The 228,043-nt window shown below is 59.7% G+C and carries 204 protein-coding genes, 4 pseudogenes and 1 riboswitch (1 of these 209 cut by a window edge); of the genes and pseudogenes, 107 read left to right on the top strand and 101 right to left on the bottom strand.

Annotated elements, in window-relative coordinates; all coding sequences use genetic code 11:
- Positions 1-83: 83 nt before the first annotated feature.
- Positions 84-725 (bottom strand): HD domain-containing protein, encoded by a 642-nt coding sequence (locus tag JFT81_RS22230; RefSeq protein WP_201229091.1) that lies wholly within the window; start codon positions 723-725, stop codon positions 84-86.
- Positions 726-1,796: 1,071 nt separating this feature from the next.
- On the opposite strand from JFT81_RS22230, the gene JFT81_RS22225 reads away from it, so the two are divergent.
- On the top strand, positions 1,797-2,762 hold the full coding sequence (locus JFT81_RS22225; RefSeq protein ID WP_201229089.1) for a DJ-1/PfpI family protein: 966 nt from the start codon (positions 1,797-1,799) through the stop codon (positions 2,760-2,762).
- 114 nt (positions 2,763-2,876) lie between these two features.
- Here the strand turns inward: JFT81_RS22225 and JFT81_RS22220 are convergent, their stop codons facing one another.
- The gene (locus JFT81_RS22220) at positions 2,877-5,288 is read right to left on the bottom strand and encodes a penicillin acylase family protein (RefSeq protein WP_201229087.1); all 2,412 of its coding nucleotides are present in this window, start codon (positions 5,286-5,288) and stop codon (positions 2,877-2,879) included.
- 102 nt (positions 5,289-5,390) lie between these two features.
- Positions 5,391-5,969, bottom strand: coding sequence for a DUF6436 domain-containing protein (locus JFT81_RS22215; protein WP_201229085.1), 579 nt, complete (start codon positions 5,967-5,969; stop codon positions 5,391-5,393).
- Positions 5,970-6,067: 98 nt separating this feature from the next.
- Here JFT81_RS22215 and JFT81_RS22210 point away from each other — a divergent pair, with 98 nt between their 5' ends.
- A complete protein-coding gene (locus JFT81_RS22210) occupies positions 6,068-7,015 on the top strand; it encodes an alpha/beta hydrolase (RefSeq protein ID WP_201229083.1) in 948 nt (315 codons plus the stop codon).
- A 131-nt stretch (positions 7,016-7,146) separates the two neighbouring features.
- On the opposite strand, the gene JFT81_RS22205 is transcribed toward JFT81_RS22210, so the two are convergent.
- Positions 7,147-7,878, bottom strand: a complete 732-nt coding sequence (locus JFT81_RS22205) for a DUF2059 domain-containing protein (protein ID WP_201229081.1) — start codon at positions 7,876-7,878, stop codon at positions 7,147-7,149.
- A 108-nt stretch (positions 7,879-7,986) separates the two neighbouring features.
- Here JFT81_RS22205 and JFT81_RS22200 point away from each other — a divergent pair, with 108 nt between their 5' ends.
- Together JFT81_RS22200 and JFT81_RS22195 are read left to right on the top strand one after the other, a co-directional pair.
- On the top strand, positions 7,987-8,619 hold the full coding sequence (locus tag JFT81_RS22200) for a 2OG-Fe(II) oxygenase (RefSeq protein ID WP_201229079.1): 633 nt from the start codon (positions 7,987-7,989) through the stop codon (positions 8,617-8,619).
- A 2-nt stretch (positions 8,620-8,621) separates the two neighbouring features.
- Complete coding sequence (locus tag JFT81_RS22195) at positions 8,622-9,107, top strand: DUF523 domain-containing protein (RefSeq protein WP_201229077.1); 486 nt, start codon at positions 8,622-8,624, stop codon at positions 9,105-9,107.
- Positions 9,108-9,225: 118 nt separating this feature from the next.
- Here JFT81_RS22195 and JFT81_RS22190 read toward each other — a convergent pair whose 3' ends face one another.
- The gene (locus JFT81_RS22190) at positions 9,226-9,813 is read right to left on the bottom strand and encodes a transporter substrate-binding domain-containing protein (RefSeq protein WP_201229075.1); all 588 of its coding nucleotides are present in this window, start codon (positions 9,811-9,813) and stop codon (positions 9,226-9,228) included.
- A 135-nt stretch (positions 9,814-9,948) separates the two neighbouring features.
- Here JFT81_RS22190 and JFT81_RS22185 point away from each other — a divergent pair, with 135 nt between their 5' ends.
- Positions 9,949-10,374: a DUF4399 domain-containing protein gene (locus JFT81_RS22185; protein WP_201229073.1), complete on the top strand. Its 426-nt coding sequence runs from the start codon at positions 9,949-9,951 to the stop codon at positions 10,372-10,374.
- A gap of 61 nt (positions 10,375-10,435) precedes the next feature.
- On the opposite strand, the gene serA is transcribed toward JFT81_RS22185, so the two are convergent.
- Positions 10,436-11,665, bottom strand: coding sequence for a phosphoglycerate dehydrogenase (serA, locus tag JFT81_RS22180; protein ID WP_201146813.1), 1,230 nt, complete (start codon positions 11,663-11,665; stop codon positions 10,436-10,438).
- Positions 11,666-11,871: 206 nt separating this feature from the next.
- Between serA and JFT81_RS22175 the strand changes: the two genes are divergently transcribed.
- From JFT81_RS22175 to JFT81_RS22160, 4 genes are all read left to right on the top strand, one after another.
- Positions 11,872-13,266 carry an FAD-binding oxidoreductase gene (locus JFT81_RS22175; RefSeq protein WP_064116316.1) on the top strand — a complete coding sequence of 465 codons (1,395 nt, stop codon included), beginning with the start codon at positions 11,872-11,874 and terminating at the stop codon, positions 13,264-13,266.
- Positions 13,267-13,307: 41 nt separating this feature from the next.
- A complete protein-coding gene (locus JFT81_RS22170; protein ID WP_053124802.1) occupies positions 13,308-13,973 on the top strand; it encodes a fumarylacetoacetate hydrolase family protein in 666 nt (221 codons plus the stop codon).
- A 290-nt stretch (positions 13,974-14,263) separates the two neighbouring features.
- Positions 14,264-15,187 carry an SdiA-regulated domain-containing protein gene (locus JFT81_RS22165; RefSeq protein ID WP_201229071.1) on the top strand — a complete coding sequence of 308 codons (924 nt, stop codon included), beginning with the start codon at positions 14,264-14,266 and terminating at the stop codon, positions 15,185-15,187.
- Positions 15,188-15,347: 160 nt separating this feature from the next.
- Positions 15,348-16,265, top strand: a complete 918-nt coding sequence (locus JFT81_RS22160) for an SdiA-regulated domain-containing protein (RefSeq protein ID WP_201229069.1) — start codon at positions 15,348-15,350, stop codon at positions 16,263-16,265.
- A gap of 145 nt (positions 16,266-16,410) precedes the next feature.
- Here the strand turns inward: JFT81_RS22160 and rpiA are convergent, their stop codons facing one another.
- Entirely contained in the window at positions 16,411-17,085 is a 675-nt protein-coding gene (gene rpiA / locus JFT81_RS22155; protein WP_100846912.1) for a ribose-5-phosphate isomerase RpiA, read from the bottom strand.
- Between the two features lie 312 nt (positions 17,086-17,397).
- On the opposite strand from rpiA, the gene ilvA reads away from it, so the two are divergent.
- Complete coding sequence (ilvA, locus tag JFT81_RS22150; RefSeq protein WP_201229068.1) at positions 17,398-18,912, top strand: threonine ammonia-lyase, biosynthetic; 1,515 nt, start codon at positions 17,398-17,400, stop codon at positions 18,910-18,912.
- Between the two features lie 39 nt (positions 18,913-18,951).
- Entirely contained in the window at positions 18,952-19,377 is a 426-nt protein-coding gene (locus JFT81_RS22145; RefSeq protein ID WP_201229067.1) for a DUF2269 domain-containing protein, read from the top strand.
- 96 nt (positions 19,378-19,473) lie between these two features.
- Here JFT81_RS22145 and JFT81_RS22140 read toward each other — a convergent pair whose 3' ends face one another.
- The gene (locus JFT81_RS22140) at positions 19,474-20,130 is read right to left on the bottom strand and encodes an HAD family hydrolase (protein WP_201229066.1); all 657 of its coding nucleotides are present in this window, start codon (positions 20,128-20,130) and stop codon (positions 19,474-19,476) included.
- A gap of 143 nt (positions 20,131-20,273) precedes the next feature.
- Here JFT81_RS22140 and JFT81_RS22135 point away from each other — a divergent pair, with 143 nt between their 5' ends.
- Together JFT81_RS22135 and ptsP are read left to right on the top strand one after the other, a co-directional pair.
- Entirely contained in the window at positions 20,274-20,753 is a 480-nt protein-coding gene (locus JFT81_RS22135) for an RNA pyrophosphohydrolase (protein ID WP_003229203.1), read from the top strand.
- Positions 20,754-20,775: 22 nt separating this feature from the next.
- Positions 20,776-23,055 carry a phosphoenolpyruvate--protein phosphotransferase gene (gene ptsP, locus JFT81_RS22130; RefSeq protein WP_201229065.1) on the top strand — a complete coding sequence of 760 codons (2,280 nt, stop codon included), beginning with the start codon at positions 20,776-20,778 and terminating at the stop codon, positions 23,053-23,055.
- 314 nt (positions 23,056-23,369) lie between these two features.
- On the opposite strand, the gene JFT81_RS22125 is transcribed toward ptsP, so the two are convergent.
- Positions 23,370-24,116, bottom strand: a complete 747-nt coding sequence (locus tag JFT81_RS22125; RefSeq protein WP_201229064.1) for an NRDE family protein — start codon at positions 24,114-24,116, stop codon at positions 23,370-23,372.
- A 129-nt stretch (positions 24,117-24,245) separates the two neighbouring features.
- Between JFT81_RS22125 and JFT81_RS22120 the strand changes: the two genes are divergently transcribed.
- From JFT81_RS22120 to JFT81_RS22105, 4 genes are all read left to right on the top strand, one after another.
- Positions 24,246-25,028 carry a sulfite exporter TauE/SafE family protein gene (locus tag JFT81_RS22120; protein WP_201229062.1) on the top strand — a complete coding sequence of 261 codons (783 nt, stop codon included), beginning with the start codon at positions 24,246-24,248 and terminating at the stop codon, positions 25,026-25,028.
- A gap of 79 nt (positions 25,029-25,107) precedes the next feature.
- Positions 25,108-25,923, top strand: a complete 816-nt coding sequence (lgt, locus tag JFT81_RS22115) for a prolipoprotein diacylglyceryl transferase (RefSeq protein ID WP_201229059.1) — start codon at positions 25,108-25,110, stop codon at positions 25,921-25,923.
- 50 nt (positions 25,924-25,973) lie between these two features.
- Positions 25,974-26,945 (top strand): thymidylate synthase, encoded by a 972-nt coding sequence (locus JFT81_RS22110; RefSeq protein ID WP_201229056.1) that lies wholly within the window; start codon positions 25,974-25,976, stop codon positions 26,943-26,945.
- Positions 26,946-27,162: 217 nt separating this feature from the next.
- Positions 27,163-27,993: a hypothetical protein gene (locus JFT81_RS22105; protein ID WP_201229053.1), complete on the top strand. Its 831-nt coding sequence runs from the start codon at positions 27,163-27,165 to the stop codon at positions 27,991-27,993.
- 118 nt (positions 27,994-28,111) lie between these two features.
- Here the strand turns inward: JFT81_RS22105 and cadR are convergent, their stop codons facing one another.
- The gene (gene cadR / locus JFT81_RS22100; RefSeq protein WP_007964189.1) at positions 28,112-28,561 is read right to left on the bottom strand and encodes a Cd(II)/Pb(II)-responsive transcriptional regulator; all 450 of its coding nucleotides are present in this window, start codon (positions 28,559-28,561) and stop codon (positions 28,112-28,114) included.
- 84 nt (positions 28,562-28,645) lie between these two features.
- Between cadR and JFT81_RS22095 the strand changes: the two genes are divergently transcribed.
- From JFT81_RS22095 to JFT81_RS22065, 7 genes are all read left to right on the top strand, one after another.
- Positions 28,646-30,955, top strand: a complete 2,310-nt coding sequence (locus tag JFT81_RS22095) for a heavy metal translocating P-type ATPase (RefSeq protein ID WP_201229051.1) — start codon at positions 28,646-28,648, stop codon at positions 30,953-30,955.
- Positions 30,956-30,971: 16 nt separating this feature from the next.
- The gene (locus tag JFT81_RS22090; RefSeq protein WP_201229049.1) at positions 30,972-31,835 is read left to right on the top strand and encodes a LysR family transcriptional regulator; all 864 of its coding nucleotides are present in this window, start codon (positions 30,972-30,974) and stop codon (positions 31,833-31,835) included.
- Positions 31,836-32,069: 234 nt separating this feature from the next.
- Entirely contained in the window at positions 32,070-33,146 is a 1,077-nt protein-coding gene (locus JFT81_RS22085) for a putative 2-aminoethylphosphonate ABC transporter ATP-binding protein (protein ID WP_201229046.1), read from the top strand.
- Entirely contained in the window at positions 33,146-34,870 is a 1,725-nt protein-coding gene (locus tag JFT81_RS22080) for a putative 2-aminoethylphosphonate ABC transporter permease subunit (protein WP_201229044.1), read from the top strand. The genes JFT81_RS22085 and JFT81_RS22080 overlap by 1 nt, the downstream gene beginning before the upstream one ends.
- A 36-nt stretch (positions 34,871-34,906) precedes the next feature.
- Complete coding sequence (locus JFT81_RS22075) at positions 34,907-35,932, top strand: putative 2-aminoethylphosphonate ABC transporter substrate-binding protein (RefSeq protein ID WP_201229042.1); 1,026 nt, start codon at positions 34,907-34,909, stop codon at positions 35,930-35,932.
- A 143-nt stretch (positions 35,933-36,075) separates the two neighbouring features.
- On the top strand, positions 36,076-37,209 hold the full coding sequence (locus tag JFT81_RS22070) for a TIGR03364 family FAD-dependent oxidoreductase (protein ID WP_201229040.1): 1,134 nt from the start codon (positions 36,076-36,078) through the stop codon (positions 37,207-37,209).
- Positions 37,209-37,769, top strand: coding sequence for a phosphonate degradation HD-domain oxygenase (locus JFT81_RS22065; RefSeq protein WP_201229037.1), 561 nt, complete (start codon positions 37,209-37,211; stop codon positions 37,767-37,769). The genes JFT81_RS22070 and JFT81_RS22065 overlap by 1 nt, the downstream gene beginning before the upstream one ends.
- A 172-nt stretch (positions 37,770-37,941) precedes the next feature.
- On the opposite strand, the gene JFT81_RS22060 is transcribed toward JFT81_RS22065, so the two are convergent.
- Complete coding sequence (locus tag JFT81_RS22060; protein WP_201229035.1) at positions 37,942-39,327, bottom strand: GTPase/DUF3482 domain-containing protein; 1,386 nt, start codon at positions 39,325-39,327, stop codon at positions 37,942-37,944.
- The gene (locus tag JFT81_RS22055) at positions 39,320-40,693 is read right to left on the bottom strand and encodes a DUF2868 domain-containing protein (protein WP_201229033.1); all 1,374 of its coding nucleotides are present in this window, start codon (positions 40,691-40,693) and stop codon (positions 39,320-39,322) included. Before JFT81_RS22055 ends, JFT81_RS22060 begins: the two co-directional genes overlap by 8 nt.
- A gap of 85 nt (positions 40,694-40,778) precedes the next feature.
- Here JFT81_RS22055 and JFT81_RS22050 point away from each other — a divergent pair, with 85 nt between their 5' ends.
- Positions 40,779-41,291 (top strand): dihydrofolate reductase, encoded by a 513-nt coding sequence (locus JFT81_RS22050; protein WP_201229031.1) that lies wholly within the window; start codon positions 40,779-40,781, stop codon positions 41,289-41,291.
- Positions 41,292-41,401: 110 nt separating this feature from the next.
- Here JFT81_RS22050 and JFT81_RS22045 read toward each other — a convergent pair whose 3' ends face one another.
- Positions 41,402-42,793, bottom strand: a complete 1,392-nt coding sequence (locus JFT81_RS22045) for an L-cystine transporter (RefSeq protein WP_201229030.1) — start codon at positions 42,791-42,793, stop codon at positions 41,402-41,404.
- A 240-nt stretch (positions 42,794-43,033) separates the two neighbouring features.
- Here JFT81_RS22045 and JFT81_RS22040 point away from each other — a divergent pair, with 240 nt between their 5' ends.
- A complete protein-coding gene (locus JFT81_RS22040) occupies positions 43,034-44,095 on the top strand; it encodes a haloacid dehalogenase-like hydrolase (RefSeq protein ID WP_201229029.1) in 1,062 nt (353 codons plus the stop codon).
- 187 nt (positions 44,096-44,282) lie between these two features.
- Here JFT81_RS22040 and ilvD read toward each other — a convergent pair whose 3' ends face one another.
- The 6 genes from ilvD to JFT81_RS22010 all read right to left on the bottom strand — a co-directional run bounded on the left by ilvD (position 44,283) and on the right by JFT81_RS22010 (position 52,129).
- Positions 44,283-46,124, bottom strand: coding sequence for a dihydroxy-acid dehydratase (gene ilvD, locus JFT81_RS22035; RefSeq protein WP_201229028.1), 1,842 nt, complete (start codon positions 46,122-46,124; stop codon positions 44,283-44,285).
- Between the two features lie 255 nt (positions 46,125-46,379).
- A complete protein-coding gene (locus JFT81_RS22030; RefSeq protein ID WP_201198608.1) occupies positions 46,380-47,603 on the bottom strand; it encodes an MFS transporter in 1,224 nt (407 codons plus the stop codon).
- Positions 47,596-48,573, bottom strand: a complete 978-nt coding sequence (locus JFT81_RS22025) for a diiron oxygenase (protein WP_201229026.1) — start codon at positions 48,571-48,573, stop codon at positions 47,596-47,598. The genes JFT81_RS22030 and JFT81_RS22025 overlap by 8 nt, the downstream gene beginning before the upstream one ends.
- Positions 48,570-49,643, bottom strand: coding sequence for a SagB family peptide dehydrogenase (locus tag JFT81_RS22020; protein ID WP_201229025.1), 1,074 nt, complete (start codon positions 49,641-49,643; stop codon positions 48,570-48,572). Before JFT81_RS22020 ends, JFT81_RS22025 begins: the two co-directional genes overlap by 4 nt.
- Positions 49,644-50,088: 445 nt before the next feature.
- The gene (locus tag JFT81_RS22015) at positions 50,089-51,285 is read right to left on the bottom strand and encodes a class I SAM-dependent rRNA methyltransferase (RefSeq protein WP_201229024.1); all 1,197 of its coding nucleotides are present in this window, start codon (positions 51,283-51,285) and stop codon (positions 50,089-50,091) included.
- Between the two features lie 304 nt (positions 51,286-51,589).
- Positions 51,590-52,129, bottom strand: coding sequence for a type 1 glutamine amidotransferase domain-containing protein (locus JFT81_RS22010; protein ID WP_201229022.1), 540 nt, complete (start codon positions 52,127-52,129; stop codon positions 51,590-51,592).
- A gap of 227 nt (positions 52,130-52,356) precedes the next feature.
- On the opposite strand from JFT81_RS22010, the gene JFT81_RS22005 reads away from it, so the two are divergent.
- The 3 genes from JFT81_RS22005 to JFT81_RS21995 all read left to right on the top strand — a co-directional run bounded on the left by JFT81_RS22005 (position 52,357) and on the right by JFT81_RS21995 (position 54,387).
- Positions 52,357-53,169: an HDOD domain-containing protein gene (locus tag JFT81_RS22005; RefSeq protein ID WP_201230616.1), complete on the top strand. Its 813-nt coding sequence runs from the start codon at positions 52,357-52,359 to the stop codon at positions 53,167-53,169.
- A gap of 12 nt (positions 53,170-53,181) precedes the next feature.
- Positions 53,182-53,994, top strand: a complete 813-nt coding sequence (mutM, locus tag JFT81_RS22000; RefSeq protein ID WP_201229019.1) for a bifunctional DNA-formamidopyrimidine glycosylase/DNA-(apurinic or apyrimidinic site) lyase — start codon at positions 53,182-53,184, stop codon at positions 53,992-53,994.
- A 69-nt stretch (positions 53,995-54,063) separates the two neighbouring features.
- Entirely contained in the window at positions 54,064-54,387 is a 324-nt protein-coding gene (locus JFT81_RS21995; RefSeq protein ID WP_201229017.1) for a multidrug transporter, read from the top strand.
- Positions 54,388-54,508: 121 nt separating this feature from the next.
- On the opposite strand, the gene JFT81_RS21990 is transcribed toward JFT81_RS21995, so the two are convergent.
- The 5 genes from JFT81_RS21990 to JFT81_RS21970 form a co-directional block, all read right to left on the bottom strand.
- A complete protein-coding gene (locus JFT81_RS21990) occupies positions 54,509-54,760 on the bottom strand; it encodes a YfhL family 4Fe-4S dicluster ferredoxin (protein ID WP_003195146.1) in 252 nt (83 codons plus the stop codon).
- Positions 54,761-54,905: 145 nt separating this feature from the next.
- Complete coding sequence (coaD, locus tag JFT81_RS21985; protein ID WP_007953414.1) at positions 54,906-55,385, bottom strand: pantetheine-phosphate adenylyltransferase; 480 nt, start codon at positions 55,383-55,385, stop codon at positions 54,906-54,908.
- A gap of 115 nt (positions 55,386-55,500) precedes the next feature.
- Entirely contained in the window at positions 55,501-57,096 is a 1,596-nt protein-coding gene (locus JFT81_RS21980) for a GMC family oxidoreductase (protein WP_201229015.1), read from the bottom strand.
- Positions 57,097-57,225: 129 nt separating this feature from the next.
- A complete protein-coding gene (locus tag JFT81_RS21975; protein ID WP_201229013.1) occupies positions 57,226-57,771 on the bottom strand; it encodes a twin-arginine translocation pathway signal protein in 546 nt (181 codons plus the stop codon).
- A 28-nt stretch (positions 57,772-57,799) separates the two neighbouring features.
- Positions 57,800-59,230 carry a coniferyl aldehyde dehydrogenase gene (locus JFT81_RS21970; protein WP_201229011.1) on the bottom strand — a complete coding sequence of 477 codons (1,431 nt, stop codon included), beginning with the start codon at positions 59,228-59,230 and terminating at the stop codon, positions 57,800-57,802.
- Between the two features lie 146 nt (positions 59,231-59,376).
- Between JFT81_RS21970 and JFT81_RS21965 the strand changes: the two genes are divergently transcribed.
- Both JFT81_RS21965 and JFT81_RS21960 read left to right on the top strand, forming a co-directional pair.
- Positions 59,377-60,048, top strand: coding sequence for a TetR/AcrR family transcriptional regulator (locus tag JFT81_RS21965; RefSeq protein WP_201229009.1), 672 nt, complete (start codon positions 59,377-59,379; stop codon positions 60,046-60,048).
- Positions 60,049-60,080: 32 nt separating this feature from the next.
- Complete coding sequence (locus JFT81_RS21960) at positions 60,081-60,935, top strand: sulfurtransferase (protein ID WP_201229008.1); 855 nt, start codon at positions 60,081-60,083, stop codon at positions 60,933-60,935.
- Between the two features lie 77 nt (positions 60,936-61,012).
- On the opposite strand, the gene JFT81_RS21955 is transcribed toward JFT81_RS21960, so the two are convergent.
- The 6 genes from JFT81_RS21955 to JFT81_RS21930 all read right to left on the bottom strand — a co-directional run bounded on the left by JFT81_RS21955 (position 61,013) and on the right by JFT81_RS21930 (position 66,728).
- On the bottom strand, positions 61,013-61,843 hold the full coding sequence (locus tag JFT81_RS21955; RefSeq protein ID WP_201229007.1) for an AraC family transcriptional regulator: 831 nt from the start codon (positions 61,841-61,843) through the stop codon (positions 61,013-61,015).
- Positions 61,840-62,835, bottom strand: coding sequence for a hydrolase (locus JFT81_RS21950; RefSeq protein ID WP_201229006.1), 996 nt, complete (start codon positions 62,833-62,835; stop codon positions 61,840-61,842). The genes JFT81_RS21955 and JFT81_RS21950 overlap by 4 nt, the downstream gene beginning before the upstream one ends.
- Positions 62,836-62,934: 99 nt before the next feature.
- Positions 62,935-63,546: a 16S rRNA (guanine(966)-N(2))-methyltransferase RsmD gene (rsmD, locus tag JFT81_RS21945; protein ID WP_201229005.1), complete on the bottom strand. Its 612-nt coding sequence runs from the start codon at positions 63,544-63,546 to the stop codon at positions 62,935-62,937.
- Positions 63,546-65,033: a pitrilysin family protein gene (locus tag JFT81_RS21940; protein ID WP_201229004.1), complete on the bottom strand. Its 1,488-nt coding sequence runs from the start codon at positions 65,031-65,033 to the stop codon at positions 63,546-63,548. Before JFT81_RS21940 ends, rsmD begins: the two co-directional genes overlap by 1 nt.
- Complete coding sequence (locus JFT81_RS21935; protein ID WP_201229003.1) at positions 65,026-66,381, bottom strand: pitrilysin family protein; 1,356 nt, start codon at positions 66,379-66,381, stop codon at positions 65,026-65,028. Before JFT81_RS21935 ends, JFT81_RS21940 begins: the two co-directional genes overlap by 8 nt.
- A gap of 152 nt (positions 66,382-66,533) precedes the next feature.
- Positions 66,534-66,728 carry a hypothetical protein gene (locus JFT81_RS21930; protein WP_025112092.1) on the bottom strand — a complete coding sequence of 65 codons (195 nt, stop codon included), beginning with the start codon at positions 66,726-66,728 and terminating at the stop codon, positions 66,534-66,536.
- Here JFT81_RS21930 and ftsY point away from each other — a divergent pair.
- The 4 genes from ftsY to rpoH all read left to right on the top strand — a co-directional run bounded on the left by ftsY (position 66,727) and on the right by rpoH (position 70,943).
- A complete protein-coding gene (ftsY, locus tag JFT81_RS21925) occupies positions 66,727-68,283 on the top strand; it encodes a signal recognition particle-docking protein FtsY (protein WP_201229001.1) in 1,557 nt (518 codons plus the stop codon). The genes JFT81_RS21930 and ftsY overlap by 2 nt on opposite strands.
- Positions 68,280-68,951: a cell division ATP-binding protein FtsE gene (ftsE, locus tag JFT81_RS21920; protein WP_008065082.1), complete on the top strand. Its 672-nt coding sequence runs from the start codon at positions 68,280-68,282 to the stop codon at positions 68,949-68,951. Before ftsY ends, ftsE begins: the two co-directional genes overlap by 4 nt.
- The gene (gene ftsX / locus JFT81_RS21915; protein WP_201229000.1) at positions 68,948-69,973 is read left to right on the top strand and encodes a permease-like cell division protein FtsX; all 1,026 of its coding nucleotides are present in this window, start codon (positions 68,948-68,950) and stop codon (positions 69,971-69,973) included. Before ftsE ends, ftsX begins: the two co-directional genes overlap by 4 nt.
- Positions 69,974-70,088: 115 nt before the next feature.
- On the top strand, positions 70,089-70,943 hold the full coding sequence (gene rpoH, locus JFT81_RS21910) for an RNA polymerase sigma factor RpoH (RefSeq protein ID WP_007897890.1): 855 nt from the start codon (positions 70,089-70,091) through the stop codon (positions 70,941-70,943).
- 78 nt (positions 70,944-71,021) lie between these two features.
- Here rpoH and JFT81_RS21905 read toward each other — a convergent pair whose 3' ends face one another.
- A complete protein-coding gene (locus JFT81_RS21905) occupies positions 71,022-71,645 on the bottom strand; it encodes a C40 family peptidase (RefSeq protein WP_201147624.1) in 624 nt (207 codons plus the stop codon).
- Positions 71,646-71,895: 250 nt separating this feature from the next.
- Between JFT81_RS21905 and JFT81_RS21900 the strand changes: the two genes are divergently transcribed.
- A complete protein-coding gene (locus tag JFT81_RS21900; RefSeq protein WP_201228999.1) occupies positions 71,896-72,315 on the top strand; it encodes a TM2 domain-containing protein in 420 nt (139 codons plus the stop codon).
- Positions 72,316-72,462: 147 nt separating this feature from the next.
- Here the strand turns inward: JFT81_RS21900 and JFT81_RS21895 are convergent, their stop codons facing one another.
- The 7 genes from JFT81_RS21895 to gshB all read right to left on the bottom strand — a co-directional run bounded on the left by JFT81_RS21895 (position 72,463) and on the right by gshB (position 78,638).
- Positions 72,463-73,734, bottom strand: a complete 1,272-nt coding sequence (locus tag JFT81_RS21895; RefSeq protein WP_201228998.1) for a dihydroorotase — start codon at positions 73,732-73,734, stop codon at positions 72,463-72,465.
- Positions 73,731-74,735: an aspartate carbamoyltransferase catalytic subunit gene (locus JFT81_RS21890; protein ID WP_095164512.1), complete on the bottom strand. Its 1,005-nt coding sequence runs from the start codon at positions 74,733-74,735 to the stop codon at positions 73,731-73,733. The genes JFT81_RS21895 and JFT81_RS21890 overlap by 4 nt, the downstream gene beginning before the upstream one ends.
- A gap of 27 nt (positions 74,736-74,762) precedes the next feature.
- Positions 74,763-75,269 (bottom strand): bifunctional pyr operon transcriptional regulator/uracil phosphoribosyltransferase PyrR, encoded by a 507-nt coding sequence (gene pyrR, locus JFT81_RS21885; protein WP_034153653.1) that lies wholly within the window; start codon positions 75,267-75,269, stop codon positions 74,763-74,765.
- Positions 75,270-75,350: 81 nt separating this feature from the next.
- Positions 75,351-75,788, bottom strand: a complete 438-nt coding sequence (ruvX, locus tag JFT81_RS21880) for a Holliday junction resolvase RuvX (RefSeq protein WP_007913667.1) — start codon at positions 75,786-75,788, stop codon at positions 75,351-75,353.
- Complete coding sequence (locus JFT81_RS21875) at positions 75,788-76,360, bottom strand: YqgE/AlgH family protein (protein ID WP_008077846.1); 573 nt, start codon at positions 76,358-76,360, stop codon at positions 75,788-75,790. Before JFT81_RS21875 ends, ruvX begins: the two co-directional genes overlap by 1 nt.
- Positions 76,361-76,600: 240 nt before the next feature.
- Complete coding sequence (locus tag JFT81_RS21870; protein WP_201228997.1) at positions 76,601-77,500, bottom strand: energy transducer TonB; 900 nt, start codon at positions 77,498-77,500, stop codon at positions 76,601-76,603.
- Positions 77,501-77,666: 166 nt separating this feature from the next.
- Positions 77,667-78,638: a glutathione synthase gene (gene gshB / locus JFT81_RS21865; protein ID WP_201228996.1), complete on the bottom strand. Its 972-nt coding sequence runs from the start codon at positions 78,636-78,638 to the stop codon at positions 77,667-77,669.
- Between the two features lie 225 nt (positions 78,639-78,863).
- Between gshB and pilG the strand changes: the two genes are divergently transcribed.
- The 7 genes from pilG (at position 78,864) to JFT81_RS21830 (ending at position 89,956) form a co-directional block, all read left to right on the top strand.
- Entirely contained in the window at positions 78,864-79,268 is a 405-nt protein-coding gene (pilG, locus tag JFT81_RS21860; RefSeq protein WP_007913673.1) for a twitching motility response regulator PilG, read from the top strand.
- Positions 79,269-79,328: 60 nt separating this feature from the next.
- The gene (gene pilH, locus JFT81_RS21855; protein WP_007913674.1) at positions 79,329-79,694 is read left to right on the top strand and encodes a twitching motility response regulator PilH; all 366 of its coding nucleotides are present in this window, start codon (positions 79,329-79,331) and stop codon (positions 79,692-79,694) included.
- Positions 79,695-79,704: 10 nt separating this feature from the next.
- On the top strand, positions 79,705-80,244 hold the full coding sequence (locus JFT81_RS21850; protein ID WP_201228995.1) for a chemotaxis protein CheW: 540 nt from the start codon (positions 79,705-79,707) through the stop codon (positions 80,242-80,244).
- A gap of 359 nt (positions 80,245-80,603) precedes the next feature.
- On the top strand, positions 80,604-82,664 hold the full coding sequence (locus JFT81_RS21845; protein WP_201228993.1) for a methyl-accepting chemotaxis protein: 2,061 nt from the start codon (positions 80,604-80,606) through the stop codon (positions 82,662-82,664).
- Positions 82,665-82,675: 11 nt separating this feature from the next.
- Complete coding sequence (locus JFT81_RS21840) at positions 82,676-88,594, top strand: Hpt domain-containing protein (RefSeq protein WP_201228991.1); 5,919 nt, start codon at positions 82,676-82,678, stop codon at positions 88,592-88,594.
- Complete coding sequence (locus JFT81_RS21835; RefSeq protein ID WP_137217437.1) at positions 88,587-89,057, top strand: chemotaxis protein CheW; 471 nt, start codon at positions 88,587-88,589, stop codon at positions 89,055-89,057. Before JFT81_RS21840 ends, JFT81_RS21835 begins: the two co-directional genes overlap by 8 nt.
- 533 nt (positions 89,058-89,590) lie before the next feature.
- Positions 89,591-89,956, top strand: a complete 366-nt coding sequence (locus tag JFT81_RS21830) for a DUF6124 family protein (RefSeq protein WP_201228989.1) — start codon at positions 89,591-89,593, stop codon at positions 89,954-89,956.
- A 64-nt stretch (positions 89,957-90,020) separates the two neighbouring features.
- Here the strand turns inward: JFT81_RS21830 and JFT81_RS21825 are convergent, their stop codons facing one another.
- Positions 90,021-91,181 (bottom strand): integrase core domain-containing protein, encoded by a 1,161-nt coding sequence (locus tag JFT81_RS21825; RefSeq protein ID WP_201228987.1) that lies wholly within the window; start codon positions 91,179-91,181, stop codon positions 90,021-90,023.
- A gap of 386 nt (positions 91,182-91,567) precedes the next feature.
- Here JFT81_RS21825 and mdcA point away from each other — a divergent pair, with 386 nt between their 5' ends.
- The 9 genes from mdcA to madM all read left to right on the top strand — a co-directional run bounded on the left by mdcA (position 91,568) and on the right by madM (position 98,816).
- Positions 91,568-93,238, top strand: a complete 1,671-nt coding sequence (gene mdcA / locus JFT81_RS21820; protein WP_201228985.1) for a malonate decarboxylase subunit alpha — start codon at positions 91,568-91,570, stop codon at positions 93,236-93,238.
- On the top strand, positions 93,238-94,110 hold the full coding sequence (locus JFT81_RS21815; RefSeq protein ID WP_201228983.1) for a triphosphoribosyl-dephospho-CoA synthase: 873 nt from the start codon (positions 93,238-93,240) through the stop codon (positions 94,108-94,110). Before mdcA ends, JFT81_RS21815 begins: the two co-directional genes overlap by 1 nt.
- On the top strand, positions 94,110-94,409 hold the full coding sequence (locus tag JFT81_RS21810; RefSeq protein WP_007913697.1) for a malonate decarboxylase subunit delta: 300 nt from the start codon (positions 94,110-94,112) through the stop codon (positions 94,407-94,409). The genes JFT81_RS21815 and JFT81_RS21810 overlap by 1 nt, the downstream gene beginning before the upstream one ends.
- Positions 94,402-95,253, top strand: a complete 852-nt coding sequence (locus JFT81_RS21805; protein WP_201228981.1) for a biotin-independent malonate decarboxylase subunit beta — start codon at positions 94,402-94,404, stop codon at positions 95,251-95,253. The genes JFT81_RS21810 and JFT81_RS21805 overlap by 8 nt, the downstream gene beginning before the upstream one ends.
- A complete protein-coding gene (gene mdcE, locus JFT81_RS21800; RefSeq protein ID WP_201228980.1) occupies positions 95,250-96,035 on the top strand; it encodes a biotin-independent malonate decarboxylase subunit gamma in 786 nt (261 codons plus the stop codon). Before JFT81_RS21805 ends, mdcE begins: the two co-directional genes overlap by 4 nt.
- Positions 96,029-96,649 carry a malonate decarboxylase holo-ACP synthase gene (locus JFT81_RS21795; RefSeq protein ID WP_201228979.1) on the top strand — a complete coding sequence of 207 codons (621 nt, stop codon included), beginning with the start codon at positions 96,029-96,031 and terminating at the stop codon, positions 96,647-96,649. Before mdcE ends, JFT81_RS21795 begins: the two co-directional genes overlap by 7 nt.
- On the top strand, positions 96,646-97,566 hold the full coding sequence (gene mdcH / locus JFT81_RS21790; protein ID WP_201228978.1) for a malonate decarboxylase subunit epsilon: 921 nt from the start codon (positions 96,646-96,648) through the stop codon (positions 97,564-97,566). Before JFT81_RS21795 ends, mdcH begins: the two co-directional genes overlap by 4 nt.
- Positions 97,567-97,633: 67 nt before the next feature.
- Positions 97,634-98,050 (top strand): malonate transporter subunit MadL, encoded by a 417-nt coding sequence (madL, locus tag JFT81_RS21785; RefSeq protein WP_201228977.1) that lies wholly within the window; start codon positions 97,634-97,636, stop codon positions 98,048-98,050.
- 1 nt (position 98,051) lies between these two features.
- Entirely contained in the window at positions 98,052-98,816 is a 765-nt protein-coding gene (madM, locus tag JFT81_RS21780; RefSeq protein WP_201228976.1) for a malonate transporter subunit MadM, read from the top strand.
- Between the two features lie 204 nt (positions 98,817-99,020).
- Here the strand turns inward: madM and JFT81_RS21775 are convergent, their stop codons facing one another.
- Complete coding sequence (locus tag JFT81_RS21775) at positions 99,021-99,941, bottom strand: LysR substrate-binding domain-containing protein (RefSeq protein ID WP_129395882.1); 921 nt, start codon at positions 99,939-99,941, stop codon at positions 99,021-99,023.
- A 180-nt stretch (positions 99,942-100,121) separates the two neighbouring features.
- Between JFT81_RS21775 and JFT81_RS21770 the strand changes: the two genes are divergently transcribed.
- Positions 100,122-100,739, top strand: a complete 618-nt coding sequence (locus tag JFT81_RS21770) for a hemolysin III family protein (protein ID WP_201148163.1) — start codon at positions 100,122-100,124, stop codon at positions 100,737-100,739.
- Between the two features lie 130 nt (positions 100,740-100,869).
- Here JFT81_RS21770 and JFT81_RS21765 read toward each other — a convergent pair whose 3' ends face one another.
- Both JFT81_RS21765 and JFT81_RS21760 read right to left on the bottom strand, forming a co-directional pair.
- Positions 100,870-101,589, bottom strand: coding sequence for a 16S rRNA (uracil(1498)-N(3))-methyltransferase (locus JFT81_RS21765; RefSeq protein WP_201228975.1), 720 nt, complete (start codon positions 101,587-101,589; stop codon positions 100,870-100,872).
- Between the two features lie 197 nt (positions 101,590-101,786).
- Positions 101,787-103,193 carry an adenosylmethionine--8-amino-7-oxononanoate transaminase gene (locus tag JFT81_RS21760; RefSeq protein WP_201228974.1) on the bottom strand — a complete coding sequence of 469 codons (1,407 nt, stop codon included), beginning with the start codon at positions 103,191-103,193 and terminating at the stop codon, positions 101,787-101,789.
- 222 nt (positions 103,194-103,415) lie between these two features.
- Between JFT81_RS21760 and JFT81_RS21755 the strand changes: the two genes are divergently transcribed.
- Positions 103,416-105,185: a flavin monoamine oxidase family protein gene (locus tag JFT81_RS21755; protein ID WP_201228972.1), complete on the top strand. Its 1,770-nt coding sequence runs from the start codon at positions 103,416-103,418 to the stop codon at positions 105,183-105,185.
- Between the two features lie 377 nt (positions 105,186-105,562).
- Here the strand turns inward: JFT81_RS21755 and JFT81_RS21750 are convergent, their stop codons facing one another.
- A complete protein-coding gene (locus JFT81_RS21750) occupies positions 105,563-106,060 on the bottom strand; it encodes a hypothetical protein (protein WP_201228971.1) in 498 nt (165 codons plus the stop codon).
- A gap of 337 nt (positions 106,061-106,397) precedes the next feature.
- On the opposite strand from JFT81_RS21750, the gene JFT81_RS21745 reads away from it, so the two are divergent.
- Both JFT81_RS21745 and JFT81_RS21740 read left to right on the top strand, forming a co-directional pair.
- Positions 106,398-106,949 carry a cytochrome b gene (locus JFT81_RS21745; RefSeq protein WP_166221461.1) on the top strand — a complete coding sequence of 184 codons (552 nt, stop codon included), beginning with the start codon at positions 106,398-106,400 and terminating at the stop codon, positions 106,947-106,949.
- Positions 106,950-106,980: 31 nt separating this feature from the next.
- The gene (locus tag JFT81_RS21740; RefSeq protein ID WP_201228970.1) at positions 106,981-107,574 is read left to right on the top strand and encodes a YceI family protein; all 594 of its coding nucleotides are present in this window, start codon (positions 106,981-106,983) and stop codon (positions 107,572-107,574) included.
- A 55-nt stretch (positions 107,575-107,629) separates the two neighbouring features.
- Here the strand turns inward: JFT81_RS21740 and JFT81_RS21735 are convergent, their stop codons facing one another.
- Complete coding sequence (locus JFT81_RS21735) at positions 107,630-108,517, bottom strand: LysR substrate-binding domain-containing protein (protein WP_201228969.1); 888 nt, start codon at positions 108,515-108,517, stop codon at positions 107,630-107,632.
- Between the two features lie 128 nt (positions 108,518-108,645).
- On the opposite strand from JFT81_RS21735, the gene JFT81_RS21730 reads away from it, so the two are divergent.
- Positions 108,646-109,017 (top strand): nuclear transport factor 2 family protein, encoded by a 372-nt coding sequence (locus tag JFT81_RS21730; protein WP_201198521.1) that lies wholly within the window; start codon positions 108,646-108,648, stop codon positions 109,015-109,017.
- Positions 109,018-109,104: 87 nt separating this feature from the next.
- On the opposite strand, the gene JFT81_RS21725 is transcribed toward JFT81_RS21730, so the two are convergent.
- From JFT81_RS21725 to ahcY, 4 genes are all read right to left on the bottom strand, one after another.
- Entirely contained in the window at positions 109,105-110,997 is a 1,893-nt protein-coding gene (locus JFT81_RS21725; protein WP_201228968.1) for a DEAD/DEAH box helicase, read from the bottom strand.
- Positions 110,998-111,219: 222 nt separating this feature from the next.
- Positions 111,220-112,032 carry a transporter substrate-binding domain-containing protein gene (locus JFT81_RS21720; RefSeq protein WP_201228967.1) on the bottom strand — a complete coding sequence of 271 codons (813 nt, stop codon included), beginning with the start codon at positions 112,030-112,032 and terminating at the stop codon, positions 111,220-111,222.
- 170 nt (positions 112,033-112,202) lie between these two features.
- Complete coding sequence (gene metF / locus JFT81_RS21715) at positions 112,203-113,048, bottom strand: methylenetetrahydrofolate reductase [NAD(P)H] (RefSeq protein WP_201228966.1); 846 nt, start codon at positions 113,046-113,048, stop codon at positions 112,203-112,205.
- 192 nt (positions 113,049-113,240) lie between these two features.
- The gene (ahcY, locus tag JFT81_RS21710; protein ID WP_201148154.1) at positions 113,241-114,650 is read right to left on the bottom strand and encodes an adenosylhomocysteinase; all 1,410 of its coding nucleotides are present in this window, start codon (positions 114,648-114,650) and stop codon (positions 113,241-113,243) included.
- 23 nt (positions 114,651-114,673) lie between these two features.
- Positions 114,674-114,772, bottom strand: a riboswitch (S-adenosyl-L-homocysteine riboswitch).
- A gap of 197 nt (positions 114,773-114,969) precedes the next feature.
- On the opposite strand from ahcY, the gene JFT81_RS21705 reads away from it, so the two are divergent.
- Together JFT81_RS21705 and JFT81_RS21700 are read left to right on the top strand one after the other, a co-directional pair.
- The gene (locus JFT81_RS21705) at positions 114,970-115,377 is read left to right on the top strand and encodes a hotdog domain-containing protein (RefSeq protein WP_016984776.1); all 408 of its coding nucleotides are present in this window, start codon (positions 114,970-114,972) and stop codon (positions 115,375-115,377) included.
- Positions 115,378-115,613: 236 nt separating this feature from the next.
- Positions 115,614-116,495 (top strand): formate/nitrite transporter family protein, encoded by an 882-nt coding sequence (locus JFT81_RS21700; RefSeq protein ID WP_201228965.1) that lies wholly within the window; start codon positions 115,614-115,616, stop codon positions 116,493-116,495.
- Here the strand turns inward: JFT81_RS21700 and JFT81_RS21695 are convergent.
- The gene (locus JFT81_RS21695; RefSeq protein ID WP_201228963.1) at positions 116,471-117,367 is read right to left on the bottom strand and encodes a LysR substrate-binding domain-containing protein; all 897 of its coding nucleotides are present in this window, start codon (positions 117,365-117,367) and stop codon (positions 116,471-116,473) included. The two genes, JFT81_RS21700 and JFT81_RS21695, sit on opposite strands and share 25 nt — an antisense overlap.
- A 101-nt stretch (positions 117,368-117,468) precedes the next feature.
- Between JFT81_RS21695 and JFT81_RS21690 the strand changes: the two genes are divergently transcribed.
- Positions 117,469-117,882, top strand: a complete 414-nt coding sequence (locus tag JFT81_RS21690) for a VOC family protein (protein WP_201228961.1) — start codon at positions 117,469-117,471, stop codon at positions 117,880-117,882.
- 37 nt (positions 117,883-117,919) lie between these two features.
- Positions 117,920-119,203, top strand: coding sequence for an amidase (locus JFT81_RS21685; protein WP_201228960.1), 1,284 nt, complete (start codon positions 117,920-117,922; stop codon positions 119,201-119,203).
- A 58-nt stretch (positions 119,204-119,261) separates the two neighbouring features.
- Here the strand turns inward: JFT81_RS21685 and JFT81_RS21680 are convergent, their stop codons facing one another.
- Positions 119,262-120,524: a sodium:proton antiporter gene (locus JFT81_RS21680; RefSeq protein WP_201198492.1), complete on the bottom strand. Its 1,263-nt coding sequence runs from the start codon at positions 120,522-120,524 to the stop codon at positions 119,262-119,264.
- A gap of 155 nt (positions 120,525-120,679) precedes the next feature.
- Here JFT81_RS21680 and JFT81_RS21675 point away from each other — a divergent pair, with 155 nt between their 5' ends.
- Together JFT81_RS21675 and JFT81_RS21670 are read left to right on the top strand one after the other, a co-directional pair.
- Complete coding sequence (locus JFT81_RS21675; RefSeq protein ID WP_201228959.1) at positions 120,680-121,513, top strand: EamA family transporter; 834 nt, start codon at positions 120,680-120,682, stop codon at positions 121,511-121,513.
- 39 nt (positions 121,514-121,552) lie between these two features.
- On the top strand, positions 121,553-121,936 hold the full coding sequence (locus JFT81_RS21670) for an MAPEG family protein (RefSeq protein ID WP_201228958.1): 384 nt from the start codon (positions 121,553-121,555) through the stop codon (positions 121,934-121,936).
- Between the two features lie 122 nt (positions 121,937-122,058).
- Here the strand turns inward: JFT81_RS21670 and JFT81_RS21665 are convergent, their stop codons facing one another.
- Positions 122,059-123,237, bottom strand: coding sequence for an MltA domain-containing protein (locus tag JFT81_RS21665; RefSeq protein ID WP_201228957.1), 1,179 nt, complete (start codon positions 123,235-123,237; stop codon positions 122,059-122,061).
- A gap of 127 nt (positions 123,238-123,364) precedes the next feature.
- Here JFT81_RS21665 and JFT81_RS21660 point away from each other — a divergent pair, with 127 nt between their 5' ends.
- Entirely contained in the window at positions 123,365-123,814 is a 450-nt protein-coding gene (locus tag JFT81_RS21660; protein WP_201228956.1) for a cytochrome c, read from the top strand.
- Positions 123,815-123,980: 166 nt separating this feature from the next.
- On the opposite strand, the gene JFT81_RS21655 is transcribed toward JFT81_RS21660, so the two are convergent.
- The 4 genes from JFT81_RS21655 to JFT81_RS21640 form a co-directional block, all read right to left on the bottom strand.
- Positions 123,981-124,376: a DUF1090 domain-containing protein gene (locus tag JFT81_RS21655; protein ID WP_201228955.1), complete on the bottom strand. Its 396-nt coding sequence runs from the start codon at positions 124,374-124,376 to the stop codon at positions 123,981-123,983.
- Between the two features lie 97 nt (positions 124,377-124,473).
- Positions 124,474-126,141, bottom strand: coding sequence for an NAD-dependent DNA ligase LigB (ligB, locus tag JFT81_RS21650; protein WP_201228954.1), 1,668 nt, complete (start codon positions 126,139-126,141; stop codon positions 124,474-124,476).
- A 236-nt stretch (positions 126,142-126,377) separates the two neighbouring features.
- Positions 126,378-127,568: a methionine adenosyltransferase gene (gene metK / locus JFT81_RS21645; RefSeq protein WP_016987231.1), complete on the bottom strand. Its 1,191-nt coding sequence runs from the start codon at positions 127,566-127,568 to the stop codon at positions 126,378-126,380.
- 18 nt (positions 127,569-127,586) lie between these two features.
- Positions 127,587-128,582: a metalloregulator ArsR/SmtB family transcription factor gene (locus JFT81_RS21640; RefSeq protein ID WP_201228953.1), complete on the bottom strand. Its 996-nt coding sequence runs from the start codon at positions 128,580-128,582 to the stop codon at positions 127,587-127,589.
- 258 nt (positions 128,583-128,840) lie between these two features.
- On the opposite strand from JFT81_RS21640, the gene tkt reads away from it, so the two are divergent.
- The 6 genes from tkt to fba all read left to right on the top strand — a co-directional run bounded on the left by tkt (position 128,841) and on the right by fba (position 135,174).
- Positions 128,841-130,838: a transketolase gene (gene tkt / locus JFT81_RS21635; RefSeq protein ID WP_201228950.1), complete on the top strand. Its 1,998-nt coding sequence runs from the start codon at positions 128,841-128,843 to the stop codon at positions 130,836-130,838.
- Positions 130,839-130,989: 151 nt separating this feature from the next.
- Complete coding sequence (epd, locus tag JFT81_RS21630) at positions 130,990-132,042, top strand: erythrose-4-phosphate dehydrogenase (protein ID WP_201228948.1); 1,053 nt, start codon at positions 130,990-130,992, stop codon at positions 132,040-132,042.
- 12 nt (positions 132,043-132,054) lie between these two features.
- The gene (locus tag JFT81_RS21625) at positions 132,055-133,218 is read left to right on the top strand and encodes a phosphoglycerate kinase (RefSeq protein ID WP_008081033.1); all 1,164 of its coding nucleotides are present in this window, start codon (positions 132,055-132,057) and stop codon (positions 133,216-133,218) included.
- A gap of 34 nt (positions 133,219-133,252) precedes the next feature.
- Positions 133,253-133,474 (top strand): hypothetical protein, encoded by a 222-nt coding sequence (locus tag JFT81_RS21620; protein WP_007913756.1) that lies wholly within the window; start codon positions 133,253-133,255, stop codon positions 133,472-133,474.
- A gap of 57 nt (positions 133,475-133,531) precedes the next feature.
- Positions 133,532-133,864, top strand: coding sequence for an MliC family protein (locus JFT81_RS21615; RefSeq protein ID WP_201228946.1), 333 nt, complete (start codon positions 133,532-133,534; stop codon positions 133,862-133,864).
- A 245-nt stretch (positions 133,865-134,109) separates the two neighbouring features.
- Positions 134,110-135,174, top strand: a complete 1,065-nt coding sequence (gene fba / locus JFT81_RS21610; RefSeq protein WP_003229012.1) for a class II fructose-bisphosphate aldolase — start codon at positions 134,110-134,112, stop codon at positions 135,172-135,174.
- 81 nt (positions 135,175-135,255) lie between these two features.
- On the opposite strand, the gene JFT81_RS21605 is transcribed toward fba, so the two are convergent.
- Both JFT81_RS21605 and JFT81_RS21600 read right to left on the bottom strand, forming a co-directional pair.
- Positions 135,256-136,455 (bottom strand): type II toxin-antitoxin system HipA family toxin, encoded by a 1,200-nt coding sequence (locus tag JFT81_RS21605; protein ID WP_201228944.1) that lies wholly within the window; start codon positions 136,453-136,455, stop codon positions 135,256-135,258.
- Positions 136,452-136,703, bottom strand: a complete 252-nt coding sequence (locus JFT81_RS21600) for a helix-turn-helix domain-containing protein (protein WP_201228942.1) — start codon at positions 136,701-136,703, stop codon at positions 136,452-136,454. Before JFT81_RS21600 ends, JFT81_RS21605 begins: the two co-directional genes overlap by 4 nt.
- A gap of 116 nt (positions 136,704-136,819) precedes the next feature.
- Between JFT81_RS21600 and JFT81_RS21595 the strand changes: the two are divergent.
- Together JFT81_RS21595 and JFT81_RS21590 are read left to right on the top strand one after the other, a co-directional pair.
- Positions 136,820-137,164, top strand: a pseudogene (locus JFT81_RS21595) (class II fructose-bisphosphate aldolase); the annotation flags it as partial.
- A 604-nt stretch (positions 137,165-137,768) separates the two neighbouring features.
- Positions 137,769-138,122, top strand: coding sequence for a hypothetical protein (locus JFT81_RS21590; RefSeq protein ID WP_201198467.1), 354 nt, complete (start codon positions 137,769-137,771; stop codon positions 138,120-138,122).
- Positions 138,123-138,960: 838 nt separating this feature from the next.
- Here JFT81_RS21590 and JFT81_RS21585 read toward each other — a convergent pair.
- Positions 138,961-139,212, bottom strand: a pseudogene (locus JFT81_RS21585) (polysaccharide lyase family 7 protein); the annotation flags it as partial.
- Positions 139,213-139,241: 29 nt separating this feature from the next.
- On the opposite strand from JFT81_RS21585, the pseudogene JFT81_RS21580 reads away from it, so the two are divergent.
- Positions 139,242-139,463: pseudogene (locus JFT81_RS21580) on the top strand (fructose-1,6-bisphosphate aldolase); the annotation flags it as partial.
- A 258-nt stretch (positions 139,464-139,721) separates the two neighbouring features.
- Here JFT81_RS21580 and JFT81_RS21575 read toward each other — a convergent pair.
- The 3 genes from JFT81_RS21575 to JFT81_RS21565 all read right to left on the bottom strand — a co-directional run bounded on the left by JFT81_RS21575 (position 139,722) and on the right by JFT81_RS21565 (position 141,772).
- Positions 139,722-140,012, bottom strand: a complete 291-nt coding sequence (locus JFT81_RS21575) for a hypothetical protein (RefSeq protein WP_201228940.1) — start codon at positions 140,010-140,012, stop codon at positions 139,722-139,724.
- A gap of 289 nt (positions 140,013-140,301) precedes the next feature.
- Positions 140,302-140,631 (bottom strand): thioredoxin, encoded by a 330-nt coding sequence (gene trxA, locus JFT81_RS21570; RefSeq protein ID WP_201228938.1) that lies wholly within the window; start codon positions 140,629-140,631, stop codon positions 140,302-140,304.
- Between the two features lie 472 nt (positions 140,632-141,103).
- Entirely contained in the window at positions 141,104-141,772 is a 669-nt protein-coding gene (locus JFT81_RS21565) for a polysaccharide lyase family 7 protein (protein WP_201228936.1), read from the bottom strand.
- A gap of 322 nt (positions 141,773-142,094) precedes the next feature.
- Here JFT81_RS21565 and JFT81_RS21560 point away from each other — a divergent pair, with 322 nt between their 5' ends.
- The 3 genes from JFT81_RS21560 (at position 142,095) to JFT81_RS21550 (ending at position 145,128) form a co-directional block, all read left to right on the top strand.
- Positions 142,095-144,218 (top strand): EAL domain-containing protein, encoded by a 2,124-nt coding sequence (locus JFT81_RS21560; RefSeq protein ID WP_201228934.1) that lies wholly within the window; start codon positions 142,095-142,097, stop codon positions 144,216-144,218.
- Positions 144,219-144,262: 44 nt separating this feature from the next.
- Entirely contained in the window at positions 144,263-144,754 is a 492-nt protein-coding gene (locus JFT81_RS21555) for a M48 family metallopeptidase (RefSeq protein WP_201228932.1), read from the top strand.
- 77 nt (positions 144,755-144,831) lie between these two features.
- Entirely contained in the window at positions 144,832-145,128 is a 297-nt protein-coding gene (locus JFT81_RS21550; protein WP_007913779.1) for a winged helix-turn-helix domain-containing protein, read from the top strand.
- Positions 145,129-145,233: 105 nt separating this feature from the next.
- Here the strand turns inward: JFT81_RS21550 and JFT81_RS21545 are convergent, their stop codons facing one another.
- Positions 145,234-145,686: a GNAT family N-acetyltransferase gene (locus tag JFT81_RS21545; RefSeq protein ID WP_201148397.1), complete on the bottom strand. Its 453-nt coding sequence runs from the start codon at positions 145,684-145,686 to the stop codon at positions 145,234-145,236.
- A gap of 255 nt (positions 145,687-145,941) precedes the next feature.
- On the opposite strand from JFT81_RS21545, the gene JFT81_RS21540 reads away from it, so the two are divergent.
- The gene (locus tag JFT81_RS21540) at positions 145,942-146,679 is read left to right on the top strand and encodes a transporter substrate-binding domain-containing protein (RefSeq protein ID WP_201228930.1); all 738 of its coding nucleotides are present in this window, start codon (positions 145,942-145,944) and stop codon (positions 146,677-146,679) included.
- Between the two features lie 122 nt (positions 146,680-146,801).
- Here JFT81_RS21540 and yccS read toward each other — a convergent pair whose 3' ends face one another.
- The 13 genes and pseudogenes from yccS to betI form a co-directional block, all read right to left on the bottom strand.
- Positions 146,802-148,994 carry a YccS family putative transporter gene (gene yccS / locus JFT81_RS21535; protein WP_201228928.1) on the bottom strand — a complete coding sequence of 731 codons (2,193 nt, stop codon included), beginning with the start codon at positions 148,992-148,994 and terminating at the stop codon, positions 146,802-146,804.
- A gap of 220 nt (positions 148,995-149,214) precedes the next feature.
- Entirely contained in the window at positions 149,215-150,393 is a 1,179-nt protein-coding gene (locus JFT81_RS21530) for an NAD(P)/FAD-dependent oxidoreductase (protein ID WP_201228926.1), read from the bottom strand.
- 35 nt (positions 150,394-150,428) lie between these two features.
- Positions 150,429-150,518: pseudogene (locus JFT81_RS29595) on the bottom strand (metal ABC transporter ATP-binding protein); the annotation flags it as partial.
- Between the two features lie 28 nt (positions 150,519-150,546).
- The gene (gene dbpA / locus JFT81_RS21525) at positions 150,547-151,884 is read right to left on the bottom strand and encodes an ATP-dependent RNA helicase DbpA (RefSeq protein ID WP_242482951.1); all 1,338 of its coding nucleotides are present in this window, start codon (positions 151,882-151,884) and stop codon (positions 150,547-150,549) included.
- Between the two features lie 335 nt (positions 151,885-152,219).
- On the bottom strand, positions 152,220-153,647 hold the full coding sequence (mdtD, locus tag JFT81_RS21520; protein ID WP_201228924.1) for a multidrug transporter subunit MdtD: 1,428 nt from the start codon (positions 153,645-153,647) through the stop codon (positions 152,220-152,222).
- A gap of 188 nt (positions 153,648-153,835) precedes the next feature.
- Entirely contained in the window at positions 153,836-155,173 is a 1,338-nt protein-coding gene (locus JFT81_RS21515; RefSeq protein ID WP_201228922.1) for a TldD/PmbA family protein, read from the bottom strand.
- Positions 155,173-156,615: a TldD/PmbA family protein gene (locus tag JFT81_RS21510; RefSeq protein WP_201228919.1), complete on the bottom strand. Its 1,443-nt coding sequence runs from the start codon at positions 156,613-156,615 to the stop codon at positions 155,173-155,175. The genes JFT81_RS21515 and JFT81_RS21510 overlap by 1 nt, the downstream gene beginning before the upstream one ends.
- Positions 156,616-156,833: 218 nt before the next feature.
- Positions 156,834-157,178, bottom strand: coding sequence for an AzlD domain-containing protein (locus tag JFT81_RS21505; protein WP_201228918.1), 345 nt, complete (start codon positions 157,176-157,178; stop codon positions 156,834-156,836).
- Positions 157,175-157,900, bottom strand: a complete 726-nt coding sequence (locus JFT81_RS21500) for an AzlC family ABC transporter permease (RefSeq protein WP_201228917.1) — start codon at positions 157,898-157,900, stop codon at positions 157,175-157,177. The genes JFT81_RS21505 and JFT81_RS21500 overlap by 4 nt, the downstream gene beginning before the upstream one ends.
- On the bottom strand, positions 157,900-158,934 hold the full coding sequence (locus JFT81_RS21495; RefSeq protein ID WP_242485639.1) for a hypothetical protein: 1,035 nt from the start codon (positions 158,932-158,934) through the stop codon (positions 157,900-157,902). The genes JFT81_RS21500 and JFT81_RS21495 overlap by 1 nt, the downstream gene beginning before the upstream one ends.
- Before the next feature lie 148 nt (positions 158,935-159,082).
- Positions 159,083-160,786, bottom strand: a complete 1,704-nt coding sequence (gene betA, locus JFT81_RS21490) for a choline dehydrogenase (RefSeq protein WP_201228916.1) — start codon at positions 160,784-160,786, stop codon at positions 159,083-159,085.
- 236 nt (positions 160,787-161,022) lie between these two features.
- Complete coding sequence (betB, locus tag JFT81_RS21485) at positions 161,023-162,495, bottom strand: betaine-aldehyde dehydrogenase (RefSeq protein WP_093429885.1); 1,473 nt, start codon at positions 162,493-162,495, stop codon at positions 161,023-161,025.
- A gap of 88 nt (positions 162,496-162,583) precedes the next feature.
- On the bottom strand, positions 162,584-163,177 hold the full coding sequence (betI, locus tag JFT81_RS21480) for a transcriptional regulator BetI (protein WP_077574838.1): 594 nt from the start codon (positions 163,175-163,177) through the stop codon (positions 162,584-162,586).
- A gap of 429 nt (positions 163,178-163,606) precedes the next feature.
- On the opposite strand from betI, the gene betT reads away from it, so the two are divergent.
- A complete protein-coding gene (betT, locus tag JFT81_RS21475; protein WP_201228915.1) occupies positions 163,607-165,604 on the top strand; it encodes a choline BCCT transporter BetT in 1,998 nt (665 codons plus the stop codon).
- A 226-nt stretch (positions 165,605-165,830) separates the two neighbouring features.
- Here the strand turns inward: betT and choV are convergent, their stop codons facing one another.
- The 3 genes from choV to JFT81_RS21460 form a co-directional block, all read right to left on the bottom strand.
- Positions 165,831-167,009, bottom strand: a complete 1,179-nt coding sequence (gene choV / locus JFT81_RS21470) for a choline ABC transporter ATP-binding protein (protein ID WP_201228914.1) — start codon at positions 167,007-167,009, stop codon at positions 165,831-165,833.
- Entirely contained in the window at positions 167,006-167,851 is an 846-nt protein-coding gene (gene choW / locus JFT81_RS21465; RefSeq protein WP_129395846.1) for a choline ABC transporter permease subunit, read from the bottom strand. The genes choV and choW overlap by 4 nt, the downstream gene beginning before the upstream one ends.
- A 66-nt stretch (positions 167,852-167,917) precedes the next feature.
- Positions 167,918-168,865, bottom strand: a complete 948-nt coding sequence (locus JFT81_RS21460) for a choline ABC transporter substrate-binding protein (protein WP_201228913.1) — start codon at positions 168,863-168,865, stop codon at positions 167,918-167,920.
- Between the two features lie 436 nt (positions 168,866-169,301).
- Between JFT81_RS21460 and JFT81_RS21455 the strand changes: the two genes are divergently transcribed.
- Positions 169,302-170,678 carry an L-serine ammonia-lyase gene (locus JFT81_RS21455; RefSeq protein ID WP_201228911.1) on the top strand — a complete coding sequence of 459 codons (1,377 nt, stop codon included), beginning with the start codon at positions 169,302-169,304 and terminating at the stop codon, positions 170,676-170,678.
- A 535-nt stretch (positions 170,679-171,213) separates the two neighbouring features.
- Positions 171,214-172,317 carry a GlxA family transcriptional regulator gene (locus JFT81_RS21450; protein ID WP_007949927.1) on the top strand — a complete coding sequence of 368 codons (1,104 nt, stop codon included), beginning with the start codon at positions 171,214-171,216 and terminating at the stop codon, positions 172,315-172,317.
- Here the strand turns inward: JFT81_RS21450 and aac(6') are convergent, their stop codons facing one another.
- The 6 genes from aac(6') to JFT81_RS21420 form a co-directional block, all read right to left on the bottom strand.
- The gene (gene aac(6'), locus JFT81_RS21445; protein WP_201228910.1) at positions 172,318-172,764 is read right to left on the bottom strand and encodes an aminoglycoside 6'-N-acetyltransferase; all 447 of its coding nucleotides are present in this window, start codon (positions 172,762-172,764) and stop codon (positions 172,318-172,320) included.
- A gap of 55 nt (positions 172,765-172,819) precedes the next feature.
- On the bottom strand, positions 172,820-173,080 hold the full coding sequence (locus JFT81_RS21440) for a hypothetical protein (RefSeq protein ID WP_201228909.1): 261 nt from the start codon (positions 173,078-173,080) through the stop codon (positions 172,820-172,822).
- A 257-nt stretch (positions 173,081-173,337) separates the two neighbouring features.
- Positions 173,338-173,814: a thioesterase family protein gene (locus JFT81_RS21435; RefSeq protein WP_201228908.1), complete on the bottom strand. Its 477-nt coding sequence runs from the start codon at positions 173,812-173,814 to the stop codon at positions 173,338-173,340.
- Between the two features lie 224 nt (positions 173,815-174,038).
- Positions 174,039-175,004, bottom strand: coding sequence for an L-carnitine dehydrogenase (locus JFT81_RS21430; protein ID WP_201228907.1), 966 nt, complete (start codon positions 175,002-175,004; stop codon positions 174,039-174,041).
- Positions 175,005-175,176: 172 nt separating this feature from the next.
- Positions 175,177-176,064, bottom strand: coding sequence for a 3-keto-5-aminohexanoate cleavage protein (locus JFT81_RS21425; protein WP_201228906.1), 888 nt, complete (start codon positions 176,062-176,064; stop codon positions 175,177-175,179).
- 118 nt (positions 176,065-176,182) lie between these two features.
- Positions 176,183-177,127, bottom strand: a complete 945-nt coding sequence (locus JFT81_RS21420; RefSeq protein ID WP_201228905.1) for a choline ABC transporter substrate-binding protein — start codon at positions 177,125-177,127, stop codon at positions 176,183-176,185.
- A gap of 191 nt (positions 177,128-177,318) precedes the next feature.
- Here JFT81_RS21420 and JFT81_RS21415 point away from each other — a divergent pair, with 191 nt between their 5' ends.
- A complete protein-coding gene (locus JFT81_RS21415; protein WP_201228903.1) occupies positions 177,319-178,263 on the top strand; it encodes a GlxA family transcriptional regulator in 945 nt (314 codons plus the stop codon).
- A gap of 116 nt (positions 178,264-178,379) precedes the next feature.
- Here JFT81_RS21415 and JFT81_RS21410 read toward each other — a convergent pair whose 3' ends face one another.
- The 3 genes from JFT81_RS21410 to JFT81_RS21400 all read right to left on the bottom strand — a co-directional run bounded on the left by JFT81_RS21410 (position 178,380) and on the right by JFT81_RS21400 (position 179,652).
- Positions 178,380-178,796, bottom strand: coding sequence for a DUF3010 family protein (locus JFT81_RS21410; protein ID WP_103304488.1), 417 nt, complete (start codon positions 178,794-178,796; stop codon positions 178,380-178,382).
- 28 nt (positions 178,797-178,824) lie between these two features.
- Positions 178,825-179,148: a helix-turn-helix transcriptional regulator gene (locus JFT81_RS21405; protein WP_201228901.1), complete on the bottom strand. Its 324-nt coding sequence runs from the start codon at positions 179,146-179,148 to the stop codon at positions 178,825-178,827.
- A gap of 102 nt (positions 179,149-179,250) precedes the next feature.
- On the bottom strand, positions 179,251-179,652 hold the full coding sequence (locus JFT81_RS21400; protein WP_134176127.1) for a lysozyme inhibitor LprI family protein: 402 nt from the start codon (positions 179,650-179,652) through the stop codon (positions 179,251-179,253).
- 234 nt (positions 179,653-179,886) lie between these two features.
- On the opposite strand from JFT81_RS21400, the gene JFT81_RS21395 reads away from it, so the two are divergent.
- From JFT81_RS21395 to JFT81_RS21345, 11 genes are all read left to right on the top strand, one after another.
- Positions 179,887-180,864 (top strand): dipeptidase, encoded by a 978-nt coding sequence (locus JFT81_RS21395; protein ID WP_194935229.1) that lies wholly within the window; start codon positions 179,887-179,889, stop codon positions 180,862-180,864.
- Positions 180,865-180,971: 107 nt separating this feature from the next.
- Positions 180,972-181,502, top strand: a complete 531-nt coding sequence (locus JFT81_RS21390) for a DUF5943 domain-containing protein (protein ID WP_201149178.1) — start codon at positions 180,972-180,974, stop codon at positions 181,500-181,502.
- A 15-nt stretch (positions 181,503-181,517) separates the two neighbouring features.
- Positions 181,518-183,578 carry a dimethylglycine demethylation protein DgcA gene (gene dgcA, locus JFT81_RS21385; RefSeq protein WP_201228899.1) on the top strand — a complete coding sequence of 687 codons (2,061 nt, stop codon included), beginning with the start codon at positions 181,518-181,520 and terminating at the stop codon, positions 183,576-183,578.
- 153 nt (positions 183,579-183,731) lie between these two features.
- Complete coding sequence (gene dgcB / locus JFT81_RS21380; protein ID WP_201228897.1) at positions 183,732-185,681, top strand: dimethylglycine demethylation protein DgcB; 1,950 nt, start codon at positions 183,732-183,734, stop codon at positions 185,679-185,681.
- On the top strand, positions 185,681-186,901 hold the full coding sequence (locus tag JFT81_RS21375) for an electron transfer flavoprotein subunit alpha/FixB family protein (RefSeq protein ID WP_201228896.1): 1,221 nt from the start codon (positions 185,681-185,683) through the stop codon (positions 186,899-186,901). Before dgcB ends, JFT81_RS21375 begins: the two co-directional genes overlap by 1 nt.
- Positions 186,902-186,910: 9 nt before the next feature.
- The gene (locus tag JFT81_RS21370) at positions 186,911-187,681 is read left to right on the top strand and encodes an electron transfer flavoprotein subunit beta (RefSeq protein ID WP_201228895.1); all 771 of its coding nucleotides are present in this window, start codon (positions 186,911-186,913) and stop codon (positions 187,679-187,681) included.
- Positions 187,682-188,937: 1,256 nt separating this feature from the next.
- Positions 188,938-189,564 carry a hypothetical protein gene (locus JFT81_RS21365; protein ID WP_201228894.1) on the top strand — a complete coding sequence of 209 codons (627 nt, stop codon included), beginning with the start codon at positions 188,938-188,940 and terminating at the stop codon, positions 189,562-189,564.
- Complete coding sequence (locus tag JFT81_RS21360; RefSeq protein WP_201228893.1) at positions 189,565-189,843, top strand: hypothetical protein; 279 nt, start codon at positions 189,565-189,567, stop codon at positions 189,841-189,843.
- A gap of 508 nt (positions 189,844-190,351) precedes the next feature.
- Positions 190,352-193,804: a GMC oxidoreductase gene (locus JFT81_RS21355; RefSeq protein ID WP_201228892.1), complete on the top strand. Its 3,453-nt coding sequence runs from the start codon at positions 190,352-190,354 to the stop codon at positions 193,802-193,804.
- A 208-nt stretch (positions 193,805-194,012) separates the two neighbouring features.
- A complete protein-coding gene (locus JFT81_RS21350; RefSeq protein ID WP_201228891.1) occupies positions 194,013-195,881 on the top strand; it encodes a hypothetical protein in 1,869 nt (622 codons plus the stop codon).
- 25 nt (positions 195,882-195,906) lie between these two features.
- Positions 195,907-197,151, top strand: a complete 1,245-nt coding sequence (locus JFT81_RS21345) for a metallophosphoesterase (RefSeq protein WP_201228889.1) — start codon at positions 195,907-195,909, stop codon at positions 197,149-197,151.
- 97 nt (positions 197,152-197,248) lie between these two features.
- On the opposite strand, the gene gbcA is transcribed toward JFT81_RS21345, so the two are convergent.
- Complete coding sequence (gene gbcA, locus JFT81_RS21340; protein WP_053124549.1) at positions 197,249-198,544, bottom strand: glycine-betaine demethylase subunit GbcA; 1,296 nt, start codon at positions 198,542-198,544, stop codon at positions 197,249-197,251.
- Between the two features lie 296 nt (positions 198,545-198,840).
- On the opposite strand from gbcA, the gene gbcB reads away from it, so the two are divergent.
- Positions 198,841-199,941, top strand: coding sequence for a glycine-betaine demethylase subunit GbcB (gbcB, locus tag JFT81_RS21335; protein WP_201228887.1), 1,101 nt, complete (start codon positions 198,841-198,843; stop codon positions 199,939-199,941).
- Between the two features lie 208 nt (positions 199,942-200,149).
- On the opposite strand, the gene JFT81_RS21330 is transcribed toward gbcB, so the two are convergent.
- Entirely contained in the window at positions 200,150-200,974 is an 825-nt protein-coding gene (locus JFT81_RS21330) for an NAD(P)-dependent oxidoreductase (RefSeq protein ID WP_201228885.1), read from the bottom strand.
- Positions 200,975-201,284: 310 nt separating this feature from the next.
- Entirely contained in the window at positions 201,285-202,325 is a 1,041-nt protein-coding gene (locus JFT81_RS21325; protein ID WP_201228883.1) for a low specificity L-threonine aldolase, read from the bottom strand.
- 127 nt (positions 202,326-202,452) lie between these two features.
- Between JFT81_RS21325 and JFT81_RS21320 the strand changes: the two genes are divergently transcribed.
- The 8 genes from JFT81_RS21320 (at position 202,453) to fdhA (ending at position 212,562) form a co-directional block, all read left to right on the top strand.
- Entirely contained in the window at positions 202,453-203,163 is a 711-nt protein-coding gene (locus JFT81_RS21320) for a TraX family protein (RefSeq protein ID WP_201228881.1), read from the top strand.
- 261 nt (positions 203,164-203,424) lie between these two features.
- Positions 203,425-204,678, top strand: coding sequence for a serine hydroxymethyltransferase (gene glyA / locus JFT81_RS21315; RefSeq protein WP_201228879.1), 1,254 nt, complete (start codon positions 203,425-203,427; stop codon positions 204,676-204,678).
- A gap of 20 nt (positions 204,679-204,698) precedes the next feature.
- On the top strand, positions 204,699-205,949 hold the full coding sequence (locus tag JFT81_RS21310; RefSeq protein ID WP_003206307.1) for a sarcosine oxidase subunit beta: 1,251 nt from the start codon (positions 204,699-204,701) through the stop codon (positions 205,947-205,949).
- A 14-nt stretch (positions 205,950-205,963) separates the two neighbouring features.
- On the top strand, positions 205,964-206,293 hold the full coding sequence (locus JFT81_RS21305) for a sarcosine oxidase subunit delta (RefSeq protein ID WP_007913119.1): 330 nt from the start codon (positions 205,964-205,966) through the stop codon (positions 206,291-206,293).
- Positions 206,290-209,307: a sarcosine oxidase subunit alpha gene (locus JFT81_RS21300; RefSeq protein ID WP_201228877.1), complete on the top strand. Its 3,018-nt coding sequence runs from the start codon at positions 206,290-206,292 to the stop codon at positions 209,305-209,307. The genes JFT81_RS21305 and JFT81_RS21300 overlap by 4 nt, the downstream gene beginning before the upstream one ends.
- A 160-nt stretch (positions 209,308-209,467) precedes the next feature.
- Positions 209,468-210,100 carry a sarcosine oxidase subunit gamma family protein gene (soxG, locus tag JFT81_RS21295; RefSeq protein WP_008086919.1) on the top strand — a complete coding sequence of 211 codons (633 nt, stop codon included), beginning with the start codon at positions 209,468-209,470 and terminating at the stop codon, positions 210,098-210,100.
- A gap of 205 nt (positions 210,101-210,305) precedes the next feature.
- Positions 210,306-211,163: a formyltetrahydrofolate deformylase gene (gene purU / locus JFT81_RS21290; protein ID WP_201228875.1), complete on the top strand. Its 858-nt coding sequence runs from the start codon at positions 210,306-210,308 to the stop codon at positions 211,161-211,163.
- A 199-nt stretch (positions 211,164-211,362) separates the two neighbouring features.
- Positions 211,363-212,562: a formaldehyde dehydrogenase, glutathione-independent gene (gene fdhA / locus JFT81_RS21285; protein ID WP_008086916.1), complete on the top strand. Its 1,200-nt coding sequence runs from the start codon at positions 211,363-211,365 to the stop codon at positions 212,560-212,562.
- A 284-nt stretch (positions 212,563-212,846) separates the two neighbouring features.
- Here the strand turns inward: fdhA and JFT81_RS21280 are convergent, their stop codons facing one another.
- A complete protein-coding gene (locus JFT81_RS21280) occupies positions 212,847-213,521 on the bottom strand; it encodes an anti-sigma factor (protein WP_201228873.1) in 675 nt (224 codons plus the stop codon).
- Positions 213,518-214,153 (bottom strand): sigma-70 family RNA polymerase sigma factor, encoded by a 636-nt coding sequence (locus JFT81_RS21275; RefSeq protein ID WP_201228871.1) that lies wholly within the window; start codon positions 214,151-214,153, stop codon positions 213,518-213,520. Before JFT81_RS21275 ends, JFT81_RS21280 begins: the two co-directional genes overlap by 4 nt.
- A gap of 149 nt (positions 214,154-214,302) precedes the next feature.
- Between JFT81_RS21275 and JFT81_RS21270 the strand changes: the two genes are divergently transcribed.
- Entirely contained in the window at positions 214,303-214,860 is a 558-nt protein-coding gene (locus JFT81_RS21270; RefSeq protein ID WP_201228868.1) for a DUF2780 domain-containing protein, read from the top strand.
- Between the two features lies 1 nt (position 214,861).
- On the opposite strand, the gene JFT81_RS21265 is transcribed toward JFT81_RS21270, so the two are convergent.
- The gene (locus JFT81_RS21265) at positions 214,862-215,749 is read right to left on the bottom strand and encodes an acyltransferase (protein ID WP_201228866.1); all 888 of its coding nucleotides are present in this window, start codon (positions 215,747-215,749) and stop codon (positions 214,862-214,864) included.
- A gap of 281 nt (positions 215,750-216,030) precedes the next feature.
- Here JFT81_RS21265 and JFT81_RS21260 point away from each other — a divergent pair, with 281 nt between their 5' ends.
- The 5 genes from JFT81_RS21260 (at position 216,031) to JFT81_RS21240 (ending at position 220,458) form a co-directional block, all read left to right on the top strand.
- Complete coding sequence (locus tag JFT81_RS21260) at positions 216,031-216,534, top strand: ATP-dependent zinc protease (RefSeq protein WP_201148492.1); 504 nt, start codon at positions 216,031-216,033, stop codon at positions 216,532-216,534.
- A 68-nt stretch (positions 216,535-216,602) separates the two neighbouring features.
- Positions 216,603-217,283: a two-component system response regulator CreB gene (gene creB / locus JFT81_RS21255; RefSeq protein ID WP_201228864.1), complete on the top strand. Its 681-nt coding sequence runs from the start codon at positions 216,603-216,605 to the stop codon at positions 217,281-217,283.
- Complete coding sequence (creC, locus tag JFT81_RS21250; RefSeq protein ID WP_201228862.1) at positions 217,283-218,701, top strand: two-component system sensor histidine kinase CreC; 1,419 nt, start codon at positions 217,283-217,285, stop codon at positions 218,699-218,701. The genes creB and creC overlap by 1 nt, the downstream gene beginning before the upstream one ends.
- A gap of 174 nt (positions 218,702-218,875) precedes the next feature.
- Positions 218,876-220,246, top strand: a complete 1,371-nt coding sequence (creD, locus tag JFT81_RS21245) for a cell envelope integrity protein CreD (protein WP_201228860.1) — start codon at positions 218,876-218,878, stop codon at positions 220,244-220,246.
- Complete coding sequence (locus JFT81_RS21240; protein WP_201228859.1) at positions 220,243-220,458, top strand: hypothetical protein; 216 nt, start codon at positions 220,243-220,245, stop codon at positions 220,456-220,458. The genes creD and JFT81_RS21240 overlap by 4 nt, the downstream gene beginning before the upstream one ends.
- Here the strand turns inward: JFT81_RS21240 and JFT81_RS21235 are convergent.
- From JFT81_RS21235 to JFT81_RS21200, 8 genes are all read right to left on the bottom strand, one after another.
- The gene (locus JFT81_RS21235; protein WP_201198345.1) at positions 220,455-221,084 is read right to left on the bottom strand and encodes a glutathione S-transferase; all 630 of its coding nucleotides are present in this window, start codon (positions 221,082-221,084) and stop codon (positions 220,455-220,457) included. The two genes, JFT81_RS21240 and JFT81_RS21235, sit on opposite strands and share 4 nt — an antisense overlap.
- 200 nt (positions 221,085-221,284) lie before the next feature.
- Positions 221,285-221,464, bottom strand: a complete 180-nt coding sequence (locus JFT81_RS21230; protein WP_201228857.1) for a hypothetical protein — start codon at positions 221,462-221,464, stop codon at positions 221,285-221,287.
- Positions 221,461-222,591 carry a PepSY-associated TM helix domain-containing protein gene (locus JFT81_RS21225; RefSeq protein WP_201228855.1) on the bottom strand — a complete coding sequence of 377 codons (1,131 nt, stop codon included), beginning with the start codon at positions 222,589-222,591 and terminating at the stop codon, positions 221,461-221,463. Before JFT81_RS21225 ends, JFT81_RS21230 begins: the two co-directional genes overlap by 4 nt.
- Before the next feature lie 74 nt (positions 222,592-222,665).
- On the bottom strand, positions 222,666-225,104 hold the full coding sequence (locus JFT81_RS21220; RefSeq protein WP_201228853.1) for a TonB-dependent siderophore receptor: 2,439 nt from the start codon (positions 225,102-225,104) through the stop codon (positions 222,666-222,668).
- Between the two features lie 233 nt (positions 225,105-225,337).
- Positions 225,338-226,312, bottom strand: coding sequence for a FecR family protein (locus tag JFT81_RS21215; RefSeq protein WP_201228851.1), 975 nt, complete (start codon positions 226,310-226,312; stop codon positions 225,338-225,340).
- Positions 226,309-226,785 carry an RNA polymerase sigma factor gene (locus JFT81_RS21210; RefSeq protein WP_207199946.1) on the bottom strand — a complete coding sequence of 159 codons (477 nt, stop codon included), beginning with the start codon at positions 226,783-226,785 and terminating at the stop codon, positions 226,309-226,311. The genes JFT81_RS21215 and JFT81_RS21210 overlap by 4 nt, the downstream gene beginning before the upstream one ends.
- Before the next feature lie 250 nt (positions 226,786-227,035).
- On the bottom strand, positions 227,036-227,743 hold the full coding sequence (locus JFT81_RS21205; RefSeq protein WP_201228847.1) for a 3'-5' exonuclease: 708 nt from the start codon (positions 227,741-227,743) through the stop codon (positions 227,036-227,038).
- A protein-coding gene (locus JFT81_RS21200) for a DUF294 nucleotidyltransferase-like domain-containing protein (protein ID WP_347340488.1) crosses the window boundary here: on the bottom strand, positions 227,740-228,043 show its end. It continues 1,631 nt past the right edge of the window; 304 of the gene's 1,935 nt are visible here — the last part of the coding sequence; its start codon lies beyond the right edge, outside the window — the gene reads right to left on this strand; it ends in the stop codon at positions 227,740-227,742. The genes JFT81_RS21205 and JFT81_RS21200 overlap by 4 nt, the downstream gene beginning before the upstream one ends.

Below are 228,043 nucleotides of genomic sequence, written 5' to 3'. Positions count from 1 at the left end.
TTCTGTTTAGATCAAGAGAGGGGTCGCTTCGCAACCCAACGGGGATAAATCCCCTCGCCACAGGACCTATTCCACAGTTGGATTTAGGCAGTCCAGGGGGATTGGCGGATGACCTCGACGAAGTTCATCGGCTTGAATCCCGGCTCCTGATCCTTCAGCACATCGGTCTTCACGTTGCCGAATGTGGTCTGCGGACGGTGGCGCAAGCCGTCGGCGAACGCGCAGATGATGCACTCCTTGAAACCTTCCCCACGCGGGTGCGCATGCACCACCGCTTCACGCTGTACGCTGCTGAACGCCGCGTAATCCATGCCCAACACGTCCATCTCGACACCGGCAGTTACCAGTGCCACGGTCGGACGCAAATGCTTCGGCACACCCGGCGTGGTGTGCAGGGCAATCGACAGCCACACCTGCTCGATGTCGTCATCGCTCAACCCGTAAGGTTTGAGAAACGCTGCTGCCGCATTGGCGCCGTCGACTTCAAAACGCTCGTCAGCGCTGCGATGACCTTCAACCAGACCGAGGTCATGGAACATTGCTCCGACGTAGAGCAGTTCAGGATCGTAGGCCAGTTGCTGGCGCTCACCGCTTAGCGCGCCGAACAAAAATACCCGGCGTGAGTGGTGATAGAGCAGATCGGATTCGATGTCGCGAATGTACTCGGTGGTGGCCCGGGCGAGGGCGCTGTCAGGGATTTTGATGCCGGCAATGGTCGTGCTCATGGGAGGTTTCCTCACTGAAACGCCGTCGTGGCGCTGATGGGCAAAGTCTGTTCCTGACGCAGATACCGAACAATCGACGCATGGCTGCGATCCTTGCCAATCCACCTGCAAATCGTGCCAACTGCCCTTCACAAGTTGGAATGCCATCCATTTGTGGCGAGGGGATTTATCCCCGCTCGGCTGCGCAGCAGTCGTAAATCCAGCCATGAAGACTGCCTGACACAACGAGGTGTATGGTCTTGGGGCTGCTTCGCAACCCAACGGGGATAAATCCCCTCGCCACAGGGTTACAGGGGACCTCAAAACATGAATAAAACCAGCGTGCAGTCGCGCATGGCTGCGATCCTTTGCCAATCCACCTGCAAATCGTGCCAACTGCCCTTCACAACTTGGAATGCTATCCATTTGTGGCGAGGGGATTTATTCCCGTTCGGCTGCGCAGCAGTCGTAAATCCAGCCATGGAGACTACCTGACACAACGAGGTGTATGGTCCTGGGGCTGCTTCGCAACCCAACGGGGATAAATCCCCTCGCCACAGGGTTACAGGGGACCTCAAAAAACATGAATAAAACCAGCGTGCAGTCGCGCATGGCTGCGATCCTTGCCAATCCACCTGCAAATCGTGCCAACTGCCCTTCACAAGTTGGAATGCCATCCATTGTGGCGAGGGGATTTATCCCCGTTCGGCTGCGCAGCAGTCGTAAATCCAGCCATGAAGACTGCCTGACACAACGAGGTGTAGGGTCTTGGGGCTGCTTCGCAACCCAACGGGGATAAATCCCCTCGCCACTGGGTTACAGGGGACTTCAAAAAACATGAATAAAACCAGCGTCCAGTCGCGCATGGCTGCGATCCTTTGCCAATTCACCTGCAAATCGTGCCAATTGCCCTTCACAAGTTGGAATGCCATCCATTGTGGCGAGGGGATTTATCCCCGTTCGGCTGCGCAGCAGTCGTAAATCCAGCCATGAAGACTGCCTGACACAACGAGGTGTATGGTCTTGGGGCTGCTTCGCAACCCAACGGGGATAAATCCCCTCGCCACTGGGTTACAGGGGACTTCAAAAAACATGAATAAAAACGTCGCCATCGTGGTGTTTGCTGGCGTGCAGTCGCTCGATGTCACCGGCCCCATGGATGTGTTCGCCGAAGCCAACCGTTTTCTCGCGCCCGAGGATCACTATCGGCTGGAGGTGATCGGTATTGGGCACGGGGCGATAGCCTGTTCCAATGGGTTGGTGCTGAATGCACACCGGCATTTCAGCGAAGTAACCGAGGCTTATGACTTGCTGCTGGTAGCCGGCGGGCCGCAACTGCCATTCATGGATTTCGGTGCAGTCTTCGACACCTGGCTGCGCGAAGCCTGCGCCCGGGCGCAGCGTTTCGGCTCGATCTGCAACGGCGCGTTCATGCTGGCGCGCGCCGGGTTGCTGGAAAGGCGCACCGTCACCACGCACTGGAACGATGCCGAGGCGTTGGCGCAGTTATGCCCGTCGACACAGGTCGAAGCCGATCGCTTGTACGTCGAGGACGGCACGCTCTACACCTCGGCCGGGGTGACGGCGGGGATCGATCTGTCGTTGTACCTGCTGGCGCGTGATTACGGTGCCGAGGTGGCGTTGAGCGTGGCCAAACGGCTGGTGGTGTTCACCCAGCGCTCAGGCGGGCAATCGCAGTTCAGCCCGTTCCTGACGCCGCATGCGGAGCCGACCTCGGCGGTGGCGATGGTGCAGTTGTATGTGCTGGCGAATCTGACCGGCGATCTGACCATTGCCGATCTGGCCAATGCGGCGAACATGAGTGCACGGAATTTCTCCCGGGTGTTTGCCCGGGAGGCCAAGGTGACGCCGGCGGAGTTCGTTGAACGGGCGCGCGTGGATGCAGCGCGGGTGATGCTGGAAAGCACCACGGCACCGCTGAAGACTGTGGCGTATCAGTGCGGGTTTCGTGACGCGCAGCATATGCGCAGTGTGTTGAACCGTCGCTTGGGCGTGACACCGCAACAGTTCCGGCTGAATTTTGCGGTTCTGCTCTGAGATTTAAGGTGTTGCTGATGGCTCTTTCGCGAGCAGGCTCGCTCCCACAGGGGAATGCATTGCAAATGTGGGAGCGAGCCTGCTCGCGAAGGCGTCAGCCCGGAAAACCAAAAACTACTGCGCAGCCCGCGCCGGCAACAGCTTCAACGTGCTCCGGGTATTCGCCGTCACCTCTTCTTCGCTGAAATGCGCCTGCACATACATCCCGTCGACATACGCTTCGGCCTGGTCGTCATAGTGACTGTCAAACGGCACGCCACTCTGTCCAACCGGATTGATCGTCAGGCCATGCGCCGGATCGGCGAAATCCACCAGCCGCCGCGTCGACGGCCCGTAAGTCACCGGCCACGGCGCCGGGCCGATCCGCGCGGAAAGATTATTCGGCACCTCATGACTGCCCGGTGCTGCGAACGGCCCGACGTTGAAAATCCGCTCCAGCGGCTTCTGCTGCCCCAGCGGATGCCCGTGCGTCAGCGTATGCGCCGCGCCCCATTTCCAGCCAGCCACATCGTCGCCAAGCGTCAGCTTCAAATGCGCCATGCTCGCCGCCCATGCAGTGCGCACGACATCGGCGCGGGTCTCCTTGACCGGTGTGTTGCGGTTGTCCCACCACGGTGAATCAGCGTTCGCCGCCAAGCGTGGCAGCGCCGCATCGATCACCCGCGTCGACAGCAGCGTGTCGAAAAAGTCGTTGCCCAGCTCATCACGCATCGCTGCATCGGCGAGGTCGTAGAGGAACTGGTTGAACACCGTGGCACTCACCGAATCCAGCGGATAATCGCCTTGCCACTGCGCCAGTTGCTCGACCAGTTTCAGTTGCGCCGGATCGCTCACCACTGCACGCAATACCGGCAGCAACGGCGCCAGCAAGCGCGGACCGTAACCGGTGGCGGTACCGAGCTGCAGTTTCTGATTGGCCTCGTTTGTCCACTTGATGTTCTTGTCGCTGAGCTGACGATTGAGTTGTTGGCCACGGTCGGCGAGGTTGTAGTAACCGGGAATCGCCATGCCGGTGGGCGACAACGGCTGGAAGTTGGCCGAGACGATGTAGCCGCGTGCCGGATTCTCCTCTTGCGGGTTGGCGCTGAATGGGTAGAAACCGTCCTTGTCGGCCTGGTTGGTACTGCCGTCGAGAATGAATTCCGGCCTGACCCCGGCCGGGCGCTTGGGCAGCAACGCCGAAGCCCACCAGGCGATATCGCCCTTGGCGTTGGCATAGACCAGGTTCAGCCCCGGCGCCTGCACTTTCGCCGCCGCGGCGCGGGCCTTGGCCAGTGTGTCCGCGCGGTTGAGTTGATAGAAACCTTCGAGGATCGGGTTGGGTGTTTCAAGAAACGCCCACCACATCGCGATCGGTGTTTTCCCGGCAGCACTCCCCAGCGCATCGTTGACGATCGGGCCGTGCGGCGACTGACGCAGGGTGAGGGTCACCGGCGTCTGGCCCTTCACATTGATCTGCTGTTCGGTGCTGACCATGTCCGTCCACTGACCGCGATACCAGACCTGATTCGGGTTGTCCGGGTTGACCTTCTCGGCGATCAGATCGAGATCGTCGTTCTGGAACATGGTCAGGCTCCAGCCGAAATCGAGGTTGTGCCCCAGAAACGCAAACGGCACCAACGCCTGATGATGGCCGTACAACTCAAAACCCGGCGCCGACAGCTGCGCCTCGTACCACACCGACGGCACCGAAAAGCGAATATGCGGATCGCCCGCCAGCAACGGTTTGCCGCTTTGGCTACGGCTGCCGGCAATCACCCAGGCGTTGCTGCCTTCGAACTGCGGCAGGCCGTTGTCGATCAGTGCCTGTTCACTGAGGCGGGCGAGGGCGTTGAGGTCTTGCCAGTCGGCGGCAGCCAGTGCAGGCGTTTGTTTGGCGTGACCGTTGGCCAGAACGCCTTTGGGCTGCCAGTCGAGGTCGAAGACGTTGAGGTAATCGGTGCCGAGCTGATCGCGCACATACGTCAGCAACGGTTCGGTGCGAAACGCGGCAGCAAAACTGTAAGCCATGTAGCCGGCGACGCTGATGCTGTCTTCTGCCGTGAACGGCCGTTTGGGGATGCCCAGCACGTCGAACTCGATGGGCGCGGCGTGCGAGTCCTGATATTGGTTGATGCCGTCCAGATAGGCTTGCAGGGCCTTCCACGCCGGCGACTGCTTATCGAGGCTGGCGACGTAACTGGCGGCGCGCTCGCGTATGCGCAGGCTGCGGAACAGTTTGTCGGTGTCGAGCAGTTTCGGCCCGAGCACTTCGGCCAGCTCGCCACGGGCGAGGCGGCGCATGGCTTCCATCTGGAACAGACGATCCTGGGCATGCACATAGCCAAGGGCGCGGTAGAGGTCGGTCTCGTTCTCGGCACGGATGTGCGGTACGCCGCGCTCGTCGTAGCGCACGGTCACCGACCCTTGCAGGTTGCGCAGTTCGACCTGGCCCTGGCGTGTCGGTTGTTTGCTGTAGACGTACCAGCCCCCGGCGCAGAGCAGAACAACGATGAGCAAGGCAAGAACGGTGAACACGCGCTTCATGGTGACTCCTTGTGCATGCGGGATTGCCGCCCATCGGGCTGCAAACAATTAGCACAGACCTTCCGTGCCGTGCAGCGCTGTCCTTGAAAAGTCCGGAATGCCTTACTTCGCCTCCACGGGCCACGGGCAATAACAACCGACGGCCAGCGTGTGCGTGGCGTCGACCGGGCGATCATCAGTCAGAGCGTTGAGAATCGGTTCGATGAAGCTGTTGCTGGAGTTGCAGGTCAGGCCTTCGCTGTAGGGGCCGAAGTAGGCCAGTTTGCCATTGCGATCCCAGATCGCCACGGCCGGGCTAGCGGGCACCTGTTCGGAGCCAGGCAAAACGGCGATGGTTTTCAGACGGCTGAGGGTGGCGGGCAACTGGCCGTGGCTGCCGGTTCTCTGCACGGCAAAAAACTCGACGCCCTTGGCGCTGAACTGCTCGACCATTTCGGTCAGGTGCTGTTGGTTGCCGACATTGCACGGGCAGGCCGGGTCCCAGAAATGCACCAGACGAATCGGCCCGGGGCCGGCGAGGTCATCGGGCAGGCGCAGCGGATCGCCGGAAAACACCGCGGTGTGTTCGCTGAACGCCCGCAGGTAGCGGCCCTGAAACCAGTCGTACGCCGCCCACAGCACCCCGGCGCAGATGAGCGCAAGCAGGCTGGCAAACAGTGCGGTGCGGTAGGGCGAACGCATGGTTTTCGATCCTCGAAGGCCGGCTAGCTTGCCATGCTTGCCGCGACAGATGAATATCGCAGGCCGATAAAGTCTGTTTACCGCTCTGGAATTGCCTCATGCCTGCTACTTTCGACCCCGATCAATTACGCGCCAGCCTCAAGCCATTGGCCGAGTGGCAGCCGTTGTCGGACGAGGCCAAAGCCTATCAGCGCTTCTACCAGACTGACTTTCCCGAGCGCGATGTGTGGCGCGGCATGGGCCGTTTCGAGGTCGATGGCTATGAACTGGTCAGCCATTGCTGGTGGCCGGAGAAGGTCAAGGCGACGCTGTTTCTGCTGCACGGTTATTACGATCACACCGGGCTCTATCGCCATGTGATCGAGTGGGCGCTGGATCAGGACTTCGCCGTGATTGCCTGCGACTTGCCCGGACATGGTCTGTCGAGCGGGCCGCGCGCGAGCATTCGCGATTTCTCCGAGTATCAGGATGTCCTGCAGGCGTTGTTCGCCGAAGCGCAGTCGATCTCGTTGCCGCAGCCGTGGCACTTGTGCGGACAAAGCACTGGCGGAGCGATTGTGGTCGATCACGTGCTCAACCATGGCGAAGGCAGCCCGGCGCAAGGTCAGTTGATTCTGATGGCACCGCTGGTGCGGCCTCGTGCGTGGGGCTGGTCGCAGTTGAGTTATTACCTGCTCAGGCCTTTCGTCAGAGGGGTTGCGCGGCGCTTCAGCGAGAACTCCAACGACCCGGATTTCCTGCCGTTTCTTCAGGCTGATCCGTTGCAGCCACGCCGCTTGCCGACGAAATGGGTCGGTGCATTGTCGCGCTGGATCATTCGCGTCGAGCACGCGAAAAAAAGTCCGCGACGGCCGCTGATCATTCAGGGGCAGGCGGACATGACGGTCGACTGGCAGCACAATTTGCAGGTGTTGAAGTGGAAGTTCGATCGGCCGCAGATCTTGCTGCTGGCGGAGGCACGGCATCATCTGGCGAATGAAACGGTGGAGATGCGCGAGGAGTATTTCGAGTTCTTGAGCAAGCGGATCAAGGGCCGCAATCTCTAGCGTCTGTGAGGACCTCTTCGCGAGCAGGCTCGCTCCCACATTGGATCTTCAGAGGGCACAAAACTCGTGAACATCCCGGATCCCTGTGGGAGCGAGCCTGCTCGCGAAGGCGGCCGATCAGGCGCTAAAGATCACTGCCCGACCGCCAGGCCTGCGCGAATCGCTGCCAGCGCCGCCTGGTAATACGCCTTGCCCTCAGTCGACTCGGCAAACGTCGAAAACTCCTCCAGCTCTTCATCCGACAGGTCGCGATACACGTAGAGCAGCGTGTTGTTCAGGTCTGCGCCAATCTGATCCATCAAGCGCTGACGCTGGCCGTTCAGCATGCCCTGCGCCTGACCGCCACCGAGCAGGCCGGGAATCATCGAACTCAAACTGTCCGCCGCGACACCGGCAATCGCCAGGCTCACTTCAGCGCCAGCCTCGCGCGCCGGCAAAGCCTGGGCGAGGTGGCCGATGATCAGCAGGCGGCTGTCGCTGACCTGCATCTTCGGCAGGCCCTTGGCATTCTTCGCCAATTGATCACGGCGGGTTGCGAGCAATTCGGCCGCAACGATTTTCTTGCCCAGTGGCGATTGAAAGAAGGACAGGGCCGGTTTCGGATCGGCGAGGTGCTGGCGCAGTTGCGCTTCGGCGCGTTGATCCATGGCCTGTGGAGCAAAGCGCTGGTTGCTGTTGTTCACCAGCGCTTGAAACACGGCGGGCGGCAGGCTGTTCTGATAGCGCTGCTGCGCGGCACTCAGGGCGTCATTGAAATGCGCACGTTGATCTGGCCAGCCGGCGACCTTGTACAACTGATCGTGGCCGTCCGCCCAAGCGGGCAAAACACAAAGCATCAACAGTGAAAAAAGCAAACGGCGCATAGGGACTCCTGTCAGCAGCGGACTATTCTCCGTGCGGTGCCGGTACTTGTCGAGAATTCGTAGCAAGCCGCCGCGTGGCTCTGTCGGATTTCTTGCCGCCGACATACTATGCGCGCCATGCAAATATCCTCTGAACACCCACTGCTGTTACGCATCGTCGACGACCTGGCCGAGCACGGCTGGTCGCAGCAGAACATTTTCCTGCCCGCGGGTTTGACCCGTGAGCTGGCGGCCGAGTGCCGTAAACGTGAGGCCGAGGGTGAGCTGGCGCCGGCGGCGGTTGGCCGTGGGCCGTTTTCAGAGATTCGTGAGGGTATTCGCGGCGACCACATTCAGTGGATCGATCCGGGCCAGGCCGATTCCAGCGACCGCTATCTGAATTTGATGGACAGCCTGCGCGAGGCACTCAACCGTGGTTTGTTCCTCGGCCTTGAAGACTTCGAATGCCATTTCGCCCTGTACCCGCCGGGTGCGTTTTATCGCAGGCATGTCGACCGTTTTCGCGACGATGACAAGCGCATGGTGTCGGTGGTGGTCTACCTCAATGACGCCTGGCTGCCGGAGGATGGTGGTCAGTTGCGCATGTACCTGAACGATGAGCGCGTGCATGACGTGCAGCCTACCGGCGGTTGTCTGGTGGTGTTTCTTTCCGGCGAAGTGCCGCACGAAGTGCTGCCGGCCAATCGTGAGCGCTTGTCGCTGACCGGCTGGTTCCGCCGTCGCGGCAACGAGCCGTTCTGATCATGGAAAAGATTCTGGTCAGCCGCTGCCTGTTGGGTCACCGCGTGCGCTACGACGGTGGCGCCAGTGGGCCATATGATGTGTTGGAACAGTGGATTGCCGAAGGGCGCGTGGTGCCGTTGTGCCCGGAGGTCGCGGGGGGATTGCCAACGCCGCGTGCGGCCGCAGAGATTCCGGGCGGGCAGGGTGGTGAAGTGCTTGATGGCGTTGCTGCGGTGATGACCACCGAGGGCGAGGATGTCAGCGCACAGTTTCTGGATGGCGCGCGGCAGGCGCTGGCGTTGGTGCAGAAACACGGCATCCGCGTGGCGGTGCTGAAAGCCAACAGCCCATCGTGCGGCAATCTGCTCACGTATGACGGCACATTCAGTGGAGTGAAAGTCTCCGGCGAAGGCGTGACGGCTGCGTTGCTCAAGCGCCATGGGGTGCAGGTTTTCAGCGAACTCGAACTCCCGCAAGCCGCATTGGCCCTGACCCGCCTCGACTAGCCATTCACCACAAAACACTGTGGGAGCTGGCTTGCCAGCGATGGCATTGGGTCAGCCACCATCATTGCTGACTGAACCACCGCTATCGCTGGCAAGCCAGCTCCCACAGGTTTTTTGTTCACTTCAGGTTTTCAGTGGTCTGCGCTGTGAACCATTTCTCGGTCAGCGCTGCCAGGCGCCCGTCGGCTTTGATCCGCTGCATGGCGCTCGCAAGGCTGGCCTGAAACGCCGGATTACCTTTCTGAAACGGTATCGCCATCTCCACCGGCGGGCTCGCCTTTGGCTTGGCGTCAGTCAACGCCTGCACCAGCACCATCGGCCGTGGTTGCTCATCCTTTTTCGCCAGCAGTTGTGCATCGACCTTGCCGTAAGGCTCACTGAAGTCGAAACGATCCTTGAGTTCAGGTGTCAGTGCTATGTGGTTGAGCGCGACGTCGTACTTGCCGCTTTCAACGCCCTGGAGCAGATCGCCTTCGTCGGTGACGATGAAATCGGCGCGCACATCCAGCTCAGAGGCTATCAATTGCCCAAGCTCGACCTCGAACCCCGTGAGTTGGTCGCCGTCGTCCTTGTAATTGAAGGGCGGTGTATTAGCCTCAAGGGCTATGCGCAGCTCGCCACGGTCGTTGACGTCATCAATCAGTTCGGCATGAGCCAAAGGGCTCAAAAGGGGTAGCAGGCAGATCAGGCCAGGCAGAAAACGCATGGTCACTCCTTTGAAATCATTATTGCGACGCTCTGAGTCAGGCGCGCTTTGCTATGGTTGTCGAGTGCCTTCGACAACGAATGGTCATGAAGTTGTCATGACCGTGCGGATTTTACGGAAAAACTGGAGAAGAGAATGAAAACGTTTATGTCACGTGCAGCATTGGCTGGCCTGTTGATGGGTGTTTCGGTGCTGGCCAGTGCAGCGACTCCGGCCCCTAAAGGCGCGGAAGTGTTCATCGTTTCTCCCGAGGACGGGGCGACTGTTTCTCAGGAATTCAAAGTCAAGTTCGGCACCAAGGACGTGGCGCTGGCGCCAGCGGGTGATGTCACCAAAAACACCGGTCACCATCACCTGCTGATCGACGTCGACAAGCTGCCGGCCGCCGGCGCGCCGATTCCGAATGACCCAAACCACATGCACTTCGGCAAGGCGCAGACCGAAGCGACGATCAAACTCGCACCGGGCAAGCACACTCTGCAACTGGAGCTGGGTGACAGCGGCCACATGCCGTTCGATCCGCCAATCGTCTCGAAGAAGATCACCGTCAACGTCGAATAACCTTTTCGCCGTGCATGAAAAAGGGAGCCCGAAGGCTCCCTTTTTTATCGCTGACGTTTGATCAGAACAGAACACGGCTACGGATAGTGCCGTTGATGTGCTGCAGCTTCTCTTGCGCCAGGTCCGAGTACTCGGCGTCGACGTCGATCACCACGTAGCCAACCTTCTCGTTGGTCTGCAGGAACTGACCGGAGATGTTGATGCCGTTTTCGGCGAAGACCTTGTTGATCTCGCTCATCACACCCGGGATGTTCTCGTGGATGTGCAGCAGGCGGTGCTTGCCAGGGTGAGCCGGCAGGGCCACTTCCGGGAAGTTCACCGACGAAACGGAGGTACCGTTGTCGCTGTACTTGACCAGTTTCTCTGCGACTTCCAGACCGATGTTGGCTTGCGCTTCAGCGGTCGAGCCACCGATGTGCGGGGTCAGGATCACGTTGTCGAGGCCACGCAGTGGGCTTTCGAACTCTTCGTCGTTGGAGCGTGGTTCCACCGGGAACACGTCGATGGCCGCGCCGATCAGGTGCTTGTCCTTGATCGCGTCCGCCAGGGCGTCCAGCTCGACCACGGTGCCGCGTGCTGCGTTGATCAGGATGCCGCCCTTCTTGATGGCGCGGATTTCCTTCTCGCCGATCATCCACTGGGTCGCAGCGGTTTCCGGAACATGCAGGGTGACGATGTCGGACATGCCCAGCAGGTCGTGCAGGTTGCCGACCTGAGTGGCGTTGCCCAGCGGCAGCTTGGTCACGGTGTCGTAGAAGAACACCTGCATGCCCAGACCTTCGGCCAGAACCGACAGCTGAGTACCGATCGAGCCGTAGCCGACGATGCCCAGCTTCTTGCCACGGATCTCGAAGGAGTTGGCCGCAGACTTGATCCAGCCGCCACGGTGGCAGGAAGCGTTTTTCTCAGGGATGCCGCGCAGCAGCAGGATCGCCTCGGCCAGCACCAGCTCGGCAACGGAGCGGGTATTGGAGTACGGCGCGTTGAACACGGCGATGCCGCGCTCGCGGGCAGCACTCAGGTCAACCTGGTTGGTGCCGATGCAGAAACAGCCGACCGCTACCAGCTTCTTCGCGTGATCGAAGATCTCTTCGGTCAATTGGGTGCGCGAACGAATGCCGATGAAGTGAGCGTCAGCGATCTTTTCCTTCAACTGGGCTTCCGGCAAGGAACCTGTCAGGTATTCGATGCTGGTGTAGCCCGCCGCCTTGAGGACGTCGACAGCCGATTGGTGGACGCCTTCGAGAAGAAGGAACTTGATCTTGCTCTTATCGAGAGAAGTCTTGCTCATCTGCGTAAACCTGTATCCCGGAGAAAAATGGCAGGGAGGGGCGCAGCCTGGAGCTGACCCAAACGGCAGGAAAGCCGTTACCGCAGATCAGGCCTTGGGCACTGTCCTGCGGGGTCGATATGCTAGCATAGCCGCCCCGCTAAACACTCATTCCTGCGACGTGAAGCGTTCTCAGGATGACCATGAATTGTTCGAGAGTTCTGTCGATGACCAATCCTGCCCTGATTGATGAACTGAAGACCCTGGTCGAGCCTGGCAAGGTCCTGACCGACGCCGACTCCCTGAATGCGTACGGCAAGGATTGGACCAAGCACTTCGCCCCGGCGCCCAGCGCCATCGTGTTTCCCAAGACCATCGAGCAGGTGCAGGCGGTTGTCCGTTGGGCCAACACGCACAAGGTCGCGCTGGTGCCATCGGGCGGGCGCACCGGCCTTTCCGCCGCTGCGGTGGCCGCGAATGGCGAAGTGGTCGTGTCGTTCGACTACATGAATCAGATTCTCGACGTGAACCTCACTGACCGCACCGCCGTTTGTCAGCCGGGCGTGGTCACCGAGCATTTGCAGAACGTCGCCGAAGAAAAAGGCTTGTACTACCCGGTAGACTTCGCTTCGGCGGGTTCCAGCCAGATTGGCGGCAATATCGGCACCAATGCCGGCGGGATCAAGGTGATTCGCTACGGCATGACCCGCAATTGGGTCGCCGGCATGAAAGTCGTCACTGGCAAGGGCGACGTGCTTGAACTGAACAAAGACCTGATCAAGAACGCCACCGGTTACGACCTGCGTCAGCTGTTCATTGGTGCTGAAGGCACCCTCGGTTTCGTCGTCGAAGCGACCATGCGCCTCGATCGTGCGCCGAAAAACCTCACCGCGATGGTCCTCGGCACCGCCGATTTCGATTCGATCATGCCGGTGCTGCACGCTTTCCAGGGCAAGCTTGACCTGACGGCGTTCGAATTCTTCTCCGATAAAGCCCTGGCCAAAGTCATGGGTCGCGGCGACGTACCGGCGCCGTTCGAAACCGACTGCCCGTTCTACGCATTGCTGGAATTTGAAGCGACCACCGAAGAAGTGGCCAACAGCGCGCTGGAAACCTTCGAACACTGCGTCGAACAGGGCTGGGTGCTGGACGGCGTCATGAGCCAGAGCGAAACCCAGTTGCAGAACCTGTGGAAACTGCGCGAATACATTTCCGAGACCATCTCGCACTGGACCCCGTACAAGAACGACATCTCGGTCACCGTCTCGAAAGTGCCAGCGTTCCTGAAGGAAATCGACGCGATCGTCGGCGAACACTATCCGGATTTCGAAATAGTCTGGTTCGGCCACATCGGCGACGGCAACCTGCACCTGAACATCCTCAAACCGGATAACCTCAGCAAGGACGAGTTCTTCGCCAAGTGCGCGACCGTCAACAAGTGGGTGTTCGAAACCGTCGAGAAGTACAACGGTTCGATCTCCGCTGAGCACGGCGTGGGCATGACCAAGCGCGATTACTTGACCTACAGCCGCTCGCCGGTTGAGATCGAGTACATGAAAGCGGTCAAAGCGGTGTTCGACCCGAACGGCATCATGAATCCGGGCAAGATCTTCGCGGTTTGATCTGTAATCTTTGATGAATCAATGAAGGCAGGAGTCGGTAAATGAGCTATCAGCACCAGTACGTCGACGGCACGCGCATCCACTTCCCGATCGGGAAAGTCGTGTGCATTGGCCGCAATTACGCCGAACACGCCAAAGAACTGGACAACCCGGTGCCTACCGAACCGTTGCTGTTCATCAAGCCGGGCAGTTGCGTGGTTGAGCTGGAAGGCGGTTTCGCCATTCCGACCGAGCGCGGTTCGGTGCACTACGAAGCAGAAATCGCGGTGTTGATCGGCAAGCCATTGTCGACCAAACCGAGTCGCGAAGAAGTGCTCGACGCGATCTCCGGTTTCGCCCCGGCGCTGGATCTGACCCTGCGCGACAAGCAGGCCGAGCTGAAAGCCAAGGGCCTGCCGTGGGAAATCGCCAAGTCGTTCGATGGCGCGGCGGTGATTGCACCCTTCGTGGTCGGCAGCACCTTTGCTGATCTGACCGACATCGGCATTCGCCTGACCATCAACGGTGAAGTCCGTCAGGACGGCAACAGCAGCGCGATGCTCAACCCGATCGTGCCGATGATCCAGCACATGGCTGGCTGCTTCTCGTTGCAGGCTGGCGACGTGATTCTCACTGGCACGCCGGTCGGTGTCGGCCCGCTGAATGTTGGCGATGACATCGTTCTCGAACTGGTCGGCGCGAGCAGCTTCAACAGCAGCGTTCGCTAACCCGCCATTCCTGTCATGTGAGCTTTGTGGTGAGGGGATTTATCCCTGTTGGACTGCGCAGCAGGCCCAAGATTTTTGGGGCCGCTTCGCGACCCAACGGGGATAAATCCCCTCACCACAGAAGTAAGTCTCGGCATTCATCGATGTGATCGCTTCTGCAAAGGTGCAGGGTAATCCCGCCATTTGCCGTTTTTTTCACATTCTGTCTGGATAATTTCCGCAATTCTGGCGTCTGAGCCGGCCTCTTTGTGCTATTACCCATAGCCTGAATTTTCGGAACGCGTCCCTCGATGTCATCTCAAACTCAGCTCAAAACCACCCGTCGCTCGCGTTTCTTCATGCGCTGGTACCTCTGGTTGTTGTTGGCGGTCGCTGCCGTTTATGGCTTGGCGTTCGCCATGCATTGGGATGATCGGGCATTGCTTTGGGTGCATGAGCGCTTTGAAAGCCAGGCCGAGCAGAAAGAAAGCATCTGGCTGCCGGATTACCGCGCGGTGATTGACGCGAAACTGCTGCCGGGCATGGAAAAAGACGAAGCCTCCGACCTTTCCTACAACCCGCAGACCAAAACCCTGTTCTCGGTGATGGGCAAGAACCCGTTCCTGGTCGAGCTGACCTTGCAGGGTGATGTGCTGCGCAAGATGCCGTTGGTGGGTTGGGTCAATCCGGAAGGGCTGACCGTGATGGAAAACGGTCTGATGGCGATTGTCGATGAGCGCGAGCATATTCTGACCATCGTCAAGGTCGATGCCGATACCCGCCAATTGAACATCGCTGATTTCCCGAAATACGATCTCGGCCCTTCGGCCAATCAGAACAAGGCCTTTGAGGCGATCACTTGGGATCCGCGCAATCAGCAACTACTGCTGGGCGAGGAGCGGCCGCCGGCGCTGTTCACCTGGAAAAGCGATGGCAGCCAGGTCTTGAAGGGTGAAAAGCAGAAACTCGTCAGCGACGAACTGGATATCCGCAATCTCTCGGCGCTGGCAATCGACCCGCGCACCGGCCACACGTTGGTGTTGTCCGCTGATTCGCATTTGTTGCTGGAATTGGACGAGAAGGGCGAACAAGTCAGCTTCATGACCCTGCTGAGCGGTTTCAACGGCCTGAAAAAGACCATCCCCCGCGCCGAAGGCGTGACCATGGACGAGGCGGGCACGCTGTACATGGTCAGCGAGCCGAACCTGTTCTACCGCTTCGAAAAAAACAAATAACGCCCTAAGCGAACCCATGTAGGAGCTGCCGCAGGTTCGGGCCGCGCTCGGACCTGCGGCAGCTCCTACATGGGTTGTGGTTTGAGGCAAGTGGCCATTAAGCTTCAGTTCAGACAGGCGTGATATTTCATCCGCCTGTTTTGATTCCGAGCCCGCCCGAATGCGTCGACTTGCCCGTCCCAAACCTCTGGTTGTCCTCCTCTCAGTGATTGCCCTGATCGCGTTGATTGCGATCGGCCAATACATGCGCCTGTTCGAACGTGCCTGGTTCAACCTGCATGCGCTGTGGCAACCGCAGAGCAGCGAATCCATTGGGCTGGATAAATATCGCGTGGCAATCGAGGCACGGGTCATCGACGGTCTGGACGACGATGTTTCAGCGCTGACCTTCGATCCGGTGCGCAAAAGCCTGTTCACTGTGACCAACAAGAATGCCGAGCTGGTCGAGCTGTCGCTGGAGGGCAAGATCCTGCGGCGTATTGCGCTGATCGGTTTCGGCGACCCTGAGGCGGTGGAGTTCATCAGCGCTGACACCTACGTGATCACCGACGAGCGCCAGCAGCGATTGATCAAGATTCATCTGGAAGCAGACACGACCTTTCTCGATGCGGCCGACGCCGAGCAGATGACCCTCGGTGTGCACATGAGCGGTAACAAGGGTTTCGAGGGCTTGGCTTACGATTCCGTGGGCAAGCGCTTGTTTGTGGCGAAAGAGCGCGATCCGATGCTGATTTACGAGGTGCACGGTTTTCCACACTTCAACCCGGAAAAGTCCTATGCCGTGCATGTGATCAACGATCCCAAGCGCGATGCCGGGATGTTTGTCAGGGATTTATCCAGCCTGCAATACGACGAGCGCAGCGGCCATTTGCTGGCGCTGTCGGATGAGTCGCGGTTGATTCTGGAGCTGGATGTCGACGGGCGCCCGTTGAGCACGATGTCGATCAGCGGCGGCCGTCAGGGTTTGCAGAAAACCGTGCCGCAAGCGGAAGGGATTGCGATGGATGACGACGGCACGTTGTACCTGGTGAGCGAGCCGAACCTGTTCTACGTCTTCAAAAAACCTGCCCCGAATTAACCAACACCACAAAACATTGTGGGAGCTGGCTTGCCAGCGATGGCGGTCTGTCAGTCAACATTGTTGTTGAATCTGACGGCCTCATCGCTGGCAAGCCAGCTCCCACAGTTTTATTCGTCTGCCCATAAAGTGTGGGCTGTCTCGCTTATTCAGCCTTCAGGGTTTTCACGCCTTCGCTGGTACCCAGCAACAACAAGTCCGCCGGACGCGCCGCGAACAAGCCGTTGGTGACCACGCCGACGATTGCATTGATCTGCGCTTCCAGTTCGACCGGGTTGGTGATCTGCATATTGAACACGTCGAGGATGATGTTGCCGTTGTCGGTCAGCACGCCTTCGCGGTAGACCGGGTCGCCGCCCAGTTTCACCAGTTCGCGAGCGACGTGGCTGCGAGCCATCGGGATCACTTCGACCGGCAGCGGGAACTCACCAAGCACCGGCACCAGTTTGCTGGCGTCGGCGATGCAGATGAAAGTCTTGGCCACGGCCGCGACGATCTTCTCGCGGGTCAGCGCAGCGCCGCCGCCCTTGATCAGGTTCAGGTGCGCGTCGCTTTCATCGGCGCCATCGACGTAGAACTCGAGGTCGCTGACGGTGTTCAGCTCGTACACCGGAATCCCGTGGCCCTTGAGGCGCGCGGCGGTGGCTTCCGAGCTGGCGACCGCGCCATCGAACGCGCCCTTGTGCTGGGCCAGGGCGTCGATGAAGCAGTTGGCGGTGGAGCCGGTGCCGACCCCGACGATGCTCTTGTCGTCGAGTTTAGGAAGGATGAAGTCGACGGCGGCCTGAGCCACTGCCTGTTTGAGTTGATCCTGGGTCATGCGGGCTCCGGAAGCGGGCAAGGGGAGAACGGAAAGGCCGGCATTATATCCCCATGCCCGGCGAAAACTCCTGTGGCGAGGGGATTTATCCCCGTTCGGCGGCGCAGCCGTCGTAAAACCAGAGAACGCGGTATTCGCGAAAGAGTGGCGGGGAGCGCTTCGCACTCCAACGGGGATAAATCCCTTCGCCATAATGGTGCTCGCTCAAGAATGGATTTCCAGACCGTAAAACCACCTGTTTAGTGTGGTCGCCCGGGCAAAAGCCGGGTTAGACTCCTTGGCCCTGCCCAACCCGCTCAGTGATGCTTTCCGATGCTCGAACAGTACGTCAAAAAGATCCTCACCTCGCGCGTTTATGACGTTGCCGTAGAAACCCCGCTGCAGAACGCTCGCCAGCTCTCCGAGCGGCTGGGCAATGACATTTGGCTCAAGCGCGAAGACTTGCAGCCGGTGTTCTCGTTCAAGATTCGCGGCGCCTACAACAAACTCACTCAACTGACTGACGAAGAGCGCGCCCGTGGCGTGGTCACTGCGTCGGCGGGCAACCATGCGCAGGGTCTGGCCCTGGCGGCGAAAGTGCTGGGCGTGAAAGCCACCATCGTCATGCCCAAAACCACTCCCGAGATCAAAGTCGAAGGCGTGCGTTCGCGCGGCGGCAAAGTGGTGCTGCACGGCGACTCGTTCCCGGAAGCTTTGGCCTACTCGCTGAAACTGGTTGATGAAAAAGGCTACGTCTACATTCACCCGTACGATGATCCGCACACCATTGCCGGGCAGGGCACCGTGGCAATGGAGATTCTGCGTCAGCACCCGCAGCCACTGGACGCGATTTTCGTCCCGGTTGGTGGCGGCGGCCTGATCGCCGGCATCGCCGCGTACGTGAAATACCTGCGTCCGGACATCAAAGTCATCGGCGTTGAGCCGGACGACTCCAACTGCCTGCAAGTCGCGATGGCGGCGGGCGAGCGCGTGGTGCTGCCGACAGTGGGCATCTTCGCTGACGGCGTGGCGGTGGCGCAGATTGGCCAGCACACCTTCGATATCTGCAAAGATTATGTCGATGAAGTGATCACCGTCAGCACTGACGAGATCTGCGCGGCGATCAAGGATATCTACGACGATACCCGCTCGATCACCGAACCTGCTGGTGCCTTGGGCGTTGCCGGGATCAAGAAGTACGTCGAACTGCGCGGCGTTAGCGGCCAGACGTTCGTCGCCATCGACTCCGGCGCCAACGTCAATTTCGATCGCTTGCGTCACGTTGCCGAGCGCGCCGAGCTGGGTGAAGGCCGCGAAGCGATCATCGCCGTGACCATTCCCGAGAAGGCCGGCAGCTTCAAGGCTTTCTGTGAAGCCATCGGCAAACGCCAGATCACCGAATTCAACTACCGCTACAACACCGGCAGCGAAGCGCACATCTTCGTCGGCGTGCAGACCCACCCGGAGAACGACCCGCGCAGTGCATTGCTGGCGAGCCTCACCGAGCAGGGTTTCCCGGTGCTTGATCTGACCGACAACGAACTGGCCAAGCTGCACATTCGCCACATGGTCGGTGGGCATGCCGCGCATGTCATCGATGAAGTGGTATTTCGCTTCGAGTTCCCGGAACGTCCGGGTGCGCTGTTCAACTTCCTTAACAAGCTCGGTGGGCGCTGGAACATCTCGATGTTCCACTACCGCAACCACGGTGCGGCGGATGGCCGTGTGGTCGCGGGCCTGCAGGTACCGCATGACGAGCGTCATCTGGTGCCGGCGGCGCTGGAAGAAATCGGCTACCCGTATTGGGATGAGAGTGAGAACCCGGCCTATCAGCTGTTTTTGGGCTGAGCGGCTACGCTGATGGGCAGGCCTTAAGGAAATCGAACAATGGAAACGTTAACTGCCCTGAAAACCGCGCACATGGTTGCGACCGTGGTGTTGCTGGCCGGTGCGCTGGGTTTGGGGATCTGGGTTTTGCTGGCAAAACGCAAAGGTGATGCGACGGCGGGCAGCCGCACGTTGCAACGGCCACGGGTGTTTGTCTGGCTGCTGATGGGCCTGGCGCTGCTGAGCATGCCGTTTACCGGCTGGTGGATGGTGCATCTGGTCGGCTGGCCGCTGGGGCAGACGTGGATTCTGGCGTCGAGCGTGCTGTACACCGTGGCGGCGTTGGCGTGGTTCTGGTTGCTGGTACGTTTGAATCGATTGCGCAAGGCGCCGGGCGGCGTCGGCAGGTTCAGTTTTGCCTTGGCGTTGTTCAGCTTCGTCTGTTTTGTCGCGATTGCCGGGTTGATGGGGGCCAAGCCTGTTTAAGGCTTGGGACCGAGTCGACCCAATCGCGGGCAAGCCTTGCTCCTACAAGGGCGGGGTTGATCCCTGTAGGAGCAAGGCTTGCCCGCGAAGGCGTAATCAGCCGCGCAGCGAAATGACTGGCCATCCACGCTTCTCGGCCTCGGCGCGCAGATTCGGATCCGGATCGACAGCGACGGGATTCGTCACTTGCTCAAGCAGCGGCAAGTCATTCATCGAATCGCTATAGAAATAGCTGTCATCCAACGAATACCCGGTCTCTTCCAGCCAACGGTTCAGGCGCGTTACCTTGCCTTCCCGGAAGCACGGAACATCGGTGCTGCGCCCGGTGTAACGGCCATCGGCCATTTCACATTCAGTGGCGATCAAGGTTTCAACGCCCAGACGCACCGCAATCGGTGCGGTAACGAAGCGGTTGGTCGCGGTGATGATCACCAGTTTGTCGCCAGCGTCGCGGTGCTTTTTCAGCAGTTCCAGTGCCTGCGGCAGCATGATCGGTTCGATGCAGTCGCGCATGTAATCGCTGTGCCATTGATCGAGCACGGCCATTTCGGTGCGGCCGAGGATTTCCAGGCAGAAGTTCAGGTACGCGGCGTTATCCAGTTTGCCGGCCAGGTAATCCTGATAGAACTCGTCGTTACGCGCTTTGTACGCGATCGGGTCGAGGAAACCGCGTTCACACAGATAGTCGCCCCAGGCGTGATCGCTGTCGCCGCCCAGAAGGGTGTTGTCCAAATCGAATAGAGCCAGGCGCATTGCAGTTACCCGCTGATAAGTCTGTAAAAAGGCGACAAGAATACGGTCTTTTCACAAGAGTGCACATAAGGTAGGAAGCTTCGTTGCCGCCTTATCAACCTTTGTGGAACAATGCGGCGACATGCGTTTGCGAGGTTGTTGCCGTGATCGACCCCGATGGTTTCCGCCCCAATGTCGGGATCATTCTGACGAATGACGCCGGCCAGGTGCTATGGGCTCGCCGTATCAATCAAGATGCCTGGCAGTTTCCGCAAGGGGGAATCAACCCTGAGGAGACGCCGGAAGACGCCTTGTACCGCGAGCTGAACGAAGAAGTTGGCCTGGAACGTGAAGATGTTGAAATACTGGCCTGTACTCGGGGCTGGTTGCGCTATCGTTTGCCGCAACGTCTGGTGCGTACCCACAGCCAACCGCTGTGCATCGGCCAGAAACAGAAATGGTTTCTCCTGCGCCTGATCTCCAACGAGCAGCGGGTGCGGATGGATTTGACCGGTAAACCGGAGTTCGATGGCTGGCGCTGGGTCAGCTATTGGTATCCGTTGGGCCAGGTGGTGACATTCAAGCGCGAGGTGTATCGCCGCGCCCTCAAAGAGCTTGCCCCGCGCCTTTTAGCGCGCGACTGACGACGGAGTTCGACCCCGAGCCATGCTCAATACGCTGCGCAAGATCGTCCAGGAAGTTAACTCCGCCAAGGATCTCAAGGCGGCGTTGGGGATTATTGTGTTGCGCGTCAAAGAGGCCATGGGCAGCCAGGTCTGCTCGGTCTACCTGCTTGATCCCGAGACCAACCGCTTCGTCCTGATGGCCACCGAGGGCTTGAACAAGCGCTCGATCGGCAAGGTCAGCATGGCACCCAACGAAGGTCTGGTGGGTCTGGTCGGCACGCGTGAAGAACCCCTGAACCTCGAAAACGCTGCGGATCACCCGCGCTACCGCTACTTCGCCGAAACGGGTGAAGAGCGTTATGCCTCGTTCCTCGGTGCCCCGATCATTCACCACCGCCGCGTTGTTGGCGTGTTGGTCATCCAGCAAAAAGAACGCCGCCAGTTCGATGAAGGTGAAGAAGCCTTCCTCGTGACCATGAGCGCGCAGCTCGCCGGCGTAATCGCCCACGCCGAGGCCACCGGTTCGATCCGTGGTCTGGGCCGTCAGGGCAAAGGTATTCAGGAAGCCAAGTTCGTCGGCGTACCGGGTTCGCCGGGGGCGGCGGTTGGTACCGCTGTGGTCATGCTGCCGCCGGCCGATCTCGACGTGGTGCCGGACAAGACCATCACCGACATCGACGCTGAGCTGGCGCTGTTCAAGACCGCCATCGAAGGCGTGCGCGCCGACATGCGCGCCTTGTCGGCCAAGCTCGCGACCCAGCTGCGCCCGGAAGAGCGTGCGTTGTTCGATGTGTACCTGATGATGCTCGACGATGCCTCGCTGGGCAGCGAAATCACCACGGTGATCAAGACCGGCCAGTGGGCTCAGGGCGCCCTGCGTCAGGTGGTCACCGAGCACGTCAACCGTTTCGAACTGATGGACGACGCCTACCTGCGTGAGCGCGCCTCGGACGTCAAAGACCTTGGTCGCCGTCTGCTCGCCTACTTGCAGGAAGAGCGCCAGCAGAACCTGGTCTACCCGGAAAAAACCATTCTGGTCAGCGAAGAACTGACGCCGGCCATGCTCGGCGAGGTGCCGGAAGGCACGCTGGTCGGTCTGGTCTCGGTACTCGGTTCGGGTAACTCGCACGTGGCGATCCTGGCGCGGGCCATGGGCATTCCGACGGTGATGGGTCTGGTCGACCTGCCGTACGCCAAGGTCGACGGTATCGAAATGATCGTCGACGGCACACGCGGCGAGGTCTACACCAACCCGAGCGAAGTGCTGCGCAAGCAGTTCGCCGAAGTCGTCGAAGAAGAGAAACAACTGGCGCTGGGCCTCGACACCCTGCGCGACCTGCCGTGCGTGACCCTCGATGGCCACCGCATGCCGCTGTGGGTCAACACCGGGTTGCTGGCCGACGTGGCGCGGGCGCAGAAGCGTGGCGCCGAAGGTGTCGGCCTGTACCGCACCGAAGTGCCGTTCATGATCAACCAGCGCTTCCCGAGCGAGAAGGAACAACTGGCGATCTACCGCGAGCAGCTCGCCGCGTTCCACCCGCAACCGGTAACCATGCGCAGTCTGGATATCGGCGGTGACAAGTCGCTGTCGTACTTCCCGATCAAGGAAGACAACCCGTTCCTCGGCTGGCGCGGCATTCGCGTGACGCTGGATCACCCGGAAATCTTCCTGGTGCAGACCCGCGCGATGCTCAAGGCCAGCGAAGGCCTGAACAACCTGCGGATTCTGCTGCCGATGATCTCCGGCACTCACGAACTCGAAGAAGCCTTGCACCTGATCCACCGGGCGTGGGGCGAAGTGCGCGACGAAGGCACTGACGTGCCGATGCCGCCGATCGGCGTGATGATCGAGATCCCGGCAGCGGTCTACCAGACCAAGGAACTGGCGCGGATGGTCGACTTCCTCTCGGTCGGCTCCAACGATTTGACCCAATACCTGCTGGCGGTCGACCGCAACAACCCACGGGTGGCCGACCTCTATGATTATCTGCACCCCGCCGTGCTGCAAGCCCTGCAAACCGTGGTTCGCGATGCTCATGCCGAAGGCAAACCGGTGAGTATCTGCGGCGAAATGGCCGGTGATCCGTCGGCAGCGGTGCTGTTGATGGCAATGGGTTTTGACAGCCTGTCGATGAACGCCACCAACTTGCCGAAGGTGAAGTGGATGTTGCGGCAGGTCAATCTGAGTAAGGCCAAGGAGTTGCTGGCGGAGTTGATGACCATCGATAACCCGCAAGTTATCCACAGCTCGCTGCAATTGGCGCTGAAGAACCTCGGGTTGTCGAAGATCAATCCGCCGGCGGTCGTCAAAGCCCTCTGAAGATCAAAAGCTCCTCACCCTAACCCTCTCCCAAAGGGAGAGGGGACTGATTGGGGGATGCTGTAGAGTTACGCCGACCTGAAAGTGCTTTGCTGAATCCATAATGGACCCGCACCGACCTGAAAGTGCTGTGCCGAATCCATAATCGACCTACACCAACTTGAAGGTGCTGTGTTGTAGCCATAATCCACTCACAGCGACTGAAGATGCGGCTGAATCCATAATCAACTCGGTCTTTCAGGTCGATGCATGGCGTCAGACACCTCGGTCGGCCCCCTCTCCCTCCGGGAGAGGGCTGGGGTGAGGGTCAGCTTTTAAGCTTCTAACTCTACCTCGCCCAAATGCCCGCCATACGGCCCAAAACTCCGCTCCACCATCCGCCGCGTGCCGTCCGCCTGGACGATCAACGCGGTACTCGCCCGCGTGCCATAACTCTGGCTGGCAATAAACACACTCGACAGCAGTGATTCCGTCGCCAGTCCGACCCCGGTGTCCGGCAACTCGGCAAACGGCGCTGTCTGCGCATCGCTCAACAACGCCAGCAACCGCGCAGGCTGCGGATCATCGAGCACTGCGCGCAACGCCGCTCTGGCCTTGAGCAGCTTCGGCCACGGCGTGTCCAATCCCGCGTTGGATAACCCATACACTCCCGGCTCAAGCATCACCGGCTCCGACATCCGCGCATTGAAGTGCCACATTTCATGGCTATTGCCGAGCAGCAGGTTGAATCCGGCGTATTCCGGTGCGCGGGCGACCACGTCGCTCAAATAATCATCAATCGACAGATTGCCGGCGAGGAACCGCGCCACCAGTTCACCCCGCGACTTGCGCGCTGGCGGCTGGTGCGGGTCGCGAATATTGGTCAGTGCGGCGAAGCGGCCGTTGGCACCGATCCCCAGCCATGTACCGCCCGCCTCAAGGTCGCGGCCGGCGTGCACATCCGGCGCTTCCGGCCATTGCGCCAGCGGCAGGCTGGGGCGTGCGTAGAACTCGTCACGGTTGGCCGCGACGATCAGCGGCTGGGCATGGCCCGGGCGCCAGGCAAAAACGATCAGGCACATAAGGTTGTCCTTGTGTGTTTTTTGCCCACTCTACGCATCCGGCGCCCGTGCATCCATCGCCAGTGGAGCAGAAGGCCGCGCATCCGTTACCATGCCGCTCCGGTTTTGGGATGCGTCTGGGAGAAGGACATGGAATTTCTGCTCTATCTGGCGCTCGGCGCCTGTGCTGGCGTGTTGGCCGGGCTGTTCGGTGTCGGTGGTGGGATCATCATCGTTCCGGTGCTGGTGTTCAGTTTCACCTTGCAGGGCTTTGATCAGTCGATTCTCACGCATCTGGCGGTCGGTACGTCGCTGGCGACGATCATCTTCACCTCGGTCAACGCCGTGCGTGAACATCATCGTCGCGGCGCGGTGCGCTGGCCGATTTTCATGTGGATGACCGTCGGTATTCTGCTCGGTGCCGGTTTTGGTGCGCTGACCGCTGAAGCGATTTCCGGGCCCAATCTGCAAAAAGTCATCGGTGTGTTCGCCCTGGTGATCGCTGTGCAACTGGCGCTGGAGGTAAAACCCAAGGCCAGCCGAACGGTGCCGGGTAAACTCGGTCTGACCGTGGCCGGCAGTGTGATTGGCTGGGCCTCGGCGATTTTCGGCATTGGTGGCGGCTCGTTGACCGTGCCGTTTCTGACCTGGCGCAGCGTGCCGATGCAGCAAGCCGTGGCGACGTCGTCGGCCTGTGGCCTGCCGATCGCTTTGGCCAGTGCATTAAGTTTCATGATTCTGGGCTGGCACGATCCATTGTTGCCGCCGCATAGTTTCGGTTTTGTCTATTTGCCGGCGTTGTTGGGCATCGCCCTGACCAGCATGGTGTTCGCCCGTCTCGGCGCGCGCCTGGCGCACAAGTTGTCGCCGCGCTTGCTGAAAAGGCTGTTCGCCGCTTTGCTGTTCTGCGTGGGTGTGAGCTTTCTGCTTTAGCCGCGCCGCAATCCTGGCTTAATCCTGAGGTGGCAGCGTCGCCCGGGAATTTTGGTTTCAACTCTAACGAGGAGTCGCAATGCTGCCTTACCCGCAGATCGACCCGGTGGCCTTGTCCATCGGTCCGCTGAAAATCCATTGGTACGGCCTGATGTACCTGATCGGCATCGGCGGTGCGTGGCTGCTGGCGTCGCGCCGGCTCAACCGCTTCGACCCGACCTGGAGCAAGGAGAAACTCTCCGATCTGATCTTCTGGCTGTCGATGGGCGTGATCGTCGGCGGACGTCTGGGCTACGTGCTGTTCTACGATCTGAGCGCCTACCTCGCCAACCCGACGCTGATTTTCGAAGTGTGGAAGGGCGGCATGTCGTTCCACGGCGGCTTTATCGGCGTAATGCTGGCTGCATTGTGGTTCGGCAAGCGCAACGGCAAGTCGTTCTTCCAGTTGATGGACTTCGTCGCACCGATGGTGCCGATCGGCCTGGGTGCCGGGCGCATCGGTAACTTCATCAACGCCGAATTGTGGGGCAAGGCGACCGACGTGCCATGGGCCATGGTCTTCCCGCCATTCAGCGATCCGGCGCAACTGCCGCGTCACCCGTCGCAGCTGTATCAGTTCGCGCTCGAAGGCGTGGCGCTGTTCCTGATCCTGTGGATTTTCTCGCGCAAGCCGCGTCCGACCATGGCCGTTTCCGGCATGTTCGCGCTGTTCTACGGCATCTTCCGTTTCATCGTCGAGTTCGTCCGCGTGCCGGATGCGCAACTCGGCTACTTGGCGTGGAACTGGCTGACCATGGGCCAGGTGCTCTGTGTGCCGATGATCATCGGCGGGCTGTTCCTGATCTGGCTGGCCTATCGTCGCGCGCCGGCAGCACCGCTCGCTCCGACGGCTTAAACTACGAACCCCGCCGCGCGACGGCGGGGCTCAAAGGACACAGGTAACTCATGAAGCAATATCTCGAACTGGTCTCGCACGTCATTCAGAACGGCAGCAAACAGGCCAACCGCACCGGCATCAACACCATCAGCTTTCCGGGCGCGATGCTGCGTTTCGATCTGCAGGAAGGTTTTCCGGCGATCACCACGCGCAAAATGGCCTTCAAATCGGCCATCGGCGAGATGTGCGGGTTTCTCCGTGGCGTCAACAACGCCGCTGAATTCCGCGCGCTGGGCTGCAAGGTCTGGGACCAGAACGCCAACGAAAACGCCCAGTGGCTGGCCAATCCGTTCCGCCAGGGTGACGACGACCTCGGCGAAATCTACGGTGTGCAATGGCGCAAATGGCCGGCGTACAAGCAGATCCCGCTGAGCAACACGGCGGCCATCGAGCAAACCTTGAACAATGGCTACAAGCAGATCGCTCAAGGCGAACAAGACGGCCAGGCTTACGTGGTGCTGTACAAAGCCATCGATCAGGTGCGTCAGTGCGTTGACACGATCATCAACGATCCGGGTAGCCGCCGCATTCTGTTCCACGGCTGGAACGTCGCACAGCTGGACGAAATGGCCCTGCCGCCGTGCCATCTGCTGTATCAATTCCACCCGAATGTCGAGACCAAAGAGATTTCTCTGACCCTCTACATCCGCTCCAACGACCTGGGTCTGGGCACACCGTTCAACCTCACCGAAGGCGCCGCGCTGCTGAGCCTGATCGGTCGCCTGACCGGTTACACGCCGCGCTGGTTCACCTATTTCATCGGTGATGCACACGTCTACGAGAACCATTTGGACATGCTCAACGAACAGCTCAAGCGCGAGCCGTTCGCCATGCCGAAACTGAAAATCTCCGACCGCGTACCGGAATTTGCCAAGACCGGCGTGTACCAGCCGGAATGGCTGGAACTGGTCGAACCGAGCGACTTCTCGCTGGAAGGTTACGAGCACCATGCGCCAATGACCGCGCCAATGGCGGTCTAAAGACTTGCCATTAAACTTGTGGGAGCTGGCTTGCCAGCGATGACGGCGGCACATTCAACATTGATGTGTCTGAAAAACCGCTATCGCTGGCAAGCCAGCTCCCACATTGGTTTTGTGGAAATATTCAGGTTTTGTGTGTGTCCACTGTCATTTCTGACAGTAGCCGACGTGCCTCGTCCCGTGCTTAGCTGATGGCCTCCACAGTGAGGTAATGGTCATGGCAGACGTAGGTGGTTTTTTCGATGGCGGTAATACAGGCTCAGGCATCTCGACAGAGACGGCACTGACAGCGAAAGCAACGGCATTACAGCCGCCACTGATCGCCTATTTCCACTCAAAGCCAAACCACTATTTAGCGTTCGGTACGACCGAGCCGGAAGGCGCTGTCATTCCTCTGGAAATCATTGGGCCGGGCTCGCCGTTTATCAATTCGACATACGCCCTGCTGGATCCGTCCTCGCCGCAAATCCTCATCGGCGACAAGCTTCGCGTCGAGTGGCTGCCATTGGACGGTTCGCCATCGTTCCAATCTGCGGATGTTGTGGTGGACAGCAAAGATTACTGGATCCCGATTGCCATCCCTGACAGCGCGCTCAAGCGCTTGGTAGGCCTTGATGTCGAGGTGACTTTCTTTCACCTTCCACAAGCCGGTGGTGCAAAACCTTCCCCAGCGCAGAAAGTCTTCGTCGCACCAGAACTGGGCCGCAAGTCTGTGCTTGAGGTAGAAGGCGTGGTGAATGGCGTGCTGGAAGCTGCGACGTATCCTGATGGAGTTACCGTAAGCCTGCGGCCGATTGAAAACCTGCGCGCCTGTTACGGCATCGAAGTTCTCTGGACGCAAGCGCCGGATCATTGGGTCGAGCGTCAGCGCAGGTTGGCTGTAAACCCAAAGCAGACGATGGCGTTTCACATTGCCCCTGAGGTTTATCAGGCGCATGTCGGGCGCAGGGTGACGGTGCAATACGTGATTTATCTGGGCGCGCGCCTCAGTGCGAATTTTTACTGGGACCCGGGCGCCGTCACGGAAGTGAGTTTCGACGTGATCTGAACACCGAACCCGTAGGAGCAAAGCTTGCTCGCGAAAGCGCTCTGTCCGACACATTGATGTTGAATGTGTTGACGTCTTCGCGAGCAAGCTCGGCTCCTACAGGGATTTTGTGGTGTTCCTAGTGGCCGTGGCTGCGGCCTACGTGGGAGTGTTCGACTTCGGTGGCGACGACTCCGCCGCTGACTTCCAGCCGCTGCAAAATTCCGCATTGATCGGCCCCGGGCCCTTCGCCACAGCGTTGGCGCAGGTCGAGCAACTGTGTCTGCAACGCCAGTAACCCGTCAATCCGCGCCTTCACGTGCTGGATGTGCTCGTCGATCAGCGTGTTCACGCTTGCACACTGATCCTGTGGGCTGTCACGCATGGCCAGCAGGCTGCGAATTTCTTCGAGGGTCATGTCGAGGGTGCGGCAGTTGCGGATGAAGGTCAGGCGCTCGGCATGGGCCTGGGTGTAGACGCGGTAGTTGCCGTCGCTGCGGGCTGGCTCCGGCAGCAGGTTTTCGCGCTCGTAGTAGCGGATGGTTTCCACGGCGCAATCGGTCAGTTTGGCCAGTTCTCCGATCTTCATGACGGCAATCTCCAAAAGGGTGCTTGACCCTATAGTGGCTACAGGGTCTTTACTTGGCAACAGGCACCTTCATGGACGCGACCAATGAGCGATTCCCAGCACACCCACAAGCCCGGCGACGGGCACGATCACAGTCATAAATTGCAGCCTGTGCATAAGCATTCCCATGGCGGCGATTCCTGCTGCGGGTCGAAAGTTGCAGCACCGGCACCGGTACATGCGCACGAAGATTCCTGCTGCTCGTCGGAAGCCGCCGCGCCTGCGTTGGTGCAACTAAGCGAGAAAACCAGCGCCGATGCGCGGTTGAGCAATTTCCGCATCGAGGCGATGGACTGCCCGACCGAGCAGACGCTGATCCAGAACAAACTCGGCAAACTCGCCGGCGTTGAACAACTGGAATTCAACCTGATCAATCGCGTCCTCGGCGTAACCCACACGCTGCCGGGCACGGAGCCCATCACCGAGGCGATCAAATCCTTGGGCATGCACGCCGAGCCGCTGGAGGCGGGCGTCGACGCGCCAGCACCTGCGCCTGTGAAAAAACACTGGTGGCCGCTGGCACTGTCCGGCATCGGTGCGCTTGCTGCCGAAGTCATCCACTTCACCAACGCCGCGCCAACCTGGGTGGTGGCGATCATCGCGCTGGTGTCGATCCTCAGCGGTGGCCTGACCACTTATAAAAAGGGCTGGATCGCCCTGAAGAACCGCAACCTCAACATCAACGCGCTGATGAGTATTGCCGTGACCGGTGCAATCCTCATCGGTCAGTGGCCAGAAGCGGCGATGGTGATGTTTCTGTTCACCGTCGCCGAATTGATCGAAGCGCGTTCGCTGGACCGTGCGCGTAACGCCATCGGCGGCCTGATGCAGATGACGCCCGAGCAGGCCACCGTGCAGCAGGCTGATGGAAGTTGGCTCGAACAGGACGTGAAAATCGTCCAGTTGGGCGCGCGCGTTCGGGTCAAACCCGGCGAACGTATTGCGCTCGACGGCGAAGTGGTCAGCGGCAGTTCGACCATCGATCAGGCGCCGATCACTGGCGAGAGTCTGCCGGTAGAAAAAACCGTCGGCGACAAAGTCTTCGCGGGCACCATCAACCAGGCCGGTTCGCTGGAATACGCGGTCACCGCTGCGGCGAACAACTCGACCCTGGCGCGCATCATTCACGCCGTCGAGCAGGCTCAAGGTGCGCGGGCACCGACCCAGCGCTTCGTCGATCAGTTCTCGAAAATCTACACGCCCGTGGTGTTTGTGTTTGCCTTGGCCGTGGCGATCATCCCGCCGCTGTTCATGGGCGCTGTATGGTTCGACTGGATCTACCGCGCGCTGGTGTTGCTGGTGGTTGCGTGCCCATGTGCGCTGGTGATTTCCACCCCGGTGACCATCGTCAGCGGCCTCGCCGCAGCGGCGCGCAAAGGCATTCTGGTCAAGGGCGGCGTGTACCTGGAGGGCGGTTTCAAGCTCGATTATCTGGCGCTGGATAAAACCGGGACGATCACCCACGGCAAACCGGTGCAGACCGACTACCTGTCCCTCGACCCGACCGCTGAAGCGACGGCCCCGGCGATTGCCGCAGCGCTGGCCGGGCGTTCCGATCACCCGGTGTCGCTGGCCATCGCCAACGCCGCTGTGGATAAAAACTTCGCAGCGCTGATTGTGGATAACTTCGAAGCGCTGGGCGGGCGCGGTGTGAAAGGTGACATCAACGGCCAGACCTATCATTTGGGCAACCATCGGCTGGTCGAAGAATTGGGTCTGTGCTCGCCACAACTCGAAGAAAAGCTGTTTGCGCTGGAAAAGCAGGGCAAATCCGTGGTGTTGCTGCTCGACAAGTCCGGCCCACTAGCGCTGTTCGCTGTGGCCGACACCGTCAAGGAGACCAGCCGTGAAGCGATCCGTCAGCTGCATGCACTGGGCGTAAAAACCCTGATGCTCACTGGCGACAACGTCCACACCGCGCAAGCGATTGCGGCGCAGGTCGGTATTGATCAGGCCAAGGGCGACTTACTGCCGACTGACAAACTTCAGGCCATTGAAGAACTGTACAAAAAGGGCCATCGGGTCGGCATGGTCGGCGACGGTATCAACGATGCGCCGGCTCTGGCCCGCGCCGAGATCGGTTTTGCCATGGCCGCCGCGGGCACCGACACCGCGATCGAAACCGCCGATGTCGCGCTGATGGACGATGATCTGCGCAAGATCCCGGCTTTCATCAGCCTGTCGCGCAATACCGCCAGTATCCTGAAACAGAACATTGCGTTGGCGCTGGTGATCAAGGCTATCTTTCTTGCGGTAACCTTCGCCGGGCTCGCCACCATGTGGATGGCGGTGTTTGCTGACATGGGCGTGAGCCTGTTGGTGGTGTTCAACGGTTTACGCCTGCTGCGTAAATAGAAGAAGAGGAACGGTTGTGCTGAGTGCCGAGCTAAAGGCGTTTTACATGGTTGCTCGCCTGGGCAGCATCACGCTGGCGGCGAAAAAGCTCGGCCTCAGCCAACCGACCGTGACCACGCAGATCCGCAATCTGGAAAGTCAGTATTCGGTGGAGTTGTTCTACCGGGGCGGCCGGCGCTTGAGCGTCAGCGACGAAGGCGCGCGATTGCTACCGATGGTCAAGGCGCTGTTGCAGCAGGAGGCCGATATCGAGTTTTTCCTGCGCAACAGCGGCCAGGTGCAGGGCACGTTGCGCATCGCCGCCACCGCGCCGTATTACATCCTTGATCTGGTGAAGACCTTTCGTGAGCGCCTGCCGCAGGTCGAGGTCTCGGTGGAAATCGGCAACTCGCAGCAGGTGCTTGAGGCGTTGGAGGACTACCGGGTGGATGTCGCGGCTTCGTCGCAACTGCTCGAGGATGCGCGGTTGATTCGCCGGGTGTTGGGCACTGATCCGCTGGTGCTGGCGGTGCATCGCAATCATCCGTTGGCGGCGCAGGAGCATGTGGCGCTCAGTGCGTTGGCCGGGCATACGCTGTTGATGCGCGAGTCGGGTTCGACCACGCGGCGGCTGACGGAAGAATTGCTGGCGACTGCCGGAGTGAGTTACGGGCCGTTGTTGGAGATCGGTAGTCGTGAATCGATTCGTGAGGCGGTGTTGCGCAATATCGGCATCAGCATCATTGCCCGCCAGGAAGTGCCGCATGATCCGCAGTTACGCGTGTTGACGATCGAGAATGCACCGCAGATTCCCGAGTATCTGTATTGCCTCAAGGAGCGCAAGAACGCGCGGCTGCCGGCGGCGTTTCTCGGCCTGGCCCAGGAAATGTCTCCGGCCTGAGATCTTCAGTGTGCGAGCTGGCCTCTTCGCGAGCAGGCTCGCTCCCACATTGGATCTGCGCTGTGAACACTATCCTCTGTGGGAGCGAGCCTGCTCGCGAAGGCGCCAGATCAGTCACCCCATCACTTGAACCAAAATCCCCGAATACCACTATCGGCCGTTTTTGCCTCGTTGCCACATGACGGACGCATTGCAACTCTAGGATTGGCCCCATCTGCTTGATGAGGTCTGTCCATGAATCCTACCATCGCAACTGCCCTGACCAACCCCGGTGCGCCGATGAAAGTGCGCGGCGTGCAGAAACGCTTCGGCGCGTTCACCGCACTGGATAACGTCTCCCTCGACGTCGCCGCCGGTGAACTGGTGTGCCTGCTCGGCCCGTCGGGCTGCGGCAAGACCACGCTGCTGCGCTGCATCGCCGGCCTGGAAAAGCAGGACAGCGGCGAGTTGTACCTCGGCGATCGCGACGTCTCGTACCTCGCCCCGCAGGCCCGCGACTACGGGATTTTGTTCCAGTCCTACGCGCTGTTCCCCAATCTCACCGTCGAAGCGAACATTGCCTACGGCCTCGCCGGCAGCGGTCGCGACGAGGTGCGCCGCCGCGTCGGGCAGATGCTCGAACTGGTCGGCCTCACCGGCAGCGAGAAAAAATACCCCGGCCAATTGTCCGGCGGCCAACAGCAACGTGTCGCGCTGGCCCGTGCGCTGGCGCCGGCGCCCTCGCTGTTGTTGCTCGATGAACCGATGTCGGCACTCGACGCCCGCGTCCGCGAGCATCTGTGCACCGAGTTGCGCCAACTGCAGCGCAACCTCGGCATCACCACCCTGATGGTCACGCACAATCAGGACGAGGCCATGCTGATGGCCGACCGCATCGCCGTGATGAACAACGGCCGCGTCGAGCAGTACGCCACCCCGCAGGAAATCTATAACCGCCCGGCCACGCCGTTCGTGGCCGAGTTCGTCGGCCAGGGCAACTGGCTGCCGTTCCAGCGCAGCAGCGACAGTCATGCGCAGGTCGGCGGGATGAGCCTGCGCTTGAGCGACGGCAGCGTCCAGCGTGCTTCGGGCCGTCTGTTCTGCCGTCCGGAAGCGATCAACGTCAATCCTCCGGTGCACGAAGAAAACCTGTTCCCGGCCAAGGTTCGTGAGATCACTTTCCTCGGCAACCGTTGCCGCATGAGCTTCGAACTCGATCAACTGCCGGGCCACGCACTGCTCGCCGAGCTCGCGCCGGAAGCCATGCCACGCCTCGGTGCTCAACAAATCATGGTCGCCTTGCCGCCGCGCAGCTTGCAGGTGTTTGCCTGATGAACAGCAATCTCGCGCTGCCGCTACCGCACAAGCAGGTGCGACAGGCTTCGAAAGCCGAGATCGGCGACCGCATTTTCGTCGTTGGCGGCAAACTCCTGCTGCTGGTATTGCTTGGCGTTGCGGTGCTGTTGCCGTTGCTGGCGATCTTCTGGCGCGGCTTCAGCAGTGAAGCCGGGCAGGGCGGTGGCTGGGTTGCGGCGAAGGAACTGGTGACCAGCGAGAATTTCCACTGGCTGCTCGGCAACAGCCTTAAGGTTTCCCTCAGTGTCGCGGCCATCGTCGTGCCGCTGGCCTATCTGTTTGCCTACGCGCTGCAACGCACAATGATTCCGGCCAAGGGCATCTGGCGCGGGATTTCCCTGCTGCCGTTGATGGCGCCGTCGATGCTGCCGGGTATTGCGCTGGTCTATCTGTTCGGCAACCAAGGCATGTTGCGCGGGCTGCTCTCGGACAATATCTACGGCTTCTGGGGGATTGTGCTGGGCGAGGTGATTTACACCTTCCCGCATGCGTTGATGATTTTGCTGTCGGCGTTGTCGCTGGCGGACGCACGCCTTTTCGATGCCGCGTCGAGCATGGGCGCCAGTCCGGCCAAGGCCTTTCGCAGCATCACCTGGCCGGCGACGCGCCAGGCGGTGTTCGCCGCGTTCTGTCTGGTGTTCACCCTGACCATCACCGATTTCGGTGTGCCGGTGGTGGTCGGTGGCGACTATCAAGTGTTGGCGCTGGAAGCCTACAAAGCCGTAGTCGGTCAGCAGCAGTTCGGTCGTGGCGCGTTGATCGGCATGGTGCTGTTGCTGCCGGCGCTGTTCAGCTTTGGCGTCGATGCCTGGCTGCGTCGCCGTCATGGTGATTCCATGAGCGGTCGTGCCCAGGTGTTCAAACCGGCGCCGTCGAAGCTGCGCGATGGCTGCTATCTGGCGATTGTCTTGTTGATCAGCGCCGCGTTGATTCTGGTGTTCGGTATGGCGGTGTTTTCGTCGCTGGTGAAGTTCTGGCCGTACAACCTGTCGCTGTCGCTCAACCATTACCAGTTCAACGAAACCGCCGGCGGTGGCTGGCTGGCCTACAGCAACAGTTTGAAGATGGCCTTGGGCACAGCGCTGATCGGTAGCGTGCTGATCTTCACCGGTGCTTACCTGATGGAGAAAACCCGCGGCCAGCGCGGCCTGAACCTGGCGTTGCGCATGCTCAGTTTTGTGCCGATGGCGGTGCCGGGGCTGGTGCTCGGTCTGGGTTACGTCTTCTTCTTCAACCTCAGCGGCAACCCGTTGCACGTGCTCTACGGGACGATGACGCTGCTGATCGTCTGCACCATTGCGCACTATCTGACCACCGCACAAATGACCGCGACCACTGCGCTGCGCCAACTCGATGCCGAGTTCGAAGCCGCTGCGCTGTCGCTGAAGGCGCCGCTGTATCGGCACTACCTGCGCGTCACCGTGCCGATCTGTCTGCCGGCGCTGCTCGACATCGTGCGCTACCTGTTCGTCTCGGCGATGACCACGGTTTCCGCTGCGATCTTCCTCTACAGCCCCGACACCATCCTCGCGTCGGTCGCGGTGCTGAACATGGATGACGCCGGCAACGTCGGCGGCGCGGCGGCGATGTCGACTCTGATTCTGTTCACCTCGGCGGGCGTGTCCCTGCTGCTGGCGTGGGCTTCGCGCGGCTTGCTGCGCCGTTCTCAAGCCTGGCGGCAAACCGCGCCCGGTCACTGATTTAAACCCCGTTCAACTCATTACAGGAAAACGATCATGTTCAAGCCTATGGCTCTGGCCGCTGCTGTGCTCGCTACTTTCAGCCTGAATGCCTTTGCGGCAAAAACCGAGTTGACGGTGTACACCGCCCTCGAAGCCGAGCAACTGACCGCTTATAAAGCCGCGTTCGAAAAGGCCAACCCGGACGTCGAGATCAAATGGGTACGTGATTCCACCGGGATCATCACCGCCAAACTGCTCGCCGAAAAGGCCCGTCCACAGGCTGACGCGGTGTGGGGCCTGGCGGCTTCCAGCCTGGCGATCCTCGATCAGCAAGGCATGCTGCAAAGCTACGCGCCGAAGGATCTCGGCAAGATCGGCGCGAACTACCGCGACGCCGCAAATCCGCCAGCGTGGGTCGGCATGGACGTCTGGGCCGCGACCATTTGCTTCAACACCGTCGAAGCCGAGAAGCAGGGTTTGAGCAAGCCAGTGAGCTGGCAGGACCTGACCAAGCCTGAGTACAAAGGCAAGATCGTCATGCCCAACCCGGCGTCGTCCGGCACCGGTTTCCTCGACGTCAGCGCCTGGTTGCAAACCTTCGGCGAGAAGCAGGGTTGGGCGTACATGGACGGTCTGCACCAGAACATCGGTCAGTACGTTCACTCCGGTTCCAAGCCTTGCAAGTTAGCGGCGGCGGGCGAGTTTCCGATCGGGATTTCCTTTGAGTACCCAGCGGTGCAGTTGAAGCGTCAGGGCGCGCCGCTGGACATTATCCTGCCGAAGGAAGGTCTGGGCTGGGAGATCGAAGCGACGGCGGTGATCAAGGGCACGCCGCATGAAGACGCGGCGAAGAAACTGGCTGACTTCTCGGCGAGTGCCGAGGCGATGGATCTGTACAAGGAGAACTTCGCCGTGCTCGCGCAGCCGGGTATTGCCAAGCCGCAAACCGAACTGCCGGCGGATTACGAGCAGCGTCTGATCAAGAACGACTTTGCCTGGGCCTCGAAAAATCGCGACGAAATCCTCAACGAGTGGCGCAAGCGCTATGACGGCAAGTCGGAAAAAGTCGTCGCCAAGTAACATTTTTATCGACTGACAGGGCCTCATCGCTGGCAAGCCAGCTCCCACAGGGTTTTGCGGTGAACACAGATTTTGTGAACACCTCGATACCTGTGGGAGCTGGCTTGCCAGCGATAGCGGTCTCTCATTCAGAGCACCTCCAAATGACCCAATACAAAGACCTGCTCATCGTAGGTGCCGGCATCCTCGGCCTGTCCCACGCCTACGCCGCCGCCAAACGCGGCCTCAAGGTCACTGTTTTCGAACGCACCGCCACGCCCCTCGGCGCCTCGGTGCGCAACTTCGGCCAGGCGCTGGTCACCGGCCAGCCTCCGGGCCAAATGCTCGAACTGGCCAAGGCCAGCCGCGACATCTGGGGCGACTGGGCGCAACTCGCCGGGCTGAAAATCAAACGCAACGGCTCGTATCTGTTCGCCCGCACCGAAGCCGAAGAACATCTGCTCGAAGCCTTCTGCGCCGGGCGCGCCGTCGAGCACGGTTACAACGTTGACCTGCTGCGCGGCGCGGCACTGCGCGACGTGTACAACGGCCAGTTCAGCCATCACCGCGCCGCACTTCACGGCGCCGACGATCAACAGTTGTATTCGCGCGAAGCGATGCCGGCGTTGATCGACTACCTGCGTCGCGACCTCGGCGTCGAGTTCCACTTCTCCACGCTGGTACGCGACGTCGAGCCGGGGCACCTGCAAAGCACCGCCGGCAGCTTCACCGCCAAGCAGATCATCGTCTGCTCCGGCCACGACTATCAGACCTTGCTGGCCGAGCCGATTGCCGCGCTCGATCCGCAGATCTGCCGTTTGCAAATGCTCCGCGCCAAACCGCAAGTCGAGCTGAATCTGCAACACGCCTTGCTCACCGGCCTGAGTTGCGTGCACTACGGCGCCTTCGCCGATCTGCCGGAAGCCGCAGCGGTGCAGGCGCAGATTCTCCGAGAACAACCGCACCTGCATGAAAACGGCATTCACCTGCTGATCAGTCCGACGCCTTACGGCGAGTTGATCATCGGCGACTCGCACCATTACGGCAGCGACCCATCGCCATTCAACGCCGAGCAAGTCGACGACTGGATGATCGAGCTGGCCGAACAGACGCTGGGCTGCGAGGTGCAAGTGGTCGAGCGTTGGCAGGGCGTCTATGGTTCCCGGGGGCCGGGGCCGTTTTCGTTCCTGCGCCCGGCACCGGGGTTGAGTGTGGCGCTGATGCACACTGGCGTCGGCATGAGCGTCGGCCCGGCGATGGCCGAGCGCAACGTGGCGCATTTGCTGGAGGAAATCTGATGGCCGATCACCAACACATCGTGGCGCGGGTATTCGGGCTGTATGAACGCTTCGGCACCCGTGATTACATCGGCGAGCCGGTGTCGCAGATCGAGCACATGTCTCAGGCAGCCGAGCTGGCGATGGCCGAAGGTTTTGATGACGAAGTGGTGCTGGCGGCGTTCTTTCATGACATCGGCCACTTGTGTGCCGAAGGCGCGGAAAACATGGGCGGCTATGGCGTGGTCAGCCATGAACGCCTCGGCGCGGATTACTTGCGTGAAGCCGGATTCAGCGAGCGCCTGGCGCGGCTGGTGGAATATCACGTTGAGGCCAAGCGGTATCTGACGTTGCGCGAGCCGGGCTATTTCGAGCGGTTGAGTGAGGCGAGTCGCAGGACGCTGGAATATCAGGGCGGGGTGATGACTGAGGCCGAGGCGGATGCGTTTGAGCGCGATCCGTTGTGTGCCGTCAGTTTGCGGATGCGCCAGTGGGATGAGTTGGCCAAGGAGATGGCGGTGCCGGTGATGGATCTTGGGGTTTTGAAGCGTAAGGCTGTGACATTGTTGTCCGCCTCGTGATTGTCACCCTCACCCCAGCCCTCTCCCGGAGGGAGAGGGGGCCGACGGACTGATCTTCTGTCATACGCCGACCTGAAATATTCAGTCGAACTCAGGTTTGGAAAAGCTTGAAGATCTGCTCCCTTTCCCCCTCTACCCCTTGGGGGCGAGGGCTGGGGTGAGGGGGTTCGATCTAAAGCTCTAGCACCTTCTCAACCAAACCCTCAATCTGCTCCTGCCGCTCCGCCTGATTCAACTTCGCCTGCGGATTCAGCGAAGACCATTGCGGATGCGCCCGCGCCTTGCTCAGCGCCTCGGGCAATTTACCCTCGCGCCAGGTCTTGTCCTGTGGCGTTGCCACCTGAACCGCGTCCATCGCCGCATGCCCACGCTGATCCAGTGCCAGCAACAACTGCCGCTGACGCAACGCCAACAACCGCAGCACCCCATCATCCACCGTCAGCTCGCGCTGCCCTTTGATCTTGCCGAGCAAGCGACTGCCATAGCTGCGCGCCGTTTGCAGTGCGCCGCCGGCAATCGCTCCGGCGAGTGCTGCGGCACCAAGAGTAATCCCGCCGACCAGCAAATCGACACCAGCCCCGGCTGCCGCGCCTGCGGCGATGCCGCCACCAACGCGCACGCCGAGTTGCTTGAGGGTTTCCGGGTTGAATAGGTCATCGCCCCAACGGCCATCGAGCAACGGCAAGTCACTGGCCGCTGCATCCTGCGGGCGAAACGCATAGAGCTTGAGCAGCGCCTCGACGCATTTCTGCTCGCGCTGACGCACGGCTTTGCGCAGTTCGCTGACGGCTTGCTGTTCCTGTTCGGCTTCACTGACCACACTGCGTCGACACGCGGCGCAGTCAATCAGCAGTTCGGCGATCAGTCGCGCCGCACTTTGCTGACGGGCGAGGCGCTGGGCTTGCTGATCAGCGATCAACCGCTCCAGCTGCGGACGTGCATTTTCCAGCAGCAGCGCGAGGCTTTCGTACAGCCGCCGCTCGCCATCTTCCGGCGGCGCCACGCTGTCGAAGCGTACTAGCGCATGCAGGCCAAGCCGCGCCAGCGCCTCGCGCCAATCGGGCTCGCGATGGTTGGCGCTGCTGACAAAATTCAGCACCGGCAGCAGCGGTTTTCCGCAACTGGCCAACACTTCAAGTTCGTCGCGGTACTTGGCCAGCACCGGTTCGCGGGCATCGATCACATACAGCCCGGCGTCGGAGGCGAGCAGTTGTCGCAGCACTTTGGCTTCCTGCTCGAAACGCTGACGCGCCTCGCTGCCGTCGAGAAACCGCGCCAGTCGCGCCGGGCCATCGAGGCGTTCACCGGGGCGTTCCAGGCGCTCGAGAAAATCCAGCAGGGCGATGGCGTCTTCCAGCCCCGGCGTGTCGTAGAGGTCGAGCAACGGCTCGCCGTCCACCGACAACCGCGCACCTTCGACATGCCGCGTGGTGCTTGGGCGATGGGAGACTTCGCCGAAGCCGACATCGCGGGTCAGCGTGCGCAGCAGCGAGGTCTTGCCGACGTTGGTGTGGCCGACCACCGCGAGTTTCAGCGGCGCTTTCCAGGCATCAGTCATGACCCGTCTCCAGCCAGTTCAACGGTGCGCAATCGGCGAACGGTAATTCAAGCTGTTGCAACGCGATGTGCCAGTCGCCGAGGCGCTCGGCGTCCAGCGCTTCGCCGGGTGGCGCTTGCAGCAGCCAGACGCGGGTTTCGCCCGCACTACGCGCCAGTTCGGCGATCAAGGCGAGGCTGCCGCGATCCGGCGAGCGTCGTGGGTCACAGGCGATGGCCAGACGTGCCGGCGGGAAACGGCTCAGTTGTTCGAGAAGTTTATGGCGCGATTCGCGGCTGTCGAGGATGCCGGCGTTGCTGACGTTTTTCGGCAACGCGGGCGGCCATGGACGCTGCTCGTCGAGTTCGATGGCGACCAGCAACGCACCTTCGCTGGCGATTTCGCCAACGCCGCTTTCGACGCGATGCATCTGCGCCGGCTCCGGATCGTTGACGCCGAGGCGCTCGCTGGTCGGCATCAGGCGTTCGCGCAATTGCGCGTAGCCGGGCAGGTTCAAGTCCAGACGTAGTGCGGCTTTGCCGATGTTCCAACGCCAGAAACATAACAGCGCCAACAGCAGGCGCGGCAGGACGCCGTACACCACCAACACGCCGACCAGCCAGGTCGCCCAGGCCTGACGGGCGCTTTCGATATCGAGTGCGCCGTCGCCGCTGGCGCGGATCATCTCCACGGTTGGCACGTTGAAACCCAGCAGCGACGGCAGATAGCCGAGCGCGTGGGTGACGTGGATAAAGGTGTCGGCGCTGAGAATCGTGGTTTCCCAAACGAAGCCGTAGCGCCGGGTCGCCATCAGCATCAGCAGCAGAAACAATGCGCACAGCATTGCCATTAGCCACAAACCGTTGACCAGCGTACCGAGTGCCCAGCGATTGAGTTTCTTGCGTTGCAACATCAGCAGGAGGGCGGGCGCCAGTTGTGCGGCTTTGGCGTCGCGGGCGAGTTTCTCGCTGAGCCACAGCCATAACCGGCCGAGGGTAGCGCCGTGTTCGCCGGCGAAGATCAATCCCAGCACCCAGCTCAACAACAGAATCAGGTTCAGCCCGAGCAAGCTGCCCAAGGCCCAGAACACGTTGACCGGGGTTTGCCCCAGTGCGGCGAAGGCCAGCCCGGCGCCGCTCAACAGCGCGAAAATCATCAGCAACACCAGCGCCAGACGCGCGCCTTGCAGCCAGTGTTTGAGGGCGGCCGCCAGCCCGTCACGCTCGGCCAGCCACAACGCGCGGCGCTGAATACGGCTCGGCAGATCGCCGCCGGCCGCGCGAGCCAGTCGATTGGCTTCCAGGTCATCCAGGGGGCCGGCGTGTTCTTCGCGCAGACGCACGGTTTCGGTCAACCAGAGGTTTTGCAGTGGAGTCAGTTCAGTCACGCGGCATCCCGTCGCTTAATTGAGCCGTGAGCATAACCGCTGTGGCGCTTATCGGGGTAAGCGGCGCTCTGGTATCCTCGCCGGCATGACTAAATCACTCCCCCTCAGCCTGATCGCAGCCCTCGGTGAAAACCGCGTGATCGGCGTCGACAACAGCATGCCCTGGCACTTGCCGGGGGATTTCAAATACTTCAAGGCCACCACGCTCGGCAAGCCGATCATCATGGGCCGCAAGACCTGGGATTCGCTCGGTCGACCGTTGCCGGGGCGCTTGAACATCGTGGTCAGCCGTCAGGCCGATCTGGCGCTCGAAGGTGCCGAGGTTTATCCGTCGCTGGAGGCCGCGGTGGTTCGCGCCGAGGAATGGGCGAAAGAGCAGGGCGTCGATGAGCTGATGCTGATTGGCGGCGCGCAGTTGTATGCGCAAGGGCTGGCGCAGGCGGATCGTCTGTATCTGACCCGAGTGGCGCTGAGCCCGGAAGGCGATGCGTGGTTTCCGGAGTTTGATTTGCAGCAGTGGAAACTGGTGTCGAACGTGCCGAATCCAGCGGAAGGCGATAAACCCGCGTACAACTTCGAAGTCTGGGAAAAAGCCTGAATTGTGGCGAGGGGATTTATCCCCGTTGGGTTGCGCAGCAGCCCCAAAATAATGGGGTCGCTACGCAACCCAACGGGGATAAATCCCCTCGCCACAAGTATGTGTTGCAGTTAAGCCTGAGCTAGCTCCGCATGCTCATCGGCATCCAGCAACTCTTTATCGGTCTGCTGCATCACCTGGCTGGTGATCGCGCCGGCTGTGATCGAGCCGCTCACGTTCAACGCCGTACGACCCATGTCGATCAGCGGCTCCACCGAAATCAGCAACGCCACCAGTGACACCGGCAAGCCCATCGCCGGCAGCACGATCAGCGCCGCGAACGTTGCACCGCCACCCACGCCCGCCACGCCGGCCGAACTCAGGGTCACAATCGCCACCAATGTTGCGATCCACAGCGGATCCAGCGGATTGATACCAACAGTCGGCGCAACCATCACCGCCAACATCGCCGGGTACAGACCTGCGCAACCGTTCTGGCCGATGGTCGCACCGAACGACGCGGCAAAACTGGCCACCGATTGTGGAATGCCCAGACGACGCGTCTGCGCTTCAATGCTCAGCGGAATGCTCGCCGCGCTGGAGCGGCTGGTGAACGCGAACGTCAGCACCGGCCAGATCTTGCGGAAGAAACGCAACGGGTTGATCCCGGCCGCCGACACCAGCAAGCCGTGCACCACGAACATCAGGCCAAGGCCCAAGTACGACACCACGACGAAACTGCCGAGTTTGATGATGTCTTGCAGGTTGGAGCCGGCGACCACTTTGGTCATCAGTGCCAGCACACCGTACGGGGTCAGTTTCATCACCAGACGCACCAGACGCATCACCCAGGCTTGCAGGGTGTCGATGGCGTTGATCACTTTCTGACCTTTCTCGACGTCGTCCTTGAGCAGTTGCAGCGCGGCAACCCCGAGGAACGCAGCGAAAATCACCACGCTGATGATCGAGGTCGGCTTGGCCCGTGCCAGATCAGCGAACGGGTTCTGCGGGATGAACGACAGCAGCAGTTGCGGAATATTCAGATCGGCGACCTTGCCGGCGTAGTCAGTCTGAATGGTTTGCAGACGGGCCATTTCCTGAGTGCCGGCGACCAGGCCTTCAGCGGTGAGGCCGAACAGATTGGTCAGACCGATGCCGATCAGCGCCGCAATCGCGGTGGTGAACAGCAGCGTGCCGATGGTCAGGAAGCTGATCTTGCCCAGCGACGAAGCGTTGTGCAGACGCGCCACGGCGCTGAGGATCGAGGCGAACACCAGCGGGATGACGATCATTTGCAGCAACTGCACGTAACCGTTGCCGACCAGATCGAACCAGCCGATCGAGGCTTTCAGCACCGGGTTGCCGGCGCCGTAGACGGTGTGCAGGGCCACGCCGAACGCCACGCCCAACACCAGCGCGAGCAGGACTTTTTTCGCCAGACTCCACGAGGTGTGGCGGGTTTGCGCGAGGCCGAAGAGCAGGGCGAGGAACACCAGCAGATTGAGGATCAGCGGCAGATTCATGAAAACTCCGATAAGACTTGTGCCAGTCACATGCTTGGGCGACTGCGAACCGGCAAGCCTAACAGTTTGATTTGCATTGATTTAATACCGAAATCGCAGGGCGTCCGTCGTTTTTGGAATAAGCGCGTGTCGCTCTCGGCAATGCATTTGGCGCAATGGGGACGCGGACGGTCGCTGACAGACGAGGACTGTCACACTTATTTGTTAGCGTCGATCTCTTTGAATCAGGGAGAAGGGCTTATGAAGTTCGCACCGAAATTTCTGGCTGTCGCGCTGGCTGTGGGCTTGGGCCTGGCGGGTCAGGCGTTCGCCACTGACCTCAAGCATTGGCCGGCCGATCAGGCCAAAGCGCTGGACGCGATGATCGCCGCCAACGCCAACAAGGGTAACTACGCGGTGTTCGACATGGACAACACCAGTTACCGCTACGACCTCGAAGAGTCCTTGTTGCCGTTCATGGAAAACAAAGGCCTGATCACCCGCGACAAGCTCGACCCTTCCCTGAAACTGATGCCGTTCAAGGACACCGCCGATCACAAGGAAAGCCTGTTCAGCTACTACTACCGTCTCTGCGAAGTCGACGACATGGTCTGCTACCCGTGGGTGGCGCAGGTGTTCTCCGGCTTCACCCTCAAGGAGCTCAAAGGCTACGTCGATGAGCTGATGGCCTCGGGCAAACCGGTGCCGGCGACCTATTACGAAGGCGATGTGGTCAAGACCCTCGACGTGCAGCCGCCAAAAATCTTCACCGGCCAGGTTGAGCTGTACAACAAGCTGATGGAGAACGGCATCGAGGTCTATGTGATGACCGCCGCTTCTGAAGAGCTGGTGCGTATGGTCGCTGCTGATCCGAAGTACGGCTACAACGTCAAACCGCAGAACGTGATCGGTGTGACCACGCTGCTGAAAAACCGTGAAACCAATGAATTGACCACCGCGCGTAAGCAGATCACTGCTGGCAAATACGACGAGAAGGCCAACCTCGGTCTAGAGCTGACGCCTTACCTGTGGACGCCGGCGACGTGGATGGCCGGCAAGCACGCGGCGATCCTGACCTACATCGATGAGTGGAAAAAGCCAGTATTGGTCGGTGGCGATACCCCGACCAGCGACGGTTACATGCTGTTCCACGATGTTGATGTGGCCAAGGGCGGTATCCACTTGTGGATCAACCGCAAGGACAAGTACATGACGCAGTTGAACGGCATGATGGCCAAACATGCAGCGGCGCAGGCCAAGGAAGGGTTGCCGGTGACGGCGGACAAGAACTGGGTGATCGTCAAACCTGAAGAAATCCAGTAACCCACACAGGTCTAGTGTGGGAGCGAGCCTGCTCGCGAAAGCGTTGTGTCAGTCATCCTCTTCGTTTCTGACATACCGCATTCGCGAGCAGGCTCGCTCCCACAGGGGATTTACAGTGTTCAGTAGCTCGTGGCAGACAAAAAAATGCCCCGCACTTGGCGGGGCATTTTTATTCGGCGGCTAAAACTTACAGCCCGTCGAGCATTGCCTTGTTGCGCACAGCACCTTTGTCGGCGCTGGTCGCCAGCAGGGCGTAGGCCTTCAGCGCGGTGGTCACTTTGCGTGGACGAATCTCGACTGGTTTCCAGCCTTTCTTGTCCTGCTCGGCGCGGCGTGCAGCCAGTTCTTCGTCGCTGACCAACAGGTTGATCGAACGGTTCGGAATGTCGATCAGCACTTTGTCGCCGTCCTGCACCAGACCGATCGCGCCGCCGGCCGCAGCTTCTGGCGAAGCGTGACCGATGGACAGACCCGACGTACCGCCGGAGAAACGACCGTCGGTGAGCAAGGCGCAGGCTTTGCCCAGACCTTTGGATTTCAGGTACGACGTCGGGTAGAGCATTTCCTGCATGCCCGGGCCGCCTTTCGGGCCTTCGTAGCGAATGATGACGATGTCGCCAGCCTTCACTTCGTCGGCGAGGATGCCGCGCACGGCGCTGTCCTGGCTTTCGAAAATTTTCGCGTTGCCTTCGAAGACGTGTATCGATTCGTCGACACCGGCGGTTTTCACCACGCAGCCGTCGAGGGCGATGTTGCCGTACAGCACAGCCAAACCACCTTCTTGCGAATAGGCGTGTTCGACGCTGCGGATGCAGCCGTTTTCACGGTCGTCATCAAGGGTTTCCCAGCGGGTCGACTGGCTGAACGCCGTCTGCGTCGGGATACCGGCAGGGCCGGCCTTGAAGAAGTGGTGCACGGCTTCATCGGTAGTCTGGGTGATGTCCCACTTGGCGATGGCTTCTTCCATGCTGCGGCTGTGCACGGTCGGCAGGTCGGTGTGCAGCAGACCGCCACGGGCCAGCGAACCGAGGATGCTGAAGATGCCGCCAGCGCGGTGCACGTCTTCCATGTGGTACTTCTGGATGTTCGGCGCGACTTTGCACAGCTGTGGAACGCTGCGCGAAAGACGGTCGATGTCGCGCAGGTCGAAATCGATCTCGGCTTCCTGGGCGGCAGCGAGCAAGTGCAGGATGGTGTTGGTCGAACCGCCCATGGCGATGTCGAGCGTCATCGCGTTCTCGAACGCTTTGAAGTTGGCGATGTTGCGTGGCAGCACCGATTCGTCGTTCTCGCCGTAGTAACGCTTGCACAGCTCGACGATGGTGCGGCCAGCCTGCAGGAACAACTGCTCGCGATCGCTGTGGGTAGCGAGGGTCGAACCGTTGCCCGGCAATGCCAGACCCAGTGCTTCGGTCAGGCAGTTCATCGAGTTGGCGGTGAACATGCCGGAGCACGAACCGCAGGTCGGGCAGGCGCTGCGCTCGTACTCGGCGACTTTCTCGTCAGAAGCGCTTTCGTCGGCGGCGATCACCATGGCATCGACGAGGTCGAGGCCGTGAGACGCGAGTTTGGTCTTGCCGGCTTCCATCGGGCCGCCGGAAACGAAGATCACCGGAATGTTCAGGCGCAAGGCAGCCATCAGCATGCCCGGGGTGATCTTGTCGCAGTTGGAGATGCAGACAATGGCGTCGGCGCAGTGGGCGTTGACCATGTACTCGACGGAGTCGGCGATGATCTCGCGGCTCGGCAGCGAATAGAGCATGCCGTCGTGGCCCATGGCGATGCCGTCATCCACGGCGATGGTGTTGAATTCTTTCGCTACGCCACCGGCGCGTTCGATTTCGCGAGCAACCAGCTGACCCAGGTCTTTCAAGTGCACGTGCCCGGGCACGAACTGGGTGAACGAGTTGGCAATGGCGATGATCGGCTTTTTGAAGTCGTCATCTTTCATCCCGGTGGCGCGCCACAGTGCGCGGGCGCCGGCCATGTTGCGGCCGTGGGTGGATGTTTTCGAACGGTAATCTGGCATGGAACACTCCGGGCGGCTAATCAGGTACTAAAGGGGAGTGAGCTTCTATGAACGTCTGGAACACTCAGAAATGGCCGTGTGTCCGGAAGTTGCCGATGACGTTGCGGGATCGCCGCTGGTCTCAGCCTGAGCTCATAAACCCGCCGGGGGATGAATGGCGATGAATCAGGCGATTCTACACCGCTGGCGTCTGGAGGGAATGGCGCAAAGTGTTGTTGCAGCACCGACGGTGTGTGTGGAATGACGACCGGCAGGCTAATCACCACCCACGGCGTTGGCTTCGAGGATTCTGGCGCGAAGACTGATGTGCCTGTTGAGCGCCAACGCCACGGTGCTCAGCAGAATAAAGCTGTAGCCCAATGTCAATTGCAGGTTGGCCGGGCTCAAACTGATCAGCGCGCTGATAAGGCCACCGCAAATGAAGATGAGGGTGCTGCCTGCCGAGGCCGAGGTGCCGGCAATCTCGGGGAACACGTTCATGGCCTTTGACGTGGCAGCCGGGCGGGCAATGGTGGTACCGGCGGTGCAGATCAGCATCGGGATCAGCACGGTGGCCGGTGCCAGCGCAAAGTTCGCGGACAGGTACAGCATCGTCAGACCCGACAGCAGAATCAGGCTCAGGCCGACGATGATTTGCTGGCCGGGGCGGACCCGTCGACTCAGCAGTGTGGCGACGATGCCGCCCACCACATAGGCGGCACCGTAGATCAGCAGAATCAGTGAGAAGTCATAGGGCGCCATTTGCAGTTGATCCATGAAGATCAGCGGCGAAATCACGATGAAGGAGAAGTGGCAGGCAAAGGCAAATGCCGACACCAGCCAATAGCTGACGAATTCGAAATCTCCCAGCACCCGCCGGTACGACTGAATGAAACCCAGGCGCACGCCGCTGTGAGCAGGGCGACTGTTGTTCAGGAACAGCCAGGCTTTGATCAGCACGACGGCAGCCAGCACGGCGAACACCCAGAAGCTGCCGCGCCAGCCGAGGGTGGCCTGCAGGAAGGTGCCGGCCAGGGGCGACACCGAAATGAAGATCCCCGTGGCGGTCACCATCAGAATGCGCAGACGGTCACGCTGCTCGCCTTCGAACAGATCCTGCACCAAGGCCTGTGACAACACGAAACAGCCGCAGCCCAGGGCCTGCACCACGCGGAATATCAGGAACAACGTGTAATCACTGGTGGCCACGCAGCCGAGCGCGCCGATCATCGAGACCGCCATGCCTGCCAGCAGCAAACCCTTGCGGCCGATCACGTCTGACAGCGGGCCTATCAATACTTGAGCAAAGGCGATGCCCACCGCAAACAGGCTGATCGACAGCGCGATGTCCGCCGGGGAGGTACGGAAGTGTCCGGCCAGCGCCGGAAAAGAAGGCAGCAGGACATCCAGCGGAAACACGCCCAGCAGCACCATCGCCATGAGCAAGCTGACAGCTGCGCGTCGTTGTCGGGTGGTCACCACAGATTTTCCATCATCCATCGATCAATCCTGCCTTGGCAAAAAGTTTCTGGTTGTTGGGGAGTGCGAAGAATCCGGCTTTTTCCAGTGCGTCGAGCGTAGCCATTGCTCCCGTTTTGGCGCGCTGACGGCCGGCGTGTGCATTGACCAAACCGTCGAGAATTTCCCTGATGGCACTGTCGGCAATACCCGCACCACGCAAACTCTGTTGTAGCCAGCGTTCATCGACTTCGAAAAAAATCCTGATGACTTCCAGCAGGATCTTTGCCGCAAACGAGCGTTGACGGCTGTTCAGGGTCAGCCACAGGTAATGGAACACTTCGGAAAAATACCGGCTGTGGCGAGCCTCATCAGCGAGGTGGTCGCGCAGCATGTCATTCACGCTGGAGACCAGACTGTCGCGACAGACCTCAAGCAGCTCGCGGGCAATAATGGTTTCCGAGACAAAACCAAGCAGAAACCAGGCCAGCGGGCGGTTGCTTTCTGGCGTTCGGGCGATCACTGCGTTCAGTCGAGTGATCCGTAATGGCATTACCGGGCGTTCGGCAATGCCGTGCAGGCTGGCAATCTGTTCGGCGAGCCGATTGGAGAACAGCGCGTGGTAACCCTCGTCGGTGTACAGCTGCAGGGCAGCGTTTTTCATTCGGGACGGGACGAAGGCGGGCAGTTCGCCATGGACAATGATTTCCACAGCCCGGTTGACGATGCGATGTTCGAGCAGCGTGGTGTAGTCGAGAAAGTGCACCAGATGATTGGCCGCCAGCCTGTGCGTAACATCGAGGCCCGCAGCCTGAACGGCAGGGTGCGCCAGGTACGGCAGGAATGCCGGAGGAAACCAGTGGCGGGTTTGCAGCTGTTGCTGCAGGTCATCCGGCAATTGGTAGTCATGTTGGCTGGTGCGCACCGAGGCGCGGTTGTCCCAGTCGTTGAGGGTGAACTTGAGCGGCCAGGATACAGGTGCTTCGAGTTGATCCGGGGTCAGCGCGCTCATGCTTGCGTTTCCTGCAGCAGGGTCTGCATTTCCTGACACATCGCCTGACCGTCGCTGACGCCGCAACCGACAAAGAACAGCGGCTGCTCGGCGCTGCCGGTGATGCCCAGCAGGTTCTCGACCTGATGATCGCCAAACGCGCCGGTCAGCCAGGTATTGAGACCCAGCGCTGTGGCTATCAACTGGAAAGATTGCGAAAGGTGGCCCGCTTCGACGAAGGCCATGCGATAAGCCCGCGAATGTTCATATTTCCACCAGAGCTTGTCGAAGCGCGCAGTGATGAACAGCCCCAGCGGCAGGTTATTGATGAAGTGTTGGCCGCCGAGCAGGTTGCCCAGCGCCGATTCGGGCAAAGGGTTGATCAGGCTCAGGGCATGCTCTGCCGAGTGATAGGCATAAATGCCGGGCTCCAGGCCGCGGACATTCTGTGCCAGAACAAAACCCTCACACGCATTCAGTCCTCCGCCCGAAGGGCTGCTGCGACGGGCGTGGAGACCATTGGCGATGCTGTCGTCGCGGTCGTTTTCGCGCTCGTGAAGAAAGCCGAGGGACAAGTAAAGCAGGGTGGCGACGTCATTCAGCGTGATCGCTTCACCCGTATAGGAACGGCAGGTCTTGCGTTGACGCAGCGCCCTGCCGAGGCTGTCATCGGCCAACTCGCAAGGCGCGGGCAGCACGATGCGCTCGCTCGTATCCGGCGCTGGACGCTCGTTTTCGGGTGCCGGTTTGCTCAGCACTTCATTGCAGTGGCTCAGGTATTGTCGGGACCATTCGTGGATATTCTGTGGTGTCTGTTCGCACGGGATATTCTGAGTGCCGATGTGATAAATCTTCGACAGTTCATCCCAACCCCATTCAGGGTTGTCTATTTTTGAAACGGTTAGTATTCCTGCGTTTAGCAGTTGTGTGTCTATTATGTTGCCGTGATCGAATATGTTCGGGTTGTCGATAAGTTTGGCAAGTCGGCAGGCGTAATTAAGATCGAGTTCATGTTGAACGTGGTCTTTGTAGTTCCAGACTATTTGTCCGGGCGTGCGCGGTAATATGAATAGGTACGGATTGATGTGCATGTTCAATGCTTCACTCTGGAAGGGTCGGGTGGACGCTGGGTTGCCGGCACTCCCCAGCGTCCTGACTTACTTAACGGGCTTTAGGGGCAACCAGAAAAGCCAGGTTTGCGATTTTGTTAGCTTCCAGGGTAATTGCTTTCATAGTATGAACTCCTTGTTCGTTGAGATTGAATGCCACCTCGTGGTGACAACTTAATCATAGTTACTAATTAATTATTGGCAAGTGGATATTAAGTAGGAAGATTCCGTAAATTTGTCGGAGCAAACCTTACGTCGAACGCTTATTTGTAAGTTGTTTTTCGCTAAATCATGAATGCAGAGAAATTTCCTGCAAGAGTTCAGGAAGTTAGTTGTAGGAATGAATTGGATTTAACGGGCGCCGACGGCATTGCACCGTCCTAAAATAAAACGGGGAGCCCTTGGGCTCCCCGTTTTTACTGACCGATCAGCTGTTAGGCAGCAGACGGCAGGTGATGCTCTTGATGTAGCGGGTCTCGGCGATGGCCGGGTGCACCGGATGATCCGGGCCCTGACCCCCACGCTCCAGCAACTGGATGTTGCGATCCAGGTGGCGGGCGCTGGTCAGGAGGATGTTCTGCAGATCGTCTTCCGGCAGGTGCATCGAGCACGACGCGCTGACCAGGATGCCGTCCTTGTTGAGCAGGCGCATGGCTTGCTCGTTCAGGCGACGGTAGGCGCCTTCGCCATTCTTCATGTCTTTCTTGCGTTTGATGAACGCTGGCGGATCGGCAACGATCACGTCGAAGCGTTCTTCGCTGGCTTTCAGCTCTTTCAGGGCTTCGAAAACGTCGCCTTCGATGCAAGTCATCTTGTCGGCGAAGCCGTTCAGCGCAGCGTTGCGCTCAACGCCGTCGAGGGCGAAAGCCGAGGCATCGACGCAGAACACTTCGCTGGCGCCGAATGCGGCAGCCTGCACGCCCCAGCCACCGATGTAGCTATAAAGGTCGAGCACGCGTTTGCCTTTGGCATAAGGCGCCAGGCGCGCGCGGTTCATGCGGTGGTCGTAGAACCAGCCGGTTTTCTGACCCTGGATGACCGGTGCTTCGAACTTCACGCCGTTCTCTTCCAGCGCGACCCACTCAGGCACCAGGCCGAACACGGTTTCGACGTAGCGGTTGAGGCCTTCGGCGTCACGGGCGGCGGAGTCGTTCTTGAACAGAATGCCGCTTGGCTTGAGCACTTGGGTCAGCGCGGCGATCACGTCGTCTTTGTGCGCTTCCATGGTCGCCGAAGCGATTTGCACGACGAGGATGTCGCCGAAACGGTCGACAACCAAGCCTGGAAGCAAGTCGGAATCACCGTAGACCAGGCGATAGAACGGCTTGTCGAACAGGCGCTCGCGCAGCGACAAAGCGACGTTCAGACGGTGCACCAGCAGCGACTTGTCCAGCGACAGCTTGATGTCGCGCGACAGCAGACGGGCGCAGATCAGGTTGTTCGGGCTCATCGCGACGATGCCCAGCGGCTTGCCACCCGCGGCTTCGAGGATGGCTTGATCGCCGGCATTGAAGCCGTGCAGTGGCGTGGCGGCTACATCGATTTCGTTGCTGTAGACCCACAGGTGACCGGCGCGCAGGCGACGGTCGGCGTTGGCTTTGAGGCGCAAGCTAGGCAGGGACATGACGTCGCTCCGGAAAAAAGAGCGGGAGTATAGCGCGTCAGGCCGGCTGATTGGCCGGCAAATGGACATGTGGTGCGTTCCCAATGTGGGGGGATTTATCTGTGGCGAGGGGATTTATCCCCGTTGGACGGCGCAGCCGTCCCAAGGCCATCTGACACGGTATGTCTGATACACCGCGCTGTCAGGTTTTGCGACTGCTGCGCAGCCGAACGGGGATAAATCCCCTCGCCACAATAGATCAGTGTGAAAGGAGAAAAGCATTCCCATGTGGAAGTGGGCTTGCTCGCGAAGACTGCCTTGAAAGCTAGGCGGACAGTGTATCGATCAACTCTTTGCTGAACGCCGGAATATCATCCGGCTGGCGGCTGCTGATCAAATGTCCGTCCTTGACCACCTCCTGATCGACCCAGTTGGCACCGGCATTGACCAGGTCGTCCTTGAGCGTCTTGTAGCTGGTCATGGTTTTGCCATTGACCAGCCCTGCCGAAATCAACAGCCAACCACCATGACAAATCACTGCAATCGGTTTTCCGGCAGAGGTGCCCGTCTTGACCAGATGCTGGGCGTCCTGATCGATACGAATGGTGTCGGAGTTCTGCACGCCGCCCGGCAGCACGATCGCGTCGTACTGCTCGCTACTGGCAGCCTGGAAGGTCTGGTCAACTTTAAAGTCGTCCGCCGGCTTGTCATGGTTCCAGCCTTTGACCGTGCCTTCCTCGGCCGAAAGGATATCGACCTGAGCACCGGCCTGTTCCAATGCCTGCTTGGGACCTGTCAATTCAACCTGTTCGAAACCATCGGTTACCAAAAAAGCGACGCGCTTGCCGTTGAGGGAAGTGGCCATCGATAAGCTCCTGAGTCTGTGGGGATTTGTTGCCGCGCCGGACAGAAATTGTCCGCTGGGCCTTACAAACTCCGAAGCCTGAGCTTGAATGAAAGTTCCTCCAATATGCCCGTCGGTGTGTCGCCCTGCGGTTTCAACGGTTAGAATCGCCGCCTGTCCCAGAGTGTGTACTTATGTCCCAAGAGCTGACCACCGAACAGATTCAACAATCGCTGCAAGGCATCAGTGTGCCCGCGCAGCCGCAGATCATGGTGGATCTGCAAATGGAGCAGTACATGCCTGATCCGGATCTGGAGGTGATCGCCAAACTGATCGCTCAGGATCCCGGCCTGTCCGGTTCGCTGCTGAAAATCGTCAACTCGCCGTATTACGGCCTGAGCAACAAGATCACCTCGATTCAGCGCGCGGTGAACCTGTTGGGCAGCCGTTCGATCATCAACCTGATCAACGCACAGTCGATCAAGGGCGAGATGAACGACGACACTATCGTCACGCTCAACCGTTTCTGGGACACCGCCCAGGACGTGGCGATGACTTGCCTGACCCTGGCCAAGCGTGTCGGCACCCAGGCCGGCGATGAGGCGTATGCCTTGGGCCTGTTCCACGATTGCGGCGTGCCGTTGATGCTGCAACGGTTCCCCAATTACATGTCGGTGCTGGAAAAGGCTTACGCCAACGCCAGCCCGGAATGCCGCGTGGTCGACACCGAAAACCGTGAGTTCAACACCAACCATGCCGTGGTTGGTTATTACACCGCCAAATCCTGGCGTCTGCCGGAGCACGTCAGCGCCGCCATCGCCAATCACCACAATGCCCTGGCGATCTTCAGCGATGAATCGTCGCGCAACAGCCAACTGAAAAATCTGTTGGCGCTGCTGAAAATGGCCGAGCACATCTGTGCCTCGTATCGTGTGCTCGGTAATCAGACCGAAGACTTCGAATGGAACGCGGTCGGGCCGCTGGTACTCGATTACGTAGGTCTGTCGGATTACGATTTCGAAACGCTCAAACAAACGATCCGCGACCTCGGCGCGCATTGATTCGAGAACACCATGCCTGAATTGCCGGAAGTCGAAACCACCCGCCGCGGCATTGCCCCGCATCTGGAAGGCCAGCGCGTCAGCCGGGTGATCGTGCGTGATCGGCGGCTGCGCTGGCCGATCCCGGAGGACCTCGATGTGCGCCTGTCCGGGCAGCGTATCGTGCTGGTCGAGCGCCGCGCCAAGTATCTGTTGATCAATGCTGAAGTGGGTACGTTGATCAGCCATTTGGGCATGTCGGGTAATTTGCGTCTGGTCGAGGTCGGATTGCCGGCACTCAAGCATGAGCATGTCGATATCGAGCTGGAGTCGGGTTTGGCCTTGCGTTACACCGACCCACGGCGTTTCGGCGCGATGCTCTGGAGTAACGATCCGCTCAATCATGAACTGCTGATTCGTCTCGGGCCGGAGCCGTTGACCGATCTGTTCGATGGCGAGCGCCTGTTTCAGCTGTCGCGCGGGCGGTCGATGGCGGTCAAGCCGTTCATCATGGACAACGCGGTAGTGGTCGGCGTCGGCAATATTTACGCGACCGAAGCGTTGTTTGCCGCCGGCATCGATCCGCGTCGCGAAGCCGGTAGCATTTCCCGCGGGCGTTATCTGAAACTGGCGATCGAGATCAAACGCATCCTTGCTGCGGCCATTGAGCGCGGCGGCACCACGTTGCGTGATTTCATTGGGGGTGACGGGCAGCCGGGCTATTTCCAGCAGGAACTGTTTGTTTACGGCCGTGGCGGCGAACACTGCAAGGTCTGTGGTACCGGATTGCGCGAAGTGAAGCTGGGTCAGCGCGCGAGTGTGTTCTGCCCACGCTGCCAGAGCTGAAGCAAAAAGCTTAAAAAGTCCTACGGTCTATAGTGAGTTGTCTCACTGTTCAGCCCGAAGGATCGTGCCATGAAATCCTTGCAAGTCCTCTTTCTCACGCTGCTGCTGTGTTCCAGCCAGGCTGCTCAAGCCACGGAAAATGGCAGCGGTGATCCGCGCTACGCCATCCAGAACCCACCTGCCTACGCCATGATCGGTGATTTGCTGATTGCCCGACCTTTGCTGGCGGTGGCGACAGTGATCGGTGCGGGCGTATTTGTCGTGTCGCTGCCGTTTACCGCGCTGGGTGGCGGGGTTGGCGATGCGGGGCAGGCGCTGGTCGTGGATCCGGCAAAAGCGGCGTTTGTGCGGTGTCTGGGGTGTACGGGGGAGGGGTTTGAGCAGCGCGAGTGAATCGGGATTTGTTGTGAGGCTGATGGCCCCATCGCGAGCAGGCTCGCTCCCACAGTTTGAAATGCATTCCAATGTGGGAGCGAGCCTGCTCGCGAAGAGGGCCGAACAGGCGCTGAAGGACTCAGGCCTTGCCGGTGATCTTGCGGTACTTCTCCATCAACTGCTCTTCAGTCTCGGGATGCGCTTCGTCCAGCGGAATGCAATCCACCGGGCAGACCTGCTGGCACTGTGGTTCGTCGTAGTGGCCGACGCACTGGGTGCACAGATTCGGGTCGATCACGTAGATCTCTTCGCCTTGGGAAATGGCGGCGTTCGGGCACTCGGGTTCGCAGACGTCGCAGTTGATGCAATCGTCGGTGATGATCAGGGACATGCTAACTCCAGCCGGGGCGGAAGGCCCGGGCGCTATAAATCAATGCGCGCAATTGTGCCGCATTGGCGAGCGCAGTGCACGCGGGTGCGATCAAGGGCACTGTTGGCTGCGATCTAAAAACCCGGATCGCAGCCTTCGGCAGCGCTTACTTCTTGAAGCGCAGGGTCAGGGCTTCAGCGACGGCCGGGTGGACGAACTTGCTGATATCGCCGCCCAGCGCGGCAATTTCCCGCACCAGCGTCGAAGAAATGAACGAATAACGCTCGGACGGCGTGAGAAACAGGCTCTCCACATCCGGCGCCAGTTGGCGGTTCATGTTGGCCAGCTGGAATTCGTATTCGAAGTCCGACACCGCACGCAAACCGCGCAGGAACACGTTGGCGTTCTGCTCTTTGGCGAAATGCGCGAGCAGCGTCGAGAAACCGACCACTTCCACGTTCGGCAGGTGTTTGGTGACCTCGCGAGCCAGTTCGACCCGTTGTTCCAGCGGGAACAGCGGGTTTTTCTTCGGGCTGGCAGCGACCGCAATGATCACGTGATCGAACAAGCGCGAGGCGCGTTCGACCAGATCGCCATGGCCCTTGGTAATAGGGTCGAAGGTACCTGGGTACAACACTCGGTTCATCGCGTCGTCCTGGCGGGAGTCCGTTGGGGAGTCGGATGGTATCGCAGCCGTCCCGGTCGGCCAAGTCGCCTGTTGGGTAAGAAAGCACTATAGACGATCGGAATATTCCGCTTTTTCATGGGTTTTTCAGTCGATCGGCGAGGGCTGTCGCCAATTGTGCCGTCAGCCCGTACACCGACAATTGCGGGTTGGCGCCAATGCTGGTGGGGAACAGCGAGCCGTCATGAATCGACAGATTGCTCAGTTGATGATGGCGGCCGAGGCTGTCGGTGACCGCATTTTTCGGCTCTTCGCCCATTGCGCAGCCACCCATGACGTGAGCGCTGCCCAGTCGCGTGCGATACAACTCAAGGCTCAAGCCATCGATCAGCGTACGTGCTTCGGCGAGGGTTTTGACGTAGCGGGCGTCGGCATGCATTGGCATCACTGCTTTGGCGCCGCCGGCGAACTGGATCTCGGCCATGCTGAGGAAGGCCCGGCGCAAACCCTCCCAGGCGTAAGGCGATACCTGATAGTCGAGCACCGGCGAGCCGTCGCCACGCAACTCGACATTGCCGCCGGGGCTGTCCGGGTGAAAACCGTCGCGCAGCAGCGCCAGCATGGCGTGCGTGTGTGGCAAGTCAGCCATGTGTTGCGCGCTTTCCTGCCCGAAACCACCGAGCAGCGTCGCCGCCAGCGCCGGATGCAGCGGTGGCACTTCGAGTTTGTAGCCCATTGGCCCGGTGGCGCCATCCTTCCACTGGAAATAGTCGGAATAAATCGACTGCGGCGCCCCGTAGAACGGGTTGATGACCTCGTCGAAGCGTGCGGCAGACATGTTCACCAAATGCAGGAATGTGCGTTTGCCGAGGGCTTTGTGAGGGTCCGGCGCGTCCGATCGCAGCAGCAGTGCCGGGCTGTTGATGCCACCACCGGCCAGCACGTAGTGGCGCGCTTTGACCGTGATGGTGCGTCCCGTCGGCTCGACGCAGCGCTCGTCCATCGCCACGCAGTGCAGGCCGGTGACCTTGTCGCCGCTGATCAACAGTTTTTCGGCGCGGGCCAGGTAGAGCAACTCGCCGCCCTTTTCCAGGGTCGCCGGAATGGTCGTGACCATCATCGATTGCTTGGCGTTGGTCGGGCAACCCATGCCGCAATATCCGAGGTTCCAGCAGCCGCGCACGTTACGCGGAATCACGTGCCAGCTATAGCCGAGTTGCTCACAGCCTTTGCGGATCACGTCGTTATTGGCGTTAGGCGGCACCATCCACGGTGCGACACCGAGGCGTTGCTCCATTTTTTCGAACCACGGCGCCATCTCGGCGGCGCTGTGACCTTTGACGTTGTGCTCTTTGGCCCAGTGTTCGAGGGTCGGTTCTGGCGTGCGGAAGCTCGAAGTCCAGTTGATCAGCGTGGTGCCGCCGACCGCTCGGCCCTGGAGGATGGTGATCGCGCCGTCCTTGCTCATGCGACCGATGCCTTCCTGGTAGAGGCTGCTGTAGGCCTGGTCTTCGAGCATTTTGAAGTCGGAGCTGGTTTTCAGCGGACCTTCTTCGATCAGCAGGACTTTGTAGCCGGCGGCGCTGAGAATTTCCGCCGTGGTGCCGCCACCCGCGCCGCTGCCGATGATGGCGACATCGGCTTCGAGGGTCAGGTCGTTGCTCAGTTGTGCGCCGTTGTAGGTTTTCCAGCCTCGGGCGAGGCCTTCGCGGAACGGGTCGGGTACGGGCATCGATCAGGTTCTCTTTATTATTTTGGATGCAGGGTGTGGCTGCTGGCCCCTTCGCGAGCAAGCTTTGCTCCTACGCTTAACCCAAATCCTGTAGGAGCAAAGCTTGCTCGCGAAGGCCGCGCCTCAATTTCAGACGGTAGGCGGCCCGGGATAACCGCAATGTGCCCAGGATTCTGCGCGGGTGTACCAGGCCATCATCACCATCTGTTGCAATGAGCTATGCCCCATGCGCAACAAGCTCAACGAGCTGTTTTCCCAGCGGTCGAGGAAATGCCGCATCGCTTCGGCGTTGGCGTTTTCCCAGCTGCCCCAGATCCCGGTCAGCGGCCCGCGCGTCACGGCCATGCCAAGGACGTCGAACAATTGTCGGGTGAGTTTGAGCATTTCCGGCGACAGGTGATTGAGGCTGTAGTCCAGCGACTTGAGCGTGCCGTCGACAGCTCCGGGCATTTTCTCGACGGCCACGGCGCCATCGAGCATCACCGGAATCAGCGCGCGTAAAAACAGCAGGTCGCCATCGCGCAATGCCACGAAGCCGTTGGCTGTGACGTTCGACGAACAGCCGCTGAGGCTGGCGCCCAGGCCGACAGTGGTCAGAAACGCGGTGGCGCCGAGGCTGAATTTCAGCAAGCCACGGCGCGACAGGGCAGGTGTTTCGGTCAGGCTTGGGTGCATTATTGTTATTACCCGGCGGTGACGAACGTTAGCGAATGAACAGTTTCTGGATCAGTTTCTGAATCGATTTGCCGTAAGGCGGATAAATCAGTTTGGCCGCGTTGAAGCGCTGTTTAATCAGCACGCCTTTGGCCTTGCTGAACGTCAGGAAGCCTTCATGCCCGTGGTAATGGCCCATGCCGGACGGGCCGATGCCGCCAAACGGCATATCGTCCTGCGCCACATGCAGCAAGGTGTCGTTCAGGCAGACCCCGCCGGAGTGGGTTTCGTGCAGCACACGGTTCTGTTCGCGCTTGTCGTAGCCAAAGTAGTAAAGAGCCAGAGGTCGTGGGCGCTGATTGATGTAAGCGAATGCCTGCTGCAGATCCTGATACGGCACGATTGGCAGCAAAGGACCGAAAATCTCGTCCTGCATCACGGTCATGTCGTCGCTGACATTCAGCAGCACACTGTGCGGCATGCGTCGGCCCTGGCCTTGCTCGAACAGCGGAATCAGCAGCGCGCCCTTGCTGGTTGCATCGCTGACGTAGCCATTGAGTCGCGCCAACTGGCGTTCGTTGATGATCGCCGTGTAATCCGGATTGTCGGCGAGGTTGGGGTAAAAGCTTTGCACGGCTTGACGATAGGCTTCGACGAAACCACCGACACGGTCTTCCGGCACCAGCACGTAGTCGGGGGCGACGCAGGTTTGTCCGGCATTCAGGGTTTTGCCGAAGGCGATGCGCTCGGCGGCATCCTTCAAGGGCACGTCGCGTGAGACGATTGCCGGGGACTTGCCGCCCAGTTCGAGGGTGACCGGGGTGAGATTCTCGGCGGCAGCGCGCATCACGTGCTTGCCGACGCTGGTGGAACCGGTGAACAGCAGATGATCAAAGGGCAGGCGCGAGAATGCGACGCCGACGTCCGCCTCGCCGAGTACCACGCAGACCAGATCCTCGGGAAACACCTTCGCCAGCAGTTGTTTAAGCAACAGCCCGGTGGCCGGGGTCGATTCGCTGAGCTTGAGCATGACCCGATTACCCGCTGCCAGCGCGCCGACCAATGGGCCGATGGCCAGATACAGCGGGTAGTTCCACGGCACGATGACACCGATCACGCCCAGCGGCTGGTAAACCACCTTCGCTGACGCCGGCTGGAATGCCATGCCGACCTTGCGCCGCGAAGGTTTCATCCAGCCCTTGAGGTGGCGACTGGCGTAATGAATGCCGTGCAGGCTCGGCATCAATTCGGCGAGCAAGGTCTCGTCGGCGCTGCGATGACTGAAGTCGGTGCTGATGGCGTCGATCAAAGCCTGACGTTCGCTGCTCAACAACTCGCGCAAGCTCTTCAGCCACTGCTGGCGTTGGGCGGCGGGCGGCATAGGATTGGCAGCGTAAGCGGTGCGTTGCGCTGCGAATAGCCGATCAAGCTCTTCCAATGGCTGTTGCAGCGTTTGCAGGTAGGCAATATCGGCAGTCATCGTAGGCTCCGGATTTATTGTAGTGAGGAACTTTTTAGAGTCTATGCTCTATAAAGTCAAATGACTTCCTTGTGCAGCTTTGTTTTATCCATTTCCGGATAGGTCGTAAGATGCCCCTCACCGCACTCTGAATTAAAGCTCAAGCCATGGCCCCACGAATAAAAACCAGCGAGCGCATCGTGCAGAACAGCCTCGAGCTGTTCAATCAGCAGGGCGAGCGCAGCATCAGCACCAACCACATCGCTGCCCATATGGAGATTTCTCCGGGCAATCTGTACTACCACTTCCCTAACAAGCAGGCGATCATCTCGGTACTGTTCAGCGAGTACGAGGCCTTGGTAGACAGCTTTCTGCGCCCGCCGCAGGGACGCGCCGCGACGGTCGAAGACAAGCGTTTCTATCTCAAGGAACTGCTCTCGGCGATGTGGCGTTACCGCTTTTTGCATCGCGATCTCGAGCATCTGCTCGACAGCGATGCCGAACTGGCGGCGCGCTATCGGCGCTTCTCCCAGCGCTGCGTGATTCAAGGCGCGGCGATCTACGAAGGTTTTGTCGCCGCCGGGATCCTCAAGATGGATCGCGTGCAGATCGAATCCCTGACCCTCAATGCCTGGATCATCCTGACGTCGTGGGTGCGTTTTCTGTGCACCACCCGCGAGAACTCCAATCACTTGAGCGAGCAAGCTGTTAAACGTGGCGTTTATCAGGTGTTGGTGCTGGAGGCCGGGTTTGTCACTGATGAGGCGCGAGACCAGGTCAATGCGCTGTTCGACGAGTTCTACGTGTCGCTGGCTCAGGCCCTCGAAGACGTAAAGTAAACATTACCGTTGCAACCCCACAGGAGCCCGTTATGCCGATTGCGCAACTGATCAGCCCGCAAGCATTGGATGCCCGTAAGGAACAGCCGGGGCTGGTGATTCTCGATTGTCGTTTTGCCCTCGAAGATCCTGATTACGGGCAGCGCAGCTACGCCGAAGGGCACATTGCCGGCGCGAGCTTCGCCGATCTTGAGCGTGACCTGAGCGGCAAAGTGCTCAAGGGTGTAACCGGGCGCCATCCGTTGCCTGAACCGGCAGCGTTGATCGAGCGTCTGCAAGCCTGGGGCATCAATGCCGACAGTGACGTGGTTCTGTATGACGACGGCCCCGGTGCCTATGCGGCGCGGGCGTGGTGGTTGCTGGCGTGGCTGGGCAAGCGCGATGGCGTGTTCATTCTCGATGGCGGGCTCAAGGCCTGGCATGCGGCGGGGTTGCCGCTGAGTCTGGATGCGCCAACGGTCAGCCGTGGCGATTTCAGTGGGCAGCCGGACATGGGCTTGCTGCTCAGTGCCGAGCAATTGCAGCAGCGCCTCGGCCAGCCGAGCCTGACGTTGCTCGATGCGCGGGCGTTGCCGCGCTTTAAAGGTGAGGTCGAGCCGATTGATCCGGTGGCCGGGCATATTCCGGGCGCACAATGCGCAGCGTTCACCGAGAACTTGGGGAGCGATGGTCGGTTCCTGCCGGCGGATCAGTTGAAGCAGCGGTTTGCGGCGAAACTGGATCAACGTTCGCCAGCGGAATTGGTTGCCTATTGCGGCTCCGGGGTCACGGCGTGTCATAACCTGTTTGCGTTGTGCCTGGCGGGGTATCCCTTGGGATCGTTGTACGCCGGGTCTTGGAGCGAGTGGATCAACGAACCTTCGCGCGGTATTGCCACCGGCGAATAAGATCAAAAGATCGCAGTCTGCGGCAGCGCCTACATTGGAATGCATTCCATGTAGGCGCTGCCGCCGGCTGCGATCTTTTAGCTTTTAAGGCGGGCACTGCGGTATGCGGCGGGGCCGACGCCATAAGCCTGCTTGAACTGTCGGCTCAGGTGGCTCTGGTCGGCAAACCCCAACTGTGTCGCGACTTCCAGCGGCAAGCACCCACTCTGTAACAAGGCCCGCGCCCGGGCAATGCGCTGCTGCATCAGCCAGGTGTGCGGCGGCATGCCGGTTGCGCGGCGGAACACCCGGGCGAAGTGGAACGGCGACAAACTCACCGCCGCCGCGAGTTCTTCCAGCGACGGTGGCGCGGCCAGTTGCGCATGCAGCAGATCCTTGGCGATCAGCACCGCGCGATGCTCCTTGCCGGGGTTGGCGAGATCTCGCACCGCCGCGTGGCGCTGCAACAGCAGCAACATCATCTCGCGCCACACCGTTTGCTGTTGCAGCGCCGTGGCGGGGCTTTCGAGCAAGCGGTGCAACTGCGCGAAGCCACTGACCAGATCCGGGTCGCGGTACAGCGTGTTGCCAAACGCCGGCAGGTTGCTGGTGGACAGTTCCAGCTCCTCCAACAACGAAATGATCTTGCCGGTCTCGGGGTAGAACGCCCGGTACCGCCAGCCATCCTCGGTGCCCTTGTGCCCGGTGTGCAGTTCATCCGGATTGATCAACACCAGCGTGCCACTGCCTGCCAGGTGTTCGGCGCCGCGATAACGGTAGCGCTGGGCGCCGGCCATGATCATGCCGATCACAAAACCGTCGTGCACATGCGGGGCGAAGCGATGGTCGATGTAGCGTGCCGAGAGCAGTTCGACCCCGGCCAATGGCGCGGTTTGCCAAAAGCGGATCGACTCGCCCTGATCGCTCATGAGGGCACGCTGGCCAGCCACTGAGGTATGCGCCGCTCTAGGTAATAGGCAGGCTGGCGGAACGAGCCATCGACAAAACCGACATGCCCGCCCTTGGCCTGCAACTCGAATTGCGTGGTGGCAGACAGTTCATCGGCCGACGGCAGGCTATGGGGAAATACAAACGGATCGTCCGCGGCCTGAATGATCAGGGTCGGCGTACGAATCTCGCCGAGGAAATAACGGCTCGAAGCCCGGCGATAGTAGTCTTCGGCATCATCGAAACCGTGCAATGGCGCGGTCACCCGACCATCGAAGTCCCAGAACGTGCGCATGTTTTCCAGTGAGCCCAGGGCTGCCAACGCGGCCAGTCCATCCTCGCGCCCGTCATGCTGAAACTGGCGTTGTTTGTTTTTTATGTACGCGACCATTTCGCGCATGAAGTGCGCTTGATAGACCTTGGAAAATCCCTGGCCGATGCGGTCGGCACATTGATCGAGTCGAAACGGCACAGAAACCGCTACCGCACCGAGCACACCGCTGGCGCTGACGGTTTCGCCCAAGTGCTTGAGCAGAACATTACCGCCCAGTGAATAGCCGACTGCGTACAGCGGCGCCAACGGACGCTTGGCGCGCAGGTGTTTGATGGTTTCAGCGAGGTCTTCGCTGGCGCCGGAGTGGTAGCTGCGCGGCAACAGATTCGGCTCGCCCGAGCAACCGCGCCAGTTCAGCGCGACACTGGCCCAGCCTTGATCGGCCAAGGCCTTTTGCACGCCGGCCACGTAGGGAGAATTGGAGGAACCGGTCAGCCCGTGCAGTACCAGCACCAACGGCGCGTCGGCGCTATGCGGGCCATGCCAGTCGAGGTCGAGAAAGTCGCCATCCTCAAGCCACAAGCGCTCGCGCTCACGTTCGATGTGTACGGTTTTGCGCCACAGCGGCCCCCACAAGGTTTGCAGGTGCGGATTGCCGAGGCCGAAGGCGGGGGTGAAGCGTTCTGAAGAGGCGGACACGATGGTTCTCGATGCAGCGATGGGAAGAGGCCCCACCGCTGTTAGTCAATTTCCAGAGTACACAGGCTCATGGTGGCGAGAGAGCTCGCGCGCATTGGGTTAGCCGGCGATCTCCGCCGTGCGCTGCCAGAGGGCGTAATAAACCCGCCCGGATTTTTGCTCGCGGTGCAGGCGCCAGTTGCCCGGCAGACCCAGCGTCGACGGCGCCGTTTCGCTTTCAGTGTAGATCCACGAGTCGGGAGCCAGCCACTGACGCTCTTCCAGCAGCGTGCAAACGGCGGGCAACAGATTCTGGTTGAACGGCGGGTCGAGGAACACCAGATCGAACGGTGTCGCCGTCTGGGTTTCCAGATAGCGCAGGGCGTCGGCAGTTTGCACCTGGCCGTTGGTGCAGCGCAGCGTGCCGAGGTGTTCTTTCAGGCTGGACACCGCGATGTTGCTGGCATCCAGCGCCTGACCCATGGCCGCGCCACGCGACAGCGCTTCGAGAAACAGCGCGCCGCTGCCGGCGAACGGATCAAGCACCTTGGCCCCTTCAACGTACGGCGCCAGCCAGTTGAACAGGGTTTCACGCACTCGGTCCGGCGTCGGGCGCAGGCCCGGCGCGTCGGGGAAGCTCAGCTTGCGGCTGCGCCATTGGCCGCCAATGATGCGCAGTTGGTTCACGCCGTTATGCACGTTGTGAAGCGGTTTTTTGGGACGAGTAGCCATTAATGCTCCGGAACCCCGAGCGGTTGCTCGGCAGGTTTATCAGAAGGGGCCGGTAACGGCTTTTGCGGCACAGTCGGGCCAGCGGTGACGATGACCATTTTGTCCGTGCTCAGGTGTTTGTTCAGGGCGTCGCGGACTTGTTCCACGGTCAGGCTCTGCGACTGACGCATGAAGTCGTCCAGATAGCTCAACGGCAGATTATAGAAGCCCATGGCGCCGAGTTGGCCAACGATATCGGCGTTGCTTGCGGTGGACAGCGGGAAGCTGCCTGCGAGTTCGCGTTTGGCGTCGTCGAGTTCTTTCTGCGTCGGACCGCTTTTCAGGTAGTCGGCGAGCACGTCCTGCACCAGTTTCAGGGTGCCTTCGCTCATTTCTGCGCGGGTCTGCAGGTTGATCATGAACGGCCCGCGCGCCTGCATCGGGCTGAAACCCGAGTACACGCCGTAGGTCAGGCCACGTTTTTCGCGGACTTCACTCATCAACCGCGTGCCGAAACCACCGCCACCAAGGATCTGGTTGCCCATCGACAGGGCGGCGTAGTCCGGGTCATCGCGGTCGATGCCCAGTTGCGCCAGCAGCAGGTTGGTCTGTTTGGACGGAAACTCGATGTGATTGACGCTGGCTTTCGGTTCCTGCGGCTGAGCGATCTTCGCCAGCGCCGGACCTTTCGGCAGGGCAGTGGACACCTGATTGGCAATTGCCTCGGCTTCCGCGCGGGACAAGTCGCCGACCAGCGCGATCACCACGTTGCCGGCCGCGTAGGCCTTGGCGTGGAACTCACGCAGCTGCGCGAGGGTGATCTTCGGTACGCTCTGCGGGTTGCCGTCGCTCGAATGCGCGTACGGATGATCGCCATACAAACGCTTCATCAGTTCGAGGCTGGCGAGTTTGCCGGGGTTCTGTTTCTGATACTCGAAACCGGCCAGCATCTGGTTCTTGATGCGTGCGAACGAGTCGGCCGGGAAGGTCGGTTTGCCGACCACTTCGGCGAACAGTTTCAGCGCCGGTTCGCGTTTGTCGGGAGCACTCAGGCTGCGCAGCGAGGCCAGCGCCATGTCCTTGAAAGCACCGTTGCCGAAATCGGCACCGAGGCCTTCAAAGCCCTGAGCGATAGCACCGACGTCTTTGCCGGCGACACCTTCATTGAGCATCGCGTTGGTCAGCACCGCCAGACCTGCCGCGTTGCCGTCCTGGCTGCTGCCGGCGGCAAAGATCAAGCGCATGTCGAACATCGGCAGCTCATGGGCTTCGACGAACATTACCTTGGCGCCTTCGGCGGTGTTCCAGGTTTGCACGTCGAGCTTGCGGCTGGCCGGGGCCTTGCCGTCGAGTTCGGCCAGCGATTGCAGTTTCTGGCTGGACTTGGCGTTGTCGAGGGCTTCGCTGGCCTTGCTGTCAGCGCTTGGCGTCAGGTAGAAGGCGGCAGAGCCGATCACTGCGACAGCAATCAGGCCGAGCAGCAGGCGTGGGGATTTGCGCTCACTCATGAGTCGTCTCCAGTGGCAGGACGTGGGCGACGCTGAGACGTTCGCGGGTGAAATACAGCTTGGCGGCGTTCTGGATATCTTGCGGAGTGACGCTTTCCAGATCGGCGAGTTCGGTGTCCATCAGTTTCCACGACAGGCCGACGGTTTCCAGCTGGCCTATGGCGGTGGCCTGGCTGGTGATCGAGTCACGTTCGAAGACCAGACCAGCGATCACTTGCGCACGCACGCGCTCCAGCTCTTCGGCGGACGGCGCGGTGGTTTTCAGCTGCTCCAGCAGTTTCCACAGGCCGGCCTCGGCTTGCGCCATGGTCTTTTTCTTCTGCGTGTTCGGGGTTGCCGACAGGGTGAACAGGCTGTCGCCACGGGTGTAGGCGTCGTAACTCGACGAACCGCCGGACACCAGCTCTTCGCCGCGCTCCAGTTGTGTCGGGATACGGCCGCTGTAACCACCGTCGAGCAGTGCCGAGATCAGGCGCAGAGCGTTGACCGAGCGCTTGTCTTCAGCGGTGGCGATGCTCGGCACATTGAAACCGAGCATCAGGCTAGGCAGCTGGGTTTGTACATGCAGGGTGATCTGGCGCTCGCCGGGCTCGGCCAGTTCCAGCGGTTTTTTCGCCGGTGGCACGTCGCGCTTGGCGATCGGGCCGAAATAGCGCTGGGCGAGAGTTTTGACTTCGTCCGGGGTAACGTCGCCGACCACTACAAGCGTGGCGTTGTTCGGCACATACCAGGATTGGTACCAGTGGCGCAGTTCTTCGACCTTCATCCGGTCGAGGTCAGCCATCCAGCCGATGGTGGGCGTGTGGTAGCCGCTGGCCGGGTAGGCCATGGCTTTGTAGCGCTCGTAGGCTTTGGACATCGGCTTGTCATCGGTGCGCAGACGGCGCTCTTCCTTGATGACTTCGATTTCCTTGGCGAATTCGTCGGCCGGCAGGCGCAGGTTGGCCATGCGGTCGGCTTCCAGCTCAAACGCTACGCCCAGACGGTCGCGGGCCAGCACCTGGTAATAAGCGGTGAAGTCGTCGCTGGTGAAAGCGTTCTCTTCGGCGCCGAGGTCGCGCAGGATCAGCGACGCTTCGCCGGGGCCAACTTTTTCGGTGCCCTTGAACATCATGTGCTCAAGCGCGTGTGACAGACCGGTCTGGCCCGGGGTTTCGTAGCTGGAGCCGACCTTGTACCAGACCTGCGAGACCACCACTGGCGCGCGATGGTCTTCGCGCACGACGACCTTGAGGCCGTTGTCGAGGGTGAATTCGTGAGTCGGTTGCGGGTCGGCCGCCAGGGCCGAAAGGGGCAGGCAGACTGTGCTGAGCAGCAGGCCTGCGGCGCGGCGGGCTAGAGCATTCATTCGTTTTTTAACCTGTTGGGCTGCCCGCTTGGTCTTAGCCTAGGCGGGCGAGGAGGTGCTAGGATACTGATCCGTTTTACTGGCGGCCACGCCTATCAGGCCACTGATCGGTCGATAGGTTGTATGGGTTTCCGGCAGAAGCTTTGAGTTTGTCAGCTAAACTCTGCGTTTTCGCCGACGATGCCGTTCCAGTCCTTCGTATTAATCGACCTTTGAGGTGCCTGTGGCGCCTCGACAAAATGTTGCGCGTGAACAAGCTGGATGAAACACAGTCTGTTCTGCATCGAATATTTATTTGCCGGGGCGCCCTTATGGCGCGTCGCTACCGTGAGATAGCCGTCCTCCATGTTTGGTTCCAACGACGACAAGAAGACCCCAGCTGCGGCTGGCGAGAAGAAAAGCCTGTTCGGATGGCTGCGTAAGAAACCGCAGCAACCCGTCGTCGAACAGCCGCCCGCGATTCCTGAGCCCGCCCCGGCACCTGCGCCTGTTGTAGAAGAAGAGCCGGCGCCGATTGTCCTGCCGATTGCCGAGCCGGTGTTGCAACCGTCGGTTGAGCCCGAGCCCGAGCCCGAGCCCGAGCCAGAAGCGCCAATGGTGGCCGAGTTGCCACTGACGCCGGCGGCCGAGCCGTGGCTGACCTTGCCGGTGGCGGAAGAGCCAGTGGCGTTGGTTGAAGAGGCTGCGCCGCACGTGACGCCAGTGATTCCTGCGCCTGCCGCGTTGGTTACCGAGGTTGCTCCGGCGCCTGTGGTCGAGCCGATTGTCGAGCCTGCGCCGGTTGTCCCTGAGCCTGTTGTTGCCGAGCCGGTTACCCCGGTGGCTGTTGCCCCGGCAGCGCCGGTCATTGCGCAGCCAGAGCCTGCACCTGCACCTGCACCTGTCGTCGCTGCGCCAGTTGTGCCGGTTGAAGTGGTTGCCGAAGCAGCCGTTGAAGCGCCCACCGAAGCTCCGCGCACCGAAGAAACCAAAGCCGGTTTCTTCGCCCGCCTGAAACAAGGTCTGTCGAAGACCAGCGCCAGCATCGGCGAGGGCATGGCCAGCCTGTTCCTTGGCCGTAAAACTATTGATGACGATCTGCTCGATGACCTCGAAACCCGTCTGCTCACCGCCGACGTGGGCGTCGAAGCCACCACGCAGATCATCCAGCGCCTGACCCAGAAGGTCGCCCGCAAAGAGCTGGCCGACGCCGACGCGCTGTACAAATCCCTGCAGGCCGAACTGGCCGCGATGCTCAAGCCGGTCGAACAACCGTTGAAAATCGTCTCGCAGAACAAGCCGTTCGTGATTCTGGTGGTCGGCGTCAACGGCGCCGGCAAAACCACCACCATCGGCAAACTGGCGAAGAAGCTGCAACTGGAAGGCAAGAAAGTCATGCTCGCCGCCGGTGACACCTTCCGCGCCGCTGCCGTGGAGCAATTGCAGGTCTGGGGCGAGCGCAACAAGATCCCGGTCATCGCCCAGCACACTGGCGCCGACTCGGCTTCGGTGATCTTCGACGCCGTGCAGGCCGCCAAGGCCCGTGGCATCGACGTACTGATCGCTGACACCGCCGGTCGCCTGCACACCAAAGACAACCTGATGGAAGAACTGAAAAAGGTTCGCCGGGTGATCGGCAAGCTCGACGCCGACGCGCCGCACGAAGTGCTGCTGGTGCTCGACGCCGGCACCGGCCAGAACGCGATCAATCAGGCCAAGCAATTCAACCAGACCGTCGAACTGACCGGCCTGGCGCTGACCAAGCTCGACGGCACCGCCAAGGGTGGGGTGATTTTCGCCCTGGCCAAGCAATTCGGCCTGCCGATCCGCTACATCGGCGTCGGTGAAGGCATCGACGATTTGCGTACTTTTGAAGCAGAACCCTTTGTCCAGGCACTGTTTGCCGAGCGGGAGCGTTCATGATTCGTTTCGAACAGGTCGGTAAACGCTACCCGAACGGTCACGTCGGCTTGCATGAGCTGAGCTTTCGAGTCCGTCGTGGCGAGTTCTTGTTTGTCACCGGCCATTCCGGTGCCGGTAAATCCACCCTGTTGCGCCTGCTGCTTGCGATGGAGCGTCCGACCAGCGGCAAATTGCTGCTCGCCGGGCAAGACCTGAGCACCATCAGCAACGCGCAGATTCCGTTCCTGCGTCGGCAGATCGGCGTGGTGTTCCAGAATCACCAGTTGTTGTTCGATCGCACGGTGTTCAACAACGTCGCGTTACCGCTGCAGATTCTCGGTCTGTCCAAAGCCGAGATCGCCAAGCGTGTCGATTCGGCGCTGGAGCGTGTGGCCCTGTCGGACAAAACCGATCTGTACCCCGGCGACCTGTCCACCGGTCAGCAACAGCGCGTCGGTATTGCCCGCGCCATCGTCCATCGCCCGGCCTTGCTGCTGGCCGACGAACCAACCGGTAACCTCGACCCGCGTCTGGCGGCCGAGATCATGGGCGTGTTCGAAGACATCAACCGTCTGGGCACCAGTGTGTTGATCGCCAGTCACGACCTGGCGTTGATCGCACGCATGCGCCACCGCATGTTGACCTTGCAACGCGGCCGATTGATCGGCGACGGGGAGGCTGGGGAATGAGTGCAACACGCAGTCCGAAGGTTTCCGAGCGCGTGGCCCCGAAAGCCGCCGATCCGCAGCCGCCGAAGAAGAAAAAACACGACGAAGACGACGGCCCGGACTTCGCCACGTTGTTCCGTGCCTGGGTCGAAAGCCATCGCGCCAGCCTGCTCGACAGCCTGCGCCGCCTCGGCAAGCAGCCGATCGGCAGCTTCTTCACCTGCATGGTGATGGCTGTGGCGCTGAGCCTGCCGATGGGCTTGTCGCTGCTGCTCAACAACGTCGAGCGTCTCGGCGGTTCGTGGCAGCGCGCGGCGCAGATCTCTTTGTATCTGCAACTCGACGCCAGCCCGCAGCAGGGTGAAGCCTTGCGCGAGCAGATCAAAGGCATGCCCGGCGTAGCTGATGCTGAATATGTCGGCCGCGATCAGGCGCTGGAGGAGTTCCAGCAGCAGTCCGGATTGGGTGAGGCCCTGCGCGAGCTGCCGGAGAACCCGTTGCCGGGCGTGGTGCTGGTGACCCCGAACGAGGTCGACAAGCCGACGCTGGAAGCATTAAGACAAAAACTTTCCGAGCTGCCCAAGGTACAACAGGCGCAACTTGATCTAGTCTGGGTCGAGCGTCTGGCCGCCATCCTCAAGCTGGGCGACCGGTTTGTCTTCGGTCTGACAGTGCTGTTGGTTTCTGCATTACTTTTGGTGATAGGCAATACCATTCGTCTTCATATTGAAAACCGCCGCACCGAGATAGAAGTGATTAAACTCGTCGGCGGCACTGACAGCTATGTGCGGCGTCCCTTCCTTTATATGGGCGCGTTGTATGGCTTCGGTGCAGGGCTGTTGTCCTGGGGCGTATTGGCGTTCGGCCTGAACTGGCTGAACGATGCGGTGGTTGGGCTGGCCGGCTTGTACGGCAGTGATTTCGCGCTGGCCGGAGTGCCAGTTGCCGACGGTCTGTCGCTCTTGCTTGGCGCGGTGCTGTTGGGTTATATCGGTGCATGGATTGCAGTCGCACGTCATCTCAGGGAGCTGGCGCCGAAGTAGAATCTTTTTTGCGCGTGATTGGCCTCGCGGTTTTTTTGGGAACTTGTACTTGAGTTTCCGGTCAATTTTTCGCAGTGCTGAAAGGCATGAGTCTGTAAGTCGGAGGTTTTTTCGTATGACCAATTCTTTGCAACCTGCGTATGCGTTGGTTCCCGGTGCGAACCTGGAAGCCTATGTACACACCGTCAACAGCATTCCATTGCTGACGCCGGAGCAGGAGCGTGAACTGGCCGAGAGTCTCTACTATGAGCAGGATTTGGGGGCGGCTCGGCAGATGGTGCTCGCCCACCTGCGTTTTGTCGTACACATTGCCCGTAGCTATTCCGGCTACGGTCTGGCTCAGGCTGACCTGATCCAGGAAGGTAACGTCGGCCTGATGAAGGCCGTCAAACGCTTCAACCCGGAAATGGGTGTGCGTCTGGTGTCGTTCGCTGTGCACTGGATCAAGGCGGAAATTCACGAGTTCATCCTGCGCAACTGGCGCATTGTGAAAGTCGCGACCACCAAGGCCCAGCGCAAGCTGTTCTTCAACCTGCGCAGCCAGAAGAAACGTCTGGCATGGCTGAACAACGAGGAAGTCCACCGTGTGGCGGAAAGCCTCGGCGTTGAGCCGCGGGAAGTGCGCGAGATGGAAAGTCGCCTGACGGGCCATGACATGGCCTTCGACCCGGCGGCTGAAGCCGACGACGACAGTGCTTTCCAGTCGCCGGCCAACTATCTGGAAGACCACCGGTACGACCCGGCGCGTCAACTGGAAGATGCCGACTGGAGTGACAACTCCAACCACAACCTGCACGAAGCGCTGGAAGTGCTGGACGACCGCAGCCGTGATATCCTCTACCAGCGCTGGCTGGCAGAAGAGAAGGCCACGCTGCACGACCTGGCGCAGAAGTACAACGTGTCGGCCGAGCGTATCCGTCAGCTCGAGAAGAGCGCGATGAACAAGCTCAAGTTGTCGATCGCCGCGTAACCGGTGAGCAGGCAATAAAAAACGCCCCGATCAGCAATGATCGGGGCGTTTTTGTATGCAGCGTTAAAGCTGATCAGATCAGCGCTGAACCACGCGCAATTGCTTGCTGGCCGGTTCTTTCGGCAATACGCGTTTGGCAACTACGTAGTGCTTTTCCCAGTACGGCTTGTTCAGGGTGTCGATGCTTACCGACTTGCCGCGACGCGGCGCGTGGATGAAGCGGTCGTTGCCCAGGTAGATCGCAACATGATTGACCCGACGGCTCTTGATGTTGAAGAAGATCAGGTCGCCGGGCTTGAGGTCCTTGCGCTCGACCTTCTCGCCATGACCGCTGGCCATGGCATTGGAAGTGCGTGGCAGGTCGAACGTGGCGTCGTTGAACGCGTATTTGACCAGGCCGCTGCAATCGAAGCCTTTACTTGGGCTGCTGCCGCCCCAACGATAAGGTGTACCGAGGACGTTTACCGCGCGGCTGAGGACGTTGCTGCTTTCCTTGCTCGCCATCGGTGGCACCAGCTTGCCGTGGCTCTTGCTGCTCAGCGTGGTGGTTTTGCTTTTGCTGCTTTTGCTCGAAGGGGCAGAAGCATGGGATTTAGGGGTGAAACCGTTGACGTTGGGAAGACGTTGCTCACGATTGGTGGCGTGGGCGGCCAGTGGCATTAATAGGCAGATGGTTAGCCATGTCTTGAAAAATGGTCGCATTAGGCGTGGCTCTTATGTGTTAGCGCGCAACTTTATAACAGCTTTTTTGTCTGTTCCGAGGCCGTTGGTCGATTCAACCTCGGGGTCAATTTCGTTCAACAAGCGGTAAATTGAGCCAATTGTCGGACAGAACCCAAGCCCCACAAGGCTTTGCGCAAGGTGTAACAGTGACGAGCCACTTGTCGGCTCGACATAAAAAAGTCACACAGATGCAGAAAATATTTATCTATCGAGGCAAATGAGGTCATTCATGAACCGCTATCAATCCCAGGATACACACAGCAAAGTCATCGGTTATCTGCTGTGGATTTTCGGTTTCACCGGCGCTCACCGCTTCTATTACGGCAAACCTGTGACCGGGACGATCTGGTTTTTCACCTTCGGTTTGCTGGGCATTGGTTGGCTGATCGATCTATTTCTGATCCCGGCGATGGATCGCGAAGCCGATCTGCGTTTTACCGCAGGGCCGATCGAGTACAACGTCGCGTGGATTCTGCTGACGTTCCTTGGGGTGTTCGGTGTGCACCGGATGTACCAGGGGAAGTGGATCAGCGGGCTGGTGTATCTGCTGACGGGCGGGTTGTTCTTTGTTGGCGTGCTGTATGACTTCTGGACACTGAATGATCAGGTCTCGGTGCGCAACGCGCAGAATCGCGGCGCCTTCCAGTAACCCGTGGCGAGGGGATTTATCCCCTTTGGGCTGCGAAGCGGCCCTGAATCCGAGAACGCGGTGGATAGGATCCACCGCGTGCAATGGCTTCGCGACTGCTTCGCAGCCGAACGGGGATAAATCCCCTCGCCACAATATGCCTTGGTATCAAGCTTGGTGGCTGATCCGGCCGTCCACCAAGGTGTAACGAACCACGCCCGGCAATGTATGCCCCAGGAACGGGCAGTTCTCGCCTTTTGACAACCAGTTCTCACCGGCCACCGTCGAAGCCTGCGGGTCGAACAGCACGATATCCGCCGCACCACCCACCGTCAGTTTGCCCGCTGGCAGGCGCAACGCCTCGGCCGGGCCAGCGCTCAAACGGGCGAGCAGCGTCGGTAGATCCAGCAAGCCATCCTCAACCAGCGTCATCGCCAATGGCAGCAACAGCTCAACACTGCTGATGCCCGGCTCGGTCGCACCGAACGGCGCCAGTTTGGCGTCACGTTCATGCGGTTGGTGATGACTGGAGATCGCCGAGACCACACCGGACTTCACCGCCTCGCGCAGCCCATCACGGTCAGCGCGAGTGCGCAGCGGCGGCTGCACGTGATACAGGCTGTTGAAGTCGATCAGCGCCTCATCGGTCAGGATCAGTTGATACAGCGCCACATCCGCCGTCACCTGCAAACCACGGGCCTGAGCCTGAGCAATCAGCGCCACACCGCGAGCGCTGGTCAGTTGGCTGAAATGTGCGCGCACGCCGGTTTGCTCGACCAGCAGCAGATCACGAGCCAGCGCCACGGTTTCAGCCGTTTCCGGAATCCCCGGCAGACCGAGGAAGCTGGCCACCGCGCCTTCGTGAGCCAAGCCACCTTCAGCCAGATCGTGGTCCTGCGAGTTGAAAATCACCGTCAGATCGAAGGTCGCCGCATATTCCAGCGCCCGGCACAGGGTGCGGGTGTTGCGGAAACTCTCCAGACCGTTGCCGAACGCCACACAACCGGCGTCGCGCAGGGCCACCAGCTCCGCCAGTTGCTCGCCGTCCAGGCCTTTGCTCAGCGCGCCAATCGGAAACACCTTGGTGTTGCCGGCCTCACGGGCGCGGTCGAGGATCAGCTCGGCCACGGCCGAGGTGTCGAGCACCGGTTTGGTTTTCGGCGGGCAGCACAGGCTGGTCACACCGCCAGCGGCCGCTGCACGGGTTTCGCTGACGATCGAACCTTTGCGGCTGTAGCCCGGCTCGCGCAGGGCCACGTTCAGGTCGACGAGGCCCGGTGCGGCGACAAGGCCTTGGGCGTCGATGGTTTCCACTGCCGTGAAACCCGCTGGGGCCGCGCCGAGGGCGACGATCTTGCAGGCTTCAACGTGAATGTCGGTGATTTGATCCAGGCCGCTGCTTGGATCGATGACGCGTGCGCCGAGAATGCTGAGCTTCACTGGGCGTTCTCCTGCTCGAATTGACGCTGCGCGGTTTGTCCGCTCATGGCCATGGACAACACAGCCATACGAATCGCGATGCCGTAAGTGACCTGATTGAGAATCACCGAGTGCGGGCCGTCGGCCACTGCGGACTCGATCTCCACCCCGCGGTTGATCGGCCCCGGGTGCATGACGATGCAATCCGGTTTGGCCCCGGCCAGGCGCGCGGTGGTCAAGCCGAACAGGCGGTAGAACTCGCCTTCGCTCGGCAGCAGGCCGCCGGTCATGCGTTCACGCTGCAGGCGCAGCATGATCACCACGTCGACGTCTTTCAGGCCTTCGGTCATGTCGGTGTAGACCTTCACGCCGTACTGCTCGATGCCGATCGGCAACAGGGTTTTCGGCGCGATCACGCGGATGTCCGGGCAGCCGAGTGTTTTCAGGGCAAGCATGTTCGAGCGCGCCACCCGCGAATGCAGGATGTCGCCGACGATGGCCACCGAGAGGTTTTCGAAACTGCCCTTGTGCCGACGGATGGTGAGCATGTCGAGCATGCCCTGCGTCGGGTGAGCGTGACGGCCGTCGCCGCCGTTGATGATCGCCACTTGCGGGCAAACATGTTCGGCGATGAAGTGTGCGGCGCCGGAATCACCGTGGCGCACGACGAACATGTCAGCAGCCATGGCTTCGAGGTTGCGCAAGGTGTCGAGCAGCGTTTCACCTTTACTTGCCGACGAAGTCGACACGTTCAGGGTGATCACGTCCGCCGACAGCCGCTGAGCGGCCAGTTCGAAGGTGGTGCGGGTGCGGGTCGAATTTTCGAAGAACACGTTGCACACGGTCTTGCCGCGCAGCAACGGGACTTTCTTCACCGCCCGGGCACCGACTTCGAGGAACGAGTCGGCAGTGTCGAGGATTTCCGTCAGCAACTCGCGGCGCAGGCCGTCGAGCGAGAGGAAGTGGCGCAGCTGGCCCTGATCATTGAGCTGCAGCGGGCGCTTGGTATCTAGAGGCGTCATCGCGAGGGGGACTCTCAATAGGGCGGATTAAAGGTTGAAGTCTTGCAGTTCGAGCGTCAGCGGCTCGGGGCCGGACAGCTTCACCCGTTCGTGAGCGGCCAGCGACAGGGTCGCGCCGACCACGTTCGGGCGGATCGGAAGCTCGCCGGCGTCCAGATCCAGCAGGCAGACCAGCGTCACGCTGGCCGGGCGGCCGTAGTCGAACAATTCGTTCATGGCGGCGCGGATGGTGCGGCCGCTCATCAGCACGTCATCGATCAGCACCAGATGCTGGCCTTCGATCTCGAAGGGCAGGGCGGACGGCCGTACTTGCGGGTGCAGACCGTTCTGGCTGAAGTCGTCGCGGTAGAAGGACACATCCAGCGTGCCCAGCGGCGCGTCGCTGCCCAGCTCCTTGAGCAGTGCCTGCGCGACCCAGATGCCGCCAGTGCGAATGCCGATGTATCGCGGTTCAGTGATTTCACGCTGGGCAAGGTGCGCCTTGAGGCGGGTCGCCATCTGGCTGATCAGATCGGCGGGATTGGGCAGACTCATGGTTGCTCCTTCTTTGACCCGAGACTCGTCCTGCCGGACATGACTGGGTTTTTAGCCAAAAGAAAAGCGCCGAAGCGCTTGTCAGGATTCAAATAGTGCGGTGTTTTCATCGAGCCAGCCCTGCAACAGCAGAGCGGCGGCGATGGCATCGACCGGGTTGTCGCGGTAACTGCCTTTTTGCCCGCCACGCACCAGACGCTCGCCCTTGGCCTCGAAAGTGGTCAGGCGTTCGTCGTGGGTATAGAAGGGCACGTTGAAGCGGCCATTGAGGCGGCGGGCGAATTTCTCGGCGCGCAGGCACATTTCGCTCGGCGTGCCGTCCATGTTCAGCGGCAGGCCGACGACGACGGCGTCGGGCTTCCATTCCTTGAACAGCGCTTCAACCTGATTCCAGTCGGGAATGCCGTTTTGCGCTTTCAGGGTGCACAGCTCGCGGGCCTGGCCGGTAATCACCTGGCCGACCGCGACGCCGATCTGTTTGGTGCCGTAGTCGAAGCCGAGAATCAGGCGCAGGGCCATCAGGCGTGCCCCGCCTGGCTGGTTAGCAGGCTGAGGTTGATCCCCAGGTGCCTGGCCGCAGCCTCGAGGCGCAGTTCGCTGCTGGTGTTGAACAGGATGTCGGCGTCGTACGGGCAGGTCAGCCAGGCGTTGTCGGCCATTTCGGCTTCGAGTTGCCCGGCTTCCCAACCGGCGTAGCCGAGGGCGATCAGGCTTTTTGCCGGGCCGACGCCGTCCGCGATGGCGAACAGCACGTCTTGCGAGGTCGACAGAGCCAGATCACCGTCCAGTTGCGCAGTGGCCTGGAAAGTCTTGCCCGCCGGGTGCAACACAAAACCGCGATCGGTCTGCACCGGGCCGCCGATGAAGATCGGCACATGCTGGCAGAGGGCCGGCGGATCGATGTCCGGGCGCAATTGCTCAAGAATGTCGGCCAGATTCAGCTCTTGCGGTCTGTTGACCACAATCCCCATAGCGCCATTGGCCGTGTGCTCGACGATGTAGGTCAAGGTGTGGGCAAAGTTCGGGTCGGCCATGTGTGGCATGGCGATCAGGAATTGATGCTTGAGGTAGCTGGGGCTGACGTTTTTCATGTGCGCTAGTGTGGCGTTCGGGGGGCGAACTGACAAGCTGGAGATGCTGACAACAACACAGACCGCTTGTTGGAACATGGCATTTGTGGCGAGGGGATTTATCCCCGTTGGGGCGCAAAGCGGCCCTGAATCGATTGGTACGGTCTGCTGACACTCCGTGAATGATGGTTTTGCGACTGCTGCGCAGCCGAACGGGGATAAATCCCCTCGCCACAATGAATCTCGTTGCTACAGGAATATTCAGTTGCTGGAGAGCTTGTCGCCGCGGGCGAATTTCCAGGTGCGGATGATTTCCAAACGGTCGATATCCGACAAGTCCCCGGTAAACGGGGCAAATGGCGCCGCCAGTCGGACAATGCGCTGCGCTGCCTGATCCAGCAACGGCTGACCGGAAGACTCCAGCACCAGCACTTCATACAGCGAGCCGTCGCGGTTGATCGAGACCATCAGGCGCAAATTGCCGTAGATCTGCTTGCGTCGAGCCTCTTCGGGGTAATTGAGGTTGCCGATGCGCTCGACCTTCTTGCGCCAATCGTCTTTGTACCAGGCGCCCTTGTCGCGCATGGTCGACGCCGCGCTCAAACGGTGAATGCGCGGGCGTTTGGCGTACAGCTGTTGTTCCTTGGCCAGTTCGGCTTCGAGGCTGGCGATGTCGCTGGACAGCTGCGAGCTGTCGAACTCCGGCGCGTCGACTGTCGGCTTGACCTCGGTCTTGGCTTCTTCTTTCTTGGTCGGCGCTTTTTTCGGCTGCGGCGCGACGGTGGTCACCGCTGCCTTGGGCGCGGCTTCCTGCACTTGCGGCTTGGCGGCCGGCGGCGGAGTGACCTTTTTGACCTGGTTGTCCTGGAATGGCGCGACCTCGGTGGTCTTCGGGATTGCCTTCTTGTCCAGCGTGCCGCTGCCTTCCTGATGTTCCTGGGCGAGAAAGTCTGCCTTCTCTGGCTTCTTCTCACTCTTGAAGGTGGCGAGGGTAATTTCCAGGGTTTTGCTGATCTGCTTGGGCTCGACCATCGTGAAGCCGACGCCCAGCAGCAGCGCCAAATGAATCAGCGCCGCGAGAAACAGGGTAAATCCGAGGCGATCGGCCGGGCGCACGCCACGATGGGCGAGTTCAACGGGCAGATCGGACGGGAGGGTCATGACAGAAAAACCAACATCGCGTTTTTACGGGCTCGGCATGATAACGCAATGTTGGTTTTTAGCTGCAAGCTTCAAGTGGCAAGCGACATAAGGGCAGCTGCAAGTTTCGAGCGGCAAGCTGCAAGTAAAAGCTTGTAGCTCATGGCTTGCGGCTTGTAGCTGGCCGTCAGACTTGCTGCTTGCGGCTAGAGGCTTGCAGCTTCTTCTCGATAGCATCCATGAGCATGCCGCCGATGTCAGTGCCAAACGCGTTGTCGATTTCGCGGATGCAGGTCGGGCTGGTGACGTTGATTTCGGTCAGGCTTTCACCGATCACGTCGAGACCGACGAACAGCAGGCCTTTCTCGCGCAGGGTCGGGCCGACCTGAGCGGCGATCCAGCGATCCTTGTCAGTCAGCGGACGCGCTTCACCACGACCACCAGCGGCAAGGTTGCCACGGGTTTCGCCCTGCGCCGGAATCCGCGCCAGGCAATAATCCACCGGCTCGCCGTCGATCATCAGAATACGTTTGTCGCCGTCCTTGATCGCCGGCAGGTAAGCCTGGCCCATGATCTGCTGGCCACCGAGGGCGGTCAGGGTTTCGAGGATCACCGACAGGTTCGGATCACCGGCGCGGTGACGGAAGATCGACGTGCCGCCCATGCCGTCCAGCGGCTTGAGGATCACATCGCCGTGTTTCGCGGCAAATTCACGCAGCACATCGGCGCGACGGCTGACCACGGTCGGCGGCGTGCACTGCGGGAACAGCGTGGCGAACAGTTTTTCATTGCAGTCGCGCAGGCTTTGCGGCTTGTTCACTACCAGCACGCCAGCGGTTTCGGCTTGTTCGAGCAGATAAGTGGAGTAGACAAACTCCATGTCGAACGGCGGGTCCTTGCGCATCAGGATCACGTCCAGATCGCTCAGCAGGTTGTCCTGCTCGGCGTCCAGTTCGAACCATTTTTCCGGGTTGGCGAAGACTTTCAGCGGACGCATGCGCGCCCGTGCCTGACCTTCGCCCTGGTACAGGTCGCGCTGTTCCATATAGAACAGCTCCCAGCCGCGCTTCTGCGCAGCCAGCAGCATGGCCAGCGAGCTATCCTTTTTATAGGAGATGCTGGCGATAGGGTCCATGACAATCCCGACGCGAACGCTCATTGGGTTTTCCTCGAAAATTGGCTACCGGATCGGTATTGAAAAAGTGCCGCCAGAGTGGCGCTGGCAGGGTTTTCGGTCAAGGGAAAACCCGTCGATAGATTGCATGTAGAGACTGTGCTAAAAAGGCTGCCATGCCGTGCTGGCCCTTGAGCATCAAGGGTTTCCGGTCATCAGTCATCGCAAAACGGACAATTTGATTCGCAAAGGCGACGGTAGAGCCCCCTTATGGAACAGCAGTCCAGCGCCTTGAAGGTCATGGTGATCGACGACTCGAAAACGATTCGTCGCACCGCCGAAACATTGTTGAAAAATGTCGGGTGCGAAGTGATCACGGCGATCGATGGTTTCGACGCGTTGGCGAAGATCGCCGACAACCACCCCGGAATCATTTTTGTCGACATCATGATGCCGCGTCTGGATGGTTATCAGACCTGCGCTTTAATCAAGAACAACAGCGCGTTCAAGGCCACACCGGTGATCATGCTGTCGTCCAGGGACGGCTTGTTCGACAAGGCCAAGGGGCGGATTGTCGGTTCTGATCAATTTTTGACCAAGCCTTTCAGCAAGGAAGAACTGCTCAACGCGATCCAGGCCCATGTTCCGGGCTTCGCCGCCGTTTTGCCGCAGTAAGACACGCACAGAGACACGCGGCCAGCGGGCCGGGCGTCGACAAGAAAAATGGGGAAAACCATGGCACGTATCCTGATCGTCGATGATTCGCCGACTGAAATGTACAAACTCACCGGCATGCTCGAAAAGCACGGCCATGAAGTGCTCAAGGCCGAAAACGGCGCCGATGGCGTGGCCCTGGCCCGTCAGGAAAAACCCGACGCGGTGCTGATGGACATCGTCATGCCCGGCCTCAATGGTTTTCAGGCCACCCGCCAGTTGACCAAGGACGCCGACACCAGCCATATCCCGGTGATCATCATCACCACCAAGGATCAGGAGACCGACAAGGTCTGGGGCACCCGTCAGGGCGCCAAGGACTACCTGACCAAACCGGTCGACGAAGACACCCTGATCAAGACCCTGAACAACGTGCTCAAAGGCTGATCGCGCGACCATGAGCGAATCGCTGACCGCGTTCGAACTGATCTGGCAGATCGACCAGCGCTGCCGCTTGCTGGCGGCAGACTTGCCGTCGCAACCGGCGCGCCAGGATCGCTGGAGCGGCATCGGCTTTCGCCTCGGCGAGCATTGGTATGTGGCGCCGATGGGCGAAGTCAGCGAAGTGCTGCACGAACCGCGTTTCACGCAATTGCCCGGGGTCAAACCGTGGGTCAAAGGCGTGGCTAACCTGCGCGGACGACTGCTGCCGATCATGGATCTGTGCGGTTTTTTCGGGCATGAGCTATCGCCGCTGCGCAAACAGCGCCGGGTGCTGGTGGTCGAGCATGGGGATGTGTTTGCCGGGCTGATGGTCGATGAAGTCATTGGCTTGCAGCACTTTGAGCAGGACAGCTTCGAGCCCATTTCGATCAGCAAGCGTCAGGGCTCGAAGGCCGAGTTCGTCAAAGGCTATTTCCGGCGTGAGCAGAACTGGCGAGTGTTCAGCCTGTTTGCGCTGGCCAGATCCCCGGTGTTCATGAGCGTCGCGATATAACCGCAACAACGGAGAACCCATTGTGGGAATCAACTCTGTGATGAGGAAATATTGGGGTTGAGAAGATCCTGTGGTGAAGGGCTTTTGTAGTGAGTGGATGTGTGGATGAGGGAATTTGTGGGTGAAATAAACCTGTGGCGAGGGGATTTATCCCCGTTGGGTCGCGCAGCGGCCCCAAAGTCTGCAATGGGCTGACCATCGTCAGTGCATGCAAAATTTTGCGACTGCTTCGCAGCCGAACGGGGATAAATCCCCTCGCCACATAACCCCATCTCTAAAGAACTCCATTACCACAGGACTTCCTTACACAAGGCCAGCTCCCACAGGTTGTTCGATGAGCTTCAAACAGGCGAGGACCGATGATAAAAGCAAAAACAGGCAAGCCGGCGGAAGGATCGCGCAGTCGCTCGCAGATCATTGTGCTGTTCATCGCATTGATCGTGTTCATCATGCTGCTGTTCGCCAACTTCGCTTACCTCAACACCCAGGCGAACTACGACAAACAGTACATCGGACATGCCGGTGAACTGCGCGTGCTCTCGCAACGCATCGCTAAAAACGCCACTGAAGCCGCCGCCGGCAAGGCTGCCGCGTTCAAACTGCTGAGTGATGCGCGCAACGATTTCGCCCAGCGCTGGGGTTACCTGAAGAAGGGCGACCCGGCCACCGGACTGCCACCGGCCCCCGCCACCGTGCGCCCGGAAATGCGCGCCGTGCAGCTGGACTGGGAACGCCTGCTGAAAAACACCGACGCCATTCTCTCCAGCGAACAGACCGTGCTGTCGCTGCATCAAGTCGCCGCGACGCTGGCCGAAACCGTGCCGCAGTTGCAAATCGAATACGAAAAAGTCGTCGAAATTCTTCTGCAACGTGGCGCCCCGGCCGCGCAGGTGGCGATGGCCCAGCGTCAATCGTTGCTGGCCGAACGCATTCTCGGTGCGGTCAACACTGTGCTCGCCGGTGACGAAAATTCCCAGCAAGCCGCCGACGCCTTTGGCCGCGACGCCACCCGTTTCGGCCAAGTGCTCAACGGCATGCTCCAGGGCAATCCGACGCTGAAAATCAGCCAGGTCGAAGACCACGACGCCCGCGCCCGTTTGAGTGAAATCTCCGAACTGTTCCAGTTCGTCTCCGGCTCCGTGGACGAAATCCTCGAAACCTCGCCGGAACTGTTCAAGGTGCGTGAGTCGGCCACCAATATCTTCAGCCTCTCGCAAACCCTGCTCGACGAAGCCTCACACCTGGCCAGCGGTTTCGAAAACCTCGCCGGCGGGCGCAGCACCGACACCATCGGTGGCTACGTGCTGGGCTTGCTGGCGCTGGCCTCGATCATCCTCATCGGTATGGTCATGGTTCGCGAAACCAATCGCCAGTTGCGCGAAACCGCTGAGAAGAACGAGCGCAACCAGAACGCGATCATGCGTCTGCTCGATGAAATCGAAGACCTCGCCGACGGCGATCTGACGGTGACCGCCTCGGTGACCGAAGACTTCACCGGCACCATCGCCGACTCGATCAACTACTCGGTCGACCAATTGCGTGATCTGGTCGCGACCATCAACCTCACCGCCGGCCAGGTTGCCGCTGCGGTGCAGGAAACCCAAGCCACCGCCATGCATTTGGCGCAAGCCTCGGAGCATCAGGCGCAGCAGATTTCCGAAGCGTCTACAGCGATCAGCGACATGGCGCAGTCCATCGATCAGGTCTCGGCCAACGCCGCCGAATCGTCGGCAGTGGCCGAGCGCTCCGTGGAAATTGCCAACAAGGGCAACGAGGTGGTGCACAACACCATTCACGGCATGGACAACATTCGCGAACAGATTCAGGACACCGCCAAGCGCATCAAGCGTCTGGGTGAGTCGTCGCAGGAGATCGGCGACATCGTCAGCCTGATCGACGACATTGCTGATCAGACCAACATCCTCGCCCTCAATGCCGCCATTCAAGCATCGATGGCCGGTGACGCCGGACGCGGTTTTGCCGTGGTCGCCGACGAGGTACAACGGTTGGCCGAGCGTTCATCCGCCGCCACCCGGCAGATCGAAACCCTGGTGCGGGCGATTCAGACCGACACCAACGAAGCCGTGATTTCGATGGAGCAGACGACCACCGAAGTGGTGCGCGGCGCGCGACTGGCGCAGGATGCCGGTGTGGCCCTGGAAGAAATCGAAGGCGTTTCGAAGACCCTCGCGGCGCTGATTCAAAGCATCTCCAACGCGGCGCAGCAGCAGACGTCGTCGGCCGGGCAGATCTCGCTGACGATGAACGTGATCCAGCAGATCACCTCGCAAACGTCGTCCGGCTCCACGGCCACCGCCGAGAGCATCGGCAATCTGGCAAAAATGGCCAGTCAGTTGCGCCGTTCGGTGTCTGGATTCACCTTGCCGGCAGCGTCCGCGCCGGCGACGGATAAAGTGTGATCGGAGCGGTTATGGGTGATCGCCACGACTACGTGGCCCTCGAATGGGTCAAAGGCGAAATTGCCGAAACGCTGAAACAGGCGCATCAGGCGATTGAAGCCGTGCTTGATGATCCGCAGGCCTTTCCCGGTCTGGACGAGTGCCTGGATTACATCCATCAGGTGCACGGCAGCTTGCAGATGGTCGAGTTCTACGGCGCCGCTTTGCTCGCCGAAGAGATGGAGCATCTGGTCGAAGCCTTGCAGCACGAGCGCGTCAGCCACCGCGACGAAGCCCTGCACCTGTTGCTGCAAGCCCTCGGGCAATTGCCGATCTACCTTGACCGCGTACAGAGCGCCCGCCGCGATTTGCCGTTGGTGGTGCTGCCGCTGATCAACGATCTGCGCAGCGCCCGGGGCGAAAGCCTGTTGTCGGAAACCAGCCTGTTCAGCCCGCAACTGCCGGAGCTGCCGCCGCTGAGCGCAGAGGCACTGGCGCTGCTGGAACCGGCAGAGCTGCCGAACGTGCTGCGCAAACTGCGTCAGATGCTGCAAATGGCTTTGGTCGGTTTGCTCCGTGAGCAAGACGACCAGACGCACCTTGGGTATCTGGCGAAAGTCTTCACACGCCTTGAAGCCTTGAGCGGCGAGGCGCCGTTGAGCCCGTTGTGGCACGTCGCCTCGGCGCTGGTCGAGGGCATGCGCGAAGGCGCGATTGCCAACAGCCCCGCGCTGCGCAGCCTGTTCAAGGATGCCGACAAGGAACTCAAGCGTCTGCTCGAGCAAGGCATGCCCGGCCTCAACCAGCCGCCACCTGCGGAGCTGCTGAAAAGCCTGTTGTTCTATATTGCCAAAGCCGAACACCCCACCGGGCAGATGCTGACCATGAAAGATCGCTACTCCCTGGACGACGCGTTGCCCGACAGCGCGATGCTCGACGAAGAGCGCGCGCGCCTCGCCGGCCCCGACCGCGACGCCATGCGCTCGGTGTTGGCGGCGCTGTGCGAAGAACTGGTGCGGGTCAAGGAACGCCTCGACCTGTTCGTGCGCAGCGACCGTCAGCACACCTCGGATCTGGAGACGTTGCTGGCGCCGCTGCGGCAGATCGCCGACACCTTGGCCGTGCTCGGTTTTGGCCAGCCGCGCAAGGTCATCATCGATCAACTGGCGGTGGTGCTCAGCCTCGCCCAAGGTCAGCGCGAACCGAACGATGCGATCCTGATGGACGTTGCCGGCGCCTTGCTCTATGTCGAGGCGACGCTGGCCGGGATGGTCGGCACTGTCGAGCCGGAAAGCCCGGAAGATTCGCGCCTGCCGACCACCGACCTGACGCAGATCCATCAGATCGTGATCAAGGAAGCGCGCATCTGCCTGCAACAGGCCAAGGACATGATCGTCGACTACATCGACGCCGATTGGGATCGCCAGCAACTGCAACCGCTGCCGGCGCTGCTGACCCAGGTGCGCGGTGCGCTGGCGATGATTCCGCTGAGCCGTGCGGCGAGCCTGGTCGAGGCCTGCAACGGTTTTATCCGTGAACACTTGCTGCTCGATCCACATGAGCCGGGTTGGGAGCAACTGGATCATCTGGCCGATGTCATCAGCAGCCTTGAGTACTACCTCGAACGCTTGAGCGACGACCCGCAGGCGCCGGGTGAACAACTGCTGGATGTTGCGCAGAAATCCCTCGCCAGTCTGGGCTTCTTCCCCGATGAGCAGCCCGATGAACAGCCCGGTGCGCAGCATGTGCCGGTACTCGACGACGTGCTCAGCCCCAGCGAAGCGCTGGTCATGCAGGACATGCAGGCGCTCGACGATCCGCAGATTGTGCAGTCGCTGGCCGACGTTCTTGCAAGCCCGGTGTCATCGGTCAATCCGCCCGCGCGGGTCACCCCCGGCAGCCTGATGCCGCCGCCAGCCGATGAAGAACCGGTCGACGATGAACTGCGCGAAGTGTTTCTCGAAGAGACCGATGAGGTCCTCGAAATCCTTCACGAGTACTTGCCGCGCTGGACAGCCAATCCACAGGATCGTCCGGCGTTGACCGAACTGCGCCGGGCCTTCCACACCTTGAAGGGCAGCGGGCGCATGGTCCGTGCACTGATCCTCGGTGAACTCGCCTGGGCGGTGGAAAACCTGCTCAACCGCGTGCTTGAACAAAGCGTCGAGCCCGGCCCGGTGGTGCAACAACTGCTCACCGACACAGTGTTGTTGCTGCCCGAACTGATCAACGAATTCGCCACCAACAGCCAGCGTCAACGCAGCGATGTCGATCAACTCGCCGCCCGCGCGCATGCCCTGGCCAAAGGCGTTGAACCGCTGGCCGCCGAAGACGTCGCGGATGTCGCGGCGCTCGACCCGTTGTTGCTGGAGATCTTCCGCAACGAAGCGGAAACCCATCTGGCCAGCCTCAACCGTTTTCTCGATCAAGCCGCCGAGCATGTGCCGCTGCAAGCCAGCGACGAATTGCAGCGTGCCTTGCACACGCTCAAGGGCAGCGCGTCGATGGCCGGCGTGTTGCCGATTGCCGAACTCGCCGCACCGCTTGATCAACTGGCCCGCGAATTCAAGGCGCATCAGTTGCCGCTGGATCTCGACGAAGTGGAGTTGCTCCTCGAAGCCGAAGGCCTATTTCGCGTCGGTCTGCGTCAGCTCAAGCACGATCCGCTGGCGCCGATTGTCGGTGCGCAGTCGCTGATCAAACGCACCGACACGCTGCTTTCCGAACGTCTGGAATCGATCCTCAACGCGCCTAACACCGGCCTGCGGATCAAGCGCGATCCGCAACTGCTCAACAACTTTCTCGCCCAGGGCATGGACATCCTGCTCGACGCCGAAAGCTTGTTGCAGCGCTGGCAGCAACACCCCGGCGAGCGTCAGGAACTCAGTGCGTTGCTGGATGAACTGACGACGCTGGGCGAAGGCGCGCACCTCGCTGATCTGCTGCCGGTCGACGTGTTGTGCGAAGCCTTGCTTGACCTCTATGGCGCCGTGGAAGAGAGCAGTCTGGCGGTCAGCGAGCGGTTTTTCCACGAGGCACAGAACGCCCACGAAGCGCTGATCAACATGCTCGACGAACTGGCCGCCGGCCAGGAAGTCACGCCGCAACCGGCGCGGATTCGGGCGCTGCATGAGCTGCTCGATGAAAGCCTCGACCCGTCGTCGATGGGCCTGATTCGCAGCGACGGTAGCCGCACGCTGAGTATTCGCGAACTGGGTGCAGCGACTGCCGAGCTGGCGAAAACCGCTGCTTCCCCGGCACCGGACGATGAGATCGTCGAGATCTTCCTCGAAGAGGCCGTGGACATTCTCGACAGCGCTGGCCAGGCCTTGCAGCGCTGGTTGAGCGACCCGGACAACGCCGCGCCACTGTCGTCGCTGCAACGCGATCTGCACACCCTCAAGGGTGGCGCGCGCATGGCAGAAGTCGAGGCCATCGGCGACCTCGCCCAGGAACTGGAAAGCCTTTATGAAGGCCTGGGTGATCGGCGCTACAGTCACAACGATGCCTTGGGTCGCTTGCTGCACAAGGGTCATGACCGTTTGGCCTTGTTGCTGGAGCAACTGCAAAACCATCAGCCGCTGACCCCGGCGCAAGAGCTGATCGAGACGATCCGGCAGGTGCGTCAGGGCCAGACCCTCAATGAAACGCCGCACGCCGCACAACACGACAGCGCCGGGCATGATCCTGAGTTGCTGGACATCTTCCTCGAAGAAGGTTTCGACATTATCGAGAACTCCGGCGCCGCGTTGTTGCGCTGGCAGGCCGAACCGGGCAATCGGCAGGAAGTGGAAACTCTTTTACGCGACCTGCACACGCTCAAGGGCGGCGCGCGAATGGTCGAGATCGGACCGATTGGCGACCTCGCCCATGAGCTGGAATACCTTTATGAAAGTCTCTCGGCCGGGACGTTGCAGCCATCGACGGAGCTGTTCGCGCTGGTGCAGCGCGGCCATGACCGCCTGGCGCAAATGCTCGATGGGGTGCGCGCCGGGCAGCCGTGTCCGCCAGCGGATCGGCTGATCAATGCGATCCAGAATTTCAGCCATCCGGCGACCGTCGAGACACCGCCGCTTGTGCCGCTTCCAGCCAAAACCGAGCAAGCGCCACCGGTCGCCGAGGTTGGCGCGGACATGGTCAAGGTCTCCGCTGAACTGCTCGATGAGCTGGTCAATCTGGCCGGCGAAACGTCGATCTTCCGTGGTCGCATCGAGCAACAAGTCAACGACGCGCAGATTGCCCTGAACGAGATGGAAACCACTATCGAGCGCATGCGCGACCAGTTGCGCCGACTCGACACGGAAACCCAGGGACGGATTCTCAGCCGTCAGCAAGTGGATGCCGAGCGTCTGGGCTACGAAGAATTCGACCCGCTGGAAATGGACCGTCATTCGCAGTTGCAGCAATTGTCGCGAGCGCTGTTCGAATCCGCCTCCGACTTGCTCGACCTCAAGGAAACCCTCGACCGCCGCAACCACGACGCGGAAAACCTGTTGCAGCAACAGGGCCGCATCAACACCGAATTGCAGGAAGGCCTGATGCGTACGCGCATGGTGCCGTTCGAACGGATGTTGCCGCGCCTCAAACGCATCGTCCGCCAGGTCGCTGAAGAACTGAACAAAGACGTGGCCTTCACCGTCGGCAACGCTGAAGGCGAGATGGATCGCAACGTGCTCGAGCGCATGGCCGCGCCACTGGAACACATGCTGCGCAACGCCGTCGATCATGGCCTGGAGTCGGCCGAAGTGCGGCTGGCAGCGGGTAAACCGGCGCAAGGGCAGATCACTCTGGATCTGTCCCGCGAGGGCGGCGACATCGTTTTTGACATCCGCGACGACGGCGCCGGCGTGCCGCTGGAAGCCGTGCGGCGCAAAGCAATCAAGCGCGGCATGCTCGCGCCGGAAGCGGAGATCAGCGACCGCGACGTGTTGCAGTTCATCCTCCAGCCGGGGTTTTCCACCGCCGAGAAGATCACCCAGATTTCCGGGCGCGGCGTCGGCATGGACGTGGTGCACGAAGAGGTGCGCCAGTTGGGCGGCAGCATGAGCATCGATTCGGTGCCGGGGCAGGGCGTGCATTTTCGTATTCGCCTGCCGTTCACCGTGTCGGTCAACCGTGCGTTGATGGTGCAGTGCGCCGAGGATCAGTACGCGATTCCGCTGAACACCATTGAAGGCATCGTCCGGGTGTTGCCGAATGATCTGGAAGGGCACTTTCGGGTTGATCCGCCGCGTTACCAGTACGCTGGCCAGACCTATGAACTGTGCTACCTCGGCGAACTGCTGAAAACCGCGCCACGGCCGAAACTGCTCGGGCAGAACCTGCCGTTGCCGGTGCTGCTGGTGCACTACAACGACCGGCACATTGCGGTGCAGGTCGATGCCATGGCCGGCACCCGCGAGATCGTGGTCAAAAGCCTCGGCGCGCAGTTCGCGGCAGTGCAAGGCGTGTCCGGCGCGACGATTCTCGGCGATGGCCGGGTAGTGCTGATTCTCGATCTGCTCGCACCGATCCGCGCGATGCAGGCGCGCGTCGTGCAGACGCCGACGCTGCCGGAGATCGACAGCGAACCGCAAAAACCGCTGTTGGTGATGGTGGTCGACGACTCAGTTACCGTGCGCAAGGTCACCAGCCGTTTACTCGAACGCCACGGCATGAACGTGCTGACCGCCAAGGACGGCGTCGACGCCATGCTGCTGCTGGAAGAACACATGCCCGACCTGATGCTGCTCGACATCGAAATGCCGCGCATGGACGGCTTCGAAGTCGCTACCCAGGTGCGCAACGACGAACGCCTGCGACACCTGCCGATCATCATGATCACCTCGCGCACCGGCCAGAAACACCGCGACCGCGCCATGGCCATCGGCGTCAACGACTACCTCGGCAAGCCGTACCAGGAATCGGTGCTGCTCGAAAGCATTGCCCAGTGGAGCAAGAAACATGCATGAGCGCCGACACAATCAGCGCAGCAGTCAGTTGACTGGTCTGCTGCTGCCACTGGCGGATCGCAATTTGATCCTGCCCAACGTCGCCGTCGCCGAGTTGATCGACTATCAGGCCAGCGCCTTCGACCTGGACACGCCGCCGTGGTATCTGGGGCGGGTGAAGTGGCGTGAGCGGCAGATTCCGTTGCTGAGTTTTGAGTCGGCGTGCGGGCAGAAAATCGTCATTGGCGAGCGCGCGCGGATCGTGATTTTGAATGCCCTCGGTGGATTGCCGGAGTTGAAGTTCATTGCCCTGCTGGTGCAGGGGATTCCGCGCTCTTACAAGCTCGACAGTCAGTTGAGTTATGTCGATGTGCCGTTGTGTGCGTTGGAGCAGGCGGCGGTGCAGGTCGGGGAGCAGGTGGCGAAGGTGCCGGATTTGTTGGGGTTGGAGAAGTTGTTGGTGGATGCTGGGCTGGTCCACTGATCCAGAATTTGTGGTGCTCTGACGGGCCTCATCGCTGGCAAGCCAGCTCCCACAGGGTTTTGTGTGGTTCACAAAATTCGAATACAACTCGGACACTGTGGGAGCTGGCTTGCCAGCGATGGGGCCAGTTGCATCACCATATTCCTACAGGCAAATCCTCATTTCTGCGGTGCAATAAACGCCTTCCGGCACATCTGTTTAAAGACACCCGGTGTTACGGCTCCCTGGCCTACAAATCCTTGCGCCGCTGCCTACGCATGTACCAGAATCCGCCGGCTTGTGCGCCGTGGGCTGGCTGCGTAACGTGGATCGGGTCACTGATTCCCAGTGATCGGGTTTAGCAGCCCGGCTTTGTCCTTACCTCGGTTGTACAAGTCTCATCCAGTCAGGCATTCGCCTGCGCTTGATGGTGGCTGTGCGCATGGCACCTTCGGGTGCGCCGGGTTGGGGTTTGACCGGTCTGCTAACTTGCGCATAGCCGCCACCCTACCGTTTAGCAGCGAGATGGTGAGGCCTAATAGAGGTTCATCCCCATGTTCAAAGTAACGCCTAACCCGCCGCCCACCGACCCGGCATCCCCCTACGAATCCCCCGACTCCAAGAAATTCCACGAAGCCGCCGAACGCGCCCTCGACCATTACCTCGGCCCGACCAACGCCGACCTCATGGCCACGCCCTACTCCCCGAACACGCTGTACATGGCCAACCCCAATGCAGACACCGAATCCCTGCTGACCGACGCCAGCGAAACCCTCGGCTCGGCCACGGTGATGCTCAACAATCACGCAGCCATGGTTGAAGGCACGCACCGCAAAACCCTGCAAGGCATCGCTCAAGTGGTGATGGTGGCGGAAATGGCTGTCAATCGCGTGTTGGACAGATTGGTGCCGACGGAGTAGCGAAAAAGCTTACCCTCACTGTAGAGACCGGTACATCCTTTACACATTAGACCGGGGACATCGTTTACACCTTTTCCAGGCTTGCTACGCGTTTAGCGCCGCGTTCAAGCCTGCCTAAACAGAAGGTGCAAAGGTACAACTCCCACACATCATCAGCCACCTCCTTCAGCGCGATCTCTTCGCCGATCAGTGCCTCTCCCAGAAAAATCAGCTGTCCTTTCCATTTGAACTCTCCGTTCGAACGAACCTTACGCACTTCAACGTCAGTGCCATATTCAACCGCTGGCAGGTAACCGGGGTAGGGTCGTAACGACGGGCTATACACCGAAGCGGGTGGCTTCATGTCCAACGCGGTGTGCGGTCGAACCTGATTGAAGTCCTGGATGAAATCCTCAAAGGCCAATTGCTGGCGCACAAGATTTTCCGCAGGTGTTCGTAATACCGCTGCTTTCAGCGTTCGGTGCATCCGTTCGTGCCGGCCATTTTGGTCGGGACGGCCAGGTGTAATTGTCTCGACGTGAATTCCGTGCCTGATGAACCACACCGACAACTTCGACAAACGCGCCAAACCCGTTGATGCGCAGGGAGCGCCATTGTCCGTGCGAATCACATCCGGCAACCCAAACTCCCGGAAGGCCCACTCGAAGCCCTGCCGCGTGGGCTCCCCATGCGTGCTGGGCAATGCCCGGCAAAGCAGCAGATAGCGACTCATCTGGTCGGTAATGGTCAGCGGATAGCACCAATTGCCATCCTGCATTTTGAATTGCCCTTTGTAATCGGCACACCAGGTCTGATTGGGTTGGTCGACCGGACGCAAATGCGTCGGAGCGCGTGGGCGCACGGGATAGGGGCGCCGCGCAGTGACCAGACCAGCCTTCTTCAACCATATCCCGGCGGTACTCGCGGCCGGCCAGTGGATATCCGGATCGGAGACGCGCAGACGATCAATGATCTGCTTAGGCCCCCGATCGGGATGCTCGTTTTTCTTGGTCAGCAGCGTGGCTATGATTTCGTCGGGCGTTTGATGAGGGCAATTCAATGGCTTACGCGATTGCTCTTTCAAGCCATCCACGCCCAGCGCTGCATACCGTTCCAGCCACTTGTCGATGGTTGGACGGCTGACGCCATAGCGCCGGCTTAATTGGCTCTTGGTGAAACTGCCGCCAAGCCAGTCGCTGACTAACTTCACTCGTTGATCCATTGGGGACTCTTGATTCCAGGGCATGGTCAGCACCTCCTGACCATGATTGATACCTGTAAACCATGTCCCCGGTCTCAAACGTAAAGGATGTACCCGGTCTTTACCCACCCCAGCCCTCTCCCGGAGGGAGAGGGGGCCGACCGAGGTGTCTGGCGTCATACATCGACCTGAAAAACCGAGTCGATTGTGGGTTTGGTAAAGCGAGTCGATTATGGATTCGGTAAAGCACGATCAGGTCGGCGTATCCCTTGAGCATCCCCCAATCAGTCCCCTCTCCCTCCGGGAGAGGGCTAGGGTGAGGGCGCTCTTGACCATTACGCTCAGCGTAATGATTCACCACCGTGCTTGATTGATGCCCCCATCCCACACGCCTACCTTAGCTCCACGACAGCGAACCCCGTGGAGTGAGCATGACAACAATAATTTCCCCCGACTCGCGCTGGACGCGGCGGCGCGATGAGAAGCAGCGCCGTCTCGACAAAGTGCGCGGGCTGGCCGACGGTGTGGTGTTGCCCACCGACAAGATCGTCGCCGCGCTCGAAGCGCTGATCCATCCCGGCGACCGTGTGGTGCTGGAGGGCAACAACCAGAAGCAGGCGGATTTCCTCTCCCGCTCGCTCGCTAAAGCCGATCCCGAAAAGCTCCACGACCTGCACATGATCATGCCCAGCGTCGGCCGCTCGGAGCACCTCGATCTGTTTGAACGCGGCATCGCCCGCAAGCTCGACTTTTCCTTCGCCGGCACCCAGAGCCTGCGCATCAGCCAGTTGCTTGAAGACGGTTTGCTGGAAGTCGGCGCGATCCACACCTACATCGAACTCTACGCACGGCTGGTGGTGGACCTGATCCCCAACGTCGTGCTCTCGGCCGGTTTCATGGCCGACCGCGCCGGTAACATCTACACCGGCCCAAGCACCGAAGACACCCCGGCACTGATCGAACCGGCCGCGTTCAGCGACGGCATCGTCATCGTCCAGGTCAACCAATTGGTCGACGACGTCAGCGAACTGCCCCGCGTGGATATCCCGGCCTCATGGGTGGATTTCGTCGTGGTTGCCGACAAGCCGTTCTACATCGAACCGCTGTTCACCCGCGACCCGCGCCACATCAAGCCTGTGCACGTGCTGATGGCGATGATGGCGATTCGCGGCATCTACGAAAAACACAACGTGCAGTCGCTCAATCACGGCATCGGTTTCAACACCGCCGCCATCGAACTGATCCTGCCAACTTACGGCGAATCCCTCGGCCTCAAAGGCAAGATCTGCCGCAACTGGACGCTCAACCCGCACCCGACGCTGATCCCGGCGATCGAGAGCGGCTGGGTCGAAAGCGTGCATTGCTTCGGCACCGAACTGGGCATGGAAAACTACATCGCCGCCCGGCCGGACGTGTTCTTCACTGGCCGCGACGGCTCGCTGCGTTCCAACCGGATGTTCTGCCAACTGGCCGGGCAATACGCGGTGGATCTGTTTATCGGTGCGACGTTGCAGGTCGATGGCGATGGCCATTCCTCGACCGTGACCCGTGGTCGCCTGGCCGGTTTCGGCGGCGCGCCGAACATGGGTCACGATCCGCGCGGTCGTCGGCACGGCACCCCGGCGTGGCTGGACATGCGCCACGACGATTCGCAGCAACCGATGCTCGAACGCGGCAAGAAACTCGTGGTGCAAATGGTCGAGACCTTTCAGGAGGGCGGCAAACCGACCTTCGTCGAAACCCTCGACGCCGTCGACGTGGCGAAGAAAAGCGGCATGCCGCTGGCGCCGATCATGATCTACGGCGACGACGTCACCCACTTGCTCACCGAAGAAGGCATCGCCTACCTGTACAAGGCGCGTTCGCTGGAAGAGCGCCAGGCAATGATCGCTGCGGTCGCGGGAGTGACTGCCATCGGCCTGCGCCACAACCCCAAAGACACCGAACGCATGCGCCGCGAAGGCCTGATCGCCTTGCCAGAAGACCTCGGCATCCGCCGCACCGACGCCACCCGCGAGCTGCTCGCAGCAAAAAGCGTGGCCGATCTGGTCGAGTGGTCCGGCGGTTTGTACAACCCGCCCGCCAAATTCAGGAGCTGGTAATGCACGCACTCAACCTGCAAGCGAAACCGTTGTCTCTGGCTGATCGATTGGCCGATCTGGCGGTGGACGCGTTGATCGACGAAGCCGATCTGTCGCCGAAACCGGCACTGGTCGACCGTCGCGGCAATGGCGCGCACACCGATTTGCACCTCGGCCTGATGCACGCTTCGGCGCTGTCGTTGTGGCCGGCGTTCAAGGAAATGGCCGAGGCTGCACTGGCCATTGGCGAAGTCGGATTACCGCTACGCGAAGCGATTGGCCGGATCGGCCGTGAAGGCGAACAAGCCATGCTCGCGACCACCAACGGCGTGAACACGCATCGCGGGGCAATCTGGGCATTGGGTCTGTTGGTGACGGCCGCTGCGCTGGAACCGCAATCTTCCAGCGCCAACGCAGTCACTCTGCGTGCTGCACGTCTGGCCTTGCTGGAGGATTGCTACGCACCAAAACCCCTGAGCCACGGCGCCCAGGTCGCCCTGCGTTACGGCGCACGCGGCGCTCGCGAAGAAGCGCAACTCGGCTTCCCTTCCGTGCTGCAACGGGGTTTGCCGCAACTCAAACGCAGCCGCGCCAACGCCAGCGGCGAACAGAACGCGCGACTCGACGCCTTGCTCGCGATCATGACCCATCTGGCCGACACCTGCGTGCTCTACCGCGCCGGCGAAGAGGGCCTGCACGCCATGCAACAGGGTGCGCAAGCGGTGCTCGACGCCGGTGGCAGCGCCAGCCTCAGCGGCCGTCGTCGCCTGCATGAACTGGATCAACAACTCATCGCATTGAATGCCTCGCCCGGTGGCGCCGCCGACTTGCTCGCCGCCACTTTGCTGCTCGACCGAATCGAGCGCGACGGCATTCTTCAGGGAGCGTTTTGATGGAAACCCTATCGTTTGAATTCCCCGCCGGGCAGCCGCCACGCGGTCGTGCGCTGGTCGGTTGTGTCGGTTCCGGTGATCTGGAAGTACTGATCGAACCGGGACTGGCCGGCAAGTTGACCATCAACGTGCAGACCTCGGTCAACGGCGCGCAGTTGCGTTGGCAGCACCTGTTTGCGCGGATGTTCGACGGCACTACGCCACCGGCGATGGCCATCGATATCCACGATTTTGGTGCGACACCGGGCGTGGTGCGTTTGCGGCTGGAACAAGGTTTCGAGGAGATCGGCCATGACTGACAGCGCAGCGCTGCTCAACAAACACAGCTTCGTCGAACTTGGCGCGCGACAACGGGCGAAAGCCTTGCTCGATGCCGGGAGCTTTCGCGAACTGCTCGACCCGTTTCAACGGGTGATGTCGCCGTGGCTCGAACGCCAAGGCGTGGTGCCGCAAGCCGATGACGGCGTGGTGATCGCCAAGGGTAGCGTCGACGGTTTGCCAGTGGTCATTGCTGCGATTGAAGGCGCGTTTCAGGGCGGCAGCCTTGGCGAAGTCGGCGGGGCGAAGATTGCCGGCGCGCTGGAACTGGCGGCAGAAGACAACCGCAAAGGCATTCCGACGCGCGCGTTGTTGCTGCTGGAAACCGGAGGTGTGCGCTTGCAGGAAGCCAATCTCGGGCTGGCGGCGATTGCCGATATTCATGCGGCGATTGTCGATTTGCAGCAGTACCAACCGGTGGTTGGCGTGGTGGCCGGCAGCGTCGGTTGCTTCGGCGGTATGTCGATTGCGGCGGCACTGTGCAGCTATTTGCTGGTAACTCAGGAAGCGCGCCTCGGTTTGAACGGCCCGCAGGTGATCGAGCAGGAAGCCGGGATCGAGGAATACGATTCCCGCGACCGGCCGTTCATCTGGAGCCTGACCGGTGGCGAGCAGCGTTTTGCCAGCGGTCTGGTGGATCGTTATGTCGCCGATGATGTGGCGAAGATTCGTCAGCAGGTCGGTGAATTGCTCCAGCAAGGTTTGCCGGCGCGGCCGCGTAGCCAACGCGCCGAATGGTTTCTGCAACGCTTGGGCAACCTGAACACTGACCGGCAAATCGAACCGTCGGTGGTTCGCGATCTGTATCAAGGAGAGCGCTCATGAGCGGTTATTCACTGCGCGGTTTGAACTGGTTCAACGCCTTGAGCGCGGGCGCTGTTGCAGTCGAAGGGCTGCCGGCCTCGTTGAAGGTGGCTGACGGTGAGCTGGGGCGTTTTATCGCTGTGGTGGCTGACCCGGATAGTCGTTTCCCACGCGCGCGCAATGGCGAAGTCGGCTTGCTCGAAGGCTGGGGTTTGGCCAAGGCTGTGGATGACGCAATCACTGCCGACCGCGACAAAGCGCAAAAGCGCCCGATCATCGCCATCGTCGATGTGCCGAGCCAGGCTTACGGTCGTCGCGAAGAAGCACTCGGCATTCACCAGGCGCTGGCCGGTGCGGCGGACAGTTATGCCCGTGCGCGTTTGGCCGGGCATCCGGTGATTGCGTTGCTGGTCGGCAAGGCGATGTCCGGGGCTTTTCTGGCGCACGGTTATCAGGCCAATCGTTTGATCGCCCTGCGTGATCCGGGGGTGATGGTGCATGCGATGGGCAAGGCGTCGGCGGCGCGGGTGACGTTGCGCAGTGTCGAAGAGCTGGAAGCGCTGGCCGCCAGCGTGCCGCCGATGGCTTATGACATCGACAGTTACGCGAGCCTTGGTTTGCTCTGGGAAACCCTGTCGGTGCAGCAGATTGAACAGCCGACTGCGGAAGATCTGGCGCGGGTGAGCGAATGCCTGACCCAAGCCATCGGCGATGTCGCCAGCACTGATTTGAGCAATCGTCTCGGCGCAAACAATCGTGCTGCCTCCAGCAAGGTTCGCGAATTGCTGAGGGCGCAGTGGTGAGCACCTCTCTGGCCCACGACCTGCTCTGGGGCATGACGCCTGCGCAGCTGCCGGCGGATGCGCCGCAGTGGGCAGTCGAGTCGCTGGCGGCTGGGCAACCGGTGGTGGTGCGGCGGGCGTTGAGTGATGAGGGTTTTGTCGCGGTCGGCGTGCGCGGTGTGCTGCGCGAGCAACGGCTGGCGGCGTTCATGGCGGTCGATTCGATTGCCTGTCGGGTCAGTCCCGAGGCGTTGTGTCACGTCGACAGCGAGCGCGATCTGCCAGTGATGCAGGCGCTCAAACAACTGCGGCCAATGCTTGATGACTGCGGTTGGGTCTGGGGTGTCAGCGGCAGCGTCGGGTTTGAATTGGCCAGTGGTTTTAAAGCGATGCACGCGGCGAGTGATCTCGATTTGATTCTGCGGACACCGCAGCTGATCACGCGTAACCAGGCACGCAAACTGGTCGCGCTTTTCGATCAGGCTGTGTGCCGGGTCGATCTGCAATTGCAGACGCCGTTCGGTGCTGTCGCTCTGCGTGAGTGGGCCAGCGCGTCGACGCGGGTGCTGCTGAAAAACGCGCATCAGGCCTGTCTGGTAGCAGACCCGTGGAACCCGCAGGAGCAAGCGGCGTGAGCAGTCTGCTGGTGTTTCCCGGCCAGGGCGCGCAGCAAGCGGGCATGCTTCAGCGCTTGCCCAGCGAAACCCTGGTCGAGGCAAGCGATGTGCTTGGCGAAGATGTTTTGCTGCTCGATTCGGCTCAAGCATTGCGCACGACAAGGGCGGTTCAGCTTTGCCTGCTGATCGCTGGCGTTGCTGCATCTCGACAGTTATTGCACGACGGACTTACGGCGGATTACGTCGCTGGCCTGTCCATCGGCGCTTACCCGGCAGCGGTGGTTGCCGGGGCGTTGAGCTTCAGCGATGCGTTGCATCTGGTCAGCCTGCGTGGCGAGCTGATGCAGCAGGCTTATCCACAGGGCTACGGCATGACCGCGATCATCGGTCTGCAATTGTCCACAGTCGAAACACTGCTGGCGCAGGTGCACAGCGAAGATTCGCCGGTGTATCTGGCCAATATCAACGCCGACAATCAGGTGGTGATTGCCGGCAGTGACGAGGCCATGCAAGCGGTGGCGGAACTGGCGCGCAGTCGTGGTGCCGGTCTGGCAAAACGCTTGGCGGTGAGTGTGCCGTCGCACTGTCCACTGCTGGAAAAACCGGCGCAAAGCCTCGCCGAAGCCTTCGCCAAGGTTGAACTGAGAAACCCGCAAATCGCTTACCTGAGCGGCAGTCGCGCGCGTCCTGTGACCAAAGTAGCAGCGCTGCGCGACGACCTCGCCTTCAACATGTGCCGCGTGGTGGACTGGCGCGGCACCGTGCAAAGTGCCTACGAGCGCGGCGTACGGCTACAGATCGAATTGCCGCCCGGTGCCGTACTGACCGGGCTGGCGCGCCGGGTGTTCGACTCGGGCACGGTCACTGCCTTCGACAGTGCTCGCCTCGACACCTTGCAGGCGCTGTTGCGTGAGGAGGGAAACCGCCAACTCTAAAACCGCCGCGACTCAAGCTTCGAACAACAAAAACAACATTCGACGATGCACTTTGAGGACTACAACAATGATTATTTACGGTGTGGCGCTGCTCGCGATCTGTACGCTGGCAGGGGTGATCATGGGTGACATGCTCGGCGTGTTGCTGGGTGTGAAGTCCAATGTCGGCGGGGTCGGCATCGCCATGATCCTGCTGATTTGCGCACGGTTGTGGATGCAGAAGCGCGGCGGCATGACCAAGGATTGCGAGATGGGCGTCGGCTTCTGGGGCGCGATGTACATTCCGGTGGTGGTGGCAATGGCGGCGCAACAGAACGTTGTCACCGCATTGCATGGCGGCACGGTGGCGGTGCTGGCGGCGATTGGTTCGGTAGTGGTCTGCGGCTGCACGATTGCTTTGATCAGCCGCACCCACAAGGGTGAACCATTACCCGATGAACCGGCGGAAATCACGCCGGTCGGCACTCCAGTAGGAGGCCGCTGATATGTGGGATCTCATCGAGAAAGGTCTGGAACATAACGGGCTGGTCACTGCCTTCGCTTTTGTCGGCGTGATCATGTGGGTGTCGGTGGTGCTCTCTAAGCGCCTGACGTTCGGACGTGTTCACGGCTCGGCGATTGCCATCGTCATCGGCCTGGTGCTGGCGTGGGTCGGCGGCACCATGACCGGCGGCCAGAAAGGCCTGGCGGATCTGACGTTGTTCTCAGGTATCGGCCTGATGGGCGGGGCGATGTTGCGTGACTTTGCGATTGTGGCCACGGCGTTTGAAGTGCAGGCGACCGAGGCGAAGAAGGCCGGGTTGATTGGTGTGGTCGCGTTGCTGTTGGGCACGATTCTGCCGTTCATTGTCGGCGCGTGCATGGCCTGGGCATTTGGTTATCGCGATGCGGTGAGCATGACCACTATTGGCGCGGGCGCGGTGACTTATATCGTCGGGCCGGTGACGGGCGCGGCGATTGGCGCGACCTCGGATGTGATGGCGCTGTCGATTGCCACCGGGTTGATCAAGGCGATTCTGGTGATGGTTGGCACGCCTGTAGCGGCGCGCTGGATGGGCCTGGATAACCCGCGCTCGGCGATGGTGTTTGGTGGTTTGGCGGGCACTGTCAGTGGCGTGACTGCCGGGCTGGCGGCGACGGATAGGCGGTTGGTGCCTTATGGGGCGTTGACGGCGACGTTCCATACCGGGCTTGGGTGTTTGCTGGGGCCATCGTTGTTGTTCTTCATTGTTCGCGGGATTGTGGGCTGAAGATCACAAGCCCCTCACCCTAGCCCTCCCGAAACGTCGGACCGCCCGTAGGGCGAGGGGACTGATCGCGGTGGATGTTGGAGGTACGCCGACCTGAAAGCCCTGAGTCGAACTCAGGTTCTGAAAAGCCCCCGATCTGCTCCCTTTCCCCCTCGCCCCCTTGGGGGAGAGGGCTGGGGTGAGGGGGTAGCTCTTGATCTTGATCTAAACCCCGACCTGCCGATTCGCATACATCCGACACTCCGCCAGCAACGCCAGCAAATTCGGATCCCTCTCCTTGGCCTTCAAAAACACCACACCAATGTGCTGCTGCAACCGATACTTCTCCTGTAACGGAATCAGCTTCACCCGGTTCTCGTACACCGCTGCAATCCTTCCTGGCAGCAACGCATAACCGACTCCGGAACTGACCATGCTCAGCAGGGTGAAAATGTCATTCACCTGCATCGCCACTTTCGGTTCGAACCCCGCCTGCTTGAACACCCGGTTGCCGTCCTGATGGGTGGCAAAGCCCTGGGTCAGGGTGATGAACGTTTCATCGCGCACTTCCGCCAAATCCACTTCACTGCGCTGGGCGAATTTTGAATCTGCCGGTGTGGCGAGAAAGATGTCATCGGAAAACAGCGCAATCTGCTCGCAATCCGGGTCGTTGATGCTGTCGTCCAGCGACACCAGGATCGCGTCGACTTCCATGTTTTTCAGCTTGTAGAGCAGGTCGATGTTCGAGCCGAGGATCAGGTCGATATTGAGTTCACTGCGGCGGATTTTCAGGCCCATGATCAGTTGCGGCACGGTTTTCACTGTTAGCGAATACAGAGACCCGAGTTTGAAACGTTCAGCGGAGAACCCGGCGGCTTCGCGGGTCAGGCGCACGCTTTCGACCACGTCATTGATCAGTTTCTGCGCGCGTTCTTCAAGTACGTAAGCACTTTCCAGCGGCGTCAGGTTGCGACCTTCGTGTTTGAACAGCGGGCAGCGCAGGGCGCTTTCCAGCGAGTGAATCGCGCGGTGCACGCTGACATTGCTGGTCTGCAACTCGGCAGCGGCGCGGGCGAGGTTGCCGGTGCGCATGAAAGCGAGGAACACCTCGAGTTTTTTCAGGGTCAATTCTTCGTCGATCAGCATGGCGCGGACTCTTTCTTATGTCGGCCGATTGTGCACGGAAGATCAAAAGATCGCAGCCTTCGGCAGCTCCTGCATTGGAATGCGATCTTTTGATCCTGGCATTGAACAGAAACATTGCGCTTTTACGCTCAAGGCCCGAGCCTTGCGCGCTGCGGTAATGAATTTGGAGGTGAGCGAGACATGTATCACGGGGAAAAACTCAACGCCTGGACGCATCTGGTCGGGGCGGTGGCGGCATTTGTCGGCGGCGTCTGGATGCTGGTAATCGCCAGCCTCGACGGCAGCCCGTGGAAGATTGTCAGTGTGGCGATCTACGCGTTTACCTTGCTGGTGCTCTACAGCGCCTCGACCGTGTACCACAGCGTGCGCGGGCGCAAGAAAGCGATCATGAAGAAGGTTGATCACTTTTCGATCTACCTGTTGATTGCTGGCAGCTATACGCCGTTCTGCCTGGTGACCCTGCGCGGGCCGTGGGGCTGGACGTTGTTCGGGATTGTCTGGGGGTTGGCGCTGATCGGCATTCTGCAAGAGATCAAACCGCGTTCGGAGGCACGGATTCTGTCGATCGTGATTTATGCGGTGATGGGCTGGATTGTGCTGGTGGCGGTGAAGCCGTTGATCGCGGCGCTGGGCACGACCGGGTTTGCCTGGCTGGCGTCGGGCGGGGTTTTGTACACCGTGGGGATTATCTTTTTTGCCCTCGATCACCGGCTGCGGCATGCGCATGGGATCTGGCATCTGTTCGTGATTGCCGGGAGTTTGCTGCACTTTGTGGCGATTTTGTTCTACGTCCTCTAGACACGCCACCATCCCCCTGTAGGAGTGAGCCTGCTCGCGATGGGGGTGCATCAGCCACAAACGCTGTCGACTGACAGGACGCCATCGCGAGCAGGCTCACTCCTACAGGGGAACGTATTCCATTTGTGGATTAGAAATCACCCCAAAGTTGCTGGGCCACCGCCAGTGCAACCACCGGCGCAGTTTCAGTGCGCAGCACGCGTGGGCCGAGGCGGGCGGCGTGGAAGCCGTTACCTTTGGCCTGCTCGACTTCGGCGTCAGTCAAACCGCCTTCAGGCCCGATCAGGAACGCCAGCGTCGCCGGTTTGGCATGGCTCACCAGCGGCTCCGCCACCGGGTGCAGCACCAGTTTCAACTCGGCGTCGGTCTGCTTGATCCAGTCCGCAAGCAACACCGGCGGATGAATCACCGGTACCCGCGAACGCCCACATTGCTCACACGCGCTGATCGCCACCTGACGCCAATGCTGCAGGCGTTTGTCGGCGCGTTCGTCCTTGAGGCGGACTTCGCAGCGATCGCTGAAGATCGGGGTGATTTCATTCACGCCCAACTCAGTGGCTTTCTGAATCGCCCAGTCCATCCGCTCACCACGGGACAGGCCCTGGCCGAGGTGGATGTGCAGCGGCGATTCGACCTGACCGGCGAATTGCTCGTCGATTTGCACGGTTACGCGCTTCTTGCCGACTTCCCGCAAGGAACCGCGAAATTCGTGACCGGAACCGTCGAACAGCTGCACCGCATCGCCCTCGGCCATGCGCAGCACGCGGCTGATGTAATGCGCCTGGGCTTCCGGCAATTCGTGTTCGCCGGTGCTCAGGGGGGCGTCGATAAAGAAGCGGGACAGTCTCATTTCGGGTCTCTAAAAAAATGGCTCATAGTCGCTGTGGTGCAGAGCTTTTGTGGCGAGGGGATTTATCCCCGTTGGGTGGCGAAGCCACCCCAAAATCTGCTCACGCGGTGAGTCAGGAGTACCGCGTGTGGTGATTTCACGACTGCTGCGCAGCCGAACGGGGATAAATCCCCTCGCCACAGGGGACTTGTGAAGGTTTAGCCTGGATCGCGGAAGCCGGGGTGGAAGTCTTTTGGCACCGCCACGCTGACGCTGTCACGCGTGGCGATGTCGATGCCTTCGCTGGCGACTTCGGCGAGGAAGTCGATCTGCTCGGGGGTGATCACGTACGGCGGCAGGAAATACACCACACTGCCCAATGGCCGCAGCAGCGCGCCACGCTCCAGCGCATGCTGGAACACCTTCAAACCGCGACGCTCCTGCCAAGGGTAAGCCTCTTTCGTGGCTTTATCCTTGACCATCTCGATCGCCAACACCATGCCGGTCTGGCGCACTTCGGACACGTTCGGATGATCGATCAGGTGCGCGGTGGCCGAGGCCATCCGCTGAGCCAGTGCCTTGTTGTTCTCGATGACGTTGTCGTGCTCGAAGATATCCAGCGTCGCCAATGCCGCCGCGCACGCCAGCGGGTTACCGGTGTAGCTGTGTGAGTGGAGGAAGGCGCGCAGGGTTGGATAGTCGTCGTAGAACGCGCTGTAGACCTCGTCGGTGGTCAGGCACGCGGCCAGCGGCAGATAGCCGCCGGTCAGGGCCTTGGACAGGCAGAGGAAGTCCGGACGGATGCCGGCCTGTTCGCAGGCGAACATCGTCCCGGTGCGACCGAAGCCGACGGCGATTTCGTCGAGGATCAGGTGCACGCCGTAACGGTCGCAGGCTTCGCGTAGCAGCGTGAGGTACACCGGGTGGTACATGCGCATACCGCCAGCGCCCTGAATCAACGGCTCGACGATCACTGCCGCGACGCTGTCATGATGCTCGGCCAAAGCCTGTTCCATGGCCGCGAACATGTTGCGCGAGTGTTGTTCCCAGCTCATGCCTTCGGGGCGCCCGTAGCAATCCGGGCTCGGCACTTTGATGGTGTCCATCAGCAGCGCTTTGTAGGTTTCGGTGAACAGCGGCACGTCGCCGACCGACATCGCCGCCATGGTTTCGCCATGGTAGCTGTTGGTCAGGGTGACGAAGCGTTTCTTGTTCGGTTGACCGCGATTGAGCCAGTAGTGAAAGCTCATTTTCAGCGCGACTTCGATGCAGGACGAACCGTTATCGGCGTAGAACACCCGATTCAGGCCCTCAGGGGTCATCTTCACCAGACGCTCGGACAGTTCGATCACCGGTTGATGGCTGAAGCCGGCAAGTATCACGTGCTCCAGTTGGTCGACCTGATCCTTGATGCGCTGGTTGATTCGCGGGTTGGCGTGGCCGAACACGTTGACCCACCAGGAACTGACCGCATCGAGGTAGCGTTTGCCCTCGAAGTCTTCGAGCCAGACGCCTTCACCGTGCTTGATCGGGATCAGCGGCAGCTGTTCGTGGTCTTTCATCTGGGTGCAGGGATGCCACAACACCGCGAGATCGCGTTGCATCCACTGATTATTAAAGCCCATTTACAGTCTCCTCGAGGCGGCTCGCGTCAGGCGCGGGCAAACAATCGGGCAAGCCTATGCAATGCGTCGCGTCGGGACAACCCATTGTGTCGATTGAGCTACTTTGTATGGGCCGATAGACGTCGCTGGCGGCGTTTTGATGGCTGACGTATTCTTCGCGGTTCTTTGGGTCGTCTGACCCGCAAAACTGCTTTTTCCTACGTGTTTTCCGGAGTTCGCTGAATGTCTGTCGGTTGGCTGCGCGCCTGTGCGCTGGTGATGTTGGGGCTGTTCAGCGTTACCGCGCTGGCCAAGGATAAAACCGCAATCGTGATCGGCGGCGGCCTGTCGGGTCTGACCGCGGCTTACGAGCTGCAAAACAAGGGCTGGCAGGTCACGCTGCTGGAAGCCAAACCGAGCATGGGCGGTCGCTCGGGCATGGCCACCAGCGAGTGGATCGGCAACGACAAGACGCAGCCGGTGCTGAACAAGTACGTCTCGACGTTCAAGCTGGGCACCACGCCAGCGCCGGAATTCGTGCGTACGCCGGGTTATCTGATCGACGGCGAGTACTTCTCCGCCGCTGATCTGGCGACCAGGCAACCGGCCACCGCCGATGCCTTGAAGCGTTACCAGAAAACCCTCGACGATCTGGCGCGCTCGATCGACGACCCGCAGAACCCGGCGGCGACCAATACCCTGCACGCGCTGGATCAGATCACTGTGGCGAGCTGGCTCGACAAGCAGAACCTGCCGGCCACCGCGCGTCAGTTGATCAACCAGGACATTCGCACCCACTACGACGAGCCTTCGCGTCTGTCGCTGCTGTACTTCGCGCAGCAGAACCGCGTGTATCGCGGCATCTCCGACCGTGATCTGCGCGCCTCGCGTCTGGTCGGCGGCAGCCAGGTGCTGGCGCAGGCCTTCGTCAAACAGATCAAAACCATCAAGACCAACTCGCCAGTGTCCGCGATCGTTCAGGACAAGGACGGCGTGACCGTCAAAGTCGGCAGTGTCGGCTACCAGGCCGATTACGTCGTGTTGGCCGTGCCGCTGCGTGCGCTGAACAAGATTGCGCTGACGCCGGCGCTGGATGCTCAGCACATGGCCGCGATCAAAGGCACCAACTACGGCTGGCGCGACCAGGTCATGCTGAAGTTCAAGACGCCAGTGTGGGAACCCAAGGCGCGTATGTCCGGCGAGATCTACAGCAACGCCGGTCTGGGCATGTTGTGGATCGAACCTGCCCTGAAGGGCGGCGCCAACGTGGTGATCAACCTGTCTGGCGACAACGCTCGCGTAATGCAGGCGTTCGGCGACAAGCAGATGGTCGATCAGGTGCTGATCCGTCTGCACGCTTTTTATCCACAGGCCCGTGGTTCGTTCACCGGTTATGAAATCCGTCGCTACAGCACCGACCCGTCGATGGGCGGCGCGTACCTGGCTTACGGCCCGGGCCAGATCAGCAAGTTCTGGCGCATTTGGGAACGTCCGCTGCAACGCGTAGCGTTCGCTGGCGAACACACCGACACCTTGTACCCGGGCACGCTGGAAGGCGCCCTGCGCACCGGTCAGCGTGCGGCCAGTCAGGTTGAAGATCTGGCGGCAGGCAAATCGTTCGAGCCAGCCAAAGTGGTTCCGGCTGCAGCAGCGGCAGGCGCGGCGGGTGCCGTGGCGGCGAAGAAGGGAAACTTCTTCACTAATCTGTTCGGCGGTTCGGATGACGACAAGAAACCGGAGCCAGCCAAGGCACCTGAGCCGGCGCCAGCACCCGTCGCTCCAGCGCCTGCGCCAACCCCGGCACCTGCGCCAGCGCCGGTGGAAGCACCGAAGCCAGCGACCCCGGTGAAAGCTGAACCGGCGAAGAAAGCGGCAGCCAAGCCAGCGGCGAAGAAGCCGGCGGCTAAAACCGACGCGAAAAAGCCTGCGGCCAAGCCAGCAGCGAAAAAGGCTGAGCCGGCGAAGAAGCCAGCGGCCAAGCCAGCGGCAACGACCGAGACCAAGGCGCAGTAAGCCTTCGCTCCAATAAAAAACGCGGCCATATGGGCCGCGTTTTTTTTGCAATTAAACTGACAGTTTTAGCCTTTCCTGTGCACTCTCAAGGCTTACCTCTGTACAGGATGTTTCCCACAAAATAATCAGAACGAAATGATAGCGGGTACGCGACTTCGAATTTTATGCTGGTATAAATTGGAGATGACCCGTTATGAAGATATTTACGTTAATGCTCGTGTTGATGACGCTTTACGGCTGCGCAAATGGCCGTTTCTTTCCTGGAGGCTATGGCGCGGAGCTAGCCCATAAATGCAAGATAGATCCTTATAGCGCGGATTGTTTACAACCGCCGCCTGTTCTCAAGAACTAAGCGAAAGACGAAAGTGCCCGGTCTGTTAAAAGTCCCATTTGTAGACTTGCGTACCGTCCGGTAATGTTCTCAGCCATCTTTGCTTCGGCTTTGACATTCGCCCCGGGACAAAACCAAAGCGTGCCCAGCGTGGATCGCCAGTGCGCTGATCATAAATGACCAGAACTCCATCCTCCTGGATAGTCATACAAGTGTTGTACCAGAGTGACTTGTCAATGCTGTGGGTGCTTTCGGCAATCCAAAGACGGCGTCTTGACGGATCATAGAGAAAGCCGCTATTGCTGATGACGAACTGCAGAGGTTCGCGCATGCGTTTCTGCTGCAAAGTTTTACTGTAAGGTTGATGTTCATTTGCAACCCAGATCAAAGCTTCACCCTCCTTGATTACCAAATTCCCATCGGCCTGTAGAATTAAGCGGAATCGACCGTTGTCGGACTGCAAATATTGAACCGGTGACATCGTTTGATTGGCGGGTAATGTGGATGAACCACTTGCTTGAAACGGAACATATGGAAGAGCCATATTTTCACCTGATAAATGAATGATTGAAAATTGATTTGATCAGGTTCGTACAGGCAATCTGCACTACATATATATATTCGGAAAAAGTTTTCGTTTGCCAATCTGTCATGAGTGCCATGGCAGGCCCACACCTCGGGTCGCGCCGCGCCGCAGTGAAAGGATGGATTCAGCTGGCTGGGTGCCCTGCACGCCATGAAAAAATCACCTTTAATCTTTCCTTAACACGCCACTTACAGACTCTTGATCGTATTTCTCGATATTTCAAAGCGAAATTTTCCGCTTTAATTCGATAGATAACTCGCTAGTCTTGGTTCGCAGTTCTCACAGGATTTGGGCAATGCAGCTACGTAACTCTTCTTCGCGCTATGGTTGGGTCAGCATCTTCATGCACTGGGGTGTGGCGCTGGTGGTCTTCGGGCTGTTCGCGCTGGGTCTGTGGATGGTCGGGCTGGATTACTACAGCACCTGGCGCAAAGACGCGCCGGATCTGCACAAGAGCATTGGTCTGGTGCTGCTGGGCGTGATGGTGTTGCGGGTGTTGTGGCGCTTTATCAGCCCACCGCCGCCGACGCTGCAGAGCTACAGCCGCATGACCCGTATCGGCGCCAAATTCGGCCACGGGTTTTTGTATCTGGCGCTGTTCGCTGTGATGATTGCCGGTTACCTGATTTCCACCGCAGACGGTGTCGGGATCCCGGTGTTTGGCCTGTTTGAAGTTCCTGCACTGGTTTCCGGGCTACCGGATCAGGCAGATACCGCTGGGGTGATTCATCTCTGGCTGGCGTGGGCGCTGGTAATTTTTTCCGGCCTTCATGCGTTGGCAGCATTGAAGCACCACTTTATCGATCGTGATGCGACCCTGACGCGAATGCTCGGTCGCAAAGCCTGAAATTCAACCTCGACTCAAAGGAAAAGAAAGCATGTTGAAAAAGACTCTGGCCGCTCTGGCAATCGGTTCTGCCGTGCTGTCGGCAAACGTGATGGCTGCTGACTACACCGTCGACAAAGAAGGCCAGCACGCCTTCGTCGACTTCAAGATCAGCCACTTGGGCTACAGCTACATCACCGGTACCTTCAAGGACATCGACGGCAAGTTCAGCTTCGACGCTGCCAAGCCTGAAGACAGCAAAATCGAATTCAACGTGAAAACCGCCAGCGTATTCACCAACCACGCCGAACGCGACAAGCACATCGCCAGCAAAGACTTCCTGGACGTGGGCAAATTCGCTGACGCCAAGTTCGTCTCCACCAGCGTCAAATCCACCGGCAAGAACGCCGCGGGTAAAGACACTGCTGACGTGACCGGCGACCTGACTCTGCACGGCGTGACCAAGCCAATCGTGGTTAAAGCTGTGTTCCTGGGCGAAGGCAAGGATCCATGGGGCGGCTACCGTGCCGGCTTCGAAGGCACCACCAGCATCAAGCGCTCTGATTTCGGCAAGATGATGGACCTGGGCCCACAGTCCGACAATGTCGACCTGTACATCTCTTTCGAAGGCGTGAAAGCCAAGTAAGTAGATTGCGCCATCAGAACGCCGACCTTCGGGTCGGCGTTTTGCTGTCTGGCGTTCAGGCAATACTGTCTTGATACTCGATGATTTGCTGGCGCAGCCACGTCAGCAAGCTCGCCAGCTGTGCCGAACGTCTGGAATGAGTTGGCCACAGCATGAAATATCGGGATGCGTGCACGGGTTCGACGTCGGTCAGCCTGACCAGTTGCCCGCGCTGGATCATGGCGTGAGCAATGGATCGGCGCGTCAGTGCAACGCCGTAGCCCAGGCGCGCGGCTTCCAGCATCAACGTTGAATCAGTGAATTCGAGTGCCGCCGGGGGGCGGGTTTGCTCGACGCCTCCCGCCATCAGCCATGTCGACCAGCTTTCACTGGCGTGAAGCAGCGGGTGCTCAAGGACGGAAGCGGCGTCAGTCGGCAAGCGCCCGTGATTGAATTGAGGGGCCGCGACGACGATCAATGAATCTGACATCAGCGGTTCGCAGTGTACATCTGGCCATTTTCCATGGCCGAACCGAATGGCGGCGTCGATGATTTCGCCCTCGAAACTGGACAGCTCCATGCTGGCCACCAGTTTCAGGCGCAAGCCAGGGTGAGCGTCGAGAAATCCTTGCAGGCGCGGCAGCAACCAGAACATGCCAAAGGACGGCAGCACCGAGAGGGACAGTTGTGGGTGTCGGGTTCTGTACAGGAATTTTTCTGTGACGCCGGCGATTTCACCGAGCGATTGGCGGATCTGATAAGCGTAAACACGCCCCTCTTCGGTCAGCGTTACGCCACGACCGTTGCGCTCAGTCAGGTTGATACCCAGGTATTCCTCCAGTGAACGTATCTGGTGGCTGACGGCGCTGTGGGTGACGTGCAGTTCGGTGGCGGCGAGGTTGACCTTGCCCAGTCTTGCGAGGGCTTCGAACGCCCGAAGGGCGGCTAACGGAGGGAGTTTCAATAGTTGAATTCCATTCACTGAACCGGGCAAAAAACGCCGCTATACGTGGGTTGTCGAGGTTGCGAATAATCCACCGCACGCCCCGGTGGGCGTTAATGACTTCGTGCCCCTTCGACTAGGATCTGTCCATGCTAATCAATGAAATCAAGGCAATGCTGGAGAACTACTTCAGCGTGTTGCAAACCCAGGATTTACAGGGCTTCGACGAAGTTTTCCACCCTGGCTGTGTCCTCTACAGTGCTCAGGACGGGGAAGTGACCGTGCGGCCCTTCGCGCAATATCGCGCCATGGTGCAAGGACGCGAATCGCCGCAAGAGCGCGGATTTGCGAGCCTGGACGAGATTCTGATGATCGATGTGATGTCGCCGGAAATGGCGATGGTTAAGGTACGTCTGCGACTGTTCGACAATATTATGGTCGACTATCTGAACGTGATGAAAGTGCAAGGCAAATGGATGATTTTCGCCAAGCTCTTCCATAAACAAGGCAGCGTGGCGTGATTGTCAGGCTGTGAGAGAGGGCAATCGAATTGACCGCTCTAAACAAAAACGCCCCGAACCAGTCGGGGCGTTTTTGTGAGGGGTCACTCAGCGATTGCGGGTCAGCAATGCCGGTTTTTCGCCGCGTGGACGGCTTGGCAGTTGATCAAGCTGCTCAGGTGTCGGGAAGCGATCAGCCTTCGACTCCTTGTGCATGATCTTCGGGCCAGTGCTGCGCGGGTTCTGCACGGCCGGTTCGGTACGTGGCTGATCGTCACGGGCCGGGCGGCGGTTGCGCGAAGACGAGGACGAGTCGTCGCGACGAGCCGATTGACCATCACGCGGTGCGCCGTTGCGCGGGCCGCTGCGTTTGGCCGGTGGAGTGCCGGTGCTTGAGCCGTTGCTGTTGCGCGGGCCATTCTGACGACCTTGCGACTGACCGCCGCGTGGTGCGCCCGAACCTGCGCCTGCGCCTGCACCTTGAGCCGGTGCACCTGGACGACGGCCGCGACCGCCAGCCGGGGCTGGCTTCGGCACGTAATCAACGCGGTTACCGAAGTTATCGATATCGTCGTCGAGGAACTCGTCCGGTGCGCGATCGGCAGCGGCGCGTGGCGGCTGCGATGGCTGACGCTGTTCACGGGCCGGAGTACCTTCGCGAGGTTTCTGCTGACGGGCAGGGCGCTCGCCACGTTCACCGGCAGGTTTTTCCTTGCCCTTGTCTTTGCCTTTGTCTTTACGACCGCCGCCACCGCCGCCGCCATTCGGGCCATCGCCGCGTGGGCCACGTGGATTGCGCGGGTTGCGCACGTCCGGACGCTCACGCACTTCTGGCTTCTCGGCTTCAATGGTGCTCGAATCGAAGCCCATCAGGTCGCCGTCGGCGATTTTCTGCTTGGTCATGCGTTCGATGCTTTTCAGCAGTTTTTCTTCGTCCGGGGCAACCAGCGAGATCGCCTCGCCCGAACGACCGGCACGGCCCGTACGGCCGATACGGTGCACGTAGTCTTCATCGACGTTCGGCAGTTCGAAGTTGACAACGTGTGGCAACTGATCGATGTCCAGACCGCGTGCGGCGATGTCGGTGGCGACCAGAATGCGCACCTGGTTGGCCTTGAAGTCGGCCAGCGCTTTGGTGCGCGCGTTCTGGCTCTTGTTACCGTGGATCGCCACAGCCGGCAGGCCGTGTTTGTCCAGGTACTCGGCCAGACGGTTGGCGCCGTGCTTGGTACGGGTGAACACCAGCACCTGTTCCCACGCGCCGGCGGTGATCAGGTGCGCCAGCAGCGCACGTTTGTGGCTGGCCGGCAGACGGAAGACGCGTTGTTCGATGCGCTCGACCGTGGTGTTCGGCGGCGTCACTTCGATGCGTTCCGGGTTGTGCAGCAGCTTGCCGGCGAGGTCGGTGATGTCCTTGGAGAACGTCGCCGAGAACAGCAGGTTCTGACGCTTGGACGGCAGGCGCGCGAGGACTTTCTTCACGTCGTGCACGAAACCCATGTCGAGCATGCGGTCGGCTTCGTCGAGGACGAGGATTTCAACGTGGGACAGGTCAACGCTGCCCTGGCCGCAGAGGTCGAGCAAACGACCCGGGCAGGCAACGAGCACGTCAACACCACGGGACATGGCCTGAACCTGTGGGTTCATGCCGACGCCGCCGAAGATGCAGGCGCTGACGAATTTCAGGTCACGGGCGTAGATCTTGAAGCTCTCGTGAACTTGGGCCGCGAGTTCGCGGGTCGGGGTCAGGACCAGTACGCGCGGTTGGCGCGGGCCGTGACGCTGGGATTTGTCCGGGTGACCATTCGGGAACAACCGCTCCAGGATCGGAAGGGCGAAACCGCCGGTTTTACCAGTACCTGTCTGAGCCGCAACCATCAGGTCGCGACCTTGCAACACGGCGGGAATGGCCCGCTGTTGCACCGGAGTAGGCTCGGTATAGCCCGCATCTTCGATGGCGCGGACTAAAGCCTCGGAGAGACCGAGGGAAGCAAAGGACATGAGTAATCCTGTTTTAGTTAGGGCTTGGCCCAATGGGAGTCTTGCCTGGCGCGAATCACGTTTAAGAGGACGCAATCCCGTCCGGTCCTGCTGCGGTTCCGAAGGCACGTCAGGAGCGCTCGCGCGGGCTGCAAAGCTGCGCTGTAGCGGGTCGAGAGGCCTGTTACGGTTCCGGGCGTCCGGGCGTGAGCCTGGCGGGAACGCCGGAGTATAACAGAGCAATCACTGCGCGCTGCTTTCCTGCTGCTCAACGGTTTTGCTGCTGACCGAGGCATTGCCCAGCGGCGCGGTATTGGCGGGCGCCGCGCCGTAGCGCGCGCTCAGCTCGGCGTAGGCCGGTTCACGCTTGAAACGCTTGAGTTCGGCACCAAAGCGCTGCACCAGCAAATCCATTCCGGCATTGCGCCGAACTGCTAAAAATTGGCTCTGACGGCTAATGACGGTGGGGTTTTCGCTGATCTGATCGCGAATATTCAACTCATCGAGCAAATGCTGGCCAACGCGGCGATCAGTGATCAGCAAGTCGATGCGGCCGCGCACCAGTTTGCCGAAATTGGCCTCGTGTGTCGGTGCAGGCTCACGGGTGAACAGCGTTGATTCACTGAAGTCGGGGCTGTACAGATAACCCGGCGAAGTGCCGATGGTCAGGCCTTTGAGTTCTTCGAGCTTGCTGAACGGGTGCGGTCGGTCGTTGGCATAGAACATCACGAACTCGACGTCCGACAGCGGTTCGACGGGGTAGAGCAGAGTAGCGTCGCGTTCGTCGCTGTGAAAGATGTCCAGTGCACCGTCGGCCTGACCGGTTTCGAGCATCGACAGGCAGCGCTTCCAGGGCAGGAATTGCCATTCGACTTCAATGCCCAGGCGCTTGAACACAATGGCCGTGGTTTCGTAGTCGAGACCGAGTTTTTTGTCGTTCTCCTCGTACACGTAAGGTGCCCACGGCTCGGTGACAATACGCAACTTCTCGCCCCGAGCGGCAAAGCTCAGGCAAGCAAAAACCAGCACCGTGAATAATTGCGCGATCAAAGGCATGGCTTGAGATTACGACGAGAAACGCGAAAGAGCCAGAAAGTGACAGCACATGCTCTGTTTCGCGCCTTTAAAAGCAAAAGATCGCAGCAACAACAACCCCTGTAGGAGCTGCCGAAGGCTGCGATCTCTTGATCTTGCTTGTCGCTTTCAGCTTGAAACTTGCAACTGTTTCAACGAGGCAACTTCAGGTTATTCCAGATCGCCAGGCTTGGCTCAGCCTGGTTCATGGAATAGAAGTGCAGCCCCGGTGCGCCGCCCTGCAACAGGCGCTCGCACATCTCGCTGACGACTTGCTCGCCAAAGCGCTGAATGCTTTGGCTGTCATCGCCATACGCTTCCAGCTGCTTGCGAATCCAGCGCGGGATTTCCGCACCACAGGCATCGGAGAAGCGCGCGAGTTTGCTGTAGTTGGTGATCGGCATGATCCCCGGCACGATCGGCAGATCCACGCCCAGTGCCTGCAAACGGTCGACAAAGTAGAAGTAGCTGTCGGCGTTGAAGAAGTACTGAGTGATCGCGCTGTCGGCGCCGGCGCGAGCCTTGCGCACGAAGTTGGCGAGATCGTCTTCGTAGTTGCGCGCTTGCGGATGCATCTCCGGGTAAGCCGCCACTTCGATGTGGAAATGATCGCCGGTTTCTTCACGAATGAATTCAACCAGTTCATTGGCGTGACGCAGCTCACCGCTGGTCATGCCCATGCCGGACGGCAGGTCGCCACGCAGGGCAACGATGCGCTTGATGCCGGCAGCCTTGTACTCGTTCAGCAGGCCGCGCAGGTCGTCCTTGCTGTCGCCGACGCACGACAGGTGCGGTGCGGCCGGTACTTTGACTTCGCTTTCCAGTTGCAGAACGGTGTTGAGGGTGCGATCACGCGTCGAACCACCAGCGCCATAGGTGCAGGAGAAAAAATCAGGATTGTACGTTGCCAACTGACGGGCAACGTTGAGCAGCTTTTCATGCCCAGCATCGGTCTTGGTCGGGAAGAACTCGAAGCTGTAGCGACGGTCTTGGGACATGGAGGAAACCTCCAGCTACAAGCTGCAAGCTTCAAGCTGCAAGAGCAGCGGGGGTGCGCTGGTCTCTTGTGCCTGAAGCTTGCGGCCTGACACTGTTTTGAAATAGGGGCGGAGCCTCAGGCTTCGCACGGCAAGTTCGGCTTTTGGCCTTTACTTGCCGCTTGAAGCTAAAAGCTCGCAGCTGCTCTTGTCTTAGTAGCGGTAAGCGTGCGGCTTGAACGGGCCTTCGACGGTGACGCCGATGTAGTCAGCCTGTTGCTTGGTCAGTTGAGTGACCACGCCGCCGAAGCCGCGAACCATTTCCAGGGCCACTTCTTCGTCGAGTTTCTTCGGCAGTACTTCAACGGTCAGGCGCTCGGCTTTCTGGGCTGGCGACAGGTCGGCGTACTTCTGGCCGAACAGGAAGATCTGCGCCAGCACCTGGTTGGCGAACGAACCGTCCATGATGCGGCTCGGGTGACCGGTGGCGTTGCCCAGGTTCACCAGACGGCCTTCGGCCAGCAGGATCAGGTAGTCGTCGTTCTGCGCGTCGAAAGCGCCCGGGCCGGTACGGTGGATCTTGTGTACCTGTGGCTTCACTTCTTCCCATGCCCAGTTCTTGCGCATGAAAGCGGTGTCGATTTCGTTGTCGAAGTGACCGATGTTGCAGACAACAGCACGCTTCTTCAGGGCTTTGAGCATGTTCGAGTCGCAAACATTGACGTTACCGGTGGTGGTCACGATCAGGTCGATCTTGCCCAGCAGCGCTTTGTCGATGCTTGCTTCGGTGCCATCGTTGATACCGTCGATGAACGGCGAAACCAGCTCGAAACCGTCCATGCAGGCTTGCATGGCGCAGATCGGGTCAACTTCGGAAACCTTAACGATCATGCCTTCCTGACGCAGGGACTGAGCCGAGCCCTTGCCCACGTCACCGTAACCGATGACCAGCGCTTGCTTGCCGGACAGCAGGTGGTCGGTACCGCGCTTGATCGCATCGTTCAGGCTGTGACGGCAGCCGTACTTGTTGTCGTTCTTGGACTTGGTCACCGAGTCGTTGACGTTGATGGCCGGGATTTTCAGCTCGCCCTTGGCCAGCATGTCCAGCAGACGGTGTACGCCGGTGGTGGTTTCTTCAGTTACGCCGTGAACGCGATCCAGTACTTGTGGGTACTTGTCGTGCAGCAGCTGAGTCAGGTCGCCGCCGTCGTCGAGGATCATGTTGGCGTCCCATGGTGCGCCATCCTTGAGGATGGTTTGTTCCAGGCACCACTCGTACTCTTCTTCAGTTTCGCCTTTCCAGGCGAAAACCGGGATACCGGCAGCAGCGATAGCGGCAGCAGCCTGATCCTGAGTCGAGAAAATGTTGCAGGACGACCAGCGTACTTCGGCACCCAGGGCAACCAGGGTTTCGATCAGCACGGCAGTCTGAATGGTCATGTGGATGCAGCCGAGGATCTTGGCGCCTTTCAACGGCTGTTCGCCGGAGTACTTGCGACGCAGACCCATCAGAGCCGGCATTTCCGATTCGGCGATGATGGTTTCGCGACGGCCCCAGGCAGCCAGGGACATGTCGGCAACTTTGTAATCGTTAAAATCTGCAGGCGTGATAACAGCGCTCATGAAGAGCCTCCATTCGTAATGTATGCGAATGGGCGCCGTTGTGCGTTTAGTGTCCGGCCTGAGCCAGTCAACGCCCCATCCGAGCCTGACAGGTTGAACCTGCTGCAGCGCCCCTCGGACAGGTGGCGGGAAAACGGTAGCAAGTGAACGTTACCGTTTTGAAACGGGGGCGATTATAGCCGTCTAAACTGATCTTCCAAAGGGTTTCTGTCGGCCAAATGAAGATCGCTAATAGCGACCATAGTCGAAGCCTCATGGAGCATGACCGCTCGGTCTGCCAAGATGGCACCCATCTTTCGGCAAACGCTCAGGAGTGAACATGAATTTCCACACCCGCAAGTGGGTAAAACCCGAAGACCTGAACCCCAACGGCACCCTGTTCGGCGGCAGCTTGCTGCGCTGGATTGATGAGGAAGCAGCGATTTACGCTATCGTCCAGTTGGGTAATCAGCGCGTGGTGACCAAGTACATATCCGAAATCAACTTCGTCAGCGCCTCGCGCCAGGGCGACATCATCGAACTGGGCATCACCGCCACCGAGTTCGGCCGCACCTCGATCACCCTGACCTGCGAAGTGCGCAACAAGATCACCCGCAAGAGCATTCTCACCGTTGAGAAGATGGTTTTCGTCAACCTCGGCGAAGACGGCTTGCCGGCCCCGCACGGGCGGACCGAGATCAAATACGTCAAAGACCAGTTCCAGGAAGATGAACTCGTCACCAAGTGATAGTGGTGGTGCGGCCTTCGCGAGCAGGCTCGCTCCCACAGAGATTGTGCTGACCTGTAGGAGCTGCCGAAGGCTGCGATCTTTTGATCTTGCCGCTAAAAAACAAGATCAAAAGATCGCAGCATTCGGCAGCTCCTACATTGTCGGCGTGCACCCAAGGATTCGCGTGGCGCCTATAGAACGTATTCAATAGCGCGAAGGTCGTAGGTAAACACCACCCCCACGGTTCCCACGCCATGACCACGCCCACCGACGGCAAGACCCCCGATCTCTCGACCGAAGAAAAACACGAAGTCGAGAAAAGCCAGCCGCCTCGCGCGGCGGTTCTGCATGAAATCATCCGCACCCAAGGCGATCAGGAACTGGAACGCAGCATCGCTGCTCTCTGGTGGTCGGCGCTGGCCGCAGGGTTGACCATGGGCCTGTCACTGATGGGCATGGGCTTGCTCAATTCGCGGCTGCCCGACGGTGAAGAATTCAAAGTGATCGCCAGTTTTGGCTACTGCGCAGGTTTCCTTGCAGTGATCCTCGCCCGTCAGCAACTGTTCACCGAAAACACCCTGACCGCTGTGCTGCCGGTCATGACCAAACCGACGATTCGCAATTTCGGCCGACTGATTCGTCTGTGGACGGTGGTGTTGTTCGGCAATCTCTGCGGCACCATTCTGGTGGCCTACGTGATGCTCGAACTGCCGATCTTCGACAGCAAGACCGACCTGGCCTTTCTCGAAATCGGCCGCAAGGTCATGGAAAATCACGCCAGCCAGATGTTCGCCAAAGGCATTGTCTCCGGGTGGATGATCGCGACCATGGTGTGGATGATCCCGTCGATGGAGAGCGCGAAGATGTGGATCATCATCCTCATCACCTACCTCATGGCCCTCGGCGATTTCACCCATATCGTCGTCGGTTCGGCGGAGGTGTCGTATCTGGTGTTTGCTGGCGAGTTGCCGTGGAGTGATTTCTGGCTGGTGTTCGCTGGCCCAACGCTGGCGGGCAATATCATCGGCGGCAGTTTTATCTTTGCGCTGATCAGCCACGCGCAGATTCGCAGTGAGAGCGGCTCACTGAAAGCTGCCGGCCCTGAGGAGGTTCAGGGCAAGTCGAAGGAGGATTGAGCGCGGTCAGGCTGCGCGGTTGCGAGTGCCTCGCACAAAGCGCTGATCATGTTCGGCCGGTCAGTCTGCGCAGGGCTGATCAGCGCAACCTCTCGATCATACCGATCGTTGCCAATCTGGCTCACAGCACATTTGTGGCCCCATTGTTCAAAGCCCGACCAATAGGGCACCAGGCTGACGCCAAGCCCTCCAGTCACGAGCATGGCAATGGTCTCCAGCGCATCCAGATCTACCAGCGGCGTCGGCTTCAAGCCATGGTCGGCCAGATATTCCTCGGCATGCCGTCCGCCCCAGGCATCAGGATCATAGCGGATGTAGGGTTGGCTCTGCAGTTGCGCGGGGATGCTGGCCGAGGACTTTTCCTGCGACAGAAACACCAGCGGCTCCTTGCGTAGCGATACGGCCTGCAGGGCTTTGGGCAATTCAAATGGGGGAGCGACGAGGATCGCAGCGTCGACGTCTCCCGAGAGCAGTGCTTGATACAACGACCGCGATGTTCCCGGCACGATAACCGGCTTCAGCCCCGGCGCCCGCTCGGTCAGTGCTCGTAATGCGCCAGGTAGAAGCCCCGTCAGAACGGTGGAAATAGCGCCTATTTTCAACTGCCCGGTCAGCCCTCCCACGTCAGCATCTCCCGCCAGTAATGCCGTTTCGCGAACGATGCGTTTGGCGCGGGGCAATAGACCAAGGCAGGCCTGACTTGGCCTGGCGGCGTGCCCGACGCGCGATAGCAACTCAAAACCGAGTTGTCGTTCGAGCGCGAGAATGCGCTGGCTGACCGCGGCCGCCGTCAACCCTTCGATACGCGCGGCATGGGCGATGGAGCCAGACTCCACGACGGCGATAAGGCTTTTCAAATAGCGCGTATCCATAAGAAATACTTTCGAAGGCGGAAAGAATTACAGGCTATCTCTTTTCATGGAAACCGCACAGTCTGCAACCGTTCGGCTGTTTCCATCATCAGGAGTGGCTTATGCAATCGATTTTTCATCTCGCTTTTCACGTCCGTGATTTGCAGCTGTCCCGGCAGTTCTATGGTGATCTGCTGGGATGCGAGGAAGGGCGCAGCACCGATACCTGGGTCGATTTCAATTTTTTCGGGCATCAATTGTCGTTGCATCTGGGCGAACCCTTTGCGGTAAGCAACACGGGGAAAGTCGGTGAGCACAACGTGCCGATGCCGCACCTTGGCGTGATACTTGAGATGTCGGACTGGGTCGTTTTAAGAGACCGGCTACTCAAAGGCCAAGTGCAATTTGTTCTGCCACCCAGCATTCGTTTTCCCGGAGAACCCGGTGAGCAGGCAACGATGTTCTTTCTCGATCCTGCCGCAAACCCTATCGAGATCAAGGGCTTCACTGATCTGCGGTCAGTGTATGCAACTTGAAATGTCGACACTTTCGAAGGCAAGCCCGGGGAGCGATATGCACGATTTCGATAAAGCAGACGCCACAGCCATTTCGCAATGGGTTCGTTCGCAGGTCGTGAGCGCAGAGGCAGTGACTGAGCACTTTCTTGACTGTGTCGAAGCGCAAGAGCAGAGCATAAAAGCCTTTGTTGCGTTCGACCCTGACGAGGTGCGCAAGCAAGCGCGCCAACGGGTAAACAGCAGCGCGAAAGGCCTGCTCGCAGGTGTCCCCGTGGGGGTCAAAGACATCTACGACACCGTCGATCATCCCACGCGTTTTTACTCCCCCATCTATGCGCATAACCATCCTTCGCGTGACGCTCATGTCGTCGCGCTGCTGCGCCAGGCCGGCGCGGTGATCATGGGCAAGACCCACACCACTGAATTCGCCTACATGCACACCGGCCCAACCCGCAATCCACACGATCTTGATCGCACTCCCGGAAGCTCCAGTGCCGGTTCGGCAGCGGGCATGGCGGCGGGGTTTTTTCCACTTGCGTTGGGCACCCAGACCGCCGGGTCATTGATCAAGCCGGCGTCCTATTGCGGCCTGTATGCGTTCAAACCTTCTTACGGGCTGGTGCCTCTGGAAGGGGTCAAGCCGTTGGCGCCGAGCTTCGACACGGCGGGTTGGTATGGCCGCTCGGTGCGTGATCTGCGACTGATGGCTCAAGTCTTGATCCCCGGTTTACCGGCGCCTGCTGCTGAGCGGCATTTATGCTCATTCGGTTTCTGCCGTACGGCGCGTTGGGATCAGGTCGACGAGGACGTCGCCAGGTCGTTGCAAGCTGCCGTTGAAGAGCTGCGTCTGGCGGGGCATCAAGTGAGCGAGGTGGCGTTGCCCGAGGAGTTTGCGACGGTATTCGATGACCATCTGCTAATCAACGATTGCGAGGGCGCCCGATCATTGGCCAAGGAGTTGCAAGCGCATCCTGACCTGCTCAGTGAAGAATTATTGGCCATGATCGAGCGCGCTCGTCTGACGACGTGGGCGCAAGAATCAGCGGCAAAGCAGCGTTTGGCGAAGTTGGCGATGGTTTTGGAAGCCATCTTCAAACCGTTTGACGCCATGCTGGGTGCGAGCTGTGGCATCGTCGCTCCGTTGGGCCTTGGCGCGACCGGACCTTCCGATTTCAGCAAGTTCTGGATGGCGTTTGGCTTGCCTCAGATCAACCTTCCTCTCGTGCGCAATGCCGCGGCGTTACCCGTTGGGCTGCAAATGATCGGAGGTTTTAGAGAAGACAGCATGCTTTTGCACGCTGCGGAGCAGGTTGATGCCGTGTTGAGAGCTGCCGGCTGATACCTGAACCGGGCACCGTCACAGCGCGAGTGCGCCGCGACGGTGCCCGCTTCAAGGGTCAGTGTGCAGAATCGGCAGTGCCGACGCTTTGCGGAGTGGTCACCCCGCGAACGACGCGGCCAATGGTCAGGCCTTGTATCAGGATCGATGACAGCACGACGATGTAGGTGATGCTCAGCAGCAAGTCACGCTCGATACCCAGCGGCAGCGACAGTGCCAGGGCAACCGACACGCCGCCGCGCAAACCGCCCCACGTCAACACACGAATGGTGCCGCGCGGCACCGTGCGCCAACGGCGCAGCAAGAGGATTGCGGGCGCCACGGTGAGCAGGCGCGACAGCAGAATCGCCACCGCCAGCAAACCCGCCGCCGCCAAGTGCAGCCAGTTGAACGGCAGCAGCAACAGCTCCATGCCGATCAAGGCGAAGAGCAGCGCGTTGAGCATGTCATCGAGCAACTCCCAGAAGCCGTCGAGGTATTTGCGAGTCATGTCGTTCATCGCCAGATTGCGCCCGAGGTTGCCGATGATCAGACCGGCGACCACCATCGCAATCGGTGCCGAGACGTGCAACTCCGAGGCCATTGCCGAGCCGCCGATTACCAGCGCCAGGGTCAGCATCACTTCGATCTGGTGCTGCTCGATGCTTTTGATCATCAGGTAGACCAGATAACCGATCAGCCCGCCGAACAGCACGCCGCCAATCGCTTCGTGAGCAAACAGCATGGCGGTGGCACCGATGGTCGGGGTCTCCCCGAGTTGGGCAATGCCCAGCAACACGGTAAACACCACAACCGCAGTGCCGTCGTTGAACAGCGATTCGCCGACGATGGTGGTTTTCAATGGTTTCGAGGCGTTGGCGGTTCGTAGCACGCCGAGCACCGCGATCGGGTCGGTCGGGGAAATCAGCGCACCGAACAGCAGGCAGTAGAGGAAGCTCACGTGCCAGCCAAACAGGGCAAAAATGTAATAGGCGAGACTGCCGATTACCGCGGTAGCGATCAGTACACCGAACGTTGCCAAGAGGCCGATCGGCCAACGATAGCTGCGCAGGTCGTTCAGATTTACGTGCAAGGCGCCGGCGAACAGCAGGAACGAGAGCATCCAGTTCATCAGCAGATCGCCGAAGTCGATCTGGCCGATCAGTTGCTGCACACGCTCTTCCAGGCCGGGGTAGCCGAGCAGGCTCAGGCCTTGCAGCAGCAAGGAGAACATCAGCGCGGTGACCATTACACCAATGGTTGGCGGCAGGCCGATGAAGCGGAAGTTTACGAAGGTGAGGAGGGTGGTGAGGCAGATGAAAGCGGCGACGAGTTCAAGCATCCGGGGTCCTTTGGATGAGGGGTGGAAAGACAGCGCTCCGAATCTTCGGTGCAGAGGTTGGATGGGCTGATTCGGGGTGAGGACACAATCCGTCCTCTCCGTTGGTCAGCCGCACGCATTGGTGTAGGGTCAACAAAAAAATCAAGGAGTGAAACGTGCTCGCGACAGTTTTGGTATTGATGGCGGCCCTGTTGCATGCGACGTGGAATACGTTGATCAAGTTCAGCGCCGAGCGGCTGCTGGTGGTGGCGTGCATGGACACGGTGGCGCTGCTGTTCGTCGCTATCGCGCTGCCATTCGTGAATCTGCCGCCCATGGAAATCTGGCCGTGGATTCTCGCGTCGGCAGCATTTGAGCTGCTCTATCGTTATCTGCTGATTCAGGCGTATCGGGTCGGCGATCTCGGGTTGGTCTATCCGCTGATGCGCGGTCTGTCACCGCTGGTGGTGCTGGCGTTGACCCTGATCTTCGCCGGCGAAGTGCTCACCACCCAGCAAATCTTCGGCATCATGCTGATCCCGTTCGGCATGATCTGCCTGCTTTGGCAGGGCGGTGGTGGCAAGCATTTGCCGTGGTCGATGCTGCCGGTGGTGGCGCTGATCGGCTTGTGCATCGGTTGCTACACCTACATCGATGGCCAGGCGCTGCGGCGCTGGTCGCATCCGCTGGATTATCTGGTCTGGGTGACGCTGCTCAGCGCCTGGCCGTTTCCGCTGCTGGCGTGGGTCGCCAAGCGGCCGGCGTTCATGCTGTTCTGGCGTGAGCAATGGAAGCTGGGTTTGGCGGTGGGCTTCTGCGTGTTGGCCAGCTACGCTCTGGTGCTGTGGGCGATGCAGTTGGGCTCGATTGCAGAAGCTGCGGCGTTGCGCGAAATCAGTGTGATCCTGGTGGTGCTGTTCGGCATGCGCTATCTCAAAGAACCTTTCGGCCGACCGCGGCTCTTAGCCTGTGGGCTGGTGCTGATCGGCATGCTGGTAATGAAGTTCTGAGCGCTCGCGAATTCTATAACTCGAAAAAAGGATGGCGTTATGACGGTGGCTCTGTGGTGTGTGTTGATCGCAATCTTTTTACCGTATGTCTGTACAGGCGTGGCCAAGGTCGTGGGTGGTTATCGGCTGAGTGACAACCATGATCCGCGCGACTTCATGGAAAGCCTCAACGGTCTGGCCCGACGGGCGCATGCGGCGCAGATGAACAGTTTTGAAGTGATGCCGGCGTTTGCCGCAGCGGTGATCGTTGCGCATCTGGTGGGGACGGCGCAGTTGGTGACGGTGAATGTGCTGGCGGTGCTGTTTATCACCAGTCGCCTGCTGTACATCATTTGCTATCTGGCGGACTGGGCGATCTTGCGATCGCTGGTGTGGTTTGTGGGGATGGGGTTGATCATCAGTTTCTTTGTGGTGTCGGCCTGATTATCGAGTGTCGCTGAGGGCCTCATCGCGAGCAGGCTCAATCCCGCATTTTGGAATGCGTTCCCCTGTAGGAGTGAGCCTGCTCGCGATAGCTACTTGACTGCCTCAGCAAAGCTAAAGGATTACTGCTTTACCGTGTCGGCCACCTGCGGCACTTGCGGCAGTGCTGCGCCTTTGGGCCAAAGCATCCAGATCTGCCCCTGCTGTTTCATATCCCCCGCCAGTTGTCCGGCGGCATCTCCGGTGCCCCAGAACAGATCCGCGCGAACCTCGCCGGCAATCGCGCCACCGGTGTCCTGCGCCGCAACCGGGCGCACCAGTGCCGTGCCGTCCGGGCGCGTGGTCGACAGCCACAACAGGCTGCCCAGCGGAATCACCTTGCGATCCACCGCTGCGCTATAGCCGGCCGTCAATGGCACATTCAGCGAGCCGCGCGGGCCTTCGTTGCTGTCCGGGTTACGGGTGAAGAACACGTAGCTCGGGTTGCTGCCGAGTAACTCCGGGATACGCGACGGATTGGCTTTGGCCCAATTGCTGATCGCGCCCATGGTCACGTCTTCTTTCTTCAGCTCACCTTGCTCGACCAGCCAGCGGCCAATCGGCCGGTAGGGGTGGCCGTTCTGATCGGCGTAAGCAATGCGCAGCTGTTTGCCGTCCTGAGTCTGAATACGCCCGGAACCCTGGATCTGCAGGAACTGCAAATTCATCGGATCGGTGAGGTAAGCCACCACCGGGGCTTTTACGCCTTTCGATTCGATGGTCGCTGCGTCGTCATAAGGTTTGAGCACTCGGCCTTCGAGGCGACCGCGCAGGCGCTTGCCTTTCAATTCCGGGTAAATGCTGTCCAGCGAGACAATGATCATGTCCTCGGGTACGCCGTACACCGGCACATTGGCGGTGTCGGTGGGCGTCAGGCTGCCGGGATAAACCGGCTCGTAGTAACCCGTGATCAGGCCGTTGGGATTGTCGTTTTCAGCACGCAGACCGTAGACGTCGAGGTTCTGCTTGAGGAACGCGCGAATCTCGCCGGCACTTTGCGGCACATTGGCTGCTGCGGCGCAGGTGGTGCCCCAGACTGCATCAGCCTTGAGCCGCGTGCAGGCGCTGCGCCACGAGCCGAAACCGGCAACCAGATCGCTATCGGACACCGCGGGCAATGCTTCCCACGTGGCGTTGGCATAAGTGGCCAGTGCGTGAGTTTTCGGCTTGGCGCTGTCGCCACCGGTGCAGCCAGCGAGGATTGCCAGCAGCGGAAGGGTTGCGATCAGCGGATGACGCCAGGCCTTGAAACGGCTGTTCATGGAGTGATTCCTGTGCCGGTCGCCCGAGTGCTCCATGCGCTCGGGCAACCCGTATTTTTAATAGGGCTATTGGTGTTTGGCGGTGACGCGAGGATACTGGCCGCCGATTCCGTGACCTGAAGCCACCATGACTCTTAAAAGAATTGCTGTTGTATTGCTGGCCTGTCTGACCTTGTCCGCCTGTGGCGGTGTCGATCCTAATTCGCCGCTGGGGCAACGCAAGGCGATCTTCAAGCAGATGCTCAAGACTGGCGAAGACCTCGGTGGCATGTTGCGTGGGCGCATTCCGTTCGACGGGCCGAAGTTCGCCGAAGGCGCGGTCAAACTCGATGCGTTGTCTCATGAGCCGTGGAAGCATTTCCCGCAGGTTCGCGAAGAAGATCACACCAGTGCCAAGGATGATGTCTGGCAACAGCAGGCCCGTTTTCAGGAAATGGCCCGCACCCTCGAAGCCGCCACCGGTGAATTGGTGATTGCCAGTCAGGTCCAGCCGTACAAGGCCAGCAACCTCGGGCCAGCGGTGCAGAAAGTTGAAGATGCCTGCAGCGCTTGCCATAAACAGTTTCGGGATCATTGATCGTCAAGACTGCTGAGTAATCTTGTGGCGAGGGGATTTATCCCCGTTGGGCTGCGAAGCAGCCCCAAAACCATACAGCCGAGTTTTTCAGTCAGACCCGGCCAGCCGGATTTGCGCCGGCTTCGCCGCCCAACGGGGATAAATCCCCTCGCCACAAGGCCATCAATTACTTGTCGATTTCGTCCAGCGCGTCCTGCAGCTCTTTGCGCGACTCGGCGAGTTTGTCTTTGCGTTTGTTGATCTTCTCCGGGTCGCCCTTCTTCATCGCCTTGTCGAGATCGGCCTGGCGCTGGCTGACTTCGTGTTTGGCCTCAAGCACTTTGTTTTCGCGTTCTTTCTTCAGGCCGGCGTCGGTGCAGTATTCGCTCACTTCGCTCAGGGCTTTTTCCAGGCCGGCTTGCTGATCGGCATTGCCGCGCGACTTGGCCTGTTCAATCTGGTTGATGATGCCCTGCTTCTTGGCCGCGCAGCCAGTCAGCCCCGGGGCGTCTTCGTCGGCCATCACAGGGGCGGCCATCATGCCGCAGAGGGTCAGCATGGCGAGCGGTGCGAGAAATTTCATAAAAGCTCCATGTGCAAAGGCATTCGGGTCGGTTGGGCACTGCGCTGTTGGAGCGCTTCGGCGGCCGTTGGGTTCCCGGCGGGCCGGGATTGCTTGTTCAGAAACCGTCGATTCCGGCGGCCTGTAGGATTTCGCTCAAGGCTAGCACCTGCGGGTCGCGAAAGAATGCGCTCAATTGCGCCGCGCGACCGGGGCCGATACCGGCTTCTGCCTGCCATTGTTCAGTGTCACGTTGTGCCAGTGCCTGCCATGAGTCAGCCAGTTGTGCCTGACCCGTCGGCGGCAAACCCAGCGCTTTGAGCCATTGTGCGAACGGCTGTTGCCGGGCGTTATGGAAGCTATGCATCAGGCGCGTGCTGCTGCGTTCGCCAAAGCCGGCAATCTTAGCAAGCTCTGGCGCGTCGAGGGTCAACCAATCCAGCAGGTTGTTCAGGTGGCCTGTTTCCAAAAGTTTCTCCCAGGTGCCTCGACCGACATGCTGCATGGCCAGCCCTTGCTTGCTACTGAGCCAGGTCAAGCGGGCGAGAAACTGGCTTTCGCAGCCAGGCGTGGGTTGCCAGCAACTCAGCGCGTGAAAGTCGTCTGCGCGGGGGATGTTGAGGTCTGTGCGTTCGGTGGCGCGCAGCACCACACTGTCGAGCCGTGGAATGGTCAGACCGGCGAGGCTGATTGCCACTTGATCACCGGGGCGAATATCCAGGTCTTGCCAGCGCTTGAAGGAGCCGGCGCTGACCCGTTTGATCTCACGGTCATCGAGCATGACGGATTTGAGTTCGAGTACTGGCGTGATGCGCCCGGTTCGACCGACTTTGAAGTTGACCCTGCGTACTTCAGCCAGCGCCTGGGCAAACGGATACTTCCAGGCAATCGCCCAATACGGCGCGCGAGCCTGCCAGCGCTCGGCAGGTGGACGCTGACTCTGACGCAACACCACGCCGTCTGTGGCGAAGTGCAGGGGGGAGCGATACCAGTGATCACGCCATTTCTGTGCGGCAGCGAAGTCGGTGACGGGATGGCTGTAAGGTTCAATTGTGGCGAAACCCAGTTTTGTCAGCGCGGTGATTCGCTCAGGCAATTGCGCTGGGCCTTGGGGCCAGTCCCAAACGAACAGTCCAATCCCGGAGGCTTGCTCTGCATCCAACGATTTTCTCCCCATCAGACCGGCGACGGTGGCGCGAGCGTTAACGCTGCCGGATCGGGCTTGCACGTGCTCGCTCAGGTGCCAATAGAGTTCGCCCTGCACCAGCAGATCCAGCGGTTGTGTCAGGCGTTGAGGGATGGCGTCGATCTTGCGCGCCGAAGTCGTCCAGTCCTGACCACTCACCCCATCCCCGCGGCTGATTGCCTGCTGCAAAACGCCCTCGCGATAAATCAGCGTCACCGCGACGCCATCAATTTTGGGTTGTATCCAGACATCCTTGCGCTCGCGTAGCCAGGTTTCTAAGGCCTCGGCTTTGTGAATTTTATCCAGACCGGTGTGGGCGATGGGGTGCGCGATTGAGCCTGAAGCTGTACGCAAAGGATCGGTTGGCGAGGACAGTTTGAAACACGCTCGCCATTCGTTCAGTTGCACAAGGGATTGGTCGTAGAGTTCATCGGCAATCAGCGAGCGGCCTTCGCGGTGGTAGGCGTCGTCCCATTGGTTGATCTGGTTTTGCAGGGCGGTGATTTCGCGCTGGGCTTGGGCGGGCGTCCAGTCCGGGCATTGAGACGCGTAGCCAGTCAGGCATAGGAGGTGCAGCAAAACAAACAAAAACCAATGCATCGTGAGCGTCCTTGCTCATGGGGGTTTTTGAAGGTTAGTCAGGATTTTGAGCGAGGTCGGGCGAGTGTTTTTCGGGGTGTTTCAACGGCGGAAGATCAAAAGATCGCCGCTTGCGGCAGCTCCTGCATTGATCAGGGTAGGAGCTGCCGCAGGCGGCGATCTGTTGATCTTCAAAGCAAAAAAAAGCCCCGCACGGCGCGAACCGTACGGGGCTTTTGGGTACCGCCGGGGAAATATTACAGACCAGCAGCAGAACGCAGAGCGTCGGCGCGGTCGGTTTTTTCCCAGGTGAAGGTGGTGAAGGTGTCTTCGCCAACGGTTTTGGTTTCTGGAGTGCGACCGAAGTGGCCGTACGCTGCAGTTTCCTGGTACATCGGGTGCAGCAGGTCGAGCATGGTGGTGATTGCGTATGGACGCAGGTCGAACACTTCACGGACCAGTTTGACGATCTTGTCATCGCTGATCTTGCCGGTGCCGAAGGTGTTCAGCGAGATCGACGTAGGCTGGGCCACACCGATCGCGTAGGAAACCTGAATCTCGCAACGCTCGGCCAGGCCGGCAGCGACGATGTTCTTGGCAACATAACGGCCAGCGTAGGCAGCCGAACGGTCAACCTTCGATGGATCCTTGCCGGAGAACGCGCCGCCGCCGTGACGGGCCATGCCGCCGTAGCTGTCGACGATGATCTTGCGACCGGTCAGACCGCAGTCACCTACCGGGCCGCCAATGATGAACTGGCCGGTCGGGTTGATGTGGAACTGGGTGTCTTTGCTCAGCAGTTCAGCAGGCAGCACGTGCTTGACGATCAGCTCCATCACGCCTTCGCGCAGGTCTTTGTACGACACTTCAGGGTTGTGCTGGGTCGACAGAACAACCGCGTCGATACCGACAACCTTGCCGCCTTCGTAACGGCAAGTCACTTGCGACTTGGCGTCCGGGCGCAGCCACGGCAGAAGACCCGATTTGCGGGCTTCGGCCTGGCGCTGCACCAACTGGTGCGAGAAGGTGATCGGCGCTGGCATCAAAACGTCGGTTTCATTGCTGGCGTAGCCGAACATCAGGCCCTGGTCGCCGGCGCCCTGATCTTCAGGCTTGGCACGGTCAACACCCTGGTTGATGTCCGGGGACTGCTTGCCGATGATGTTCATCACGCCGCAGGTCGCGCCGTCGAAGCCGACGTCGGAGCTGTTGTAGCCGATGTCGAGAATCACGTTACGCACGATCTCTTCCAGATCGACCCAGGCGCTGGTGGTGACTTCACCGGCAACGATGGCCACGCCAGTCTTGACCAGGGTTTCCACGGCAACACGTGCGTGTTTGTCCTGGGTAATGATGGCGTCCAGCACCGCATCGGAAATCTGGTCGGCGATTTTGTCCGGATGTCCTTCAGACACGGACTCGGAGGTGAAGAGGGAGTATTCGCTCATCTCGATGTTTTCCTGAATTTACCGATGGTGAGTGTCGCCAGCCGGTCGCTGAAAGTGGCGGACCTGGATCTGGAAACCATTACGTAAGCCTACATAGAGGCTTTCCCCGGGAACGAGTCCCGCAGCGGTGGCCCAACGGGCCAAATCGTCCTGTTCAAACCCCAACCACAGATCACCGCAGGCCTCCCTGGCCCAACTCTGGTTGTGGCTACATAACTCTGTCACGAGCAGGCTACCGCCCGGTTGCAGCAAGTCGGCCATGTGCTTGAGCGCTTCGGCCGGCGCGGCGAAATGGTGCAAGACCATATTCAGTACAACGCAATCGGCCTGAAGGCTGGTGCCGTTCAATGCATCGGCCAATTGCAGGCTGACGTTAGCCAGCTGTTCACGTTCACATACCTGACGCGCCAGTTCGAGCATCGCCGGGCTGTTGTCCAGCGCGGTTACGGTGCCAAAACGACGCGCCAGTTCCGGCAGAAAAGCACCATCGCCGGGGCCGACTTCAATGGCCGTGGCAGCACCATTGAAGTTCAGTTTGTCGAGCAGGGCCAGCACGCTTTCACGGTACTGCGGCAGGCCGGCAATCAAGTCTTGCTGGGCGCGAAATTTCTCCGCAACCCGGGCGAAAAAATCCTGGCTGGCGGCGGCTCGTTGCGCGTGAACCTGAGCGATGCGCGCCAGGACATCGGCGGGCAGGGTCAGGTTGTCGACTTCTTCAAGCAGCGCGGCATGCAGCTTGCCGCCGAGCAATTCGGTGTGCGGCAGGGCGCGGCGATAGAAGATCGCATTGCCTTCGCGGCGCGTCGCCACCAGATCGGCCTGCGCCAACACCTTCAGGTGATGACTCATGCCGGACTGGCCGATACCGAAAATCTGCGCCAGTTCCAGTACACCAAACGAATCGTTGGCTAACGCGCGCAATACATTCAGCCGCAGCGGATCGCCGCCGGCCTTGCACAGGGCCGCCAGCTCGTCGCAATCGTCATGGCGAATGGAAGGCACGCGTAAGTTCATGGGGCAGCAGTCTAGAGACGGGGGTAAATCACCGCAAGGCCAATATCAAAAAGTTTTGATATTGCTCGATAAATGGCACTTCTCACCACGCGGTTAACTCTACAAACGAGTAGCGGAAAGGTTTCACCAACAGAAAGCGCCGCTATCCATTGGAAAAACGCCTCTGGATGACTATCTGTCATTGCCCCGAGGCGCTCCGGTGAGGGAAAATGCCCTCCTTTTTTCCGTTTCGACTTACCAGAACCCAGGAGATCAGCGATGCCTAGCCGTCGTGAGCGTGCCAACGCCATTCGTGCCCTCAGCATGGATGCCGTGCAAAAAGCCAACAGCGGCCATCCCGGTGCCCCTATGGGTATGGCAGATATCGCCGAAGTGCTTTGGCGCGACTACCTCAAGCACAACCCGAGCAACCCGTCGTTCGCCGACCGTGACCGCTTCGTGCTGTCCAACGGCCACGGCTCGATGTTGATCTACTCGCTGCTGCACCTGACCGGTTACGACCTGTCGATCGAAGACCTCAAGCAGTTCCGTCAACTGCACAGCCGTACCCCGGGTCACCCGGAATTCGGTTACACCCCGGGTGTTGAGACCACCACTGGCCCACTGGGTCAGGGTCTGGCGAACGCCGTCGGTTTCGCCCTGGCTGAAAAGGTCCTGGGCGCGCAGTTCAACCGTCCTGGCCATGACATCGTTGACCACCACACCTATGTGTTCCTGGGTGATGGCTGCATGATGGAAGGCATTTCCCACGAAGTCGCTTCCCTGGCCGGTACTCTGGGTCTGGGCAAGCTGATCGCTTTCTACGATGACAACGGCATTTCCATCGACGGCGAAGTCGAAGGCTGGTTCACCGATGACACGCCGAAGCGTTTCGAAGCCTACAACTGGCAGGTGATCCGCAACGTTGACGGTCATGACCCGGAAGAGATCAAGACTGCCATCGAAACCGCGCGCAAGAGCCCGCTGCCGACGCTGATCTGCTGCAAAACCACCATCGGTTTCGGTTCGCCGAACAAGCAGGGCAAAGAAGACTGCCACGGCGCCCCACTGGGTGACGCGGAAATCGCTCTGACCCGCAAGGCACTGAACTGGAACTACGGCCCGTTCGAAATCCCGGCCGACATCTATGCCGAGTGGGATGCCAAGGAAAAAGGTCGCGCGGCCGAAGCCGAGTGGGATCAGCGTTTCGCTGCTTACTCCGCTGCGTTCCCGACCGAAGCCAATGAACTGGTGCGTCGCTTGAGCGGTGAGCTGCCAGCCGACTTCTCCGAAAAAGCCTCGGCTTACATCGCTGAAGTCGCGGCCAAAGGCGAAACCATCGCCAGCCGTAAAGCCAGCCAGAACACCCTGAACGCGTTCGGCCCGCTGCTGCCGGAACTGCTTGGCGGCTCCGCTGACCTCGCCGGTTCCAACCTGACCCTGTGGAAAGGTTGCAAAGGCGTCAGCGCTGAAGATGCCAGCGGCAACTACATGTACTACGGCGTGCGTGAATTCGGCATGACCGCGATCATGAACGGCGTGACCCTGCACGGCGGCCTGGTGCCTTACGGCGCGACCTTCCTGATGTTCATGGAATACGCCCGCAACGCAGTGCGCATGTCCGCGCTGATGAAGAAGCAGGTGATCCACGTCTACACCCACGACTCCATCGGTCTGGGCGAAGACGGCCCGACGCACCAGCCGGTCGAGCAACTGACCAGCCTGCGCACCACCCCGAACCTCGACACCTGGCGTCCAGCCGATGCCGTTGAATCGGCAGTGGCCTGGAAAAACGCTCTGGAGCGTAAGGACGGCCCATCGGCGCTGATCTTCTCGCGTCAGAACCTGCAGCACCAGGAACGTGATGCCGGCCAGATAGCCGACATCAGCCGTGGCGGTTACGTGCTGAAGGACTGCGCAGGCGAGCCTGAGCTGATCCTGATCTCGACCGGTTCGGAAGTCGGCCTGGCTGTTCAGGCTCACGACAAACTGACCGAGCAGGGCCGCAAGGTGCGCGTGGTTTCGATGCCTTGCACCAGCGTGTTCGACGCGCAGGACGCTGGCTACAAGCAAGCGGTGCTGCCGTTGCAGGTTGGCGCACGTATCGCGATCGAAGCGGCTCACGCTGACTTCTGGTTCAAGTACGTGGGCCTGGAAGGTCGCGTGATCGGCATGACCACCTACGGCGAGTCGGCTCCGGCTTCGGCACTGTTCGAAGAGTTCGGCTTCACCCTGGAAAACATCCTGGGTCAGGCTGAAGAGCTGCTGGAAGACTAAGTCCGACAGTTGTGTTGTCCGGGCTGACGCCTTCGCGAGCAGGCTCGCTCCCACATTGGAATGCATTTCCCTGTGGGAGCGAGCCTGCTCGCGAAAGCGTTGGTTCGGGCAACATCGCACTGCCTGATTCACCACGGTAATCGAGAACCCCATGCCTCAACCGCGTCCCTACAAAGTTGCACTCAACGGCTACGGCCGGATAGGTCGTTGCGTCTTGCGTGCGTTGTTTGAGCGTGGCGAAAAAGCCGGGTTTGAAATTGTCGCGATCAACGATCTGGCCGACATGGCCAGCATCGAATACCTGACACGCTTCGACTCCACCCACGGCCGCTTTCCCGGCGAAGTGCGGGTTGAGGGCGATTGTCTGCATATTAATGGCGACTGCGTGAAAGTCCTGCGCAGTGCCACCCCCGAAGGCATCGATTGGACGTCGCTGGGCGTCGATCTGGTGCTCGAATGCTCCGGTGCCTATAACACCCGTGAAGATGGTCAGCGTTTCCTCAACGCCGGCGCGCCCCGCGTATTGTTCTCGCAGCCGATGGCCAGCGAGGCGGATGTCGACGCCACCATCGTTTACGGCGTCAATCAGGATTGCCTGACCGGCGATGAACTGCTGGTGTCCAACGCGTCCTGTACCACCAACTGCGGCGTGCCGCTGTTGCGCTTGCTGGATAAGGCGATCGGCCTCGATTACGTGTCGATCACCACGATTCACTCGGCAATGAACGATCAGCCGGTGATCGATGCTTATCACCACGAAGACCTGCGCCGCACCCGTTCGGCGTTTCAGTCGGTGATCCCGGTGTCCACTGGTCTGGCGCGCGGTATCGAGCGCCTGCTGCCGGAACTTGCCGGACGAATTCAGGCCAAAGCCGTACGCGTGCCGACGGTCAACGTGTCCTGCCTCGACATCACGATGCAGACCGCCACCGCGACCGACGCCAATGAGGTCAACCGGATCCTGCGCGAGGCCGCCACCAGTGGCCCGCTCAAAGGCCTGCTGGCTTACACCGAGCTTCCCCACGCAAGCTGTGATTTTAATCATGACCCACATTCGGCCATCGTCGATGCCAGTCAGACCCGTGTTTCCGGCCCCAAGCTGGTGAACATCCTGGCCTGGTTCGACAACGAATGGGGTTTTGCCAACCGAATGCTGGACGTTGCAGAACACTATCTGCAGACAGCCATTTCAAAAAAAACGTAGGAAGTGCGACCCATGACCGTGTTGAAGATGTCCGACCTCGATCTGCAAGGTAAGCGCGTATTGATCCGCGAAGACCTCAACGTCCCAGTCAAGGACGGTGTTGTCACCAGCGACGCGCGTATCCTGGCTTCGCTGCCGACCATCAAGCTGGCCCTGGAAAAAGGTGCGGCCGTGATGGTCTGCTCGCACCTTGGCCGTCCGACCGAAGGCGAGTTCTCTGCCGAGAACAGCCTCAAGCCCGTCGCCGACTACCTGAGCAAGGCCCTGGGCCGTGAAGTGCCGCTGGTGGCTGATTACCTGGGCGGCGTTGACGTCAAGGCCGGCGACATCGTGCTGTTCGAAAACGTGCGCTTCAACAAGGGCGAGAAAAAGAACGCTGACGAACTGGCCCAGCAATACGCGGCCCTGTGCGACGTGTTCGTGATGGACGCCTTCGGCACTGCTCACCGCGCCGAAGGTTCGACCCATGGTGTCGCCAAGTTCGCCAAGGTCGCCGCTGCTGGCCCACTGCTGGCCGCTGAACTGGATGCACTGGGCAAGGCCCTGGGCGCACCAGCTCAACCAATGGCTGCCATCGTTGCCGGCTCCAAGGTCTCGACCAAGCTCGACGTACTGAACAGCCTGAGCCAGATCTGCAATCAACTGATCGTCGGTGGTGGCATTGCCAACACCTTCCTCGCGGCGGCCGGTCACCCGGTTGGCAAATCGCTGTACGAACCGGATCTGCTCGACACTGCACGCGCCATCGCCGCCAAAGTCAGCGTGCCGCTGCCGGTTGACGTGGTGGTTGCCAAAGAATTCGCTGAAACCGCTGAAGCCACCGTCAAGCTGATCGCTGACGTCGCCGCTGACGACATGATTCTGGACATCGGCCCGCAAACCGCAGCCAACTTCGCCGAACTGTTGAAATCGTCGAAAACCATTCTGTGGAACGGCCCGGTTGGCGTGTTCGAGTTCGATCAATTTGGTAACGGCACCAAAGTCTTGGCTCAAGCCATCGCTGAAAGCTCGGCGTTCTCCATTGCTGGCGGTGGCGACACCCTGGCGGCCATCGATAAATATGGCGTGGCTGAGCAAATCTCCTACATTTCCACCGGTGGCGGCGCGTTCCTTGAATTCGTCGAGGGCAAAGTGTTGCCAGCCGTAGAAGTCCTGGAAAGCCGGGCCAAGGCCTGAGGCCGCCCGTTTGGCCAGGCAAAGGAGTGTTTACATGGTCAAGTCGTTAGCACTGTTGTTGCTGACCGGTACGCTGGCGGCCTGCGGGAGTAACCCGAAAGCCGAAGCCACGCCCGCGCCGAGCGAGTCACAGAAGGGCTGTTATCAGGCCGACTGGCAGGCCGAAACCAACCCGGTGCTGAACAAGCGCTCGGGGCCGGACGGCCTGGACAAATACGAGACGCAAACCCCGGCCAAGGAACATGGTTGTCCTTGACGGGTCTGACTCTTTAACTCAGGGCTGGCGGTATGTGCCGTCAGTCGAGGAACACGGATGAAAGGCTTGATCGCCATTGCGGCGTTGGCATTGTTGGGCGGTTGCGCGCAGTTGAACCTGTTTCAGTCTTCCGCCCCGGCGGATAACTGGACGACCTGGACCTGCGACAGCCAGGCCAAAGTGCTGTGGCGTTACGCCGATGCCGGCCAGAAGGAAGTCGACGTTCGACTCGGTGGCGGTGATCAGGTCTATCGCCTGAAAGAAGAGCCGGGCGCTTCGGGCACGCTGTACAGCGATGGCATGCTGGCGTTTCACCTCAAGGGTGACGAAGGCCTGGTGTACTGGGTCGCCACCAATGACCTGATCGGCCGCGGCTGCAAGGCCGAGTAGTTGCAACACCTGTAGGAGCAGAGCTTGCTCGCGAAAGCGGTGGCTCAGCTTGCATCAATAGTGAATGTGCCACCGCATTCGCGAGCAAGCTTTACTCCTACAGGGGTTCTGCGCTGTTCTGAAGAATTTGCTTTATCGAATCACCAGACCGGGCCTTAACCCCCGATCTGCAATCACTTGAATAGCCGCCGCCGCTCCGGCAGGCTGGCACGATTAACGACCCTCAACCGGGAGAGACACACACAATGGCACTTATCAGCATGCGCCAGATGTTGGACCACGCAGCCGAATTCGGCTACGGCGTTCCAGCCTTCAACGTCAACAACCTTGAGCAGATGCGCGCCATCATGGAAGCCGCTGACAAGACTGACTCCCCGGTGATCGTCCAGGCTTCGGCCGGCGCTCGCAAATACGCCGGCGCGCCATTCCTGCGTCACCTGATCCTTGCCGCGATCGAAGAATTCCCGCACATCCCGGTGTGCATGCACCAGGACCACGGCACCAGCCCTGACGTCTGCCAGCGCTCCATTCAACTGGGCTTCAGCTCGGTGATGATGGACGGTTCCCTCGGCGAAGACGGCAAGACCCCGACCGACTACGAATACAACGTCCGCGTTACTCAACAAACCGTCGCCATGGCGCACGCCTGCGGCGTTTCGGTTGAAGGCGAGCTGGGCTGCCTGGGTTCGCTGGAAACCGGCATGGCCGGTGAAGAAGATGGCATCGGCGCCGAAGGCGTTCTGGATCACAGCCAGATGCTGACCGACCCGGAAGAAGCCGCTGATTTCGTCAAGAAGACTCAGGTTGATGCCCTGGCCATCGCCATCGGCACCAGCCACGGCGCCTACAAGTTCACCAAGCCACCTACTGGCGACGTGCTGGCGATCGACCGCATCAAGGAAATCCACAAGCGCATCCCGAACACCCACCTGGTGATGCACGGTTCCTCGTCGGTTCCGCAAGAGTGGCTGGCGATCATCAACCAGTACGGCGGCGACATCAAAGAAACCTACGGCGTCCCGGTTGAAGAAATCGTCGAAGGCATCAAATACGGCGTACGCAAAGTCAACATCGACACCGACCTGCGTCTGGCCTCCACTGGCGCCATGCGTCGCCTGATGGCCACCAACCCGAGCGAATTCGACCCACGTAAATTCTTCGGCGCGACTGTGACTGCAATGCGCGATGTGTGTATCGCTCGCTACGAGGCTTTCGGCACTGCCGGTAACGCTTCGAAGATCAAGCCGATCTCGCTGGAAGCGATGTTCCAGCGTTATCTGAAAGGTGAGTTGAACGCCAAGGTTAACTAAGCCTGAGCGTTAAGCTGCTGATACAAGAAACCCGCCGTGAGGCGGGTTTTTTGTGGGTTGCAATGTCTGCCTGCAGTAAAACTATCCAAAAGTTAGAGCAAATGGTGCTGCTGATTGCTTGATGGCAGTAAACACGTGAGGCGCTTGTTCCCGATACTGAGAATGGCGCTTCAGCACCTCTTCAACAGCGATGAGCAACTTTTGAATGCGCTCTCTGGGCTGCTCGATTTCACAGGTATGGCCAAACTCCAGCAGTCCTTGTCGGGAGGCGAACATTGACTTGTTGCCCGCCAGATCCAAAGCCAAAACATCTTCCGGAATATAGGCGGTGGTGTTGACGATGTCGTAAGCCGGCGCCAGATGCGCATCGCGTTGCGTGGGTTCTGAATAGAGTAAACCGAAATTTTTCAAATGAGCGTCGCCATTTCCGACGATGCAACTCAGGGCAACGCTATCGAAGAGTTGATCGAGGGACGTGCGCAAGTGTTTCGCCGGGCAAAACACTCGAACAGCCTTCGCGATCGCTGCATAACTTTTGCTGTACTTCTGAGTAGCCGGCAGCCCCATTAACACGGCCATGTCTTCAAAACCGATCGGGTTGAGCTGATCGTCGCGATCAAAGCGGCGCATGACAAACAGCTTGGCGTTGTCGGAAAGGTAAAACGGCGGAACGGGAATGCCCGCGTCTTTTGCCATGGACATACACAGGAATTCGTTTATCGCCAGGCCTGGGAATTCGTCTCTGCCACTTTTGATGATCAGGTCCGAGGTTTTGGATGTCACTCGCGGCAACTCTACCTCTTGTCGTTCCGGCACCAGCAATTTGGGTTGAACACCTGAAATGCCTGCCCGCAGGATGTAGCGATCAAGCATGTCGGCGAAGATATCTTCCGTGCCGTCCCACGTGAGAATCTCTTCGAGTTTCTCTCCCGGAAATTCTTGCTCCTCCAACAAGGCATCAACGGTTTCAGAGCGTACGTGAACCCTGCCAATGGGTGATGTGCTGCCGGAAAGCGCCAGTAGCAGCATTGGGTCGACGTTGACTGTCTTGGCCAAGCGATTGCGTAACTGCTCCAGCACATAGCCTTCTGGCAGATTCATCTGAAATACAGGATGCAGCTCGCGTCGACGAAACTCGTCATGCCTTACAGGCATCGACAGACTGATCGCCATTTCTGGCGATGCATCTTCGTGATAACGGAAGGTGAAATCCTCAGTGTTGCTGAAAAGTCTGCCGCTATTACCTTGTGGGGTGCTGACTCGAAGAGAGGCCATTTTCATTCGAATAAATCCCCAAGCTCTTCAAGGGTTGGCATCGTTGCTGGAACCACCGAGAGTTCGCAGTCCAGAGCAGCCAAAACGCGCGCGTAAGCGATCATGCTGACAGAAAGGGTGCCTTTCTCCACTGCGATTACTTTGTATCTTGTCAGTCCCGCCAGATCGGCAAGCTTCGCCTGCGTCAGGCCACGATCTATACGTTTTTTGCGTAATTGGATGCCGAGCCGGTTAATCAATAGAGAGTGGTCCATGTGTCGCTACCGTAACATTTAATATCGAAGGTAGCGTATACGAAACATTTTATCCACGCTTCACTGCAAACTGCTGCCCTTTCTGATGCACGTTTACTCGTCCATGAAACCGGAAGTGGCTGGCGATCATCAACCAGTACGGCGGCGACATCAAAGAAACCTACGGCGTACCGGTTGAAGAAATCGTCGAAGGCATCAAATACGGCGTACGCAAAGTCAACATCGACACCGACCTGCGTCTGGCCTCCACTGGCGCCATGCGTCGCTTGATGGCCACCAACCCGAGCGAATTCGATCCGCGTAAATTCTTCGGCGCGACTGTGACTGCAATGCGCGATGTGTGTATCGCTCGCTACGAGGCTTTCGGAACTGCCGGTAACGCTTCGAAGATCAAGCCGATCTCTCTGGAAGCGATGTTCCAGCGTTATCTGAAAGGTGAGTTGAACGCTAAGGTGAACTAAGCCTGAGCGTTCGCTAGCATTATGAAAAACCCGCCGAGAGGCGGGTTTTTTACTGGGATAAATAATTCTGTCGCCTTTAGCGCGGTTTGCGGCTTGGACCCCCACCAGGCTCTCTTGACCCATGGAGGCCGGTCAGGCCTACTTTGGCCGAAATCACGGGGTAGCTCGACTTTGTCGTGTAATAGTTAATCTCCTTAAAGCCTCCATCGGAAAGCTTGATACTAAGGGTGCCTAGCTGTTTTTCAATGGATGCGATCTCTCCCGCTTACGTTGTACCATCCTCGAGTTCGAAGTTGACTGACTCACCTATACTAAGCTCAGATATTTCTTTAATGGTCATTTCAAGTACTCCCTTACAAGTTAATGAGGCGTTTCCACTGTTCCAGTTTTTCCGGTTGCGTGGAGAAGAATATATGGTGTGTCTTGTTTGGGTAGCTGTAATAAAATGACAGTTTTTAATGACGTTTGGCGATACCTGTTATCGTAAATGGGCGACTCATCTCTTCAAGGAGTGAGCGTGCTCGGGATGGCGGTGGAACAGCCAGTTCAGATGTTGGATGTTGATTCGTAATCGCGAGCAGGCTCACTCCTACAATTGGATCGGATGTGGTCTGCAAAAAATGCGGTCGGCTTTCAGGCCATCAACAGTGGCAAGATTGACGTGCTTGGCGTACGTCAGTTGATGGCGCTAAGGGGCTGGGAAGCCCTTTTCGTCTGCTGTGAGCACAGAAGCAAACGCCCTGAACAAGTCGGGGCGTTTGCGGGAACTACCATCAATGCGTTTTCACGCAGGCTGGTCAGGCGGTTTTTTATTGTTTTACTCCTCTATTTTATTATTTTGGAGCCAAGCGAAATAGTCCTTTTCAAATTGCTGGTTGCTATATATGGAACCGTCTCGATTTGTGTACTCACCGTTTACGATTTTGCAAAGGATATTGCAGGCTTCTTCTTGTTCTGAATCGGGGGTTCCACCAGGCGGGATGTGAAAGCGCTGCCCGGGGTTGCTGTTACGATTTGAATAAATATAAACGGCCCTAGAAAAATTAACATATTTGCGAGGTTCGCCTGGTTTTTCCGAAGTGGCTGATTCGAATATGCTTAGAGGGTCAAATCCGTTATCGGTTGCGACCTTCTTAAGCATTAACTTGTTTCCTAGAAAACTTCCGGATATATAATTTTTTGTTGACATGCTTATTTTCCTTGTTGATGTTTAGTGAAAGAAGACTTTCCTGCTAACAAGGGATGACCTTACGTCAGATGCTGCATGTCGTATCCTGTAATAAATGACAGTTTTTATAATGTTTCGCTATGTCTAGGTTGGCGAAGTGATCAGATGAATATAAATGTACGAGACTCAAGATTGCAGAGGAGTAAAGGACTTGTTTAATTCAAAGGCTGCGATTTTTGTATAAAAGGCAAGTTGTGCTGCCTGCGTTCAACGAAACAGGTATTTTTCGATGTGCTCGGTTATTTGATCGATTCAGCCTCCACCCATCGCGTCGCAGCGGCATACGATTCTGGCGATTCAGCAGATCATCATGCTGGCCGAACTCGCGATAAACCGCGTTCTTGATAATGCGGAAATGGCGCAGTCTGTGGCGCACAGCTGAACCCCTGTAGGAGTGAGCCTGCTCGCGATGGCGGTGGATCAGACCATAAATATTGAATGACACACCGCTATCGCGAGCAGGCTCACTCCTACAATTGGATCGAGTGCGGTCTGAAAGATATGAGGTCTCCGTGAGGTCGTCATCGTTGGCAAGCCAACTCCCACAGGGTGCGGAGTACGGGCATCATTATTTGTCGTGATCGATGTCGAGTTTGCTGAAGGTTACCTGCCCACCCTCGCTGGTGTACCCGGAGTTGTCCTGCACATAACCCCCTGCCTTGAAATACAGCGGCTTGTTGCGCCACGTCGCGCTGATCTGTGAATCCCACTGATAACCCGCCGCGCTGATGCCGAGTGCGCCGCCGGGGCTCAAGTGAATGAGGTAGTTGAATTTGTTATCCAGTTTTATTTCGGTGGCCAGGGTAATAACGCGGCTTTCTTTATCATCGAGAAGCATGCGCACGTTATCTTTCATCCTCCGGCGCAATGCGTCGCCTGATGGCTACTGACCCGAGCGAGTTTTGACCCACGTAAATGCTTCGGTGCGACTGTGACTGCAATGCGTGATGCGTGTATCGCTCGTTATGAAACATTTGGTACTGCGGGTAATGCTTCGAAGATCAAGCCGATCTGGTTGGAGTGATGTATCAGCAGTATTTGAAGGGTGAGTTGAACGCTAAGGTTAACTAAGCCCGAGTGTTTGAAAAATAATAATAAAAACCCGCCGAGAGGCGGTTTTTTTGTTGGAGAAATTTTTCGCCTTTGGCGCAGTTTGCGATTTGGACCTCCACCAGGCCCTCTTGTCCCATTCCATTACAAGTTAATGAGGGTAGTAGCGGAAAGACGCAGTAGCTAACTGAAAGAAGAGGAAGAAAGGCAGAGAATTTAATGAGGAGAAGGGGGGCGATCTATCTGGCTCCCCTTTTTTCTCGATTTTTCTCTGGGTTGTTAAGATATTACGATGTTGAGGTTTTGACTCCACTGAGATTGTTCGCTTGAAAGAGAGCAGCGCGCAGTAATGAGTAAAGAACCACAGGGAACGTTTTTAAGGTTGAGCTTTGCAGAAAAATGACTATTCTCGTCGCAGAAAACTTCAGCCAGACTTTCTCCGCTGTCTGCGATGTAAATACTGACATGCGTTCTTGGCTGTCCTTTGCCGTAGACATCCCAGCCATTGTTGTTGTTTCGGCAAATAGTGCTGCCGTTAGGGGTTTCAAAGTAGGGTGTCATGATTGTCATATTATCGTCCTTGTTTTTCGAATTAACCAAGTGAGGAAATCTGTTTCTCTCTTCCTCTTTTTTGTATTGCGTTTTAAGGTTAGGTTGAATTTATTGGGCTGTCACCTGTAATAACTGACAGGTTTTTATATGGTTTCTCTATGCGTAAGCAGCGAGTAAGGGAATAAGATTCTTGCAGGTGAGGGCAGAGTTTTTTAATTAAATTTGATTTGATTTTATAAATAAGCCTGTCCAGATTCTAAGTTGTCTGGGTTTTTTACAGTCAGCAGTTCGGCGTCAAATTGTAACTTCAAATAAATTTTTCGAGATGTAGCAGTATTGCATCCTTTGAAAATCTTCTGATTATAATGCTCGTTAGATCTCCATTTTCGAATATCAACAATTTCGGGAGTTCACGGATGTTATATCGGGCTGAAATTTGCGTATTTTCGTCGACGTTAAGTTTGACGACTTGAATCCTTCCCTGATAGTCGCGAGCGATTTCGTCCAATATCGGATCGATCAATTTGCAAGGTCTGCACCATTCCGCCCAACAATCGACTAATACGGGTAGTGCGGATTTTAGAACATCCGCGTCAAAGCTAGCGTCGCTGACGTGTTTGATAAGTTCGCTGCTCATGTGATTCTCCGTGGAAGTGATGTCAGCAGTGCAAGTTGCTACTGGCTTTTTTTACTGCGTTGTTGCGTCACTTCGAGGAATCTAGAACGATGCAGCTGTGAGTCACCTGTAATAACTGACAGTTTTTAAGAGCCTTTTGCGATTTAAGCTAGAACCGGTTGCGATTCAAAAGTTGTATAAAACAGGACGATCCCGATAGCGGCAAGGCTTCATCATGCTGGCCGAACTCGCGATAAACTGCGTTCTTGGTAATGCGGAAATGGCGCAGTCTGTGGCGCACAGCTGAACCCCTGTAGGAGTGAGCCTGCTCACGATGGCGGTGGATCAGACCATAAATATTGAATGACACACCGCTATCGCGAGCAGGCTCACTCCTACAATTGGATCGAGTGCGGTCTGCAAGATATGAGGTCTCTGTGAGGTCGTCATCGTTGGCAAGCCAACTCCCACAGAGTTCGGAGTATGGGCAACTTTATTTGTCGTGATCGATGTCGAGTTTGCTGAAGGTTACCTGCCCACCTTCGCTGGTGTACCCGGTGTTGTCCTGCACATAAACACCTGCCTTGAAATACAGCGGCTTGTTGCGCCATGTCGCGCTGATCTGTGAATCCCACTGATAACCCGCCGCGCTGATGCCGAGTGCGCCGCCGGGGCTCAAGTGAATGAGGTAATTGAATTCGCGATCCAGTTTGATCCCGGTCGCCAAGGTGATAACGCGGCTTTCGTCCTCGTCCGGGTGCATGCGCACTTTGATCACCAGGTTGCCGGTCTCGGTTTTGGTCTTGTATTGGTACTCGAGTTTGACCAGCGGCTTCTGGCTCTCATACGCGTGAATCTGGCCAATGACGATCTTCCCTGAGCTCGGCACTTTGTTGACCGTCACTGTCGCGCGCAGCAGGTTATCGGCGTCCGGGTAGTACCAGTTACGCAGCGTGCCGTTGCTGAAGGTCTCACGCAGTTCCGTACGTGGGTAAATCGCATTTTCGGTTTTTGACCCGGTAACCGGTGACCAGAAGAACAAGGTGCCGGTGTCGGAATGGAAGTACTGATCCTTGAAGCCCTTCACCAGTTTTGAGGTTTCGACGGTGTACGGCGGGCTGCCGACGGGAACGCTGAGGTTCCAGGTTGCGAGATCGATCATGTCGGTTCTTCCACTCAGTTCATCCTGAACGCGGGTGCCAGAAGCTCTAGTCCGCGCCTTTTAAGGGCGGCCTTTATAAGCGTAGAGGTGTTTTTTGTTAACGCCCGTTTGGCAGATGATTGGCGTCAACATCCTGTCGAAATGCCATCTATCCCGGTTTCCGGGGGTTGTAGCGGTGACCGTTAGTCGGTAAATCGAGGCTTTGGTTAAATGATGGCCTGATGACAGCTACTGCTTTTACAGATCCCGGACTAGAGTGAAGGCTCAGTATGTGTACGGTTTTTAACCGGAACCGACCTGTAGTCCCGACAAGAGAAGCAGCATGGAATGCGCGCAACCCCAGCCAGGTGAAGGCAGCTCTGTCTTATTGATCGTTGATGATTACCCTGAAAATCTGATCAGCATGCGCGCGTTGCTGCAGCGTCAGGATTGGCAGGTCATCACCGCCGCTTCCGGTTTCGAGGCGCTCAATCTTCTGCTTGAACACGACGTCGACCTGGTGCTGCTGGACGTGCAGATGCCGGGCATGGATGGCTTCGAAGTCGCGCGGTTGATGCGCGGCAGCCAACGCACGCGGCTCACCCCGATCATTTTCCTCACCGCCAACGAGCAGTCCCAGGACGCCGTAATCAAAGGCTACGCCAGCGGTGCGGTGGATTACCTGTTCAAACCTTTCGATCCGCAGATTCTCAAGCCCAAGGTGCAGGCGTTGCTGGAGCACCAGCGTAATCGGCGCGCCTTGCAGCGACTGACTCATGATCTGGAGCTGGCCCGTGCGTTCAACGCCTCGGTGCTGGATAACGCTGCCGAGGGCATTCTGGTGGTGGGTGAGGACGGCCTGATCCGTTTCGCCAACCCGGCGATTTCGCGGTTGCTCAATGCGCCGGTAAAAGAGTTGGAGGGTCAGGAGTTTCTCGATTACTTGCAGAAACCGCATATCCCGTTGTGGGCCGATTCCGAGTTTTATACCGGTTATAAGCGTGGCGAAACGCTGCGACTGCACGATGCGTTGTTGCGCACCGCGCCCGGCCAGCAAGTGCCGGTGGCGTTGTCATGCGCCGCGTTGCCTGCAGAACAGCATGCGATGGTCGTCACCGTGCTGGACATGTCGGTTGTGCGCCATTTGCATCAGCAACTGGAGTTTCAAGCCGTTACTGATCCGCTGACCGGGTTGCTCAATCGGCGAGGCTTCTATCAGACCGTGGAAAACCTGCTGTTGCGCGGCGAACGCAGCGACAGCAGTTGGGTGTTGTTGTACCTGGATCTGGACGGCTTCAAACGCGTCAATGACTCCCTCGGCCATGATGCCGGCGACCGCGTGTTGCGCTGGGTCTCCGAGCAATTGAAAGCGTGCCTGCGGCCGTTCGACATTCTTGCGCGCATGGGCGGCGATGAATTCACCGCGTTGCTGGACCTGGAGTTCCCCGAGCAAGCGGCGAAGATTGCCGAGAAACTCATCGAGCGCGTGTCGATCTGTCAGCAAATCGAGGGGCTGGATATCGCCCTCGGTGCCAGTATCGGCATCGCGACGTTCCCGGACTGCGGTTCGAACCTTGACGGTTTGCTGCGCGCCTCCGACATCGCCATGTACGAAGCCAAGCGTGCCGGGCGTCAGCAATATCGTTTCTACGACCACGAAATGAATGGCCGCGCCCGCTCGCGCTTGATGCTCGAAGAAAGCGTGCGCACCGCCATCGAAAACCGCGATTTCAATCTGGTGTATCAGCCGCAGGTGGCTATTGATAGCGGGCAGATACGCGGCTTTGAAGCGTTGTTGCGCTGGCAGCATCCGAGCGTCGGCGACGTCCCGCCGGGGCTGTTCCTGCCATTGCTGGAAGAGGCGCGGCTGATCAGTCGGCTGGGCAGTTGGATCTATCATCGCGGCGCCGGTCAGCGCAAAGCCTGGGAAACCTTGTTTGCCGAAGATCTGGTGCTTGGCGTGAGCTTGAGCAACACCCAGTTCAGTCTGCCCAATCTGGTCACCGAGTTGCGTCAGGTGATGGAACGTCATGCCTTGCAGCCGCGGCAGCTGGAAGTCGAAGTCACCGAAGAAGCGCTGATGCAAAACCCGGATGAAACCCGCAAGCAACTGCGTTTGTTGCGCAATCTTGGGGTGCGCGTGGCGCTGGATGACTTCGGTTCCGGGCCATGCTCGTTGGCGCATCTGCGCGATCTGGAGTTGGACACGCTCAAGCTGGATCGTCACCTCATCGCCCGGTTGCCGGACTCTGCCCGCGACGCCTCATTGGTCAGCAGCGTGATCAACCTGTGCAAACAATACGGTTTGCTGGTGATCGCCGAAGGGGTCGAAACGATCGAGCAATACCAATGGCTGCAAGCCCACGGCTGCGAGTACGTGCAAGGTTTCCTCGTCGCGCGGCCGTTGATCGCCGAAGACGCGGCAAGCTTCGCCGAGCCTTTCGACTGGAGCGCGCTGCCCGGTTGAATTCGCTACACTGGCGCACCTTTTTTGAACCGTGTCGCCCGTCCATGACTGTGTTGAAGTACCTCCAGGCCTATCCCGCGCAACTCCAGGATCAGGTACGCCAATTGATCGCCGACGGGCGTCTGGGTGAATACCTGGATCAACGTTATTCGGGGCGGCACGACGTGCAGAGCGACAAGGCGCTGTACACCTACGCGCTGGATCTGAAGCAGGAATACCTGCGCAATGCGCCGGCCATCGACAAAGTACTGTTCGACAACCGCCTCGACCTGACCCATCGCGCGCTCGGTTTGCACACCACGGTTTCGCGGGTGCAGGGCGGCAAGCTCAAGGCCAGGAAAGAGATTCGTATCGCCTCGTTGTTCAAGGAGGCTGCGCCGGACTTTCTGAAAATGATCGTCGTGCACGAACTGGCGCACTTCAAGGAATCGGATCACAACAAAGCGTTTTATAAATTGTGCGAGCACATGCTGCCGGGGTATCACCAGATCGAATTTGATCTGCGCGTGTACCTGACATGGCGGGATATGCAATGAAGACCAAAAGATCGCAGCCCCTGTGGGAGCTGCCGCAGGCTGCGATCTTTTGACTTTCTAATCAACGGGGCCCATGCATGGACGTAAGCAAGACCAAAAGCAGCTTTTACCGCCGCCTCTATGTGGCGTACCTGATCGACAGCGGCCTGGCCCCCAGCGTACCAACGCTGACCGAAGTCACCGGCATGCCCCGGCGCACCGCGCAGGACACGATTGCGGCGTTGGCCGATCTGGATATCGTGTGTGAGTTCGAGCAGGAAGAGGGCGCACGCAATCATGCCGGGCGCTATCGGATTCGTGAATGGGGGGCGATTGATCGCGGGTGGATCGAGCGCAATCTGCGGCAGATCAAGGCTGTGTTGGAGTATCCATAAGAGTTGCTTCGCCTGAACTGACGCCTTCGCGAGCAGGCTCGCTCCCACATTTTGACCGCATTCACCCGATCTAATGTGGGAGCGAGCCTGCTTGCGATGAGGGCCTTAAGAGCGGCGCATGCCGATATGCGGAATGCCGTCCTCCACATACTCCTCGCCCGCCACCACGAAACCGTACTTGCCGTAATACCCCTGCAAATGTGCCTGCGCCGACAGATAGATCGGCACTTGCGGCCAATGCTTCTCGGCCTGTTTCAGCGCCTGCTCCATCATTTCGTGGCCCAGCCCCTTGCCTCGCCCTTGCGGCGCGGTGATCACGCGGCCAATCACCACGTCGCCGCCCTGTAGTTCCGGATCCAGCAGGCGCAGGTACGCCATCAACTGATCATCCTCCCAACCCATCAAATGGTGGGTATCACCCTCCAGATCCTGGCCATCGAGATCGGGATACACACATTTCTGTTCGACCACGAACACTTCCGACCGTAGCTTCAGCAAGGCGTACAGCTGCTCCTTGCCCAGATCACTGTGATGTTTGCAGATCCACTCGATTGTCATTTTTCGATTCCTTGAACGTGTCGCCCGATACTAAGCGCCCACGTCAAAGATGTCTGTATGGCGTAAGAGTCTGTGACAAAGGTCAAAATGCCATCATTCCTTTCTCGCGCCGCTGTCTTCTTTGTGTAATCTGCTGGAGAGCGCTGTGCACTGGCTCTATTGAGCTAATGTTAGTGCCTGGGTTTTGCCGGTACGGGGCCTTGGGGTTTTGACTGAAAACATGCTGGGCGAACCGCCCGCTAAGGATTTTCAAGCATGCCGCGATTGCATCGAGCCTTTGCTTTGATCGGATTGCTCCTGCTGGCTCAGACCGCTGTCGCGGATAAGCTGAGGCTGGTGTTCGATATCTGGCCGCCGTTTACCGATGACACGCTGGTCAATGGTGGGTTGGCCACCGATATCGTCAGCACTGCGCTGGCCCGCGCCGGTTATGCCAGCGGCTATGAACAAGTACCGTGGGCGCGGGCGTTATTGGGGGTTGGCGAAGGGCGTTACGACGTCTTGGTCAACGCCTGGTACAACGACGAGCGCACCAAACTCGGAGTTTTTTCCGGTGAGTACCTGCTCAACCGCATCCGCTTTCTCAAGCGTAAAGACACCCCGCTCGATTACAGCAACTTGCAGCAACTGCACACTTATCCGATTGCGGTGGTGCGCGGTTACGCCTATTCGGCGCCGTTCGATGCCGACACCGCGTTGCAGAAAGTCCCTGTGCATAACTTCGCCATGGCCGTGCGCATGTTGGCGGCGGATCGGGTCAAGTTGACGCTGGAGGATGAGTTCGTCGCGCGTTATTACCTGGCGCGGGAATCACCGAAAGTGCACAATGCGGTGGAGTTTTTGCCCAAGCCGTTGAGCGAGAACAGTCTGCATATTCTGGTCAGCCTGAAGAACCCGCAGCATGAGCAGATTGTGGCGGGGTTTGATCGGGCGATTGCGGCGATGAAGGCGGATGGCAGTTATGAGCGGTTGCTCCGGCAACATGGCATGTGAGTTGCTGATGCAGAATTTTCTGTGTGGCTGATGGCCTCTTCGCGAGCAGGCTCGCTCCCACAAGGGTTGTGTGTCGTGCACAAATTCACTGTGGGAGCGAGCCTGCTCGCAAAGGCGTCCTGTCAGCCAGCGTTAACCTCACTGGTGTCCTTTATCAGGTGCGCCGCCAAGGTACGCAACGGCCCCAACTGCCGGCAAATCAACGCCAATTGCGTCTGCACCAACCGCTGCCCTTCATCAATCTCATCGGGCATCTGCTCCAGTTCGTTGGCCAGCGCCTCTTCTTCATCACTCTGAATCGCCACCGGTTGCTTGTTTGCCAGCCCTTGGGCGATTTCATCGATGCTTGCCGCGAGTTTCACCCCGGCGCCGTCAATCAAATGCTCGCGCACTTCTGCCGGCAATTGGGTTTCGCGATGCGCGCCCAGGCCTGACAAGTAACTGAGCAATGTGTGCGACAGCACCAGAAAACGGAAGCCGACATCCGCTTCTTTACGGAAATGCCCCGGCTCCATGAGCATGTTCGCCAGCGTCGTCGACAGTGCCGCATCGGCGTTGTGCGCGTTGCGGCGGGCCAGGCGATAGGCGAGGTCGTCGCTTTTGCCGGCGGCGTATTGCTGCATGATCTGCCGTAGATAGATGCTGTTGCAGCTCAGGGTGTTGGCCAGCACTTTGTTCAGACGTCGACCCTGCCAATCCGGCAGGAACAGGAATACCGCCAGACCGGCAATCAAACTGCCCAGCAGCGTATCGAACAGCCGAGGCAGGAACAGCCCATAACCGTCACCGACCTGGTTGAAGCAGAACAGCACCATGATGGTGATCGCGGCCGTCGCCAGGGTGTAGCGGGTCGTGCGGTTGGTAAAGAACACCACGCCGGCGGCGATGGCGAAACACGACTGCACCAGCGGGCTCGGAAACAAGTCGAACAACGCCCACGCCACGGTCAGGCCGATGGCGGTGCCGAAGATCCGCTGACCAAGCTTGCGTCGGGTTGCACCGTAGTTCGGCTGGCAGACGAACAGCGTGGTGAGGATGATCCAGTAGCCTTGCGACGGGTGAATCAAATGCACCATGCCATAACCGATACTCAAGGCCAGCGGCAGGCGCAGGGCATGGCGGAACAGCAGGGAAGTCGGTGTCATTTGTGTGCGCAGGCGTACCCAGACGTCTTTGAAGTTGCGCGGTGAGCGGTCGAGCAGGCTGCTGTCGGTCGCGTCGGCCAAGGCATCGGGATTGCTTGCGTCGCTGAGCAAGCGGTCGAGCGTGCCGAGGTTGGCAGCCAGCGCACGCAGTGAGCGCAGCAGTCCGCGCCACGCTGGATTGCTCTGGATGCGCAGGTGTTCGAGGGAGGCGTCGAGGTCACTCAGGGCTTCGGCGAAATTCGCATCGTAGATGAACGGTTGGCGCATCTGAATCGATTCGGCCAGTGCCCGACAAGCCTTGCCTTGCTGACGCAGCAGACGCTGGCAGCGGAACAACACATCGCTGTGGAAAAAAGCATCGGCCAGCGCGTTGTACGGATAGTGCGAGGAGCTGGCGCGTTCGTGGATGTCCTGGGCGAGGAAGTACAGCTTCAGGTAGCGGCTGACTTTCGAGCCGGGGCGACCGTTGCCGACCCGGTGCAGGATGATTTCCTTGGCGCTGTTCAGCGCAGCCACGACGCGGCCGTTTTGCTGGGCCAGTTCCAACCGCCGCGCTTCGACGTCCATCTGCCGGATCGGTTCGAACAGCGAGGATTTCAGCTTCAGGTAAAAACCCAATTCGCGGAACAGTCGCGCCAGACTCTGCTGCACCGGCTGATTGGAAAACATCGCCTGCCACAACACCGACAGCAAGCCATACCACGCGGCACCCGCGACCAGCAGCATCGGCTCGTGCCAGAAATCGGTGACTGCGCCGCCACGCTGATCGACGCCGATCATGGTGTAGACGGACAGAATCAAGGTCGCCGAGGCAATCGCGCCATAACGCTCGCCGAGCGCGCCGAGCATGGTCAGGCCGAAGCTTGCCAGCGCGAGCGCTATCGCAAAAACGATGGGGTAGGGGAAGAGCAATTCCACCGACAGCGCGGCGATGCTGAAACACACCAGCGTCACGGCGAGGGCGTTGAGGCGGCCCTGCCAACTGTCGTCGGTCTCGGCCAGGGCGCTGGCGATAATCCCCAGGAACAACGGGATCAGCAGGCCCATTTCATCCTGATACCAACACAGCGCCATGCTGCCGGTCAGGGCGATGAACACCCGCACGCTGTAGCTGAATTTATCCAGCGCCCACAGGCGCCGCAAAGACTGACGAAACGAGGTCGAGGACATGAAGTGCGAAGGCCTTCCGAGGCGATGCCGCTAAATTGAGCCAGTAATGACGCCGACGCAATGGCGCCGATCACATCTGACAGCAAAAAGTGTTCCTTGATCGCCCGCTACCCCTGTAGGAGCTGAGCTTGCTCGCGAAGACGGCCTCACATTCAATAAAGGTGCTGACTGTCAGATCGCTTTCGCGAGCAAGCTCAGCTCCTACAAAAAGCGGTTGTCATTAGGCGTACTGCGCGGCGGCATAGCCGGAGGCCCAGGCCCACTGGAAGTTGAAGCCGCCCAGATGGCCAGTGACGTCGAGCACTTCACCGATGAAGTACAGGCCCGGGCTTTTCAGCGATTCCATGGTCTTGGACGACACTTCGCGGGTATCGACGCCACCGAGGGTCACTTCGGCGGTGCGATAGCCTTCGGTGCCGGCCGGCACGACTTTCCAGCTGCCCAGCTTGTCGGCGATTTCCCCCAGTTCGGCGTGGGTGTATTGCTTCATCGGTTTGGAGACGAACCAGTTGTCCGCCAACAAATTGGCCATCTTCTTGGTGAAGATCTCGCCAAGCAGGGTTTTCAATTCGCTGTTCGGACGCTCGGCGACTTGTTCCTGCAGCCACGTAGCAGCGTCGTGATCGGGCAGCAGGTTGATCTCCACCGTGTCGCCAGATTCCCAAAACGAAGAGATCTGCAAAATTGCCGGGCCACTGAGGCCACGGTGAGTGAACAGGATGTTCTCGCGAAAGCTCTGATCGTTGCAGCTGACCAGGCAATCCACCGAAGTTCCCGACAGTTCGGTGCACAGTTCCTTGAGCTGGTCGGTGATGGTGAATGGCACCAGACCGGCGCGGGTCGGCAGTAATTCATGGCCGAACTGCCTGGCCACCTGATAACCAAAACCAGTGGCACCCAGCGTCGGGATCGACAAACCGCCGGTCGCGATCACCAGCGACTGGCACTCGACCTGGCCGAGAGTGGTGTCGAGCAAGTATCCGCTTTCGACTTTCTCTATGGTCTGTATCGAAGTGTCCAGATGCAGCTCGACGCCGACCTGATCACACTCGGTGAGGAGCATTTCGAGGATGTCGCTGGATTTGTTATCGCAGAACAACTGGCCGAGCTTCTTCTCGTGATACGGCACGCCGTGCTTGCCGACCATGCCGATGAAATCCCACTGGGTATAACGCGCCAGCGCGGATTTGCAGAAGTGCGAGTTGTGCGAGAGGAAATTGCTCGGTTCGGTGTACATGTTGGTGAAATTGCAGCGGCCACCGCCCGACATCAGGATTTTCTTGCCGGCCTTGTTCGCATGGTCGAGCAGCAGCACCTGACGCCCACGTCCGGCGGCGGTCAGTGCACACATCAACCCAGCGGCGCCAGCGCCAATGATCACGACTTCGGTAGAGCGCAAAACGGTGTCCTCATGTTGGGTCGCTACAAAACAAACTGTGGGAGCGAGCCTGCTCGCGAAAGCGGTGTGTCATTCAACATTGATGTCGACTGACAGATTGCCTTCGCGAGCAGGCTCGCTCCCACAGGGGATCTCCTTTGGGTGGAAGATCGATTACAAAATGCGTACGCGCAGCGAACGGCCCTTGATCTTGCCGTCGTTCAGGCGCTGCAAGGCCTGCATGGCCACGGTGCGGTCAACGGCCACGTAAGCCTGGAAGTCGAAGATCGCGATCTTGCCAACCTGAGCGCCCGGAATCCCGGCATCGCCCGTGAGTGCGCCAAGAATATCGCCCGGACGCACTTTGTCCTTGCGGCCAGCGCCGATGCACAGCGTGGTCATCGGCGGCTGCAACGGCGCGAGGCCCTGGGACTTGAGGTTATCGACCTGATCCCAGTTCAGCGGCGATTTCTGCAGCTGTTCGATGGCCTGAGCACGGTGTGCTTCGCCCGGTGCGACCAGGCTGATCGCAATGCCTTTCTCACCAGCGCGACCGGTACGGCCGACGCGGTGAATGTGGATTTCCGAATCACGCGCCAGTTCGACGTTGATCACCATGTCCAGCGCATCGATGTCCAGACCACGGGCGGCAACGTCGGTGGCAACCAGTACCGAAGTACTGCGATTGGCGAACATCGCCAGCACCTGATCACGGTCACGCTGTTCCAGATCGCCGTGCAGGCCGACGGCGGAAATGCCCTTGGCGGTCAGGTGATCAACGGTTTCCTGCACTTGCTGCTTGGTGAAGCAAAAGGCTACGCAGGACGCCGGGCGGAAGTGGTGCAGGACTTTGGTCACCACACTCATACGGTCTTCCGGGGAAATCTCGTAGAAACGCTGTTCGATCTGCGTGTCATCGTGGAACGCTTCGGCTTTTACCGTTTGCGGATCACGCATGAATTTCGAGGCCAGTTGCTTGATGCCCACCGGGTAAGTGGCGGAGAACAGCAGGGTCTGACGACGCTCTGGCGTCTTGACGATGATGTCTTCGATGGCGTCGTAGAAGCCCATGTCGAGCATGCGGTCGGCTTCGTCGAGGATCAGCGTGTTCAGGCCATCGAGCACCAGCGAACCTTTGCGCAGGTGCTGCTGAATGCGCCCCGGCGTGCCGACGATGATGTGCGCGCCGTGCTCCAGCGAAGCGATCTGCGGGCCGAATGACACGCCGCCACACAGGGTCAGAACCTTGATGTTGTCTTCGGCGCGGGCCAGGCGACGGATTTCCTTGGCGACCTGGTCGGCCAACTCGCGCGTCGGGCAGATCACCAGCGCCTGGCAACCGAAATAGCGCGGATTGATCGGGTTCAGCAGGCCGATGCCAAACGCGGCGGTCTTGCCGCTGCCGGTCTTGGCCTGAGCGATCAGGTCCATCCCCTTGAGGATCACCGGCAAGCTCTGCGCCTGGATCGGCGTCATCTGGGCATAACCGAGTGAGTCGAGGTTAGCCAGCATGGCGGCGGACAGCGGCAGAGTGTTAAAAGCGGTGGCGATGGTGGTCACGGGACTGGCCTGCAAAACAAAATGTCGCGCAGTGTAGCAGCCCCGTGCCACTTTCCTCGAAAGTTCTGGACGAACAGCGAGTGAATTTGAGCCTAGGCTTTCCTGACTACAAATAAACCTGTGGCGAGGGGATTTATCTGTGGCGAGGGGATTTATCCCCGTTGGGGTGCGCAGCACCCCCTATACCCGCCACCTCGGTACATCAGACCCATCGCATTCAACCTTTTGGGGCCGCTGCGCAACTCAACGGGGATAAATCCCCTCGCCACAAAAGCCACCATGGCAAATTAATGTTCGATGTGTTCTTCAGGACGTTTCGCGCGGCGGCCGTCTTCTTTCGACAGTTGCGAGAAGATCGTCGCCGCGAGCATCGCCATGATCCCGACGGTGACGAACGTCAGTTGGAAGGCACCGAGCACGGTCTCGACGCCATCGTTACCGACCTCTGCGGTAAACCCGCCAAGCAGCGCACCGGCGCACGCCACACCCAGACTCAACGACAACTGCGCCACCACCGAGAGCAAACTGTTGCCGCTGCTGGCGCTCGCATCGTCGAGGTCGATCAGCGTCACCGTGTTCATCGCCGTGAATTGCAGCGAGTTGATCGCGCCGAGCACCGCCAGCAAACACAGGAGCAGCCAGTACGGCGTCTGCTCGCTGACCAGACCCATGCTCGCCAACATGATGCCCAATGCCAGCGTGTTGCCGGTGAGGACGATGCGATAGCCAAGCCGCTCAATCAATGGCCGCGCCACCCACTTGGCGATCATCGCCGCAGCCGCCAGCGGCAGCATGCTCATCCCCGCTTGCGACGGCGAATAACCCAGCGCCACTTGCAGCAGCAACGGCACCAGAAACGGCAAGGCACCGCTGCCCAGGCGCGCGAACAGGTTACCGAGGATGCCAACGGCAAAGGTCCGCGTTTTGAACAGTGATGGCGAGAACAGCGGGTTTTCAATGTGCCCGGCGCGCAGCCAGTACGCCGCCAGACAGGCCATGCCGCCGAACAACAGCAACATCACCCGCAGGTGCGGCAAGTGCAGTTCGCCGAGGCCTTCCATGGCGATGGTGATCAGGATCATCGCCGCGCCAAACAACAGGAAACCCAAACTGTCGAAACGTGTGCGCTCGGTGCCGCGCAGGTCGGGAATGAATTTCCACACCGCGTAGCACCCGATGACGCCGACCGGCAGGTTGATCAGGAAGATCCAGTGCCACGTCAGGTATTCGACCATCCAGCCGCCCATGGTCGGGCCGATCAACGGGCCGAGCAGGCCGGGGATGGTGATGAAACCCATGATCCGCACCAGTTCGGATCTCGGGTAAGCGCGCAACACCACCAGGCGTCCGACCGGCAGCATCAATGCGCCGCCGAGGCCTTGAATCACCCGGGCACCGATCAGCATGGTCAGGCTGCTCGACAACGCGCAGAGCAGCGAGCCGAAACTGAACAGCAGGATCGCACCGAAGAAGATTTTCTTGGTGCCGAAGCGATCGGCGATCCAGCCTGAGGCGGGGATCAACAATGCCACGGTGAGCATGTAAGAAATGACCACACCCTGCATGCGCAAGGGGTCTTCGGCGAGATCACGGGCCATGGCGGGCAGGGCGGTGTTAAGAATGGTGCCGTCGAGGGACTGCATGAAGAACGCAATGGCCACGACCCACGGCAACCAGCGGGCGGTGACGGCGTCGAGAGGCGGGCGAGTGGGCATGGAACCTCTGGAGGGTGGCTATCCGAATTCTTGTCCAAAAATGAAACCCCGTGGCGAGGGGATTTATCCCCGCTGGAGTGCGCAGCAGTCCCATTTTTTGGGGCCGCTGCGCGACCCAGCGGGGATAAATCCCCTCGCCACAGTTTCTATTCCAACAGTTGATTCCCGGTGTGCCGGGGATCTTTGTTTTACAGCGTTAGCGTGAGTCGGCTGACCAACGCGCCCGGCAGCAACGCTGACGAGGTATTGCGCTGGCTGTATGTACTCGCCGACAGCAGCAACTCGCGCTCCGCCGTCAACGCTTCCAGCTGCGAACCCAGCAGGCTATAGGCGCTGTCATCGAAACGCATGGTGCTGACCGGTGCCTGGATCTCGCCGTTCTCGACCCAGAAGGTCGCGAAACGGGTCATGCCGGTCATGCGCGCCGCCGGTTGATCCGAGAAGTTCAGGTACCACAGGTTGCTGATGTACAGCCCGGTGCCCAACTGCTTGAGAATCTCCACTTGTGACAGATCGCCGGCCGCCATGTTCAGCGCACTCGGCGATTCACCGCCGCTGGCGCCGTTGGCCGTCAGGCCATATTCCGCCGCACTGCGCGAGCCAACCAGTTGATCGCCTGCCTTGCCTTCGACGATCAAGCGCAGATCGCTGCGCGGATAACCTTCACCGGAAAACGCGGGGCTCAGCGAGTCGCTAACCTTTTCGTCCAGCGATACCAGCGGACTGAATGCCTGATCGCCGACATACAGTTTTTGCAACGGGCTGCTCTTGCTGGCAATCGACTGTGCCGAGAAACCGCCCCAGCTCAGCATGCCCATGATTTCTTCCAGCGCCGCCGGGGCCAGATAGGCACGGTACTGTCCCGGCGCCAAGGTGCGCAGTGGCCGACCGAGAAATGCCAGTTGCTCGCGAGCCTGACCGAAGCGCTTGGCGAAACCCTCACTGCTCCATTCATGCCCAGCGTAGCTGGCCTTCACTGCTTCGCCGTTTTCGTGAAACAGGCTGAAGTCGAAGTTGAAGCTGTTCGCCTGATGCCAGCCAAACGCCCCCGAGGAGCTGGCGAAACCACGGCTGATCGGACCGGCAGCGTAGAAACCGACCAAGTCCAGGCCTTCAGCGGCGGCGCAGATTTCATCGACTACCTGTTCAGTGTCCGGCAGCGGATGCTCCTGCACATTCTTGCTCTGCCAACCGTTGTGGTTGAGCAGCAGATACGGATCCTGGGGCAGCAATGGCAGGGTTTCGCGCAGTTGTTGCAGACCTTCGGCGAGGCGTTGCAGGTCGGCTTCCTGATCACCGGACAGGGTGATATGCAGGTCGGCATGGCGGCCGTCGTTGATCAGCTTCAGGCCGATATCGGCTTGCTGTACCTGTCCGGCCTGACGCACCTTGGCGTGATTGAAACGCACGAACGCCGACGATTCGGCGGCATAGCTGAGGGTGAACTGTTCCGGCTCGCGCACGGTGTCGCGCAGCCAGTTGACCAGAACTTTAAAGGCCTCAGCCTGATTCTTGACCGTACTCATCAGGCGTCTCCCCCAAACACATCAACGTTGCTGAATACGCAGGCCGGCGAAGCGTGGCCGACGCGGATCACCTGGTTCGGTTCACCCTTGCCGCAGTTCGGCGTGCCCAGCACCTTGACGGTGTTGGCGTCGCCGACGGCGCGCAGGCTTTTCCAGAAATGCGCGGAAATCGCCCGGTAGTTCGGGTTTTTCACTACGCCTTTGAGTTCACCGTTTTCGATCAACTGGCCCCATTCGCAGCCGAACTGGAATTTGTTGCGCGCATCGTCGATTGACCACGAGCGGTTGGTGCTCATCAGGATGCCGTTTTCGATGCCTTCGATCAGTTGATTCAGCGGCTGATCGCCGGGCTCGATATTGAGGTTGGCCATGCGATCGATTGGCGGACGATTCCAGCCACAGGCGCGACTGTTGGCGACGCCATCCAGGCCTGCGCGAAATTGCGACAGCGCACCGCCCAATGGGCGCAGCAACAGGCCTTCACGAATCAGAAATTGCTTGCTGGCCTTGGTGCCGTCGTCGTCATGGCCGTAGCTGGCGAGTTCTTCGGGAATGTCCGGGTCGAAGGTCACGTTGAGCAGTTTCGAGCCGTATTGCAGGCTGCCGAAGTCGCTCGCCTTGACGAAACTGGTACCGGCGTAATTGCGCTCATCACCGAGGATGCGGTCGAGTTCCAGCGGGTGACCGATGGATTCGTGAATCTGCAGCATCATTTGATCGGGCATCAGCAGCAGGTCGCGCGGGCCTTGCGGGGTGTTCGGCGCGAGCAGCAGTTGCAGCGCCTGATCGGCGACTTGCGGGCCGGCGCCGACCAGGCCGCATCGGCTGATCACGTCCGCGCCGCCCTGTTGGCCGAAGTTCTCGCGGCCGAGGCTGCGGGTCTGGCTGTCGTTGCCGTCGTAGGCGGTGACGTCAAGGCCCGGGTAGACGAAACGCTGGGCCTGGCGCAACTCGGCACCGGCGCTGCTCAGGTATATCTGTTCAACGTGGGTAATGCCGACGCTCACTTCCCAGTTCACCAGGCGCTCATCCTTTGGCACCGAGGCGGATTCCGCGCCGAGCAGGTCGAAGCATTCGCTCAGGGACGGGAAGGGCTGGTCGAGATTGGGTGAAAAGTAGTCAGCGCGGTCGCTGGAGACCGGCTGATCGCGCAGATCGAGCAAGGCGTGCGGCTTCAGTCGGCGGGCTTGCTGCTCGGCGCGATCAAGGGCGGCTTGCAGGCCTTGCTGCGACAGGTCGTTGGTCGCGGCATACGCCTCGACGCCATTGACGCGAACGGTGAGCATCGCCCCTTCGTCGCGGCTCAGGCTCGGCGGTTCGGCGACGTTCTTGCGCACCGACAGGTACTGGCCGGACTCGCGTACGTACCTCAGGGAAAAAAATTCAGCGCCCGTGCGCAAGGCAGCGAAGCGCTGCTTGAGCTGGGGGTGGAAATCGAACATTCGGGAACCTCCTTGTCAGGGGGAAGCGGGGTGAGGCTATTCGGCGGGGAGGGTGAAACGGTTGCGCGAGGTCTAGAGTAGGCCTGCGTGGGGGGGAGTATCAAGGGTGACGCTTGAGAGGGAAAAAATTCGGCGAGTGATCGTCATCCCGCCACCCGACAGAGGGGAGCTTGGCCGGCCTGTTCAAGAGCCCCTTGTCGGTTCCGAGGAATAAAACTTCAGTTATTCAAATAGACGAACGCGAATACGTAAATCAGCAGGCTGGCAAAGAAACTGGGCAGGATTTGTCGGGTCTTGGCCACGGCGACAAATGTTCCGACTAACAGCAGAATCTTCAGCGCATCCAGAATCTGAAACTGTTGCATCAGACTTGGGCCATCAAGCTTGGCGAATGCGGTTTCGTAAATGATCACACCCAACATCGCCTGGGCGCTGTAACTGACGAAGCGGTAGAAGGAACCGTGGGTGCGCGTCAACGCCGTAGTGTTTTTGAAAGCAAACGGTAGTGCGCGAAATGCAAACGCTGTGAGTGCGGCAAAGCCGATTAGCATCCAGAGGGTCATTGGATAACCGTTCCTTGGCGAGTCCATGTGTTTTCGATCATTACGATCATGCCGCCGATTACAAAAGGTGTGATCAGCAAGTTGTAGTCCTTGAACAACAACACCAGTAAAGGAGCACCGATGAAGCCCAGCCAATAGCTGGAGACTTCCATATAGTGCGGCCAGTGCTTGCCAGCCAATGCAGTAAACTGAAGTGGCAAGAGCATCGTCATGGCGGCCGCGATGACCGGTGAGGCAAAACCTGCACCGGCGATGAAGCCAATGTAAGTGCAGATAATCGACAAAGCGAAGATCGGAGCTCCTACGCCGATAAAATATGCGAACGGGAAACTCCTCTCGTGTTTGAAGCGAGTTATGCACGCGGTGAATATCGAGGGTGTCAGCAAAACCAGTGACGCGAGAATTTTACCCGTCGACGTATGCTTCAAGTGCGGTGCCAACGTCGCTGAGAGCAAAACGAATCTGGCATTGAGCGCCAGAATAATCGGGATCAGTAACCATCCGTCGTTATAGTTTTGTATGAGTAGAAACTGTAGCGGTGTCGAAAAAATCAGCAGGGTCGTTGCCATCGTCTGACTCAAGGTCAGCGCTTGGGCTGCGCCCACCATGCCGATTGATAAATACAGAAAAATAAACGCGATGCCGAACGTGATAGCGTCTCGTCCACCTGCTTTGAGCGTTTGTGCGAAGGTTGAGTTTGCTGGCGATTGACAGCCCTTCATCAAATCGCTTCCTGAACGGTGTGTTTTTCGTCCAGCGAGTAGTACTGCTTGCGAGGCCCTTTGCTTCGAAACAGCAAGCGTGGCGTGGTGTTCAATGTCGAAGTTGCGGCTTGCGAGCGAACGTCATCGGCACTGATGTTCAACGTGGGGCGGGCGTGCAATATCTTGTTATTGGCAACGATGAGGAACGTGCCTGTCTGTGCTGTGGAGACATTACACTTGGCGGCTGAGAGCCCGGCGCGGATTTTATCCAGCACCTCTTGACCACCGTTGAACGCACGCATTCGCTCGCCGCTGTGAATGTCGATACGAAAATCCAGTGAAAATCGGTAGCCATACTGTTCATTGTATTCAACGACATTTCGAACGCGCTCCTTTGAGCCACTGACGTTTTTGCCTGAAACAAATATCGCCTGCATACCCAGCAAGGTTTGAATTTCCTCATCATTAAGTGATATCAGCAAGTCAGCAGGGAAATAATAGGCGGTCGGCGTGTGTGTAGTGTCCCGGCACACAGTCAGCGCAAGATAGTCAACGTTAAGGCTTTCATACAAGTCATCTGAATGAGGGGTGATATCACCGTAACCATTACCCCATTCCCGATATTTTTCCGCGGAAGGTTTCAAGTACAGGGCTTTATGGTCTTCATATTCGTATTTTATATCAGTCAAGTGAAACAGGTCGGCCAGTGCCTCATGAACAGTGAGAGCCAGTGCTGGGCAGTCGCTGGTAAAAACATTTTTGATGCAGACGGCGGCGACACCGTTGCTGGCGCCAACCTGGTCAAAATAGACGGTGTCTTCTGGGCGGAGATAATTAATTAATAAGTTTGTAAGTTGTATTTTTAGCGTGTGCAGGCTTTGTTCTTTATTTTTCTCCCACCACGATTCGATGACGCCGCTTAGATAACCGAAGTCCAAAGAGATGGTTGTTTCTTTAGACAGTTCATGTCGAAATGCACTGGCGGACATTTTTGAGTTTGTGCGGTTGAGCGGCATCATTCTTCCTTGATTTTGTTTTTTGATGGCGCGCATTCTAGTGTGTTTGCGAGAGAGGTACAGGTGGTAAGTATTACAAGTCTGTTCGGGTGGGATGTACTGTTAGAGAATCTGAAAGTTTAAATAAAAAAACCGCCAGTCTTTAAAAGAACTGGCGGTTTTTAGACGTGGCGTTAGTTGGCTGTCAGTGCGCAGCGGGGGTGATATCACGCATCGGCTTGCCTTTGACTGGTGCATCACCCGCGACGTAGTACGGTGCGGTGCTGCGCGGCAGCGGCTGACGGCCACGGATCTTGTCGGCGATTTTCTCGGCGATCATGATCGTCGGCGCGTTCAGGTTACCGGTGGTGATGATCGGCATGATCGACGCATCGACCACACGCAGGCTCTGCATGCCGTGTACGCGACCTTCGCCATCCACTACCGCCATCTCGTCGGTGCCCATCTTGCACGAGCAGGACGGGTGGAACGCGGTTTCGGCGTGCTCACGGATGAACTTGTCCAGTTGCTCATCGGTTTGCACTTCAATGCCCGGGCTGATTTCGCGGCCCCGGAAGGCGTCCAGTGCAGGCTGCTGCATGATTTCACGGGTCAGGCGGATGCCGTCGCGGAATTCCTGCCAGTCCTGCTCGGTAGCCATGTAGTTGAACAGGATGCTCGGGTGCTGGCGCGGGTCTTTCGACTTGGCCTGGATGCGACCACGGCTTGGCGAACGCATGGAGCCCATGTGCGCCTGGAAACCGTGCTCTTTCACACCGTTGCTGCCGTTGTAGTTAATCGCTACCGGCAGGAAGTGGTACTGGATGTTCGGCCATTCGAATTCCGGACGCGAACGGATGAAACCGCCGGCTTCGAACTGGTTGCTGGCGCCAATGCCAGTGCCGTTGAACAGCCACTCGGCACCAATGGCTGGCTGGTTGTACCAGAGCAGCGACGGGTACAGCGAAACCGGCTGGGTGCAGGCGTATTGCAGGTACAGCTCAAGGTGATCCTGCAGGTTTTCACCGACGCCCGACAGATCGTGGACGACCGGAATGTCGAGGGACTTCAGCAGTTCGGCAGGACCAACACCGGAACGCTGCAGAATCTGCGGCGAAGCGATGGCGCCGGAGCACAGCAGGACTTCTTTACGGGCTTTGACTTCAACGCGCTCTTCAGCCGAACCGACCAGGTAACGAACGCCGACCGCACGCTTGCCTTCAAACAGAATCTTGTCGGTCAGGGCGTGGGTGACGATGGTCAGGGTCGAACGCTTTTTAGCGGTATCGAGGTAGCCACGGGCGGTGGAAGCACGACGGCCATTTGGCGTCACGGTGCGGTCCATCGGGCCAAAGCCTTCCTGCTGGTAGCCGTTCAGGTCTTCAGTGCGCGGGTAGCCAGCCTGTACGCCTGCTTCAACCATCGCGTGGAACAGCGGGTTATTGCCAGCCTTCGGCGTGGTCACGCTGACCGGGCCTTCGCCACCGTGGTAGTCGTTCGGGCCGATGTCACGGGTTTCGGCTTTGCGGAAGTACGGCAGGCAGTCCAGGTAGGACCAGTTTTCCAGGCCTGGCAGTTTCGCCCAGCCGTCGTAGTCCATCGCGTTGCCACGGATGTAGCACATGCCGTTGATCAGCGAGGAACCGCCGAGGCCTTTGCCGCGACCGCATTCCATCCGGCGGCCGTCCATGTGTGGCTCGGCGTCGGTTTCGTAAGCCCAGTTGTAACGACGACCTTGCAGCGGGAACGCCAGGGCGGCCGGCATTTGCGTGCGGAAGTCGAAACGGTAGTCAGGGCCGCCTGCTTCAAGCAGCAGAACGGTGACGCCAGCGTCTTCAGTCAGACGGGTCGCCAGGGTGTTACCGGCCGAGCCGGCACCGATGATGATGTAATCGAATTCTTGGGACATTGAATGCACCCTCTTTAAATGTGGTCAGGTCGAGATCGCTGGGACGCTGCGCAATATGTGGGGAGAAGAAAATCCCCTGTGGTGAGGGGATTTATCCCCGTCCGGCTGCGCAGCAGTCGCAGAGTCAGCGACTGGGTTCTTTCTGGAGAATGGCAGTGTCTGGAGGGGGGCTGCTTTGCAGCCCAGCGGGGATAAATCCCCTCGCCACAAAGGGCCCATCCAGACTCTGGGGCAGATCAGAACACCGAGACGTAATCGCCCAGTTCGACCTGTACCGATTTGATGCGAGTGAAGTTGTTCAGCGAGCTGATGCCGTTTTCACGGCCAACACCCGACTGCTTGTAACCGCCGACCGGCATTTTTGCGTCGGACTCGCCCCAAGCGTTGATCCAGCAGATACCCGCTTCCAGTTGATGAATCACGCGGTGTGCGCGGTTCAGGTCTTTGGTGACGATACCGGCGGCCAGGCCGAAGTCGGTGTCGTTGGCGCGGCGGATCACTTCTTCTTCGGTCTCGTAGGAGAGGATCGCCATGACCGGGCCAAAGATTTCTTCACGGACGATGGTCATGTCGTCGGTGCAGTCGGTGAACACGGTCGGCGCGACGAAGGCGCCTTTGGCGAATTCGCCGTCGGTCAGACGGTCGCCGCCGCACAGGACGCGGGCACCTTGTTCTTTACCTTTGGCGATGTAGCCCAGCACGCTTTCCATGTGCGCGAAGCTGACCAGCGGGCCGAAGTTGGTGTTTTCGTCTTCCGGGTTGCCGACGCGGATGCGCGCAACGCGTTCAACGATCTTGGCTTCGAAAGCGGCTTTCAGGTGCGCCGGTACGAACACGCGAGTGCCGTTGGTGCAGACCTGACCGGAGCTGTAGAAGTTGGCCATCATTGCGGTGTCGGCAGCACGATCGAGATCGGCGTCGTCGCAGATGATCAGCGGGGATTTGCCGCCCAGTTCCATGGTCACGTCTTTCAGCGACGAAGCCGAAGCGCTGGCCATGACCTTTTTGCCGGTGTCGGTGCCGCCGGTGAAGGAGATTTTTTCGATGCGCGGGTGCTCGGTCAGCCAGGTGCCGACTTCACGGCCGCTGCCGGTCAGTACGTTGAACACGCCGTTTGGAACGCCGGCTTCGGTGTAGATCTCGGCCAGTTTCAGGGTGGTCAGCGAGGTGACTTCGCTTGGCTTGAAGATCATCGCGTTGCCGGCCGCCAGGGCTGGAGCCGATTTCCACAGAGCGATCTGGATCGGGTAGTTCCACGCGCCGATACCGGCGACAACGCCCAACGGCTCGCGACGGGTGTAAACGAAAGAAGTGTCACGCAGCGGGATCTGCTCGCCTTCGATGGCCGGCACCAGGCCTGCGTAGTATTCCAGCACGTCGGCGCCGGTAACGATGTCGACGTACTTGGTTTCGGAGAAGGATTTACCGGTGTCCAGGGTTTCCAGCGCGGCCAGTTCATCGTTGCGCTCGCGCAGGATGTCGACGGCGCGACGCAGGATGCGCGAACGCTCCATGGCGGTCATCGCGGCCCAGATTTTCTGGCCCTTTTCAGCGCTGACTACTGCGCGCTCGACGTCTTCCTTGGTCGCACGTTGCACTTGTGCGAGGACTTCGCCGTTTGCCGGGTTGATGGCTTCGAAAGTGGCATCGCTGCCAGCGTCGGAGTACGCGCCATCGATGTAGAGTTTTTGCAGTTCGAAACGGGCCATAGTGTCCTCGCAAGTGCATTAGTGGTTGGCGTTGACCGCCGCGATGAAGCTGCGGAGGCAGTGAGGGGCCGAGCGTTTTCTGTGTGCTCTAGCTCACCTTCTTGGCCAATTGGAAATCCATGTATTCGTAAGCGATCTGTTGCGCCTGCGCCGTGTCGAAAGCGTCTCCCGACAGCGCGCCGCGCAACCACAAACCGTCAATCAACGCTGCCAGTCCGCGAGCGGCGCTGCGCGCATCTTCGAGCGGCAGTACACGGCGGAACTCGCAGCACAGGTTGGAATACAGACGGTGATCGTTGATCCGCTGCAACCTGTGCAAAGACGGCTGGTGCATGCTGGTGGCCCAAAAGGCCAACCAGGTTTTCATTGCCGGGCCATTGACCTGGCTGGCGTCGAAGTTGCCTTCGATGATCACCTGCAGATGCGCCCGTGGGCTGCTGTCTGCCAACGCCTGACGGCGTGCGGTGACGTTCTCGCTGAGGACATTCATCAGATACCGCATCGTGGCGGCAATCAGGCCGTTCTTGTCCTGAAAGTAATGACTGATGATGCCGTTCGAGACACCCGCCAAACGGGCGATCAGCGCAATGCTGGCGTCCCCCATTCCGACCTGATCGACGGCCTGCAAAGTGGCTTCGATCAGTTGTTGGCGGCGGATGGGTTGCATACCGACCTTGGGCATCTTGCACATCTCCTTAGGCCTTCCGAGGGGCGAATGACGCCTATCGGATTGAGGGCCAGTCTATTTTGTTTTGATTGAACGTTCAATCAACAAAGAATAAGATCTGCGACAAATCGTCGCTGCCTACAGATTTTTCCCACGTGTAAGTGGCGATAAAACCGACATCCGAAAATGCTTGAAACCTGTATGGGGCATGGCGCGGTTCGCGATTCGATGGACGTGTTGAAAGGGCAAGACGCTCAGGGCCAGGTTTCGGATGAACGTCCGCACACCTTCGGCCACGAAAGCGATTCGCAGCGCCATTTCGGCAGGTTCGGGCTTTTTTCGGGGTGTCTTTATATCACCCGCCGGTCGGCTGCCAACTAACCGATTGGTCGGGTTCCGTGTTGCCTTGTGTTCTTCTCTCGCACTGCCTGGAGCATTTGTGCCATGAGTTCTGCCTCGCTTATAAAGACCCCGCCCGAGAAGGTGACGGTCAACGGTTGGGTGTTTTACACCTCTACCGCGCTGATTCTGTTGTTGACCGCCATTCTGATTATCGCCCCGCAAGAGGCCGGCAGACTGTTGGGTATCGCTCAGGCCTGGTTGTCGCGCAGCTTCGGCTGGTACTACATGGTGGTCATCGCCGCCTACCTGGTGTTTGTGGTGGGCCTGGCGTTTTCCTCGTACGGCAAACTCAAACTGGGCAGCAAGGATGACACCCCGGATTTCAGTTACGGCGCCTGGGCGGGGATGCTGTTCTCGTCGGGTATCGGTATTTCGCTGCTGTACTTCGGCGCATCCGAGCCACTGGATCACTACTTCAATCCGCCGGAAGGCGCATCGGCCACTAACATGGCCGCGCGTCAGGCGGTGCAACTGACTTTCCTGCACTGGGGCCTGCACGGCTGGGCGATCTATGCACTGGTCGGTCTGGCCGTTGCCTACTTTGCTTACCGTCATAACCAGCCGCTGGCACTGCGTTCGGCGCTGTATCCGCTGGTTGGCGAGCGTTGGGTCAAAGGCGCGGCCGGTCATGCGGTAGACGGCTTTGGCATGTTCGTGACCCTGCTGGGTCTGGTGACGAACCTGGGGATTGGTTCGCTGCAAGTGTCGTCGGGCCTCGAAAACCTGTTCGGCATGGAACACAGCAACACCAACCTGCTGATCGTGATCATCGTGATGAGCACCGTGGCGACCATCGCTGCCGTGTCCGGCGTGGAAAACGGCATCCGTCGTTTGTCCAACCTGAACATCGTGCTGTTCAGCGGTCTGCTGATTTTCGTGCTGTTGTTCGGCCCGACCCTGCACCTGCTCAACGGTTTCGTGCAGAACATCGGCGACTACCTCAACGGCATCGTGCTGAAAACCTTCGACCTTTATGTGTACGAAGGCGACAACGCCAAAACCGAGCGCTGGATGGGCCTGTGGACCCTGTTCTACTGGGCCTGGTGGATTTCCTGGGCGCCATTCGTCGGCATGTTCATCGCGCGTATTTCCCGTGGTCGTACCGTGCGTGAACTGGTCGCCGGCGTGTTGTTGATTCCGCTGGGCTTCACCTTGGCGTGGCTGTCGATCTTCGGTAACTCGGCGCTGGACCTGGTGGTGAACCATGGTGCGGTGGAGCTCGGCAAGACCGCGCTCGAGCAGCCATCGATGGCGATCTATCAACTGCTTGAGCACTACCCGGCATCCAAAATTGTCATCGGTGTTTCGATTTTCGTCGGTTTCGTGCTGTTCCTGACCCCGGCTGACTCTGGCGCGGTGATGATGGCGAATCTGTCCTGCAAGGGCGGCAATGTCGACGAAGATGCGCCGCACTGGCTGCGCATTTTCTGGTCGGTGGTGATCACCCTGGTGACCATCGGTCTGCTGTTCGCCGGTAACTTCGAAGCCATGCAAACCATGGTGGTGCTGGCCGGTCTGCCGTTCTCGGTGGTGCTGGTGTTCTTCATGTTCGGCTTGCACAAGGCGATGCGCCAGGACGTGCAGATCGAACAGGAGCAGGCGCAACTGGCCGAGCGCGGTCGTCGTGGTTTCAGCGAGCGTCTGACTCAGCTGGATCTGCAGCCGAGCCAATCGGTGGTGCAGCGTTTCATGGACAAGCAGGTCAGCCCGGCGCTGGAAGATGCCACCGCGCAGATGCGTGCGCAGGGTCTGGAAGTGCAGACGCTGTTGGGTAAATCCAAGCGTTGCATGGGCGTGCGCGTCGAGATGGAAGAGGGCAACCCTTTCGTTTACGAAGTGAGCCTGGACGGCTATCTGGCGACCCCGACCGAGTCGGCTCAGTCCGATGAAGCGCGCCAGCGTTACTACCGCGCCGAGGTGTATCTGCACAACGGCAGCCAGGACTACGACCTGATGGGCTTCACGCAGGATCAGATCACGCGGGATGTGCTCGATCAGTTTGAAAGCCATCGGCAGCTCCTTGGCCGGGTGTATAGCTAAAGTCAAAAGCCCCCTCACCCCAGCCCTCTCCCCAAGCGAGAGGGGAAAGGGAGCAGATAGGGGGCTTTTCAAAGCCTGAGTTCGACTCAATTTCTCAGGTCGGTGTAGCTTGAAAGTACGACTCGGTCGGTCCCCTCTCCCTCCGGGAGAGGGCTAGGGTGAGGGGCTTTTACCTTGACCCAATAAAAAAGGGATCGCTCACCGCGATCCCTTTTTTTATCCCGCCTTAACCGAGGTTCTTGCCCAGCAACGCGTGATACAGCTCGCTGTCGCCGAGGATCCCGACCACATGATTGTTATCGTGCAGCACCAGTTTGTTGCCGGTCTGATAACGAATCTGCAACGCATCGCGCATGCCGATATTCGAATCCACCAGCGTCGGTTTGCGCTCCAGTCCTTCCACCGCTTGTCCTGGTGCCCAGTTCTGCAGGTTCAGCACTGAACCGTTCTGCCGTGCGCCTTTGATGGTGTTGCCCTCGGCCAGATCCAGCCATGAATCGCCGCCCGGATCGAGGCACACCGAACCGTTGATGCGTTTGCAGTTGTCCAGCGTGCGCATCAGGCTACGGCCGCAGAGCACGTTGAGTGGATTGGTGTGGGCGACGAAGGTCCGCACATAGTCGTCCGCCGGGTTCAGCACGATCTCTTCCGGCACGCTGTACTGAATGATCCGGCCGTCCTTCATGATCGCGATGCGGCTACCCAATTTGAGCGCCTCGTCGAGGTCGTGACTCACGAACACAATGGTCTTGCTCAGCTTGCGTTGCAGCTCCAGCAGTTCATCTTGCAGGCCTTGGCGGATCAGCGGATCGAGTGCCGAAAACGGTTCGTCCATCAGCAGAATGTCGGCGTCCATCGCCAGCGCTCGCGCCAGGCCGACACGTTGCTGCATACCGCCAGAGAGTTCGTCAGGCTTCTTGTTGCGCCATTGCGTCAGGCCCACCAGTTCGAGTTTTTCATCGACCAGCTTGCGCCGTTCCTTCTCCGGACGGCCCTGCATTTCCAGACCGAAACTGATGTTCTCGCGCACCGTCAGCCACGGCATCAGGGCGAACTTCTGGAAGACCATGGCGATGCGTTTGGTGCGCATCATTTTCAGCTCGGCGGGTGTGCAGGACGCGATGTCGATCTGCTTGCCTTCATGCTCGACGAACAGTTTGCCGCGACTGACGGTATTGAGGCCGTTGATGCAGCGCAACAGGCTCGACTTGCCCGAACCGGACAAGCCCATCAGCACGCAGATCTCGCCTTTGTTGACGTCCAGCGTGGCTTTTTCCACGCCGACGATCTGCCCGGTCTTTTTCAGGATCTCGTTGCGGGTCATGCCCTGATCCAGCAGCTTGAGCGCCTCGCGTGGATCCTTGGAGAAGATTACGTCGACGTCTTCGAAGCGAATTATGCTCATGCGTCACCCCCTACTTTAGCGTCGGGTTGTTTGCAGATACGGTCGAGCATGATCGCCAGCAGTACGATCGCCAGGCCCGCTTCGAAGCCCAGGGCGATATCAGCAGTGTTCAGTGCGTTGACCACCGGTTTGCCGAGTCCATCGGCGCCGACCAGTGCCGCGATCACCACCATCGACAGCGACAGCATGATGCACTGGGTGATGCCGGCAGCGATGCTCGGCATGGCGTGAGGCAGTTCGATCCGTGAGAGCAATTGGCGACGCGAGCAGCCGAAGGCCTTGCCGGCGTCCATCAGTTCTTGCGGGACATCGCGGATGCCCAGGTAGGTCAGGCGGATCGGCGCAGCGATGGCGAACACCACCGTGGAGATCAGGCCCGGCACCACACCCAGCCCGAAGAGGGTCAGGGTAGGAATGAGGTAAACGAAGGTCGGTACGGTCTGCATCAGATCGAGTACCGGACGCATTAGCGTGTAGAACATCGGTTTGTGCGCGGCGACGATGCCCAACGGCACGCCGATGACCACGCAGACCAGGGTCGCGAACAGCACCTGGGCGAGGGTTTCCATGGTTTCCTGCCAGTACCCAAGATTGAGGATCAGCAGAAAGGAAGCGATGACGAAAACGGTCAATCCCCATTTGCGCTGGATGAAATGCGCGAGCAGGGCGATGAGGCCGATCAAGACAAAAGGGTTGAACCAGGTGAGCGCAAACGTCACGCCGTGGATCATCGTTTCCAGCGTCACGGCGATGGCGTCGAAGGTGCTGGCGCCATGTTGCGTCAACCATTCAACGAAGCCCGCGATGTACTGGCCTAAAGGTATTTTCTGATCAATCAGCATGGTAGTGAACGTCCGCATGCAAGGAAATAAACAGCCCGGACGGCTTGCGCCGTCCGGCATAAGCGATTACTGACTCAGCTTGCTCTTCACGGCCTCCAGGCCAGGTTTACCGTCAATGGTGGTCACGCCAGCGAGCCAGGTATCGAGCACCTGTGGATTCTTTTTCAGCCAGGCCTTGGCGGCCGCGTCAGGCTTCATCTTGTCGTCGAGGATGTTGCCCATCAGTTCACTTTCCATGTCGACGTTGAACTCCAGGTTCTTCAGCAACTGACCGACGTTGCTGCATTCCTCGGCGTAACCCTTGCGTGTGTTGGTCGCCACGGTCGCTGCGCCGAAATCGGGGCCGAAGAAATCATCGCCACCGGTCAGGTATTGAATCTTGAAGCGCTTGTTCATCGGGTGCGGCGCCCAGCCGAGGAAGACCACGGCGGTGTCGCGTTTCTGCGCGCGGTCAACCTGCGACAGCATGCCCGCTTCGGACGATTCGACGACTTTGAAACCGGCGGTTTTCAGGCCGAAGGCGTCTTTGTCGATCATGCTCTGGATCAGACGGTTGCCGTCGTTGCCAGGCTCGATGCCGTAGATCTTGCCGTCGAGTTCTTTCTTGAATTTGGCGATGTCGGCGAAGTCATGCAGACCCTTGTCATACAAGGCTTGCGGCACGGCGAGGGTGTACTTGGCGCCCTTGAGGTTGGTGCGTACGGTTTCCACGGTGCCGGCGTCGCGGTAGGCCTTGATGTCGTTCTCCATGGTCGGCATCCAGTTACCGAGGAACACGTCCATGTTCTTGCCGTCGGCCAGCGACTTGTAGGTCACGGGCACGGAGATCATGGTGGTCTTGGTCTTGTAGCCGAGGGCGTTGAGCACGACAGAGGTGGTCGCGGTGGTGGCGGTGATGTCGGTCCAGCCGACATCGGAGAAGTTAACGGTACTGCACTGCGCCGGTTCTGCAGCTTGCGCCAGTAACGGCAGACTCAGCATGGCGGCCAACAACAACGACGGGGAACCTTTCATGGATGGACTCCTTGGTGTTTTTTTTGGCAGTGTTCCGACTGTGGACCACCGCACTTATAGGTTGCGGTTGGATGGCGTTCTGGAGACAGCTCTACCACGGCGCCTTGCAATCGAGTCATAACGATCATGTACCAGTGAAAATCTGACGCCTACAGGGGGGGTCGTATCCAGTACAGGGATGGTCGTATCTAGTGTCAGTGACGTCGTTTACAGCTTTTTTCTGCCCCGAGTCACCCTCTGATCCGCATAAAAACGGCGAAAACCGGGGGTGAAAACGGCGCGGCGCTGGTGGACATGAGTGCGTCGGTGTCAGACGCCGTGCTCCCCGACAAAAGCCTGATGATGCGGGCATTCCGGCGGATTGCAGCTTGAGCGTAGCAGCTCCGCCAGCGGGCGCTTCACGCCCCGGATCGGCATCCTCAGGAGCTCTGCAGCAATGGCTATCAGCGTTTTCGACCTGTTCAAAATCGGCATCGGCCCGTCCAGTTCTCATACCGTCGGGCCGATGCGCGCCGCCGCATTGTTCGTCGAGTCGCTACGCAACAAACATCAACTGGAACAGGTGCGGCGGATCGAGGTGCAACTGTTCGGGTCACTGTCAGCCACCGGCATCGGTCACGGCAGCGACAATGCAGTGATCATGGGCCTGATGGGCGATTGGCCGGACGCGATCGACCCGTCGCAGATCGGCCCGCGTATTCAGGCGCTGCGCGAAACCCACACGCTTTTATTGGATGGCCGCTGGTCGGTGCCGTTTGTCTGGGCGCGGGACATGCGCCTGATCGACGAAAACCTGCCGTTCCATCCCAATGCGATGACCCTGGTTGCCGAAGGCGATCACGGTGAACTGCATCGCGATACCTACTACTCGGTCGGCGGCGGTTTTGTCGTGGATGAAGCCCAGGCTTGCAGTGGCGTGGTCGATCTCGATCGCACCGAGTTGCCGTATGACTTTTCCAGCGCGGTCGAGTTGCTGGAACTGTGCAAGAACAACAACCTGCGCGTGGCCGAATTGATGATGGCCAACGAAAAGGTCTGGCGCAGTGAAGACGAGATTCGCGCGGGGCTGATGAAGCTGTGGCGCGCGATGCAGGATTGCGTCGAGCAGGGGCTGAAGCACGAGGGCATTCTGCCGGGCGGTTTGAATGTACGGCGGCGGGCGGCGAAGTTGCACCGCAGTCTTCAGGAATTGGGCAAGCCCAACGTGATTGGCTCGACGCTCAGCGCCATGGAGTGGGTCAACCTGTTCGCTCTCGCGGTGAATGAAGAAAACGCTGCGGGCGGGCGCATGGTGACAGCGCCGACCAATGGTGCGGCGGGGATCATCCCGGCGGTGTTGCACTACTTTATGAAATTCAGCGAAGCGGTCACCGACGCCAATGTGGTCGACTATTTCCTCAGCGCGGCGGCAGTAGGGATTCTGTGCAAGAAGAACGCTTCGATCTCGGGGGCCGAAGTGGGCTGTCAGGGCGAAGTCGGCTCGGCGTGCGCCATGGCGGCGGCGGGGCTGGCGGAGATTCTTGGCGCTACGCCCGAGCAGTTGTGCAACGCGGCGGAGATTGGCCTGGAACATAACCTTGGGCTGACCTGCGATCCGGTCGGTGGCCTGGTGCAAGTGCCGTGCATCGAGCGCAATGCGATTGCGGCGGTGAAAGCGATCAACGCGGCGCAGATGGCATTGCGCGGGGATGGTCAGCACTTCATTTCGCTGGATCGGGTGATCCGCACCATGCGTGATACCGGCGCCGACATGCATGACAAATATAAAGAGACCTCGCGCGGTGGCCTGGCGGTCAGCGCGGTGGAGTGCTGAAACCGGGTTCTTGTGGCGAGGGGATTTATCCCCGTTCGACTGCGCAGCAGTCGTAAAAGATTGGGGCCGCTACGCGACCCGACGGGGATAAATCCCCTCGCCACAAATAACAGTCAAAACTGCGCGTTAAGTGAACACGCGCATTCAAACACGCCACCTTTTAGCGCGTCGCAATCAGACAAGAACCTTTCCCACCCGGGAGGCGTCCCCGGCGCCTCCTACCGTCCGTCACCCGTGCCTGCGGTGACACTCCCTGCAAACGGCGCCCAGGCCTGTTCCCACAAGTGCTACCGATTTGCTCACACGCATCGGGGCGGGGCTTTCACCAGCGCTGATGGCACTTCGAAATACCTTTCGTCGGACGGCTCGTATAGACACGTCGCGACGTCGTTTTCAGGAGTTATTGAACGGCCATTCAATTTTAGGCATGGCATTTGCTCTGTCATAACAAAGCCCGTCTCCCACGCGAGAATGCTGGCAATAACAAGAGCCTCCGCCTGAGGCCATCACCCGCTTTGTGTGAGGAGATACCGCGATGACGTCGTTCAACTCCGGGGCCCAACCCCAGAACCGTGCGCCTCAATCCATCGGCTTTCTGCTGCTGGACAATTTCACGCTGATTTCCCTGGCCTCCGCAGTAGAACCTCTGCGCATGGCCAACCAATTGTCCGGTCGCGAGCTGTATCGCTGGAGCACCCTCACCGTCGATGGTGGTCAGGTGTGGGCCAGTGACGGTCTGCAAATCACCCCCGACGCTTCCATGCACAAAGCTCCGCCACTGGACACCGTAATTGTCTGCGGCGGCATCGGCATTCAACGCACCGTGACCCGGGAACACGTGTCGTGGCTGCAAAGCCAGGCGCGTCAGTCGAAGCGCCTCGGCGCCGTGTGCACCGGCAGTTGGGCATTGGCCTGCGCCGGCCTGCTCGACGGTTTCGATTGCAGCGTGCACTGGGAATGCCTGGCGGCGATGCAGGAGGCTTTCCCGCGTGTGGCCATGAGCACGCGCCTGTTTACTCTCGACCGTAACCGTTTCACCAGCTCCGGCGGCACCGCGCCGCTGGACATGATGCTGCACCTGATCAGCCGTGATCATGGCCGTGAACTGTCCGCCGCGATTTCGGAGATGTTCGTCTACGAGCGCATCCGCAACGAGCAGGATCACCAACGCGTGCCGCTCAAGCACATGCTCGGCACCAACCAGCCGAAGTTGCAGGAAATCGTTGCGCTGATGGAAGCCAACCTCGAAGAGCCGATCGACCTCGACGAACTGGCCGTTTATGTTGCCGTGTCCCGTCGACAGCTGGAGCGGCTGTTCCAGAAATACCTGCACTGCTCGCCGTCGCGCTATTACCTCAAGCTGCGCTTGATCCGCGCCCGGCAGTTGCTGAAGCAGACGCCGATGTCGATCATCGAAGTGGCGTCGGTGTGCGGGTTCGTGTCGACGCCGCACTTTTCCAAGTGCTATCGCGAATACTTCGGCATTCCGCCGCGTGACGAACGCGTAGGTTCCAACACTACCCAACAGGTGGCGATGCTGCCGCTGCCGCAGGCGATCGTGATGTCGCCGCTGTCGGGGCCAATGTCGGCGTTGAGTCAGGCGCGTAATGAGTCGACGTTTGCCAGCGTGCGTCTGTAGTCAGAGCGAACGCTTGAAGAACACCACACGCTCGGTTTCCTTGAAGCCGAGCGCCTTGTGGGTGCCCTGACTCGGCAGGTTGTCGACGTCGGTGTCAGAGGCCATTTCCACGCAGCCCTGGTCCCTTCCCCATTGTGCGATTTGTTCAATCAGCCGCGCGGCAACGCCTTGACGGCGTTGTTGCGGCGCCACGTAAAGACCTTCGAGAAACACCACCGGCGAACTGTCCGTACCATTCACGTAATCGCGGCGTAATGACGCCTCGGCCAAGCCGATCGGCTGCTCCTGAGCGTCATAAGCGATGAAGTTGATATAGCGTTGCGGCTCGCGCATCTGTGCGTCGATTTCGCCCCGATGCTCCTGCTCCGAAGTATGCGGCCAGAGTGCCTGGCGCAAAGGCAGCCAGCCCGCTTGTTCAGCGGTTTGGCAGGGTTGGATACGAAACATCGGTGCTCGCTTGTGGTGGTCAATGAGGCCACCACTTTAGCAAAGCTCCGAAGGCTCAGGCGCGGGTCTGTTGGTACTGCGCCAGCGCCGGCAACAACTGCTTGTCGAACGCTTCGCGCACTGCCGGCAAAATCGTCGCGCTGCTGGTGTACATCTGCTTGACCATCGTGCGCAGGGTATTCGCCCGCACATCATCCAGACCGCGCACCGCATACTCGCAGGCCTGCTCGGCCGTGGCGCCGGACGGCACTTCAAAACCCAGTGACTTGAGCTGGCCCAACAGATCTTCCTGGTCAATCAAATCGGCGTACATCATCACGCAAATCCTTCTTCGGCATCGGAGGTCGTGGCTCGATTCTGGTAGTCACATGCGGTGACGGCAAGGGCGATTTGTCGCAGTGGCTGAGACGACTATGAACAGGTCGTTTTCGGCTAACTCGCCGGGGAGGGGAGTCGGCACACTGGGCTCAGCTCGCTTCACGAAGGTTTGGTCACCCTCGCCGCGCAAGCTCCTCAAAGGAATGTTCGCCCCGATCCAGTCACGGCTGGTATCGGGGTTTTTTTTGCCTGCGTTTATCGCGGTGGCGGCAGCGCGATCACGCGGCCGATGTAAGCCGGGGCAGGCAGATCGGCCTGCTCGGCGACGATGGCTTGCAGGCGGTTGAGAGTGTCAGCGCTGAACGGCGCCGAGCGCGGGCCGGCGAGGTCGACGTGGAGCAACATTTGCTCGTTGCCGGCCAGTTCCTGGTCGTCTCCGACTTTGTGCAGGCTGTGATAGAGGTGCAGGCGTTTGCTGTCGTGACCGATGATTTGCGTGCGCACTTCGACGTCGGTGTCGAGCTTCACTTCGTGCAGGTAATTGAGGTGCAGTTCGAGGGTGAACAGTGAGTGACCGCTGGCTTCGCGGTTGTTGCTGTCCATGCCTAGACGATCCATCAGGGCGTCGGTGGCATAGCTGAAGATCAGCAGGTAGAAGGCATCGCGCAGGTGGCCGTTATAGTCGACCCAGTCGGGGATGATGCGGGTTTGGTAGGTGGTCAGGGTGGGCATGATTGGGTTCCGGCAGTGGGTTGGTCGTCAAGATCAAAAGCTACCCCCTCACCCCAGCCCTCTCCCCCAGGGGGGAGAGGGGGAAGGGAGTAGATCGGGGGCTTTTCAAAACTTGAGTTCGACCCGAGCTTTCAGGTCGATGTATTTCGAAATATCGACTCGGTCAGTCCCCTCTCCCCCCGGGAGAGGGTTAGGGTGAGGGCAGCGGTCTCAAGCCAGACACATCACTCGCTGAAGCTCATGCCATGCTTTTCCTTGGTGGTCTTCACCGCCTCAAGCACCGCCAGCAGGCAATCATCACGATAGCGCTCCAGCGCCGAAATGCTGCGCTCGCCAAGCTGTTCGCTGGTGCCATCGACCACATCATCGATCAACTTGTCAGTCAGTTCCGGTGCCGGCAGATACGTCCACGGCAACTGCAACGCCGGGCCGAATTGCGACATGAAGTGGCGCATTCCCGCATCACCACCCGCCAGCGTATAAGTCAGGAATGTACCCATGAACGACCAGCGCAACCCAGCGCCAAAGCGGATAGCATCGTCGATCTCGCCAGTGGTCGCCACGCCGTCATTCACAAGGTGCAGCGCCTCACGCCACAACGCTTCAAGCAAGCGGTCAGCGATGAACCCCGGCACCTCCTTGCGCACATGCAGCGGACGCATGCCGAGGGATTCGTAAACTTTCATCGCTGCCTGAACGGCCTCGGGCGCGGTGTTCTTGCCACCGACCACTTCCACCAGCGGCAGCAGGTAAACCGGGTTGAACGGATGCCCGACCACGCAGCGTTCCGGGTGCGTTGAGCTCTCGTAGAACTCGCTGGGCAGCAGGCCAGAGGTGCTGGAGCCGATCAGTGCGTTGGGTTTGGCCGCCGCGCTGATTTTGCTGTGCAGTTCGAGTTTCAGCTCCAGCCGCTCCGGGGCGCTTTCCTGAATGAAATCGGCATCGCGCACACACTCTTCGATGGTCGCGACAAAGCGCAGACGATCCTGTGAAGCGCCGGACGCCAAACCGCTTTTCTCCAGCGCACCCCAGGCATTGGCCACGCGTTTGCGCAGCGCCGCTTCGGCGCCCGGCGCCGGGTCCCAAGCCACGACGTCCAGCCCGTGGGCCAACGCACGGGCCACCCAGCCACTGCCGATAACACCGCTGCCCAGCGCTGCGAAGGTTTTGATTTCGGTGATAAAGCTCATGGTGAATTCCTGAAAATATTCGGTGATCCCGTGTGAACCCGGTTCTTGTGGCGAGGGGATTTATCCCCGTTGGGTCGCACAGCGGCCCCAAGAATTTTGCGACTGCTGCGCAGCCGAACGGGGATAAATCCCCTCGCCATAATTGCGGTTCCCAAAGGGAATAGATGTAGGGTTAACCGCGCTGGGTCAGGCCCATTTTCTTGCGGCCTTCAGCAGGTGTGAGCACGCGGGCGCCGAGGCGACTGAGGATCTCGGTCGCGCGCTCGACCAGTTGGCCGTTGGTTGCCAACACACCTTTGTCCAGCCACAGGTTGTCTTCCAGTCCGACCCGCACGTTGCCGCCGAGAAGCACCGCTTGCGCAGCCATCGGCATCTGCATCCGGCCAATGCCGAACCCGGCCCACACGGCATCCGCCGGCAAGTTGTCGACCATGGCTTTCATGGTGGTGGTGTCGGCCGGTGCGCCCCACGGGATGCCCAGGCACAACTGGAACAACGGGTTATCCAGCAGGCCTTCCTTGATCATCTGCTTGGCGAACCACAGGTGGCCGGTGTCGAAAATCTCCAGCTCGGCTTTCACACCCAACTCGGTAATGCGCTTGGCGCCGGCACGCAGTTGCGCCGGAGTAGAGACATAAATGGTGTCGCCATCGCCGAAGTTCAGCGTGCCGCAATCCAGTGTGCAAATTTCCGGCAGCAGCGCCTCGACGTGGGCCAGGCGGGTCAACGGGCCGACCAGATCGGTGTTCGGACCGAATTCCATCGGGTTCTCGCCGGCACCGATTTCCAGGTCGCCGCCCATGCCGGCGGTGAGGTTGACGATGATGTCGACGTCCGCCTCGCGGATGCGCTCCATCACCTCGCGATACAGCGCGACGTCACGGCTGAACTTGCCGGTGTGCGGATCACGGACGTGGCAGTGCACGACGGTGGCGCCAGCCTTGGCCGCCTCGACGGCAGCCGCTGCAATCTGTTTCGGGGTGACCGGCACGTGTGGGCTCTTGGCGGTCGTGTCGCCAGCACCGGTGAGTGCGCAGGTGATGATGACGTCGTGATTCATGGTGCGGTTTCCTTCAGGCGTGATGGGTCTGTCCGCAGCCCTTTTCGGGGCTGCGAAGCTTCGTTCAGTTCCCTCTCCTCTGGGAGAGGGTCAGGGTGAGGGGCTGTTCAATCGGGGGTTATTTGCTGGTCAGCTGGAGGTTTTCAGCGGCCGGTTTGCCGTCGAATGTGGTGACACCGGCAAGCCAGCGCTGCTTGTCTTCAGGGTGATCCTTGAGCCATTGCTTGGCCGACTCAAAGGCGTCCTTGTGGTCGAGCAGTGGCTGCATCATCCGGCTCTCGTCTTCGGCGGTGAACGTCAGGTTGGTCAGCAGACGGCCAACGTTCGGGCACTGCTCGGCGTATTTCGGTGCGGTCACAGTCCACACGGTGGCCATGCCTTCGTTCGGACCGAGGGCGTCGTCGCTGCCGGTCAGATAGGTCATCTTGACGTTGACGTTCATCGGGTGCGGCGCCCAGCCGAAGAACACCACGGCCTCTTTGCGGCGTACCGCGCGGTCGACGGCGGCGAGCATGCCGGCCTCGCTGGACTCGACCAGTTGGAATTTGCCGAGGCCGAACTGGTTCTTGGCAATCATCGCCTTGATCTGTGTGTTGGCGCCCGAGCCCGGCTCGATCCCGTAGATCTTGCCGCCCAGTTCTTTTTCGAATTTGGCGATGTCGGCGAAGGTTTTCAGGCCCTTGTCGGCCAGGTAAGTCGGCACCGCCAGGGTCGCACGGGCGTCTTTCAGGCTTGGTGCTTCAAGGACTTTGACCTGATTGGCGTCGACAAACGGCGTGATCGTCTGGGTCATCAGCGGGTTCCAGTAGCCGAGGAACAGGTCCAGGCGCTGATCGCGAATCCCGGCGAAGATGATTTGCTGGGACGCGCTGGTTTGTTTGGTGTTGTAGCCGAGGCCGTCGAGCAGGACCTGGGTCATGGCACTGGTGGCGATCACGTCGGTCCAGTTGACCACGCCCATGCGCACGTTCTGGCACGCTGCCGGTTCGGTCGCCATGACGCTGGCGCTCAAGAAAGCGGTACCGCTGAGTGCAAGAACACAGCTGCTGATCAGTCGTTTCATGTCGGGTTCCTCGGCAGGTCGTTATTGTGAGTTCCGGTGTCTGGTGCGCCGGTGATGCAAAGTTACGCAGCAACGCGCCGGTGAAAGCGCACTGCGGCGACTGGCATTTGCACTGTAGCGACCTGCGCGCTTGAATGCCGAAGACAACTGGCGTATCAACATCTCACGCTACCCGCCAACCGAGTGCGCCCATGTCCCAGGATTTTTACTTCTTGCTGATGCCGGGGTTCTCCGCCATCGGCTTTATTTCTGCCATTGAACCGTTGCGTGTGGCCAACCGCTTTCGCGGCGAGTTGTATCGCTGGCATGTGCTCAGTGCCGATGGTGGGGCGGTGCTGGCGAGCAATGGCATGTCGGTCAACGCCGACGCCGCGCTGGAACCGTTGAAGAAAGGTGCGACGTTGTTGGTGGTGGCCGGGTTTGAGCCGCTGAAATTTGCCACGCCAACGCTGGCGCATTGGCTGCGCCGACTGGACGTCGACGGCGTGACCCTCGGCGCCATCGACACCGGCAGCTTCGTCCTCGCCGAAGCAGGCCTGCTCGATGGCCATCGCCTGACCCTGCACTGGGAAGCTATCGACGCGTTCAAGGAATCTTATCCACAGCTCAGCGTCACTCAGGAGCTGTTCGAGATCGACCGTCGGCGCATCACCTCGGCCGGTGGCACGGCCTCCATCGATTTAATGCTCGATCTGATCGCCCAGGCCCATGGCCCGCAACTGGCGATTCAGGTCAGCGAGCAGTTTGTGTTGGGGAGGATTCGCCCGCGCAAAGACCACCAACGCATGGAAGTTGCCACGCGCTACGGGATCAATAACAAGAAACTGGTGCAGGTGATCGGCGAGATGGAACAACACAGCGAACCGCCGCTGACCACGCTGCAATTGGCGGAATCGATCAAGGTGACGCGGCGGCAACTGGAGCGCCTGTTTCGGCTGCACCTGAACGACACGCCGAGCAATTTCTACCTGCGTCTGCGCCTGGAAAAGGCCCGACAGCTACTGCGCCAGACCGACATGAGCGTGCTCGAAGTCAGCATCGCCTGCGGCTTTGAATCGCCGTCGTACTTCACCCGCAGCTACCGCGCGCGCTTCGCCCGCTGCCCCCGCGAAGACCGGCGCACCGCCCAAGCCTGAAACACACGGATCCCTTGTAGGAGTGAGCCTGCTCGCGATAGCGGCATCACATTCAACATCTTTGTTGACTGATACACCGCTATCGCGAGCAGGCTCACTCCTACAGTTTGATCGGGTTACTTCTTCACCAACGCCGAACACGCCGCTTTGTACGCCTCATGCTGATACTTGTTCAGGGTCCCGGGCAGCTCGAAATTATGCTTCTTCGCCTGCGCATTGATCGTCTGCGGCGACAACAACGTCACCTCGCACCCATCCAGCAACTGAAACACACCCTCAATCTTGAACGTCGTCGGCCCACCGGCAAACTCACCCTTCTTGCTGCGCTTCTTGATCGCAATCCGATCAATCGAGTTCTCGCGCACAAACGACGCGACCTGCGCGGCGAAGCGCTTGACGTTAGCCGCCTCGTCGTCATCGTCGAGGGCGATTTTCTTGGTGCTGAGGGCAACGTGACTCAGGGTCGAACCGTCGAGAGCGGCCACGGCGATGATCGCTTCGCTGCCTTTGATTTCGATGCCGCAGATGTTCATGGGAAATCCTTTGAATGGAGAGGGCGGTTTACAGCTCAAGTTGATTAGCCGTGATGCCGAACGCTGCTGCAATTTTCTCGCGAGTGGCCTTGCGTGGTTTGGCAACCGTTTCCTGTTGAGCGAACGCCGGCTGTGAAATACCTAGGCGCTTCGCCACTTCTTCCTGTGTCAGATTCAGGTGCTCGCGCCAGGCACGGATCGGTGTCGCCCCGTCGACCATACGGCTGACCACCTCATGGGGAATCAGGTCAGGTTGCATTTTTTGCGCAACGTACTGCGCATAGGGAATGACCACGAAGGCCGGTTTGCCCTCGGCGTCGTTGATGATTTGGAGGTCTTTGGACAATTTCATGTTCGGAGAAATATAAGTCTTTTATAAGATTCGAGGATCTTTGCTTATATTTCTCGCGAGACCAACCAGCAACGTTTGACGGCATGTTGCGAGTAATCAGGATCACTCCTGCCCAATCGACTCCAAAAACTCCGACCGCTCATCACTCATCCGCGCCACGCAATCATTCTGCGCAATGGTAAATGCCTTGCTCCCCGCTGTCGCCGGGAATGCCTCAACCGCGCAATCCGCATCCCGCGTCTTCAGCCACTGCTGCTGAGCAGTTTTGAGTTTGGCGGTGATGTCCGCCAATTGCGTGGCGTTTTTGCCGTACGCCGTCTGCATGCGTTCGTTCAGGCTGGCGTAGTTGTCCTTGAGCAGGTCTTCGGCGGTGGTGCGGCTGTAGGTCGAGCATTCCAGGGTCTGGACGTCGTTTTCGACCGCGTCGCACGGGTTGTTGTCGGACTCTTCGGCGGCGTGTACGCCGGTCGCAAGCAGGGCCAAGGCCAGGAAGATCGATTTCATTGATGTCGCCGCTCTAATCCAGTGGTGTATCCAAGATGCGGGAGATTCTGGCTCAAGCTTGGCGGCTTGAACAGGTGGCCGGTCGGGCCGCTTGGCGATGCTTTGTCGCGGATTGACGCTTTCGGCAATTCCCCTGTCGTTTTTGCACCCGGTCGCCCCGGCACCGAGGCATATGCTGGCCCCAAAGCGCCGGCAGACGATTCGGCGCATGAATCGCCAATAAGGGGACGCCTGATGAGCCCAGCCGAATTACACGCCGACAGCATCGTTATCGACGGTCTGATCATTGCCAAATGGAACCGTGAGCTGTTCGAAGACATGCGCAAGGGCGGTCTGACGGCGGCCAACTGCACTGTGTCGGTGTGGGAAGGCTTTCAGGCGACCGTGAACAACATCGCTGCCAGCCAGAAGCTGATCCGCGAAAACAGCGACCTGGTGATGCCCGTGCGCACCACCGCTGACATCCGTCGCGCCAAAGAGCAGGGCAAGACCGGCATCCTTTTCGGCTTCCAGAATGCCCACGCGTTTGAAGACCAGATCGGCTATGTCGAGGTGTTCAAGCAGCTCGGCGTTGGCATCGTGCAGATGTGCTACAACACCCAGAATCTGGTTGGCACCGGTTGCTACGAACGTGACGGTGGCCTGTCGGGTTTCGGTCGCGAGATCGTTGCCGAGATGAACCGCGTCGGCGTCATGTGCGACCTGTCCCACGTCGGTTCCAAGACTTCCGAAGAAGTCATCCTCGAATCGAAAAAACCGGTCTGCTACTCCCACTGCCTGCCGTCGGGCCTGAAAGAACACCCGCGCAACAAGTCCGATGAAGAGCTGAAGTTCATTGCCGATCACGGCGGTTTTGTCGGCGTGACCATGTTCGCGCCGTTCCTCGCCAAAGGCATCGATTCGACCATCGACGACTACGCCGAAGCCATCGAATACGTGATGAATATCGTTGGCGAAGATTCGATCGGTATCGGCACCGACTTCACCCAGGGTCACGGTCAGGACTTCTTCGAATACCTGACCCACGACAAGGGCTACGCCCGCCGTCTGACCAGCTTCGGCAAGATCATCAACCCGCTGGGTATCCGCACCGTCGGCGAGTTCCCGAACCTGACCGAAACCCTGCTCAAGCGCGGCCACTCTGAGCGCGTAGTGCGCAAGATCATGGGCGAAAACTGGGTCAACGTCCTCAAGGACGTTTGGGGCGAGTAACGCTGACTCAAGACCGCCGCCGAACTGCCCCCTCTCCTGTGGGAGAGGGCTGGGGTGAGGGCAGCGGTCACCACTGAATCCACAAATTTTTCTGGAGTTAAGTTTCCATGGCCAAGATCGCCCCGCAATTGCCAATCGAAGTCGACAGCGAGACCGGTGTCTGGACCTCTGACGCCCTGCCGATGCTCTACGTACCGCGGCATTTCTTCGTCAACAACCACATGGGCATCGAAGAGGTTTTGGGCGCCGAGGCCTACGCCGACATTCTCTACAAGGCCGGCTACAAATCCGCCTGGCACTGGTGCGAGAAAGAAGCCGAATGCCACGGCCTGGAAGGCGTCGCGGTGTTCGAACACTACATGAAGCGCCTATCGCAACGCGGCTGGGGCCTGTTCAAGATTCAGGACATCGACCTCGACAAAGGCACGGCCAGCGTCAAGCTCGAACACTCGGCGTTCGTCTACGTCTACGGCAAGGTCGGGCGCAAGGTCGACTACATGTTCACCGGCTGGTTTGCCGGTGCCATGGATCAGATTCTTGAGGCACGCGGCAGCAAGATTCGCACGGTTGCCGAGCAAGTCTACGGTGGCTCTGAAGAAGGCCACGACGACGGGCTGTTCACCGTCAAGCCGTTGTAAGTCGAGGAACCCGCCATGGCTTTCGAAGCAATGTTCCAGCCGATCCAGATCGGCAAACTGACCATCCGCAACCGCGTGCTCAGCACCGCGCACGCCGAGGTCTATGCGACTGACGGTGGCATGACCACCGAGCGCTACGTCAAATATTACGAAGAGAAAGCCAAGGGCGGCATCGGCCTTGCGATCTGTGGCGGCTCCTCCGTGGTCGCCATCGACAGCCCGCAGCAATGGTGGAGTTCGGTCAACCTGTCGACCGACCGGATCATCCCGCACTTCCAGAATCTCGCCGACGCCATGCACAAGCACGGCGCCAAGATCATGATTCAGATTACCCACATGGGCCGGCGTTCGCGTTGGGACGGTTTCCACTGGCCGACCCTGATGTCGCCCTCGGGCATCCGTGAACCGGTGCACCGCGCCACCTGCAAAACCATCGAGCCGGAAGAAATCTGGCGGGTGATCGGCAACTACGCCCAGGCTGCGCGTCGGGCCAAGGCTGGGGGCCTCGACGGCGTTGAACTGTCGGCGGTGCACCAGCACATGATCGACCAGTTCTGGAGCCCGCGGGTCAACAAACGTACTGACGAATGGGGCGGCACCTTCGAAGGCCGGATGAAGTTCGGTCTGGAAGTGCTGAAGGCTGTGCGCGCCGAGGTCGGTGACGACTTCTGCGTGGGCATGCGTCTCTGCGGTGACGAGTTCCACCCGGACGGCTTGTCCCACGAGGACATGAAGCAGATCGCCAAGTATTACGACGACACGGGCATGCTCGATTTCATCGGCGTTGTCGGTTCGGGTTGCGACACTCACAACACCCTGGCCAACGTGATTCCGAACATGAGTTATCCACCGGAGCCGTTTCTTCATTTGGCGGCCGGGATCAAGGAAGTGGTCAAGGTGCCGGTGCTGCACGCACAGAACATCAAGGACCCGAACCAGGCCACGCGCATCCTTGAAGGCGGTTATGTCGACATGGTCGGCATGACTCGCGCGCACATCGCCGACCCGCACCTGATCGCCAAGATCAAGATGGGCCAGATCGACCAGATCAAACAGTGCGTTGGCGCCAACTACTGCATCGACCGCCAGTATCAAGGTCTCGACGTGCTGTGCATCCAGAACGCCGCGACCTCCCGTGAATACATGGGCGTGCCGCACATCATCGAGAAGTCCACAGGCGTCAAACGCAAAGTGGTGATCGTCGGCGCCGGCCCTGCCGGGATGGAAGCGGCCCGCGTCGCCGCCGAACGTGGCCATGACGTGACCCTGTTCGAGAAGAAAGAATTCATCGGTGGGCAGATCACGACGGCGTCGAAAGCGCCGCAGCGTGACCAGATCGCCGGTATTACTCGCTGGTTCCAGTTGGAGCTGGCGCGGCTGAAAGTCGATTTGCGTCTGGGCATAGCGGCCGATGCCGAGACCATCATGGACTTGCGTCCGGACGTGGTAGTGCTGGCAGTCGGCGGTCATCCGTACCTGGAGCAGAACGAGCACTGGGGCGCTGCCGAAGGGCTGGTGGTCAGCAGTTGGGACGTGCTCGACGGCAAGGTCGCGCCGGGCAAGAACGTGCTGGTCTACGACACCATTTGCGAGTTCACCGGCATGTCGGTGGCTGACTTCCTCGCCGACAAGGGCAGCCAGGTCGAGATCGTCACTGACGACATCAAACCGGGCGTGGCCATCGGCGGTACGTCGTTCCCGACCTACTACCGCAGCATGTACCCGAAAGAAGTGATCATGACCGGCGACATGATGCTGGAGAAGGTCTACCGCGAAGGCGACAAGCTGGTCGCGGTGCTGGAGAACGAATACACCGGCGCCAAAGAGGAGCGGGTGGTCGATCAAGTGGTGGTGGAAAACGGCGTGCGTCCGGATGAGGAAATCTACTACGCGCTTAAAGAGGGTTCGCGCAACAAGGGTCAGATCGACGTCGAAGCGTTGTTCGCGATCCAGCCGCAACCGTCGCTGAGCGAGACGGGCGACGGCTACTTGCTGTTCCGCATCGGCGACTGCGTGGCGCAACGCAACACCCACGCCGCGATTTATGACGCCCTGCGGCTCTGCAAGGATTTCTAAAACTTGCGCAAAACCCTGTGGGAGCGAGCCTGCTCGCGAATGCAATCTGTCAGTCGACGATGATGTCGATTGACCCCCCGCTTTCGCGAGCAGGCTCGCTCCCACAGTAAAGCGGATCGTGTTTCTCCAGGTTGTACTGGTGGGAGCTTCACCATGTTGAACACCCTTCTTCCAATCCTGTTGTTCGCAGCCCTGGGCCTTGGCGTCCTCGGTGCGTTGCGGCGGGTGGCCATGTGGCGTCGGGGCCGGGCCTCGAAGGTCGATCTGATCGGCGGCCTGTTCGCCATGCCCAAGCGTTACATGGTCGATTTGCACCATGTCGTCGCGCGGGACAAATACATCGCCAACACCCACGTGGCCACGGCCGGCGGTGCGGTGGCGTCGATTGTGCTGGCGATTCTGGTACACGGTTTCGGCCTGCATAACCGCATTCTCGGCTACGCATTACTGCTGATGACGGCAGTGATGTTCGTCGGCGCGATCTTCGTTTATCTGCGTCGGCACAACCCGCCGGCACGACTGTCGAAAGGCCCGTGGATGCGCCTGCCGAAAAGCCTGCTGGCGTTCTCGGCGTCGTTCTTTCTGCTGACATTGCCGGTGGCCGGAATCCTCCCGGAGAACTTCGGCGGTTGGCTGCTCGCGGTCATCCTCGGGATTGGTGTGCTGTGGGGCGTGTCGGAACTGTTTTTTGGCATGACCTGGGGCGGGCCGATGAAACACGCCTTCGCCGGCGCCTTGCACCTGGCCTGGCACCGTCGCGCCGAACGTTTTGGCGGCGGTCGTTCCACCGGTTTGAAGCCCTTGGACCTCAATGATCCGTCAGCGCCACTGGGCGTGGAAAAACCCAAGGATTTCACCTGGAATCAATTGCTCGGTTTCGACGCCTGCGTGCAGTGCGGCAAGTGCGAAGCAGCATGCCCGGCGTTCGCTGCCGGCCAGCCGCTGAATCCGAAAAAGCTGATTCAGGACATGGTCGTCGGTCTTGCCGGTGGCACTGACGCCAAGTTTGCCGGCAGTCCTTATCCGGGCAAGCCTGTAGGCGAACACTCGGGCAATCCGCATCAACCGATCGTCAACGGTCTGGTCGACGCCGAAACCCTGTGGTCGTGCACCACCTGCCGGGCCTGCGTCGAGGAATGCCCGATGATGATCGAGCACGTCGACGCCATCGTCGACATGCGCCGTCACTTGACCCTCGAAAGAGGCGCGACGCCAAACAAGGGTGCCGAAGTCCTCGAAAACCTGATCGCCACCGACAACCCCGGCGGTTTCGCACCCGGCGGGCGGATGAACTGGGCGGCGGACTTGAACCTCAATCTGCTCAGCGAAAAGAAATCCACCGATGTGCTGTTCTGGGTCGGCGACGGTGCCTTCGACATGCGCAACCAGCGCACCTTGCGTGCGTTCGTCAAAGTGCTGAAAGCAGCGAAAATCGACTTTGCCGTGCTCGGTCTGGAAGAGCGTGACAGCGGCGATGTAGCCCGGCGATTGGGCGACGAAGCGACCTTCCAGTTGCTCGCCAAACGCAACATCCAGACCCTGGCCAAATACAGCTTCAACCGCATCGTCACCTGCGATCCGCACAGTTTCCATGTGCTGAAAAACGAGTACGGCGCCTTCGACGGTAACTACCTGGTGCAGCACCACAGCACCTACATGGCGGAAATCATTCAAGCCGGCGCGCTCAACCTCGGTCAGCACAAAGGCAACAGCGTGACCTATCACGATCCGTGCTATCTCGGTCGCTACAACGGTGAGTACGAAGCACCGCGCGAAGTGCTGCGGGCGCTCGGTATCGAAGTCAAAGAGATGCAACGTTCCGGCTTCCGCTCGCGCTGCTGCGGCGGCGGTGGCGGGGCGCCGATCACCGACATTCCGGGCAAACAACGGATCCCCGACATGCGCATGGAAGACATCCGCGAGACCGGCGCCGAACTGGTGGCCGTAGGTTGTCCACAGTGCACGGCGATGCTCGAAGGCGTGGTCGAACCGCGTCCGCTGATCAAAGACATCGCCGAGCTTGTCGCTGACGCGCTGCTCGAAGACGTCGCGCCAGGCAAGCCGACTACGCCGGCCAAACGTGAACCTGCGGAGGCCCACTGATGAGCGACATTATCCGCCGCGACCCGCGCGCCGAATGGATTGCGCGCAACCGCCTGCATCCACTGCACGCGGCGATGCAACCGGCGCAACACAGCTGGATGGGGCCCAACGGCGTCATTCGCAAGAATCCGCACGGCATCGGCTTTATCGGTCCCAACGGCCTCAAGCGTATCGACCGCAGCGGCGCGCAACAGGGCGGGGCGGTCAAACGTTCGGCTGCCGTGGAAGTGCCATTGCCGCTGCATCAAGTGCCGGCCCCGGCGTTCTACATCAGCGTGGTGCCGGACATGGTCGGTGGCCGCTTGAGCAGCCATGACCGTGACTTGCTTGGCCTCGCCCATCAGCTCGCCGGCCAGGACGGCGCGGTGTTGGCAGTGGTGTTTGGCGAGCACAAGGAAAGCGCTTTCGCCACCGCAGGTGTCGACCGCTTGCTGGTGCTGGAGGGCGAGGAATTCAGTGGTTATGCACCGGAGCAGCGCGTGCAGGGTTTGCGCGCTGTGGATAACCAGTTCAACCCGCGTCACTGGCTGCTGCCGGACAGTCGCAGCGGTGGCGGTGAACTCGGTCGACGCTTTGCTGCGGCATTGGGCGAGCGCCCGGCGACGCGGGTCTGGCAGGTCAAGGATCAAGCGTGCATCGGCCGCGCCGGTGCCGGGCTGCAAGACCTCGCGCGTCCACTGGCGCGATTGATTCTGGCGGCAGCGGAATGTGCCGAGCCGGTCAGCGAAACCCGTCATGAAGCACTGCCGGTGGAGTTATCCACAAGCGTGGTGCGCAGCCTGTCGCGAATCGAGGATCTCGGCGCGGTAGCGGTGGACCCGGCGGCAATTCCGATGGCCGAAGCCGAATTCATTTTCTCCGGTGGTAACGGCGTCAAGGACTGGCAGCTGTTCCACGAAACGGCGGCGGCGCTCGGTGCTACCGAAGGCGCGTCGCGGGTCGCCGTCGACGATGGCTTTATGGCGCGTGATCGCCAGGTCGGTGCGTCCGGCACCTGGGTTACGGCGCGGGTGTATGTCGCGGTGGGTATCTCCGGGGCGATCCAGCACCTGCAAGGCATTGGCGCTTGCGACAAGGTGGTGGCGATCAATCTCGATCCGGGTTGCGACATGATCAAGCGTGCCGATTTGTCGGTGATCGGCGAGAGCGCGGAAATTCTGCAAGCGTTGATCGACGCGGTCGCGGCTTACCGCAACGACGCCAAGCGCGATGCGGCTTAAGGAAACGCTATGAACACGAAGATTATCAGTCTGGTTTCAATCGGCGCCCACCCGACTTCCGGCAGGCCACGCCGCGCCGACCAGGATGCCCGCGCCGTGGAGCTTGGTCTGCAACTGGCTGGGGATAACCTGCAAGTGCTGCATGCCGGCGATGTCGCGGAACCGGCGCTGCGCGCTTATCTCGGTATGGGCCTGGAACAGATGCATGTGCTGGAACAACCGGCGGGTGCCGATGCATTGCCGGCGCTGACCGCGTATCTGCGGGATGCGGGGGCGCAGGTTGTTTTGACTGGCAGTCAGGCGGAAACCGGTGAAGGTTCGGGGATGTTGCCGTTTTTGCTGGCTGAGGGATTGGGCTGGCCATTGGTGGTGGGGCTGGCACAAGTCGAGTCGATCAGTGACGGTTCGGCGCTGGTACTACAAGCTTTGCCCCGTGGGCAGCGGCGACGGTTGAAGGTGAAGCTGCCGTTTCTCGCGACTGTGGATAACGCCGCGCCGAAACCTCGGCAGAGCGCTTATGGCCCGGCGCGCCGTGGGGTGTTGAATGCCGATGACGTCGAAGTGCTGGACGATGAACTGCTGGCCGTCGCCACGTTGCAGGCGGCCAAGCCACGGCCCAAACGCCTGAAAGTGATCAAGGCCAAAAGCGGCGCTGACCGCATGAAAGCCGCCACCGCCAAAGCCAGTGGCGGCGGTGGACAAATGCTCAAAGGCGTCACCCCACAAGCTGGCGCTGAAGCGATTCTCAAGCTGCTGATCGAAGAAGGCGTGGTCCGCTGAAAGCCCCTCACCCTAGCCCTCTCCCAAGGGAGAGGGGACTGACTGAGTTGTATGGGCTAATTACATCGACCTGCGATTGCGCGGTGACCTTGGTTTGGCCAAGCCTGAAATCACTGTGTTCGTTCAGGTTGGTGGAGCTTGAATAGGCGATTCGGTCGGCTCCCTTTCCCTCGGGAGAAGGCTGGGCGGGCGGCGTTCCGATGAGGGGTAGGCTGTTTATCCACAATCCCTGTTGGCGGATCTGTGGATAACGTGTTCGCCCATCCCTGCACCCCACGCCAATCAAGCCCTGCAGCCCTCCGATCAAAAAACAACCAGCCTAAGTCACGGATTTTCAGGGCTTTTTCTCCTGAATAAGTGAACAAGTTGCCCCCAATCTCTGTTGGCGCTTCTGTGGATAAGATGTTTGCTATCCGCTGCGGGCCTTATAAAACGTGGTCTGCAGGGTTTCGGTTAAAAACTGATCAATTCGCCGGTTTCGAATCATAATCCCTGCGCAAACCCCCGATTACTCAAGGTCTCCAGCGTTTTTCCACAGCGCCTGTAAAGTTACCCCCGATCTCTGTTGGTGCTTCTGTGGATAACGTGTTCGCCATCCTCCGTAGCCCATGTAAACCGTGGCTCTCAAGCAACAGGTTAAAAAACAGCCAAACAGTCTGGAAAACCATGATTCTTGATAAGTCACGGTTTTTCTTGTGTTTATTCAATAAGAATTCGGCCAATGGCCAGGTTGTTCACGATTGCTGTGGGTTGCCTTGTGGATAAATTGTTCATGCAACGTTGCAAGCCCCCATAGACAAGGCTTTAGCAGTGACTGGTTGATTTTTGAGCAGTTGTCGGTGTGAGGCTTTTCCGCACTTATGCCTTTGAGCGAAGTCAGGCAGCGCACTTTCTCATATAGCGAATATAAATAAGTTCAGGTTCCTTTGGGTATATCTGGCTGTTTGACATTATTTTGTTTGCCGACTTTAATCTTCTTCGCGATGAAATGAACAAGGTTGTTCAACAGGTTTCTCGTGCCTCTGTGCAGGAGTCATGCAATGGAATGTTTTCACGCTGAGCCATTAATAACGTTGTCCATAAAACGTTTTCTGCTTGATTGCCGCTAATTCAATAGCGCGATGTCGCGTATCTGGCATTTGATATTAACTGCCGATGTGCGAAGTGTCGGGAAAGAAAGGCGAGCCGGTTCAGGTTGTTCGTGCGTGCTCGGCTATATGGCGATCTGTTAAACCCAACTACAAGGAGTTATGGAAATGTCTAAAGCAGCCAAGTCAGATGTAAAGTCCGTTGCAGCCGCAGCGGTTGCACCGTCCAAAGGGGCGTACGTCGAACTGCTGAATGAAATGCGCACGCATGCCAAACAGCGTTCCGCGGGTACGGCCCGTGGTGTGCTGATGGCGTCGCCGCATTTGCAGCAGATTCATTTGCGCAGCCTGTACGTCAGCAGCAGCTCCAATGATCCTGCAGTGAAGTACCTTGAGCCCAAAGCGCGTGAAACCGGGGAAGGGCAGGCGGATCAGTCGCAGACTGAACTGACCAAGGCCACGGAGGCCTTTGAGAATTCAGGATCGACCGATACCTCGGATTACAAGAAAAAGCTTGAGGAACTGCGCAAACGGGATCAGGAATCGGCCAATAAACGTATCGACAAAATGTACGATGAGGCCATCGCGCAGATAGATAAATTTCCACAGAGCGGCGATGCGGTGGTCGGCTTCATGGAAACCTTTGGTGGATTGTTCAATGCGGTTCTGGACAAGATCACCGACTTCTTTGTTGAAGTAGGCAAGAATATTCTTAACTGGCTGAAAAATGTCTGGGAAAAAATCACCAGTACTTTCAATTCGGTGGTCAGCTGGATTACCGGCTGGTTCTCCTGAATGAATAGGCCGATCGGTCCGCCGCCGTTCATTAATCCTATTGAAGGTGAGTGGTGTCGCGCATTCAATCTCGAAGAAAACCGGGCGCTTGAAGATAATAGAGCGAAACTGGATGGTCTTCGGCAGCGCGATAAGAAACGGACTGAAGAGCGGATCGTTAGTTTATACGACGAGTTATTAAAAACAATCGATCCGGATTATAAAAGGCCGCCCGGCACTACCGATATAAACCGCATTTATTCGGTGGCGCAGAGCATTATAGGCTCTTGGAACTGGTAACCAGACGAACCCTGGAGTGTTGAAACCGATGCCCGGTTGCGCAGGGTATCGGTTTTTTTTCAGCGTGATGCCGCACTGATTGTCGAATTACTGCACGTTGTCCCCAGAAGCGGTGGATGGAGGTGTGGATAACTTGTTCGCCAAACCTCGCAAGCCCCGCTGCACATAGTCCAAACAGTAATTGGTCAGATTTCATACAGTTCTAAGTGGTTGCCTTGACTTCGATTCCTGCGCTGTCTTCACTGCAATGGCACAAGGACAGCCGTCACTTATCCACATCTGGTTCTGGGAGAACGCATGATGGATAGCCGCCGACATCGCCCAACCCCCTCGCCACGCAAGCGCACGTTACGTCGTGCGGCCAATCAACACGCTCGTCTGTAGCGCGTAAGTCTTGCCCCAACCGCTGTGCTGTCGCCGGGTTTGCCCCGGAGGCCAGGTGCTCGTTCGCCCATTGATTGCAGGCAACCGCAGAGTTGCCCCATCAGCCTGAGAAAGGATCAGTCTCATGACACGCATCGCAACGCCCATCAGCGAGATCAAGGAACATTACGACATCATCGTCATTGGCTCCGGTTATGGCGGCGGCATTGCTGCCTCGCGCCTGTCCCGGGCCGGCAAACGTGTGTGTTTGCTGGAGCGCGGCCGAGAGATTCAGCCCGGCGAATACCCCAACACCATGATTGCCGCGACTGAAGAGTTGCAGGTGCACGATCCCGACGGCCATATCGGTTCGCGGACCGGGTTGTTCGATCTGCACGTCAACGCCCAGCAGAATGTCGTGGTCGGTTGTGGCCTCGGCGGTACGTCGCTGATCAATGCCAACGTCGCCCTGGAACCTGAGCCAGGCGTGTTTGACGACCCACGCTGGCCGCAAGCCGTGCGTGAGCATCGCGACACGTTGCTCAAGGACGGTTACGCCCGCGCTCGGGAGATGCTCAAACCCAATCCCTACCCGAACACTGCACCCAACCTGCCCAAGCTCGATGCCAACAAGAAGTCCGCGGATTACCTCAAGCAAGGCGCGCATTTCTACAAACCGCCGATCAACGTGAACTTCGACAAACTGCCGAACAACCTCAACCATGTCGGCGTCGAGCAACTGCCGTGCAATCAGTGCGGCGACTGCGTGTCGGGCTGTAACAACAAGGCCAAGAACACCACGTTGATGAACTATCTGCCGGACGCCTGGAACCACGGCGCGGAGATTTTCTGTCAGGCCGAAGTGCGGCATCTGGAGCGCGACGGCGACGGCTGGATCGTGCACTTCCAGACCCTGGACAGTGGTCGCGAACTGTTCTCGGCGCCGACCTTGTTTGTCAAAGCCGACATCGTCGTGGTCTCCGCCGGCACCCTCGGCTCCACCGAAATTCTCCTGCGTTCACGGGACAAAGGCCTGGTGATGTCCGGTCAGCTCGGCGAGAACATGAGCGGCAACGGCGACATTCTCGGCTTCGGTCACAACTGCGAGCAGACCATCAACGGTATCGGTTTCGGCGCGCACCCGGCCAAGGAGCTGCACCCGGTCGGGCCATGCATCACTTCGGTGATCGACATGCGCACCGAAGGTGATTGGCGTAGCCGCATGGTTATTGAAGAAGGCTCGATCCCTGGCGCGCTCGGCCGGCCGATGGTGCCGAGCATGGCCGGATTCGCCGAAATGATCGGCGTAGCCAGCGACGACAGTTTCAGCGGCAAAGTGAAATACAAGGAACGCGAAGCGGAAAGCTTTCTGCGCGGCCCGTATTACGGCGCGCTGCACAACATGCAGACCTACCTGATCATGAGCCACGACAGCGGCCAAGGGCGCATGGTGCTGGATGGCAAGGATCAGTTGCGCATCGACTGGCCGGGTGTCGGCGAGCAGGAGAATTTCAAGCTCGGCAATGATCGCCTGCACCAGAGCACCAAGGCGCTCGGCGGCGTGTGGGTTGAGAATCCGATCTGGACCAAGCTGCTCAAGCACAGCATCGTCTCCGTGCATCCGTTAGGCGGTTGCGTGATGGGTGAAGACGCCGCGCAAGGCGTGGTCAATCACAAGGGCCAGGTGTTCAGTGGCGCTGCCGGCACCGATGTCTACGCCAATCTTTACGTGACCGACGGCGCGGTGATTCCGACGTCGCTGGCGGTCAATCCGCTGCTGACAATCTCTGCCGTGAGCGAGCGCAACATGGGCCTGCTCGCCGCCGACCGGGGCTGGGAGATCGACTACACGCTACCGTCGGCGCCACGCAAACCGGTGGCACCGCCGACCCTCGGCGTGCAGTTCACCGAAACCATGAAGGGCTATTTCTCCCGCGCTTTCACTGCGGCGCAAAGCACTGATCTGAAGGTCTACGAAGCGGCGGCCAAGCGCGGCGAGGCGGACAACTCGCCGATCGATTTCACCCTGACCATTACCGCCAACGACCTCAACCGCATGATCAAAGAGCCGGAGCACGCCGCAACCATCGTCGGCACGGTGAACGCCCCGGCGCTGTCGCCACAACCGCTGACCGCCAGCAACGGCGTGTTCAACCTGTTCGAACAATTCGAGCAGCAGGTTGATACGCGCCACATGAAATACGACATGAAACTGACCGCCGAGGACGGCAACGACTACTTTTTCAGCGCCTTCAAAACCGTGCCGGAAGACGACGGCGTGCTGAACATCTGGCACGACACCAGCACTTTGTACGTGACGCTGTATCGCGGGCCGGACAAGTCTGGCGAGGTCATCGGCTCGGGGGTAATGCACATTCATCCGACCGATTTCGCCAAGCAGATGACCACCATGAAAGTGCTCAATGCGCGTAACGAACGTGAGCGCATCGAAGGGCTGGCGCGCTTCGGCAAGTTTTTCGCCGGAATCCTCTGGGAAAGTTACGGCGGGGTGTTTGCCGGCGATATCTACTTCAACCCCGACGCGCCGCCACGGCTGAAACGGCCGCTGGATGCGCCAACCCCGGCGGTGCATTTCTTTCCCACCGAGGACGGCGTAGAACTGCGCCTGACTCGTTATCAGGCCGGCAGTAAAGGTCCGGTGATGCTCGTGCACGGCTTGGGCGTCGGTTCGAATATCTTCTCCACCGACACCATCCAGACCAATCTGCTCGAATACCTGTGCAAGCACGATTACGACGTCTGGCTGCTGGATTTTCGCGTGAGCATTCTGCTGCCGGCGAGCAAGAAGGAGTGGAACGGCGACCAGATCGCTCAGTACGACTTCAAGGCCGCCATCGCGCAGATTCAGCAGGAAACTCAGGCGAAAGACGTGCAGTGCGTGGTGCATTGCTACGGCGCGACGACGTTCTTCATGTCGCTGCTCGCCGGTTTGCAGGGCGTGCGTTCGGTGGTCTGCTCGCAGATTGCAGCGGATACGGTGGTTGCCACCGCCACCGGATTGAAGGCCGGGCTGCACCTGCCGGGGATGCTCGATGCCATCGGCATCAAATCGATGACCGCATACGCCGACAGCAAGGAAAACTGGTTCAACAAACTGTACGACAAAGCCCTCAACGGCTACGCGCGGATCGAAGCGCAAGGCTATTGCACCAACCCGGTGTGCCACCGCATCACCTTCATGTACGCCTCGTTGTATCGCCACGACACCCTCAACGAAACCCTGCACGACAATCTGCATGAGTTGTTCGGCGAGTCGAACATCGAGACTTTCGAGCATCTGGCGCTGATCGTGCGCAAAGGGCATCTGGTGGATTTCAAAGGCAACGATGTGTACATGCCGCACTTTGATCGGCTGAGCATGCCGATCTGCTTTATCAGCGGCGCCGACAACCAGTGCTATCTGCCGGAAAGCACTCTGAAGACCTACCAGCGAGTCTGCGAAGCCCACGGGCCGGAGCGCTACAGCCGGCATGTAGTGCCAGGCTACGGCCACATCGACTGCATGTTCGGCAAGAACGCGGTGGTCGATGTCTACCCGATCATCCTTGAGCACCTGGAGAAAACCGCCCTGGGCTGACAGGCGTTACTGAACTTCGTGCTGAGGAGATCCCCTGTGGTGAGGGGATTTATCCCCGTTGGGTCGCGAAGCGGCCCCAAAACCAGCCAATGCGGTGCATCTGGAAAAACCGTAAGTGGTGTTTTGCGACTGCTGCGCAGCCGAACGGGGATAAATCCCCTCGCCACGGGAGGAATTGCAGGTTGGTGATTAGAAGGAAATGGATGATATGGACACCTACATCCGCTGGTTTCAACGCTTCATCTGGATAGGCATTGCGATGAACATGGTGTTCGCCATCCCCGCGCTGTTCGCGCCGGGATTGCTGACATCGGTCGTCGGGCTGCCGCCGCAACTCTCCGACCCATGGCTGGAAAACGCCGGGATGCTGCTGGTCGGTATCAGCGTGTTTTACATGCCGTCGGGCTTCAACGCGCCGCGTTATGTGGTGCATTCCTGGCTGTGCGTGCTGACGCGGTTGATCGCCGTGATCTTCTGGATTTACCTGATCAACACCAGCATTCAGGGTTCGGTGTTCGTACCGATGCTGATGGGTGATCTGAGCTTCTTTCTGATCCTCGGTATTTTGCTGTACCTCGGCACCACGCCCGAGATCCGGCCATGGGCGCTGCTCTGTAATGGCTGGCGCGAATGGCGCGCGGCGTGGCAGCGGCAATGGCAGAGTCACGCCTTCAAGGTCGGCACGCTGGTGGTGGTCGCGGTGCTCGGTTTCATCGGTTACGAAACCTGGTATCAGATGCTTCGTGTCGTTCCTGAGCAGGAATACGCCTCCGACGAAGACCACTACAAGTACGCCGCCATTGGCCTCGGTATCGAAGCGCGTATCCCGTATTACCTGTTCGCCGTGTTGCCGCAGATGTGCCCGGAGAAAATGCCCAAGCCCGGGGGTTGGGAAGTCTTCGGCTTTCTCTTCGAGAACGGCAAGGACCTGCCGATCGGTATGGCCAAACGGCAGATTGGCTACCCGACCGTCGAGCCCAACTGTGCGCTGTGCCACACCGGCTCCTACCGGGCGAACGCCAGTGATGTTGCCGTCAACGTGCCCAGTGCACCGGCCAACACCCTGCAACTGCAAGCCTTCCAATGGTTCGCCTACGATTGCGCCAGCGATCCGAAATTCACCACCGATGCGGTGATGACGGCGATCAACGCCAAGTTCCAGTTGGGTTTCTTCGAAAAGATCTACAACCGCTACCTGATCATGCCGATGGCGAAAAGCGCTTTGCTCAAGCAGAAACAGGCCTACGCCTGGCAGAAGCTGCGGCCGCAACAAGGGCCGGGACGCACCGACACCTTCAACCCGACAAAAATGGTCGTGTTCGGCTTCCCGGATGACTCGACCATTGGCACCGTCGACCTGCCACAAGTGTGGAACCAGAAACCGCGGGAATCGATGTACCTGCACTGGGACGGCAATAACAACAAGATCCACGAACGCAACTACGCCGCCGCGATGGCGGTGGGCGCGACACCTGAATCGGTGCTGCCTCCAAGCTTCAACCGTGTGACCAACTGGCTGCTCGGGCACAAGGCGCCGGCGTGGCCGTGGGCGCTGGATCAGGCGAAAGTCGCGCAGGGCAAACCGATCTGGGAAACGAACTGCGCCGGTTGTCATGACTTCGGTCGGGCGGATACCGGACAGGTCACTACCAACATCGACCAGCTCGGCACCGATCCGCATCGGCTGGACTCGTTCACCACAGGGCTGGTGGCGGCATTCCACAGCTTCAAGAAACCGCCGTTCGACTTCGGCGCCTATCGCAAGACCCAGAGCTACAGCAACACGCCGACCGACGGCATCTGGCTGCGCGCGCCGTACTTGCACAACGGTTCGGTGCCAACCCTGTGGGACTTGCTGCAACCGCCGGAAAAACGCCCGCAGGTGTTCATCACCGGCTCCGACATCTACGACCCGGTCAACGTCGGATTCGTCACCAGCGGCGCGCAGGCCAAGGCCTCGGCGGACTTCAAGTACGACACGCGGCTGGAGGGTAATCACAACAGTGGTCACCTGTATGGCACGACGCTGTCGGACGACGACAAACGCGCGTTGATCGAATTCATGAAAACCCTGTGAACCCCTACGGAGAGAGGATTACGCCATGTCACTGGTCAGTCATTGGGAACACGAGTACGACAAGGTAAAAGTGCGCATTCACGGCTTGTTCACGCGCATGGAAATGGCCTGGATGAAGCTCATCAGCGAGCTGGAACCGCAGGAGTTTCAGGCGATCATCAAGCTGTTGCAGCGCGGTCATGACCAGGCGCAGTACGTTCTGAAAAATGGCGAGTTGCCGGGCGACGAACCGGCAGTGCCGTGGGAGTTGTCCCACGGCTTGTCGATCTTGCGCATCGGCAACGCCATGCCGTTACCGCAATCATCCGATCAACTGCAAACCCGCGTACTCAAGGACGGCAGCCTGCTCGGTTGTCGCAAGTGGGAACTGCTCGATCTGCTGTGGAGCGAGGCCTTGCTCAAGTGGATCGAAAACCTGCGTCATCACGCGACCTTCGGCACCGACCCCGCCGTGGTGCAGATGGATCGCGACGTGACCCTGGCAATTGCCGGCGACTGGGGCACCGGACCGTTCGACAGCCATGCGCCGGCGGTGTCGGTGGCCAATCAGATGCAACTGGCCCAGGCCGATTTCACCATTCATTTGGGCGATGTGTATTACGCCGGTAGCCACTCGCAGGAAGACGTCGACATGGTCGGCTGGCCGATGGGCAGCCACGGTTCATTCACGCTCAATTCCAACCATGAGATGTACAGCGGCGCCCACGGCTATTTCAAGGAACTGGCCAAGCGTTTTCCGGGGCAGCAGGGCACCAGTTACTTTGCGTTGATCAACGATGACTGGCTGGTGGTCGGACTGGATTCGGCGTACGCCTCGGATGCGATGAACCTGTACATGGACGGTACGTTGAACGAACCGCAGATCGTGTGGATGAAGGGCCTGCCGAAGCGCAAGAAAATCATGGTGCTCAGCCATCATCAGGGCTTCGATATTTCCGGGCACAACAAGACTGCACTGTATCAACCGGTGTGCGATGCGCTGGGGCGTGAGCCGGATTACTGGTATTGGGGGCATTTGCACAACGGCATTGTCTACGCAACGCAGGGCGGTTTGCATGCGCGCTGTGCGGGGCACGGGGCGATTCCGTATGGCAATGCCAGCGAGCTCGATGGGCATTCGCGGGTGTTGTGGTCGGAGACGCAGAGTGCGAAGGACCCGGCGTATCCGGATCGGGTGTTGAACGGGTACGCGAAAATCCGCTTGGTGGGGGAGGATATTTTTGAAGAGTTTATTGGTGAGGATGGCAGTGTGAGGTGGTCATCCAAATGAGGCGGTGACCGGCCCGGCCTCTTCGCGAGCAGGCTCGCTCCCACAGGTGGAACGCATTCCAATTGTGGGAGCGAGCCTGCTCGCGAAGCTTTTGCTTTTAGCCCTGGACGGGGACGCCTTTGAGGTACGGCGCAGGTTCGGCGCCGAGGTTGTTCAACAAGCGCTCGCTGTACCAGTCGACAAAGTTGACCACACCAAACTCATAGGTCTTCGAGTAAGGCCCAGGCTGATAGGCCGTGGAGTTGATCCCGCGCTGGTTTTCTTCGGCCAGACGCCGGTCCTGATCGTTGGTCGCGTCCCACACCTGGCGCATGCGATCGACGTCGTAATCCACACCTTCCACCGCATCCTTGTGCACGATCCACTTGGTGGTGACCATGGTTTCCTGCGCGCTGATCGGCCACACGGTGAAGACGATGATGTGATCGCCCATGCAGTGGTTCCACGAGTGCGGCAGGTGCAGGATGCGCATCGAACCGAGGTCCGGGTTCTTGATCCGGCCCATCAGTTTCGCGCAGCCCTGTTTGCCGTCGAGGGTCATCGACACGGTGCCCTTGAGCAGCGGCATGCGCACGATGCGGTTACGCAGGCCGAAACTGGCGTGGGCGTAAGGAATCTTCTCGGCTTCCCAGGCAGCGGCGGACGCGGCGACGTGATCCTTGAAAGCCTGATCGGCGCGCGGGTCGGTGACGTCGTCCCATTCCAGCAAGGTTTTCAGCAGTTCCGGGTGCGACGCGTTGCAGTGGTAGCACTCGCGGTTGTTTTCCAGCACCAGTTTCCAATTGGCCTTCTCCATCAAGGTGGTGGTGATCGCCACCTTGGTGTTCTCCATGTCGTACGGTTCCATGTAGTGGTTCAGCGTCGACAGGAAGTCATCGATGGCCGGCGGATTCTCGGCCAGGCTGATGAAGATGTAGCCGCCGGCCGTTTTCACGTTCACCGGTTTCAGGCCGTACTGCTTCATGTCGAAGTCGGCACCCATTTCGGTGCCGGCGAACAGCAGGCGACCGTCCAGCTCGTAGGTCCACTGGTGGTAGTGGCAGACCAGTTTGGCCACTTTGCCTTTTTCACTGGTGCACAGGCGCGAGCCACGGTGGCGGCAGACGTTGTGGAACGCATGCACCACGCCCTCGGCGCCACGGATGACGATGATCGGGTTCTTGCCGATTTGCAGGGTCAGGTAGTTGCCCTTGGCCGGGATCTCGCAGGTCATGCCGGCGATCAACCACTCTTTCTGAAAGATCTCCTGCATGTCGATATCGAACAGCCGCTCGTCGCTGTAGAACGGCTGTGGCAGCGAAAACGTACGCTCGCGCTCCTGGAGCATTTGTGCGGTGGCCTTGCGTGCGGGTTCCAGCGGATCGCCCAGGCTGATTTTTGCGGTGACGTCCATCGATGTGATCCTCATGGCCATCTGCGTGGCCGGCGAAAGTGGCTAATCAGGTGTGCTGCAAACGGTTGCTACGCAAGGTGTAAAGAATCTGTCTTGGTGTTGGGCCGAGTGTGGGGCCGGCGCAGGCGGGAACCTTATCCATGGGCGACATGGTGCAATCTGTTCCCGACGCGCAACCCCCGGTGGTTGGGGGCTGGTCGCGATAAGTATGTCAATGTCGCGGATAGGTAAACGGGCGGTCTGCGCTATACGCAGAATCGCCGACATGAGGCCGACAGTCGGCCGTGGAGAACAGCATGTCCAACAGCTTCCTGAATCCGGTCACCACCCAGACCTGGGCCAATGGCCGACACATCGTCCGTTGCGTCAAAGTCATCCAGGAAACCTGGGACGTGCGCACCTTCTGCTTCATGGCCGACCAGCCGATCCTGTTCTTCTTCAAGCCCGGGCAGTTCGTGACCCTGGAGCTGGAAATCGAAGGCCAGCCGATCATGCGTTCGTACACGATCTCCAGTTCGCCGTCGGTGCCGTACAGCTTTTCGGTAACGATCAAGCGCGTGCCGGGCGGTAGGGTTTCCAATTGGCTGCACGACACCCTGCATGAAGGCCAGGAGCTGGCGGTGCACGGACCGGTCGGGCTGTTCAACGCCATCGACTTTCCGAGCCCGAAAGTGCTGTACCTCAGCGGCGGTGTCGGGATCACGCCGTGCATGTCGATGGCGCGCTGGTTCTACGACACCAACGCCAACGTCGACATGACGTTTATCCACAGCGCGCGCTCGCCGAAAGACATCATTTACCACCGCGAACTGGAGCACATGGCGTCGCGGATCGATAACTTCAGCCTGCACCTGATCTGCGAGAAGCACGGCTTGGGTGAGCCGTGGGCCGGGTATCGCGGCTATCTGAATCACAAAATGCTCGAACTGATGGTGCCCGACTTCCTTGAGCGTGAAGTGTTCTGCTGCGGCCCGACGCCGTACATGAACGCGGTCAAGCGCCTGCTGGAAGTGGCCGGTTACGACATGTCGCGTTACCACGAGGAATCCTTCGGCGCCACGCCGCCAGAAGCGCGGGCCGATGCAGTAGAGCAGGCCGAACAGGCAGCGGATGCACCGGAAGTACCGGCGGCGGATCTGCATCAGGTGGAATTCACGTCGTCCGGCAAGAGCATTCGTGTGGCGCCGGGCGAGACCGTGCACGCAGCGGCGGCCAAGCTTGGCCTGATGATTCCGAAAGCCTGCGGCATGGGGATTTGCGGGACGTGCAAGGTGCTGAAGCTGGGCGGCGAGGTGGAGATGGAGCACAACGGCGGGATTACCGAGGACGACGAGGCCGAGGGGTTTATTCTTTCGTGCTGCAGCGTGCCTAAAGGGGATGTGCGCATCGATTTCTGAGTGGGGCGAATTTTTGCGTTCGGCTTTCCCCTCACCCCAGCCCTCTCCCGAGGGAGAGGGGGCCGACCGAGGTGTCTGGCGCTCTACGTCGACCTGGAAGACCTTATCGATTATGGATTCGGCAAAGCAGTTTCAGGTCGGCGTATTCATTAAGCATCCCCAAATCAGTCCCCTCTCCCTCTGGGAGAGGGTTAGGGTGAGGGGCTTTTCAGTCAACGAACAAATCCGGCATTAGTGCCGCGTCGCTTTCTCGATCAAAGCGATATTGACCGAACTCCGTCACACCGCTCTCCCGCAAAATTTCCTCATCAATCAACAACCGCCCGGTAATCTGCCGCCCGCTGCTATCCAGAATCACATGCGCCGCATCCGCCATGATTGCCGGCGTACGCGCGTGCTTGAACGAATCCCGATTACCCAACTGAAACTCGATCGCCGCCGTGGCAATCATCGTCTTTGGCCACAGCGAATTGACGCTGATGCCGTAGTTGGCGAACTCCTCACTCATCCCCAGCGTCAGCATGCTCATGCCGTATTTGGTCACGGTGTAAGGGCTGTACTGAGCGAACCATTTACTCGCCAGATTCAACGGCGGCGACAGGTTGAGAATGTGCCCGGCGGATTTCTTCAGATAGGGCAGGGCGGCCTGACTGCACAGCAGCACCGCGCGGGTATTGATCTGGTGCATCAGGTCGAAACGCTTGAGTTCGATGTGTTGCACACCGGTGAGCTTGATCGCCCCGGCGTTGTTGATCAGCGCGTCGATGGCGCCGAAATGTTCGTTGGCCTGAGCCAGAGCCTGGCGCACGGCGTCTTCATCGCGCACATCCACCTGCAACGCCAAAGCTTTGCCGCCCGCCGCTTCGACTTCGGCGGCGACGCTGTGGATGGTGCCGGGCAGTTTGGCGTGCGGTTCGGCACTCTTTGCGGCAATGACGATATTGGCCCCGTCCCTGGCGGCCCGCAGCGCAATCTCACGGCCAATGCCACGGCTGGCGCCGGTGATGAACAGGGTTTTGCCTTTTAGCGACATGCCAATGCTCCTGCTTATTGTTATGTGAGCGGAAGGCTCGACAGACAATGTAGACCAAGAGGCAAACGCGGTAGGTGGGGTGTAACGTTGTGGCGAGGGGATTTATCCCCGATGGCCTGCGCAGCAGGCCCAAAGTCTGAATCCAGTTTCTGTCAGACAGAAACTCAATGGCAGGTTCTGGGGCTGCTGCGCTGCCCAACGGGGATAAATCCCCTCGCCACAGGGACCATCTGATAACAGGGATCACCTGATTTGGGGATCACCTCATTGAAGGGGATCCCCAAATCAGGGAGTACATTGGCTGTGAGAGTCAGGCAGACATGACTTCGCGGATGTCGCGGGCCAGTTCGCGGACGCGTTCTTCTTCGGTGTCCCACGAGCACATGAAGCGTGCGCCGCCCTTACCGATGAAGGTGTAGAAGCGCCAGTTCTTTGCGGTTAGCGCAGCAATCGCCGGTTCCGACAGTTGCAGGAACACGCCGTTGGCCTGCACCGGGAACATCAGTTCAACACCCGGAATGTCGCTGACCAGTTCGGCGAGCAACTGCGCGCAGTGGTTGGCGTGGCGGGCGTATTTCAGCCAAGCGTCGGTTTCGAGGATGCCGACCCACGGTGCCGACAGGAAGCGCATTTTCGACGCCAGTTGCCCGGCCTGTTTGCAGCGGTAATCGAAGTCTTCGGCCAGTTTGTGGTTGAAGAACAGAATCGCTTCACCCACGGCCATACCGTTTTTCGTGCCGCCGAAGCACAGCACATCAACGCCGGCCTTCCAGGTCAGGTCGGCTGGCGAGCAGCCGAGGAAGGCGCAGGCGTTGGAGAAGCGTGCGCCGTCCATGTGCAAGTGCAGCCCCAGTTCCTTGCAAGTGGCGCTGATGGCGCGGACTTCTTCCGGGGTGTAGACGCTGCCGACTTCGGTGGCTTGGGTGAGGGTCACCACGCGCGGTTTCGGGTAGTGAATGTCCTGACGCTTGAGGGCGACTTCACGGATCGATTCCGGGGTGATCTTGCCGTTTTCTGTGCGGGCGATCAGCAGTTTCGAGCCGTTGGAGAAGAATTCGGGAGCGCCGCATTCGTCGGTTTCGACGTGGGCGGTTTCCGAGCAGATCACGCTGTGGTAACTCTGGCACAGCGATGACAGGGCCAGCGAGTTGGCGGCGGTACCGTTGAAGGCGAAGAACACTTCGCAGTCGGTTTCAAACAATTTGCGGAAATGATCGGACGCGCGCGCGGTCCATTCATCGTCGCCATAAGCGCGTTGGTGGCCGTGGTTGGCCTGTTCCATGGCAGCCCAGGCTTCAGGGCAGATACCGGAATAGTTGTCGCTGGCGAATTGTTGGCTCTTGTCGGTCATGGCCGGCTTCCGTGATCGAAACGCTTGTGGCGCCTCGTTGGTCAATGTTGGTGCGCACTTTACCGAAGATCTTCCGGGGAGCACACGGGATGTCGCTGTCAGAACATTACATGGACGCCAGCCGATTATGCACCTGAGAAAACGCGACGGCGCGCTGGATCTGCTCAAGTGGCTGGCGCTGCTGAGCATGCTGCTCGATCACCTGCGATATGTCGGGTTCTCCGCCGATTGGCTGTATGTGCCGGGGCGGTTGGCGTTTCCGTGGTTTTGTCTGGCGATGGCGGCGAATCTTTCCCGGGCCGGGGCGCGGAAAACCGAATGGCGTTATCTGGGCTGGCTGTTGGTGTTCAGCGCCGTGAGTGAAATTCCTTACCGCTTGTACATCCCTGATCCCGATACCTTGAATGTGATGCCGACGTTGGCGCTCGGGTTGCTGGTGACGCGGGGGTGGCAGGATCAATCAATGATGTCGCGATTGCTGGGGGCCGCCGCGCTGGTGCTGGCGGCTGTGTTCCCGGAACGACTGATGTTCGGATTCTTCGGCGTTCTGCTGCCGCTGGCGATGTTGTTGGTGTTTCGCCGTCCGTGGTATTTCAGCCTGCTTCCAGGGTTGATATGTCTTGCAGCGAATCAATGGCAAGTGCTGTACGACTCGGCCAGATTCGGTAACAGCGTCGCCATCCTCGGGATTGCCGCTTGTCTGTTTGCGCCAATGCTCGGAATGTTCCTGTTGCGACATGCGCGACATCTCCAGCCGCCGCCGATGAGGCGCTGGGCGTACGCCCTCTACCCCGCGCATTTCCTCCTGTTGCTCGCAATCCGCCAATCGATCGCATAACCCCTGTAGGAGTGAGCCTGCTCGCGATCGCGGTGTATCAGCCAACATTTGCCCAGCTGACTCACCGCCATCGCGAGCAGGCTCACTCCTACAGGGGATCTGTGCAGATTCAACCGGGCATTTCCGGCCATGTCGTAAACGCACCTTTGCGTGGCGTCCGTAGGCATTTGAGCTGTCTGCGCCGGTCATACCATCGCATCAAAGGGCACGCAGGTGCCTGACCGAGACGAATGGCGCACAGATGCCGCTGGGAGAGACGCGATGTTCAGCAAGCAAGACCAGATCCAGGGTTACGACGATGCACTGCTGGCGGCGATGAATGCCGAGGAGCAACGTCAGGAAGATCACATCGAGCTGATCGCGTCGGAGAACTACACCAGCAAACGCGTGATGGAAGCGCAAGGCAGCGGCCTGACCAACAAATACGCCGAAGGCTATCCGGGCAAGCGCTACTACGGTGGCTGCGAGCACGTCGATAAAGTCGAAGCGCTGGCCATCGAACGCGCCAAGCAACTGTTCGGCGCCGATTACGCCAACGTCCAGCCGCACTCCGGCTCCTCGGCCAACAGTGCTGTTTACCTGGCGCTGATCCAGCCGGGTGACACCATTCTCGGCATGAGCCTGGCCCACGGCGGTCACCTGACCCACGGCGCCAAAGTGTCGTCCTCGGGCAAGCTCTACAACGCCGTGCAGTACGGCATCAACACCGACACCGGGCTGATCGATTACGACGAAGTCGAGCGTCTCGCCGTCGAATCCAAGCCGAAAATGATCGTCGCCGGTTTCTCCGCTTACTCGAAGACTTTGGACTTCCCGCGTTTCCGTCAGATCGCTGACAAAGTCGGCGCGCTGCTGTTCGTCGACATGGCCCACGTCGCCGGTCTGGTTGCCGCGGGCCTCTACCCGAACCCGCTGCCGTACGCCGACGTGGTCACCACCACCACGCACAAAACCCTGCGCGGCCCGCGTGGCGGCTTGATCCTGGCCAAGTCCAACGAAGAGATCGAGAAGAAGCTCAACGCGGCGGTATTCCCCGGTGCCCAGGGCGGCCCGCTGATGCATGTCATCGCCGGTAAAGCCGTGTGCTTCAAGGAAGCGTTGGAGCCAGGCTTCAAGGCTTATCAGCAACAAGTGATCGACAACGCTCAGGCGATGGCCAGCGTGTTTATCAAACGTGGCTACGATGTAGTGTCCGGCGGCACTGACAACCACCTGTTCCTGGTCAGCCTGATCCGTCAGGGCCTGACCGGCAAAGATGCCGACGCTGCCCTCGGCCGTGCGCACATCACCGTCAACAAGAACGCCGTGCCGAACGACCCGCAGTCGCCATTCGTGACCTCGGGCCTGCGCATCGGCACCCCGGCGGTCACCACCCGCGGTTTCAAAGTGAGCCAATGTGTGGAGCTGGCCGGCTGGATCTGCGACATCCTCGACAACCTCGGCGACGCCGATGTCGAGGCCAATGTCGCCCAGCAGGTTTCGGCCCTGTGCGCAGACTTCCCGGTTTATCGCTGAGCGGTTTTGGAGTAACGACTATGCAACGCTATTCAGGCTTCGGCCTCTTCAAACACTCCCTCAGCCACCATGAAAACTGGCAGCGCATGTGGCGCACGCCGACGCCAAAGAAAGTCTACGACGTGGTCATCGTCGGCGGCGGCGGGCACGGTCTGGCGACGGCTTACTATCTGGCGAAAGAACACGGCATCACCAACGTCGCCGTGGTCGAGAAGGGCTGGCTGGGCGGCGGTAACACCGCGCGCAACACCACCATCGTGCGCTCCAACTACCTGTGGGACGAGTCGGCGCACCTCTACGAACACGCGATGAAATTGTGGGAAGGCCTGTCGCAGGATCTGAACTACAACGTGATGTTCTCCCAGCGTGGCGTCTACAACTTGTGCCACACCCTGCAGGACATCCGTGATTCCGAGCGTCGGGTCAGTGCCAACCGCCTCAACGGCGTCGATGGCGAACTGCTTAACGCCAAGCAAGTCGCTGACGAAATTCCGTACCTCGACTGCTCGAAAAACACCCGTTATCCAGTGATGGGCGCAACCGTTCAGCGTCGCGGCGGCGTCGCCCGTCACGATGCCGTGGCCTGGGGCTTTGCCCGTGCCGCCGACGCCTTGGGCGTGGACTTGATTCAGCAGACCGAAGTGATCGGTTTCCGCAAGGAAAACGGCGTGTGCATCGGCGTTGAAACCAACAAGGGTTTCATCGGCGCCAAGCGCGTCGGTGTGGTCACTGCCGGTAACTCCGGGCACATGGCCAAACTCGCCGGTTTCCGCCTGCCGATCGAATCGCACCCGCTGCAAGCGCTGGTGTCCGAGCCGATCAAACCGATTATCGACAGCGTGATCATGTCCAACGCCGTCCACGGTTACATCAGCCAGTCCGACAAGGGCGACCTGGTGATCGGCGCCGGTATCGACGGCTACAACGGCTACGGCCAGCGTGGTTCGTACCCGGTGATCGAACACACCATTCAGGCCATCGTCGAAATGTTCCCGGTGTTGTCCCGCGTGCGCATGAACCGTCAGTGGGGCGGCATCGTCGACACCACGCCGGACGCCTGCCCGATCATTTCGAAAACCCCGGTACCGAACATGTTCTTCAACTGCGGTTGGGGCACCGGCGGCTTCAAGGCCACACCTGGCTCGGGCAACGTGTTTGCCGCGAGTCTGGCCAAGGGTGAAATGCACCCGTTGGCCGCACCTTTTTCCATCGACCGTTTCCACAACGGCGCACTCATCGACGAACACGGCGCTGCTGCCGTCGCCCACTAACAGGAGAAATCCCCATGTTGCATATCTTCTGTCCTCACTGCGGCGAACTGCGCTCCGAAGAGGAATTTCACGCATCCGGTCAGGCGCACATCCCGCGTCCACTGGATCCCGGCGCCTGCACTGATGAAGAGTGGGGCGACTACATGTTCTTCCGCGATAACCCGCGCGGTCTGCACCACGAACTGTGGGATCACGTCGCCGGTTGCCGCCAGTACTTCAACGTCACCCGCGACACCGTGACCTACGAGATTCTCGAAACCTACAAGATCGGCACCAAGCCGCAATTCACCGACAAGGCTGATTCGGCGAAAACAGCCACGACGGCGCTGGGAGAGAAGGTATGAGCCAGACCAATCGCCTGTCCAACGGTGGACGGATCGACCGCAACAAAGTGCTGAGCTTCACCTTCAACGGTCAGACCTATAAAGGCTTCGAGGGCGACTCGCTGGCCGCCGCGCTGATCGCCAACGGCGTCGATATCATTGGCCGCAGCTTCAAGTATTCGCGCCCTCGCGGCATCTTCGCTGCCGGTGCCGAAGAGCCGAACGCGGTGCTGCAGATCGGCGCCACCGAAGCCACGCAAATCCCCAACGTGCGCGCCACGCAACAGGCGCTGTATCAAGGTTTGGTCGCGACCAGCACCAATGGCTGGCCGAGCGTCAACAACGACATGATGGGGATTCTCGGCAAGGTCGGCGGCAAGCTGATGCCACCGGGTTTCTACTACAAAACCTTCATGTACCCGCAATCGTTCTGGATGACGTACGAGAAGTACATTCGCAAGGCTGCCGGTCTTGGTCGTTCGCCGACCGAGAACGATCCGGACACCTACGACTACATGAACCAGCACTGCGACGTGCTGATCGTCGGCGCCGGTCCTGCGGGGCTTGCTGCTGCACTGGCCGCTGCGCGCAGCGGTGCTCGCGTCATCCTCGCCGATGAGCAGGAAGAGTTCGGCGGCAGCCTGCTCGACTCGCGCGAAAGCCTCGACGGCAAACCGGCGATGGACTGGGTCGCCAGTGTGATCACTGAACTGAAGAACACCCCGGACGTGCTGCTGTTGCCACGTGCCACTGTCAACGGTTACCACGACCATAACTTCCTGACCATTCACGAGCGCCTCACCGATCACCTCGGTGACCGTGCGCCTATCGGTCAGGTGCGTCAGCGCATCCACCGGGTTCGTGCCAAGCGTGTGGTGCTGGCGACCGGCGCTTGCGAGCGTCCGCTGGTTTACGGCAACAACGATGTGCCGGGCAACATGCTTGCTGGTGCGGTGTCGACTTACGTGCGCCGTTACGGTGTGGCTCCAGGTAAGAAACTGGTGCTGTCGACCAACAACGATCACGCCTACCGCGTTGCATTGGATTGGCTCGACGCCAGTCTGCAAGTGGTGGCTATCGCCGACGCCCGCAGCAATCCGCGTGGTGCGCTGGTCGAAGAAGCGCGCGCCAAAGGCATCCGCATCCTCACCGGCAGTGCTGTGATCGAGGCCCGAGGCAGCAAGCGTGTCAGCGCTGCTCGCGTTGCCGCGATTGATGTGAAAGCACACGCCGTGACCAGCCCGGGCGAATGGCTCGACTGCGACGTGGTCGCGACTTCCGGCGGTTACAGCCCGGTGGTTCACTTGGCTTCGCACTTGGGCGGCAAGCCGACCTGGCGTGAAGACATCCTCGGTTTCATCCCGGGCGAAGCCCCGCAGAAACGCGTGTGCGTCGGTGGCATCAACGGCGTTTACGGTCTCGGCGATTCGCTGGCTGATGGTTTTGAAGGTGGCGTGCGCGCTGCCAGCGAAGCTGGTTTCGCTGCGGTCGAAGGCACTCTGCCAAAAGCCTTGAGCCGTCACGAAGAACCGACGCTGGCGCTGTTCCAGGTGCCGCATGAAAAGAACACCGCACGAGCGCCGAAGCAATTCGTCGACCTGCAGAACGACGTCACCGCTGCTGCGATTGAACTGGCAACCCGCGAAGGTTTCGAGTCGGTCGAGCACGTCAAACGCTACACCGCGCTGGGCTTCGGCACCGATCAGGGCAAGCTCGGTAACGTCAACGGTCTGGCCATCGCCGCCCGTTCGCTGAATGTGACCATCCCGCAGATGGGCACCACGATGTTCCGTCCGAACTACACGCCGGTGACTTTCGGCGCCGTGGCCGGCCGTCATTGCGGGCACATCTTCGAACCGGTTCGTCACACCGCGCTGCACGCCTGGCATGTGAAGAGTAGTGCCGAGTTTGAAGACGTCGGTCAGTGGAAACGTCCATGGTACTTCCCGAAAAACGGTGAAGACCTGCACGCCGCCGTTAAGCGTGAATGCAAAGCCGTGCGCGACAGCGTCGGCCTGCTCGACGCCTCGACCCTCGGCAAGATCGACATCCAGGGCCCGGATGCCCGCGAGTTCCTCAACCGCGTGTACACCAACGCCTGGACCAAGCTCGATGTGGGCAAGGCCCGTTACGGCCTGATGTGCAAAGAAGACGGCATGGTCTTCGACGACGGTGTCACGGCGTGTCTGGCCGACAACCATTTCGTCATGACCACCACCACGGGCGGCGCGGCTCGCGTGCTGCAATGGCTGGAGCTGTACCACCAGACCGAATGGCCGGACATGAAGGTGTACTTCACGTCCGTCACGGATCACTGGGCGACCATGACCCTGTCCGGGCCGAACAGCCGCAAGCTGCTCAGCGCCGTGACCGATATCGATCTGAGCAACGAAGCGTTCCCGTTCATGACCTGGAAAGAAGGTCTGGTCGGCGGCGTGCCGGCGCGGGTGTTCCGCATCTCGTTCACCGGTGAGCTGTCGTACGAAGTCAACGTGCAGGCCGACTATGCGATGGGCGTACTGGAGAAAATCGTCGAGGCCGGCAAGCAGTACAACCTGACGCCTTACGGCACCGAAACCATGCACGTACTGCGCGCCGAGAAGGGTTTCATCATTGTCGGTCAGGACACTGACGGCTCGATGACCCCGGACGACTTGAACATGGGCTGGTGTGTCGGTCGCACCAAACCGTTCTCGTGGATCGGCCAGCGCGGGATGAACCGTGAAGACTGTGTGAAGGATCAGCGTAAGCAACTGGTGGGCCTGAAGCCGATCGATCCGAACGTGTGGCTGCCGGAAGGTGCGCAGTTGGTGTTCAACACCAAGCAGGCGATCCCGATGACCATGGTTGGCCACGTGACTTCCAGCTACGCGCACAACTCTCTCGGTTATTCGTTTGCCATGGGCGTGGTCAAGGGCGGTCTAAAGCGCCTCGGCGAGCGGGTGTTCGCACCGCTGGCCGATGGCAGCGTGATCGAGGCGGAGATTGTTTCTTCGGTGTTCTTCGATCCGAAGGGTGATCGCCAGAACATTTGATGGTTCGGCGCCTGGGGAGGGCAGTTGCACCGCGGTGACTTCATCGCGAGCAGGCTCACTCCTACAGGTGATCGCGTACCCCTTGTAGGAGTGAGCCTGCTCGCGATAGCGGTAGATCTACCTGCACAGGGCTCAAGTCAGAATTCAGGAAGGGTGCTTTATGACCACAGCCAATGTTTACCAACAACGCCCGACCACCGGGGCCAAGGCCGAGTCGTCGCTGCACCATGCCGACCTCGCCAGCCTGGTCGGCAAGGGCCGCAAGAACGCCGGCGTGATCGTGCGTGAAAAGAAACTCCTCGGCCATCTGACCATTCGTGGCGATGGCCACGATGCCGCGTTTGCTGCGGGTGTGCACAAGGCCCTGGGCATCGAATTGCCCGGCGCCCTGAGCGTCATCGTCAAAGGCGAAACGAGCCTGCAATGGATGGGCCCGGACGAGTGGCTGCTGATCGTGCCGAGCGGTGAAGAGTTCGCCGCTGAACAGAAACTGCGTGAAGCACTGGGCGATCTGCACATTGCGATCGTCAACGTCAGCGGCGGTCAGCAGGTGCTCGAACTGAGCGGGCCGAACGTGCGCCAAGTGCTGATGAAATCGACCAGCTACGACGTGCACCCGAATAATTTCCCGGTCGGTAAGGCCGTGGGCACGGTGTTCGCCAAGTCGCAGCTGATGATTCGGCATACCGCTGAAGACACCTGGGAATTGCTGATCCGTCGCAGCTTCTCGGATTACTGGTGGTTGTGGTTGCAGGATGCATCGGCCGAGTACGGGTTGAGCGTTCAGGCCTGAAGATCAAAAGCCACCCCCTTTCCCCCTCTTCCCCAGGGGGGAGAGGGAGCCGATCTCGGGTGTTTTTGTGATCTATATTCACCCGCGATATTTCAGGTCGGCGTAGCTCGAAACAACACCTCGGTCAGTCCCCTCTCCCTCTGGGAGAGGGCTAGGGTGAGGGAAAAACCTGACACCCCGCACAAAGAACAGGAGTCACCGCACCATGAGCCGCGCCCCAGACACATGGATTCTGACCGCCGACTGCCCCAGCGTTCTCGGCACCGTGGACGCGGTGACGCGTTTTCTGTTCGAGCAGGGTTGCTACGTCACCGAGCACCATTCCTTCGATGATCGCCTTTCCGGCCGCTTCTTCATACGCGTGGAATTCCGCCAGCCCGACGGTTTCGATGAGCAGTCCTTCCGCGCAGGCCTCGCCGAACGCGGCCAGGCCTTCGGCATGCTCTTTGAGCTGACCGCACCGAATTACCGGCCGAAAGTGGTGATCATGGTCTCCAAGGCCGATCACTGCCTCAACGATTTGCTCTACCGCCAACGCATCGGCCAGTTGTCGATGGACGTGGCGGCGGTGGTTTCCAACCACCCTGATCTCAAGCCGCTGGCCGACTGGCACCAGATTCCTTACCACCACTTCCCCCTCGACCCCAATGACAAACCGTCGCAGGAGCGTCAGGTCTGGCAGGTGATCGAAGAGTCCGGCGCCGAACTGGTGATCCTTGCCCGCTACATGCAGGTGCTGTCGCCGGAGCTGTGCCGCAAGCTCGATGGCAAGGCGATCAACATTCATCACTCGCTGCTGCCGGGTTTCAAAGGCGCCAAGCCGTATCACCAGGCTTATAACAAAGGCGTGAAACTGGTCGGCGCGACGGCGCATTACATCAATAACGACCTGGATGAAGGGCCGATCATTGCCCAGGGCGTCGAGGCGGTGGATCACAGTCATTACCCCGAGGATTTGATTGCCAAGGGGCGCGATATCGAAGGCCTGACGTTGGCCCGGGCGGTTGGATATCACATTGAGCGGAGGGTGTTTTTAAACGCCAATCGCACCGTCGTTCTTTAGGCCGCCATCGCTGGCAAGCCAGCTCCCACAGGGGGTTGTGTCGTTCACAAAATTTGAACCCAACCTGAATCCTGTGGGAGCTGGCTTGCCAGCGATGAGGCCATAACAAGCAACACATAAACAGCATCTGTACCCGAGCACTTAACGCGCTGCCTGCCTGGGCAACGCGGTTCCATAAAAACAACAGCGAGGTGAAAGCATGTCTGGCAATCGTGGTGTGGTGTATCTCGGCGCTGGCAAGGTCGAAGTACAGAAAATCGACTATCCGAAAATGCAGGACCCGCGCGGTCGCAAGATCGAGCACGGGGTCATTCTCAAAGTGGTTTCCACCAACATTTGTGGCTCCGACCAACACATGGTGCGCGGCCGCACCACGGCGCAGACCGGTCTGGTGCTGGGTCACGAGATCACCGGCGAGGTGATCGAAAAAGGCTCCGACGTCGAGAATCTGAAAATCGGCGACCTGGTCTCCGTACCGTTCAACGTGGCTTGCGGGCGCTGCCGTTCCTGCAAAGAGCAACACACCGGCGTCTGCCTGACCGTCAACCCGGCCCGTGCCGGTGGCGCTTACGGTTACGTCGACATGGGCGACTGGACCGGCGGCCAGGCGGAATACGTGCTGGTGCCGTACGCCGACTTCAACCTGCTGAAACTGCCGGACCGCGACAAGGCCATGGAGAAAATCCGCGACCTGACTTGCCTCTCGGACATTCTGCCGACCGGGTATCACGGCGCCGTGACGGCGGGCGTGGGTCCGGGCAGCACTGTTTACATTGCCGGCGCTGGCCCGGTCGGACTGGCCGCTGCGGCTTCTGCGCGTTTGCTCGGCGCTGCGGTGGTGATCATCGGCGACGTCAACACCATCCGCCTGGCACACGCCAAGGCGCAGGGTTTTGAAATCGTCGATCTCTCGAAAGATGCACCTTTGCACGAACAAATCGCTGCGCTGCTGGGCGAGCCGGAAGTGGATTGTGCGGTGGACTGTGTCGGTTTCGAAGCCCGCGGCCATGGTCACGACGGAGCGAAATCCGAAGCCCCGGCCACAGTGCTCAACTCGCTGATGGGCGTGGTGCGTGTTGCCGGCAAGATCGGTATTCCAGGCTTGTACGTCACCGAAGATCCGGGTGCCGTCGACGCCGCCGCGAAAATGGGCAGCCTGAGCATTCGTTTTGGTCTGGGCTGGGCCAAGTCGCACAGCTTCCACACAGGGCAAACCCCGGTGATGAAGTACAACCGCCAACTGATGCAGGCGATCATGTGGGATCGCATCAACATCGCTGAAGTGGTCGGCGTGCAGGTGATCAGCCTCGATCAGGCGCCGGAAGGGTATGGCGAATTCGACGCGGGCGTGCCGAAGAAGTTTGTGATTGATCCGCATAAGTTGTTCAGTGCGGCGTAAGGTTCAAGCGCAATACAAAACGGCGACCCCAGGGTCGCCGTTTTTTGTTGCAAGGCAAGGTCAAAAGCGACCCTCACCCCAGCCCTCCCGAAACGTCGGACCGCCCGGAGGGAGAGGGGGCCGACCGAGAGATGCTCACAATTTACGCCGACCTGAAAATACCGCTGTGAATCCATAATCGACTCGGTGTAGCAGGTCGATGAATGGTGCCAGACACCTCGGTCAGTCCCCTCTCCCTCCGGGCGGTCCGACGTTTCGGGAGGGCTAGGGTGAGGGGTTTTGCTTCAAAGGGCTGCCAAAGCACCCTGATAGAGAACCGGCCCCGTCGGTTGCCCAGTCGGCGAACCACCCTTCGGCTCCAGACTCACCGCCAGCGCAATCGGCTTGCCGATCAGCGCTTTCTGCGCCTCACTCAACTCAACCTTGCCTTTGCCCCCCGCCGGGATCACACCGAGCGAGATAGGTTTGCCATCCGCCGGAATCGCCCACAGTTCAAGGCTTCGATCAGGCTCGACCGCCGCCAATGTCAGCGGCTCGACCTGCAGATAATCCGCATGCGCCTCGACTTTCAGCGCCGGTTGCGCATCGGCGGTCAGCAACGTGGCGTGGTAGCGGGCGTCGTCACGGTTGTACAGCGAACCAAGGAACACCAGCACTACGATTGAGCAGGCTGCCGCCGTCACTCGCAGCCAGTTCCAGAACGGCCGTTTCTCGGGCACATGCAGCACTTGCGGTTCGATGCGCGCGGTGATGCCTTGCCACACGCGGTCAGGCACCGGCTGTTCCGGCAGGGATTCGGTGAGGCTCGCGAGCGTTTCCTGCCACTGCGCCACTTCCGCTCGCAATGCTGCGTCATCCAGCAACAATTGCTCAAACCGTCGACGCGCAGGCGCAGACATCAAACCAATGGCGTAATCGGCGGCGAGGGCGCGGCGCAGGGCAGGGGTCTGGTAGTTCATGATTCAAGGCACCGGCGCAGACGTTCCATGCCACGGCGGATCCACGATTTGACTGTGCCCAGTGGCGTGGCCAGGTGTTCGGCGAGTTCCGAGCAGGACAAACCCTGAAAGTACGCCACGCTGATCGATTGGCGCTGCATGCCTTCCAGCGTCTCGAGGCAGCGGTTCAATGCGTGGGCCTCGCGGGCGCTGCTGAGCTGGTCGTGTGCCGAGGGGCTTTCGTCCGGCAGGGCGTCTTGTTCCAGATCGCTGAGCGGCCGGTCGCGGTGTTTGCGCAACTGATCAATGGCCTGATGGCGGGTGATGTTGATCATCCAGGTCAGCGGCGCCGAGAGATGCGCTTCGTAGCGCGAAGCGTTGTTCCAGATGCGCACGAAGCTTTCCTGCAGCACTTCTTCGGCGAGATCGCTGCGCCCCATAAACCGCAGGGCGACACCGTGCAGGCGTGGGCCGACGCTGCGGTACAGCGTTTCGAAGGCGCGCCGGTCACCCAGTGAACACTGGGCCAACAGCTGTCGCAACTGATCGGTGTCGGCGATGGAAATGACGTCTCTCCAGGCAAAGGTCGGGCGACGAGGGCGATTCTCGGGCTGATCACAGGCTAGTTCAGCGACAGCGGTTGTGCCATTCATTGCGGGATTTCCAGGGTTTCACGATTCATATACGTGGCTATGCTGAAAATGGATGCGCAGGTTTGGAACATGCCGGCGGATACCCGGTCAAACCGGCAGTTTCGCCGCCCGTTCAACGGGTGGTTTTCACAGCGCAAGAGGATGTCTGAATGAAGATTTCACGCGGTATTGCCATGGCTTCGCTGATGACCCTCGCGGCCAGTCCGGTCTTCGCCGGTTTCAGTCTGGACGATGTGACCAAGGCTGCTTCGAGCATGCAGGGCGGCAACGCTGCCACTGCCGCCGCGCCGACCTCGGAAACGGCCGGTCTGCTGCAAGCGGTCACTGGTCTGGGTGTTACTCCCCAGCAAGCCGTCGGCGGCACCAGCGCCATGCTTGGCCTGGCCAAGAACCAATTGAGCAGCACCGATTATTCGCAGCTGGCCAAAGAAGTGCCGGGCATCGACAAGCTGTCGGGCGGTGGCGGCAACATGGCGGCGTTGAGCGGCTTGCTGGGCTCCTCGGGCAAGTCCGCGGGGCTGGAAAACGCGCTGGGCAACGTCAAGAACACCAGTGATCTGAACAATGCCTTCGGCGCGTTGGGCATGGACAGCGGCATGGTCGGCCAATTTGCCCCGGTGCTGCTCAAGTATCTGGGTGATCAAGGCGTTGGCGGCCCACTGCTGCAAAGTCTGGGCAGCATCTGGGGCGCCGGCACCGGTAGCTGATTCAGCGGCGCTCGCTGCGCAGTTCGGCGATGCGCTGATCTTTCTCGTTCCAGAGTTGGTTGACCCAGCTCTGGACCGTCTGGCGAAACGCCGGATCATTCTCGTAATCGCCTTGCCACAGCGCCGGATCGAGTTCGCGGGTCTGGATGTCGATGATCACGCGCGGCACGTTACCGCTGATCAAATCCCAGAACCCCGGGATTTTCGCCTGTGGATAAACCACGGTGACGTCAAGAATCGCATCCAGTTGTTCACCCATCGCTGCCAACACAAACGCCACGCCGCCGGCCTTGGGCTTGAGCAAATGCTTGAACGGTGATTGCTGTTGCGCGCTTTTTGCGGCGGTGTAGCGCGTGCCTTCCAGATAATTCACCACGGTCACCGGCTGACGCTTGAACAGCTCGCAGGCCTGTTTGGTGATTTCCAGATCCTTGCCCGCCAGCTCTGGATGCTTCGCCAAAAACGCCTTGGTGTAGCGCTTCATGAACGGATAATCCAGCGCCCACCAGGCCAGGCCGAGGAATGGCACCCAGATCAGCTCTTTCTTGAGGAAGAATTTGAAGAACGGCGTGCGTCGGTTGAGAGTCTGGATCAGTGCCGGAATGTCGACCCACGATTGATGGTTGCTGATCACCAGATACGAGGTGTCACCGCGCAGGTCTGCACCGCCGCGAATGTCCCACTGGGTCGGAATGCACAGGCGAAAAATCAGTTTGTCGATTTCGGCCCAGGTCTCGGCGATCCACATTACCGCCCACGACGCGTAGTCACGCCAGCGGCCCGGCGCCACCAGTTTGAGCAGGGCAAAGACCAGCAACGGTCCAATCAGGATCAGCGTGTTGAGCAACAGCAGCAGGGTGACGAAACAGCCGGTGAGCAGGCGGCGCATAAGCAACTCTTTGAAAACGGATGGGCGCGCCATGATAAGCAGCTTCGCGCGACAGGCCAAATCGGTGGTGACGAATGTTTCACTTTTGGCTGGGTATGCTGGTGCCAGATATTGTGTTGAATGTGCTGGCCTCATCGCTGGCAAGCCAGCTCCCACAGAGGAATGCATTCAAAATGTGGGAGCGAGCCTGCTCGCGAAGGGGGCCCAGCGGCGAACGAATTGCTTGCCGAGTGTCTAAAATCCCACGTCTGCCGCCCTCAATTTCCAAGGAAGCCCTTTACGTGAAATCCCTCCTTGCACTGTTTGCCCTCGTCGCCCTGCCGGTCATGGCCGCCGAGCCGACCCTGTACGGGCGCTACGAATACATCGCGCTGCCGGAAATCGGCGGTGAAGTGCTCAAGGCCAAGATGGACACCGGCGCGCTGACCGCCTCGCTGTCGGCCAAGGACATCGAGACCTTCACCCGTGATGGCGACGACTGGGTGCGTTTCCGCCTCGGCACCAAGGACGCCGACAACAAGGTCTACGAACACAAAGTCGCGCGGATCAGCAAGATCAAGAGCCGCTCGGATGAAGAGGATGAGGGTGAAAACACCGAAGTCGCCAAACGTCCGGTGGTCGACCTGGAACTGTGCCTGGGCAACGTCAAGCGTACCGTGGAGGTCAACCTGACCGACCGCAGCAACTTCAACTATCCGCTGCTGATCGGTGCCAAGGCCTTGCGTGAGTTTGGCGCGGCCGTGAACCCGGCACGGCGTTTTACCGCTGATAAACCGGACTGCTAAGTGGTCTCATTGACGTAGCAGCACGCTTGGGGCACCGTTCGCGCACTTAACCCACGGGCTCGGACGCCATGCCTCATATCCTGATTGTCGAAGACGAAGCGGCGATTGCCGACACGCTGATTTTTGCCTTGCAGGGCGAGGGTTTCGCCACCACGTGGCTGAGCCTCGGCGCGGCGGCACTCGAACATCAGCGGCAAACGCCGGCCGACCTGATCATCCTCGATATCGGCCTGCCGGACATCAGCGGTTTCGAGACCTGCAAACAGCTGCGGCGCTTCAGCGAAGTGCCGGTGCTGTTTCTCAGCGCCCGCGATGCCGAGATCGACCGCGTGGTGGGTCTGGAGATCGGTGCCGACGACTACGTGGTCAAACCGTTCAGCCCGCGGGAAGTCGCGGCGCGGGTGCGGGCAATCCTCAAACGCATGGCGCCACGGCCTGCGATCGAAGCCAGTTCGACGTTGTTCCGCATCGATGCCGAGCGTGTACAGATCAGTTATCGCGGCCAGGCCCTGAGCCTGACTCGTCACGAATTTCGCCTGTTGCAGTGCCTGCTCGAACAACCTGAGCGAGTGTTCAGCCGCGAGCAATTGCTCGACGCGCTAGGTGTAGCCGCCGATGCCGGTTACGAGCGCAGCATCGACAGCCATATCAAAAGCGTACGGGCCAAATTGCGCCTGGTGCGCGCCGAAGCCGAGCCGATCCAGACCCATCGCGGCCTCGGATACAGCTACAGCCCGGGGCACAGCTGATGTCGCTGGGCCTGCGAATATTTCTGGTCTACGTGCTGTTTGTCGGCCTGACCGGTTATTTCGTGCTCAACACGGTGATGGAAGAAATCCGCCCCGGCGTGCGGCAGTCCACCGAAGAAACCCTCGTCGACACCGCAAACCTGATGGCGGAAATACTTCGTGACGATTTCAAGGCCGGCACCCTCAGCGAGAATCGCTGGCCCGAATTGCTCCGCGCCTATGGTGAGCGCCAGCCCAAAGCGACGATCTGGGGGCTGCCGAAAAATCAGGTCAACCACCGCATCTACGTCACCGACGCCAAGGGTATTGTCGTGCTGGATTCCAGCGGCGTCGCGGTCGGTCAGGATTATTCGCGCTGGAACGACGTCTACCTGACCCTGCGCGGTGAGTACGGCGCACGCTCAAGCCGAAGCGATCCGGATGACGCGAGCTCGTCGGTCATGCACGTCGGCGCGCCGATCCGCGACAACGGCCAGATCATCGGCGTGGTCACCGTGGCCAAACCCAACAGCTCATTGCAGCCCTATGTCGATCGCACCGAACGGCGCCTGCTGTTTTACGGCGCCGGCCTGATCGGCCTCGGCCTGCTGTTCGGCGCATTGCTGTCGTGGTGGCTGAGCCGCGCACTGCACCGTTTGACCGGTTACGCCCAAGCCGTCAGCGAAGGCCGCCGAGTGGAAGTGCCGCACTATCGTGGTGGCGAACTGGAACAACTGGCTACGGCCGTCGAGCAGATGCGTACGCAGCTGGAAGGCAAAGCCTACGTCGAGCGCTATGTACACACACTGACCCATGAGCTGAAAAGTCCACTGGCCGCCATCCGTGGCGCGGCGGAGTTGCTGCAAGGTGACATGTCGCCGGTTCAGCGACTGCGCTTTGTCGGCAACATCGACAGCGAAAGCGCGCGGATGCAGCAGTTGATCGAACGGCTGCTGAATCTGGCGCAGGTCGAACAGCGACAGGGGCTGGAAGAGCGGGTTGCCGTGCCGCTGGCGGCATTCGTCGACGAGCTGTTACAGGGGCAGGCGGCACGAATCGAAGGTAAGCACCTGCGAGTAGAACAGACGATTCCGGCGGATTTGCTGCTGATCGGCGAGCCTTTTCTGTTACGGCAGGCGCTGGGTAATTTGCTCGAGAATGCGCTGGATTTCACGCCGGTTCAGGGGCTGCTGCGTTTCAGCGCCGAACGGGTTGGCGAGCAGATCGAATTCAGCCTGTTCAATGAGACGGCAGCAATCCCCGATTACGCCATGCCACGTTTGACTGAGCGCTTTTACTCATTGCCACGACCGGACAGTGGCCGCAAAAGCACGGGCTTGGGGCTAAACTTCGTTGAAGAAGTGGTCAAATTGCATGGTGGTTCGATGCGAGTTCGCAATGTCGAAAGCGGGGTTGAAGTGATGTTGCGCCTGCCTTGAAACCGAGGCGCGGCCTTCGCGAGCAGGCTCGCTCTCACATTGGAATGCGTACACCTGTGGGAGCGAGCCTGCTCGCGAAGGGGTCAGTGCAGTCTCCACACAATCTCCACATTCCCCGCACATTCCCCTCATACAGCACCACCAGACTCTGCCCATCCAAACAGGGAGAGTCCCATGAACAAGAATCTGACGATAAAGCTCGGCGCCATCGCCCTGCTGATCCTGCTTTTGCTGATCCCGCTACTCATGATCGACGGCGTCATCGACGACCGCCAGCAACTGCGTGACGGCGTGCTCGAAGACATCGCGCGCAGCTCCAGTTACAGCCAGCAATTGAGCGGGCCGGTGATGGTCGTGCCGTATCGCAAAGTGATCCACAACTGGAAAACCAACGACAAGACCAACCAGCGTTACGACGAACCACGTGAAGAACGCGGTCGGCTGTATTTCCTTCCAGAGCGTTTCGAACTCGATGGTCAGGTGCAAACCGAACTGCGCGCTCGCGGCATCTACGAGGCGCGGCTGTTCCATGCCGATAACCGCATCAACGGGCATTTTTCGTTGCCGGCGCAATTGGGCATCAAGGAAGACTTCACGGACTACCAGTTCGATGCAGCGTTTCTCGCGGTCGGCATCAGCGACATTCGCGGGATCGAAAATGCGTTGAAACTGGAGCTCGATGGCCAGCGTCTGGACTTCGTTCCCGGCACGCAAGTTGGTTGGTTGGGTGAAGGCGTGCGAGTGACGTTGCCGCTGCTCGACACCAGTAAAACCACAGAGCTGAGCTTCGGTTTTGATCTGCGCCTGCAAGGCACCGGTTCGCTGCAGGTGCTGCCGGTGGGCAAGACCAGCAGCGTCAGCCTTACCGCCAACTGGCCGCATCCAAGTTTCATCGGCAATTTCCTCCCAGCCAAACGCGAGATCAACGATCAGGGTTTCAGCGCTGACTGGCAAACAACGTTCTTCTCCACCAACCTGCAAGACGCCATGAGCCGCTGCGTGAGCAGCAACGACTGCGATGCGTTCAACAGCCGCAGCTTTGGTGTGAGCTTCATCGACCCGGTGGATCAGTATCTGAAGAGTGACCGGGCGATCAAATACGCGTTGCTGTTCATCGTGCTGACCTTCGCCGGTTTCTTCCTCTTCGAAGTGCTCAAGAGTCTGGCGGTGCACCCGGTGCAGTACGCGTTGGTCGGTGTCGCGTTGGCGTTCTTCTATCTGTTGTTGCTGTCGTTGTCGGAGCACATTGGTTTTGCTCTGGCGTATCTGCTGTCGGCCAGTGGCTGTGTGTTGTTGATCGGCTTTTATGTCTGCCATGTGCTGCGCAGCGTGCGTCACGGCTTGAGTTTTTCGGCGGGATTGGCCGCGTTGTATGGCCTGCTGTATGGACTGCTGAACGCCGAGGATTACGCGCTGCTGATGGGCTCGTTGTTGCTGTTCGGCTTGCTCGGTGTGTTCATGGTGCTGACGCGCAAACTGGACTGGTACGGGATCGGGCAGAAGACGACCAAGCCGCTGGAGTTTGATATCGGGGGGGTGCAATGAGCGGGTTGTTGGGGTTGCGTGAGGATCAGTGCTGGAAGGATGAGTTGGTGACGCGGATTATCGGTTTTTTGCCTGTGGAACCGAGTTGGTGCATTCGCGAGCAGGCTCGCTCCCACAGGATTGATGTTGAAACAGAGTTTTCTGCCACACCCAAAATCAATGTGGGAGCGAGCCTGCTCGCGAAGAGACCGGAACAGGCGCCGCAGATTTAAGGCTTGGGCAGGGTGGCGATCATGGACGGTCGCTGGCTCACTTCAAAGAACCAGTTGGCCAGTTGCGGATTTGCGTCACGCCAGCCCAGGTCGGGGAAGCGCAGGTCGAGGTATCCGAGCGCACAGGCCACGCTGATCGCGGCGACGTCGAAATGGCTGGTCAGCTCGGCGATGGCGTCAGTCTCCAGCACGGCCAAAGCGCGGCGAATCTTGTCGCGCTGAGCGTCGAGCCATTCGTCCCAGTGTTTCTCCGGCGCCCGCAAGACCAGTTCGTAACGCACCATCACCGAGGCGTCCATGATCCCGTCAGCCATCGAGGCCAGGGTCAGACGGCGCCAGCGGGCCGCACCTTCGCGGGGGATCAGCGGATTGCCGACATGCTGCTGGTCGAGGTATTCGAGGATCACACGGCTGTCATGGATGACATTGCCATCGGCCAGACGCAGTGCCGGGATCTTGCCCAGCGGGTTGTCGGCGTTGAGTTCAGCGCTGGGGCTGACCGGGCTGAGCACGCAGTCTTGCAACGCGACACGATCCTGCTGGCCGGTCTCGTGCAGCAACACCATCACTTTGCGTACGAACGGAGAAAGCGTGTTGTGGTACAGGGTCATGCTGGGGACGGACATTGGCAAACCTCGGTGATCGTCGAAGAGCAGGAGGTTAGCCTAGCCATAACCACTGTGGCTGGCGAGGGGGTTTTTGTCGTTCGTGAGGGCGCCTTCGCGGGCAAGCCTTGCTCCTACGGACGGTGAGTTGCGTGGGAATGACGCGATTCCCGTAGGAGCAAGGCTTGCCCGCGAAGAGGCCCCGCCTGACAACACAAAAATCAGCGGCGCTGCAGCAATCCCCTGATCGCCAAAAACGCCGGCACGCCCAGCCCGACCCAGCTCAGCGCATCCCAGAGACCGTCCCCCAGCAACGCCGCAAACAACCCCGCCGCACTCAGCAACGCAATCACCAGCGGTGTGCTGAAGACCTTCCAGAAATTCGACTGACGCGGCTTCATGCGGAGGCCTCCGCCGCTTCCAGCACGGGCTTGGCCGCCTTGCGCCGTACCACCCACAGATACACGCCACTGCCGAGCACGATGATGGTCAGCACATCAAGCGCGGCCCAGAGAATCTTCATCGGCATGCCGCCGTAGTCCCCGAAGTGCAACGGCTGTGACATGCCCATGGCGTCCATGTACCACGGCCGTTCGGCAACGGCAGTGACCTTCAGGGTGGAGGCGTCGATCAATACCGGCGTCAGCAGATGCGAGGTCAGGTGCGTACCGCCCTTCATGAACACCGAGTAATGGTGTTCGCTGGAAAATCGCGTGCCGGGGAAGGCGATGAAGTCCGGCTTCATGCCGGGTGCGACTTCGCCAGCGATGTCGAGTAAACGCGTGGCCGGGGCCAGGTGCGTCAGCGGCGGCGCATCGCGATAGGGTGCGATCAGGGTGTTCAAAGCGTCGTTGCGCCAGGCGGCAATCAGCAGGTCAGCGCAGGCACTGATCACCCCGGTGACGCCCACCACCAATGCCCAGGTCAACGTCACCACACCGATCAGGTTATGCAAATCGAGCCAGCGCAGCCTTGTCGATTTGTCCTGGCGCACGGTGCCGAACGTCAGCCGACGCATGAACGGCAAATACAACACCGTCCCGGACACGATCGCCGCGACAAACAGCAAACCCATGAACGCCAGCAGCAACTTGCCTGGCAAGCCGGCGAACATATCGACGTGCAGACGCAGGATGAACAGCATCAAACCGCCGTTGGCCGACGGGGTTTCCAGTGCCTCCCCGGTGCGCGCATCGAGCATGAACGTGTGTGAAGAGTTCGGCTCGGTGCCGGCGGTTTTCGCCATGATTGTCAGCACGGCATTCGGCTCATCGTCGTCGAAGCCGAAGTACTGCACGACTTCGTCGGGACGATGTTTTTCCGCCGCCTCGACCAGTTGCGCCAGATTCAGCCGCGGCGTGTCGGCCGGCATCTCGCGCACTTCGGGTGCATCGCCGAGCAAGTGCTCGATCTCGTGATGGAAAATCAGTGGCAGACCGGTCAATGCCAGCATCAGCAAAAACACGGTGCAGACCAGGCTGGTCCAGGTGTGGATGAATGACCAGCGACGAATTGTTTTACTTTTCATTTCATGACCTTCATGAACGCCAAAGCCGTCCACGAGGGACGGCCTGGTGACAGAGCCCGTTTCAGCTCAGTCGCTTACCACTTGTAAGTGGCGCTGGCGACGACGCTGCGCTGGTCGCCGTAGTAGCAGTAGTAACCGTCGCAGGTGGAAATGTAGTCCTTGTCGAACAGGTTGGTCGCGTTGAGTGCCAGCGACGCGCCCTTGAGGCTGTTGTCCAGACGGCCGAGATCGTAATGCACCGCTGCGTCGAACACGGTGTAGGCGTCCGCCTTGCCCAGCCAGGTGTTGGCCTTGTCGCCGTAGGTGTTGCCGGTGTAACGCACGCCACCGCCAATGCCGAAACCGTCAAGCACGCCGGTGTGCCAGGTGTAGTCGGTCCACAACGAGGCTTGCTGATTGGGCATCAGTTGCAGACGGTTGCCCTTGTCGATGCCTTTCTGCACTTCTGACTTGGCCAAGGTGTAAGCGGCGATGACTTTCAGGTTATCGGTGACGTCCGAAACCGCTTCCAGCTCCAGACCTTTGACTTTCACTTCACCCGCCTGGCTGGTGATGGTCACGTTGTTGACGATGCTGTTGACCGAGACGTTCTTCTGGGTCAGGTCATACACCGCAGCGCTGAGCAGGGTTTTGCTGCCCGGTGGCTGGTACTTGATGCCCAGTTCCCACTGTTTGCCTTCGGTTGGCTTGAGCGAACCGGTAGAGGTGGCATCGGCGCCGGTGGTCGGCTGGAAGGATTCGGCGTACGACAGGTACGGTACGAAACCGGAGTCGAAGACATAGCTGATCGCCGCGTTGCCGCTGAAGTTCTTGTCGCGCTGGGTGTTGGTGGCATCGCCCTTGTTGATGAACTGCGTGCTGGTGTGTACCCAGTCTTCACGGCCGCCGAGGGTCAGGCGCCATTGGTCGAGGGCCATTTGATCCTGCACGTACAGACCGGTCTGGTAGGTTTTCTGATCGTAATCGTAAAACGCGCTGGAGCGCGGCGGACGGACGATCGTCTGGCCGTAGATCGGGTTGTTCACATTGATGCTCGGCGCGGTGCCGAAGATCGAGGTGTAGTTGGTGTTGCTGCGCTGATGATCGAGACCCAGCAGCAAGGTGTGGCTGATATCACCCGTGGCGAAGTCGGCCTGGAAGTTGTTGTCCACAGCGAACTGGCTGATGTCTTCATCAACGTTGGTGGTGCCGCGACCGACATTGCCCTGATCGTCAACGGTGAAACCGGCGAACGACGGGTTGTAGCTGTTGACGGTGACCGTCTGGAAGGCCAGATCGGACTTGGTGTAACGCAGGTTCTGCTTGAACTGCCACACATCGTTCAGACGATGTTCGAAGGCGTAGCCGAGCGCGTAGTAGGTGCGGTCGTAGTAATCGTAGTCAGGATCGCCAAGGTTTTTGTGGTGGGAAATCTTGCCGAACGGCATGTCGATCTTGGTGCCCTGAATCGGATAGAACTGGCTGGTGACACCGGTATCGTCACGGGTGAACTGCGTGAGCAAGGTCAGCCTGGTGTCATCGTCGATGTTCCAGGTCAGGCTCGGCGCAATGTTGTAGCGCTTGTTTTCGATGTGGTCGATCTGCGTGTCGCTGTCGCGCACGACGCCGCTGATGCCATACAGAAACTGGCCGGCGTCATCGATCTTGCCGGTGCTGGCGAAGTTGATCTGGCGATGGTTGTCGCTGCCGTACTGCAACTGGATTTCGCTGCTGGCTTCGGCGCTTGGGCGGCGGCTGACCATGTCGAGCAGACCGCCCGGTGGGGTCTGGCCGTACACCGACGAAGCCGGGCCGCGCAGCAGGGCGAGGCGGTCGAGGTTCCAGGTCTCCGGTTTTGGATTGGCGTACACGCCTTTTGGCAGTGGCAGGCCGTCGAGGAACTGGGTCGGCTCGAAACCGCGTACACGCAGCCAATCAGTGCGGGTGTCGCTGCCGTAGCTGCTGGCGGTGATGCCCGGCATGTAGCGCACGGCATCGTCGAGGCTGTGCACGCTGCGGTCGTCCATTTGCTGGCGCGTGGCAACCGAGATCGAGCGTGGCGCTTCGACCAGCGCGGTGTCGGTCTTGGTGCCGGCGGCGGTGCGGGTGGCGGTGTAGCCGTCGACCGGGCCCCAGGCGCTTTCAGTGTTTTCCACGCCGATGACAGAAGTTTCCGGCAGATCGAGCACGCCTTCCGGCACGGCAACCAGGGTGTAAGTGCCGGTGCTGCTCAGTTCCAGTTGCAGACCAGTGCCACGCAGAGCCGCCCGCAGGGCGCCAGCCGCGTCGTACTGTCCGCTGACCGGTGCCGACGTCTTGCCTGCCGCCAGCGAAGGATTCAGCGACAGCGCGATGCCGCCCTGACTGGCGATCTGGTTCAGGGTGGTCGACAGCGGTGCGGCCGGCAGGTTGTAGGCGCGCACGCTGGATGCTTGTTCAGCGGCGAGCAACGGGCTGCTGATCAACGGCGTGCTGAAAGCGATGGCGACGGCCAGCAGACTGGGGCGCAACAAGGTGTCTAGCGAACGGGACATACGGCGGCTCCTGAATGTAAATATTTCTCAATTGCCTGTGTGCCGGATGAAACTCGAAAAGTGATAGGGCTGGATGAAAATAATTTCGATTAACTGAAAATGGAGACTGTCGGGGGCTCATCGCTGGCAAGCCAGCTCCCACAGGTTTCAGTGCGGTTCACAAAATTCATGCTCAGTTCAGACCCCTGTGGGAGCTGGCTTGCCAGCGATGGCGGGCGCTCAGCCAGCAGAGATCATTCAGGCTTGGAATCAGCCTTTGCGACGGTCACCCAATATTGCGTGTGCTGCTCAATCTGTACCGGTAGGGTCGGCAGCAGGGCGCTCAAGGCCTTGTCGGTGTCATGCAGCGGGAAGCTGCCGGTAATGCGCAAGTCGGCGACTTCCGGCGTCACGCCCAAGTGCCCGCGTCGATAGCGCCCGAGTTCATGCACCAGATCGCCCAGCCGCGCGTTGTCGACCACCAGCATGCCGCGTGTCCACGCATCGGCGCCGGGGTTGAGCGCAACGATCGAGCCCAGCCCATCACCGCGCAATAGCACTTGCTGGCCTTCACGGAGGATCTGTTCTTCAGGATTGCCTTGCGCGTGCGCCGCCACCGCCGACTGCAACACGCTCAGCCGCGTGCCGTCTTCCTCGCGCTTGACCAGGAAGCGTGTGCCCAGGGCGCGCATGCTGCCTTCGCGGGTTTCGACGATAAATGGCCGCGCATCGCCGTGGCCGGTTTCGATGAGAATCTCGCCTTCCTGCAAAACGATCAGTCGGCGTTTGTCATCGAAACGCACATCCACCGCACTGTGGGTGTTGAGATTGAGCACGGTGCCATCGGCCAGATGCACGGTGCGTTGCTCCCCCGTGGCCGTGCGCTGATCGGCGAGCCAGTAATCCAGCGGCAGATAACGCTCGCTCGCGAACAGCGCGACACCGACCACCACCACAACGCTGGCCAGCCCGCTGCCCAGTTTGCGCACACGCCGCCGAATGCCCTCGCGCGATTGCAGCAAGGCGCTACGTGCCGGCCCCTTGGCTACATTGAAACGCTGATCGAGCATGCCCAACTGACGCCAGGCCCGTGCGTGTTCTTCGTTGGCCGCGTGCCATTTGGCAAACTCCTCACGCTCCAGCGGGCTACTGGAATCGAGGGTCAACTGCCAGGCAATCGCCGCATCCAGCACATGCGCCGGCACTGGCCTGGAACTGGCCGGATTCACGTCGGCTCACCGTACAGGGCGATATAGCACTGGCGAATGCCTTGCGCCAGATACTGGCGCACGCGTGGTACCGAGACGCCGAGTTTGTCGGCGATCTCGGCATGGCTGAGGCCGTCGAGGCGGTTATAAAGGAAAGCGGCGCGGGCCTTGGTCGACAGTTTGCCGAGCAAGCGGTCGATGGCCTTGAGGTCTTCGAGGATCAGTTGCTGTTCTTCTATAGAAGGTTGTTTGCCTTCAGGGATCAGCATCAATTCGCTGAGGTAGGCCTGTTCCAGCGCGGCACGACGGAAGTAGTCGAACAGCAGGCCTTTGGCGATCGCCACCAGAAAGGCGCGTGGCTCGCGGGGTGTAAGCAACTCGTCGCGACCGAGCAAGCGCACAAAAGTGTCCTGGCTCAGATCCTCGGCCCGTTGCGGGCACGCCACATTGCGCCGCAACCACGCCAGCAGCCAACCGCGATGGTCGCGATACATCGCACCGACGAGCTGACTGTGAGGGCTTGGGACTGACGACACCGGACATCACCGATTGGGAAATATTAACTAACGCGAATTGTTCGCGATTCTGGCAGAGGTGGGAATGGTTAGCAATTGGCCACTGGTCAGGTGGCATCAGGGAAATCGCGTCATCGTTCTTCGCGAGCAGGCTCGCTCCCACAAGGCATCGCATTCCAAATGTGGGAGCGAGCCTGCTCGCGAAGAGGCCAGAACAGGCAACGAAAATCTAAAAGGACGGTGCTTGTCGTCGACGCTTCCACTGGCTCAACCGTTGCTGCAAATTCAGCGGACTGTGAATCTGCTGCTGACGCGCCCGGCTGAACAGAATCAACGCCAGTTCCGCCGTCGCCAACGCATCGGCACTCGCGTTATGCCGCTCGAACACCTCGAGCTTGAACCACTCGATCCACTCGTCCAGCCCGGCCTCGCGAATCTGCGCCTGCGGACACACCAGCGGCGCGATATCCGCGACATCAAGAAATACCTGCTGCAACTTGTGCCCCAGATGTTCTTTCAAGGCACGCCCGAGCATGTGCTGATCGAACGGTGCATGAAATGCCAGCACCGGACTGTCGCCGATGAACTCCAGCAATTCCAGCAGCGCCTCGGCCGGTTCACTGCCAGCCGCAATCGCATTCGGCCCCAACCCATGAATCAACACGCTGGGGCTGAGTTTCAGTTCGCGACACTGCAGCGTGCGTTCGAATTGCTGACTGAAGTCGATCGCGCCGTCCTCGATCACCACCGCGCCAATCGACAACAGCCGATCCTTGTTCAGGTTCAACCCGGTGGTTTCCAGGTCCAGCACCACCCAGCGCTGTTCGCGCAGGGTGCATTCACCCAGCTCGCTGATCGCCGGGAGCTTTGCCAATCGTTGCTGGAAATCCGCCGGCACCACCGGACTCGCCGGGCGTAGCCACGAAAACAGGCTCATAGCTGATACCGCAAGGTCAGGCTGCTCTGCAGGCGTTGCGCCTGACGCAGGGACTCACGCAGGATCCGTCGGTCCAGATGATTGAGGCTGTCGGGGTCGACGCGGTTCGAGTACGGCAGATTCTCCCGGGTCTGCAATTGATGCTGCTGCATGCGCGTCTGCTGAATGAAGTGATAAGCCTCTTCATACGCCGCGCCATCGAGACGCTCGATCACTTCTTTATCGACCAACTGACGGAAACGTTCGAGGGTGTTATTGGCGTCGATGCCGTTGGCCAATGCCAGCAGGCGGGCGCCGTCG

It is taken from the genome of Pseudomonas sp. TH43, assembly GCF_016650635.1.
GTDB lineage: Bacteria > Pseudomonadota > Gammaproteobacteria > Pseudomonadales > Pseudomonadaceae > Aquipseudomonas.
Note: the sequence above shows the minus strand (reverse complement) of the source record. Positions and strands in the feature narration are given on the sequence as shown.

Excerpts from the sequence above, each read along its gene's own strand:
- JFT81_RS22230 (WP_201229091.1), bottom strand. The coding sequence starts at position 725 with ATGAGCACGACCATTGCCGGCATCAAAATCCCTGACAGCGCCCTCGCC.
- JFT81_RS22225 (WP_201229089.1), top strand. The coding sequence starts at position 1,797 with ATGAATAAAAACGTCGCCATCGTGGTGTTTGCTGGCGTGCAGTCGCTC.
- JFT81_RS22220 (WP_201229087.1), bottom strand. The coding sequence starts at position 5,288 with ATGAAGCGCGTGTTCACCGTTCTTGCCTTGCTCATCGTTGTTCTGCTC.
- JFT81_RS22215 (WP_201229085.1), bottom strand. The coding sequence starts at position 5,969 with ATGCGTTCGCCCTACCGCACCGCACTGTTTGCCAGCCTGCTTGCGCTC.
- JFT81_RS22210 (WP_201229083.1), top strand. The coding sequence starts at position 6,068 with ATGCCTGCTACTTTCGACCCCGATCAATTACGCGCCAGCCTCAAGCCA.
- JFT81_RS22205 (WP_201229081.1), bottom strand. The coding sequence starts at position 7,878 with ATGCGCCGTTTGCTTTTTTCACTGTTGATGCTTTGTGTTTTGCCCGCT.
- JFT81_RS22200 (WP_201229079.1), top strand. The coding sequence starts at position 7,987 with ATGCGCGCCATGCAAATATCCTCTGAACACCCACTGCTGTTACGCATC.
- JFT81_RS22195 (WP_201229077.1), top strand. The coding sequence starts at position 8,622 with ATGGAAAAGATTCTGGTCAGCCGCTGCCTGTTGGGTCACCGCGTGCGC.
- JFT81_RS22190 (WP_201229075.1), bottom strand. The coding sequence starts at position 9,813 with ATGCGTTTTCTGCCTGGCCTGATCTGCCTGCTACCCCTTTTGAGCCCT.
- JFT81_RS22185 (WP_201229073.1), top strand. The coding sequence starts at position 9,949 with ATGAAAACGTTTATGTCACGTGCAGCATTGGCTGGCCTGTTGATGGGT.
- serA (WP_201146813.1), bottom strand. The coding sequence starts at position 11,665 with ATGAGCAAGACTTCTCTCGATAAGAGCAAGATCAAGTTCCTTCTTCTC.
- JFT81_RS22175 (WP_064116316.1), top strand. The coding sequence starts at position 11,872 with ATGACCAATCCTGCCCTGATTGATGAACTGAAGACCCTGGTCGAGCCT.
- JFT81_RS22170 (WP_053124802.1), top strand. The coding sequence starts at position 13,308 with ATGAGCTATCAGCACCAGTACGTCGACGGCACGCGCATCCACTTCCCG.
- JFT81_RS22165 (WP_201229071.1), top strand. The coding sequence starts at position 14,264 with ATGTCATCTCAAACTCAGCTCAAAACCACCCGTCGCTCGCGTTTCTTC.
- JFT81_RS22160 (WP_201229069.1), top strand. The coding sequence starts at position 15,348 with ATGCGTCGACTTGCCCGTCCCAAACCTCTGGTTGTCCTCCTCTCAGTG.
- rpiA (WP_100846912.1), bottom strand. The coding sequence starts at position 17,085 with ATGACCCAGGATCAACTCAAACAGGCAGTGGCTCAGGCCGCCGTCGAC.
- ilvA (WP_201229068.1), top strand. The coding sequence starts at position 17,398 with ATGCTCGAACAGTACGTCAAAAAGATCCTCACCTCGCGCGTTTATGAC.
- JFT81_RS22145 (WP_201229067.1), top strand. The coding sequence starts at position 18,952 with ATGGAAACGTTAACTGCCCTGAAAACCGCGCACATGGTTGCGACCGTG.
- JFT81_RS22140 (WP_201229066.1), bottom strand. The coding sequence starts at position 20,130 with ATGCGCCTGGCTCTATTCGATTTGGACAACACCCTTCTGGGCGGCGAC.
- ptsP (WP_201229065.1), top strand. The coding sequence starts at position 20,776 with ATGCTCAATACGCTGCGCAAGATCGTCCAGGAAGTTAACTCCGCCAAG.
- JFT81_RS22125 (WP_201229064.1), bottom strand. The coding sequence starts at position 24,116 with ATGTGCCTGATCGTTTTTGCCTGGCGCCCGGGCCATGCCCAGCCGCTG.
- JFT81_RS22120 (WP_201229062.1), top strand. The coding sequence starts at position 24,246 with ATGGAATTTCTGCTCTATCTGGCGCTCGGCGCCTGTGCTGGCGTGTTG.
- lgt (WP_201229059.1), top strand. The coding sequence starts at position 25,108 with ATGCTGCCTTACCCGCAGATCGACCCGGTGGCCTTGTCCATCGGTCCG.
- JFT81_RS22110 (WP_201229056.1), top strand. The coding sequence starts at position 25,974 with ATGAAGCAATATCTCGAACTGGTCTCGCACGTCATTCAGAACGGCAGC.
- JFT81_RS22105 (WP_201229053.1), top strand. The coding sequence starts at position 27,163 with ATGGCAGACGTAGGTGGTTTTTTCGATGGCGGTAATACAGGCTCAGGC.
- cadR (WP_007964189.1), bottom strand. The coding sequence starts at position 28,561 with ATGAAGATCGGAGAACTGGCCAAACTGACCGATTGCGCCGTGGAAACC.
- JFT81_RS22095 (WP_201229051.1), top strand. The coding sequence starts at position 28,646 with ATGAGCGATTCCCAGCACACCCACAAGCCCGGCGACGGGCACGATCAC.
- JFT81_RS22085 (WP_201229046.1), top strand. The coding sequence starts at position 32,070 with ATGAATCCTACCATCGCAACTGCCCTGACCAACCCCGGTGCGCCGATG.
- JFT81_RS22080 (WP_201229044.1), top strand. The coding sequence starts at position 33,146 with ATGAACAGCAATCTCGCGCTGCCGCTACCGCACAAGCAGGTGCGACAG.
- JFT81_RS22075 (WP_201229042.1), top strand. The coding sequence starts at position 34,907 with ATGTTCAAGCCTATGGCTCTGGCCGCTGCTGTGCTCGCTACTTTCAGC.
- JFT81_RS22070 (WP_201229040.1), top strand. The coding sequence starts at position 36,076 with ATGACCCAATACAAAGACCTGCTCATCGTAGGTGCCGGCATCCTCGGC.
- JFT81_RS22065 (WP_201229037.1), top strand. The coding sequence starts at position 37,209 with ATGGCCGATCACCAACACATCGTGGCGCGGGTATTCGGGCTGTATGAA.
- JFT81_RS22060 (WP_201229035.1), bottom strand. The coding sequence starts at position 39,327 with ATGACTGATGCCTGGAAAGCGCCGCTGAAACTCGCGGTGGTCGGCCAC.
- JFT81_RS22050 (WP_201229031.1), top strand. The coding sequence starts at position 40,779 with ATGACTAAATCACTCCCCCTCAGCCTGATCGCAGCCCTCGGTGAAAAC.
- JFT81_RS22045 (WP_201229030.1), bottom strand. The coding sequence starts at position 42,793 with ATGAATCTGCCGCTGATCCTCAATCTGCTGGTGTTCCTCGCCCTGCTC.
- JFT81_RS22040 (WP_201229029.1), top strand. The coding sequence starts at position 43,034 with ATGAAGTTCGCACCGAAATTTCTGGCTGTCGCGCTGGCTGTGGGCTTG.
- ilvD (WP_201229028.1), bottom strand. The coding sequence starts at position 46,124 with ATGCCAGATTACCGTTCGAAAACATCCACCCACGGCCGCAACATGGCC.
- JFT81_RS22030 (WP_201198608.1), bottom strand. The coding sequence starts at position 47,603 with ATGGATGATGGAAAATCTGTGGTGACCACCCGACAACGACGCGCAGCT.
- JFT81_RS22025 (WP_201229026.1), bottom strand. The coding sequence starts at position 48,573 with ATGAGCGCGCTGACCCCGGATCAACTCGAAGCACCTGTATCCTGGCCG.
- JFT81_RS22020 (WP_201229025.1), bottom strand. The coding sequence starts at position 49,643 with ATGCACATCAATCCGTACCTATTCATATTACCGCGCACGCCCGGACAA.
- JFT81_RS22015 (WP_201229024.1), bottom strand. The coding sequence starts at position 51,285 with ATGTCCCTGCCTAGCTTGCGCCTCAAAGCCAACGCCGACCGTCGCCTG.
- JFT81_RS22010 (WP_201229022.1), bottom strand. The coding sequence starts at position 52,129 with ATGGCCACTTCCCTCAACGGCAAGCGCGTCGCTTTTTTGGTAACCGAT.
- mutM (WP_201229019.1), top strand. The coding sequence starts at position 53,182 with ATGCCTGAATTGCCGGAAGTCGAAACCACCCGCCGCGGCATTGCCCCG.
- JFT81_RS21995 (WP_201229017.1), top strand. The coding sequence starts at position 54,064 with ATGAAATCCTTGCAAGTCCTCTTTCTCACGCTGCTGCTGTGTTCCAGC.
- JFT81_RS21990 (WP_003195146.1), bottom strand. The coding sequence starts at position 54,760 with ATGTCCCTGATCATCACCGACGATTGCATCAACTGCGACGTCTGCGAA.
- coaD (WP_007953414.1), bottom strand. The coding sequence starts at position 55,385 with ATGAACCGAGTGTTGTACCCAGGTACCTTCGACCCTATTACCAAGGGC.
- JFT81_RS21980 (WP_201229015.1), bottom strand. The coding sequence starts at position 57,096 with ATGCCCGTACCCGACCCGTTCCGCGAAGGCCTCGCCCGAGGCTGGAAA.
- JFT81_RS21975 (WP_201229013.1), bottom strand. The coding sequence starts at position 57,771 with ATGCACCCAAGCCTGACCGAAACACCTGCCCTGTCGCGCCGTGGCTTG.
- JFT81_RS21970 (WP_201229011.1), bottom strand. The coding sequence starts at position 59,230 with ATGACTGCCGATATTGCCTACCTGCAAACGCTGCAACAGCCATTGGAA.
- JFT81_RS21965 (WP_201229009.1), top strand. The coding sequence starts at position 59,377 with ATGGCCCCACGAATAAAAACCAGCGAGCGCATCGTGCAGAACAGCCTC.
- JFT81_RS21960 (WP_201229008.1), top strand. The coding sequence starts at position 60,081 with ATGCCGATTGCGCAACTGATCAGCCCGCAAGCATTGGATGCCCGTAAG.
- JFT81_RS21955 (WP_201229007.1), bottom strand. The coding sequence starts at position 61,843 with ATGAGCGATCAGGGCGAGTCGATCCGCTTTTGGCAAACCGCGCCATTG.
- rsmD (WP_201229005.1), bottom strand. The coding sequence starts at position 63,546 with ATGGCTACTCGTCCCAAAAAACCGCTTCACAACGTGCATAACGGCGTG.
- JFT81_RS21940 (WP_201229004.1), bottom strand. The coding sequence starts at position 65,033 with ATGAGTGAGCGCAAATCCCCACGCCTGCTGCTCGGCCTGATTGCTGTC.
- JFT81_RS21935 (WP_201229003.1), bottom strand. The coding sequence starts at position 66,381 with ATGAATGCTCTAGCCCGCCGCGCCGCAGGCCTGCTGCTCAGCACAGTC.
- ftsY (WP_201229001.1), top strand. The coding sequence starts at position 66,727 with ATGTTTGGTTCCAACGACGACAAGAAGACCCCAGCTGCGGCTGGCGAG.
- JFT81_RS21930 (WP_025112092.1), bottom strand. The coding sequence starts at position 66,728 with ATGGAGGACGGCTATCTCACGGTAGCGACGCGCCATAAGGGCGCCCCG.
- ftsE (WP_008065082.1), top strand. The coding sequence starts at position 68,280 with ATGATTCGTTTCGAACAGGTCGGTAAACGCTACCCGAACGGTCACGTC.
- ftsX (WP_201229000.1), top strand. The coding sequence starts at position 68,948 with ATGAGTGCAACACGCAGTCCGAAGGTTTCCGAGCGCGTGGCCCCGAAA.
- rpoH (WP_007897890.1), top strand. The coding sequence starts at position 70,089 with ATGACCAATTCTTTGCAACCTGCGTATGCGTTGGTTCCCGGTGCGAAC.
- JFT81_RS21905 (WP_201147624.1), bottom strand. The coding sequence starts at position 71,645 with ATGCGACCATTTTTCAAGACATGGCTAACCATCTGCCTATTAATGCCA.
- JFT81_RS21900 (WP_201228999.1), top strand. The coding sequence starts at position 71,896 with ATGAACCGCTATCAATCCCAGGATACACACAGCAAAGTCATCGGTTAT.
- JFT81_RS21890 (WP_095164512.1), bottom strand. The coding sequence starts at position 74,735 with ATGACGCCTCTAGATACCAAGCGCCCGCTGCAGCTCAATGATCAGGGC.
- pyrR (WP_034153653.1), bottom strand. The coding sequence starts at position 75,269 with ATGAGTCTGCCCAATCCCGCCGATCTGATCAGCCAGATGGCGACCCGC.
- ruvX (WP_007913667.1), bottom strand. The coding sequence starts at position 75,788 with ATGGCCCTGCGCCTGATTCTCGGCTTCGACTACGGCACCAAACAGATC.
- JFT81_RS21875 (WP_008077846.1), bottom strand. The coding sequence starts at position 76,360 with ATGAAAAACGTCAGCCCCAGCTACCTCAAGCATCAATTCCTGATCGCC.
- JFT81_RS21870 (WP_201228997.1), bottom strand. The coding sequence starts at position 77,500 with ATGACCCTCCCGTCCGATCTGCCCGTTGAACTCGCCCATCGTGGCGTG.
- gshB (WP_201228996.1), bottom strand. The coding sequence starts at position 78,638 with ATGAGCGTTCGCGTCGGGATTGTCATGGACCCTATCGCCAGCATCTCC.
- pilG (WP_007913673.1), top strand. The coding sequence starts at position 78,864 with ATGGAACAGCAGTCCAGCGCCTTGAAGGTCATGGTGATCGACGACTCG.
- pilH (WP_007913674.1), top strand. The coding sequence starts at position 79,329 with ATGGCACGTATCCTGATCGTCGATGATTCGCCGACTGAAATGTACAAA.
- JFT81_RS21850 (WP_201228995.1), top strand. The coding sequence starts at position 79,705 with ATGAGCGAATCGCTGACCGCGTTCGAACTGATCTGGCAGATCGACCAG.
- JFT81_RS21845 (WP_201228993.1), top strand. The coding sequence starts at position 80,604 with ATGATAAAAGCAAAAACAGGCAAGCCGGCGGAAGGATCGCGCAGTCGC.
- JFT81_RS21840 (WP_201228991.1), top strand. The coding sequence starts at position 82,676 with ATGGGTGATCGCCACGACTACGTGGCCCTCGAATGGGTCAAAGGCGAA.
- JFT81_RS21835 (WP_137217437.1), top strand. The coding sequence starts at position 88,587 with ATGCATGAGCGCCGACACAATCAGCGCAGCAGTCAGTTGACTGGTCTG.
- JFT81_RS21830 (WP_201228989.1), top strand. The coding sequence starts at position 89,591 with ATGTTCAAAGTAACGCCTAACCCGCCGCCCACCGACCCGGCATCCCCC.
- JFT81_RS21825 (WP_201228987.1), bottom strand. The coding sequence starts at position 91,181 with ATGCCCTGGAATCAAGAGTCCCCAATGGATCAACGAGTGAAGTTAGTC.
- mdcA (WP_201228985.1), top strand. The coding sequence starts at position 91,568 with ATGACAACAATAATTTCCCCCGACTCGCGCTGGACGCGGCGGCGCGAT.
- JFT81_RS21815 (WP_201228983.1), top strand. The coding sequence starts at position 93,238 with ATGCACGCACTCAACCTGCAAGCGAAACCGTTGTCTCTGGCTGATCGA.
- JFT81_RS21810 (WP_007913697.1), top strand. The coding sequence starts at position 94,110 with ATGGAAACCCTATCGTTTGAATTCCCCGCCGGGCAGCCGCCACGCGGT.
- JFT81_RS21805 (WP_201228981.1), top strand. The coding sequence starts at position 94,402 with ATGACTGACAGCGCAGCGCTGCTCAACAAACACAGCTTCGTCGAACTT.
- mdcE (WP_201228980.1), top strand. The coding sequence starts at position 95,250 with ATGAGCGGTTATTCACTGCGCGGTTTGAACTGGTTCAACGCCTTGAGC.
- madL (WP_201228977.1), top strand. The coding sequence starts at position 97,634 with ATGATTATTTACGGTGTGGCGCTGCTCGCGATCTGTACGCTGGCAGGG.
- madM (WP_201228976.1), top strand. The coding sequence starts at position 98,052 with ATGTGGGATCTCATCGAGAAAGGTCTGGAACATAACGGGCTGGTCACT.
- JFT81_RS21775 (WP_129395882.1), bottom strand. The coding sequence starts at position 99,941 with ATGCTGATCGACGAAGAATTGACCCTGAAAAAACTCGAGGTGTTCCTC.
- JFT81_RS21770 (WP_201148163.1), top strand. The coding sequence starts at position 100,122 with ATGTATCACGGGGAAAAACTCAACGCCTGGACGCATCTGGTCGGGGCG.
- JFT81_RS21765 (WP_201228975.1), bottom strand. The coding sequence starts at position 101,589 with ATGAGACTGTCCCGCTTCTTTATCGACGCCCCCCTGAGCACCGGCGAA.
- JFT81_RS21760 (WP_201228974.1), bottom strand. The coding sequence starts at position 103,193 with ATGGGCTTTAATAATCAGTGGATGCAACGCGATCTCGCGGTGTTGTGG.
- JFT81_RS21755 (WP_201228972.1), top strand. The coding sequence starts at position 103,416 with ATGTCTGTCGGTTGGCTGCGCGCCTGTGCGCTGGTGATGTTGGGGCTG.
- JFT81_RS21750 (WP_201228971.1), bottom strand. The coding sequence starts at position 106,060 with ATGGCTCTTCCATATGTTCCGTTTCAAGCAAGTGGTTCATCCACATTA.
- JFT81_RS21745 (WP_166221461.1), top strand. The coding sequence starts at position 106,398 with ATGCAGCTACGTAACTCTTCTTCGCGCTATGGTTGGGTCAGCATCTTC.
- JFT81_RS21740 (WP_201228970.1), top strand. The coding sequence starts at position 106,981 with ATGTTGAAAAAGACTCTGGCCGCTCTGGCAATCGGTTCTGCCGTGCTG.
- JFT81_RS21730 (WP_201198521.1), top strand. The coding sequence starts at position 108,646 with ATGCTAATCAATGAAATCAAGGCAATGCTGGAGAACTACTTCAGCGTG.
- JFT81_RS21725 (WP_201228968.1), bottom strand. The coding sequence starts at position 110,997 with ATGTCCTTTGCTTCCCTCGGTCTCTCCGAGGCTTTAGTCCGCGCCATC.
- JFT81_RS21720 (WP_201228967.1), bottom strand. The coding sequence starts at position 112,032 with ATGCCTTTGATCGCGCAATTATTCACGGTGCTGGTTTTTGCTTGCCTG.
- metF (WP_201228966.1), bottom strand. The coding sequence starts at position 113,048 with ATGTCCCAAGACCGTCGCTACAGCTTCGAGTTCTTCCCGACCAAGACC.
- ahcY (WP_201148154.1), bottom strand. The coding sequence starts at position 114,650 with ATGAGCGCTGTTATCACGCCTGCAGATTTTAACGATTACAAAGTTGCC.
- JFT81_RS21705 (WP_016984776.1), top strand. The coding sequence starts at position 114,970 with ATGAATTTCCACACCCGCAAGTGGGTAAAACCCGAAGACCTGAACCCC.
- JFT81_RS21700 (WP_201228965.1), top strand. The coding sequence starts at position 115,614 with ATGACCACGCCCACCGACGGCAAGACCCCCGATCTCTCGACCGAAGAA.
- JFT81_RS21695 (WP_201228963.1), bottom strand. The coding sequence starts at position 117,367 with ATGGATACGCGCTATTTGAAAAGCCTTATCGCCGTCGTGGAGTCTGGC.
- JFT81_RS21690 (WP_201228961.1), top strand. The coding sequence starts at position 117,469 with ATGCAATCGATTTTTCATCTCGCTTTTCACGTCCGTGATTTGCAGCTG.
- JFT81_RS21685 (WP_201228960.1), top strand. The coding sequence starts at position 117,920 with ATGCACGATTTCGATAAAGCAGACGCCACAGCCATTTCGCAATGGGTT.
- JFT81_RS21680 (WP_201198492.1), bottom strand. The coding sequence starts at position 120,524 with ATGCTTGAACTCGTCGCCGCTTTCATCTGCCTCACCACCCTCCTCACC.
- JFT81_RS21670 (WP_201228958.1), top strand. The coding sequence starts at position 121,553 with ATGACGGTGGCTCTGTGGTGTGTGTTGATCGCAATCTTTTTACCGTAT.
- JFT81_RS21665 (WP_201228957.1), bottom strand. The coding sequence starts at position 123,237 with ATGAACAGCCGTTTCAAGGCCTGGCGTCATCCGCTGATCGCAACCCTT.
- JFT81_RS21660 (WP_201228956.1), top strand. The coding sequence starts at position 123,365 with ATGACTCTTAAAAGAATTGCTGTTGTATTGCTGGCCTGTCTGACCTTG.
- JFT81_RS21655 (WP_201228955.1), bottom strand. The coding sequence starts at position 124,376 with ATGAAATTTCTCGCACCGCTCGCCATGCTGACCCTCTGCGGCATGATG.
- ligB (WP_201228954.1), bottom strand. The coding sequence starts at position 126,141 with ATGCATTGGTTTTTGTTTGTTTTGCTGCACCTCCTATGCCTGACTGGC.
- metK (WP_016987231.1), bottom strand. The coding sequence starts at position 127,568 with ATGAGCGAATACTCCCTCTTCACCTCCGAGTCCGTGTCTGAAGGACAT.
- JFT81_RS21640 (WP_201228953.1), bottom strand. The coding sequence starts at position 128,582 with ATGAACTTACGCGTGCCTTCCATTCGCCATGACGATTGCGACGAGCTG.
- tkt (WP_201228950.1), top strand. The coding sequence starts at position 128,841 with ATGCCTAGCCGTCGTGAGCGTGCCAACGCCATTCGTGCCCTCAGCATG.
- epd (WP_201228948.1), top strand. The coding sequence starts at position 130,990 with ATGCCTCAACCGCGTCCCTACAAAGTTGCACTCAACGGCTACGGCCGG.
- JFT81_RS21625 (WP_008081033.1), top strand. The coding sequence starts at position 132,055 with ATGACCGTGTTGAAGATGTCCGACCTCGATCTGCAAGGTAAGCGCGTA.
- JFT81_RS21620 (WP_007913756.1), top strand. The coding sequence starts at position 133,253 with ATGGTCAAGTCGTTAGCACTGTTGTTGCTGACCGGTACGCTGGCGGCC.
- JFT81_RS21615 (WP_201228946.1), top strand. The coding sequence starts at position 133,532 with ATGAAAGGCTTGATCGCCATTGCGGCGTTGGCATTGTTGGGCGGTTGC.
- fba (WP_003229012.1), top strand. The coding sequence starts at position 134,110 with ATGGCACTTATCAGCATGCGCCAGATGTTGGACCACGCAGCCGAATTC.
- JFT81_RS21605 (WP_201228944.1), bottom strand. The coding sequence starts at position 136,455 with ATGAAAATGGCCTCTCTTCGAGTCAGCACCCCACAAGGTAATAGCGGC.
- JFT81_RS21600 (WP_201228942.1), bottom strand. The coding sequence starts at position 136,703 with ATGGACCACTCTCTATTGATTAACCGGCTCGGCATCCAATTACGCAAA.
- JFT81_RS21590 (WP_201198467.1), top strand. The coding sequence starts at position 137,769 with ATGTGGTCTGCAAAAAATGCGGTCGGCTTTCAGGCCATCAACAGTGGC.
- JFT81_RS21575 (WP_201228940.1), bottom strand. The coding sequence starts at position 140,012 with ATGACAATCATGACACCCTACTTTGAAACCCCTAACGGCAGCACTATT.
- trxA (WP_201228938.1), bottom strand. The coding sequence starts at position 140,631 with ATGAGCAGCGAACTTATCAAACACGTCAGCGACGCTAGCTTTGACGCG.
- JFT81_RS21565 (WP_201228936.1), bottom strand. The coding sequence starts at position 141,772 with ATGATCGATCTCGCAACCTGGAACCTCAGCGTTCCCGTCGGCAGCCCG.
- JFT81_RS21560 (WP_201228934.1), top strand. The coding sequence starts at position 142,095 with ATGGAATGCGCGCAACCCCAGCCAGGTGAAGGCAGCTCTGTCTTATTG.
- JFT81_RS21555 (WP_201228932.1), top strand. The coding sequence starts at position 144,263 with ATGACTGTGTTGAAGTACCTCCAGGCCTATCCCGCGCAACTCCAGGAT.
- JFT81_RS21550 (WP_007913779.1), top strand. The coding sequence starts at position 144,832 with ATGGACGTAAGCAAGACCAAAAGCAGCTTTTACCGCCGCCTCTATGTG.
- JFT81_RS21545 (WP_201148397.1), bottom strand. The coding sequence starts at position 145,686 with ATGACAATCGAGTGGATCTGCAAACATCACAGTGATCTGGGCAAGGAG.
- JFT81_RS21540 (WP_201228930.1), top strand. The coding sequence starts at position 145,942 with ATGCCGCGATTGCATCGAGCCTTTGCTTTGATCGGATTGCTCCTGCTG.
- yccS (WP_201228928.1), bottom strand. The coding sequence starts at position 148,994 with ATGTCCTCGACCTCGTTTCGTCAGTCTTTGCGGCGCCTGTGGGCGCTG.
- dbpA (WP_242482951.1), bottom strand. The coding sequence starts at position 151,884 with ATGCTGGCTAACCTCGACTCACTCGGTTATGCCCAGATGACGCCGATC.
- mdtD (WP_201228924.1), bottom strand. The coding sequence starts at position 153,647 with ATGCCCACTCGCCCGCCTCTCGACGCCGTCACCGCCCGCTGGTTGCCG.
- JFT81_RS21515 (WP_201228922.1), bottom strand. The coding sequence starts at position 155,173 with ATGAGTACGGTCAAGAATCAGGCTGAGGCCTTTAAAGTTCTGGTCAAC.
- JFT81_RS21510 (WP_201228919.1), bottom strand. The coding sequence starts at position 156,615 with ATGTTCGATTTCCACCCCCAGCTCAAGCAGCGCTTCGCTGCCTTGCGC.
- JFT81_RS21505 (WP_201228918.1), bottom strand. The coding sequence starts at position 157,178 with ATGACCCTCTGGATGCTAATCGGCTTTGCCGCACTCACAGCGTTTGCA.
- JFT81_RS21500 (WP_201228917.1), bottom strand. The coding sequence starts at position 157,900 with ATGAAGGGCTGTCAATCGCCAGCAAACTCAACCTTCGCACAAACGCTC.
- JFT81_RS21495 (WP_242485639.1), bottom strand. The coding sequence starts at position 158,934 with ATGCGCGCCATCAAAAAACAAAATCAAGGAAGAATGATGCCGCTCAAC.
- betA (WP_201228916.1), bottom strand. The coding sequence starts at position 160,786 with ATGTCCCAAGAATTCGATTACATCATCATCGGTGCCGGCTCGGCCGGT.
- betB (WP_093429885.1), bottom strand. The coding sequence starts at position 162,495 with ATGGCCCGTTTCGAACTGCAAAAACTCTACATCGATGGCGCGTACTCC.
- betI (WP_077574838.1), bottom strand. The coding sequence starts at position 163,177 with ATGCCCAAGGTCGGTATGCAACCCATCCGCCGCCAACAACTGATCGAA.
- betT (WP_201228915.1), top strand. The coding sequence starts at position 163,607 with ATGAGTTCTGCCTCGCTTATAAAGACCCCGCCCGAGAAGGTGACGGTC.
- choV (WP_201228914.1), bottom strand. The coding sequence starts at position 167,009 with ATGAGCATAATTCGCTTCGAAGACGTCGACGTAATCTTCTCCAAGGAT.
- choW (WP_129395846.1), bottom strand. The coding sequence starts at position 167,851 with ATGCTGATTGATCAGAAAATACCTTTAGGCCAGTACATCGCGGGCTTC.
- JFT81_RS21460 (WP_201228913.1), bottom strand. The coding sequence starts at position 168,865 with ATGAAAGGTTCCCCGTCGTTGTTGTTGGCCGCCATGCTGAGTCTGCCG.
- JFT81_RS21455 (WP_201228911.1), top strand. The coding sequence starts at position 169,302 with ATGGCTATCAGCGTTTTCGACCTGTTCAAAATCGGCATCGGCCCGTCC.
- JFT81_RS21450 (WP_007949927.1), top strand. The coding sequence starts at position 171,214 with ATGACGTCGTTCAACTCCGGGGCCCAACCCCAGAACCGTGCGCCTCAA.
- JFT81_RS21440 (WP_201228909.1), bottom strand. The coding sequence starts at position 173,080 with ATGATGTACGCCGATTTGATTGACCAGGAAGATCTGTTGGGCCAGCTC.
- JFT81_RS21435 (WP_201228908.1), bottom strand. The coding sequence starts at position 173,814 with ATGCCCACCCTGACCACCTACCAAACCCGCATCATCCCCGACTGGGTC.
- JFT81_RS21430 (WP_201228907.1), bottom strand. The coding sequence starts at position 175,004 with ATGAGCTTTATCACCGAAATCAAAACCTTCGCAGCGCTGGGCAGCGGT.
- JFT81_RS21425 (WP_201228906.1), bottom strand. The coding sequence starts at position 176,064 with ATGAATCACGACGTCATCATCACCTGCGCACTCACCGGTGCTGGCGAC.
- JFT81_RS21420 (WP_201228905.1), bottom strand. The coding sequence starts at position 177,127 with ATGAAACGACTGATCAGCAGCTGTGTTCTTGCACTCAGCGGTACCGCT.
- JFT81_RS21415 (WP_201228903.1), top strand. The coding sequence starts at position 177,319 with ATGTCCCAGGATTTTTACTTCTTGCTGATGCCGGGGTTCTCCGCCATC.
- JFT81_RS21410 (WP_103304488.1), bottom strand. The coding sequence starts at position 178,796 with ATGAACATCTGCGGCATCGAAATCAAAGGCAGCGAAGCGATCATCGCC.
- JFT81_RS21405 (WP_201228901.1), bottom strand. The coding sequence starts at position 179,148 with ATGAAATTGTCCAAAGACCTCCAAATCATCAACGACGCCGAGGGCAAA.
- JFT81_RS21400 (WP_134176127.1), bottom strand. The coding sequence starts at position 179,652 with ATGAAATCGATCTTCCTGGCCTTGGCCCTGCTTGCGACCGGCGTACAC.
- JFT81_RS21395 (WP_194935229.1), top strand. The coding sequence starts at position 179,887 with ATGAGCCCAGCCGAATTACACGCCGACAGCATCGTTATCGACGGTCTG.
- JFT81_RS21390 (WP_201149178.1), top strand. The coding sequence starts at position 180,972 with ATGGCCAAGATCGCCCCGCAATTGCCAATCGAAGTCGACAGCGAGACC.
- dgcA (WP_201228899.1), top strand. The coding sequence starts at position 181,518 with ATGGCTTTCGAAGCAATGTTCCAGCCGATCCAGATCGGCAAACTGACC.
- dgcB (WP_201228897.1), top strand. The coding sequence starts at position 183,732 with ATGTTGAACACCCTTCTTCCAATCCTGTTGTTCGCAGCCCTGGGCCTT.
- JFT81_RS21375 (WP_201228896.1), top strand. The coding sequence starts at position 185,681 with ATGAGCGACATTATCCGCCGCGACCCGCGCGCCGAATGGATTGCGCGC.
- JFT81_RS21370 (WP_201228895.1), top strand. The coding sequence starts at position 186,911 with ATGAACACGAAGATTATCAGTCTGGTTTCAATCGGCGCCCACCCGACT.
- JFT81_RS21365 (WP_201228894.1), top strand. The coding sequence starts at position 188,938 with ATGTCTAAAGCAGCCAAGTCAGATGTAAAGTCCGTTGCAGCCGCAGCG.
- JFT81_RS21360 (WP_201228893.1), top strand. The coding sequence starts at position 189,565 with ATGAATAGGCCGATCGGTCCGCCGCCGTTCATTAATCCTATTGAAGGT.
- JFT81_RS21355 (WP_201228892.1), top strand. The coding sequence starts at position 190,352 with ATGACACGCATCGCAACGCCCATCAGCGAGATCAAGGAACATTACGAC.
- JFT81_RS21350 (WP_201228891.1), top strand. The coding sequence starts at position 194,013 with ATGGACACCTACATCCGCTGGTTTCAACGCTTCATCTGGATAGGCATT.
- JFT81_RS21345 (WP_201228889.1), top strand. The coding sequence starts at position 195,907 with ATGTCACTGGTCAGTCATTGGGAACACGAGTACGACAAGGTAAAAGTG.
- gbcA (WP_053124549.1), bottom strand. The coding sequence starts at position 198,544 with ATGGACGTCACCGCAAAAATCAGCCTGGGCGATCCGCTGGAACCCGCA.
- gbcB (WP_201228887.1), top strand. The coding sequence starts at position 198,841 with ATGTCCAACAGCTTCCTGAATCCGGTCACCACCCAGACCTGGGCCAAT.
- JFT81_RS21330 (WP_201228885.1), bottom strand. The coding sequence starts at position 200,974 with ATGTCGCTAAAAGGCAAAACCCTGTTCATCACCGGCGCCAGCCGTGGC.
- JFT81_RS21325 (WP_201228883.1), bottom strand. The coding sequence starts at position 202,325 with ATGACCGACAAGAGCCAACAATTCGCCAGCGACAACTATTCCGGTATC.
- JFT81_RS21320 (WP_201228881.1), top strand. The coding sequence starts at position 202,453 with ATGCACCTGAGAAAACGCGACGGCGCGCTGGATCTGCTCAAGTGGCTG.
- glyA (WP_201228879.1), top strand. The coding sequence starts at position 203,425 with ATGTTCAGCAAGCAAGACCAGATCCAGGGTTACGACGATGCACTGCTG.
- JFT81_RS21310 (WP_003206307.1), top strand. The coding sequence starts at position 204,699 with ATGCAACGCTATTCAGGCTTCGGCCTCTTCAAACACTCCCTCAGCCAC.
- JFT81_RS21305 (WP_007913119.1), top strand. The coding sequence starts at position 205,964 with ATGTTGCATATCTTCTGTCCTCACTGCGGCGAACTGCGCTCCGAAGAG.
- JFT81_RS21300 (WP_201228877.1), top strand. The coding sequence starts at position 206,290 with ATGAGCCAGACCAATCGCCTGTCCAACGGTGGACGGATCGACCGCAAC.
- soxG (WP_008086919.1), top strand. The coding sequence starts at position 209,468 with ATGACCACAGCCAATGTTTACCAACAACGCCCGACCACCGGGGCCAAG.
- purU (WP_201228875.1), top strand. The coding sequence starts at position 210,306 with ATGAGCCGCGCCCCAGACACATGGATTCTGACCGCCGACTGCCCCAGC.
- fdhA (WP_008086916.1), top strand. The coding sequence starts at position 211,363 with ATGTCTGGCAATCGTGGTGTGGTGTATCTCGGCGCTGGCAAGGTCGAA.
- JFT81_RS21280 (WP_201228873.1), bottom strand. The coding sequence starts at position 213,521 with ATGAACTACCAGACCCCTGCCCTGCGCCGCGCCCTCGCCGCCGATTAC.
- JFT81_RS21275 (WP_201228871.1), bottom strand. The coding sequence starts at position 214,153 with ATGAATGGCACAACCGCTGTCGCTGAACTAGCCTGTGATCAGCCCGAG.
- JFT81_RS21270 (WP_201228868.1), top strand. The coding sequence starts at position 214,303 with ATGAAGATTTCACGCGGTATTGCCATGGCTTCGCTGATGACCCTCGCG.
- JFT81_RS21265 (WP_201228866.1), bottom strand. The coding sequence starts at position 215,749 with ATGCGCCGCCTGCTCACCGGCTGTTTCGTCACCCTGCTGCTGTTGCTC.
- creB (WP_201228864.1), top strand. The coding sequence starts at position 216,603 with ATGCCTCATATCCTGATTGTCGAAGACGAAGCGGCGATTGCCGACACG.
- creC (WP_201228862.1), top strand. The coding sequence starts at position 217,283 with ATGTCGCTGGGCCTGCGAATATTTCTGGTCTACGTGCTGTTTGTCGGC.
- creD (WP_201228860.1), top strand. The coding sequence starts at position 218,876 with ATGAACAAGAATCTGACGATAAAGCTCGGCGCCATCGCCCTGCTGATC.
- JFT81_RS21240 (WP_201228859.1), top strand. The coding sequence starts at position 220,243 with ATGAGCGGGTTGTTGGGGTTGCGTGAGGATCAGTGCTGGAAGGATGAG.
- JFT81_RS21235 (WP_201198345.1), bottom strand. The coding sequence starts at position 221,084 with ATGTCCGTCCCCAGCATGACCCTGTACCACAACACGCTTTCTCCGTTC.
- JFT81_RS21230 (WP_201228857.1), bottom strand. The coding sequence starts at position 221,464 with ATGAAGCCGCGTCAGTCGAATTTCTGGAAGGTCTTCAGCACACCGCTG.
- JFT81_RS21225 (WP_201228855.1), bottom strand. The coding sequence starts at position 222,591 with ATGAAAAGTAAAACAATTCGTCGCTGGTCATTCATCCACACCTGGACC.
- JFT81_RS21220 (WP_201228853.1), bottom strand. The coding sequence starts at position 225,104 with ATGTCCCGTTCGCTAGACACCTTGTTGCGCCCCAGTCTGCTGGCCGTC.
- JFT81_RS21210 (WP_207199946.1), bottom strand. The coding sequence starts at position 226,785 with ATGTATCGCGACCATCGCGGTTGGCTGCTGGCGTGGTTGCGGCGCAAT.
- JFT81_RS21205 (WP_201228847.1), bottom strand. The coding sequence starts at position 227,743 with ATGAGCCTGTTTTCGTGGCTACGCCCGGCGAGTCCGGTGGTGCCGGCG.